Genomic DNA, 229,535 nt, shown 5'->3' with positions numbered 1-229,535 from the left:
AGACACGGCCTCGCCCACGAGCTCGGCGTCGTTGTATGCGATCACGACGACGCAGACACTGCCGCTGCCGCGGTCGGTGGAGGCGTCCATTCCACCGACCTTCTGGTCGAGCACGTTACTCACCCGGGGATCCTACGGGAGCGGCGTAAAGGCTCCTTCAACACAGGGGTCAGAAGGGACGGAACTCGTCGTACTCCTGCTCCGCGGAGTCGCTCCGCTGAGCCTCCTTCTCCTTGCGGCGCTGGGTCGCCGGACGCGGGGCGTCCAGGCGGTGGTCCTCGCCGCGGCGGCCGAGCATCTCGGCTCCGGCCATCACGGTCGGCTCCCAGTCGAACACGACCGCGTTCTCCTCCGAGCCGATGGCGACGCCGTCACCCGCACGGGCACCGGCCTTCATCAGTGCGGTCTCGACGCCCAGTCGGTTGAGGCGGTCGGCCAGGTAGCCCACGGCCTCGTCGTTGTTGAAGTCCGTCTGGCGCACCCAGCGCTCCGGCTTCTCGCCGCGCACGCGGTACACGCCCTCCGCCTCGTCGTAGACGACGGTGAAGCCGCTGTCGTCGACGGCCTTGGGCCGGATGACGATACGGGTGGCCTCGGCCTTGGGCTTGCGGGCGCGCGCCTTGCCGACGATGTCGGCCAGCGCGAAGGACAGCTCCTTGAGGCCGGTGCGGGCGACCGCGGAGACCTCGAAGACCTTGTAGCCGCGCGCCTCCAGCTCCGGACGGATCATGTCCGCCAGGTCCTGGCCGTCGGGGATGTCGACCTTGTTCAGGACGACGAGCCGCGGGCGCTTCTCCAGGCCGCCGCCGTACAGCTTGAGCTCCTCCTCGATGACGTCGAGGTCGGAGACCGGGTCGCGGTCCGACTCCAGGGTCGCCGTGTCCAGCACGTGCACGAGCACCGAGCAGCGCTCGACGTGCCGCAGGAACTCCAGGCCCAGGCCCTTGCCCTGGCTGGCGCCCGGGATCAGACCCGGGACGTCGGCGATGGTGTAGACGGTGGAGCCGGCGGTGACCACGCCCAGGTTCGGGACGAGGGTGGTGAAGGGGTAGTCCGCGATCTTCGGCTTGGCCGCGGAGAGCACCGAGATCAGCGAGGACTTGCCGGCGCTCGGGAAGCCGACCAGCGCCACGTCGGCGACGGTCTTGAGCTCCAGGACCACGTCGCCGGAGTCGCCGGGGACGCCGAGGAGCGCGAAGCCGGGGGCCTTGCGGCGGGCGGACGACAGGGCCGCGTTGCCCAGGCCGCCACGGCCGCCCTCGGCCGCGACGTACGTGGTGCCCTGGCCGACCAGGTCGGCGAGGACGTTGCCCTCCTTGTCGAGGACGACGGTGCCGTCCGGCACGGGCAGGACGAGGTCCTCGCCGTCCTTGCCGGAGCGGTTGTCGCCGGCGCCGGGCTTGCCGTTGGTGGCCTTGCGGTGCGGGCTGTGGTGGTAGTCGAGCAGCGTGGTGACCGCCTGCTCCACCACGAGGATGACGTTGCCGCCACGGCCGCCGTTGCCGCCGTCGGGTCCGCCGAGGGGCTTGAACTTCTCCCGGTGAACGGAGGCGCAGCCGTGGCCCCCGTTACCCGCGGCGACATGCAGCTCGACGCGGTCCACGAAGGTGGTCATGGTGTTGCCTCCAGAAATTACGGGATGAATCCGGGCACTAGTGCCCATTAAACGTCTCGGTGGGTAAACGCGCCGAGGGCGGACCGGTCTTCCCGGCTGAGCCGGAAAGACGGAGATCCGCCCTCGGTACGTTAAGAACGCTTGATCAGCAGAAGCTGGATCAGGCGGCCGGAACGATGTTCACGACCTTGCGCCCACGGTGCGTGCCGAACTGCACGGCGCCGGGGAGCAGGGCGAACAGGGTGTCGTCGCCACCGCGACCGACACCAGCGCCCGGGTGGAAGTGCGTGCCACGCTGGCGGACGAGGATCTCACCAGCGGAAACGACCTGACCGCCGAAGCGCTTCACGCCGAGCCGCTGGGCATTGGAGTCGCGCCCGTTCCGGGTGGACGATGCGCCCTTCTTGTGTGCCATGTCTCAGTCCCTCTTACTTCGCAGCCGCGGGGATACCGGTGACCTTGATCGCCGTGTACTGCTGGCGGTGACCCTGGCGACGGCGGTAGCCGGTCTTGTTCTTGTAGCGCAGGATGTCGATCTTGGCGCCCTTGTGGTGGTCCACAATCTCGGCCGTGACCTTGATACCGGCCAGGACCCACGGGTCGCTGGTCACGGCGTCGCCATCGACAACGAGCAGGGTCGAGAGCTCGACCGTGTCGCCAACCTTGGCAGTGGAAATCTTGTCAACCTCAACGATGTCACCGACAGCAACCTTGTGCTGACGGCCACCGCTGCGCACGATGGCGTACACGCGGATCTCTCTTCTCGCTCGAAATCGGGAACCCCTGAAGCCAGCCGACCCCGCCGGAACGCGGGCGGCCTCCCCCGAGGCCGTGAAGCCCGGGAGGTGAGGTGCTCAGGAGCTGGCGTGCACTAAGACACGCCGACGGTCAAGGTTACGGGGCCCGGTTTGAGAGGTCAAACCGGGCCCCGAACCCCTTACTGCTACGGCTTGGTCAGGCGTCGGTGGAGGCCGAGACGGACGGGAGCGTCTGCTCCGCCGCAGCGGTCTTCTTCGTCGCCTTCTTGGCCGTGGTCTTCTTGGCCACCGTCTTCTTGGCGACGGCCTTCTTGGCCGTCGTCGTCTTGGCGGCAGCGGCCTTCTTCGCCGGGGCCTTCTTCGCGGGCGCCTTCTTGGCCGGGGCCTTGCGCGCCGTCTTCTTGGCCGCGGGGGCCTCCTCGACGGCTTCCTCGGCCTGCTCGGCGACCGGCTCGGCCACGGGCTCCGCGACCGGCTCGGCAGCCGCCGGGGCGGCGACGACCAGGACCGCGGCGGCCTCGGCGCCGGCCGGGGAACCGGCGGGCGCGGTGGCCTTGCGGGTGGCACGGCGGCGGGTCCGCGCCGGGGCGGCCGCCACGGCCGGCTCCGGCTCGACGACCGGCTCCGGCTCGACGGGCTGCTCGACGACGGCCTCGACGACCGGCTCCGGCTCGGCCACGACGACCGGCTCGGGCTCGGCGACCACCGGGACGGCCTCGGCGGCCGGTACGGCAGCCTCGGTCCCGGCCTGCTTCGGGGCACCCGCCGGGGCGGTGGCCTTACGGGTCGCACGACGGCGCGTACGGCCCTTCGGCGCGGCCTCCTCGACCTCGGGCGCGCTCACGGGCTCGGCCTCGGCGACGACCGCGGGGGCCGGCTCCAGGACCGTGTCCACAGGCTCGAAGACCGGCTCGGACTCGGCCACGACGACCGGCTCCGGCTCGGCCACCGGGGCGGCCTGAGCGGCCGCACCGCGCGGCGCACCCGCCGGGGCGGTCGCCTTGCGGGTCGCCCGACGACGGGAGCGGCGTCCGCCGCCCATGCCCGCGGCGGCCTCGGCCTCGGCGGCGCTGCTGTACAGCTCCTCGTCGGGGACGAAGTCCGGCTCGGGCAGCGCGATCGGCGCGGCGACCTCCGCCGCGACCTCGGCCTCGGACTCGGTCTCGACGACGTCCGCCTCGATGCCCGTCACCAGGTCGTGGTCGTGCTCGTGCTCGGAGGCGCCACCGCGGCGCTTCTTCGCGCGCTTGCCGGCGCCGTTGCCGCCACCGCCGATGGCGGTCGGCTGCTCCATGTGCACGATGACACCGCGGCCGTTGCAGTGGACGCAGGTCTCGGAGAAGGACTCCAGCAGACCCTGGCCCACCCGCTTGCGGGTCATCTGGACCAGGCCCAGCGAGGTGACCTCGGCGACCTGGTGCTTCGTACGGTCGCGGCCCAGGCACTCCAGCATGCGCCGCAGGACCAGGTCGCGGTTGGACTCCAGGACCATGTCGATGAAGTCGATGACGACGATGCCGCCCAGGTCGCGCAGCCGCAGCTGGCGCACGATCTCCTCGGCCGCCTCCAGGTTGTTCCTGGTGACGGTCTCTTCGAGGTTGCCGCCCTGACCGGTGAACTTGCCGGTGTTGACGTCGATGACGATCATCGCCTCGGTCTTGTCGATCACAAGCGAGCCGCCCGAGGGCAGCCACACCTTGCGGTCGAGCGCCTTGGCGAGCTGCTCGTCGATCCGGTACGTCGCGAAGACGTCGACCTCGGAGGTCCACCGCGTCAGGCGGTCCGCCAGGTCCGGGGCGACGTGCGAGACGTAGCCGTGGATGGTGCTCCACGCCTCGTCACCGCTGACGATGACCTTCGAGAAGTCCTCGTTGAAGATGTCGCGGACGACGCGGACGGTCATGTCCGGCTCGCCGTACAGAAGGCTCGGCGAAGAGGTCGTGATCATCTTCGACTTCTTCTGGATGTCTTCCCACTGGGCCTGCAGGCGCTCGACGTCGCGGCGCAGCTCGTCCTCGCTCGCGCCCTCGGCGGCGGTGCGCACGATGACGCCCGCGTCCTCGGGGACGATCTTCTTGAGGATGGTCTTCAGGCGCGCGCGCTCGGTGTCGGGCAGCTTGCGGCTGATGCCGGTCATCGAGCCCTCGGGCACGTAGACCAGGTAGCGGCCGGGCAGCGAGACCTGGCTGGTCAGGCGGGCGCCCTTGTGGCCGATCGGGTCCTTGGTGACCTGCACGAGGACCGACTGGCCGGACTTGAGGGCGGACTCGATGCGGCGCGGCCCGTTGGCCATGCCGAGCGCCTCGAAGTTGACCTCACCGGCGTACAGGACGGCGTTGCGGCCCTTGCCGATGTCGATGAAGGCGGCCTCCATCGACGGCAGCACGTTCTGGACCTTGCCCAGGTAGACGTTGCCGACGTACGAGGTGGCCTGCTCCTTGTTGACGTAGTGCTCGACGAGCACGTTGTCCTCGAGGACGCCGATCTGGGTGCGCTCGCCGTTCTGGCGGACGACCATCACGCGCTCGACGGCCTCGCGGCGGGCCAGGAACTCGGCCTCCGTGATGATCGGGACGCGGCGGCGGCCCTGCTCGCGGCCCTCGCGGCGGCGCTGCTTCTTGGCCTCCAGGCGGGTGGAGCCCTTGATGGACTGCACCTCGTCGGCGCCGGTGCCGGCCTCGGCACGCTCACGGGCCGGGCGGGGCTCGCGGACCTTGACGACCGTACGGACGCCGTCCTCGTCGCCGGCCTCGGCGTCGGCGGAGGCGTCACCGGAACGGCGACGACGGCGGCGACGACGGCGGCTGGAGCTGGAACCGAGCGCGCCGGAGTCCTCGGACTCCTCGTCCGCCTCTTCCTCGGCGGCCTCGTCCTCTTCCTCGGACTCGTCCTCGGCGGACTCGTCCAGGTCGGCGGACTCGCCGCGGCGACGGCGACGGCCACCGCGGCGGCGACGGCGGGCCGGGCGGTCGCCCGACTCGTCGGTCTCGTCCAGCTCGGCCTCGGCCTCGTCGGTCTCGGGCTCCTCGGCCTCGACCGCGACGTCCTCGGCGACGACCGGGGCGGGCGCGGCGGCGACGGGCTCGGCGACCGGCTCGGCAGCCGGCTCGGGCTCGGCGGCGGCGCCGCGACGGCGGCGACGGCGGGCGGCGGGCTGCGGGGCGGGGGCGACGACGGCCTCTGCCTCCGTCTCCTCTTCCTCCTCGACCTCCGCTTCCTCGGCGAGCGCCGCGGCGGCGGTCATCGGGGTCTGGAACATCGGCTCGGTGAAGACCGGGGCCTGGAACATGGCGACGGCCGGACGGCGGCGGCCGCGCGCGGGCGCCTCGGTCTCGGCCCGGCCGGCCTTGGGGGCCTCGGCGGCCGGCTGCGGTGCGGCGGCTGCGGTGCCGCGGGTGGCGCGACGGCGGCCGCGGCCCTTCGGCGAGTCGACGGCGTCGGCGACGGTGACCGTGGCGGGCGCAGCGACCGGCTCCGCGGCAGCGGCGGGCGCCTCCTCGACGGCGGCGGCCTCGGCGGCCGGAGCGGCGGCGGCGCGGGTGGCACGGCGGCGGCCACGGGCCGGGGCGGCGGCCGGAGCGGCCTCCTCGACGGGCGCGGCGACCGGCTCGGCGGCGGGCGCCTCGGCCACGGCGGCGGCCTCGGCGACCGGAGCGGCCGCGGCGCGGGTGGCGCGACGGCGGGTACGGGCCGGGGCGGCGGCCGGAGCGGCCTCCTCGACGGGCGCGGCGACCGGCTCGGCGGCGGGCGCCTCGGTCACGACCGGGGCGGCCTCGGCGGCGGGCGCGGTGGTGGCGCGGGTGGCACGGCGGCGGGTACGGGCCGGGGCGGCGGCCGGAGCGGCCTCCTCGACGACCGGAGCGGCAACCGGCTCGGCGGCGGGCGCCTCGACGGCGGCCGGGGCCTCGACGGCCGCGGCGGTCGTGGCGCGGGTCGCACGGCGGCGGGGGCGGGCGGGCGCGGCGGCGGGAGCCTCGGCGGCCGGAGCCTCCTCGACCACGGGCGTCTCGGCGACCGGCGCGGTCGCGGCGCGGGTGGCACGGCGGCGGGTACGGGCCGGGGCGGCGGCCGCAGCGGCCTCCTCGACGACCGGAGCGGCAGCGGCGGGCGCGGCCTCGGCGGCGGACTCGGTGGTCACGGCACCGCCGGGCGGGCCGGCCGGCCGGGACGCCGCACGGCGTCGGCGGCGCGGCGGCAGGGTGTCGCTGGGGCTGTCGTCTTCGTTGTGAATCGGTTCGTTGTTGAGCATGCGGGGTTCTCCCGTCACGCTCCCGGGCGCCGCGGCTGACTTCCGGTCCGGCACGGCCCCGCGTAATGAGCGCGGAGCCGGCCTCCGGGGCGCGTTCGCCACACGGGAGCTCAGTTCATGGCCGCCGGTTCCGTACGTGTTGTCCGTACGGCCTGGCGGAAGTCTTCAGGTCAGTGCGCGGCCCGGCCCAGGTGGCTCCCGAGTGCCAGGGCTGCGCGACGACGACGTTCCTTACGCGGCGGGACCGTCCGACGCCTTCGCGTCGGCGGCTACGGCGGCCGTGGGTGGGGCGGCCGTGACAGCCTCGCGGTCGGGCGCGAGCGGGTCGGTCACCGTGCCGGACTCCTCGTCGAAGAGCCCCTGCGCCAGCCTGGTCACCGCTGCGGGGACCGGCGGCGCCAGGTCGGCCACAGCTCGGAGACCGGACAGGACGTCGTCGGGTCGCACGGCAGGTGTCACGTGCCGAACAACCAGGCGCAGTATCGCACAGGCACTGTCCGCGGGCCTATCAGCCGGGGCACCGAGTGCCTCGAGGCTCACTACAGCGCCGCGGGTGTCGAAGGTCCGCATGCCGTTCTTGGTGCGCCGCTGGACCTCGACGGTGTCGGCGGCGAGGAAGGCCGCGGTGGCCCGCTCGGCCTCGGCGGGTTCGACGCCGTCCAGGCGCAGGTCCCAGATCGAGGCGGTCAGGCGGTCTGCGAGGCCGGAGGTGTGGGCCTCCACGGCGTCGATGATGTCGAGCCCGTCCGGCATCGACTCGTCGAGCAGCTTGCGGAGCTGCTCGGGGTCGCGGGTCGCGGTGAGGGCGATCTCCAGGTACTCGGCCTCGGAGCCGGTGCCGGTCGGCGCCGCGTTCGCGTACGACACCTTGGGGTGCGGGGTGAAGCCGGCCGAGTACGCCATGGGCACCTCGGCGCGGCGCAGGGCCCGCTCGAACGCGCGCTGGAAGTCGCGGTGGCTGGTGAACCGGAGGCGGCCGCGCTTGGTGTAGCGCAGTCGGATGCGCTGCACCGCCGGTGCGGGCGGCGGGCCTTCGGGCTGTCGCTTGCCCAGTGGTTCTTCTCCTTGTGCGGGGCTCCGCGGCTCGCGCGTCGCCCTGAGGTCTGTGGGGCCGGCCGGGCGTGCCCGCTGCTCCGGCTCACCCCTGCGGTGCAGGGAGGTCTCGGGTGCGGGCGCGTCGCCGTCGGCTGTCTTACTACCCAGAGTACGCGCCCGTGACCTCGCCGGTTCCCGGGGCGGCCGACCGGGGTGCGCGCGCCGGACCGCGCCGGGGGTGTGACATGGACGTGCCCCCCGCCGATTCCCGGCGGGGGGCACGTCCGGAGCCTGGGCGGCTCAGGTCACTTCACGACCGACAACGGCAGCAGCTTCTTGCCCGTCGGGCCGATCTGGATCTCGGTCTGCATCTGCGGGCAGACGCCGCAGTCGAAGCAGGGGGTCCAGCGGCAGTCGTCGACCTCGGTCTCGTCGAGGGCGTCCTGCCAGTCCTCCCACAGCCAGTCCTTGTCGAGACCGGAGTCGAGGTGGTCCCAGGGCAGGACCTCCTCGTAGGTGCGCTCGCGGGTGGTGTACCAGGCGACGTCCACGCCGAAGGCGGGCAGCGTCTTCTCGGCGGCCTGGATCCAGCGGTCGTACGAGAAGTGCTCGCGCCAGCCGTCGAAGCGGCCGCCGTCCTCGTACACGGCGCGGATCACGGAGCCGACGCGGCGGTCGCCGCGCGAGAGCAGGCCCTCGATGATGCCGGGCTTGCCGTCGTGGTAGCGGAAGCCGATGGAGCGGCCGTACTTCTTGTCCCCGCGGATCTTGTCGCGGAGCTTGGTCAGGCGGGCGTCGGTCTCCTCGGCGGAGAGCTGCGGGGCCCACTGGAACGGCGTGTGCGGCTTGGGCACGAAGCCGCCGATCGACACCGTGCAGCGGATGTCGTTCTGTCCGGAGACCTCGCGGCCCTTGGCGATGACGTTGACCGCCATGTCGCCGATCTGGAGGACGTCCTCGTCGGTCTCGGTGGGCAGGCCGCACATGAAGTACAGCTTCACCTGGCGCCAGCCGTTGCCGTACGCGGTGGAGACGGTCCGGATCAGGTCCTCTTCCGAGACCATCTTGTTGATGACCTTGCGCATGCGCTCGGAGCCGCCCTCGGGGGCGAAGGTCAGGCCGGAGCGGCGGCCGTTGCGGGTCAGCTCGTTGGCGAGGTCGACGTTGAAGGCGTCCACGCGGGTGGACGGGAGGGACAGGCCCACCTTGTCGTCCTCGTAGCGGTCGGCCAGGCCCTTGGCGATGTCCGCGATCTCGGTGTGGTCCGCGGAGGACAGCGACAGCAGGCCGACCTCCTCGAAACCGGTGGCCTTGAGTCCCTTCTCGACCATCTCGCCGATGCCGGTGATGCTTCGCTCCCGCACGGGGCGCGTGATCATGCCGGCCTGGCAGAAACGGCAGCCGCGGGTGCAGCCGCGGAAGATCTCGACGGACATCCGCTCGTGGACGGTCTCGGCGAGCGGGACCAGCGGCTGCTTCGGGTAGGGCCACTCGTCGAGGTCCATGACGGTGTGCTTGGACACCCGCCACGGCACGCCGGAGCGGTTGGGCACCATGCGGGCGATGCGGCCGTCCGGCAGGTACTCGACGTCGTAGAAGCCCGGCACGTAGACCCCGCCGGTCTTGGCGAGCCGCAGGAGGACCTCTTCGCGCCCGCCCGGGCGGCCCTCGGCCTTCCAGGCGCGGATGATCTCGGTCATGTCGAGGACGGCCTGCTCGCCGTCGCCGATGACCGCGCAGTCGATGAACTCGGCGATCGGCTCCGGGTTGAAGGCCGCGTGGCCGCCGGCGAGGACGATCGGGTCGTCGAGGCCGCGGTCCTTGGCCGCCAGCGGGATGCCCGCCAGGTCCAGCGCGGTGAGCATGTTCGTGTAGCCCAGCTCCGTGGAGAAGGACAGGCCGAACACGTCGAAGGCCTTGACCGGGCGGTGCGAGTCCACGGTGAACTGCGGGACCTTGTGCTCGCGCATCAGCGCTTCCAGGTCCGGCCACACGCTGTAGGTGCGCTCGGCGAGGACCCGCTCGCGCTCGTTCAGTACCTCGTACAGGATCATGACGCCCTGGTTGGGCAGCCCGACCTCGTACGCGTCGGGGTACATGAGCGCCCAGCGGACGTCCGCGCTCTCCCACGGCTTGACGGTGGAGTTGAGCTCACCGCCGACGTACTGGATGGGCTTCTGCACATGCGGGAGCAGAGCTTCGAGCTGTGGGAAGACCGACTCGGACATCACGCGACTTTCGTGAAGCGGGCAGGGGGCGACTCTCAAGCGTACCTTGAGGCACGGACGCCCCCGCCCGGCGTGATCGGCTGTCAGGTCGAGAGCGCGGCCCTGAGCGCGGGGTCCGAGGCCCGCTCCCACACCTCCGGAAGCTCCCGTTCGCGCCGCTCCGCGAGAGCTTCCTCACGCCCGTGGAGCAGCCCCCACGTGAAGCCGGACTCGCCCGCTCCCTGGGCCTGGGCGGCGAGTGCGAGCAGGGCCTCGCGGGCCACCACGCTGTCCTGGTGGTCGCCGAGCAGGGTCTGTACCGACTTCATCGCCTTGGCCAGCCGCTCGGCCGGCTTGCCGAGGGGCGCCGCCGCGGCCTCCGCCGCGTAGCGGGCCCGTTTGGCGGCCTTGCGGGCGTCGTGCAGGGCGAGGTCGCGCTCCTGGCCCTCGGGCAGTGCGAGGGCGTGGTCGATGCGGCGGGCGAGCCGCTCGCAGTCGCGCAGCACCGCCTTCCGGAACACCCGGTCGGCCGGCTTGGCCGCGGCGGGCCGCAGCGGCGGGTCGGCGAGCAGGGCGTCGAGGGAGTCCAGCAGGGCCAGGTAGCGCTTGCTGTCGAGGACGGCGAGGGCGCGGCGGCGGGTGGCGGAGCGGCGGGTGGCGTTCCAGGTCCGCAGCCGGCTGCGGACCGGGCCCAGCAGCAGGGGCCGGGGCAGGTCGGCGAGCGCGTTCTGGAAGCGTTCCATCAGCACTTCCTGGTCACGGTCGGCGCCGAGCTCGGCGGCGACCCAGCGCAGCTCGTCGGCCAGCGGGTCGGTGACCGTGCGGTCCAGGACCCGTCGGTGGCTGCGGAGGGCGCTGCGCAGCCGGCGGGTGGCGACGCGCATCTGGTGGACGGCGTCGGGCAGGTCGCGGCGGACCGCCGGGTCGTGGGCGACCAGGGCGCGGACCTGGTCGCGCAGGTAGGCCAGGACGTCGGCGCCGGCGGTGCCGGCGGCCGGGGGTTCCGGGGGCGGCGGCGCCTGGGTGCCGGTCTCGGCCAGGGCGCGGGCCAGTTTGGAGGGGGCGTCGGAGACCTTCAGGCCGGCCTTCTCCAGCTTCTTGCCGACGGCGTCGAGGAGGGCGGGGTCGACGCCGTCGGCGAGTTCCACCTCGACCTCGGTCCAGGAGGCGGCGGCGACGGGTTCGGCCAGCCGCTCGGCGCGGACGGTGTCGGTGCTCAGTTCCGCGAGCAGCGCGCCCTCGGCGTCCATGAGGTGCAGCACCTTGCGCGAGGACCGCAGCCGTACGAGGGGGACGAGTTCGGTGTCGCGGACGCGGGAGCGGACCAGTGCGGCGAGGGACCGCGGGAGGGTGTCGGTCAGGGGGGCCTGCACCTCGTCCCGGACGCCGGGTGCGACGGGGAGTTTGAGGTGCCAGCCGGCGTCGGAGCCGCCGGTCCGGCGGCGGAGGGTGAGGGAGTCCGCGGCGAGCCGCAGGTCGTGGGTGTCGTAGTAGACCGCGTCGAGGTCGGCCGTGCCCTGGTCGAGCACGGCCGCGACGCCCGCGGTGCCGGTCAGGTCGGGAGGTCCGGTGAGGAACCGGCGACCGGCTTTGGCCGAAGTGAACTCGAATTTCCGCTCGATCTCGCGCTTCGTGTCCGCCATAGACCGAACTTAGTCCTGAACGGAAGACGGCGTGAGGGTTACGGACAAGTAGGCGCTAGGCGGACAGTGGTCGTTCCACCTTGATCGACTGGAGGAGTCCGATCGCCACCCACACCGCGAACATCGACGAGCCGCCGTAGGACACGAACGGCAGCGGCAGGCCCGCCACCGGCATGATCCCGAGGGTCATCCCGATGTTCTCGAAGGACTGGAAGGCGAACCAGGCGATGATCCCGGCCGCCACGATCGTCCCGTACAGCTCGGTGGTCTCGCGGGCGATCAGGCAGGCCCGCCACAGCACGACGCCGAGCAGGACCAGGATCAGCCCGGCGCCCACGAAGCCCAGTTCCTCGCCGGCCACCGTGAAGACGAAGTCGGTCTGCTGCTCCGGCACGAACTGGCCGGTGGTCTGCGAGCCCTCGAAGAGCCCGGAGCCCAGCAGTCCGCCGGAGCCGATCGCGATCCGCGCCTGGTTGGTGTTGTAGCCGACGCCGGCCGGGTCGAGCTCCGGGTTGGCGAAGGCCGCGAACCGGTTGATCTGGTACTCGTCGAGCACCCCGAGCTGCCATATCAGGACGGCCCCGAGGATGCCCGAGCCCAACAGCCCGAAGACCCACCGGTTGGAGGACCCGGAGGCGAGCAGCACGCCGAGGACGATGACCGCCATCACCATGACCGACCCGAGGTCGGGCATCAGCATGATGATGCCCATCGGGGCGGCCGCCAGGCACAGCGCCTTGACCACGGTCCGGTGGTCCGGGTGGACGAGGTCCCCCGCGTCCACCCGGGCGGCCAGCAGCATGGCCATCCCCACGATGATCGTGATCTTGCAGAACTCGGAGGGCTGGAGCGAGAAGCCGCCGCCGATCACGATCCACGCGTGGGCGCCGTTGATGGTCGCCCCGAGCGGGGTGAGCACGGCGAGCACCAGCACCAGCGAGATCCCGTACAGCACCGGCACCGCCCCGCGCAGCGTGCGGTGGCCCAGCCAGACCGTGCCGATCATCAGCACCAGGCCGATGCCGGTGTTCAGGGCGTGCCGGAACAGGAAGTAGTACGGGTCGCCCTGGTTGAGCTGGGTGCGGTTGCGGGTGGCCGACCACACCAGCAGCGCGCCGATGAACGACAGCGCGATCGCCGACAGCAGCATCGGCCAGTCCAGCCGGCGCAGTATCGAGTCGCGCGCGGTGAGCCTGGCGAGCGGCCCGCGGTCGGGCGCGTACCGGGACACCGAGAAGTTGTTCGCTCCGGTCACAGGGCCCGCCCCCGCCACACTTCGCCGGGCGGACCCGCGAGCACGGGCGCCTCTTCCTCGGGCGCCGGGACGTACGGCCGGATGGCCGGCGCGTCGATGGAGCCGTCCTTGTCGATCTTCGGGAGTCCCGGCTGGGGACCGGGGAGCAGGGCCTTCTTCAGGTCCTGCTTGCCGGTCTTGTCCAGCCCGTACAGCGCGTCGTAGATGTTGCGCACGGCGGGGCCGGAGGCGCCGGAGCCGGTGCCGCCCTGGGAGATCGTCATGACGATCGTGAAGTCCTTGGTGTACGTCGCGAACCACGAGGTGGTCTGCTTGCCGTAGACCTGCGCGGTGCCGGTCTTGGCGTGCATCGGGATCTTGTCCTGCGGCCAGCCGCCGAAGCGCCAGGCGGCGGTGCCGCCGGGCTCGACCACGGAGCGCAGGCCGTTGTCGAGGTTCTTGATGGTCGCGGCGTCGACCGGCAGCCTGCCGTGGGCCTTGGGCTTGATCTCGTCGACCTTCTTGCCGTCGGGGCTGATGACGGCCTTGCCGATGGTGGGGTTGTAGAGGGTGCCGCCGTTGCTGATGGCCGCGTACGCGGTGGCCAGCTGGATGGGGGTGATCAGGACGTCGCCCTGGCCGATGGAGAAGTTGATGCTGTCGAAGGCCTTGAGCTGGTTGCCTTCGAGGCAGCTCTCGTAGGCGATCTGCTCGACGTAGGTGCCGCCCTTCTTGCCCTGCTTGCACCAGGCGTCCTTGTTCGCCTCCCAGAAGCTCTTCTTCCACTGGCGGTCCGGGATGCGGCCCCTGACCTCGTTGGGCACGTCGATGCCGGTCTCGGAGCCGAAGCCGAACTGGCGGGCCGTCCGGTAGAACCAGTCGTGCGCGCCCTTCTTCGGCTTGAGCCCGCCGTCGCGCTGCCACTCCTGGTGGCCGAGCCGGTAGAAGACGGTGTTGCACGAGAACTTGAGCGCGTCGCCCAGGGTGATCGGGCCGTGGCCCTTGGACTCGAAGTTCGCGAAGCTCCGGTTGCCCATGCTGTAGGAGCTGCTGCAGTTGTAGGTGTCGTTGAAGTCGTAGCCGGCGCGGACGGCGGCGCTCGCGGACACCACCTTGAAGACGGAGCCGGCGGGCGCCTGGCCCTGGATGGCCCGGTTCAACAGCGGGTAGTTGGACGTCTCGCTGGTGAGCCTGGCGTAGTCCGTGGCGGAGATGCCGCCGACCCAGGCGTTGGGGTCGTAGTCGGGCTGGGAGGCCATCGCGACGACGCGGCCGGTCTTGGACTCCATGACGACGACGGCGCCCGAGTCGGCCTCGTACTTGCGGCCGGTGATCTTGTCGGTCTCGCCGCGGACGGCCTTCATCGCCGCGTGGAGCTCGTACTCGGCCACGGCTTGGACCCGGGCGTCGATGCTGGTGACGAGGGTCGAACCGGGCACGCCCGGGTCGGACTCGGTCTGGCCCATGACCCGGCCGAGGTTGTCGACCTCGTAGGAGGTCACGCCCGCCTTGCCGCGCAGCTGCTTGTCGTACGTGCGCTCGATGCCGGAGCGGCCGACCTGGTCGGAGCGCAGGTGCGGCGAGTCGGTGTCCTTGGCCTTCTGGATCTCGTCGTCGGTGACCGGGGAGAGGTAGCCGAGCACCTGCGAGGTGCGGGCCTTGCCGGGGGCCGGGTAGCGGCGGACGGCGGTGGGCTCCGCGGTGATGCCGGGGAAGTCCTCGGGCCGCTCGCGGATCTGGAGCGCCTGCTGCGTGCTGGCTTCGAGGGTGACCGGGATCGGCTGGTACGGCGAGCCGTTCCAGCAGGGCTTGGGGGTCTGCGAGTCGCACAGCCGGATCTTGTCCATGACCTCCTTGGGGGTCATGTCCAGGACGTCGGCCAGCCGGGTCATGACGGCCTTGCCCTTGTCCTTTATCTTCATCAGCTCGGTGCGGCTGACGGAGACGACCAGACGTGTCTCGTTGTCGGCGAGCGGGATGCCTCGGGCGTCGAGGATCGACCCGCGCACGGCGGGGTGGACGACCCGCTGGACGTGGTTGCTCTTCGCCTCGTCGGTGTACTCGTCGCCGTTGCGGATCTGGAGGTACCAGAGGCGCCCCCCGAGGGTGAACAGCATCGAGAAGACGATCACCTGGATGATGACGAGCCGGATCTGCACCCGGGGGGTGCGGCCGGTCTCCGGAATGTTGGTCACGCGCGCTCCCCCGTCACAGCTTCTTGACGCTCTTCACGCCTTTGACTCCCTTTATCCGCCCGGCCCGGCCGGCCCGGTTGCGGGCGGTCCGCAGGCGCAGGCCGCCGCGCTGGCTGCCGATGCGCAGGCCCGTGCCGCCCGAGAGCCAGCCGGACGAGACGTCGGTGCCCTGGGGCGGGCCGCCGTTGGCGTCGACCGCCATCGGGTCATTCTCGGCGCGGCGGGCGAGCGCCATGATGAACGGCACGCTGAACGGCGCCAGCAGCAGGTCGTACAGGGCCGCGGTGAACAGCAGCCCGCTCAGCCCGACATGGCGGGCGGCGGTGTCGCCGACCAGGGCGCCGACCAGTGCGTACAGCAGGGTCGAGCCGAGGGCAGCGGCGACGACGGTGAGCATCGGGCCCCAGGCCGAGCGGAACCGGCCGTTGTCGGGGCGGACGAGCCCGGCGACGTAGCCGATGACGCACAGCACGAGCGCGTAGCGGCCGGCGGCGTGGTCGGCGGGTGGCGCGAGGTCGGACAGGAGTCCGGCGCCGAAGCCGATGAGGGCGCCGCTGACGTGTCCGTACACGAGCGCCAGGGCGACGACGGTGAGCAGGACGAGGTCGGGGACGGCACCCGGGAGCTGCAGCCGTCCCAGGATGGTGACCTGGACGACGAGCGCGACCACGACCAGCGACGACGCGAGCAGGATCCGGTTGAAGCGCATGACGGTCTCCTAGTCGTCGGCCGGCTGTGCGGCGGCGTCGCCGGCGGACGGGCTCGCCGAGGGCGCGACCGTCACGGTGACCGTCGGTACGGGCTTGGGCTTCGCGGGGCGGGGCGGCAGCACGACGTCACGCGGGTCGGTGCGCGGCGGCATCACGACGACGCCGACGATGTCGAGCCGGGAGAAACCGACGTACGGGCGGAGCCAGACGGTACGGGTGAGGTCGCCGCGGGCGGGTTCCACGCGGACCACCTCGCCGATGGGAACGCCGGGCACGAAGGGCTTGTTGCCGCGGGAGCCGAAGGTGACGAGCCGGTCGCCGGGGCCGATCTTGGCCCGGCCGTTGAGCATCTGGACGGACAGGGCCCGGTCGCCCTGTCCGGTGGCGAAGCCGAGTTCGCCGGAGCTCTCCAGCCGGGTGCCGACGGTGAAGTCGGGGTCGTTGGCGAGCAGGACGGTGGCGGTGTCCGGGCCGACGGTGGTGACGCGGCCGACGAGCCCGTCGCCGTTGAGCACCGTCATGTCCCGGCTGATGCCGTCCTTGCTGCCCGCGTCGATGGTGACGGTCCAGGAGAAGCCCTGGGCCGCTCCTATGGCGATGACCTCGGCGCCCTTGATGCCGTACTGGCCGGCGCCGGCCTTCTTGAGCATGTCGTCGAGCTCGCGGATCCGGCTGTGGTTGCGTTCGTCGCTGCCGAGCCGGGCCTTGAGCGCGGAGTTCTCGCGCTCCAGTGCGGTGATCCGGTTGTGGCGCTTGCCCGAGTCCCGTACGGCTCCTATGGCGTTGGCGACCGGGTCGACCGCGTCGGCGACGCCTTCCTCGACCGGTCCGAAGACCGCGGCGGCGGCCTGCCGGGCACCGTCGACCGGCGACTCCTCGCCTGCCCGGATGTCCACCGTGATCAGCGCGAACGCGATGGCGACCAGCAGTACCAGGAGCAGCCGGCTCTCTCGTGTGTCCCTCACGTGCGGCGGCCGTGCCTTCCTCATCGGAATCTTTGTGTCTGTATATCAACGATCCGCCGCACGGGCGCGGTAGCACCCGTACGGCGGATCTCTGTGTTCCGCTCAGCCCCCTGAGGGAGGGGTCAACGCCTGGGCTGTGCGTCCAGAACCTGCTGGAGGGCCTCGAACTCCTCGACGCACTTGCCGGAGCCGAGCGCGACGGAGTCGAGCGGGTCCTCGGCGATGTGGATGGGCATGCCGGTCTCGCGGCGCAGCCGTTCGTCGAGGCCGCGCAGGAGGGCGCCGCCGCCGGTGAGGACGATGCCGCGGTCCATGATGTCGCCGGAGAGCTCCGGCGGGCACTTGTCGAGGGTGGTCTTGACCGCGTCGACGATGGCGTTGACGGGTTCTTCGATGGCCTTGCGGACCTCGGCGGCGGAGATGACGACGGTCTTGGGCAGGCCCGAGACCAGGTCGCGGCCGCGGATCTCGGTGTGCTCGTCCTTGTCGAGGTCGTACGCCGAACCGATGGTGATCTTGATCTGTTCGGCGGTCCGCTCACCGAGGAGGAGCGAGTACTCCTTCTTGATGTGCTGGATGATCGCGTTGTCGAGCTCGTCGCCGGCCACCCGGATGGACTGTGCCGTGACGATTCCGCCGAGCGAGATGACGGCGACCTCGGTGGTGCCGCCGCCGATGTCCACCACCATGTTCCCGGTCGCCTCGTGGACCGGCAGGCCGGCCCCGATCGCGGCGGCCATGGGCTCTTCGATGATGTGCACCTGGCGGGCGCCGGCCTGGGTGGAGGCCTCGATGACGGCGCGGCGCTCGACCCCGGTGATGCCGGAGGGAACGCAGACGACCACCCGCGGGCGGGCCAGGTAGCGGCGCTTGTGGATCTTGAGGATGAAGTACCGGAGCATGCGCTCGGTGATCTCGAAGTCGGCGATCACGCCGTCCTTGAGAGGTCGGACGGCGACGATGTTGCCGGGCGTCCGGCCGATCATCTTCTTCGCCTCGGAGCCGACCGCGAGAATGCCGCCGGTGTTCGTGTTGATGGCGACCACGGAAGGCTCGTTCAGGACGATCCCCCGGCCCCTCACGTACACCAGCGTGTTGGCGGTCCCGAGGTCGATCGCCATGTCACGGCCGATGAACGACATGTTGTTCCCCTTGTTCCCCATGAGGAGCGTCTGGCCTTCCCGGTTGAAAGCGGCTGCTGTCAGGAGTCGGCGAGGTGGCTGTGTGGGTGGAAGCCTCATCGTAGTGCCGCATGTACCGAGAATGCGCGATGGGACCCCGGCTCCCGCCGGAACGGATACCCGTCCCCTTTATGGTGACGTCGTGTCCGGGCCATGCGTTCCCGGCCTGGCGCCGCAATACCGAAGGGCGACCGAAATTACTTCGGTCGCCCCAGGTCATGAGCGCTATATGGCTGATGTCGCGTCGGTCGGCAGGGCCTCAGAGCGCGGGGAAGAACAGCTTGAGCTCACGCTCGGCGGACTCCTCGGAGTCGGACGCGTGAATCAGGTTCTCGCGGACGATGGTGCCGAAGTCGCCCCGAATGGAGCCAGGCGTGGCGGCGATCGGGTCGGTCGGACCCGCGAGGGTGCGCACGCCCTCGATGGCGCGCTCGCCCTCGACCACGAGGACCACGACCGGGCCGGAGGCCATGAAGCCCATGAGCGGCTCGTAGAAGGGCTTGCCCTTGTGCTCCCCGTAGTGCGCCTCCAGGGTCTCCTGGTCCAGCGTGCGCAGCTCAAGGGCGGGGATGGTCCAGCCGGCCTTGCGCTCGATGCGGCCGATGACCTCGCCGATCAAGCCGCGACGGACAGCGTCGGGCTTGAGGATGACGAGAGTGCGCTGGGTCATGTTCTAACTCCTTGCGGCATACGGGTGCGGTACCACGAGGCTACAGGGCGGGTCCGCCCGGCCGTCACGCAGCGTCAGGTGCGGGGGCCGCCTCGGCCTGGGCCGCCCAGCGGGCCTTCACCTCGTCGATGCGGCGGCCGTAGTGGACCGAGCACCACCACAGCCCGGCGAAGACCGCGCCCAGGAAGAACATGGTCGGGACGACGAAACCGCTGAGGATCAGGCCGATCTGCAGGGCCCAGCCGATCTGCACCGCGCCGGGGCGCGACAGCATCCCGCACAGCAGGACCGACAGCAGCATGCCGATGCCGCAGACCGTCCAGACCGTGGCCTGGGACAGGTCGCCCTTCATGGCGACCAGGCCGGCGAATCCGATGACGAAGAATTCACCGATCAAAGTGCTCGCGCAGAGCGTGCGCATGCCGTCAGCCCCTCTTCAGCAGCAGGCGGGCCTCGCCCACCGTGATCACGGAACCGGTCACCAGGACCCCGGCCCCTCCGTACTCGGCCTCTTCCTCCGCGAGGGTGATGGCCGCCTCCAGCGCGTCGTCGAGCCGCGGCTCGACCTGCACCCGGTCGGGGCCGAACACCTCGACCGCGACGGCGGCCAGCTCGTCCGCGCCCAGCGCCCGGTGGCTGGTGTTCTCCGTGACCACGACCTCGGCGAAAATCGGTTCGAAGGCTTCGAGCACCCCGCGGACGTCCTTGCCGTCACTCGCGCCGACCACGCCGACCAGCCGGCTGAAGCCGAACGCCTCGGTGACGGCCGCCGCGGTGACCTGCGCGCCCGCCGGGTTGTGGGCGGCGTCCAGCACCACGGTGGGGCTGCGCCGGACCACCTCCATCCGGCCCGGGGAGGTCACGGAGGCGAAGGCCCGGCGGATGGTGTCCACGTCCAGCGGCCGCGCGTGCTCCGCGCCGACGCCGAAGAACGCCTCGACCGCGGCCAGCGCCACCGCCGCGTTCTGCGCCATGTGCTCGCCGTACAGCGGCAGGAACACGTCCGCGTACTCGCCGCCGAGGCCGCGCAGGGTCAGCTGCTGGCCGCCGACCGCCACCTCGCGCGCGACCACGCCGAACTCCATGCCCGCGCGGGCCACGGTGGCGTCGACCTCGACGGCCTTCTTCAGGAGCACCTGGGCGGCGTCCACGGGCTGCTGCGCCAGGATCACGGTGGCGCCCTGCTTGATGATGCCGCCCTTCTCCTGGGCGATCTCGCCGGGCGTGGAGCCGAGCCGGTCGGTGTGGTCGAGGCTGATCGGGGTGATCACCGCGACCGAGCCGTCGATGACGTTCGTCGCGTCCCAGCTGCCGCCCATCCCGACCTCGACCACGGCCGCGTCCACCGGCGCGTCCGCGAAGGCCGCGTACGCCATGCCGGTGAGCACCTCGAAGAAGGAGAGCCGGTACTCCTGGGCCGCGTCCACCATCTCGACGTACGGCTGGACGTCGCGGTAGGTCTCGATGAAGCGCTCGGCGTCGATCGGGGCCCCGTCGAGGCTGATCCGCTCGGTGACCGACTGGACGTGCGGGCTGGTGTAGCGGCCGGTCCGCAGGTCGAACGCGTTCAGCAACGCCTCGATCATGCGGGCGGTGCTGGTCTTGCCGTTCGTGCCGGTGACGTGGATCGAGGGGTACGCGCGCTGCGGCTCGCCCAGCACGTCCATCAGGGCCGCGATGCGCGACACCGACGGCTCCAGCTTGGTCTCGCCCCAGCGGCCGGCGAGCTCCTCCTCCACCTCGCGCAGGGCCCGGTCCACCTCCGGGTCCGCGGGTCGGGTCGGTACCGGATCGCCCGTCGGCGGTCCGGCCATGGCGCGCAGGGTGCGGCTGCCGGCCTCGATCACCGCCATGTCGGGGTCGCGGTCGGTCTGCTCGGCGACGAGTTCATCGAATTCGTCGGACCGGTCGGCGCTGTCGGGCTGCTGCTCACTCACGGGACCAGTCTACGGACGGGGGGCGCGGGGACTTTCGACCCGGCCGGTTCGGGACCTTCGGCGGAAAGGGGGCCGTGATCGTTATGCAAGCCTTGCGGCAGAGGATAGGGGAACAAATGCCGCAGGCCAGCACCAACAAGACAGCTTCCAGCCGCGACATCGGGATAGACCTGGGGACCGCGAACACCCTGGTCTACGCACGGGGGCACGGCATCGTCCTGAACGAACCGTCCGTGGTCGCCGTCAAGGCGGGCACCACCGTCGCGCTGGCCGTCGGCGCCGAAGCCAAGGAGACCATCGGCCGCACCCCCGGCTCGATCACCGCGATCCGCCCCCTGAAGGACGGCGTGATCTGCGACTACGAGGCGGCCGAGGAGATGATCCGGCACTTCGTGCGCAAGGCCGTGCCCGGCCGCCGCACGCGCACCCGCATGGTCGTCTGCGTCCCCTCCGGGGTCACCCCCGTCGAGCGCCGCGCCATCGTGCACGCCTCCACCCGGGCCGGCGCCCGTACGGTCCATCTGATCGAGGAGCCGATGGCGGCCGCGATCGGCGCCGGACTGCCGGTGTCCGAGCCGCGCGGTTCGATGGTCGTCGACATCGGCGGCGGCACCACCGAGGTCGCGGTGATCTCGCTCGGCGGCATCGTCACCGCCCAGTCCCTGCGGGTCGGCGGCGACCGGATGGACGCCGCGATCACCGACTACGTGCGCAAGGCGCACGCACTGCTGATCGGCGAGCGCTCCGCCGAGGACATCAAGGTCGCCATCGGCTCCGCGTGGCCGGTGCCGGACCGGCCCGAGCTGGAGACCCGGACCTTCACCGTCCGCGGCCGCGAGAAGGTCGGCGGCATGCCCAAGACCCTGGAGCTGACCGCCGGCGACGTGCGCAGCGCCCTCGACGAACCGGTGGAGGCGATCATCGCGGCGGTGCGCACCACCCTGGAGGAGTGCCCGCCCGAGCTGTCGGGCGACGTGATGGAACACGGGATCGTGCTGACGGGCGGCGGGGCGCTGCTGCCGGGGCTGGACCTGCGGATGGCCTCGGCCACCGGCATCCCGGTGTTCGTGGCCGACGACCCGCTGGACTGCGTGGCGCTGGGCTCGGGGAAGTGCGTGGAGGACCTGGACACCCTCGGCCGCCTGCTGGCCCCGGCCCGGAGCTGAGCCGTAGGGGTTGGGCCGTACGGGTGGGGCGGGCCGGGGCGGCCCGGCCGGTCAGCCGCGCGGGAGCGTGGCGACGACCTCGTACCGGTCGTCCGTGCGCGTCGCGGTCAGCGTGCCGCCAAGGCTGCTGACGCGCTCGGACATGCTCGCGGTGCCCGAGCCCGACGAGACCGGGGCCCGCAGCGGGGAGCGGGCGGGGAGCGCGTTCCCGACGGCGATCCGCAGCCGCGGGCCGTCGGCCGAGATCGAGACGTCGACGGTGGCGCCGCTCGCGTGCTTGGCCGCGTTGGTCAGGCACTCCTGGACCACCCGGTAGACGGCTGCCTGCCGCAGCGGCGACAGTCCGTGCGTGGCCTCGTCCACGGACAGCCGTACGGGCGAACCGGCCCGGCCGCTCTCCTCCGCGAGGGCCGGCAGCCCGTCCACCCCCGGGGTCGCGGCCCGCTCCCCGCGCTGCACGATGATCTCGTTGAGGACCAGGTGGGCCCGTCGCGCGGTCTCCGACAGCTCGTCGAAGTCCTTCTCGTGCGCGGTGCCGCGCGAGCGCATCGCGAGCACCTCGGAGCGGACCGTCAGCAGGGTCAGCTCGCGCCCCACGAAGTCGTGCACGTCCCGCGCGACCGAGGTGCGCTCCTGCTGTACGGCCTGCAGGACGGCCGACTCCGCCTGCCGCACGTCCAGCTCGCGGACCAGGTCGTGCCGGTAGGCGGCGATGCCGACGGCCGCGGCGAGCACCCCGATGGGGACCACCAGGCTCAGGAACGAGCTGAGCGTGTCGCCCTGGTGGGCCGGCCAGCCGGGCAGGTTGAACAGCAGGTAGGCGTAGCCCACGTAGCCGGCGGTGGCGAGGGCGCCGGCCCGGCGGCCCCGGTAGCGGCCGAGGGAGTAGAGCGCGAACTGGATCAGGGTCAGCTCGTGCAGCCAGCCGATGAACAGCAGGGCGGTCAGATAGCCGACCCAGGGCGCCTGCCGCCGCACCAGCATCGTGGCCGCGCCGGCCGCCAGCACGAGGGTGGCCGTGGCGCCGTTGAGCGAGTTGTCGGCCGAGGCCAGGCCGGGCAGGTCGAGCATCATCAGGGCGAAGCAGCCGCCCGCGGCGAGGACGTCCAGAGCCCGGGGCGATCCGGCCCAGCCCCGCGCGAGCCGCCGGCCCGTGGCCGCGGTCCACTGGATCGCCGAGGCGGCGGGCATGACGCGCATGCCTTCCATCATCCAAGGTCCGCCCGGCGGATCCGATCAGCCCGGTGCCCGAAAAAAGTGATTTATGGCACCTGAGATCGGGACATTCGACCCATGACGCTCGTGACCTTCCGTCCGGCACGGCCCACGCGAAGGCCCCCCGCTCCGAAGAGGAGCGGGGGGCCTTCGCATACGGCTACGGGGAATTCCGGCGGCCGCCGGGTCGCCGTCAGGCGGCCGGCAGCGCGTCCAGCTGGGCCTGGATCCGGGCGATGTCCGTCTCGGCCTTGGCCAGCCGGCCCTTGATCTTGTCCACGACGTTGTCGGGGGCCTTGGCCAGGAAGGCCTCGTTCCCGAGCTTCGCCTCGGCCTGCTGCTTCTCCTTCTCGGCGGCGGCCAGGTCCTTCGCGAGCCGCTTGCGCTCGGCGGCCACGTCGATGGTGCCGGAGAGGTCGAGGGCGACGGTGGCGCCGGCGACCGGGAGGGTCGCGGTGGCGCTGAAGTCGTCGCCCTCAGGCTGCAGGCGCAGCAGCTGGCGGATGGCGCCCTCGTGGGCGGCCAGCGGCGTGCCGTCGAGGTCCAGGCGGGCCGGGACCTTCTGGCCCGGCTGCAGGCCCTGGTCGGCGCGGAACCGGCGGACCTCGGTGACGACGGCCTGGAGGTTCACGATCTCGGCCTCGGCGGCGTCGTCGCGGAAGCCGCTGTCGACCGGCCAGTCCGCGATGACGACCGACTCACCGCCGGTGAGGGTGGTCCACAGCGTCTCGGTGACGAACGGAACGATCGGGTGCAGCAGCCGCAGGGTGACGTCGAGGACCTCGCCCAGGACCCGGCCGGAGACCTTGGCCTGCTCGCCGCCCGCGAAGAACGTCGTCTTCGACAGCTCGACGTACCAGTCGAAGACCTCGTCCCACGCGAAGTGGTAGAGCGCCTCGCTGAGCTTGGCGAACTGGTAGTCCTCGTACAGCGCGTCGACCTGCGCGACCGTCTTGTTCAGGCGGGACAGGATCCACCGGTCGGTCGCCGACAGCTGCTCGGCCGGGGGCAGCTCGCCCTCGATCGTGGCGCCGTTCATCATCGCGAAGCGCGTGGCGTTCCAGATCTTGTTGGCGAAGTTCCGGGACGCCTGGACCCAGTCCTCGCCGATCGGGACGTCGACACCCGGGTTGGCGCCCTTGGCCAGCGTGAAGCGGACGGCGTCCGAGCCGTACTTGTCCATCCAGTCGAGCGGGTTGACCGCGTTGCCGAAGGACTTCGACATCTTCTTGCCGCGCTCGTCGCGGACCATGCCGTGCAGGGCGATGGTGTGGAACGGCGGGGTGCCGTCCATCGCGTACAGACCGAACATCATCATCCGGGCGACCCAGAAGAACAGGATGTCGTAGCCGGTGACCAGGACGGAGTTCGGGTAGAACTTCGCGAGGCTCTCGGTCTGCTGCGGCCAGCCCAGCGTGGAGAAGGGCCACAGGCCGGAGGAGAACCAGGTGTCGAGGACGTCGGTGTCCTGGGTCCAGCCCTCGCCCGCCGGCGGCTGCTCGTCGGGTCCGACGCACACGACCTCGCCGTTCGGGCCGTACCAGACCGGGATCCGGTGGCCCCACCACAGCTGGCGCGAGATGCACCAGTCGTGGAGGTTGTCGACCCAGTCGAAGTAGCGCTTCTCCATCTCCTGCGGGTGGATCTTGACCTTGCCGTCGCGGACCGCGTCGCCGGCGGCCTTCGCGAGCGGTCCGACCTTGACCCACCACTGCATCGACAGGCGCGGCTCGATGGTGGTCTTGCAGCGCGAGCAGTGGCCGACGGAGTGGCTGTACGGGCGCTTCTCGGCGACGATCCGGCCCTCGGCGCGCAGCGCGGCGACGATGGCGGAGCGGGCCTCCAGCCGGTCCAGGCCCTCGAACGGGCCATGGACGGTGATGACGGCGCGCTCGTCCATGACGGCGAGGTTCGGCAGGCCGTGGCGCTGGCCGATCTCGAAGTCGTTGGGGTCGTGCGCCGGGGTCACCTTGACGGCGCCGGTGCCGAACTCCGGGTCGACGTGCTCGTCCGCGACGACCGGGATCCGGCGGCCGGTCAGCGGCAGCTCGATCTCGGCGCCGACCAGGTGCCGGTAGCGCTCGTCCTCGGGGTGGACGGCGACGGCCGTGTCACCGAGCATCGTCTCCGCGCGGGTGGTGGCGACGACGATGGAGGCGTCCCCGTCCCCGTAGCGGATGGAGACGAGCTCGCCGTCGTCGTCCTGGTACTCGACCTCGATGTCGGAGATCGCGGTCAGGCAGCGCGGGCACCAGTTGATGATGCGCTCGGCGCGGTAGATCAGCTCGTCGTCGTAGAGCTTCTTGAAGATGGTCTGGACGGCCTCGGACAGGCCCTCGTCCATGGTGAAGCGCTCACGCGACCAGTCGACGCCGTCGCCGAGGCGGCGCATCTGGCCGGAGATCTGACCGCCGGACTCGCCCTTCCACTGCCAGACGCGCTCGACGAACGCCTCGCGGCCGAGGTCGTGGCGGGACTTGCCCTCCTTGGCAAGCTCGCGCTCGACGACGTTCTGGGTGGCGATGCCGGCGTGGTCCATGCCAGGCTGCCACAGCGTCTCGAAGCCCTGCATCCGCTTGCGCCGGGTGAGGGCGTCGATCAGCGTGTGCTCGAACGCGTGGCCGAGGTGCAGGCTGCCGGTGACGTTCGGGGGCGGGATGACGACGGTGAACGGCGGCTTGTCGCTCTTCGCGTCGGCCTCGAAGTAACCGCGCTCTACCCAGCGCTCGTAGAGCTTCCCCTCTACCTCGGCCGGCGCGTACTGGGTCGGCAGTTCGGAGTTGGGGCTGCTGGGTGTCTGCGTGTTCTCGGTCACGAGCCACAGTTTAGAGGCGTAACGGTCCGGTACTGAAACCGGTAAACGGGTGCCCCCAGGGCCTTGGCGCCGCCGGGCTTCCGCCAGGATGTCAGCGACACATAAGGATCCTGCACAGGGGGACGAGGGAATGAGCCACAACCAGCCCGGACCATACGGACAGCCGCAGCAGCCGGGACCGTACGGCGGCCAGCCGCAGCAGCCCAATCCGTACGGCCAGCAGCCGCAGCAGCCGAACCCGTACGGGCAGCCCGCCCCGCAGCCCGGATACGGCTACCCGCAACAGGCCCCGCAGGGCGTCCCCCAGCAGGGATACGGCTACCCGCAACAGCCGGGCATGCCCCCGCAGCCGAACCAGTACGGCCAGCAGCCGCCGACGCCCCCGTACGGCGGCCCGATGCAGCCGATGCAGCCCCCGGCCAAGAAGAAGACGGGCCTCATCGTCCTCGCCGCCATCGTGGCAGTCGCGGCCATCGGCGGCGGCGCGTGGTTCCTCCTGAACGGGAAGGCCGGAAACGGCGACGTCTCGGACGCCACGAAGGGCTACAAGCTGGTCCCGCCGGCGGCGGTCGCCGAGTTCAAGAAGGGCAACGAGAAGTCGGACAGCTTCTCCAGCAAGGACAAGAAGGAAGCCGAGGGCATCGGCATCAAGAACCCTGAGCAGGCGCAGCAGGGGTACCAGGCCGGTGACCCGGCCCAGCCGATGCAGTCGAAGCTCCTCCAGTTCTCCGGTATCTACGGCGAGATCGCCGACCCTGCGAAGACCCTCGATGCGTCCTTCGCGCTGATGAAGAACAGCGCCGAGGAGGACGACAAGAAGCAGGAAGTCACCTTCGTCGGCGCCGCTCAGACGATGAAGCCCGCAGGCTTCGACGGCGCGCTGATGAAGTGCCAGGACGCCAAGTTCGAGTCCAAGGAAAAGTCCGCGAACCCGCTGCAGCCGAAGGAGTTCACGGTGCCGATGTGCATCTGGACGGACTACAGCACCATGGGCATCGTGATGCCGCTCGACATCAGCAAGATGATGACCGGCGGCAAGGGCTACACCCTGGAGCAGTCGGCCGAGTACGCCGCGAAACTCTACAACACGGCGCGCGTGAAGAAGTAACACCCGCCCGCCCGACACGAAAAGGGGCGCCCTGCCAGCTGGCGGGGCGCCCCTTTTCGTAGTGCGGTGTTATGCGGGACGGGACGCCTGGTAGCACGCTTCACGGGCCTCATCCAACAGGGAGGAGTCGATCACCCAGATGACTCAAGATCCACACCATCTCGAACATGTGGCCTAATTTTGGGGAATTTGGCTGGCCTACGAACGCCAGATGGGGTGCCTCCGGCCAAGTTGGCCGGAGGCACCCCATCTGCATACAACTGACCGACTACGCGGACTTCTCGTGCGGGCCCTGGTCCTTGGGGACGATGCGGGGGACGAGGGTCGGGTTCACGTTGGAGCGGACCACGTCGGCCGAGATGACCACGCGGGCCACGTCCTTGCGGGACGGGACCTCGTACATCACCGACATCAGGACCTCTTCCATGATGGCGCGCAGGCCGCGCGCGCCGGTCTGGCGGAGGATCGCCTGGTCCGCGATGGCCTCCAGCGCGCCGCGCTCGAAGTCCAGCTCGACGCCGTCGAGTTCGAACAGCCGCTGGTACTGCTTGACCAGCGCGTTGCGCGGCTCGACGAGGATCTGCAGCAGCGCCTCGCGGTCCAGGTTGTGGACCGAGGTGATCACGGGGAGGCGGCCGATGAACTCGGGGATCATCCCGAACTTCACCAGGTCCTCCGGCATGACCTCGTGGAACTGGTCGCTCGCCTCGATCTCGCGCTTCGAGCGGATCGTCGCCCCGAAGCCGATGCCCTTGGCGCCCGCACGCGACTCGATGATCCTCTCGAGGCCGGCGAAGGCGCCGCCCACGATGAAGAGCACGTTCGTCGTGTCGATCTGGATGAACTCCTGGTGCGGGTGCTTGCGGCCGCCCTGGGGCGGGACCGAAGCCGTCGTGCCTTCCAGGATCTTCAGGAGGGCCTGCTGCACGCCCTCGCCGGAGACGTCGCGCGTGATCGACGGGTTCTCGCTCTTGCGGGCGACCTTGTCGATCTCGTCGATGTAGATGATCCCGGTCTCGGCCTTCTTGACGTCGTAGTCCGCCGCCTGGATCAGCTTGAGCAGGATGTTCTCGACGTCCTCGCCGACATAGCCGGCCTCCGTCAGCGCCGTCGCGTCGGCGATGGCGAACGGGACGTTGAGCATGCGGGCCAGCGTCTGCGCCAGCAGCGTCTTGCCGGAGCCCGTGGGGCCCAGCAGCAGGATGTTGGACTTCGCGAGCTCGATCGCGTCGTCACGGCCCTGCGCGCCGCCGTTCTCGCCGGCCTGGACCCGCTTGTAGTGGTTGTAGACCGCTACCGAGAGCGCCTTCTTCGCCGGCTCCTGGCCGACGACGTAGCTCTCCAGGAACTCGTAGATCTCACGGGGCTTGGGGAGTTCCTCCCACCGGACCTCGGAAGTCTCCGCGAGTTCCTCTTCGATGATCTCGTTGCAGAGGTCGATGCACTCGTCGCAGATGTACACACCGGGTCCTGCGATGAGCTTCTTCACCTGCTTCTGGCTCTTTCCGCAGAACGAGCACTTGAGCAGGTCGCCGCCGTCACCGATGCGTGCCACGAGGTGCTTCCCCTTCGCCTGGGAGACGCCTGGTTCAGCGCTCCTGGTGCCTCATATCCGACGGTACCTTGCCGGGGCCCCGGTTCGGGGCCCCCTTGACGTGGTTCACATCGCCGTTCGTGACGATACGGCCACGCCAAGGGGCCGCAAGGATCAGCCGTTGTTCATCTTGCGGGTGGAGACGATCTGGTCGATCAGGCCGTACGCGAGCGCGTCCTCGGCCGTGAGGATCTTGTCGCGCTCGATGTCCTCGCGGATCTTCTCGATCGGCGTGGACGAGTGCTTGGCCAGCATGGACTCCAGCTGGTCGCGCATGCGCAGGATCTCGTTGGCCGCGATCTCCAGGTCGGAGAGCTGCTCACGGCCGGTGCCGCCGGACGGCTGGTGGATCAGCACGCGGGCGTTCGGCAGGGCCATGCGCTTGCCGGGGGTGCCGGCGGCGAGCAGGACCGCGGCGGCGGAGGCCGCCTGGCCCATGCAGACCGTCTGGATGTCCGGCTTCACGAACTGCATGGTGTCGTAGATCGCCGTCAGCGCGGTGAAGGAGCCACCGGGGCTGTTGATGTAGATCGAGATGTCGCGGTCCGGGTCCATCGACTCCAGGCACAGCAGCTGCGCCATGACGTCGTTGGCCGAGGCGTCGTCGATCTGCACACCGAGGAAGATCACGCGCTCTTCGAAGAGCTTCGCGTACGGGTCGTACTCGCGCACGCCCTGCGAGGTGCGCTCCACGAAGCGCGGCACGACGTAACGGTTGTCCACCTGCGCACCGGTGTAGAGAGCGCTCGCGGAGAGGTTGTTCTGCATATGGGTGTTCACCATCCTGGTGGCGTTCTGCGGGCTGGGGCTTTCCGTGTGCGGGGCGGGGCTCAGGCCCCGGTGCCGCCGCCGCCCGGGACGTTGGACGCGGCCGAGATGATCTGGTCGATGAGGCCGTACTCCTTGGCCTCCTCCGCCGTGAACCAGCGGTCGCGGTCACCGTCGCGGATGATCGCCTCGACGGTCTGGCCCGAGTGGTGCGCGGTGATCTCGGCCATGCGCTGCTTGGTGCGCAGCAGGTACTGGGCCTGGATCTTGATGTCCGACGCGGTGCCGCCGATGCCGGCGGAGCCCTGGTGCATCAGGATGTCGGTGTTCGGGAGCGCGAAGCGCTTGCCCTTGGCGCCGCCGGTGAGCAGGAACTGGCCCATGGAGGCCGCCATGCCCATACCGATGGTGACGACGTCGTTCGGGATGTACTGCATGGTGTCGTAGACCGCCATGCCGGCCGTCACCGAGCCGCCGGGGCTGTTGATGTAGAGGTAGATGTCCTTCTCCGGCTCGGCGGCCAGGAGGAGGAGCTGCGCCGTGATCTTGTTGGCGATCTCGTCGTCGACCTGCTGGCCGAGGAAGATGATGCGCTCGCCGAGCAGCCGGTTGTAGACATGGTCGCCGAGGCCGCCACCGATGGACGGCTCACCCGCGGCGTAAGGCATCAGATTCGTCACGTATCCACCTGCTCGTCTCCGACGGCCACGTGCCGTCTCAGCGTCTCGTTCAGAGGGCAGTGCCCTCGTATTCATGGACCCTAACGCGCAGGTCGGACAACGCCATCCCGCTTCCCGAACTGTTCGCTGGGAGCGCAAGGTACGCATGGCCTCTCAAGCGGTGCGCGAGGGACGCCGGAGGGCCCGGACGCGGTGCGTCCGGGCCCTCGGTGCGGCCTGGCCCGGGGGCTGGGCCGCGGGGTCTTACTTGGCCTCTTCGGCCGTCTCCTCGGCGTCGGCGTCCACGGCGGCCTCGACGACCGCAGCGGCCTCCTCGACCTCGTCCTCGTCGTCGGAGAGGTCGACGACCTCACCCTTGGTGTCGACGACCTTGGCGGCCTCGACGACGACCGCGAGGGCCTTGCCGCGGGCGACCTCGCCGACGAGCATCGGCACCTGGCCACCCTCGACGACGGCCTGGGCGAACTGGTCGGGGGACATGCCGGAGGACTGCGCGCGGCGCAGGAGGTGCTCGGTGAGCTCTTCCTGGTTGACGTTCAGCTTCTCCTTGTTGACGAGCTCGTCGAGGACGAACTGCGTCTTGATGCCCTTGACCGCCTGCTCGCGGGTCTCGGCGTCGAACTCCTCGGCCGTCTTGCCCTGGATCTCGAGGTACTTCTCGAGGTTCAGGCCCATCTGGCCGAGCTGGTGGTGCTCGAGGTTGTGCTTGCGGGTGTTGACCTCGTCCTCGAGGAGCTTCTCGGGGATCGGGACCTCGACGAGCTCCAGCAGCTTCTCCAGGACGCGCTCCTGGGCCTGCGTGGCCTGGTCGAACTGCTTCATGTTCTCAAGGCGCTTGCGGCTGTCCGCCTTGAGCTCCTCGAGGGTGTCGAACTCGCTCGCCATCTGGGCGAACTCGTCGTCGAGGGCCGGCAGCTCACGCGCGGAGACCGCGGTGACCTTGACGGTGATCTCGGCGTCCTTGCCCTCGGCGGAGCCACCCTTGAGCTGCGAGGTGAAGGTGGTCTCGCCACCGGCCTCCAGGCCCTTGACGGCCTCGTCGATGCCGTCGAGGAGCTCGCCCGAGCCGATGGTGTAGGAGACGTCGGAGGCGACGCCGTCCTCCAGGACCTCGCCGTCGACCTTGGCCTCGAGGTCGATGGTGATGACGTCGCCGTCCTGGGCCGCGCGCTCGACCGGGTTGGTCGTCGCGAAACGGCCGCGCAGCTGCTCGACCGACTTCTCGATGTCCTCGTCGGTGACCTCGACCGCGTCCACCTCGACCTCGATGCCGGAGTAGTCCGGGATCTCGATGGCGGGGCGGATGTCGACCTCGGCGGTGAAGGCCAGCAGTTCGCCGTCCTTCAGCTCCGTGATGTCGACGTCGGGCTGGCCCAGCGGGTTCAGGTCGGCCTCGTTGACCGCCTCGGTGTAGAACTTCGGGAGGGCGTCGTTGACGGCCTCCTCCAGCACCGCACCGCGGCCGAAGCGCTGGTCGATGACCCGGGCCGGGATCTTGCCCTTGCGGAAGCCCTTGACCGTGACCTGCTGGTTGATCTTCTTGTACGCCGCGTCGAGGCTGTCCTTGAGCTCCTCGAAGGGCACCTCGACAGTGAGCCGAACCCGAGTCGGGTTCAGGGTCTCCACGGCGCTCTTCACGGTTCGGTCTCCTTGTGGCTGACTTCTTGGGGTTCTGCCGAAAGCTGCGAATCAGCGGATCAGCGGATCGGGCCCGGCACATCAGACACACGGGCACGCAGCTTGCATAGTAACCGCAAGCGGTCGGCCGCCCACAACGCGATCATGACGCGATCACGATCAGACGCCCGTTTGTGAGGAGAACGGCCTCGCGGACGAACGGCGGAGGCACGGCCGCAGGAGGAAGCCTGCGGAAAAGGGTCAGCTGGTCGGGGTGGCCGGATTCGAACCGACGACCTTCCGCTCCCAAAGCGGACGCGCTACCAAGCTGCGCCACACCCCGTCGGTGCGACACGTAGGGTACATGCCCGCGGGGCGCTGGGCGCGCGACTTGCGCCGGAGTGGAATGGGGTGTGCGCTCACGCGCCGGGACCCGCTAGGATGCTGTCCGTACCGCGGTCTCGTGACCTGCGGTGCTGCGTGCGGGTGTAGCTCAATGGTAGAGCACTAGTCTTCCAAACTAGCTACGCGGGTTCGATTCCCGTCACCCGCTCCACGACGAGTGAGCCGGTCCCGCTGTGGCGGGGCCGGCTCTCTTGCGTACGGGCTTCCCGTGCGTGCGTACGGGTCTCCCGCGCGGGCCGGCCTCGCGTACGGACCGTGCGTCCGGGCCGCTCATCCGGGCCGGTCAGAGGTCGATGCCCGCGATGGTGGCGCTGAGCGACTTCAGGAACCGGTTGACGTCCGGGGCGATCGAACTGGACGCCAGGAAGAAGCCGAAGAGCGTGGCCACGATGGCCGGACCCGTTTTGATGTGGTTCCCGCGGATCAGCACCACCATGATCACGGCCAAAAGAACCACGACAGACAGCGAAATGGCCACTACTGATCACACCCTCGGTCGTCCCCTGAGCGGCCCCGTTCGGCCCGGGATGCGCTTGTCCGCGCACCCCCACATGGACCATCGTGCCACCAACGGGCCCCGGCTATCCGCTCCGTGACGAATCGATGACAACGCATTCACGCCAACCGGCGCCGCGCGGGGCACGTTTCGGGCTTCAGCCGGGCGGCAGCCCGAGCAACTCCCGCACCCGGGCGTACTTCTCGGTGAGCCGTTCGCGGGTCGGGCCGTCCAGGACCGCCAGCCGGGCCGGGTCCGCGTTGTGCGCGAGGTCGGCCTCCTTGACGAGGAGGGCGCCGGGGGTGGCGAGGATGCGGGCGGTGTAGTCGGCGGTGGCCTCGCCGGGGCGCTTGGTGACGGCGAGGACCATGTCCTTCACCTCCTGCGGGAGGGCGGCCGCGGCCAGCCACCGGTGGCTGAGGGCGTCGTCCTCGACGGAGTCGTGCAGCCAGGCGGCGGCGATCTGGCGGTCGCTGCCGCCGCGGGCCCGCACCCCGTCGGCGACGGCCTGGAGGTGTTCCGCGTACGGGCGGCCCGCCTTGTCGGTCTGGCCGGCGTGGGCCGCGCGGGCCAGCGCCTCGACCTCGGTCAGGGTCAGGTGGGTCACGTCGCCTCCCGGTGCGGGGTCCCGTCAGGGGTCAGGTGGAGCGGCGGATGAGGAGGAGGGCCCGGTCGTCGTTGACGTCCTTGGCGACCTTTTCGATGAGGTGCCAGGCGGCGCCTTCGAAGCCGGAGGAGACGTAGCGGTCGGCCTCGCCGGTCAGCCGGTCGATGCCTTCGCCGATGTCCCGGTCGGCGGTCTCGACGAGGCCGTCCGTGAAGAGCATCAGGACGTCGCCGCGGCGCAGGTTGCCGCGGGTGGGCCGGAACTCGGCGCCGTCGTAGACGCCGAGCAGGGGGCCCTCGCCGGACTTCTCCTGCCAGCGGCCGGTGCCCGCGGAGAGCTGGAGGGCGGGCAGGTGGCCGGCGCTGAGGAGTTCGTAGTCGCCGGTTTCGAGGTCGAGGACGAGGTGGATGGAGGTGGCGAAGCCCTCGTCCCAGTCCTGGCGGAGCAGGTAGCCGTTGGCGGCGGGCAGGAAGTCCCGGTGCGGGAGCGAGCCGAGCAGGCCGCCGAAGGCGCCGGAGAGGAGCAGGGCGCGCGAGCCGGCGTCCATGCCCTTGCCGGAGACGTCGGTGAGGACGACTTCGAGGGTGCGGCCGCCGTTGGTGCGGGCGGCGACGACGAAGTCGCCGGAGAAGGACTGGCCGCCCGCGGGGCGCAGCGCCATCTCGCGGTGCCAGCCGCGGGGCAGGGCGGGCAGCTTGCTCTGGACGCGGATGCGTTCGCGCAGGTCGAAGAGCATGGTGCCGCCGCGCCGCCAGGGCACGCCGACCCGGCTGCGGAACTGGGCGATGACCAGTCCGAAGAATCCGCAGGCGGCGACGACGAGCACGGTGCCGGGGGTGACCCGGCCCGGTCCCTGGGTGTACGGGCCGAGGACGACGGATTCGACGATCAGGGCGGCGGCGGAGGCGGCGTAGAGGCCGAGCAGGCTGGCGGGGCGCAGCAGCAGGCCGCCCGCGACGATGGGCAGGACCAGTGCGGACGGGGAGAACCAGACCGGCATCATGATCGTCCCGCAGGCGATGGCGGGGATGGTCAGGAACAGTCCGGTGAGGGCGAGCCAGTCGGAGGCGTCGCCGCGGAAGTAGTCGACGGCGGATTTGCGCAGGGCGGTGCGCGCCCGGAGCGCGGCTTTGCGCGTCCGGGCGCTGAACGATTCGATGCGCGCTCCGGCCATTGCTTCGGGACCCTATCCATCCTGGCTGTGCGCGCGCAGGGGTACCCCCTGACCGGGGGTGCCCCGCGGGTCCGATATCGGGTCGCCCGGCGGGGATCGCCCTGGTAGGGATGGCCCCATGACGATGGACATGCGGGTCTTGCGGCCGTTGGAGTGGGACGACTGGTTCCGGCACCTGGAGGTGGCGTTCGGCGGGGAGGCCGAGCCTGCGGAAGCGCGGGAGTTCTACCGGGACATGACCGAGCCGGAGCGTTCCCTGGGCGTGTGGGACGGGGAGGCGTGCGTCGGTTCGGCGAGTGCTTTCAGTTTCCGGCTTGCGGTGCCGGGCGGGGCCCTGGTGCCGGCGGCCGGGGTGACGATGGTCGGGGTGGCGCCGACGCACCGCAGGCGCGGGGTGCTGACGTCGTTGATGCGGCGCCAGTTGGACGACGTACGGGCGGGTGGTGAGCCGCTGGCGGTGCTGACGGCTTCGGACCCGGCGATCTACGGGCGGTTCGGGTACGGCGCCGCGACGTACTCGCTGTCGGTGGAGGTGGACACGACCCGGGTGCGGCTGGCGGTGCCGCCGGAGGCGGACGGGATCCGGCTGCGGCTGGTCGATCCGGAGGAGGCGCTCGGGGCCTGCGAGAAGGTGTACGCGGCGCTGCTGGCGGTGCGGCCGGGGATGCCGGCCCGGCTGCCGGGCTGGGAGCGGCAGGGGGTGCTGGATCCGGCGTCGGGCCGCGGTGGGCGGGCGCCGCTGGCGTGTGTGCTGGCGGAGCGGGCGGACGGCGAGGTGGTGGGGTACGCGCGCTACCAGGTGAATCCGGAGTGGGACATGTCCGGGTCGGCCGGGTCGGTGGAGGTGCGCGACCTGGACGCGCTCGACCCGGCGGCGTACGCGGCGCTGTGGCGGTACGTCTTCGACATCGACCTGGTGTGGACGGTGAAGGCGCACAAGCGGCCGGTGGACGATCCGCTGCTGCACCTGGTGAGCGATGTGCGGCGGTCGGCGCCGCGGGTACGGGACCAGTTGCACGTGCGGCTGGTGGACGTGGGCGCGGCGCTGGCGGCGCGGGTGTACGGGTCGCCGGTGGACGTGGTCTTCGAGGTGACGGACGCGTTCTGTCCCTGGAACGAGGGACGCTGGCGGCTGACGGGTGACGCGAAGGGGGCGTCGTGCGTCCGCACCGGGGACGCGGCGGATCTGGCGCTGTCGGTGACGGAGCTGGGGGCGGCGTACCTGGGCGGGGTCACGCTGGCTTCGCTGGGCGGGGCGGGGCGGGTCGTCGAGCGGCGGGCGGGTGCGCTCGTGGAGGCGTCGCGGGGGTTTGCGGGGGATGTCGCGCCGTGGCTGCCGCACGGCTTCTGAGTCGGGCGGCCTTTCAGCCCACCGGCTGACCCGCGACGGCCGCGCCGGCCGCGCCGGCTGATGGTGGCGCACCCTTCGGTCTTGCCGAGGCCCTCACGGGCACGATCCAGCCCCTCCGGCGCTTGAGGAGCGGGTCCGGGCGGAGCCCGGTGACCCCGCGCGCCCTTCAGCCCCACCGGCGCTTGAGGAGCGGGTCCGGGCAGGGCCCGGTGCCGGCGTCAGCCGGGTTGTCCTTGGGGCTCCGCCCCAAACCCCGCGCCTCAAACGCCGGCGAGGCTGGAATTGCCGCACGCAGCGCCCGGCGGGGCTGGGAGTTGCTGCGCGCAGGGGCGGGCGGGGCTGGGAGTTGCTGCGCGCAGGGGCGGGGCTGGGAGTTGCTGCGCGCAGGGGCGGGCGGGGGTCAGGGGTGTTGGCAGGTGGGGCACCAGAAGAGGTTGCGGGCGGCGAGGTCGGCGGTGCGGATCTCGCCGCCACAGATGTGGCAGGGCAGGTCGGCCCTGCGGTACACGTACACCTCGCCGCCGTGGTCGTCGACGCGCGGCGGGCGCCCCATCGCCTCGGGCAGGTGCTCCGGGCGGACCGTGTCGATGCGGTTGTTGCGCACGCCCTCGCGCATGAGGGCGGCGAGGTCGGTCCACATCGCCTCCCACTCGGCGCGGCCGAGGTCGCGGCCGGCGCGGTAGGGGTCGATGCCGTGCCGGAAGAGGACTTCGGCTCGGTAGACGTTGCCGACGCCCGCGACGACCTTCTGGTCCATGAGCAGGGCGGCGACGGTGGTGCGGCTGCGGGAGATGCGGGTCCAGGCCCGGTCCGGGTCGTCGTCGGGGCGCAGCGGGTCGGGGCCGAGCCGGCCGTGTATGTCCTGCTTCTCGGCGGCGGTGATCAGCGCGCAGGCGGTGGGGCCGCGCAGGTCGGCGTAGTGGTCGTCGGTGCGCAGCCGGAGGCGGACGGTGTCGGTGGCCGGCGGGGCGGGCGCGGGGCCGAGGCCGTACTTGCCGAAGAGGCCGAGGTGGATGTGGATCCAGTCCTCGCCGGGGCCGTCGAAGCCGAGGAAGAGGTGCTTGCCGTGGGCTTCGGCGACCGCGAGTTCCCGGCCGTCGAGCAGGGCGGCGCTGTCGGCGAACCGGCCCTGGGGGCTGGTGACGCGGACGGTCCGGCCGGCGAAGCGCTCGGCGTGGTCCTGGGCGAGGCGGTGGATCGTATGCCCTTCGGGCACGGCTGCTCTCCTACGGATGGAACGCCCGTGCCACCGGCGCGGGGCCGGTGGCACGGGACCGCTTGGCCGAGCGGGTCAGCCCTGCTGCGGGTGGTGGGCCGGGATCGGGGGGAGCTCGCCGGTCTGCTCGTAGGCGGAGAGCATCTCGATGCGGCGGGTGTGGCGCTCCTCGTTGGAGTACGGGGTCGCCAGGAAGGCCTCGATGAAGCTGACGGCCTCGTCCTGCGTGTGCATGCGGCCGCCGACGGAGATGACGTTGGCGTTGTTGTGCTCGCGGCCGAGCTTGGCGGTGTCGACGCTCCAGGCCAGTACGGCGCGGACGCCCTTGACCTTGTTGGCGGCGATCTGCTCGCCGTTGCCCGAGCCGCCGATCACGATGCCGAGGCTGTCCGCGTCCGCGGCGGTCCGCTCGGCGGCGCGGAGGCAGAACGGCGGGTAGTCGTCCACGGCGTCGTAGATGTGGGGGCCACAGTCGACGGGCTCGTGGCCGTTGTTCTTGAGCCAGTCCACCAGGTGGTTCTTGAGCTCAAAGCCGGCATGGTCGGATCCGAGGTACACGCGCATGGGACGAGTGTGGCACGTGTGGGGCCGTCGGCCCGCAGTTGGGGGGCCTCCGCCGAGGGCAGGCGGAGTGTCGCGTAAGTCACTTCTAAACCTCAAGTAAACCCAAAGAACGCAGATGGGACGGGGCGGACGAAGGTCCGGGACCTTCGCCCCTTCGCAACGATCCGGACGGAGGCCTTCCGTCCTGCGTTCATCTCAGGTTTGAATGCCGGGGCTCGCAACCCGAGAACCTAAGGATTCGTGCATGAGCTCCACCACGACCCTTCAGAAGGCAGGCGGCGGTTCCGGTGACCCCGGTTCCACCCAGCCCTCCGACGGTCTGAAGGCCGGTCTCAAGAACCGCCACCTGTCCATGATCGCCATCGGCGGCGTCATCGGCGCCGGCCTCTTCGTCGGCTCCGGCGGCGGCATCGCCAAGGCCGGCCCCGCCATCCTGGTCTCCTACGCGCTGGTCGGCGCGATGGTGGTCTTCGTGATGCGGATGCTCGGCGAGATGGCGGCCGCCAGCCCGAACTCGGGCTCCTTCTCCGCGTACGCCGACCGGGCGCTGGGCCGCTGGGCCGGCTTCTCCATCGGCTGGCTGTACTGGTTCTTCTGGGTCGTAGTGCTGGCCGTGGAGGCCACCGCGGGTGCCGCGATCCTCGAAAGCTGGATCCCGGCCGTGCCGCAGTGGGCCTGGGCGCTCATCGTGATGGCGGTGCTGACCCTCACCAACCTGGGTTCGGTCGCCTCCTACGGCGAGTTCGAGTTCTGGTTCGCGGGCATCAAGGTCGTCGCCATCGGCGCGTTCGTGATCGTCGGCATGCTGGCCGTCTTCGGCCTGCTGCCCGGCTCGGACAACCCGGGTGCCGGCTTCGCGCACCTGACCGACACCGGCGGCTTCATGCCGAACGGCTGGGGCTCCATCCTCACCGGTGTGCTGATGGTCGTCTTCTCCTTCATGGGCAGCGAGATCGTCACGCTGGCGGCCGGCGAGTCCGAGGACCCGCGCCGCGCGGTCACCAAGGCCACCAACTCGGTGATCTGGCGGATCGGCGTCTTCTACCTGGGCTCGATCTTCATCGTCCTGACGCTGCTGCCGTGGAACGACAAGTCGATCACCGAGAAGGGCTCGTACGTCGCCGCCCTCGACTCGATCGGCATCGCGCACGCCGGCACGATCATGGAGGTCATCGTCCTGACCGCCGTGCTGTCCTGCCTGAACTCGGGCCTGTACACCGCCTCCCGGATGGCGTTCTCGCTCGGTGAGCGCGGCGACGCCCCGAAGGCGTTCGCCAAGGTGAGCAAGCGGGGCGTGCCGGTCGCCGCCATCCTGGGCTCCGTGGTCTTCGGCTTCGTCGCCGTGTACTTCAACTACGCGTTCAAGGACACGGTCTTCAACTTCCTGCTGAACTCCTCGGGTGCGATCGCGCTCTTCGTGTGGCTGGTCATCTGCCTGACCCAGCTGCGGATGCGCGGGATCCTCATGCGTGAGGCCCCGGAGAAGGTCACCGTGAAGATGTGGCTCTTCCCGTACCTGACCTGGGCAACCGCCGCGATGATCGTCTTCGTCCTGGGCTACATGTTCTTCGACGACGCGAACCGCGAGGTCGTGCTGCTCTCGGTGCTGGTCGCCGCGGTCGTCGTGGCCGTCGGCGTGGTGCTGGACTTCCGCCGCAAGCGGGCGCTCACGCCCTGATCCGGGCGCACACCCCCGCCGCATGCACGCAGAACGCCCCCGGACAGCGTGGTCCGGGGGCGTTTCGCGTACGTGGGGCCGGGCGCGGGACGTGCGGCCGCGCGGGCGGGTCTCAGCCGCGGCGGCCGAGGAGCTTCCAGGTGGCGGGCAGCAGGCCCATGGCGAGGGCCGCCTTGAGGGCGTCGCCGATCAGGAAGGGCACCATGCCGGCGGCGAGTGCGGCGGAGAAGGACATGCCGGTGGCGAGCGCCAGGTAAGGGACGCCGACGGCGTAGACGATCAGCGAGCCGACCGCCATCGCGCCCGCGGTGCGCAGCACGGAGCGGTCCGCGCCGCGCCGGGCCAGGGCGCCGACGACGGTCGAGGCGAGCAGCATGCCGAGGACGTAGCCGAAGGTGGCGCCGCCGGCGCCCGCGGCGCCGCCCGCGAACCACGGCACGCCGGCCATGCCCACCAGCGTGTACAGGGCCAGGGACAGGAAGCCCCGGCGGGCGCCGAGCGCGGTGCCGACGAGCAGCGCGGCGAACGTCTGGCCGGTGACGGGCACGATCAGGCCGGGTACGTGGACGGAGACCTGGGCGGCCGCGCCCATCAGGGCGGCGCCGCCGAGCACCAGCGCTGCGTCGCGGGTGCGGCTCGCGGGCAGCAGGTCGGCGAGGACGGCGCCGGGCCGGAAGGACAGGGGTGCTGCGGTGCTCATGACGGCTCCGGTGCGTGAGGGGCTCGGGTGGCTCGACGGCTCGGGTGAACCGCGTGAGCCGGGTGACGGGTGTGTCGCGGGGAGGGACACCGCGACGTTAGTCCCGGCCCGCGGCGCCGATCACCGTCGTCGGAACACAAAGCCTGCACACCCGCATTGGTGGGGAATTCACAAAGCCCGGCCGACACGCCGGAGGGGAGGTGACACACATCACGAGCCAGGTTGCATAAGAGTTCCGTTTTGCGTCCAGGACCACCATCCGGGGAGACTGTAGGGTCCCGCCAATCCGGCGCGGAGCCCCCACAGCCGCCTCACTTCTGAGAGTACGAGCGCCTTCATGCACGACCCGCTGCCCGCAGAGCCGCTGTCCCACGGGCTCAAACAGCGCCACCTGACCATGCTCGGCCTGGGCGGTGTGATCGGCGCCGGCCTGTTCGTCGGCTCCGGCGCCGGCATCTCCGTGGCCGGCCCCGGCATCATCGTGTCGTATCTGCTCGCCGGCACCCTGGCGATGCTGGTGATGCGGATGCTCGGCGAGATGTCCGCCGCGATGCCCGCCTCCGGTTCGTTCTCCGTGCACGCGGAGCGCGCGCTCGGCCGCTGGGCCGGGTTCTCGGTGGGCTGGCTGTACTGGTTCCTGCTCGTGGTGGTGCTCGCGGTCGAGGCGACCGGCGCGGCGAAGATCGCGAACGGCTGGCTGCCCGGAGTCCCGCAGTGGACCTGGGTGCTGATCTTCATGGTGGTCTTCACCGTCAGCAACCTGGCGGCGGTGCGCAACTTCGGCGAGTTCGAGTTCTGGTTCGCCGCCCTGAAGGTCGGCGCCATCGTGCTGTTCCTGGTGCTCGGCGGCCTGGCCATCGCCGGGCTGCTGCCCGACACCGACCCGATCGGCCTCGCGAACCTCACCGGTCAGGGCGGCTTCCTGCCCCACGGCTGGTCGGGGGTGATCTCCGGGGTGCTCGCCGTGGTGTTCGCCTTCGGTGGCCTGGAGGTCGTCACCATCGCCGCCGCCGAGTCCGACGACCCGGCGCGCGCGGTGGCCCGCGCGGTGCGCAGCGCGGTGTGGCGCATCCTCTTCTTCTACGTCGGCTCGATGCTGGTGATCGTCACGCTGTTGCCGTGGAACACCGCGAAGCCGGACGAGAGCCCGTACGTGGCGGTCCTCGACTCGATCGGGGTCGGTTCGGCCGGGCAGATCATGAACGTCGTGGTGTTCGTGGCGCTGCTGTCGGCGCTCAACGCCAACCTGTACGGGTCCTCGCGCATGGTGTTCTCGCTGGCCGAGCGCGGCGAGGCGCCGCAGGCGCTGCTGAAGGTGTCGGGGGGCGGGGTGCCGCGCCGGGCGGTGTTCGCCTCGGTCGCGTTCGGGTTCGTCTCGGTGGTGCTGAACCTGCTGTGGCCGGAGACGGTCTTCCTCTACATGCTCAACGCGGTGGGCGCGGTCCTGCTGTTCGTGTGGGCGCTGATCGCCGTCTCGCAGCTGATGCTGCGCCGCCGGATCGAGCGGGAGACCCCGGAACGCCTGGTGCTGCGCATGTGGGCCTTCCCGTACCTGACCTGGGCCGCACTGGCGGCGATGGCGGTGGTGCTGGTGCTGATGCTGTTCGACGACTCGGCGCGGCCGCAGCTGCTGTGGTCGGGCGGGGCGACGGCGGCGGTGCTGGCGGTGGCCTTCGTACGGGAGTACCGTGACCGCCGCGGCCGTGACCGTGGCCGTGGCCGTGGCGGCAGCGACGGCGGTCGCGGGGACGGCGGCAGCCCGGAGCGTGCCGAGCGCAGCGCCGTCTGAGCCGGACGTCCGTCCCCGAGCCCCCCGTGTCCCGGCACGGGGGGCTCGCGCGTGTCCGGGCGCCGGCCGGGCCGCGGCCGGCTCAGGTCCGCAGGTAGGAGGCTCCGTTGGCGTCGAGCACGGTGCCGGAGGTCCAGGCGGCCGCGGGCGAGGCGAGGAAGCGGACGGCGGCGGCGATCTCCTCGGGGGTGCCGACCCGGCCGAAGGGGCTCTGGGCGCGGATCGCCTCGCCCTCCGCGCCGGTGAGGCGGTCGGCGACCCGCGCGGTCGAGACGAATCCGGGTGCCACGGAGGCCACCGCGATGCCGTGCGGGGCTAGGGAGACGGCCAGGGACTGGCCGAGCGCGTGCACGGCCGCCTTGCTCGCGCCGTAGGCCGGGTGGTCGGGTTCGCCGCGGAAGGCGCCGCGCGAGCCGATGTTGACGATGCGGCCCGGCCGGCCGGCGTCGACCATTCGGCGGGCGACGCAGTACGAGAGGTTCGCGGTGCCGAACAGGTTGACCGCGAAGGTCTGCTGCCAGGCGTCCCGCCAGTCGGCGTAGGAGGTGTCGGGCAGCGGGTGCGCGACCATCACGGCGGCGTTGTTCACGAGGACGTCGACGGCGCCGAGCGCCTCCTCGGCCCGCGCGGCCAGCGTCTCGGCGGCCGCCGGGTCGGCGAGGTCGCCGGTGAGCAGGACGTGCCCGGTGCCGGGCAGTCCGGCGAGGGTCTGTTCGGCGTCCGCGTGCCGGGCGGTGCTGTGCACGGCGACCCGGTCGCCCTGGGCGGCGAAGGCGGTGGCGACGGCCCGTCCGATGCCCCGGGAGGCTCCGGTGACCAGTACGCCCCGACCCGTCTCGGCCAGTTCCCGCACGCTGTCCGCCATCCCGCTCCCCCTGCCGCCGTGCCGTCCCGGTCCGTGTCCCGGCCGGGTCCGGTCGTGCGCGAGCGTACGGGGGTGATCACGTCCCGTCATCCCCGCGTCCGGATACCGGACGGAAACCGTCCGATGCGCGGACGAAGATCAGACTGGGGCATCTCGACCCCGTCCCACCGCAACCGGACAGGCAATCCCCCATGCCCCAGACCACCCTCACGCCCCCCGAACGGGAACAGGCGGCCGCCGCGCCCGGATCTCCGGCCGGACCCCCGCTCTCGAACGGCCTCAAGCAGCGCCACCTCTCGATGATCGCCCTCGGCGGCGTCATCGGCGCCGGACTCTTCGTCGGCTCCGGCGCCGGCATCGCGGCGGCCGGGCCCTCGATCGTGCTGGCGTACGCCGCGTCCGGGCTGCTCGTGATGTTCGTGATGCGGATGCTCGGCGAGATGTCCGCGGCCAATCCGGCCTCCGGCTCCTTCTCGGTGCACGCCGAGCGGGCCATCGGCCCGTGGGCCGGCTTCACCGCCGGCTGGATGTTCTGGACCCTGCTCTGCGTGGGCGTGGCGATCGAGGCGATCGGCGCGGCGAACATCGTGTCGGGCTGGCTGCCGGGCACCCCGCCGTGGCTGTGGGTGCTGGTCTTCATGGCCGTGTTCTGCGGCAGCAACCTGGCCGCGGTCTCGCACTTCGGCGAGTTCGAGTTCTGGTTCGCGACCCTGAAGATCGGCGCGATCGGGCTGTTCCTGACCCTGGGCACGCTCGCGGTCCTCGGCGTGCTGCCGGGCACCGATTCCCCGGGCGCCGCCAACCTGCTGCACGACGGCGGCTTCCTGCCCAACGGCGTGCAGGGCCTGCTGGTCGGCCTGCTCGCCTCGGTCGTCGCGTACGGCGGCCTGGAGACGGTGACCATCGCGGCCGCCGAGTCCGAGGACCCGGTGCGCGGCGTCGCCCGGGCCGTGCGCACCACCATGTGGCGGATCGCCGTCGTCTACGTGGGCTCCATGCTGGTGATCGTCACCCTGATCCCGTGGAACTCCGAGGGCGCCGCGAAGGCCCCCTACGCCGCCGCGCTCGACCACCTGGGCATCCCGGGGGCCGGGCAGATCATGAACGTGGTCATCCTGATCGCGCTGCTGTCGGCGATGAACGCCAACATCTACGGCTCCTCGCGGATGGCGTACTCGCTGGTCTCCCGCGGGCAGGGCCCCAAGGCACTCGGCAAGGTCGCCGGCCGGGTGCCGCGGCGCGCGGTGCTCGCCTCCTCCGGCTTCGGTTTCGTCACCGTGCTGCTGTCGTACTGGTACCCGGACACCCTGTTCGCCTGGCTGCTGAACATGGTCGGCGGGGTCATCCTCGTGGTCTGGGGCTTCATCGCCGTCTCGCAGTTCGTGCTGCGCCGCCGCCTGGCGCGGGAGGACCCGGCGAAGCTGGTCGTGAAGATGTGGGGCTTCCCCTACCTGACGTGGGTGGCGCTCGCCGGAGTGGCCGGGGTGCTGGGCCTGATGGCGTGGGACCCCGACACCCGGGTCCAGGTGATCTTCACCGGCGGCCTGACCGTCGCGCTCGCCGCCACCGGGTACGCCGTGCAGCGCAAGGCCGCCGCCCGGACCTGACGCCCCGCCGGACACGCCTGTGGGCCCTGTGCGAAAGCACGGGGCCCACAGGCGTTTTGGAGAGGTAACCCTTAGCTGCCTGCAGGAATAGATGCTGCTAGCGTGCAGTTGCGCATTTGTTGCAATAGCAGTGAGCACGCTGAGGGGACCGACTGACGCATGGCCATCTACACGCTTCCCGAGCTTCCGTACGACTACGCGGCGCTCGAGCCGGTGATCAACCCGCAGATCATCGAGCTGCACCACGACAAGCACCACGCGGCGTACGTCGCCGGCGCCAACACCACGCTGGAGCAGCTGGAGGAGGCGCGCGAGAAGGAGAACTGGGGCGCGCTGAACGGCCTGGAGAAGAACCTGGCCTTCCACCTCTCCGGGCACATCCTGCACAGCATCTACTGGCACAACATGGCCAGCCCGACGACCGGCGAGGGCGGCGGCGAGCCGACCGCCGCGGACGGCCTCGGCGACCTCGCGGACGCGATCACCGAGTCCTTCGGCTCCTTCGCGAAGTTCAAGAAGCAGCTGACCTTCGCCTCGTCGGCCACCCAGGGCTCCGGCTGGGGCGTCCTCGCGTACGAGCCGCTCAGCGGCCGCCTGATCGTCGAGCAGGTCTACGACCACCAGGGCAACGTGGGCCAGGCCTCCGTGCCGGTGCTCGTGTTCGACGCCTGGGAGCACGCCTTCTACCTGCAGTACAAGAACCAGAAGGTCGACTTCATCGAGGCCATGTGGAAGGTCGTCAACTGGCAGGACGTGGCCCGGCGCTACGCCGACGCCAAGGCGAACACCCCGCTGCTGGTCCCCGTCAAGAACGGCTGACCGGCACCCGAGCCGTCCGCCTCGTGATCGTCTTCTCAACCTTCACCTGCGGACGTGTGTAAACGGAAGGCCCCCGCGAGGACGTGACTCGCGGGGGCCTTCCGCCGTTCGGCGCGACCGGATCCCTACTCGAACGACGGGCCGGCCGTGCGGCTGCGCTTGATCTCGTAGAAGCCGGGGGTGGAGGCGACCAGCAGGGTGCCGTCCCACAGCCGGGCCGCGGCCTCGCCCTTGGGGGTGGGGGTGACCACCGGACCGAAGAAGGCGACGTCGTCGCCGTCCGCGCCGGGCACCGAGATGACCGGCGTGCCGACGTCCTGGCCGACGCGGTTGATGCCCTCGTTGTGCGAGTCGCGCAGCACCAGGTCGTACTCGTCGGAGTCGGCGTACGCGAGCAGGTCGGCCGGCAGGCCCACCTCGTCGAGGGCGGCGGCGATGACCTCGCGGGTCGGCCCCTGGCCCTCGTTGTGGATGCGGGTGCCGAGGGCGGTGTAGAGCTTGCCCGTGACCTCCGAACCGTGTTTCTGCTGGGCGGCTATGACCACTCGGACCGGCGCCCAGCCCTTGGCGCCGAGCAGGTCGCGGTAGACCTCGGGCAGCTCGTCCAGCTTGTTCTCGTTGAGCACGGCCAGGCTCATGACGTGCCAGCGCACCTCGACGTCGCGGACCTTCTCGACCTCCAGCATCCAGCGGGAGGTCATCCAGGCCCAGGGGCAGAGCGGGTCGAACCAGAAGTCGACGGGAGTCTTCTCGCGCACCTGGGTGTCGGACATGTCTCTCCTCTGCTCGTTCGTTCCCATACGCCGTACATGGGCGTCCTCCTCGCCAACCGGCCTCGGGCCGCGCGCATTCCCCATGGGAGGATTTGATCGTTGAAGGCGAACTTGCACGAAGGAGTGCTGCCCGTGCCTGGTGAGAATCTGTCCCGCGACGAAGCCCGTGAGCGGGCCGAGCTGCTTTCCGTCGACGCGTACGAGGTCTCGCTCGACCTCCGTTCGGCGGTGGACGAGTCGGAACCGGCGGACGGGCCGCGTACCTTCCGCTCGGTGACCACGATCCGCTTCCGCGCCGCCGCCCCGGGCGCGGCGAGCTTCGCGGACCTGATCGCCCCCTCGGTGAACTCCGTCACCCTCAACGGGCGCGCGCTGGACCCGGCCGAGGTGTTCGACGGCGCCCGCATCGCGCTCGCGGACCTGGCGTCCGAGAACGTCCTCGTCGTCGACGCGAACTGCGCCTACAGCCGCACCGGCGAGGGCATGCACCGCTTCGTCGACCCGGAGGACGGCGAGGTCTACCTCTACACGCAGTACGAGCCGGCCGACGCCCGCCGGGTCTACGCGAACTTCGAGCAGCCGGACCTCAAGGCCCCGTACCGCTTCGAGGTGGCCGTGCCCGAGGGCTGGCAGGTCTGGAGCAACGGCGTCGAGGAGTCCCGCGAGGGCGACACCCGCCGGTTCGCCGAGACCGCGCCGATCTCGACGTACATCACCTGCGTGGTCGCCGGTCCGTACCACTACGTGACGGACACCTACACCCGCGGGGACCTGACGATCCCGCTGGGCGCGATGTGCCGCAAGGGGCTCGCCAAGCACTTCGACGCGGACGACATCTTCCTCGTCACCAAGCAGGGCTTCGACTTCTTCCACGAGAACTTCGACTACCCGTACCCCTTCGGGAAGTACGACCAGGCCTTCGTCCCCGAGTACAACCTCGGCGCGATGGAGAACCCGGGCATGGTCACCTTCCGCGAGGAGTACATCTTCCGCGGGAAGGTCACCCGGGCGTCCTACGAGCGCCGCTGCAACACGATCCTGCACGAGATGGCGCACATGTGGTTCGGCGACCTGGTCACCATGAAGTGGTGGGACGACCTGTGGCTGAAGGAGTCCTTCGCGGACTTCATGGGCTCCTTCTCACAGGTCGAGGCCACCCGCTTCGACCAGGCCTGGGTCACCTTCGCCAACAACCGCAAGGCGTGGGCCTACCGGGCCGACCAGCTGCCGTCCACCCACCCGATCACGGCCGACATCCGTGACCTGGAGGACGCCAAGCTCAACTTCGACGGCATCACCTACGCCAAGGGCGCGGCCGTCCTCAAGCAGCTCGTCGCGTACGTGGGCCGGGACGCCTTCCTGGAGGGCGCGCGCCGCTACTTCAAGGCGAACGCGTACGGCAACACCACCCTGGACGACCTGCTGAGCGTGCTCGCCGAGGTCTCCGGCCGGGACATGGGCGAGTGGTCCGCGGCCTGGCTCCAGACGGCCGGTGTCAACGCGCTGACCCCGGCGCTCACGTACGACGGCGGCGGGCGGATCGCCCAGCTGGCGGTGTTGCAGGACGGCGACCGGCTGCGCCCGCACCGGGTGGCGGTCGGCCTGTACCGGCTCGCCGACGGCGCGCTCGTGCGGTACGCGCGGGCCGAGGTCGACGTGGCCGGCGCGCGCACCGAGGTCGCCGAACTGGCCGGGGCCGAGCGTCCCGACCTGGTCCTCGTCAACGACGACGACCTCACCTACTGCAAGATCCGCTTCGACGAGGGCTCGCTGGCCACGCTGCGCGGGCACCTGGGCGAGCTGACGGACCCGCTCGCCCGGGCGCTGTGCTGGTCGGCGCTGTGGAACATGACCCGGGACGGCCTGCTGCCCGCGCGCGACTTCGTCTCTCTGCTGCTGGTCTTCGCCGGCCTCGAGACGGACGTCGGCGTGCTCCAGATGCTGCACTCCCAGGCCGCCACCGCGGTCACGCACTACGCCGCCCCCGAGTGGCGCGAGGAGGGGGCGCGCGAGCTGGCGGCGGGCGCGCTGCGCGAGCTGCGGCTCGCCGAGCCCGCCTCGGAGCACCAGCTCACCTGGGCCCGCTTCCTCGCGGCGAGCTCGACGGACGAGGCCGACTTCCAGCTGCTCCAGGGCCTGCTCGACGGCACCGCCCGGATCGACGGTCTGGACGTGGACCAGGAGCTGCGCTGGGACCTGCTGGCCCCGCTCGCGGCGCACGGGCACGCGGACGAGGCGCGGATCGCGGCCGAACTGGCCCGCGACGACACCGCCTCGGGCAAGCGGCACTCGGTGCGCTGCCTGGCCGCCCGGCCCTCGGCCGCGGTGAAGGCGCAGGCGTGGGCGACCGTGGTGGAGTCCGACGCGCTGTCGAACGCGCTGGTGGAGGCCACCATCGCCGGGTACGCGCAGCCCTCCCAGCGGGAGCTGCTCGCGCCGTACGCCCCGAAGTACTTCGAGGCGATCGAGCGGGTGTGGGCGCAGCGGTCCATCCAGATCGGCATGGACGTGGTGCGCGGCCTGTACCCGTCGCTCCAGGACGACCAGGCGACGCTGGACGCGACGGACGCGTGGCTGACGGCCCACGAGGACGCGGCGCCGGCGCTGCGCCGCCTGGTGCTGGAGTCCCGCGACGACCTGGCGCGCGCGCTGCGGGCGCAGGCGTGTGACGCGGCGGCGGCGGGCTGACGCAGCGCGTCGACCGGTTGAGCAGGCGGGGGCGGGGCCGTTCGGCTCCGCCCCCGCCTTGTTCCGGGGCGGGGGTCAGCAGACCCTGACGGAGTCGATCCGGTCGTTGGCGTAGCCGTTGCCGCCGATCACCTTGTCGTACTGGAGGTTCCGGCGGTACCCGGTGGCCCCCTCGTTGAGGATCTCGACGCCGCCGTCGTAGAAGCGCGAGGTCACGCTGCCGGTCTGGTTGTTGCTGTACGAGGAGACGCGGTCGGCCCAGTACGAGCCGGAGGGGGTCCGGTAGCCCCAGAGGTTCTCGGTCCGGCAGTTCGTGAAGTCGATCGACGCGCCGCTCATGTTGGCGTGTTCCCACAGGCACAGGTAGCCGGCCCGGCAGCCGAAACCGTCCCAGGGCCACGAGGCGTAGGCGGAGCGGTTGTCACGCACGGTGGCGACTACGCCGGGTGCGAGCCGCACCGTGTTCCGACCCGTCTGCTTGGCGCCCTTGTTGTACTTCAGGAGGCCCTGGACCTGCTGCTCGACCGTCATCTGCGCCGTCGGCGCGGCCGGAGCCGACGACTGGGCGCCGGCGGGAACCGCGACGCTCAGCAGTGCGGCCACGGCCGCCGATCCGACCAGTACGGTCTTCACACTACGCATGGTGTTCCTCCCCTGTTCCGGCCCCACTGTGGTGCCGGCTACGAGAGAAACACTGGCCCTGACCTCACGTTTCGGGTACCTATGACGTCATAGGGCGGCCCCGGACCGCTGCGCAGTGTCGGCAGTCGAACGTCCGTACTTTAGTGCGGGGTTGTCCGGATTTGTCGACGGGCATGTAACAGCGGTTAGCGGGGGTGCCCGGTGCGGGAATCTCGGCTTCATGAACCACAACTCCCCCACCTTCCACGGTGTTTCCGCTCCCCGCCCGCTCCAGCACCTCACCGGAGCGCGCCCGCGCATCCTCGGCGTCGGACAGCTGCGCCAGCACGGCATCACGCCCTCCGACACGGCCGAGCGCTGCCGGCCCGGCGGCCCCTGGCAGCAGGTGCTGCCAGGCGTGTTCCTGCTCCACCCGGGCCCGCCCACCAGCGAGGAGCGGCTGCACGGGGCGCTGCTGTACGCCGGCCGGCGCGGCGGCGAGGCGATGATCACCGGGCTGGCGGCGCTGGCCCTGTACCGCTTCAGCTCCGCTCCCCCACTGCTCGCCCTCGACCGGATCGACGTCCTGGTGCCCGGCACCCGGCGGCTGCGCTCGACGGGCTGGGTGCACCTGGTGCGCACCCACTCCATGCCGACGTCCCAGGAGGTCACGGGGCTGCCGGTGGCGCCGGTGGCGCGGGCGCTGGCCGACGCGGTGGCCGAGCTAGACGACGCGGGCACCGTACGGCGGCTGCTGAGCGAGGCGGTACGCGGGGGGCACTGCGAACCGGCCGCGGTGGTACGCGAGTTGACGCAGGCGCGGCTGCTGAACCGGCCGCACGTGGTGGACGCCGTCGACTCGCTGCTCGCCGAGGGCCGCGCGATCGCCGAGGACCGGCTGATCCGGCTCGTCCGGGACGCCGGCCTGCCGGACCCGCTGTGGAACGTGGACCTGCGGCTGCCGGGCGGTCCGCCCCTGGGCGGGGTGGACGCGTACTGGCCGGACCAGGCGGTCGCGGTGGAGCTGGACACCCGGGCCCCGCGGCAGGGCGAGGACGAGCAGTGGAGCGAGTACGCGCGCAAGCGCGAGCACCTGGAGCGGCTGGGGCTGACCGTCGTGTACATCACCCCGCGCAAGCTGCGCGACCACGCCGAGCAGCAGGCCGCGGTCATCCGGACCGCGCTGACCGCGTCCGGCGACCGCGACCCGGCCGCCTATCTCGTCGTCCTCCCGAGGTGACCGGGGGCGGGCGGATTGGCCGGGGAGTACTCGGGGGTGCTCCACAACAGCCGGCCGGGGTGGGCGCTCTCGACCGCCTCCTCGACGGTGAAGCGGACGGTGCGGGCGCCGTCGGGGCCGAACTCGGTGCGGGCGCGGCCGGTGAGCTGGAGGGTCCGGCCGGTCTCCCACTCGGGGAAGAGCAGTCCGGCGCGGGGGTCGGCTTCCAGGTTGCCGAGGGTCAGGAACATGGCGTTGCCGGCGTAGTCCGGCCAGGCGAGCTCGGTCGGGGAGAGCACCTCGACGAAGCCGGGGTTGCCGCCGCGGTGGCTGGCGTCCACCCCGTCGGGGGCGGTGGTGGCGATGAAGAACGTGTCGGCGGCGCGGACGGTCCGCCGCTGACCGGGGGTGAGGGCCGGGCCGCGCCGCACGACGCCGGCGCCGGCCTCCTCGACGGCCAGCGGCTGCCGTTTCTGAAGGTACTTCGGGCAGTTGGAGAAGACCTGCCGGGCGGTGACGGCGAAACCGCGCGCAGTGGGCTGCGCGGTGCCGTTGAGCCGCATCCGGCGGCGGGTGCGCGGGTCCAGGGCGATGGTGCCGACCTCGGTCCCGGGCGCGGCGAGCGCGCCGGCGAGCGGATCGCCCGCCGGTGCGCCGCCGGTGACGGCGATCCGGTCCGGGCCGACGGCCCGTGCGAAACCGGGCGGCCCGGTCAGCAGGGAGGCCCACATCCGGCCCCCGGGACCGGGCGCGTCGGCGGCCCCGACGACGAGCAGCGGCTGCATCCCGAGGAACGCGGCGGCGACCTCGCGGATGCCCGGGCCGATCGAGCGTCCGACGTGGTCGGCGAGGTCACGGACCCCGACCCGGTCCTGCACGGTGCGGGAGCCCCGGTGGTAGGGCTGCTGCCCGGCGGCCGTCGCTCCTGCCGCCCCTGCTGCCTCTGCTGCCTCTGCTGCCTCTGCTGCTGCCATGGCCGTCTCCTCGACTGAGGGTTTAGAAGAAACCGCAGGTGGGGGCGCCGACGGTGGGGGCGGGTGCGCCTTCGGCGCCGGCCGGGGCGGAGATCTCCAGGCGGGTTCCGTCCGGGTCGTGGAAGAAGATCCCGCCGGAGGCCGCGCCCTCGGCGTGGGCGACCACTCCCTCGTAGGCGAAGACCACGTCCAGGGCACGCAGCCGGGCCTCGTGCGCCCGGACCTCCTCGATCGAGCCCGCCGTCAGGGCCAGGTGGTGCAGGCCCGCGGCGGCGGGGGCGAAGGCGCCGTCGGCCTGCTCCCAGAGGGTCAGGACGAGTACCCCGCCCCGGCCGAGGAACGCGTACCGGCGGTCCGCCTCCTTGCCCTCCCCGAGCAGGTCGAAGCCGAGCGCGTCGCGGTAGAAGGCGAGCGAGCGGGCGAGGTCGGTGACGTTCAGGCCCACGTGGCCGGTGCTCAGGGTGCCGACAGCCGTCATGGCTGGTCCTCTCTTCGGTTCTTCGCTTCTGGTTCTTCGGTTCGGGCTCTTCGGCGGTCCGGACACGCCCCCGGATGCCTAACCTTTCAATTTGACTTTAAGGGTTAGAGGGGGAGGCGTCAACCGGTCACGTACTCTTGAGTGGTTAGCCGATGGAGGAGACAGGCATGACCGGCGCCGCACAGGACCCCCGCCCGCTCATCGGGGAGCCGCTCTCCCTGGACCTGCTGAACACCCGCTGGATGCACGACGGGGAGCCGCAGGACCTGTTCGCGGGCGCCGCGGGACTGACCCGGCTGGAGGGCCTCGCCCGCTGGCTGGAGAGCGCCGGCCTGGCCGCCCGCTTCCGCGCCGACGCCCCGACCCTCGTCCACCTGCTGACCGCCCGCGAGGCGCTCGCCCGCGCCGTCGCCGACCCGGCCGACGCCGGGGGCCGGGCGCTCGTCGACGCGGTGCTCGGGCACGGCCGGCTGCGGCCGACCCTGACCGCCGAAGGTCCGGGCGAGACCCCCGAGTTCGAGGACCGCACCTGGGGCCCGGGCTGGCTCGCGGCACACGACTACCTCGGGCTGCTGCGCACCGCACCCGACCGCATCCGCGCATGCGCCCACGACGCCTGTGTCCTGCACTTCTACGACACCTCGCGCAACGGCACCCGGCGCTGGTGCTCGATGGCGGCCTGCGGAAACCGGGCGAAGGCCTCCCGCCACTACGCCCGCTCCCGCGACGACCAGTGAGCGGCAGGCGGGCCGGCACGCGCGTCGGCAGACGGGCCGGCGAGCGCGTCGGCAGGTGAGTCGACAAGTCGACTAACGACCCCTCTGCATCCCCTTCGGCTCGTACCGGTGTGTCCCGGTACGAGCCCGCTGACGCATCCGGCGCGCTGGCGGGTGTCCGCCATGACGGACACCCGTCTCTGACAGGCCTCCCCAAAAGGCGGTCACGTGCGCAAGGCTGACCGGTCATCCGGCACCGAATTCCGGACCGTTTCTTTCACTTATCAGGGATGCTGATGACCCTCGAATCCCCCAGTTCGATATCCGGGGCCAGACGCGCTGCGCGCGTCGCGGCCGCGGCGGGCCTGGTCGCCGCCCTCGCGGCAGCCGGTCCCGTCCCGGCGTTCGCGGCGGTGACCGCCGACGACCCGGCTGCCACCGCTCCGCTCAAGTCGGCCGACGACAAGCTCGGTTCGGACGACGCCAAGCTTCTGGCCGCGGCCGAGGCCAAGGGCGAGAAGACCGTCACCGCGATGGTCGCCACCACCCCCGGCGCCACCGAGCAGGTGGCCCAGCAGCTCGACGCCGTGGCCGGCGCCTCGGTGGGCAAGACGTACGACAAGCTCGGCTACGTCCGCGCCACCCTCCCGACCGCGACGGCGGAGGCGGCGCTGAAGGCGGCCGCGAAGCTCTCCTCCGTGCAGGGCATCGACCTGCGCCACGAGATCAAGCTGGAGGACCCGCGTCCGGACGCGGACCGCGAGACCGGCACGGTCAAGCGGACCGCCGACGCGTCCTACCCGGCCCCCGACAAGGCCACGCCGGCGAAGAACCCGTACAACCCGTCCTTCGAGACGGGCTCCGTGGACTTCGTGAAGAAGCACCCGCAGGCCGACGGCCGCGGTGTGACCATCGGCATCCTCGACTCGGGTGTCGACCTCGGCCACCCGGCGCTGCAGAAGACCACCACCGGCGAGCGCAAGATCGTCGACTGGGTCACCGCGACCGACCCGCTGACCGACGCCGACGCCACCTGGCGCGCGCAGATCACCCCGGTCTCCGGCGGCACCTTCACCGCGGGCAGCCAGAGCTGGAAGGCCCCCGAGGGCAGCTTCCAGTGGAGCCGCTTCTCCGAGTCGATCACCGCGACCGGCGACATGGCGGGCGACGTCAACCGCGACGGCGACACCACCGACCGGTTCGGCCTGCTGTACGACCCGGTGGCCGGCACCGTCCGCGTGGACACCGACCAGAACAACGACTTCACGGACAACGAGCCGATGAAGCCGTACAAGGACGGCTACCAGGTCGGCTACTTCGGTACGGACAACCCGGCCACCGAGGTGGCCGAGCGGATCCCGTTCGTCATCGAGATCCGCAAGGACGTCCCGATGGACCCGCTGGGCGGTGACTGGGTCGGCAAGAAGGCCGACTTCGTCAACGTCGGCATCATCGAGTCCGAGCACGGCACGCACGTGGCCGGCATCACCGCCGCCAACAGCCTGTTCGGCGGCAAGATGAACGGTCAGGCGCCCGGCGCCAAGCTCGTCTCCTCGCGCGCCTGCTCCTGGTCCGGCGGCTGCACCAACGTCGCGCTGACCGAGGGCATGATCGACCTCGTCGTCAACCGCGGCGTGGACATCGTCAACATGTCCATCGGCGGCCTGCCGGCGCTCAACGACGGCAACAACGCCCGCGCGGAGCTCTACACCCGCCTCATCGACACCTACGGCGTCCAGCTGGTCATCTCGGCCGGCAACTCGGGCCCGGGCACCAACACCATCGGCGACCCCGGCCTGGCCGACAAGGTCCTCTCGGTGGGTGCCGCGGTCTCCAAGGACACGTGGGCCGCCAACTACGGCTCCGGCGTCGACAAGGCGTACGCGATGTTCCCGTTCTCCTCGCGCGGTCCGCGCGAGGACGGCGGCCAGGCGCCGGTCATCACCGCGCCCGGCGCGTCGATCAACACCATCCAGACCTGGCTGCCCGGTGCGCCCGTCGCGGAGGCCGGCTACGCCCTCCCGGCCGGCTACGGCATGCTGCAGGGCACCTCGATGTCCTCGCCGCAGGCCGCCGGCGCCAGCGCGCTGCTCCTGTCGGCCGCCAAGCAGGCGAAGATCGCCCTGCCGCCGGTCGCCCTGCGCACCGCGCTGACCAGCACCGCGAAGAAGATCAAGGGCTACGGCGCGCACGAGCAGGGCGCGGGCCTCATCAATGTGAACAGCGCCTGGGACTCGATCCAGCGCGGCGCGAAGGCCCACGACTACACCGTGAAGGCGCCGGTCGACACCGCGCTCGACCAGTTCCTGAAGACCCCCGGCTTCGGCACCGGCATCTACGACCGCGAAGGCGGCCTGAAGACCGGCCAGAAGAAGGTCTACGACGTCGTCGTGACCCGCACCTCGGGTCCGAAGTACGGCGTCCGCCACGACCTGACGTGGCGCAACAACGACGGCACCTTCAAGGTCGTCGGCGGCTACGACTACGTCACCCTGCCGCTCAACAAGCCGGTCACGGTCAAGGTCGAGGCCAAGGCCAAGACCGCGGGCGTGCACAGCGGCCTGCTGCAGCTGGACGACGCGACCACCGAGGGCATCGACAAGCAGGTCCTCTCGACCGTGGTCGTCGCCAAGCAGCTCGCGAAGCCGTCCTTCGGCTTCTCCGAGACCGCTTCGGTGCAGCGCAACAGCCACACGTCGTACTTCGTGACGGTGCCCGCGGGCGCCAAGTCCCTCGAGGTCGCCCTCGGCGGTCTCGCGGCCGGCAGCCAGACGCGCTTCATCTCGATCCACCCGTACGGTGTGGCCGTCGACCCGACCTCCACGGTCAACTGCTACCCGAACTACAACAACCCGGCGAACACCTGCCGCCCCGACCTGCGCTCGGTTGCCGAGCCGCAGCCGGGCGTCTGGGAGATCGAGGTCGAGGCGCGCCGCACGTCGCCGCTGCTCGACAACCCGTACACCCTGGACGTGTCGGTCCTGGGCGTCGCCTTCGACCCGGCCGTCAAGGTCCTGCCCGAGGCGAAGATCGGCACCCCGGCGCCGGTCCAGTGGAACGTCACCAACAACTGGGCGGGCCTGACGGGCAAGCTCAAGGGCGGCCCGCTCGGCTCGGCGAAGGTCACCAAGCCGACCATCGCCAACGGTGAGACCCAGACCAGCGAGTTCGTCATCGGCGCCGGCGCCTCGCGCCTGGACGTGGCCATCGGCGGCGTCTCCGACGCGGGTGCGGACCTCGACCTCGAGGTCTACAAGGACGGCGTGAAGGTCGGCTCCTCCGCGGACGGCGACTCCGAGGAGGCCGTGTCCCTGGCCAACCCGGCCGCCGGCACCTACTCGGTCAAGGTCATCGGCTACGCCGTCCCGGCCGGCACCACCACCTACGACTACCGCGACGTGTACTTCGCCGACTCCCTGGGCACCGTCCAGGTCGACGACGCCGCGACGGTGAACCTGGCCAACGGCGCCTCCGCCACGGTCAACGCCAACGTCGTGGTGGCCAGCGCGGCCCCCGAGGGCCGTCAGTTCTTCGGTGAGGTCAAGCTCGTCAACGCCCGCGGCACCGCGGCGGGCAGCGGCAGCGTCCGGATCGAGAGCGTCACCCCGTAACGGAGTGACCTCGCCGTGAGGCAGGACATGCAGGAGGGGCGGGCGCTCGTCAGAGCGCCCGCCCCTTCGTCATGCCGCCGCGGTGCCCGCGGCCCCGCGCGTCAGCCCTTGAGGGAGCGCAGGTCCTGGGCGTACGTGCCGACCGCGTGGGCGATGACGTCCACGTTCGTGTCGAACACCTTCAGGTCCAGGTTCTTCAGGTCGTCGCCCGCGCCGTGGTAGTTCGGGTCGTACGGGGCGCCGGCCGTGCCGCCGTAGCGGGCCGCCTGCTCGGGGGTCTTGATGCCCTCGGCGCCGGTGAAGGTGCCGCCCGCGGGGATGCCGCTCGCGATGAACGGGCCGTAGTCGGAGCGGCCGTCGAAGTCGGTGCCCTCGTGCGGCTTGCGCTTCTTGTCGAGGAAGCCGTTGATCAGGCTCTCGATCTGCGCCGAGCCGGCCGGGCCCGCGCCCTCGCCGGTCTTGTCCGAGTCGTCGCCGTCGTAGACGAACTGCGCCGGGTTCGGCGAGGCGATCATGTCGAAGTTCAGGTAGAGGGCGATGTTCTTCTTCTGCCTGTCGCTGAGCGAGGCGACGTAGTGCTCGGAGCCGAGCAGGCCCAGCTCCTCGCCGGACCACCAGGCGAACCGCACCTTGTTGGCGGGCTGCTTGCCGGTCTTGCGGGTCTGGTCGGCCAGCTTGAGCGCGACCTCCAGCAGGCCGGCGGAGCCCGAGCCGTTGTCGTTGATGCCCGGGCCCTCCGGCACCGAGTCGAGGTGGCTGCCGACGGCGACGACCTTGTCGGCGCGCCCGCCACGGGTCTCCGCGATCACGTTGCGGGTCTTGTGCCGGACGTGTTCCTGGTCGAGGTCGAGCTTCAGCTTCACCTCGCCCTTGGCGGCCGCGGCGGTCAGCGCCTCACCGTCGGCGAGGGTGATGCCCGCGCTCGGGATCCGGCCCTCGGACGGGGACCCGAACGAGCCGCGGACCGCAGTGGTGCCGCTGTGGTTGTAGACGACGAGTCCGATGGCGCCTGCGTCGGCGGCGGCCTTCTGCTTCTCGGCGAAGGTGCAGGCACCCCGCTTGACCAGGGCGATCTTCCCGGTGAAGGCGCCGGCGGGGAAGTCGGTGGCGTCGCAGCCGGGGGTCTCGTCGACCCGCGCGAGGGCGATCGGGGCGGCGAGCCCGCCCTTCGGCGTGGACGTGGTGAAGGTGAAGGCGGCCGCGGCCAGGTCCCGGGCGTCCGGGGAGACCACGGAGACCTTCTCGGTGCGGGTCCGCGCCTCGTACACGTCGAAGCTCTGGTAGGCGACCTTGTAGCCGGCCTTCTTCAGCCGGGCGTGCACGTACGCGGCGGAGGCGTCGTAGCCGGGCGTGCCCGCGGCCCGGTTGCCGCCGTTGGCGTCGGCGATCTGCTGGAACTTCACCAGGTGGCGGTAGGCGCCCTTGCCGGAGGCCTGCTTGACCAGCTCCCTGGCGAGCTTCCCGGCCTTCCGGTCCGCGTGCGTCCCGGCGGACGCCGAGGCGGGCGCGGCGGACGGCGCGGCGGCGCGCTCGTAGGCGACGGCAGGGGTGACGGTGAGCAGGACGGGCGTGGCGACGGCGGCGGTGACGAGGGCCGCTATGGTCCGGTTGCGGTGGCGGTGGGCGCGCACGGTGGTTCTCCCCGAGTTCGGTCTGCGGAACACGTGTCCGTATATCGGGCACGACAGAACGGACCGTAACCACTCCGGACGCCCCGGACGGGCCTTTCCGGCCCCGGGCAACAAGCCCGCCACACACTTGTCATACCGGGAGCCCGCCCGGCGGACGCTCCCCCGCCCGCCGGCGGCGGTCCGCACTGCGGACAACGGATTGGACAAGCGGCCAGGGGTCGCACGCATGATGGAGCAGGCTTGTCCCAGCTGCACGAACCAGAAGGAGTCACCGTGAGGGTCGGAATCGTCGGAGCCACCGGTCAGGTCGGCACAGTCATGCGCCGCATCCTCGCGGAGCGGAAGTTCCCGGTGGCCGAGCTGCGGCTGTTCGCCTCGGCCCGCTCGGCCGGCTCCACGCTGGAGTGGGAGGGCCGGGAGATCACCGTCGAGGACGCGGCCACCGCCGACTACTCCGGCCTGGACATCGTGCTGTTCTCCGCGGGCGGCGCCACCTCCAAGGCCCTCGCCGAGAAGGTCGCCGCCCAGGGTGCCGTCGTGATCGACAACTCCTCCGCCTGGCGCAAGGACCCCGAGGTCCCGCTGGTGGTCTCCGAGGTCAACCCGCACGCGATCAAGGACCGCCCCAAGGGCATCATCGCGAACCCGAACTGCACCACGATGGCCGCGATGCCGGTGCTGCGCCCGCTCCACGAAGAGGCCGGCCTGACCGCGCTGATCGCCACCACCTACCAGGCCGTGTCCGGCTCCGGCGTGGCCGGTGTCGCCGAGCTCAAGGGCCAGGCCTGCGCGGTCGCCGAGGCCGCCGACCAGCTGGCCTTCGACGGCGAGGCCGTCGAGTTCCCCGAGCCGCAGGTCTACAAGCGGCCGATCGCCTACAACGTGGTCCCGCTCGCGGGCAACCTGGTCGACGACGGCAGCTTCGAGACGGACGAGGAGCAGAAGCTCCGCAACGAGTCCCGCAAGATCCTGGAGATCCCGGAGCTCAAGGTGTCCGGCACCTGCGTGCGCGTCCCGGTCTTCTCCGGCCACTCGCTCCAGGTCAACGCCCGCTTCACCCGCCCGATCAGCGTGGAGCGCGCGTACGAGCTCCTGCGCGAGGCGCCCGGCGTCGAGCTGTCCGAGATCCCGACCCCGCTCCAGGCGGCCGGCAAGGACGCCTCGTACGTGGGCCGGATCCGCGTGGACGAGACCGTCGAGAACGGCCTCGCCCTCTTCCTCTCGAACGACAACCTCCGCAAGGGCGCCGCCCTCAACGCGGTCCAGATCGCCGAGCTGGTAGCGGACGAACTCCGCGGCTGACCTGCCGAACGCCGGAGGGGAGGGAACCCGCGCGGGTTCCCTCCCCTCCGGCGTTCGCGGTTCCGCCCGGAGATTACTCCCAGGCCGGGGGCACGTCCGGCGTGGAAAGATGGGCGGCAACGTCACCATCGAAGGAGATGACCGCGTGCCAGGCACGAATCTGACCCGTGAAGAGGCTCAGCAGCGCGCAAAGCTGCTCACCGTCGACTCGTACGAGATCGACCTCGATCTCAGCGGGGCCCAGGAGGGGGGCACCTACCGGTCCGAGACCACGGTGCGCTTCGACTCCGCCGAGGCCGGCGCGGAGACCTTCATCGACCTGGTCGCGCCCGCCGTGCACGAGGTCGTGCTCAACGGGAAGTCCCTCGACGTCGCGGCCGTCTTCCGTGACTCGCGGATCGCGCTGGCCGAGCTGGCGGCCGGGCCGAACGAGCTGAAGGTCGTCGCGGACTGCGCGTACACCAACACCGGCGAGGGGCTGCACCGCTTCGTCGACCCGGTGGACGAGCAGGCCTACCTGTACACCCAGTTCGAGGTGCCGGACGCCCGCCGGGTGTTCGCCTCGTTCGAGCAGCCCGACCTGAAGGCGACCTTCCGCTTCACCGTGAAGGCCCCCGAGGGCTGGACGGTCATCTCGAACTCCCCGCGGGAGATTCCCGAGGGGGCCGAGGCCGCGGACGTCAAGGACAACGTCTGGTCCTTCGAGCCGACCCCGCGGATCTCGACGTACATCACCGCGCTGATCGTCGGCCCGTACCACGCGGTGCACAGCTCGTACGAGGGCAAGGACGGCCAGCGCGTGCCGCTCGGCATCTACTGCCGTCCCTCGCTGGCCGAGTTCCTCGACGCGGACGCGATCTTCGAGGTCACCCGGCAGGGCTTCGACTGGTTCCAGGAGAAGTTCGCCTACGACTACCCGTTCGCCAAGTACGACCAGCTCTTCGTGCCGGAGTTCAACGCGGGCGCGATGGAGAACGCGGGCGCGGTGACCATCCGCGACCAGTACGTGTTCCGCTCCAAGGTCACGGACGCGGCGTACGAGGTGCGCGCGGAGACCATCCTCCACGAGCTGGCCCACATGTGGTTCGGCGACCTGGTCACCATGGAGTGGTGGAACGACCTGTGGCTGAACGAGTCGTTCGCCACCTACACCTCGATCGCCTGCCAGGCGTACGCCGAGGGCTCGAAGTGGCCGCACGCGTGGACCACCTTCGCGAACTCCATGAAGACCTGGGCCTACCGCCAGGACCAGCTGCCGTCCACGCACCCGATCATGGCGGACATCCGCGACCTGGACGACGTCCTCGTCAACTTCGACGGGATCACCTACGCCAAGGGCGCCTCGGTGCTCAAGCAGCTCGTGGCGTACGTCGGCCAGGACGAGTTCTTCAAGGGCGTGCAGGCGTACTTCAAGGCGCACGCCTTCGGCAACACCCGCCTGTCGGACCTGCTGGGCGCGCTGGAGGAGACCTCCGGCCGTGACCTGACCGCATGGTCGACGGCGTGGCTGCAGACGGCCGGCATCAACATCCTGCGCCCCGAGATCGAGACCGACGAGCACGGGACGATCACCTCGTTCCGGGTCCGCCAGGAGGCCCCGGCGCTGCCCGCCGGCGCGCAGGGCAAGCCCGTGCTGCGCCCGCACCGGATCGCCATCGGCTTCTACTCGCTCGACGACGCGAGCGGCAAGCTGCTGCGCGAGCGCCGCGTCGAGCTGGACATCGCGGCCGCCGAACTGACCGACGTGCCGGAGCTGGTGGGCCACCACCGGCCGGACGTGGTCCTGCTCAACGACGACGACCTGTCGTACGCCAAGGTCCGCCTCGACGAGCACTCGCTCGCGAAGGTCACCGCGCACCTGGGCGACTTCGAGGCCTCGCTGCCGCGGGCGCTGTGCTGGGCCTCGGCCTGGGACATGACCCGCGACGGCGAGCTGGCCGCCCGCGACTACCTGTCGCTGGTGCTGTCCGGCATCGCCAAGGAGTCCGACATCGGCGTGGTGCAGTCGCTGCACCGCCAGGTGAAGCTGGCCGTCGACCTGTACGCCGACCCGGCGTGGCGGGACCAGGGTCTGGCCGCGTGGACCGAGGCCTCGCTGGAGCACCTGCGGGCGGCTGCCCCGGGCAGCGACCACCAGCTGGCGTGGGCGCGCGCGTTCGCCGCGACCGCCCGCACCGGTGAGCAGCTGGACCTGCTCGCCGCGCTGCTCGACGGCAGCGAGAGCGTCGAGGGCCTGGTCGTGGACACCGAGCTGCGCTGGGCGTTCCTGGAGCGGCTGGCGGCGACCGGCCGGGCCGACGAGGCGCAGATCGCGGCCGAGCTGGAGCGGGACAAGACGGCGGCGGGCGAGCGCCACGCGGCGACCGCGCGCGCGGCCCGCCCGACGGCGGCGGCGAAGGCGGCCGCCTGGGCCTCGGTCATCGAGTCCGACAGCCTGCCGAACGCCGTGCAGGAGGCCGTGATCGGCGGCTTCGTGCAGACCGATCAGCGTGAGCTGCTGGCGTCCTACACGGAGAAGTACTTCGCCGTGGTCAAGGACATCTGGGAGTCCCGCAGCCACGAGATCGCGCAGCAGATCGCGGTGGGCCTGTACCCGTCGCTCCAGGTGTCGCAGGCGACGCTGGACGCGACGGACGCGTGGCTGGCCGCCGCCGAGCCGAATGCCGCGCTGCGGCGGCTGGTGTCCGAGTCCCGCTCGGGCGTCGAGCGCGCGCTGAAGGCCCAGGCGGCCGACGCGGCCGCGCAGTAACACCCCCGGGGCTCCGCCCCGGACCCCGGACCGTGCGCTCCGCGCCCGGTGCGCTCAAACGCCGCGCAGGCTGGAATGCCCAGCCCCGCCGGCGTTTGAGGCGCGGGGTCCGGGGCGGAGCCCCGGCGACCCGCTCACCGCCCGCAGGGCGTCCAGCACCCGGCCCACGGCCGGCCCGGCATCGGCACCGCGCCGGGTCGCGGCGATGACGTGGCGGGTCGGGCGGTCGCGGGTCAGGACGCGGATGACCGCGTCGCCGGCCCGCGCGGCCGCCATCCGGGGGACGAGGGCCACGCCCATGCCCGCGCCGACCATGGCGAGGATCGCGGTCCACCCGGCCGCCGAGTGGGCCTGCTCCGGCACGAACCCGGCCGCGTCACAGGCCGTACGGGTGATCTCGGACCAGGGGCCGGAGCCGCCGAAGATCCACGGGTCGGACGCGAGGTCGGCCAGCCGCAGTTCGGCGGCGCCGGCCAGCGGGTGCCCGGGCGGCAAGGCCACGTCCAGCGGGTCCTCCAGCAGGGCGATCCGCGTGAACCGCGGGTCGTGGCCGGCCGGCGCGTGGGCGGCCAGGGAGAGCGCGAGGTCCACCGCCCCGGCCGACAGCAGCTCGTACGCCTGCGCGGCCTCGGCCTCCTGGACGCGGATCCCGATCCCGGGGTGCGTGCGGCGCAGGGCGGCGACGGCGGGGACCACCAGCGCGGGCACGGCGGTGGAGAACGCGCCGAGCCGGACCTCGCCCGCCTCCCCCGCCAGGTATCCGGCGAGTTCCGCGTCGGCGCGCTCCAGCTGGGCGAAGACCGCCTCGGCGTGCCGCAGGACCAGGTGGGCGGCGTCGGTGAGGCGGACCCGGCGGCCCTGCGCCTCCAGCAGCGGGACGCCGAGCTGCCGGGCGAGGTTGGTGAGCGCCTGCGAGACGGCCGAGGGCGTCATGTGCAGCGCCTCGGCCGTCGCGGTGACGGTGCCGTGTTCGGCCAGGGTCCGCAGGATCCGCAGCTTCTTGATGTCCCACTCGGTCGCGCCGGTCATGGGGTGAACCTACCGGCGGGATCCCAGCGCGACTCCGCCGAGGATCAGCGCCATGCACAGCAGCTGGGCGGGGCCGGTCCGTTCGCCGAGCAGGGGGTAGGAGAGCAGCGCCACGCACACCGGCTGGAGGTAGTAGACGATGCCGGCGCGGGCGGCGCCGATCAGCGTGATCGCCTTGTTCCAGGCGAAGAAGGCGACGGCGGAGGAGAAGACGCCGACGTACAGCAGCGGGCCGACGGTGGCGGGTCCGGCGGTGAAGCCGCCCTGGACGCCGAGGGAGACGGCGTACGCGGGGGCCAGCATCAGGGCGCCGAGCACGAAGGTCGTGAAGAGGAAGGGCAGTCCGGTGATCTCGGCGGGCTTGCGCCGCAGCAGCGCGCTGTACGAGGCGAAGGACAGGGCCGCGCCGAACATCCACAGGTCGCCGGCGGCGAAGTCCGGGGTGAGCGAGCCCTTGCCGACGAGGAGCAGGACGCCGAGTGCGGCGATCAGCATGCCGCCGGTGCGGACGGCGCCCAGGCGCTCCCCGCCGAGCCGGGCGTAGCCGGCCATGAGGACGGGCGCGGCGGCCATGATCATGCCCATGTTGGAGGCGGAGGTGGTCAGTCCGGCCTGGTGGACGAGGGTGTTGTAGACGGTGACCCCGCAGAGCGCGGCGAGGGTGACGTAGCCGAGGTGGCGGCGGATCAGGTGCCGCTGCCGCCAGGTCTGGCGGGCGGCGAAGGGGGCGACGGCGGCGAGGGCGATGAGCCAGCGCCAGAAGACGGCCTGCACGGGGGGCACGGTCTCGGCCATCCCGCGGGTGGCGACGAAGCTCCCGGACCAGACGACCGTGGCCAGCAGCGCCAGCAGCACCCCGAGTCCGGCGGCGCGCTTCACCGGTCCGCCCTTCCCGGCCGGGGCGGCGGCGGGGAAGGCGGGCGCGGCGGCGGGCTGCGGGTTGCGGGCGGTGCGGGCGCGGTCCATGACGGCCACTTCGGGGTCCCCCTCGGGTCAGGTCTGTTCTGAGTTCGTGGGCCTACCGTCCCACTCGCTCATTGCTCAGGTCCATCGAATCTTTTCGATCGATCCGTTCAGTTGAACTGAACGATGCAGGGATGGCGCCGGGGGTGGTGCGGGGCGGGCGCGGCGGGAGCTGGCCCACCACGGTGGCGGTGAAGGCGACCGCCATGCCCACCAGCTGAACGGGGGTCAGCGCCTGGCCGAGGGCGGCCCAGCCGATGACGGCGGCGGTGAGCGGGGACATCGGTCCCAGCAGGGTGGCCGAGGTGGCGCTCAGCTGGCCGATGCCGCGGAACCACAGCCAGTACGCGATCCCGGTGTTGATCAGCGCCAGGTAGCCGTAGCCGAGGAAGGCCCGGCCGTCGAGCGCGGGCGGCGCGCCTTCGACGAGCGCGGCCACCGGCAGGATCAGCAGGCCGCCCATGGTGAGCTGCCAGCCCGTCATGGCGAGCGGGCCGGCCCACTGCGGACGCCCCCAGCGCTTGGTCATCACGGTGCCGGCGGCCATGCAGGAGGAGGCGGCGACGCCGGCCAGTACGCCGACCAGGTCGAGCGCGGCATTGGCCTTGAGCACCACCATGCTGACGCCGAGGGCGCCGGCGATCGCGGCGAGCAGGGACCGGGTGGTGGCCCGCTCGCTCAGCAGCAGGGCGGCGAGGCCGACGACGACCAGCGGGCCGAGGGATCCGAAGACGGCCGCGACGCCGCCGGGCAGCCGGTAGGCGGAGAGGAAGAGCAGCGGGAAGAAGGCGCCGATGTTCAGCGCGCCCAGGACGGCGGACTTCCACCACCACTCGCCCCTGGGGAGGGTGCGGGACATGGCGAGGAGCAGCAGGCCGGCGGGCAGGGCCCGCATCAGCGCGGTGAACAGGGGGCGGTCGGGCGGCAGGAACTCGGTGGTCACCGCGTAGGTCGAGCCCCAGGAGATGGGCGCGAGGGCGGTCACGGCGACCACGGTGTAGCGGTTCATGGCGGGCGGCCCTCCGGAGGGGGTTCGGGGAAGTGGACCGTGGAGCAGATCGCGAGGTGACGGGGAAGTCGGTCGCGAAGTAGATCGTTAGAAAGTAGCTTACCCCTAAGCTACTTTCTAACAAGCAACTTTCTTGCCATCCATCGACCGCCTGTCCGATACTGCGGTCATGAGCGAGAAGGACGCGGTTGACGCGATCACGGGGCAGTGGAATGTGGTGCGGCCGGACCTGGACGTCGCGCCCATGGCGGTGTTCGGCCGCATCTACCGGATCACCCGGAACATGGGCGACGCCATGGAGCGCACCTACGCGCGCTACGGCGTCTCGCGCGGCGAGTTCGACGTCGTCGCCACCCTGCGCCGTTCGGGTGCGCCGTACACCCTCTCGCCACGCCAGCTCTCCGCCACGCTGATGCTCACCACGGGCGGGATGACGGGGCGGCTGGACAAGCTGGAGAAGGCCGGGCTGCTGCGCCGGGCGCCCGACCCGCACGACCGGCGGGGCCTCCAGGTGTCCTTGACCGAACGCGGGCTCAGCGTGGTCGAGGAGGCCGTCACCGCGGGGCTGGAGGTTCAGCGCGAGGCGCTGACCGGGCTCTCGGACGAGGAGGTGGAGCAGCTCACCGGGCTGCTGCGCAAGCTCATGGCCGGGGTCTGAGGACCGCGCCGGCACCCCGGCCGGGCGGCCGGGAACGCGCCAGGGCGCCGGGGGGCCTGATGGCTCCCCGGCGCCCTGCGCACATCCGGACGGGTGTTAGTTGGCCTGCTTGCGGGACTTGTCGCCCACCATCACCAGACCGGCGATGACCAGGAACAGCACGATCGGCGCGGCGACGTACAGGCCGAGCGTCTCGGCCACGCTCAGGCCCGGGCCCGGGTCGTCACCGTCGTCACGCGTGAGCGCGAGGGCGGGAGACGTCATCAGCAGCATCATCAGCGTCGATCCGGCCGTGACGGCGCCGGCGCGCAGGGCGTTCTTCTTGTCCACGGTGCAAACGTAGCGAACACCTAAACGGGCCGCGCGCCCGGGGGTGCCGTACGGGGGTCACGGCCGGCCTCCCGGCCCGCGCCGGGCCCGCCCGGGCGGCGCGCCCGCGCCTCACCGCGAGGTCATCGGATCCCCGCCCGCACCACGTCCATCAGGGCGTTCAGCCGCCGCGACGCCGCCAGCTGGGCCAGCGTCACCGGCCGCCCGGAGGCGTCCGCCACCGGCAGCCGCCAGTTGGGGTACTGGTCCCAGGTGCCCGGCAGGTTCTGCGGGCGGCGGTCGCCCACCGCGTCCGGCAGCCAGACCCCGACCAGCCGGGCCGGGGTGCGCAGCAGGAAGCCGTACAGGGCCTGCACGGCCTGCTCCTCGCCCGCCACCTCGAAGCCGAGGGACGCCAGCAGGCCCAGCCACTCGCCCGTCTCGGCGGCGTCGGCGGCCCGCTCCCGCTCCGGCGGGCCGCCGAGCAGGCCCAGCCGTTCGCGCAGTTCGACGTGCTCCCCCGCCAGCCGGGAGGCGGTGGGCGGCAGGTCGTGGGTGGTCACGGTGGCGAGGCAGCCGGCCCGCCAGTCGGCCGGGGCCAGCGGCCGCCCGCCGCCCGCCCAGTCCCGCTCGAACCACAGCACGGAGGTGCCCAGCACGCCGCGCCGGGCCAGGGCCTCGCGGACCCCGGGCGCGACCGTCCCCAGGTCCTCGCCGATGACCACCGCGCCGGCCCGGTGCGCCTCCAGGACCAGGATCGCGAGCATCGCCTCCGCGTCGTACGAGACGTACGTGCCTTCGGTCGGCGGGGCGTCCTCGGGGATCCACCAGAGCCGGAACAGGCCCATCACGTGGTCGATGCGCAGCGCGCCGGCGTGCCGCAGCAGGCCGCGCAGCAGGGCGCGGTACGGGGCGTAGCCGGAGGCGGCCAGCGCGTCCGGCCGCCAGGGCGGCAGACCCCAGTCCTGGCCGCGGGCGTTGAAGGCGTCCGGCGGGGCGCCCACCGACATCCGGCCGGCGTAGGCGCCCGGCTCGGCCCAGACGTCCGCGCCCTCGGGGTGCACGCCGACCGCCAGGTCGTGCACCAGACCGAGCGCCATCCCGGCGCCGCGGGCGGCCTGTTGGGCGGCGGAGAGCTGGGACTCGGTCAGCCACACCAGCCAGCGGTGGAAGTCCTCGCCCTGCGGCCCGTCGCCGGCCGCCCGGGCGCACCAGGCGGCGTGCGCGTCGAGGGCGGGGCCCTGCGCGGCGCGGAACTCCCGATAGTCGCGCTCCCGTTCGGGGCTGCGCGGCACCGCGTACAGGAGCTCCAGGGCGGCCCGCTTGAGGGCCCAGACGGCGTCCCGGTCGATCAGCGCGCCCTTCTCCAGCACCTCCCGGCGCAGTCCGGCGCCCGCCTCGGCGAGCCGGTCCAGGGTCTCCCGGTGGGCGCAGCGGTCGTGTTCGGGGACGTCCTCGACGCGCAGGTGCACGGGGTCGGGGAAGCGGCGCGAGGAGGGGCGGTACGGGGAGGGGTCGGTGGGGTTGCCGGGCACGGCCGCGTGCAGCGGGTTGACCTGGACGAATCCGGCGCCGTGGGCGGTGGCCGCCCAGCCGGCGAGGTCGGCGAGGTCCCCGAGGTCGCCCATGCCCCAGGAGCGGTCCGTCAGCAGCGAGTACAGCTGCACCAGGAAGCCGTGCACCCGGGCGGGTGGCTCGGGGGCCCGCTCGGGGGCCACCACGAGGGTGGCCCCGGCCTGCCGCCCGTCGGGGGTGCGGGCGGTCAGCCGGTGCACCCCGCAGGGCAGTCCGGTCCGCCAGGGGCTCGTGCCGCCGTCCTCCAGGCGGACGTCGAGGACGGTGTCCGCGGGCAGCCGCCCGAGGGCGGCGGGCACCCCCTCGCCCTCCCACTGCACGACCGTCGCCGGGAGCAGCCGCGGGGCCGCGGCGGCGTCGAGGGCGGCCCGCAGCGCCTGCGGGGTCGAGGCGTCGGCGCCGAGGGCGGCGAGCACGGCGACGACGGTGCGGTCGGGGACCGCGACGGTCAGGTCCTGCGAGGGCGAGTACGAGGTGGCCACCCCGTGCATCGCGGCGAGCCGGGCCAGGCTCATGGGCACACCTCTTGGGCTGTCTGGTGTCCTGACGGGCCGTCCGGGACGGCCGGCCCGCTGGTGGTCCGCGTCCGGCGGGCAGCGGCGCGGCCGGGGCTGCGGGGCCCCCGGTACGGCCGGCAACGCGCGGATGCGGTCACGGAGTTGCTCCTTCGCACGGGCGGGGGCGGGAGCGCCCGCCCGGCGGGCCGCTCCGCTCGGACACGGCCCGGGCCGGGCAACGCAGGCCTACCCAGCCGGTCCCGGAGCATTCACCGTCCAGGGTCACCCGAAACACAGGGCATAGCGGTCACAACGGCCCCGCACGTTGACACTTCAGCCGTTCGAGTGGTGGGCTCGGGCTGATTCGAACGGGCGGGGGACGACCGAGCGAGGGGGCTCCGTGCAGCTCAGGGGCAGGAAGCGGGTGACCGCCACGGCGGTCGCCGTGATCGGCGGACTCCTCGGCGGCGGGCTCGCCGGCGCACCCGGCGTCCTCGCGGCGCCCTCCCCGGGCCCGACGGCCGGTCAGGTCCCGCCCGCGGGCGGGGCGTCCGTACCACCGGGGAAGTCCGCGGGGCCCGGGACGTCCGTACCGCCCGCGGGAGGGCCCGCCGGGAAGGCGGCCGGTCAGCCCTCCGGGGACGCGGCCGGGAGCCCGGCCGGGACGCGCGCGGCGCCGCCCGCCGGGCGGTCCGCGGTGGCGCCGCCCGCGGTGTGGCCGCGTCCGCAGTCGCTGACCGCACGCGGCGACGCGGTACGCCTGGGCGCCGAGGCCGTGCTCGTCGCGCCCGCGGGCACCGATCCGTACGCCCTCGACGTCCTGCGCACGGCCCTGCGGGCGGCCGGCGTGCGCAGCCTGCACGAGACCTCCGCCGCGGCCCCGCTGCCCGCGGCAGGCCCGGTGGTCCGGGTCCAGGGTCCCGACGCCGAGGCGGCGCTGCGGGCGCTGGGCGGGGCCGAGGCCGGGGACCTGCCGGCCGGCGGCTACCGGATCGCGGTCGGCCGGCACGCCGGCCGGGACACCGTGGCGCTGGTCGGGACCGGCACGGACGGGCTGTTCCACGCCGCGCAGACGCTCCGCCGGCTGATCGTGGCGCGGGACGTGCCCGGCGTGCTGGTCCGCGACTGGCCGTCGGCGGCCGTGCGCGGCACCGCCGAGGGGTTCTACGGCCGGCCCTGGACCCACGAGCAGCGCCTGGCGCACCTCGACTTCATGGCCCGCACCAAGCAGAACCGCTACCTGTACGCCCCCGGTGACGACCCGTACCGCACGGCCCGCTGGCGCGAGGAGTACCCGGCGGGCGAGCAGGAGGACTTCCGGGCACTGGCCCGCACGGCCCGCGCCGGGCACGTGACGCTCGCCTGGGCGGTGGCCCCCGGCCAGACCATGTGCCTGTCGTCGGCGGGCGACCGGGCGGCACTGCTGCGCAAGGTGGACGCGATGGCCGCGCTCGGCTTCGGCGCCTTCCAGCTCCAGTTCCAGGACGTCAGCTACACCGAGTGGGGCTGCGCCGCGGACCGCAGGCGCTACGGGCGGGGGCCGCGGGCCGCGGCGCGCGCCCACGCCGAGCTGGCGGGCGAACTCGCCGCGCACCTGGCCCGCCGCCACCCGCGGGCCGCGCCGCTGTCGCTGGTGCCCACCGAGTACTTCCAGGAGGGCGCGACCCCCTACCGCACCGCGCTGGCCGGGGCGCTGGACCCGCGGGTGCAGGTGGCGTGGACGGGCGTGGGCGTGCTGCCGCGGACCATCACCGGCCGGGAACTCGCCGCGGCCCGCGAGGTGTTCCGGCACCCGCTGGTCACCGTCGACAACTATCCGGTCAACGACTACGCGATGGACCGGCTGTTCCTCGGCGCGTACACGGGCCGCGAGCCGGCCGTGGCGAACGGCTCGGCGGGGCTGCTGGCCAATGCGATGCCGCAGGCGGCCGCCTCCCGCATCCCGCTGTTCACGGCCGCCGACTTCGCCTGGAACGCCCGCTCCTACCGGGCCGCGGACTCCTGGCAGGCCGCGCTGGACGAGCTGGCCGACGGGGATGCGCGGGCCCGGGAGGCATTGGGCGCGCTCGCCGGGAACGCCTCCTCCTCGGTGCTCGACGCCACCGAGTCGGGGTACCTGCGGCCGCTGCTGGCCGAGTTCTGGCAGGCCCGCGGCGGCGCCGACCGGGCGGCCGCGGACCGGGCCGGGGAGCGGCTGCGGGCCGCCTTCACCGTGATGCGGGAGGCCCCGCAACGACTGGCCGGGCCGGCCGGGGGCGTGCTGCCGGCCGAGGCCGGGCCCTGGATCGACCGGCTGGCCCGCTACGGAACGGCCGGCGAACTGGCCGTGGACCTGCTGCGGGCCCAGGCGCACGGCGACGGGGCGGCCGCCTGGCGGGCCTCGCTCGCCCTGCGCGCGGCCCGCGCCGCCCTGACCGCCCCGGACGCCGCGGCGGCGGGCGCCGAGGGTCCGGCCCACGCGGTGACCGTCGGCAAGGGCGTGCTGGAGCCGTTCCTCGCGAAGGCCGCCCGGGAGGCGGACGCGTGGACGGGCGCGAGCCGTACGGTGCCCGGCGGCTCGGTCGCCGCGGACGACGGCTCGTACACGGTGTGGCTGGGCCGGGCGCGCCCGGTGGAGGCGGTCACCGTGATGACGGACCCGGCGCCGGCGGCCGGGCGCGGCACGCTCGTCGAGGCGCACGTGCCGGGCGAGGGCTGGCGCAAGCTCGGCGAGGTCTCGCCGAGCGGCTGGACGCAGGCCGCCGCGCGCGGGCTGCGCGCGGACGCGGTGCGGCTGCTGTGGGCCGGGGACGCGCCGGGCGTGCACCGGGTGGTGCCGTGGTTCGCCGACGACCCGTCCGCCCGCATCGAGCTGGCCGGCGGCGGCCGTACCGACGCGGAGATCGGCGGCGGCGCGCAGCGGGTGGCGGCGGAACTGTCGGGTCTGCGGCCGGCCGCGGTGCAGGGCGCGCTGACGGCGAAGGCGCCGCACGGGATCCGGGTGAGGGTGCCGGCACGGACGACGGTGCCGCGCGGCACGCGGGTGTCCGTGCCGGTCGAGGTGACGGTCCCGGCGGGCACCCCGGCGGGGGTGTACGAGGTGCCGGTCTCCTTCGGCGGCGGGTCCCGGACCCTGACCGTGCGGGCGTTCCCGCGCACCGGCGGCCCGGATCTGGCGCGCGGCGCGACGGCGAGTTCGTCAGGTGACGAGACGCGGGACTTCCCGGCGTCGGCCGCCGTCGACGGGGATCCGGCGACCCGGTGGTCCTCGCCGGCCGCGGACGGCGCGTGGTGGCGGATGGAACTGGCCGCGCCGGTACGGCTGGGGCAGGTGGTGCTGACGTGGCAGGACGCGTATCCCTCGGCCTACCGGGTCGAGACCTCGGCGGACGGGGTGTCCTGGCGGACGGCGGCGACGGTGACGGGGTCGCGGGGCGGCCGCGAGTCGCTCCGCATGGACGAGGCGGGGGTGCGCTTCGTGCGGGTCCGCTGCGATGAGCGCGCGACGCGCTTCGGCTGCAGCCTGTGGTCGGCCGAGGCCTACGCGGTCACCCCCTGACGCACCACCCGAGACCCGGCCCCGTACGCGCCCACCGCCGCCGACACCTTGGCGCCCAACCACCGCCGCCGACACCTTGGCGCCCAACCCCCAGCCTCGCCGACGCCTTGAGGCCCGACCCCCAGCCTCGCCGGTGCCCGGGGCGCAACCCCCAGCCTCACCGGTGCCCTGTAGGGCAATTCCCAGCCTCGCCCACGCCTTGAGGCCCGACCCCCAGCCTCGCCGGGGCCCGGGGCGCAACATCCAGCCTCACCGGCGCCCTGGGGGGCAATTCCCAGCCTCGCCGGCGTTTGAGGCGCGGGGTTTGGGGCGGAGCCCCAAGAACAACCCGGCTGGCGCCGGGCACCGGGCTCCGCCCGGACCCGCTCCTCAAGCGCCGGAGGGGCTGGATGGTGCGCGGGGTTAGCCGGGCTCTGCCCGGACCCGCGCCTCAAACGCCGGCGAGGCTGGAATGCACGCGGGGTTGCCGGGCTCTGCCCGGGCCCGCGCCTCAAGCGCCGGAGGGGCTGAAGCGTGCGCGGGGTCAAGCGCCGGAGGGGTTGGAATGCGCGCGGGGTTGCCACTCGGCACCGGCCGAGGTGAAGGGGCCGCAGTAGTCGGCCCGGAGGGGCGGAGGGTGAGCCGGGGACAGGGGGCGGGGTCAGGCGGAGATGCCGTCGATGCGGGCTACGGCGTCTTCGGCGCCGTACGGCTGCAGGTACGGCATCCAGCGCGGATCCCGATGCCCCGTCCCGATGATCCGCCACGCCAGCCCGGACGGCGGAGCCGGCTCGTGACGCAGCCGCCAGCCCAGATCGACCAGGTGCCGGTCGGCCTTGACGTGGTTGCAGCGGCGGCAGGCCGCGACCACGTTGTCCCACGCGTGTTGGCCCCCACGGCTGCGCGGGATCACGTGGTCGACACTGGTGGCGACCCCGCCGCAGTACATGCAGCGCCCTCCGTCGCGGGCGAACAGGGCGCGGCGGGTGAGCGGAACGGGCCCCCGATAGGGGACCCGCACGAAACGCTTGAGCCGGACCACGCTGGGCGCGGGGAGGGCTCTGGTCGCGCTGTGCAGGTAGGCGCCTGACTCCTCCAGGGAGATCGCTTTGTTCTCCAGGACGAGGACGAGCGCGCGGCGGAGCGGTACGACGCCGAGCGGCTCGTACGACGCGTTGAGGACCAGGACGTGTGGCACGGGTGCCTCCTTGTACGCCGGCGGCGCGTGGCTCGCGCCGGGACGATCTGCTCTCAGTCTCTCCTTACCGCTGGTCGAAGCGCCACCACGCGCCCGTAACGGGTCGGAGGTGTTTTCAACCACAGGCTCTTCATGCCCGGGTGAGTCTGGTCTCTCCCTCGAACACGGCCGTCGGGTCACGCCGAATGCCCCGTTAGTGTGGTTGGCCTGCCCGCAACACCCCTTCCGGCGGGCAGACCGTTCCACTGGAGGTTCCTGTCGTGTCCTGGCCCGCCATCTTGCCGGTTCTGGCCGTCGCCCCCACCCCCGAGGCGCCCACCACGCTCGAAGAGGCCCACGAGAGCGCGACGAACGCCGCGAGCTTCGTCGAGGAGAACTGGGCCGCCTGGCTGAACGTCGGCCTGAAGATCCTGCTGATCCTCGTCATCGCGGGCGTGCTGCGGTCGGTGGTCCGCAAGGCCATCACCAAGCTCATAGACCGGATGAACCGCAGCGCCGAGGCCGTCGAGGGAAGCGCGCTGGGCGGACTGCTGGTCAATGCCGAGCGGCGGCGCCAGCGTTCGGAGGCGATCGGCTCGGTCCTCCGTTCGGTGGCGTCGTTCGTGATCCTGGGCACCGCCGGGCTGATGGTGCTGGGCGCGCTGCAGATCAACCTGGGCCCGCTGCTGGCCAGTGCCGGTGTGGCGGGCGTGGCGATCGGTTTCGGTGCCCGGAACCTGGTCACGGACTTCCTGTCCGGCGTGTTCATGATCCTGGAGGACCAGTACGGGGTCGGGGACAAGGTGGACGCCGGGGTGGCCTCCGGCGAGGTGATCGAGGTCGGCCTGCGGGTGACCAAGCTGCGCGGCGACAACGGTGAGATCTGGTACGTGCGCAACGGCGAGGTGAAGCGGATCGGCAACCTCAGCCAGGGCTGGGCCACCGCCGGGGTGGACGTGCAGGTCAAGCCCACCGAGGACCTGAACCGGATCCGCGCGGTGATCCAGGAGGTCGCCGACGGGATGGCAAAGGAGTCGCCGTGGGACGAGCGGCTGTGGGGTCCGGTCGAGGTCCTGGGCCTGGACGAGGTGCTGCTCGCGTCGATGACGGTGAAGCTCTCCGCGAAGACGATGCCCGGCCAGCAGTTCTCGGTGGAGCGCGAGCTGCGCTGGCGGATCAAGCTGGCCTTCGACGCGGCCGGCATCCGGATGGTCGGCGGGCTGCCGGCGGCCGACGACGAGGACGCGGCGCCCGCCCCGGACCTGTCCGCCTCGGTCGCGCCGCCCTCGGCGCTCGCCAACCCGGCCTCCCCGCAGTCGCTGGCCACCGCGCCGATACCGGCACCGGCCGGGACCGTGCGGATGACGAAGTGACCGGCGCGTAACCGCGCTCGCACCGCCTTCCGCGCCGGCCTTCTGCGCCCTCGTCGCGACCCGTTCGGGTCACGGCGGGGGCGCAGACCCATTGACACGGTTCTGACCGGCCGCATAACTTGCGGCAACACGTAATAGTAAACCTTCCTAACAGAAGCTTTCCTGCCGGCGCCGGCGGAGACAGTGAGGTCGCACGACGATGGCCGGAGCCACCCCGGGTACCCCCCGTGTTCTGCGCGCGATGAACGACCGCGCCGCACTGGACCTACTGCTGGCGCACGGACCGCTCTCGCGCACCAGGATCGGCCGGCTCACCGGCCTGTCCAAGCCCACCGCCTCCCAGCTGCTGGCCCGGCTGGAAGCCTGCGGCCTGGTCGTGGCGACCGGCACCGCGGGCGGCCGGCCCGGACCCAGCGCCCAGCTGTACGCGCTCAACGCCTCGGCCGCGCACGTCGCCGGCCTGGACGTCACCCCCGAGCGGATCCGGGCCGCCGTCGCCGACCTCGCCGGCACGGTGATCGGCACCCACGAGGTGGTGCTGGGCGACTCCGACCGACCGGGCGCGGTCGCCCAGGTCACCGGGGCGCTGGACGGCGCCGTCAAGGCGGCCGGGCTGCACCGCACCGGCCTGCACCGGGTGGTGATCGGGACCCCGGGCGCCTTCGACCCGCACACGGGCCGGCTGCGCTACGCCAGCCACCTGCCGGGCTGGCACTCCCCCACCCTGCTCGACGAGCTCGCGGCCGTGCTGCCGATGCCCGTCGAGTACGAGAACGACGTGAACCTCGTCGCGGTCGCCGAACAGCAGCTCGGTGCGGCCCGCGGCCACGACGACTTCGTCCTGCTGTGGAACGAGAGCGGCGTCGGCGCCGCGCTGGTGCTGGGCGGTCGGCTGCACCGCGGCTGGACCGGCGGCGCCGGCGAGGTCGGCTTCATGCCGGTGCCGGGCACCCCGCTGGTGCGGGGCGTCACCCGCGTGAACACCGGCGGGTACCAGGAGCTGGCCGGCGTGGGGGTGGTGCCGCGGCTCGCCCGCGCGCTGGGCATCGAGCCGCCGCCGGCCGCGCCGGACTCGCCGTACGACCCGGAGGTCACCGCCTCGATCGCTCTGCTGGAGTGGGCCGCCGCCGAGGTCGCCGCCGACGCGGCCGCGGGCGAAGGGCCCGCGGGCGAGGTGCTCGTGGGCGACGGGCCCGGCCGGGAGCTCCTGGCGAACTTCGCGACCGGGCTCGCCACCGGTCTGGCGTCGATGGTGGCCGTGCTCGACCCGGAGGTCGTCGTGCTCTCGGGCGCGCTGATCACCGCGGGCGGTGAGCTGCTGCGCGCCCTGGTCGAGTCCGAGCTGGCCGAACTCGCGGCCTCCCGGCCCCGGCTGGTGGTCGGCGAGGTGCGCGAGGAGCCGGTGCTGCGCGGGGCGCTGGCGAGCGCCCTGGCCGCGACCCGCGACGAGGTCTTCGACACCTCGCGCTTCGACCCGGCCCGCTGACCCCGGCCCGGCCCCGCACGACCCGCCGACCCCCGGTCCCGCCCCCGTCCCCTGCCCCTGCCCCTGCCCCTGCCCCGCACGACCGCGCCGCCCCACCCCGTACCGCACGACCCGCTGTGCCGTTCCGTACGTCCTTCCGCTCCGCCGTATCCCCTCCGCCGCGCAGAGAGAGACTCCGTCATGCCCAGGAACCGCCGTGTCGCCGCAGCCGTGACTGCCGCCGCAGCCATATCCCTGATCGCCTCCGGGTGTACCGGCCAGAGCTCCGGCCAGGCCGACGACGACCCGAAGAAGGACGTCACCGTCAACTTCTGGCACGGCTGGTCCGCGCCGAGCGAGGTGAAGGCGATCCAGGACAACATCGCCCGCTTCGAGAAGGCCCACCCGAACATCAAGGTCCGCGTCACCGGCAACATGACCGACGACAAGATCAACCAGGCGCTGCGGGCCGGCGGCGACAAGGCCCCCGACGTCGTCTCCTCCTTCACCACCGACAGCGTGGGCAAGTTCTGCAACTCGGGCGCCTTCACCGACCTCACCCCCTTCCTGGCGAAGTCCGGGATCGACAAGACGAAGGTCTTCCCCAAGCCCCTCCTGGAGTACACCCAGTTCGAGGGCAACCAGTGCACCCTGCCGCTGCTGAACGACGCCTACGGCCTCGTCTACAACAAGGACGCCTTCAAGGCCGCCGGCCTCCCCGACACGCCGCCGAAGACGTGGAGCGAGTTCACCCGCTACGCGCAGAAGCTGACCCGCGCCAAGGGCGACTCGTACGAGCAGCTCGGCCTGATGCCGACCTTCCACGGCTACGAGACCACCCCGATGCGGCTGGCCGCGCAGTGGAGCCCGTCGTACTTCACCCCCGACGGCAAGTCCAACCTGGCCGGCGACCCGGGCTTCGCCGCCATGCTCGACTACCAGAAGGACCTCGTCTCCAAGCTCGGCGGCTACGCGAAGCTGGAGAAGTTCCGGGCCGGCTTCGGTGACGAATGGGGCGCCGAACACCCCTTCCACCAGGGCAAGGTCGCGATGCAGATCGACGGCGAGTGGCGGGTGGGCATGGCCCAGGACGCCAAGGTGCCCTTCGAGATCGGCACCGCGCCGCTGCCCGTGCCCGACGGCCAGGAGGCGGACTACGGCAAGGGCTACCTCGCCGGGACCATCGTCGGCATCGCCCACACCAGCCGCAAGCAGAACGCGGCCTGGGAGCTGGTGAAGTACCTGGCCACGGACACGGACGCGGTGGTGGACTTCGCCAACGCCATCCACAACGTGCCCTCGACGTTCGCCGCCCTGGCCTCGCCGCGGCTGGAGGTCAGCCCGCAGTTCAAGACGTTCATCGACATCGCCCGGCACGCCAAGTCCACCACCACCCCGGCGCAGGCCGACGGCGGCACCTACCAGCTGACCTTCACCGACTTCGCGTACCGGTACGAGAAGGGTGGCGTGTCGGACCTCAAGGCCGGTCTCGCCGCGACCGACAAGCAGATCGACACGGACATCGCGAAGGCGAAGTAACCTCCGATGACCGCCTACACCGCGACCGCCAGGCGGCGGGCCGCCGCGCTGCGGACCCTCGCCTTCATGTCACCGTGGCTGATCGGCTTCGGCGTCTTCTTCGCCTACCCGCTCCTGTCCACCGTCTACTTCTCCTTCATGGACTACGACGGCTTCCGGCCGGCGGAGTTCAACGGCCTGGCCAACTGGAAGTACGTGTTCACGCAGTACCCGATGTTCTGGCCGGCGATGCGGAACACGCTGTGGCTGGTCGTGGTCATGGTCGGCTGCCGGGTGGTGTTCGGGCTCGGCCTCGGCATGCTCGTCACGAAGATCAAGACCGGCGCGGGGATCTTCCGGACCCTGTTCTACCTGCCGTACCTGGCCCCGCCGGTGGCGGCGACCCTCGCCTTCGTCTTCCTCCTCAACCCGGGCACCGGCCCGGCCAACACCGCGCTGGACGCGGTCGGCCTGCCGACGCCCGGCTGGTTCACCGACCCCGCCTGGTCCAAGCCGGCGCTCACCGCGCTCGCCCTGTGGGGCATCGGCGACCTCATGGTGATCTTCCTGGCCGCACTGCTCGACGTGCCGAAGGAGCAGTACGAGGCGGCCGAGCTGGACGGGGCCGGGGCCTGGGCGAAGTTCCGGCACATCACCCTGCCGAACATCTCCCCGATCGTGCTGTTCGCGGTGGTCACCGGCGTGATCCAGACCATGCAGTACTACACGCAGCCGCTGGTCGCGGGGAAGGTCGCCGCCGGTGTGATCGGCGGCTCCGGGCAGCAGTTCGAGCCCGGCTACCCCGAGAAGTCCACGCTGACCCTCCCCCAGCTCGTCTACAACGTGGGCTTCCAGCGTTTCGACTACGGCTCCGCCTGCGTGATCGCGCTGGTGCTCTTCGTCCTCGCCATGGCCTTCACCGCGCTGCTGATGCGCCGCCGCGGCGGACTGATCGAAGCAGGTGACTGACCATGACCACGCGCACCCTGCGCCGCCGGACCGTGCTGCACTGGATCGGCGTGCACTCCCTGGGCGTCGCCGCCGCCCTGTTCTTCGTCCTCCCCTTCGTGTTCCTCTTCCTGACCTCGGTGATGAGCGACCAGCAGGCCCTCACCCGCGACCTGTGGCCGCGGACCTGGGAGTGGGACAACTACGCGAAGGTGTGGGACACCCCGGGCTTCCTGACCTGGTGGCGCAACACGCTGCTGTACGCGGGCCTGGGCACGGTGCTCACCGTGTGCTCCTCCGTGCCGGTCGCGTACGCCCTCGCCAAGTTCCGCTTCCGGGGCCGGCGGCTGTCGCTGATGCTGGTGGTCGCGATGATGATGCTGCCGCCCCAGGTCGTCGTCATCCCCATGTACCTCTTCTGGGCGAAACAGCTGGGGCTCTCCGGGACGCTGTGGCCGCTGATCATCCCGATGGCCTTCGGCGACGCGTTCTCGATCTTCCTGCTGCGGCAGTTCCTCCTGACCATCCCCGACGAGTACCTCGACGCGGCGCGGGTCGACGGCTGCGGTGAACTGCGCACCCTGCTGCGGGTGGTGCTGCCGATGGCCAAGCCCGGCATCGCCGCGGTCGCGCTCTTCCAGTTCTTCGCCGCCTGGAACGACTACTTCGGCCCGCAGATCTACGCCTCCGAGAATCCGGGCGCGTGGACCCTCAGCTACGGCCTGGAGTCCTTCAAGGGCGCCCACCACACCGACTGGAACCTGACCATGGCCGCGACCGTGCTGGTCATGGCCCCGGTGATCGTCCTCTTCTTCTTCGCGCAGAAAGCGTTCGTCGAAGGCGTCACCCTGACCGGAGTGAAAGGCTGAAATGACCATGAAACTCGCAGTGGTGGGCGGCGGTTCCACCTACACGCCCGAGCTGATCGACGGTTTCGCCCGGCTGCGCGACACCCTGCCCATCGGCGAGCTGGTGCTGATCGACCCCGCCGAGGAGCGGCTGGAGCTGATCGGCGCCCTGGCCCGGCGGATCTTCACCCGGCAGGGCCACCCCGGGACCGTGACCACCACCACCGACCTGGACGCGGGCGTCGCGGACGCCGACGCGGTGCTGCTCCAGCTGCGGGTGGGCGGACAGGCCGCCCGGCAGAAGGACGAGACCTGGCCGCTGGACTGCGGCTGCGTCGGGCAGGAGACCACCGGTGCCGGCGGGCTCGCCAAGGCGCTGCGCACGGTCCCGGTGGTGCTCGACATCGCCGAGCGGGTCCGGCGCACCAACCCGGACGCCTGGATCATCGACTTCACCAACCCGGTCGGCATCGTCACCCGGGCCCTGCTCCAGGCAGGCCACAAGGCCGTCGGCCTGTGCAACGTCGCCATCGGCTTCCAGCGGAAGTTCGCCGCGATGCTGGACGTGGCGCCCGCGCAGGTGCACCTCGACCACGTCGGCCTCAACCACCTGACCTGGGAGACCGGCGTACGCGTCGGCGGCCCGGACGGCAAGGACGTACTGCCGGAGCTCCTGGAGCGCAACGGCGACGCCATCGCCGCCGACCTGCGCGTGCCGCGGCCGCTGCTGGACCGGCTCGGCGTGGTCCCGTCGTACTACCTGCGGTACTTCTACGCCCACGACGAGGTGGTGCAGGAGCTGCGCCGGAAGCCCTCGCGGGCCGCCGAGGTGGCCGCGATGGAACGCGAACTGCTGCGCCTGTACGCCGATCCGGCGCTGGACGAGAAGCCGGCGCTGCTCGCCGAGCGCGGCGGGGCCTTCTACTCGGAGGCGGCCGTGGACCTCGCTGCGGCGCTGCTCGGCGACGGCGGCTCCGCCCGGCAGGTCGTCAACACGTACAACAACGGCACCCTGCCGTTCCTCCCCGACGACGCCGTGATCGAGGTGCAGGCGCGCATCGACGGCAGCGTGCGCACCGGCGCCGTCCCGCTGGCCGTGCCCCGGGTGGACCCGCTGTACGCCGGGCTGATCGCGAACGTCACCACGTACGAGGACCTCGCCCTGGAGGCGGCGCTGCACGGCGGCCGCCACCGGGTGTTCCGGGCCCTGCTCGCCCACCCGCTGGTGGGGCAGTACGCGCAGGCGGAGGCGCTGACCGACGCCCTGCTCGCGCACAACAAGGAGCACCTGGCGTGGGCGTGAGCGATCCGCGGGACTCCGTGCTGCTGGCGATCGACGCGGGCAACAGCAAGACCGACGTCGCCTTCGTCGCCGCCGACGGCACGGTCCTCGCCACCGGCCGCGGGCCCGGCTTCCGGCCCACCGCGGCCGGGACCGCGGCGGCCCTGGACCTGATCGCCGCGACCGTCACCGAAGCGGCCGGCCGGGCCCCGTCCCTCGCGGGGTCGCACGGCCCGGTCCGGCACGTCTCGGCCTGCCTGGCCAACGCCGACCTGCCGGTCGAGGAACGGCAGCTGACCGAGGCGCTGAGGGAGCGCGGCTGGGGCCGCAGCGTCGAGGTGCGCAACGACACCTTCGCGATCCTGCGGGCCGGGGTGGACGAGCCGCGCGGGGTCGCGGTGGTCTGCGGGGCGGGCATCAACTGCGTGGGCATGCTGCCGGACGGGCGCACCGCGCGGTTCCCGGCGCTGGGGAAGATCTCCGGCGACTGGGGCGGCGGCGGCGGCCTCGCCGAGGAGGCGCTGTGGTTCGCGGCGCGGGCGGCAGACGGCCGGGGCGGCCCCACCGAGCTGGCGCGGGCGCTGCCCGGGCGGTTCGGGCTGGGCTCGATGGACGAGCTGATCGAGGCGCTGCACCTGGGCACCGTGGAGCGGCACCGCATGCACGAACTGGTGCCGGTGCTCTTCTCGGTGGCCACGGCCGGCGACCCGGTGGCCCGCGCCCTGGTGGCGCAGCAGGCGGACGAGGTGGTGGCCATGGTGGCGGTGGCGCTGCGACGCCTCGACGCCCTGGAGGAAGAGATTCCGGTGCTGCTCGGCGGCAGTGTGCTGGCGGCCGGGCACCCGGAGCTGAACGGCCGGATCCGGGAACGGCTGACCGAGCTGGCCCCGCGGGCCGAGCTGTCCGTGGTCACGGCCGCCCCGGTGCTGGGCGCGGCCCTGCTCGGCCTGGATGCGACGGGCGCGCCCCGGGTTGCCTACGAAAAGTTGAAGGCCCACTTCGGGTGAAGGAGGCCCCCGGCTGGGCAGTCCTGGAACCGTGCGGGACCGCCGCGCGTATAGACGGAAAGGGACCGCGGCCGTTGATTCGAACAAGATCGAGTCATTGATGCTGTGGATGTCGGCCACGGCGGCCATACTGCTGGCCGGGCGGACGACGCCCGGACCGGCGGGAGTCCGCCGGGCGGACATCCGCCGTCCACGGCCCAGGGGGAGGTCAGGTGACATACGCGTCGAGCGCGCCGGCGGTCGCGCCCGGGACCGGGGCACAGCCGCCGCCCGAGCGGGACAGCGCCTGGGCGGAGGCCGTCCAGCGGCTCCGCGCCGCGGCGACCACCGAGCCCGGCCGGCTGCGCATCATCGGGGCGGTGCTGGCCGCGCTGGTGGTGCTGTTCGGCGCGGTCACGGCCTGGCAGATCGCCGACCGGTCGGCCGCGGCCGAGGACGTGGTGAGCCGCAGCCAACCGCTGAGCGCGGACGCGGCGAGCATCTACCGCTCGCTGGCGGACGCCGACACGGCCTCCTCCAGCGGTTTCCTGGCCGGCGGCCAGGAGTCCCGCGCGGTGCGCGACCGGTACCTCAAGGACATTTCCAACGCCTCGCGGCTGCTGGTGAAGGCCGCGGCGAACACCGAGGGCTCGCAGGAGTCCCGGCGCGAGATAGCGCTGCTGGGCGAGCAGCTGCCGCGGTACACGGGCCTGATCGAGCAGGCCCGGGCCAACAACCGGCAGGGCCTCCCACTGGGCGGCGCGTACCTGCGGTACGCCAACGAGCAGATGAGCACGCAACTGCTGCCGGCGGCCCAGCGGCTGTACGAGGCGGAGACCGGCCGGCTGTACCGGGACTACGACGCGGCGAACACCTGGCCGGTGGCCGCGCTGGGCACCGGCGTGCTGGCCATCGGCTTCCTGGTGTGGGCCCAGCGGCGCAACTACCGGCGCACCCACCGCGTGTTCAACCACGGGCTGCTGGCCGCGACGACGGCCTCGGTGGCGGTGCTGCTGTGGCTGGCCGTCGGGCACACCGTGGCCCGGGCGGACCTCGGCGCCTCGCGGGCGGACGGCCAGGAGTCGCTGAAGGTCCTCAACGACGCCCGGATCAGCTCGCTGCAGGCCCGGGCCAACGAGAATCTGACGCTGGTCTCCCGGGGCGCGGTCCTCGCCCCGGACAAGAAGTCCGACAAGTACGACGTGGACTACACCGGGAACATGGCGGGCCTGGACTCCGGGCTGGCCCGCGCCGCCCGGCTGGCCGACGACGAGGCGGGCGCCGAGCCGGTGGCCCGGGCCATGACGGCCGTCCGCGAGTGGCAGGCGCGGCACCAGGCTGCCCGGGCCACCGACGTCAAGGGCGACTACGAAGGCGCGCTGGTCCAGGTGATCGGCGGCCGGGACAGCACCGGCGCCTCGTTCGACAAGGTGGACGCGGCGCTCCAGCAGGCCCTCGCCCACGAGCAGCAGGAGTTCTCGCGGGCCGCCCGGGACGGGCTGGGCGCCTTCGGCGGGCTGGTGGCGGGTGCGGTGGTGCTGGCGGTGCTGGGCGCGCTGGCGTCCCTGCTCGGTATCGGCCGCCGACTTTCGGAGTACAGGTGAGATGCGGATGCGTGTGAGGCGGCGGGAACCGGGTGCGGTGGCCAGGGCCGGCAGGCTCCGCGGCTGGGGCGGGGTGACCGGCATGGCGGCCGCCTGCGCACTGGCGGCGGCGGTGCTGGTGCCGCTGCAGCGGCACGGCGGCCCCGGCGCGCAGGCCCCGGCCGCGGCACCGCGGAGCACCGGGGTGGTGCAGCAGGCCGAGGCCGACACCTGCACGAGCCCGGAGGCCAGCCTGCCGCCGTCCGGGGCGAGCGGCCCGGCCATCGAGCGGATCAAGGCGGCGGGCCGGCTGATCGCCGGCATCGACCAGAACAGCTACCGCTGGGGCTACCGCAATCCGGCCACCGGCCAGCTCGAAGGCTTCGACATCGACCTGGTCAAGGCCATAGCCAAGGACATCCTGGGCGACGAGAACGCGGTGATCTACCGGGCCATCCCCACCAGTCAGCGGATCCCCGCGCTGAAGGAGGGCCGGGTCGACGTGGTCGTCCGGACCATGACGATCAACTGCAAGCGGCTGGAGGACGTGGCGTTCTCGACCGCCTACTTCCAGACCGGACCGCAGGTGCTCGTGCCCAAGGGATCCCCGATCACCGGGTACGACGCCTCCCTGAAGGGCCACAGGATCTGCTCGGCGAGCGGCTCGACGGCCGAGACCGCCCTGAAGGCCGACTCGTTCGGCGCGGACATCTCCGTGACCGTGCCCAACCAGCTGGACTGCCTGGTGCGGCTCCAGTTGGGCGAGGTGGACGGCATGGTCACCGACAACGCGCTCGCGGCCGGTCTGGCCGCGCAGGACCCGTCGGTGCACGTGGTCGGCAGGCCCTTCGCCAAGGAGTTCTACGGCGTCGCCATGAACAAGGACGCGGCGGACCTGGTGCGCCGCGTCAACAAGGTGCTCGACGGCTACCGGCAGGGCGGCGCGAACAGCCGCTGGATGACGGCCTACCGTAAGTGGCTGGCGGCCGACCTCCCGGGCATCACGGCGCCGCCGGCCCCGAAGTACCGGTCCTGAGTACGGTCCTGGCACCGGGGTGCGAGTCACGCTTTTTCGGAACGGCAGAGAGGGCTTCTATGGCCGGCACGGACACCTTTCCCGCCTCCGCGGACGGGCCCGCGGGCCCGGTGATGGACCGGGACGAGGTGGACCGTGCGCTGGCCCGGCTGGATGCCGAGCACGAAGCCGTGGAGACCTCGCTGCTCGCGCTCCAGGACCACGCGGGCCGGCGGCTGCTGGAGGGTGCGCAGCTGACCGGCCTCACCCGGGACCGGTGGGCGGTCACCGAGGCCGCCGTCACCCGCCTGTGGGGGTACTTCGACGCGTACGCGGGGGCGATCGCCGCCGCCCGCGGGATCCGCGAGCGGCGGCGCTGGGCGAGCCGGGAGGACCTGGTGGCCCTCACCGGGCTGCTGCGCGGGCCGGGCGTGACGATCGCCGGCGGCGGCGCGGAGGGCTCGGCGCTGGCCGAGCGGTTCACGCTCGCCGAACTGGTCGCCCGGATGAACGAGCTGTACGCGAGCTCCCTGGACATGGTGGTGGCGGCGGACGCCGTCTGGTCGGCGCTGCCCGCGCGGATCGACCTGCTCGCCGCCGAACTGCACCGCACCCGCTCGCTGGCGCACTCGGTGGGGGTGCGCCCCGGCGAACACCCCTCGGGCGACGACCTGGAGGCCATCACCGCCGAACTGGCCGCGCTGCGGGCCGAGGTGATCGCGGACCCGCTCGCCTTCTGGCAGCCCGCCGCGGGCAGTTCCGCGCCCGGCGGCGGCCGCCCCGACACCGCCCGCTACGACCGGGCGGCCCTCGCGCTGGAGGACGTACGGCGGGAGGTCGAGGCGGTGCTCACCGTGCGCCAGGACGCCGAGCAGCGGCTCATCGGGCTGCGGGACGTGCTGTCGCGGGCCGACCGGACCCTGGCGGAGGCGCGGACCGCCCGCGGCGAGGTGCTGGCGAAGATCGCCGCGTCCGAGGTGCCGGCGGTGAGCGGGCCGCCCACGGTCCTCCAGGAGCAGCTGGCCGCGGCGGCGGAGTACCGGCGGAGCTCGCAGTGGCACCGGCTGTCGCCGCTGCTGGAGTCCCTCGAACAGCGGGCCGAGGAGGAACTCCTGCGCGCCCGCGAGTCGTTGACGGCCGTCACCGCGCCGCTGGCGGTACGGGCCGAGCTGCGCGGCCGGCTGGACGCGTACCGGGCGAAGGTGGCCCGGCACGGGATGGCGGAGGACCTGCTGCTGACGGAGCGCTACGACACCGCGCGCCGGATGCTGTGGAGCGCGCCGTGCGATCTGCGGGCGGCGGAGCAGGCCGTGCTGCGCTACCAGCAGGCGGCGGCCGAGATGCTGGTCCCGCGGCAGCACGAGCCGCAGGACCGGGTGAACGGACCTGAGGAGAGGGCATGACCGAGATGCCGGCGGCGGCCGCGGGGGCGGCGTGCGAGCGCCCTGGATGCCCGGGCGCCTACGAGGACATGGGCGGCGGCGAGCTGTACTGCGGCGACTGCGGTCTGGCGCCGCCCGCCCGCGTGCGGTCGGCCGCCGCGGGGCCGGCCGCCGGCGCGGAGCTGCTGGCCTCGCCGCCCACCGGAATGACGAGCGCGGCCCGCGGGGCCCGCGGATCGCAGGGGTCCCGGGGTTCGCAGGGCTCGCAGGGGTCCCGGGCCTCGGCGCGCGGTTCGGCGTCGGCCCGGTCGGCTTCGTCGCGGTCCTCGACCTCCCGCCGGTCGGTGTCGGGGCGGCTCTCGCGCGCGCTGACGGGCGACTCGGCCTCCACCCGGTCGGTGTCGGTGCGCAGTACCGGCACCGGCACCAGCGGCCTGTCGCGCAACCGGCTGGGGGCCGGGCTGGTCACGGTGCCCGAGGTGCCGCGGCCCGACCCGTCGGCGGCGGTGCTGGAGAACCCGGAGGTCCCCGAGCGCAAGCGGTTCTGCTCGCGTTCGGACTGCGCGGCCCCGGTGGGGCGTTCGCGCGGAGACCGGCCGGGCCGCACCGAGGGCTTCTGCACCAAGTGCGGGCACCCGTACTCCTTCGTGCCGAAGCTGCGCGCCGGCGACGTCGTGCACGGGCAGTACAAGGTGGCGGGCTGCCTCGCGCACGGCGGCCTGGGCTGGGTGTACCTGGCCGTGGACCGGGCGGTCTCGGACCGCTGGGTGGTCCTCAAGGGCCTGCTGGACACCGGCGACCAGGACGCGATGGCCGCGGCGATCTCCGAGCGGCGCTTCCTCGCGGAGATCGAGCACGCCAACATCGTGCGGATCTACAACTTCGTCGAGCACCTCGACCACCGCACCGGCTCGCTCGACGGCTACATCGTGATGGAGTACGTCGGAGGCAAGTCGCTCAAGGAGATAGCGAACGAGCGCCGGCTGCCGGACGGCCGGCGCGACCCGCTGCCGGTCGAGCAGGCCTGCGCGTACGGGATCGAGGCCCTGGAGGCGCTCGGCCACCTGCACAGCCGCAACCTGCTGTACTGCGACTTCAAGGTCGACAACGCGATCCAGCAGCAGAACCAGCTGAAGCTGATCGACATGGGTGCGGTCCGCCGCATGGGCGACGACGACTCGGCGCTCTACGGCACGGTGGGCTACCAGGCCCCGGAGGTCGCCGAGCTGGGCCCGTCGGTCGCCTCCGACCTGTACACGGTCGCGCGCACGCTGGCCGTGCTGACCTTCGACTTCCAGGGCTACACCAACATCTTCGTGGACAGCCTGCCGGACCCCGACCACATCGAGGTCTTCCGGCGGTACGAGTCCTTCTACCGGCTTCTGGTCCGGGCCACCGACCCGGATCCGGGCCGCCGGTTCGCGTCCGCGCAGGAGATGGCGGAGCAGCTCACGGGCGTGCTGCGGGAGGTCGTCGCCCTGCAGACGGGCCGGCCGCGGCCGCAGCTGTCCACCCTGTTCGGGGCGGAGCTGCGGGTGGCGGACACGGACTTGTTCGCGGAGCGGGGCGCCGAGGTGTCGCGGCTCGGCGAGCGGTCCGTGCCGCCCCGGCGCGGGCTCTTCCGGCGCGCGGCGGCCGGGGCGGGTGCGCCGGGCCTGCCCGCGGGACCGGCCGCCGCAGCCGCGGCGGGCGTGCCCGCGGGGGCCGGTGTGCCCGTGCAGGGCGGGGCGCCGGGCGCGGTGACCGCGATGGTCCCGGCCGGGGCCGGTGCGTACGGCGCGGGCGGATCGTACGGCGCGGGCGGTGCGTACGGGCCCGGGGGCGGGTCCGGGGCCGGGGGTGCGGCGGTCGCCGCACTCGCGACTTCGGCCACCCACGTGGCGGGCGGCATCGGCGCGGCCCCCGGGTACGCGGCGGTGCCCGCGCCCCGGGGAGCGGGCGAGTCCGGGGCGGCCGCGACCGCGGCGGCGGCCGGTACGGCACCGGGCGCGGTCCCGGCCGGGCCCGCCGCACCGGGGGCGGGCATGCTGGCGCCGCTGGACGCGCCGGGCACGGCCCTCGCGCTGCCCGAGCCGCTGGTGGACAACTCCGACCCCAACGCCGGCTTCCTCGCCGGCCTGATGGGCTCCGCCGCCGCCGACCTGCTGGGCGCCCTGGCCGCCGCGCCCGCCGACTCGGTGGAGCTGCGCCTGCGGGAGCTGCGGGCCCGCCTGGAGCTGGGCGAACTCGCCGTCGCCGCGTCGGCGCTGACGGAACTGGAGGCCCGCCACCCCGACGACTGGCGGGTGGTCTGGTCCCGCGGGATCGCCGCCCTGGCCGGCGGGGACAACGAACTCGCGGCGCTGTCCTTCGACGCCGTCTACGACGCGTTCCCCGGCGAGCCGGCCCCGAAGCTGGCGCTCGGCTTCTGCGCGGAGGTGCTGGGCCAGCTCGACAACGCGGCCGAGTACTACCGGCTGGTCTGGGCCACCGACCCCGGCTTCGTGAGCGCGGCGTTCGGCCTGGCCCGGGTCCGGCTGGCCACCGGCGACCGGGCCGGTGCGGTGCGCACCCTGGAGTCCGTACCGCCGACGTCCATCCACTACACGGCGGCGCGGGTGGCGGCCGTACGGGCCCGGCTGCGCGACCGCTCGCCGCTGGAGCCGCTGCTGGCCGATCTGACGGCCGCGGCGGGGCAGGTGGAGGAGCTGCGGCGGGCCAGGCTGGACGCGGTGCGCCACGAGCGGCTGTCGGCCGAAGTTCTGGGCTCGGCGCTCGACTGGGTACTGTCGGGTAGCCGGGGTGCCAATCCCGGGCAGACCTCGCTGCTCGGCAGCCAACTGGACGAGCAGGGGCTGCGCTTCGGCCTGGAGCGCTCCTACCGCTTGCTCGCGAGGCTGGCGCAGCGCGGCGAGGAGACGATCGAACTGGTGGAGCGGGCAAACCGTTTCCGTCCCCGAACGTGGGTGTGAGTGATGGCTCGGATGAATCGGCAGTCGGGCTGCCCCAGCTGCGCGGAGCCGCTGGAGGAGGGCGACCGTTTCTGCGGCCGCTGCGGATACTCCCTGTCGGCGCCGCCGTCCCAGGACGACCGCCCCACGGTCCGGCTGACGGGTCCGCACGCGGGCCCCTCCGGCCCGTGGGGCGCGGGTGCGCACGCGCCCGGACCCGACGCGGCCGGCCTGCCGGGCGGCGCCCCGTGGGCCACCGGGACGACTCCGGGAGCCGGCCCGGCCCCGACGACCGGACCGCACGCCGGCTCGGCCGCCGGACCGCAGGCCGGGCCGCACGCCGGTCCGGGTGCCGGGCCACGCGTCAGCACGGGTGCCGGGCTGCCGTTCGGGGCCGCGGAGCCGTCCGTGCGCTTCGACGGGCCCGGGTACCCCGCCCCGCCGGCCGCCGCCCACGAGCCCGCCCCCGGTCCTGCGCCCGAGCCCCCGCACGCGCCGTCCCCGCACACGCCGTCCCCGCAGCCGCCGTCCCCGCAGCCGCCCTACGAGGCCCCCTACGAGCCGCCGTACGACCACGCCTACGACCACGCGTACGAGCCGGCGCCCGGGACCGCCGGGCCGCCCGCGGACCCCGCCGCGACCGCTCCGGCGGGCGCGGCCCCCGAACCGGCCGCGCAGCCGGCCCCGGCGGCCCCCGGCGGCAAGACCTGTGTGGCGTGCCGGGCCGGCCGGGTCGACACCGACGGGTACTGCGAGCACTGCGGGCACGCCCAGCCGCGGGAGCGCGACCACCAGGAGGAGGAGCTCGGCAGCGTCGCCGCCGTCAGCGACCGCGGGCTGCGCCACCACCGCAACGAGGACTCCTTCGCGGTGGCGGCGACCAGCCTGCCGGACGGGTCCACCGCCACCGTGGCCGTGGTCTGCGACGGGGTGTCCTCCGCCAGCCGGCCCGACGACGCCTCCGCGGCCGCCGCGGCCGCCGCCAACGAGGCGCTGCTGGAGGCCCTGCCCCGCGGCACCCACCCGCAGCAGGCCATGCACGAGGCCATCGTCACCGCGGGCGCCGCCGTCAACGCGCTCGCCCCCGAGGTCTCCGGCCACCAGAACGCCCCCGCCTGCACCCTGGTGGGCGCGGTCGCCATGGGCGGCCTGCTCGTCATCGGCTGGGTCGGCGACAGCCGCGCCTACTGGGTCCCCGACGACCGCAGCACCCCGTCCGCCCGCCTCACCGAGGACGACTCCTGGGCCGCCCAGATGGTCGCGGCGGGCCTGATGGGCGAGGCCGAGGCGTACGCGGATGTACGCGCCCACGCGATCACCGGCTGGCTCGGCGCCGACGCGTACGAGCTGGAGCCGCACACCGCCGCCTTCAAGCCCGACCGCCCCGGCGTGGTCGTCGTCTGCACGGACGGCCTGTGGAACTACGCCGAGTCCGCCGCGGAGATGGCCCGGGTCCTGCCGGCCGACGCCGCCGCACGCCCGCTGCACAGCGCCCAGGTGCTGGTGGGGCACGCCCTGGACGGCGGCGGCCACGACAACGTGACCGTGGCCGTGCTGCCGTTCCCGGGACCGCCCCGCCCCTGACGCGCCACCGACGTTCTCCAAGGAGCCGACCGAATGGCCAACTTCGCCAAGCCCAGTGCGCCGCGATTCGCCGTGGAGGTGTACCAGAACGCGTACCTGCCCGAGGGCGGGCGGGAGGTCAGCGCCATCGTCACGGTGGTGTCCTCGGGCGGCGCCAAGCTGTCCGCCCGCGGCGCCGGCGGGCCGGCCGCCGACTCCGCCGTCGTCCTCATGGTCGACTGCTCGGGGTCCATGGACTACCCGCCGGAGAAGATGCGCAACGCCCGGGACGCCACCGCGGCCGCCGTGGACACGCTGCGCGACGGCACCGCCTTCGCGGTGATCGCCGGCACCCACGTGGCCAAGGACGTCTACCCGGGCGGCGGCCGGCTCGCCATCGCCGACGCCCGCACCCGCGAGGAGGCCAAGACGGCGCTGCGCCGGCTCACCGCGGGCGGCGGCACCGCCATCGGCACCTGGCTGCGGCTCGCCGAGCGGCTCTTCGCCGGAACCGAAGCCGCCATCCGGCACGGCATCCTGCTCACCGACGGCCGCAACGAGCACGAGACCCCCGAGGCGCTCGCCACGGCGCTGAACCACTGCGAGGGCCGCTTCACGTGCGACGCCCGCGGGGTCGGCTACGACTGGGAGGTCAAGGAGGTCACCGGGATCGCGACCGCGCTGCTCGGCTCCGCCGACATCGTGCCCGAGCCTCAGGGCCTCGCCGCGGACTTCACGCAGATGATGGAGAGCGCCATGGGCAAGGAGGTCGCCGACGTGGCGCTGCGCCTGTGGACGCCGGTCGGCGCCGAGGTGCTGTTCGTGAAGCAGGTCGCGCCCACGGTGGTGGACCTGTCCGGCCGCCGTACCGAGGCCGGGCCGCGCGCCGGGGACTATCCGACCGGCTCGTGGGGCGACGAATCCCGCGACTACCACGTGTGCGTTCGGGTCTCGGCCGCCGGTGTGGGCCAGGAGATGCTGGCCGCCCGCGCCTCCCTGGTGCAGCCGGACCCGGCCGGCGGCCCGGCCACCGTGCTGTCCCACGGCCTGGTGCGCGCCGTGTGGACCAACGACTTGGCGGAATCGACCGCAATCAACCCTCAAGTGGCGCATTACACAGGCCAGGCGGAGCTCGCCGAGGTGATCCAACTGGGCCTGGAAGCCCGCAAATCGGGAGATTTCGACAATGCGACGGCAAAGTTGGGGCGGGCCGTGCAGCTGGCGAGTGCATCGGGGAACGAAGACACTGCGAAACTGCTCGCGAAGGTGGTCGACGTCGTCGATGCCGCGGCAGGTACTGTGCGGCTGAAAGCGAAGGTGACGGATGCGGACGAGATGACTCTCGAAACGCGTTCGACTCAGACCGTTCGAGTGAAGAAGTCCTGAGATGCGGCCCGACGGGGGCCCGACAGGGAGAGGGGGAAGGGCCGACATGCCGACCTGCCCGAACGGACACCCATCGGTCACCGATGACTGGTGCGAGGTCTGCGGCATCCGCATGGGGGGACCCGGCGCACCGACCGGCGCCACGCCTCCCCCGCCGCCCTCCTACGGGTACGGCTTCCCGCCGGTCGGCGGCGACCCGACCGCGCAGGCCGAACTCTGCCCGCAGTGCCGCACCCCGCGCGAGGCCATGGCCCCGTTCTGCGAGGAGTGCCGCTACAACTTCCTGACCCGCTCGGCCACCTCGTACAACCCGGCGGCCCCGCCGCACGGCGCGCCCGGACAGCACCAGCAGCACCCCCAGCAGCACCAGGCGCCGCAGCACCCGGGGGGTCCGCAGTCCGGCCCCGGGATGAACCTGCCGCCCGGCTTCCAGCAGCACCAGCAGCCCGGCCAGCACCCGCAGTCCCAGCAGCACCCCCAGTCTCAGCAGCAGTCCCGGCAGCCGCAGGACCCGTTCGAGTACCAGGGTTCGCGGCCCTCGCAGGTGAACCGTCCCGCCGAGCCGCTGCCGCCCGAGTCCTCCGGTCCGCCGCGGCCGCCGGGCCTGCACCCGCAGGCTCCGGTGCTGCCGCCGCTGCCCGGCTTCGAGCAGCCCGCGCAGCAGCCGCCGCACCTCCGGCAGCGCCCCCAGCAGCCCTCCCCGCAGCAGACCGGCGGGGACGACTGGCTGCTGCCGCCGCCCGGACAGCAGGGCGGGCCGGGCCGGCAGCCCTTCCCCCCGCACCAGGGCGGACAGCAGCCCCCCGGCCAGTACCAGCAGCACGGCCAGCGGCAGGGTCAGCACCCCGGCCAGGGGCAGCACCAGCCGTTCCCGGGGCAGGGCGGCAGCTGGTCGGCGACGATCGGCCCGGACCGTGCGTACTTCATGGCGATGATGCACCGCAGCGGGCCCGAGGCGGCGGGGCTCAACCTGCCCGCGTACGCGCCCGAGCAGCACCTCGTGCTGGCCGGCGGCCAGATCACGATCGGCCGCCGCCGGCAGGCCACCGGCGAGTCCCCGGACATCGACCTGTCGGTGCCGCCGGAGGACCCGGGCGTCTCGCACCAGCACGCCGTGCTGGTGCAGCAGCCCGACGGCAGCTGGGCGGTGGTGGACCAGAACTCCACCAACGGCACCACGATCAACGGCGGCGAGGAGCCGATCCAGCCCTACGTCCCCGTGCCGCTCGGCGACGGCGACCGGGTGCACGTCGGCGCCTGGACCACCATCACCGTCCACCGCGCCTGACACGACCTGCGCCGGCGCTAGTCCGTCCCGGCGCGCTCCCCCAGGGGCCACACGTAGGGCCCCTGGGGATCGTCGAGCCAGGACCACTGGCCGGCCGGGCCGACGGTCACCCCGAACCGCTCCCGGCCGGGCCGCCCCTCGTGCCGCCACAGGTCCAGGGCCTCGCGCGGGCCCAGCGCGCCCGCGGTGAGCGTGAGCATGAAGTGGAAGCGCTCGTTCTCCAGCACGTCGTACGGCAGCCCGCCGCCCGCGTGGGTGGTGTACGGGGCCCGGCTGCCGCCGCGCAGCGGCACGAAGTACGCCGACGTGTGCAGGAAGCCGCCCTCCGCGAACTCCGCGTCCCGCACCCGCAGCGCGATCAGCCCCGTCGACAGCGGAGCCAGGATCCGCGCGCCGGGCCGGCACTGTCCCAGCCACGCGAACGGGATCATCGGCAGCGTGCAGGTGACGATGATGCGGTCGAAAGGGGCGCGGCCGGGACAGCCGCGCGCGCCGTCGCCGGTCACCACGACCGGGTGGTAGCCGAGCAGCGCCAGGTGTGCCCGTGCCGACTCGGTGATCTCCTCCTCCAGGTCCACGCTCGTGACGAGGTCGTCGCCGAGGCGGTGGCACAGCAGCGCCGCGTTGTAGCCGGTGCCCGTGCCGATCTCCAGGACCGCGTCGCCGTCGCCGACGTCCAGCGCGTGCAGCATCTTCGCCATCAGGGAGGGCTGGCTGCTGGAGGAGACCAGCTCGCCGTCCCGCAGCCGGGTGGCCAGCGGCGCGTCCGCGTACACCCCGCGCAGCCAGGCGGCCTGCCGGGCCGGGTCGGGGTCCTCCCCCCACAGCCGGTCGTTCCCGGCGCCGCGGCCCACGTAGTAGTACGGGACGAAGACGTGCCGGGGCACGGCTTCGAAGGCCGCCCGCCAGGCGGGGTCGGACAGCGCCCCGGCGGCGGTCAGCTCCCGCACCTGCGCGGCGTGCGCGGCGGCCCGCAGGTCCCGCGCCCCGGCCGCGTGTGCGCCGCGTGCGCCCATACGTCCACTGTCCTGCGTGGCGGCGGCCGGCGCCACGCGCGCGGTCCCCGGCACCGGGCGGACCCGCTCGTGCCACCGGGGCCCCTGGGGAGCGGTCGGGGCAGGAGTCCTAGGACCGGGGACCTCCGTCCGGGCGTCTGAGACGATGGTCGGGTGAACGATATTCCGCGGGGCACACTGCAGGAGCAGACCTTCTACGAGCAGGTCGGCGGCGAGGCGACCTTCCGGCGCCTGGTCCGGCGCTTCTACCAGGGGGTCGCCGAGGACCCGCTGCTGCGGCCGATGTACCCGGAGGAGGACCTCGGGCCGGCCGAGGAGCGCTTCGCCCTGTTCCTCATGCAGTACTGGGGCGGACCCACCACGTACAGCGACAACCGGGGCCACCCGCGGCTGCGGATGCGGCACGCGCCGTTCGTGGTGGACAAGGCGGCGCACGACGCGTGGCTGAAGCACATGCGCGAGGCCGTCGACGAGCTCGGGCTCGCGCCCGAACTCGAACAGCAGCTGTGGCGCTACCTGACGTACGCGGCCGGCTCCATGGTGAACACCCCGGGCTGAGCCCGCGCACGTCAGACGCTGAGCCCGCGCACGTCAGACGCTGAGCCCGCGCACGTCAGACGCTGAGCCCGCGTTCGTCAGACGGGGCGAACCTGGAGTGCGCCCAGGCCGCCGCCGGACCGGCGGGCGGCCACCGAGCCGTACGGGGTGCGCAGCCGCAGCCAGGACCCGGCGGACAGCAGCGCCATCGGCTGGGGCACGGGGGATTCGGCGGGTCCGCCGGCAGCGCCTGATCCGGCGGGCGCGGTGGCGAGCACCGGCCGCAGGAAGCCCAGCGACTGGGCGGCGTGCACGGCGCGCAGCGGAAGGTCGGTCTCGCCGAGGGTGCGGGACCAGATCTCGCGGCCGATCCGGTCGCGCTCGGCGCGGGTGCGCCGGTCGGCGGGCAGTGCCTCGTCCCGCGCACGGAACTCCGCGACGGCCGCGGCGACCGCGGCCCGCATCGCCTCGGGCCCGGGCAGCCCCGGCAGCTGCTGCCAGCCGCCGCGGGGCGGGAGCACCCCGGCCCAGGGCGGTCCGGTGACCGCACCGGGCACCCCGGCCGTGCCGGCGGCCTCGTCGATCGCCTCCAGCAGTTCGCCCGCGGAGACGGTCAGGTCCAGCCGCGCGGGCTCGGCGAGCCGGGCCGTGCGGATGGCGAGCACCTCGAAGGACGGCGGACGGCCGAAGACCGCGAGCGCGCCGCCGCCTGCCTGCAGGCGGACGGCGGCGGCACGGTCGTAGTGCACCAGCCGGCCCAGGAAGGCGGCGAGGTCCGCCGCCTCCCCGGAATCGGCGAAGCGCAGCTGCGTCCCGGCGGGCCCGGTCATGCCGCGACGGGCCCTTCCGGGGTGTCGGGCTCGTCCAGGTACTTCTCCAGGAAGTACCGCTCCTCGGCGGTGATGCGGCGGGGCCGCCCCTCCGCGAGGTTGTACGGAACCACGACGGTGGAGGCCCGCACGTAGACCCGCTCCGGCGCGTCCTCGGTCGCCTCGTCCTTGACCTCGTAGCCGATGGTCAGGGACGCGGCGCCGATCCGGGTCACCCAGGACTCGATGAGCACCGGTTCGTGCCGGTGCAGCAGGGGCAGCTTGTAGTCGATCTCGTGCCGGGCCACGACGGACCCGCCCGTGAAGGACTCACTGCCCTCGCCCGGCGCCAGCCGGAACATGAAGTCGATGCGCGCCTCCTCCAGGTACCGGAGGAAGACGACGTTGTTGACGTGCCCGAAGGCGTCCATGTCCGACCAGCGCAAGGGGCACCGGTATATGTGGCGGGCCATGCTCAGCCTCGCGTCAGCTTCTTGTAGGTGGCACGGTGCGGACGGGTGGCGTCCGGGCCGAGGCGCTCGATCTTGTTCTTCTCGTAGGACTCGAAGTTGCCCTCGAACCAGAACCACTTCGATTCGCCCTCGTACGCCAGGATGTGCGTGGCGACTCGGTCGAGGAACCAGCGGTCGTGGGAGACGACCACGGCCGCACCGGGGAACTCCAGCAGCGCGTTCTCGAGCGAACCCAGGGTCTCGACGTCGAGGTCGTTGGTGGGCTCGTCGAGGAGCAGCAGGTTGCCGCCCTGCTTGAGGGTGAGCGCGAGGTTCAGACGGTTGCGCTCACCGCCGGAGAGCACGCCGGCCGGCTTCTGCTGGTCCGGGCCCTTGAAGCCGAAGGCGCTGACGTACGCGCGGGACGGCATCTCGACGTTGCCGACGTTGATGTAGTCCAGCTCGTCCGACACGACCGCCCAGAGGGTCTTCTTGGGGTCGATGTTGGCGCGGCCCTGGTCGACGTACGAGATCTTGACGGTCTCGCCGACCTTGATCTCGCCGGAGTCCGGCTTCTCCAGGCCCTGGATCATCTTGAAGAGCGTGGTCTTGCCGGCGCCGTTCGGGCCGATGATGCCGACGATGCCGTTGCGCGGCAGCGTGAAGGACAGGTCGTCGATGAGGACCTTGTCGCCGAACGCCTTCGAGAGGTTGTTGACCTCGACCACGATCGAGCCCAGGCGCGGGCCCGGCGGGATCTGGATCTCCTCGAAGTCGAGCTTGCGCATCTTGTCGGCCTCGGCCGCCATCTCCTCGTAGCGAGCGAGACGGGCCTTGGACTTCGCCTGGCGGCCCTTGGCGTTGGAGCGGACCCACTCCAGCTCTTCCTTGAGGCGCTTGGCGCGCTTCTCGTCCTTCTTGCCCTCGACCTTGAGGCGCTCGGCCTTCTTCTCCAGGTAGGTGGAGTAGTTGCCCTCGTAGGGGTGGGCGCGGCCGCGGTCGAGTTCGAGGATCCACTCGGCGACGTTGTCGAGGAAGTACCGGTCGTGGGTGACGGCCACGACGGCGCCCTTGTACTGGGCCAGGTGCTGCTCCAGCCAGTTCACGGACTCGGCGTCGAGGTGGTTGGTGGGCTCGTCGAGGAGCAGCAGGTCGGGGGCCTCCAGCAGCAGCTTGCAGAGGGCCACGCGGCGCTTCTCACCACCGGAGAGGTTGGTGACCGGCCAGTCGCCGGGCGGGCAGCCCAGCGCGTCCATGGCCTGCTCAAGCTGGGCGTCGAGGTCCCACGCGTTGGCGTGGTCCAGGTCGTCCTGGAGCTTGCCCATCTCCTCCATGAGTTCGTCGGTGTAGTTCGTCGCCATTTCCTCGGCGATCGCGTTGAACCGGTTGAGCTTGCCCTTGATCTCGGCGACGCCGTCCTCGACGTTCGCCAGGACCGTCTTGGACTCGTCGAGCTTGGGCTCCTGCATGAGGATGCCGACGCTGAAGCCGGGCGACAGGTACGCCTCGCCGTTGGACGGCTGCTCCAGACCCGCCATGATCTTCAGAACGGTGGACTTACCGGCGCCGTTCGGGCCGACCACACCGATCTTCGCGCCGGGCAGGAAGTTCAGGAAGACGTCGTCAAGAATCACCTTGTCGCCGTGCGCCTTGCGCGTCTTGCGCATGGTGTAGATGAACTCAGCCAAGAGAAACCGTCCGGCAGATCGATGGTGGGCAGATACACCCCATCTTGCCGTACGTCCATCCTCCGGGGGAAACCCGTTCAGCGGCCGGGACCGTCCGAGGGGCGCTTGCGCAGGGCCAGGACCACGCCCGCCCCCAGTACCACCAGGCCGACCGCGAGGGCGGCGATCACCGGGGTGGCGCCGGAGCTCCCGCTGGCTGCGAGCCGTTCCTCGGCCGCCCCGGCCGCCCCGCCGTGCTGCGGCGCGAGCGCCCCGGGGGCCGAGAGGGCCGAGGCCGCCGGGGCCGCCGACGCCCGGGAGGCCCGGACGGGTGCCCAGACCGCACTCGCCGTGGCCGCCGTGACGGATTCGCTGGACCCTGCGACGATCTGCGCCTGGTCGCCCGCCCCGCCGGTCAGGACCCGGCCGACGGGGACGCCGGTGGCGCCCTGCACGGTCACCGAGGCGGTCCCGTCGGCGGTGCCGGCGGGCACCACGAACCACAGCCGGGTGCCGTTGCGGGCGGCGGTCAGGGGGTCGCCGTCCCGGTCGACGATGCGGACGCCCTGGGCGACGGCCGCCGCGTCCGGGGTGACGGTCACGCTCTGTGCACTGGTGCGGACGGTGACGGGCCCGATCAGGCTGCCCGCCCGGCCGGCCACGGAGCCGGGCTGGAGGCTGAGGGACGCGGGCGGTTCGGCGGTCTTCCGGGCCTCCTCCTGGAGGTAGTCGGCGAGCTTCTCGGCCGCCGGGTCGACGGCTTCGACGGCCACCCGGTCGGTGATCCGCCAGATCGCGACCTGGGTGCCGGCCGCCGCGGTGTCGGCGGTGAGCGCGCCGGCCCCGGCCGCGCGGGCCAGCCCGGCGAGGTCGTTGCGCTGCGGATAGGAGTGCTGGAGGATCCACCGGATCCGACCCGCGTCCGGGTTCCCGGCCAGCGGGCTCGCCGCCCAGGGGGTCTCGGTGTACCGGGTCTCGCGCTGGGCGAGGCTCGTGAGGCCCAGCCCGTAGGTCTGCAGGGTGCCCCCGCCGTCGACCCGCATCTCGTACAGCCCCGCGGGGATGCGCTGCGCGCCCGCCGGTCCGCGCAGCACGGCCTGTCCGGACGCGGCCGGCCCGTCGAGCACGGCGCTCGTGCCGGCCTGCCGGTCCGGGGCGCCCAGGGCGGCGGCGCTGCCTGCGGCGGCCGGGGCGGCGAGCGCCGCCGCGAGCAGCACCACGGCGACCGGGCGCCGCGCGGCACCCGGCACGGGCCGCCGGCCCGCGGCACCGGCAGCACCGCCAGCACGGCTGACATCGGCAGCACGGGTGACATCGGCAGCACGGGTGACATCGGTGGCGTCGATGGCGTCGGTGCCACCGGCTGGACCCACAGCACCGGCGGTGGCGCGCCCGTCCGCGCGGGCGGCGGCCCAGGCGGCTTCGGCGGCGGAAGCGGAACCGGAAGCGGAGGCCTCGGCGCGCTCCTCGCCCGCGGCGGAAGCCGGGTGCGGGCCCGCGAGAGGCACCGGAGCAGGAACAGCAGCAGGAACCGCGGGAACGGCAGCAGACACAGTCTTCCCCTTCGGGCCAAAGACCCACGTGCCCATGAGTACCGGGGAATCGTAGCGCTCTCGAACACTCAGACCACCGCCGCCTTCTGAGCTTCAGTCAGTGACGCGTCGGCCTTCATCACCCGTCTGAAGGCCGATGTACCGCGGGCGAGGTCGTGTCCCACGGCCACGGCGTCCACCTCGGCGGAGAACCAGCGCCTGCCCTCGGTGGCCTCCTCGTCGCGAACCCGCAACCGCCCGTGCACCAGCAGCGGTTCCCCGACGGATACGGATCCGGCCAGGTTCGCGGCCAGCGCGCGTTTCGCCCAGACGGTGTAGAAGCTGGTGGGCCCGTCGGCCCAGGCCTCCTTCTGGCGGTCCAGGTACCGCGACCGCACGGCGATCCGGAACCGCGCGACCGGACCGGCCGGCGTCTCCCGGTAGTCGACCCGGGTCGCGGCCTGCCCCACCAGCGTCACCAGGGTTTCGTTCATCCCCCTCGCCCCCTCGCGTTCATTCGTACGGGGCTCCCCCCGGAGCCCTCGTACGCCCATGCTGCGCCGGTCGCGCGGGTCCTGCCGGCGCCTGTGGACTACCGGCCGGTTGTGGACAACCTCGCCACCGTCGCGTACTGCTCGCGCACCTCCCGGTAGCGCAGCAGCTCGGCCGCGACCGGTTCCAGCACCTTGCCCCGCCCGCAGCCGGCCGCCGCCTGCCGCAGTCGGCTCTCGGCCTCCTGCCCGTACCGGCGGGCCGGTCCGCGCGCGGCCACCGAGCAGGTCCACTCGACCAGCGGGCCACCGATGATTCCGGCCACCATGAGCAGCACCGGCACCGTCAGCCCGGGCTCCAGCACCCCTGCGATCTGCCCGACGAGCCACAGTCCGCCGTAGATCTGCAGCAGGGTCATGGCGGCCTGGGAGAGCACCGCGGCCGGCCACCAGGCGGGCCGCGGCGGCTTGCCGGGCGGCGTCCCGGCGGTCACCGCCAGCTCGTCGAGCATCTCCGGCAGCCGCTCGGCGCCGCGCACCGCCGTCTCGCGGACCGCCAGTGCCCACGGCTCGGGCAGTCCGGCGGCGGCCTCGTCGGCGACCGTCCGCACCGCCTGCTCCACCCGCTGGCGGGCGGTCACCTCTTCCTCGGGCGGCGGCTCGGGCGAGGAGCCGAAGGCGAGGCGCTGGGCGATGCGCTGCGGCGAGCGCCGGAGTTCGTACCAGCGCCACAGTCGCAGCCAGGGCGTGCCGCAGGCCTTGCCCGCGTTGCGCCGCCAGGCGCGTTCGGCGGCGAGGCCGGCGGCGTGCGCGCCGACCGCCTCGGCGAGCCGGTCCTCGAATTCGGCGCGGGCCCCCTCGCCGATCTCGGGGCGGCCGTCGGCCACGTACAGGGGGCGCAGCCGCAGGGCCGCGCGGTCGACGTCGGCGGACAGCCGCCGGGTGGCGGCACCGCGTTCCACGGTGAACTGTCCGAGCGTGTCGCGCAGTTCGCCGACGCCTTCGCCGGTGAGGGCGGACAGGGCGAAGACCATGGCGCCGGGCTCGCCGTGTTCGCCGAGGGCCATGCCGTCCTCGTCGAGGAGCCGGCGCAGGTCGTCGAGTACGAGGTCGGCGGATTCGCCGGGCAGCCGGTCGATCTGGTTGAGGACGACGAAGGTGATCTCCGCGTGGCCGGACAGCGGCCGCAGGTAGCGCTCGTGCAGTACGGCGTCGGCGTACTTCTCGGGGTCGACCACCCAGATGACGGCGTCGACGAGGCTGAGGACGCGGTCCACGTGCTCGCGGTGGGCGACGACGGCCGAGTCGTGGTCGGGCAGGTCGATGAGGACGAGGCCGCGCATGGCCTCGTCGGTGTTGCCGGCGTCGCGCGGGCGGCGGCGCAGCCGGCCGGGGATCTCCAGCCGGTCGAGGAGGCCGGCCGCGCCGTCGGACCAGCTGCAGGCGATGGGGGCGGAGGTGGTGGGCCGGCGCAGTCCGGTGTCCGAGATCTGTACCTGGGCGAGGGCGTTGAACAGGGTGGACTTGCCGCTTCCGGTGGCGCCCGCGATGGCGACGACGGTGTGCCGCGGGGAGAGTCCGCGGCGGGCGGCGGCCTCGTCGAGCACGCGGCCGGCCTCGGCGAGGGTCTTCCCGTCGAGGCGGGTGCGGGACAGCCCGACGAGCTGGCGCAGCGCGTCGAGGCGGACCCGCAGGGACATGTTCTCGGGGCTGGGCGCGGGGACCGGGGGCGCGGGGTCGGGCCGGGAGGTGCCGGAGACGGCGCGCAGCAGGGCGTGGGTGTCGCCGTCCTCCGGGTCGTCGCCGGGGCCTCCCGGTCCGCCGTTCTCTCCCGGTCCGCTGCGCCGGGCGATCAGCCCGTCGTCCCAGCGGGAACGGTTGTGCTCGGGCTGGTCGGTCAGTGCGGTCACCGCGGTCACCTCTCCTTCTGCAGTACGGACAGCGCGGCGATCAGCTCGGCCTGGGGTTCGGGGGTCACTTCGAGGGCGTCGAGGGGGGCGAGCCGGCGGTCGCGTTCGGCCTTGAGTACTTGGTCGAGATGGGTGCTGACGACGTCGTTGCCGCGGTCGCGCAGCCTCAGGGCGCCCTGGGCCCCGATGCGCGCGGCGAGCCGTTCGCCGGCGGCGCGGGCCCGTTTGCCGCCGAGGAGGGCGGCGACGAGCAGGGCCGCGACGGCGTCGGCGTCGGGCGCGTTCTGGTGGTCGAGGCCGGACACCTCTTCCTCGGCCAGCTCTTCCAGCACCCGCCGCCAGCGGCGTACGGCCATGCCGATGCGCTCGCCGGCCTCGCGGTCGGGCACGGGCAGCGGGACGGCGCCGGCGGCGGGCTCCCGGCGCCAGGCGTCGGCGATGCGTTCGTCGGCGGCGGCGACGGCGCACTGGAGGAGCGCGGCGAGGCTTTCGGCGAGGGAGTCGAGGAGTTCGTCGGCGGAGGTGTCGAGGGGGTAGCCGCGCCACCGGGTGAGGGCGTCCCCGGCGAGTACGGCGCCCTGGTCGAGGCGGGCCCGGACCCGCTTGCCCTCGCGCTGGTACGCGTCTTCCACGGCGCCGGTGAGCCGGACGGCGGCGGCGTGCTGGGCGGCGACGGCGGAGGCGAGTTCGGGCATCCGGCGGCGCAGGGAGTCGAGGGTGCCGAGTGCGGTGCGGCCGACGGCCTGCTGGCGGGCGGCGGGGTCCTGCGCGTGGTGGCTGAGCCAGGCGTAGAGGGGGGCGACGGCGCTGGCCGGGAGCAGTCCGCCGCCACCGGTGGACTCGGGCAGCTCGGGGACGGTGAAGCGGGGGACCTCGCCGAGTCCGGCGCGGGTCAGGAGGGCGCCGTACTGGTGGGAGACCTCGGCGAGCACCTGGTGGGGCACCCGGTCGAGGACGGTGACGAGGGTGACCTTGTACTCCTTGGCGGTGCGCAACAGGTGCCAGGGCACGGCGTCCGCGTACCGGGAGGCGGTGGTGACCATGACCCAGACGTCGGCGGCGCAGATGAGTTCGGCGGCCAGGGTGCGGTTGTCGACCACGAGGGAGTCGATGTCGGGGGCGTCGAGGAGGGCGAGGCCGCGGGGCAGGGTGGCGACGGTCTCGATGCGTACTTCGCGGTGCTCGCGCTCGCCGTTGCCGGAGCCGTCGGCGGAGCCGGTGTCGCAGGCGTCGCGTTCGGATTCCTCCTCGCCCTGCGGCAGCCAGACCCGCAGCAGGTCGGGAAGTACGCGCATGCCGGCGAACCAGTGGTGGTCGTCGGGGTGACAGACGAGGACAGGCGTTCGAGTGGTCGGGCGCAGCACGCCGGCTTCGCTGACCTGCCGGCCCACGAGCGAGTTGACGAGGGTGGACTTGCCGGCGCCGGTGGAACCTCCGACGACGGCGAGCAGGGGCGCCTCGGGTGCTTTGAGGCGCGGTACGAGGTAGTCGTCGAGCTGCGCGAGCAGCTCCGCTCTGGTCTGGCGGGCGCGCGGGGCACCGGGCAGGGGCAGCGGCAGACGCACGGAGGCGACCCGGTCGCGCAGCGCGGAGAGGGCATCGAGCAGCTGGGGCCGAACATCCAAGGTCACCACATGCGAAGAATGCCCAATTTTGCGTCTGTTTTGAAGCTTATAGACTCTCTGCGCGCCGACCGCCACTCCGGAGGGACCCCCAGGACAGAACGGACGACTGGGGCGCAGGCATAACGAGTGCACAACACCCGGCACGCGGCGGCGGAAAACCGCTGCGCGAATCGCACCTGCCTGCGATTATCGGGACCGCTTCACCGAACCTCCACATCGTGGCACGCGGGTGAAGCAACCGGGACTAGGCGAGCGGAGCCCTATCCTTGACCCGGCTCACGGTCACCTTCCGGCCCCCGTAGCTCAGTGGATAGAGCAGGTGCCTTCTAAGCACTTGGCCGCAGGTTCGAGTCCTGCCGGGGGCACATTTCTTCGCAAGCCCTCCGCCCATCCGGGCCGGAGGGCTTTCGCGCAGGTCAGAGCACCCTAGCAAGGGCGAAGTGGCCGGACCCTGGGGGCCGGACCACCATCCGGGGCGATCGAACGGCAGTCCGGCTGTGTCCGGCTGGTTCCGGGTTTCTACGGGTGGCCACGGTGGATACACGGTGGGGTTTCCGCGGCCCCGCTCAGACCTCGGGAAGGTCTCCCCCTGCCTCGATCCGGCTCTTGAGGTCGTTCAGATGACCCACGATGCAGCGCGCGTACACGGCCAGCAGCACCGGCACGCTGTTGCCAGCCCACTCCGCTACCTGCGCGGGTGGCACACCGTCATTCAGCCAGTTGGTCAGGCAGGTGTGCCTCAGGTCGTAGACCCTTCGCGCGAGCGGTGAGGCGTACTCCTCCGGCGTGAGCGTCTCGGAGCGGGCGGAGCGCCAGGCCCGCCGGATGACGGAACCGGCGAGCATCTCCCCCTTCTCCCCCTGAAAGAGCAGAGCCCCGGGCTTCAGCCCCTCACGCTCGACGTGCTCACGGAGGATCTTCGTAAGCGCGGGTCGGCACGGGACAACCCGCATGTCGTCCGCGGCCCGCCCCTTCAGCCCGCGCTCCTCGTGGATCGCCCCGTCGTCCGTCCAGTGCTTGCCGACCTCGGGCTGTGCCGTGTGGATGAGCAGTTCGCCCCACTGGTCGGGAGCGTCCGCGGCTGGCAGCCGCACGTCCATCACGTCCATGGCGATGACCTCTTCCGGGCGGGCGCCGGCGTAGTACATCGTCGCGAAGAACGGGTGCAGCCGCTTGCCGCCGCGGGGCCTGCCCTGCACCCAAGCGAGCAGGTGCGCCGCCTGGTGGGGGTTGAGCAGGGCCCGCTTGTCGACGGCCGTGGACGTCTTCGGGGTCGACCCCCGCCCCTTCGGAAGCGGGTTGACCCGAAGGACGTCGTGCTTGACCGCGTGCTCCATCACGACGTTCAGGACGCGGCGGTTGCGCTTGACCGTGCTTGCTGCGGCGGTGGTGCCGTCGAGCACGGACGACACGGCCCGGAGGACAGCGTCGACCTTGGTCGTGCTCTCCCACGCGGCCATGGTCTCGCTGTTCCGCTCGATCCACTTCAGGATGAGCAGCACCTCCGGCGGAGCGTCGGCCCGCCGGCGGGTGTTGAACCCGTACTCCCGCAGCGCCCGCCGGAACAGCACCGGGTCGAAGGTGCTGGGCACCGGCGCCTTCAATAGCGCCACCGTGGCGGCCGTAAGCGCCTTGGCGGTGGTCTTGCGACTGTTGCCCGAGGTCCGGTGCCACTGGTGGTCCACGAACTGCACAGCGAAGTCGTACCAGCTGACCTCGGACGCCCCGGACTTGTGGGAGACCGGGCGCCCGGTGGTCACGCTGAACGGTTCCCCCCTGCGGGTGGCGCTCACCAGCTCGGAGCGGAAGGCGTCCGCGAGGGCGGCCGTGGCGAACGGGGCCCGCCACTCCTTGCCACCCAGGAACCAACGGACCGTGTACGTGGTCCCCTTGGCCTGCTTCCGCGCGGCGATCTTCCAGATCTTCACGTCGTACGTCGTGTCCATCAAGCAGCGTCCTCGCAGTCGTTCAAGAAGATGTCCAGATCGCCCCGACGGACGCGCAGTTCGCCGTTGGGGAGCTTGATGCAGCGCGGGGCCCGGCGCTTCAAGCGCCAGTCGTAGAAGGTGGATCGCGAGATCCCGAGTTCGTCACAGACCTGCGGGACCGTGAGCATTCCGCGGGTGCGCGTGTGGGTGGCCATGCAGGCGTACCTCCGGAGCGGATGTGGAGTGGGGCAGGTTCAGGCGCGGGCGCGGCCAGGTGAAGCCCTCGGGGCCGTGTGCGTCCGAGGCTTGGATTTCTGCGTCACCACGTCATCTGCGTCATTTGGTGCTCTGACCTGCGGTTTTCGGTGACACAGGGGTTGGCTGTGCGTCACCGGTGTGCGTCACCTGTGTCATCGGGTGACGCAGGGCGGTGACGCAGGTGACGCGGGATGACGCAGCCGTGGGCCGTCTGCGTCACCCCTGTCACCGCAGGCCAGGAGCGGTTTCGGGGGTGCTGGTGACGCAGGTGACGCAGGTTCTCTTCTCTTAGGAAAAAGGCGGGTGCTTTTGTCTGTGGTGGTGCTCGCCTTCGAGCGTGAGAAGGAGCCGCTGCGCGGCGCGCCTTGCGCAGCGGCGGCAAGCCGCCGGAACAGCAAGAGGAGCACCCGCCGCCTTGGCCGGGGGTGCTCTTCTTGCCCGTGCGGGCACCCCCGCCGGGGGCGCGGGTCAGAACATCGGGGCGCTCTGGGCCGGGGCGGCGACGGCCTGGCGGGTCAGTGCGATGTAGCGGGCGGTGTTGGTCCGGCCCCAGTCAACTTGGACGCCCCGCGCGGCGAAGGTGGGCTGAAGCCGCTTGAGGCGGTCGGAGAGAACCTTGCCGGTGGTGGGCCACCCCTTGGGCAGGGGACGGAAGTCCTCGCCCGCGTAGAGCTGCGTGAGGGTGTGCAGCCACTCCGCCGACGTCATCCGGACTTCCTCGCCCGGGGTGACGCCGGCGGCGTGCTTGAGGACGGTCTGCGCGAGGAGGTCGCCCTCGATGACGTCGTCGTTGAGGTCGTCCAGGCTGGTCCGGTAGGCGTCCAGCGCGCCGAAGCTGCGGGCGGCGTCGAGCTGCGCGCACAGGTGGGCGAAGTCGGCCATGCGCAGGTCGGTGGGGATGTCGGCCTGGGCGGCGCGGACGCTGACGGCGAGGTCGAGGACGGAGCCGAGGATGACGGGCAGGTCCCGCGCGAACTCCGTCCACAGTTCCGCTTCGGTCCGCCGTGCGCGGGGGCGTTCCAGGCGGAGGGGGAGGAGGCGTTCGGCGAGGTCGGGGCGGATGACGCCGACGTCGATGCCGGTCAGCAGGAGGGGGCGGCGGTAGCGGGAGCGGACGACGTCGCCGTCGGTGAACAGGGCCCGTTTGATGTTCTCGGCTCCGGTGACGATGCAGCACATGAGGTCGGAGAGGTCCGGGCCGAGGTGGGAGAGGTTGTCGAGGCCGGTGATCCACCCGGCGGCGACGGCGGTGATCAGGTTCTCTTCGTCCTTGGGCGGGCGGCGCAGGTCGCCGCTCATGCCCTCGATGATCCGTACGAGCATCTTGCCTGCGGTGGACTTGCCTGCGCCCTGGGGGCCGGTGAGGAACGGGGCGGGGACGGGGACGTCGGGGCCGAGGCAGCCGACGAGCCAGGCCAGGGCCAGGCCCTCGCTCTGGGCGCTGGAGAAGTTGACCAGGCGCATCAGGGTGTCGATGCCTTTGCCGTCGGTGTCCTTGGCGGGGAGGGGGAGTTCGCCGGTGAGCTGGGTGCGGCGCCAGCAGACCTCGCGGGGGTCGGGGATGAGGATGTCCCAGCCGCCCGGGTGGATGCGTACGGACTTGCCGTCGTCGCGGCCGAGGTCGAGCCAGGTGGCTCCGTCGAAGCCGGGGGCGACGCGGATGTGGACAGGCTGGACGTCCTCGGTGAGCGCGAGTGCTTCGATCAAGTCGAGTGCCTCCTTCAAGGCGGTTCCGTTGAAGACGCCGACCCCGTCGCGGAACAGGCCGACCATGAGTTCCTGCCGGTGGCTGCCGGTCGTCCCCTGGGAGCGGATCGGCCGTGCGACGGGGTGGCCGTTGCGCTGGGCGTAGACCATGCCGTCCACGGTGCGGAAGTACCGGAAATGGGACTGCGCGTAGTCGGTGATGACCTCACGAGCCGCCGGGTTCTTCTCGTCCTCAGGCATGTCACATCCCCAAGGCCGTGCGGGCGTTGGACCAGGCGGTCTGGCAGTGCCGCAGGGACTCGCCCTTGGCGTACGCGGCGGCGAACAGCAGGTGGACGTGGGTTTCGGTGAGGCAGCCGCACCGGCCGTGCCGGGACAGCACCGCGAGGAAGACCCGGTAGACGGTGTGGTGGATCGCGCTGTGGGCATCGGTGATGGACTGTTCGGCCATGGCGATGCCGCGCTCCAGGTAGGCGGGCGTGCGGTGCGGGCACGGCCCGCCCCCGGCCGGAACGGCAGCGGCTACCCGAGGTGGTGCCGGTTGGACGGCGGTCGGCTTGTCGGCGGCGAGTGCGCGCACGGTGTCGGGCAGCGCCGTCAGGGGGCCGGTGCCGGGGCCGAGCCAGCGGGCGTAGCTCATGAGGGACTTGATGTCGACGCCTTCGCGAACGCCGTTCACCGACCGCATGGTGCCCTGGTAGATCCAGTGCTCCCCGCGCGTCGTCAGCATGATCCGGGTGGGCGGCAGTGCCTGCCGGGCCCAGTCGATCGCATCAGCGTTGTCGAGGTCGACGACGGTGCGGCCGACGCCGCCGGGGTGATAGCCGAGAGCCCAGGCCTGCCGCCAGGCCGTCTGCCAGCCGGGCGAGTCGATCACCGCCGGATCCTTCGTCGCGGCAGCCCAAGCGTGGCACGGCCGTCGGCACATACAGGGGCCGGGGGTCTTCATGTTCGGCCGGCCACCGCACGCGTTGCCCGTGCAGGTGCGGCAGTTCCCGAAGGGGACCTTGCCCTCCCGCAAAGGCAGCACGGGCAGCCCCATCCCGGACAGCCACAGCGCGGTCGGCAGGAATCGGCCTGTGCTCCTCACGCGGCCACCTGCCCGGACAAGGCACGGGCGAGGAACGCGCGGCCGATCCACTCGGAGTAGGCCGGGGGGATGGCCTCGGTCAGCTCCTCGCGGACGTCGGTCCAGTCGATGCCCATCGCGGCCTGCATCTCCGCCACGTCCGCCTTGCCCCCACCCGAGCCGTAGGCGGCGACGTACGGTCCCTCGTGGTACTCGCCGTGCCGCCACCCCCGGACCCGCCCCCGGTGCTTGCGGTGCTTGGGCTTGCTGGTGGTCCAGCCGCTGAGTTCGAAGTTCCGGTGCCGCAGCACCCCGAGCCCGAACATCTCCCCGCACAGGGTCAGGTCCTTGCGGATCTTCGCCTTCCCGTTGGGCTGCTCGATCACGTACGGCACCCCCGACGCGTCCAGCAGCTCCCGGGTGGGGGCGACGAGGTCGATGTGAGTGCCGCCCCAGCCCTGGGAGCGGTTGGTTCCGACGGTGAGCGTGCACTGGTCCTGGCAGGGCGGGGAGCCGTGGATCAGGGAGTACGCGGTGATCTCCCCGGAGTCGATCAGGTCGACGAGGATGGTGAGGGCGTCTCCCTGCCGGAACGCGAACGGGTAGCGGGCGGATCGGTCGACCTTGTCGACGCCGTGGACGGTGAATCCGGCGCGGTGGTAGCCCATGGCCGCGCCGCCGGCGCAGCAGAACAGGTCCAGCAACAGCGGACGGTCGTTGTCCGTGTGCTCTCGCCGGATCAGGGTCGGGTGGGTCATGCTGGATACCTCCAGTTGGATAGCTGGTTGAGGGCGGCCCGGACTTTGGCGAGACGGGGCCGCCCTCGCTGTGCTTCCTGGGCAGGCTGTTCAGGCGCTGATCTGTCTACGTACGTCGGCGACGAGGCGGAGGATGTCGTGTGCCAGGTCGGTGATCGCCTGGAGCTGTTCTTCGATGTCCGCAGGTCCGGTGAAGGTGAACGGCGGTTCGTTGTTCGGCTTGGGGTCGGTGAAGCGAAACGACACGGGCGACTCCGGCCAGGTCAGATGTTGAGGTGGTGGGCGCGCTGGATGGCGGCTTCCCAGACGCTGCGGACCTGGGGTCCGGTGTGGGAGTCGTTCCAGGTGGGGATCGACTCCCACTGTTTGCCGTGCTGGCGGCGGGCCTCGTCCAGCAGGAGGTTCCCGGCGTCGCGATAGGCGGTGGTGCGGGCGCCAGCCGCTGCGCGCAGAGCGCCGATGGAGCAGCGGGCGCCTTCGGGGTGGATGAGGCGGTGCTTGGCCCAACCGTGGGTGTCGAGGAAGGCCAGGGCATCGGCGAGGGTCTTCTCGACCGGGCCGGTCCGGTGCACGGGCGGGGCGGCGAGGACGTGGGAGACCGGTGTCGGGGCGGCCGGGGCCACGGGGGTGATCGGTTCCGGTGCGGGGTCGAGGAGCTGGAATGCCTTCGCGTACAGGTCGGGGTCGACGGGGGTGAAGTCGGTTTCGGTGCGGGTGTTCATGCGGCCCTCCAGAGTCCGTTTTCGTTGGTGATCTCGTCGCGCTTCTTCAGCTCGGACAGGCGGGGCTTGATGTTCTTCGCGGTGGTGCCGAGCTTGCGGGCGATGGTCTCGGCGGTCATGGGGATGGACTCGTCTCGAAGGAGTTCGAGGATTCGCGGCTTGATCAGCTCCTGTCCGTCGGGAGGGACCGCAGCACCGACGGCCCCGGCGTGGCCGGCGGCGGTCCGGGGCTGGTCTGCTGCGGTCGGTTCTTGCTGTGCTTTGGCGAGGAGGTCGGTGAGGCTGCCGACGAGGTTCTTGCCGCGCTGGTCGACCACCGGGGTGCTGCTGATGGCCTCCCGGTGCTGCCAGGCCTGGCAGTTCTCGACAGCGACTGGCGGCATCGACCCGGCGAGGGAGGCGGGCGGTACGTCGAGGTGCAGGGAGCGGAATTGGACGGCTTGGGAGCCGGGGGTGAGGAGGTAGCCGAGGCCGAAGGTGCCGTCCTCGGGTGCGGCGGAGGACGCGGTGGCCAGGCCGGTCATGTCGCGGTCGGCGACCTTGGCGTACTGGCCCGGCCACTGCGGGGGGATCATCGACAAGTCGATGCCCTCCGCGCCCTCGACCGCGTTCGTGCCGACCAGGGAGCCCTGGCCCTTCGCGCAGCGCAGGAACACGGCGCCGCCGCCGATCAGGAGCTGCGAGCGGATGATCGTGGAGTTGCCGAGGTCTTCGGCGAGCGGGGTCTGGGTGGCCAGGACCACGCCGATCCCGCGCTTGAGGGAGCGGCGGGTGAGCTGCTCCACGATCGCTTTGGCCTCGGCGTGGTACGGGGAGGCCACCGACAGGAGCATGTGGGCTTCGTCGATGACGATGAGGATCAGCGGGTCGGTGAAGGGGAAGGCCGGGGAGCGGTAGCGGGCTTCGCGGTCGAGCATCATCGCGTAGGCCAGCCGCAGGGCGCCCATCGCTTCGTCCAGGCCGTCCCCGCAGTACGCGGCCAGGCCCGCTCCGGCGATGGTTCCGGCCTGGGGGGAGGCCAGGATCACGGCGACACGGGAGCGGTGGGCGGAGAGCAGGACCTGTTCCAGTACTCCGGACTTTCCGGAGCGGGAGCCGCCGACGAGGTAGAGGTGTCGGGCGCCGGATCCGGGCTGGGCCAGGGGGACCAGGGCCGGGCGGGAGTCGATGTAAGTGCCCAGGCGGACGTACCCGCGCGCGTCCATGGCCAGTTCGTCCGCGACCGCAGAAAGCATGGTGCCGTGCATCAGTGCGTGCTCCCGCATGACGCGCACCCCCATCTGGGAGGGCTTGTCGGCGGGGGCCAGGGCGATCTGGATGGTCTCCAGATCGAGGTTCCCGGCAAGGTCCTGCAGGTTGACCGTGCCGATCGCCTTCCGGTCGCGGGTGGCGATCCCCTCCCAGTCCAGGGGCCCGTCATAGCGGGTCAGGGTGAGGGTGGTGCCGGGCATCGCTCCATCCGGAACAGCGACGTGCGCGGCCCAGACCTGCTCAGGCGTTGTCGGGGTGCCGGGGGCCGCGATCTGCGGCGCTGGCGGTGCCTTCTTGAGGTGGACGGTGATCGGGAGGGCGTTGGGTGCGTAGTGCTTGGGGTCTCCCATCCCGATCTGGGAGACGGGGATCTGGTAGACGGCGGCGATGTCGGCGGCTTTCACGCGGACCTGCTGTCCCTGGGGCAGGGTGATGATCCCGGTGAAGGCCAGGTGGTCGTCCCCGACGTCGACGGCGAGGTGCGCGAGGGCGGCGCCGGGCTGGATGAGCTTGCGTCCCTCGGTCTGCGTCGGGCCGCAGATGAACTCCGTCCACCACGCCGTGATGATCTGCTCCTGCGAGCTCTGCCCGGCCGCCGGGGCCTCCGCGGTGACCACGGCCGGCAGGGTCGGGAGGCCGGTGGTATTGCGGTGGTGGGCCAGGACGGCGGCCCCGGCCGGGACGGCGAACCCGAGGGCGAACAGCGGGTTCATGCCGGTAGCCAGGATCTGATGGGCGGCGATGCCGCACCCGGTGGCGGTGATCCCGCAGGCGATCAGGGACCGCAGGGCAGGAGCGGACGTGCTGAGCGCCCAGGCTCCTGCTCCGGCGGCTCCGGCGGCGAGGGCGGACCAGGGGCCGACGGCGGCGGAGGCGACCGCGAGAGCGGCGGGCGCGTACTGGATGAACTGTGCTCGGGTCGGCCCCATGATCCGTATCTCCCTTACGGCTGGGTGTAGAAGACGGCTTCGGCCATGTCGACGGGCGAGGTCTCCACCGCGTCGGCGATGCCTCCGTGGTCGGACTCGACGGTGGTCTTGGCGTCGTCGGCGGCGGCGGCCGCGCTGTCCGCGGCGGCGGTGTAGGCGCCGGCCGCTTCCTTGGCGCCGGTCATGGTCAGGGCCGCGTCCGCGAACTCGGCGGTGGTCGCGTCGTCCACGGCCAGCGCCTTCATCGTCTCCGAGGCGTCCTGCATCTGCTCCGCCGTGTCATCGACGTCGGAGGCGAGCTTGGTGACGGTGTCCGCGTGTTCGTGGACCTTGTGGGTGAGCCAGGCGAGCTTGGTACGCAGGGCCGCGTAGTTCGCGGCGTCCTTGAGGGATTCGGCGGCAGACATCAGGGGCTTCTCCTCGTCTATCGGGCGTTGTAGAAGTCGCGTTCGGCGGGCTTGGTCAGCGGGGAGTCGGCGACGGCCCGGAAGATCTGGCCGTGCCGGACCTCGGCGTTCGCCGACGCCATCCGGCACGCCTCCTCCCCGCCCTGGATCTGGTCGTGGACCTTCTGCGCGGCGGCGGCCTGGAGCGCGAGCTGTTCCTTCAGGTACTCGCACTTGCCGATGAGGTTCGCGCCGACTTCCTTCTCAGTGATCTCGGCGATCAGGACCTCGCAATCCGCGGCGAGCTCCGCCGACTCGTCCACGAGCTCCAGGCAGGTCTCCAGGCTGGACTGGCACAAAGTGGCGGCGCCTTCGGCAAGGTCGATGACCTGCGTGAGCGTCATGACCTCACCACCGCTGTAGGTACGGGACTTCCCGGCGGCCGTCGTGACGTGGACACCGTTGGCATCGACGGTCGCGGTGTGCGGAACGGGCGGGTTGGGCTGCATCGCAGGGTCCTTCCTGAAGCTGTCGGGGAGCGTGACGGCCGGAGGCGGCGGAACAGTGCCCGGCGGCGGAATCCCCGGATCCGGCGGCGGGACCGTCGGACCGGCGCCCGGCGGCGGAACAGTCGGCCCCGGAGGCGGGACCGTCGGGGGCACGGTGGGCTTCGGCGGTGCGGTGGGCTTGGGCGGCGGTGCCGTCGGGGGGACGGTGGGCTTCGGCGGCACCCCGGTCCCCGGGACGGGCCCCGCCGGTCCCGCAGGATCCGCACCGGAGGGGAAACCGGAGGAATTGGTTTCCGGCTTCTTGAGGTAGGCGGACCGCCATCCGTCACGCAGGCCACCGGCCCAGTTGGCGCCCGCCAGCAGCCCGTAATGGGCTTTCGCCGCCGCATTGTAGGGAGCGTTCCGGAAAGTCTCCGGTGCCCTGGTCGGGGACCATTGCGATTTCGGCTTCTTCTTGGGTTTCTTGATTCCCGCCTGTCCGTACTTGTTGTGCGTGTTGCCCACGCCGGTCAGGTAGGTGATGGCGAGAAGGATCAGGAGTTCCACGAGCCCCCCTCCGTAGCACTGTGTAGTTGCCTGGCGGTTACCGGTTACCGGTTACAGCCCCCGTGGACGCCGGTTCGGCCCCTCGTACGGGGGTGCGGGTCGTGTCTGCGGGCTGTAACCGGTAACCGGTAACCAGGAGATGGTTGCCTAGCGTGACGTGCTGCCGATGCTGTCGACCGTGTTGTTCGCCGTGCTGAAGACCGATTCGAGGGTGCCCCTGATCTCTTCACTGAACGGCGTGTACGGCAGGAAAATCCCGGAGACGATCAGCATGATGCAGATCGCCATCTGCTTTCCCTTGGTCTTCTTGAAGGTGAAGAACAGTGCCCAGCAGAACAGGGCGAGGGCGAAGAACTGGAGCGTCATTTCAGGCACCCTTCTCGAAGGTGAATCCCTTGTTGTTCGCGGAGGCGACTGCACTCGAACCAGAGACGGAAACGGACGGGGCGGAGAGTTTCTTGTAGGCGAAGAGGCCACCGCCGCCGACGAGCGCCACCCACAGCCACGGGCTGGAGGCGATGCCGCCGGCACCACCGGACTCCTGCGCCTCAGGCTCCGGGGCGGGAGCGCCCAGGGCGGTCGGGGCCTCGCAGTCGGCGATCCGCGCGACGTCGTACTTGGCCGCCTTCGCCACCGCCGCGGCGCGGCCCTTCATGCACTCCAGGTAGATGGCCATCTGCCGCTCGTAGAGGGTTTTAGCCGCGTCCTCGGCGAGCTTCGCCCGCTGCTTGCCTGCTTCCGCCTCCACCAGGGCGTTCGCGGACTCCTCCTGGGCCCGCGCGCGGTCCTGGACGGCCTGCTCGCCCTGCATGCTGGTGACGGCCACGACCGTCCCGCACACCGCGAGAACGGCGATCGTGCCGCACACGGCGAGCGCGGCCGTGTTGCGCCGGACCCCGCCGAGCGTGACGGAGACCTTGGACGACGTGGCGGGCTGCTCCGGGGCCGCGGCGTTCATGCGGGTGAACTCCTCGTCCCAGTCGATTCCGGGCACGGCGGTTCCTCCTTCCAGTGCTGGGGCGGTGCAGGTCAGAGCTGGTTCGAGTCCAGGGAGAAGAACGAGACGATGCCGTTGGACAGCTCGGCGTGTCCGGCGGCGACGTACTCCCGGATGGCCAGGTAGGCGTCGAAGCGGGTCGTTCCAGCGGGCGGGGTGTAGGTGCCGTTCTGCGTCACCGCTGCCCTGCCGGGCAGCTCCAGGGTGAGAATCCAGTGATACGAGCCCTGCTCGGCGGCGGTGGCGGTGGCGGTAGTGGAGGCCTGGGAGGTCATGGAAACTCCTTGCCGGTTTCAGTTGCGGTCGAGGTGGTCGGCCAGGGTCCGGCCGAGCTGGGCCCCGACGGCCACCGCGGCCGCGGAGCAGGCGAGGGTCAGGGAGGCGCCGACACCGTGGGCGGACAGCTCCCGCCAGGTGTGGACGGCCACGCCGAAACCGGCGAGCAGGAAGACGGGGAAGACGAGACGGCGCAGGTTCACGGGCGGGCTCCTCGGGAGTCGGCGCAGGTGTTGCACTGGCCGAGGTGGGCGGGGATGACGTATCCGGCATCCGTCCGGCAGGCAGGGCAGGTACGGCGGGCAGTGTTGGCCTTCGCGAGCGCTGCGGCCCTGGCAGGAGTCATGGGCCGGACCGGCAGCGCGAGTTCGATCCGGTACAGGTAGGCGACCAGCGGGCCGCTCCTGCGCCGGGGGCGTTCGAGCTGGGCGGTGACGTGCTGGCCACCGGGCCGGAGCCCAGCGGCGCGGAGCTGACGGCGGGTGGCCAAGCCGTCCGGGGCCAGGCGCCACCGGTAGACGGGCAGGGTGCTCACCGGGGGCTCTCTTCCTGGGCCATGAGCGTGGCCCAGGCGGCACGGATCCGGGCTTCGCCGCCGGTGAACCCGGACTCGCGAAACGCGGCGACGGTCTGCCGGTAGGACAGCGGCGGGTCGTCCGAGTACCGCAGGTACCGCAGGACGACGACGAGCTGTTCGTCCGTGAGCGGCTCCCCCATCAGCGGGGTCGCCACCCCGGCGATGGCCGCGAGCTGGTCCAGCGTCACGGCCGTGACTCCACCCGTGACGCCACCCGTGACGGCCTCACTCTCGGCCCCGTCCGTGAGGGCGTTGACCTGCGTGTCTTGCCCGTCACGGGCCCCCGTGACGGGGTCGGTGAGGGGGGCCGGTTCGGGGGCGGTGGGCAGGGCGGGCGTCACGGGGGCCGTGACGGCGTCACGCCCGGCCGTGACGGGCATGTCGTCGCGTGTGACGGTGATCGCGAACATGTCGCCCAGGGCGACGTCTGCGCCGGTCGTGATCCGCTCCCGCTGGACATCCAGGAGCTGGGATCCGAGCCGGGTGTCCCCGGTACCGACCTTGCGGGCGAGTCGCCAGGAAGCACGCTCGGACCGCTCGCGGACCTTGGTGTCAGGGTGGTTGGCCGCACGGGCTCGGTGATAGGCGAGCGCCTGCACGACGGCCGCGGCGCGGGCTTCGGCATCGGCGTCGCGGCCGTCGGTGTGGACGACGATCCGCCGCGCCAGGAACGCCATCCCCTCGGCCGCCGCCGTCATGCCCATCGGGGTCAGGGCATAGACGACGGTCCGGCCCGCATCCGGGGCCGACACCGCCGCCATCGCGGAAGCCGCGGCCGGCAGGACCCACAGACCGGCCCGCACCGCGAGCGGCGACGACTGGCCCAGCATCGTCAACCCCAGCAGGACCAACGCCAGCACAGCGGTCGCGCCCTCACCGGCCGCCACCGCACCCGCCGCCGTCCCCGCCCCGTAGACCGCCTTGATGTTCGAGTACGTCCCGTACCCGCCGGCCGCGCCCGTCACCAGCATCGGCACGAACGCAGCGCCGAGCACCGTCTTCTGGGCCCGCGTCAGCTCACGGCCGCCGGTCATGCTGCACCCCCGTCGGCCGGGGCGACGAACGCCGCGGCGATCAGGACCACCGCCGAGGCGGGGTTGCCGTACTGCTCGGCGTCCTCCACCCACGTCCACTCCGGCGACCCGGTGAACACGTAGCCCAGGGCCTCAAGGGCCCGTGAACGCTCCGCGACCGTAGGCACCACAGCCCCCGTGAACGCGTGCCCCGGCCACCGGGACGCACCGGGCTGGATCACGTACAGGTGCCACCTGCCGGCGCGGCAGGCCATCTGCGCTCGCATCACGCCACCGCCGGCGGCAGCGCGCGGTTCGCCGCGTCCCGGCGGGCCGCCAGCACCCGCCGGTGCGCGCGCCGGACCCGCTGACCGTCGAACTCCGACGCCGGCCGGTCCAGCAGCACGATCAGCGCGTCCAGCAGTTCGACCTCGGCCGAGATGACGTCCATCTCGTCCTCGATCGCGTCCAGCTCCGCGTCCGTCGGTTCCAGATCCACCGGCAGACGGGTAACACCCACGTGACGTGCAACGATGGGATTCATCGTGTCTTGCTCCTCTCACCAGGAACGGGACCGAACAGCGCCCCCGGTGTTCCAGCACCGGGGGCGCACCTCGTTGTGAAGCAGGAATGCATCCAGCTCCCCCACCCCGCCCGTACAGCGCCGAAGGGCACAGGACAGGCGGAGGAGGCAACCGGCGGCGACCTGGCGCCGCGAGGTGACCGACTCCGAAGCGCGTCAGACCTACTGGCCTGCTGACGGGGAGATCGGGAAGACGCGAAGGGCAACGCAGGTCTGCCGGTCCAGCAGACGAGCGGCCAAGTGTCTTGAGCGGATCACTTCGAACCTCCAGAGCTGATGGGCACAGGAATTGCACTGCAAGGGGGACCTCGTCCCCACACTCCGGCCGTTGCTCGCGGTCGCCGGGCCACCTCGCCAGTACGGGCCGAAACCCTGTTTCACCTGGCCTTTAGCGGGATTGCAGCGTCCCCGCCCTCATCTCTTGGCGCCTTCGCCCCGACGGCCGTCTCGGGCAAGCCGGGGCTAGGGCTCCGCTCCGGGCCCCTCGGGGCCGATGCGGTACCTCTATTACAGGTACCGCATGCGGATCCGTCAAGCCGGTCCGCGGAGTTCTTCGGTTTCACGCCGGGACTTCCTGGCGCACCATCAGAATCGCTCCAGGTCAGGGGCGTTGGTCACCTCACACCTGGACACCTGGGGGCCTTCTGACTAGCGTCAAGACATCCCAAGACGTCCCACCCGGGGGTGAAGATGTCCAACGAGCGCTTACGCTCCGCCCTGCTGGCTCAGGGCATGACGATCCAGAGACTGGCCGACGCGATCGGGGTCAACGCCAAGACCGTGGAACGCTGGATCACGCAGGGCAAGGTCCCGTACCGGCGCCACCAGTACGCCGTCGCAGCCGAACTGCGCGTGGACGTGACAACGCTCTGGAACGACGAACGCGCGGTCGAGACCTCCGCCGATCTGAGCAAGGCAGAGATCGTCACCGTGTACCCGCACCGCCACTTGGTCCCGACCGGACTCTGGCGCGAGATGTACGGCCGCGCCGAGAAGCACGTCGACGTGCTCGTGTACGCGGGGCTGTGGCTGTCGGAAGACCCGCAGTTCCACCGGCTCCTCAAGGCCAAGGTGGAGAAGACTGCCCAGGTGCGCATCCTCCTGGGAGACCCCGCCTGCGCGGCGGTGCACCAGCGCGGCATCGACGAGGGCCACGGCATCATGGGTGGCAAGATCCGCAATGCCCTGATGAACTACCGTCCGCTCTTCACGAGCCACCCCGAGATCGGGTTCCGGCTGCACGACGCGACGCTGTACAACTCCCTGTTCCGGGCGGACGACGAGATGCTGGTGAACACCCACGTGTACGGGATCGGCGCGTACATGGCTCCCGTGCTCCACCTGCGCCGACTGCCCGGCGGCGGGCTGTTCGACACGTACGCCAATAGCATCGAACAGACCTGGGGCGGCGCCCGCCCGGTGGCCGACCACGACCTCACAGGAGTTTGAGCATGGGACGCATTGACTACCTGCACGACCCCGACGCGCCGGCCGCCAACTCGGTCGTGCCCTCCGTCGTGGCGTTCGTGCAGAACGACGCCGGCCAGGTGCTCGTGATCCAGCGCTCGGACAACGGCCGCTGGGCGCTTCCGGGCGGAGGGCACGACGTAGGCGAGTCGATCAGTGACACCGTCGTGCGGGAGGTCTGGGAGGAGACCGGCATCAAGGCCGAGGTCATCGACATGTCCGGGATCTACACGGACCCCGGTCACGTCATGCTCTACGACGACGGCGAGGCCCGGCAGCAGTTCAGCATCTGCTTCCGCGCACGGCCGACCGGCGGCGAGATCCGTACGAGCAGCGAGACGACACAGGTCCGCTGGGCGGACCCAGCGGACCTGTCCGAACTCGACATCCACTCCACGATGCGGCTCCGGATCGAGCACGCGCTGGACCGGACGCGGAGCGTGCCCTACATCGGCTGAGCGGCGCCGACCTTCGCCTCGGACATCCTGGTGAGCACCCGCACGGTGCACAGCAGGATCTCCGGCTCGGCCCGCCGGATGAACTTCCCGATCAGGCTCTCCGGCCCGTAGCGGCCCGCGATCTCGTTGATCCGGTCGACGGGGTTGGTCGGGGTCCCGTCCGGCGTGGTGTTCATGTCGCAGAAGCAGAGCGCGTCCGCGAGGTGCGGCTCCTCCCGCGGAAACTCCGCCTCAAGCTCCTCGCGCAGCCCGCGGGCTTCCGCCTCCATCCACGCACAGGAGTGGTGCGCGACGAGCCGTACGACGCGCTCGTCAGCCTGCACGCTGCGGAGGTAGCGGGCGCCGTCGAGCGGATGGAACCCGGTCTTGGCCAAGTCAGGCGCGTAGCCGACGTCGTGCAGGACTGCCGCCGCTTCGAGCAGCTCGGCGTCCGGCCCAAGGATGTCGGCAATGGCCCGGGCCCGCTCCGCGACGCCCAAGCAGTGCCGCCAGCGGCGAGGCAGCGGCTCGGCCAGCGTGGCCTCCCCCAAGGCGTAGGCCCATTCCGTAAGCGTGGCAGTGCTCAAGACTTCGAGTCCTCCTGTTGGGACGGCAGGGCACGCACGGAACGGCGCTTGCCCTGGCCGCCTTCGGTGAGCAGTCCGGCTGCTTCGAGGTGGGCGAGTGCCTTGCTGATCGTGGGACGCGACACCCCGAGCCTGGCACTCAGCTCTCCCTCGCTCAGGAAGACTGCCCCGACGTCCAGGCCCTCAGCCGTGATCAGCGCCGCGATCCGTTCAGCCAGCGGCCGGCGGTCTGCCTTGCCGTCCCCGCGGAGTACCCGCCAGCGCGATCCCGGAACCGGCTCAGCCACACCGTCCTGCTGAAGCACGCGGAAGGCTCGAAGGGCCACACCGCGCGACACACCGTGCTCTGCCATGACCTCAGCAAGGGAAGGAAGTTCGGTCACCCCTTGGTCCGCAGTGATCCGCTTCTTGAGCGTGTCAGCGATCTTCAGGAAGGTCCCGCGAGGGCTGGGCTGCTCCGACACTCCATCTCCTTCTCTGCTTCGCGCGTTGACTTCCACCCTCGCACGAAGGCACTTCACTCTTGGACGTCCAGCGCAGGCACCGTGCCGCTCGAAATCACAGATCCCGTAGGCGCAAGGAGCAGACGCAAGGCAAAGGCATTCACTGGGCCTACAGCGGGCTGCGCGGGCAGGCCTAGAGGCGCCCCAAGTCACGGGCGGTCCACCAACAGGAACTCCCATTGGCCGCTCCGGGCTCCTCTTACTGGCGCCCCAGGAATCCCGCTAGCTGGGCATGGCGCTTGAGAGTTGTCCGGATTGCGTCCTTGATGGAAGAGGGGCGCGTATTTTCCGTCGAGTACGCCTTAAGCTCCACGATCACAGAATCTTGCTGAGATCCCGGGCGCTGCACCAGGACATCCGCCCTGACCTTGCTATTGGGAGTCTTAATTTCCCTTTCTGCCTCGGCATCGAAACCAAGGGAGCGAAGGCAGAGCGCAATCCTCGTACCCAGCTGGGTGGGCTGAGTGGTGACACCTTCGTACCAGTCCCGCGCCTTAGTGGCTCTCTCGGATTCCCGCTCACGGAGAGGACTAAAGACGGATGGATCCCACTTCTCGCCGACAATGGAAACAAAATGCGACTTCTCGAAGCGCTCCAAGTAGGAGCGGCTGGGTTCGACTTCACGCCTATCAAGTTCCCGACAGAGAGGATGAAGGTCGGCCGCAGCGATGGGAACGAGTCGAACGTCGAAATACAGACGAGCCCTATTCAGCTCCGACAGAGGCAACGTCTGACGGTCATCCTCGTTCAACTCTCGATAGAATGCATTCCAGTCCAGCTTGTACCCATCGCGCGCATTAGTGAAGCTGGACACACGCGTGATGCGATGCCCATCCGTAACAGGCCAAAGCATTACTACCTGATAGCGCGAGATGTCGTGCAACTTCGACGTGTACGACGCTAGCATTTCTGCCACCATCTCGATCGATGCCCCAATGGTGACTGCCTGATCGGCGATCCTATTGACATCGGTCGTCAGCACCTCGAAGTCGGCGAGAGGTTGACTCCGGTTATGGAATGCAAACGTCTCTTCGAGGATTTCCGCCCAATCACTTCTCGGCGGGCCAGAAAGCTCAAAGTCGGCGCTTAGAAGGATTCGCTCATTACGCGACGTAGCGCCCGCCAGATCTGCCTGGAATTCCCTACTAGTGGTCAACCAAAGAAAAAGAACGGGCCGCTGCCGCAGCTCTCCCCTGTCGAGAAGGCTCAGCCGCTCAACAAATTGGGATGGCAACGCCGTCTTTTCTGCCACGCGCTCTTCAAACTGATCCACCACGGCAATTATCAGCTGCGCTTTGTCGCGGTATCCGTCAACAGCGCGGAGCTCTTCGAGTAGTGCGGACTCGGATGCGATCGCCGCACGCGAGAGCTCAACGACCTTGCATTCGGGAAGATGTGTGGCCAATTCCCGGGCCGCTGAACTCTTCCCCGATCCGCTTCGCCCAAAAATGGGAAGAAAGCGGATACCGCCAGTGATCTGCATACTTGCGTGGGCGCGCTGGACCTGCTCCAAGAGTTGCCTATCGGGACGCAGCCGTCCACGAAAAGCGGGATCAAGGTCTTCATAGCGCGAGGGCAGGCGAGCCAACATGGCCGGAGTCTACGGGACTACCCCGCGCTTCGTATGCCCGTCGAAGTGGTCAATACCAGGCCCCGCACCCGGCACGACCCGCGACTGACTTGGAGAACCCTACGCCGGGCACGCCCAGACGCCGGAATCCTAAGTTCCGGTGGATATGCGGGCGCAGCCCCGCCCCGGTGCGACAGCACCGCCCTGCCGTGCAGGTCAGGGGGCGTGTGGGGCAGGACGGAGCCGGTCACTTCTAAGCACTTGGCCGCAGGTTCGAGTCCTGCCGGGGGCACACTCTTCCCCTTCGTCACCCCCAGACCCTCCCTCGTGGAGGGTCTTTTTCGTGGCGGGGACGCGGGGCGGGCGCGGCTGGATTCGGATGGTGGGGGAATGCGGACGGCTCACTCCTCGCGGGGGCGGGAAGTGAGCCGCAGGTGGAGGTACGGCGACCGGCGGCGGCGCCGCCCCGGGATCAGCAGCACGCCGGGCGGTTCACGCTGCGGGTCACAGACCGCGGGTCACAGGCCCGCGGGTCACAGGCCTGCGGGTCACAGACCGCGGGTCACACGCCGCGCCTCACAGGCCCGCGGGTCACAGGCCGCGTCTCACAGGCTGCGGGTCATGAACACGCTCAGCGGGTCCGGCTTGTAGTCCGCGAACGGCTCGCAGGGCTCGAAGCCGAACTTCGCGTACAACGCGCGGGCCGGGGCGAAGAATTCGGCCGCGCCGGTCTCCAGGCTCAGCCGCCGGTAGCCCATCCGCCGCGCCTCTTCTATGAGATGGGTGAGGACGAACGACGCGACCCCGGAGCGGGTCCGGTCGGGGGCCGTCCGCATCGACTTGACCTCCGCGTGCTCCTCGTCCAGCCACTTGAGGGCACCGCAGCCCACGAGGGCGTCGTCCTCGTCGCGGGCCGACCAGAAGGTGACGTCGTACCGGCGCAGCCCGTCCAGGTCCAGGGCGTGCTTGCTCTCCGGCGGAGTGATGGAGCGCATCTCGCGGACGTGCTCGGCCAGGAACGCGGCCGTCTCGGGCCCCGACAGGTCATCGACTGCAATCTTCATCGCGCCAGGCTAGGACGTGCGCGCCGCCGACGGAATGCGCGCGGCCCCCGGACCCGCACCCCAGGGCCGCCCCCACCACCTCCGACCAGCGCGCATTACCCTCGTCGGATGGGCACGTACGAACTGGACGCGAAGACACCGGACACCACGCAGCGGCCGGCGGGCGGCGCCGTGGCGCTCTGGCGGCTGGACACGGAACGCCAGGTCGTGGGCGGGTACCCGGTCGGCAACGCGCTGCTCGACGACGCAGAGAGGGCGCGCGCCGCGGGATTCGTACGGCCCTCCGGACGACACCGGTACCTCGCGGCGCACGTGGCCCTGCGGGTGCTGCTCGGCGGCTACTTGGGCATCGCTCCGGAACGGGTGGAGTTCGTCCGCGAGGAGTGCCCGTGCTGCGGCGGCCCGCACGGGCGGCCCGCGCTCGCCCCGGGCGGGCCCGGCGGCGGACCCGCGGACCGGCTGCACTTCTCCCTGTCGCACAGCGAGGACGTGGCCCTGCTCGCCTTCTCCGGGGTCCCGGTGGGCGTGGACATCGAGGCGACACCGGGGCCCGCGGTCGTCGCCGACCTGCTGCACACCCTGCACCCGCGGGAGACCGCCGAACTCCTCGCCCTGCCCGGCCCGGACCGGCCCGCCGCCCTCGCCCGGATCTGGTCCCGCAAGGAGGCCTACCTGAAGGGCACCGGCACCGGCCTCGGCTTCGGCGTGGTCGACCCGTACGTGGGCTCCGCCATGACGCCGGCCCGCACCCCCGGCTGGATCCTCTCCGACGTCCCGGCCCCGGCGGGCTTCACTGCCGCACTCGCCGTGTCCACCGCCCCGGACCCGGACCCCACCGACTAGTTCCCGCGGACCGGCTCCGGCACCACCCGAACGGGACGCCCTATCGTCCCCGCATGGAGATCCGACAGGCGACGACGGTCGCCGAACTCAGGGCCGCCGAGCCGCTGTTCGACGGTCCCGTCCGGGACGCGTGGGCCGAGCGGTTCCTGGCCGCCGCCGGTCACCTCATGCTCCTCGCGTACGTACCGGGCACGGCCGCGCCCGTCGGGATGGTCTCGGGCGTCGAGATGAGCCACCCCGACAAGGGCACCGAGATGTGCCTCTACGAGCTCTCGGTGGCCGAAACCCATCGCCGCCGCGGGATCGGGCGGGCGCTGACGGACGCGCTGGCCTCGGCCGCCCGCGAGCGCGGCTGCTACGGCATGTGGGTGGGCGTGGACACCGACAACGACCCGGCCCTGGCCACGTACACGGCGGCGGGCGCCGAGGACGAGGGGGTGTTCGCGATGCTCGGATGGCCCTTCCCGGCGCCGCCCGGCGGCGCCGGGTCCTGACCGTCCGGCCGCAACCCGGCCTGATGGGACATCAATTTCTGTGCGCTTCCCGGCACAGCTGCTCATTGACTTCTCAAGGGCGTGACGCGTCAATGTCGGCCACCGCACCGGCTCGGCCTCCCCCACACAGCGGGTGGGGGGAGGGGTTCGTCATGACGAAGGAGTCGCGACCCAGTGAGTACGAGTTACCGACGAAGAATTCTTGCCGGGGCGGGCGCCCTGTCCCTGGCACTGACGGGTGGCGTGGTGGGCCTGGCGGGCACGGCTGCGGCCGCGACGACGACCACGCCCGTGTTCTCGGTCTGTGACGCGCCCGCGCCGCAGCCCGACGGCCAGGGCAACCAGAACTACACGGTCACGGTGCCCGACACGGCGAAGGCCGGCGACGTCGTGCCGATCACCGTCGACCCGGGCGCCAGCCCGCTGATCCCCCAGTTCGCCGTGACCACGGTGAACACCACCAAGCTGACCCTGAAGGTCGGCGCGACCACCCAGGTGGTCACCAGCCCGCCGGAGACGGTCACCGTCGTGCCCGGCGTGCCGCTGGACCCGAAGGCGTTCTCCGGCACCATCACGGTCCCGGACGGCACCGAGGGCACCACCGTGGAGATCCGGATCGACCAGGCGGTGACGGACGCCGACCTCGGCGGCACCGTGTTCACCACCACCTGTCTGCCGCAGCCGCGACCCAGCGCCCCGGTCGGCAGCATCGCGGTCGAGGCCCTGCCCAAGGACCCGGTCACCACGAAGCTGACCCCCAACAGCGGCGGCCCGAACACCGCCGTCACCGCCACCGGCGCCAACTTCCCGGCCGGCCCGGTGACCTGTGAGGCGCTGCTCTCCGGCGCCGCCACCGGCGACGCGGGCACCGGCTCCGCCGACGCGAGCGGAGCCGCCACCTGCTCCCTGACCCTGACCAAGAAGGCCGACCGGGTCCGCATCGGCACCACCGAGGGCAAGCCGTTCAACTGGATCCAGCCGGCCGTGGGCGTACCGCACCCGGTCGACATCGAGGTGCTGGCCGGACCGCTGGCGCTCGGCCCGACCGGCGGGCTGCCCGCGCTGGACTTCGGCTCGGTCACCATCAACGGCAAGAAGCAGTCCGTGGTGGGCCAGTTCAACGCGGCCACCGTCCAGGACTTCCGCGGCGGCACCCTCGGGTGGGACCTCACGGTCACCCGTACGCCGTTCCTGAACACCGCCACCGGACACGCCATGGCAGCGGCCCAGCTCGGCATCCAGCCGGTCTGCACCGTCACCAACCCGGACAGCCCGAGCGCCTGCTCCGCCGGTGCGCCCGGAGCCATCACGGACACCCCGATGAAGGTCGCCTCCGCCGCTCCCGGCGGGGACGAGCTGACCGGCGGCGAGTTCGCCGTCGGCGGCGGCGCCATGATCCAGCTGCCCGCCTTCATGTTCGCCGACACCTACCAGTCGGTCGTGACCTTCTCGGTCGCCTGATCCGCCCGGGTGGTGCGGGGCCCCGGCCCCGCACCACCTTCCGCGTTCCCGCCACTCCCGCCCTCCCCCTGTCCCGGCCCCTCGTCTGGAGACCGCGCCATGGCCCTGCGCCGCACCCGCACCCCTCTGTACGGCCTGCTCCTCGGCGTGTTCCTGGCCGTGGCCGGTCTGGCGGCGCCCACCGGCGCGACCGCCGCCGAGAACGGCACCTGGGGGGTCTTCCCCACCCCCGCCGCGGGCAAGGCGATGACCGACCGCGCGTACTTCTTCCACCAGGGCGAGGCCGGCGCCACCGTCACCGACAGCGTGACCCTCACCAACGCCTCGTCCGAACCCATCACCTTCAAGGTCTTCGCCACCGACGCCGTGAACACCCCGGTCGGCGGCGCCTTCGCACTGCTCCCCGTGGAAACCCGGCCGCGCGACCTGGGCACCTGGGTGGGCCTGCCCGCCGACGTGCGGGCCGGCACGGTCACCGTTGCGGCCAAGGGCCGCAAGGACATCCCGTTCACCGTGAAGGTGCCCGAGGACGCCTCGCCCGGCGACCACGTCGGGGGCATCGTCGCGCTGAACACCAAGGTCGAGGGGATCAAGAAGGAGGGCAAGGTCCAGGTCGGCGTGCGGCGTTCGGTCGGTTCCCGGATCTACTTCCGGGTCCCCGGGCCCGTCACCCCCGCCGTCGGCGTGGAGAACGTACGCATCAGCCGGGACGCCCCGCTGCTGCCGTGGACCGGGAAGGCCCGCGCCACCGTCCGCTACACGCTCGTCAACCACGGGAACGTGGTGCTGAGCCCGAAGATCACGGTCGGCGCGCAGGGCCTGTTCGGCCGGAGCCTGCTGCACCGCCCGGCGAGGGACCTGCGGCTGGTGCTGCTGCCCGGGCAGCGCATCGAGCTGACCGAGACCTGGGCCGACGCCCCGCAGTTCGACCGGGCCACGGTCCGGATCACGGCCACCGCGACCGCCTACCCGGAGCTGCGCGAGAGCGGCGAGGCGCGCCTGCTCGCGGTGCCGTGGCTCGCCCTGGGCGCCCTGCTCGTCCTGGCCGGCGGCGCCACGGCCGGCTGGGCGGTACGCCGTCGGCGCCACCGCCGCGCGGCCGAGGAGAGTGCGCCGGAACGAGACTTGGCGCGGGCGCACTGACCCGCCATGGTGGTCCCCCGGTCCCGGCACCCGGCCGCCACCGGCCCACGGGGAGGCCCCAGTTGACACCGCACACCCACACCCCGCACCAACCCGGCCCCCACCCCACCGACCCGCCCGGCACGGCGCCGTCGGACCCCGCCCAGCCCGCGGCGGCACTCCCCGGCGCCCGGACGGCCGCTCCTGCCGGGTCGGGACCCGGCGGGGCGGGCGAGACCGCCGAGGCCGCGGCGGTGGCCCCTGAAGCCAGCACGGCCGGTCCTCCCTCGTCGTCGGGACCCGGCGGGGCGGGCGGGCCCGGGGTGCTCGTGTCGCGGATCGCGGACGCGCTCGGATCCGCCCCGGTGGGCCTCGCGCACGGCGACGGGTGGATCCGCGCCACCTTCGCGCCCCGCCTGGGCGGCCCCGTGCCGCTGACCGTCGACGTCGTCGCCGACACCGCCCGGCTCCCCCGGGCCATCGCGTACCTGCTGCCGGGCGGCGGCCTCAACTTCGCGGCCGGCTTCTTCACCCCGCCCGACCGCAACCTGGCCCACCACCTGCGCGCCCGCGGCCGCCTGGTCGTCGGCGTGACCCCCCGCGAGGACGCGGCCCGCGCCGCCGACATCACCGCCGACTGGGGCCTGGCGGCCCACCGGCGCGACCTGCGGCGGGTGGTGCGGGCCCTGGATCCCGTACTGCGGCTGCCGTACGAGTACCTCGGGCACTCGGCCGGCGGCGCGCTCGCCCTGGACACCGCGGCCGGGGACGACTCGCCGCGGCTGCGCCGGGTGGTGGTCCTCGACACCACCGGCCCGTACACCGGCGAACTCGCCGCCCGCGCCGCCCTCACCCGCGACCTGTACCTGGCCCGGCTCCGCCAGGGCGGGTACGCCGCCGACCCCGGCCTCGCCGCCCTCGTCGGCCGGGCCGTGGCCGACCCGGCGGGCCCCTCCCCGGCCCCCCGCCCGCCCGACCCCGCCACCCGCTTCACGAACGCGGCCCTCGCGCACTTCGCCCTGACCAGGACCGCCCTGCTGCCGGGCCCCGCGAACTGGATCTACGTACGGGGGCACAGCGCCGGCGAGTTCGCCTTCGGCCCGACGCCCGCCGAGGACCGCGCCGCCCTGACGCACACCCCGCTCGCCGCGTGGCACGCCGCGACCTCGGCCCTCGGCAGCGGGCTGGTCCCGACCGCCCTGATGCGGGACCTGGCCGCGGTGTGGGCCGGCGACGAGGGCACGTACCGGATCGCCTGGGACCGGATCCGGGCCGAAGTGGTGTGGGTCAACACCGAACTGGGCCGCGGCGACCAGCCGCGCGGCGCCGACCTGATCCGCGCCGCCGGCAACCCGCGCGTCACCTTCACCGTGATCCCCGGCCACGGCCACGCCGACCCGCTCCTGAGCCCCACCGCCGCCCCCGCCGCCTGGCCCCTCCTGACCCCCTGAGACCGCCTCCCGGCAGGACGCGAGTACACCGAGGGGGGCGGGCCGGCCCGTTCGGCGTCCGAGCGCACCCGACAGGCCGCCCGCGGTCACCGCGCACCCGGACAGCACGAACCCCCGGCCGGTGAGGGTTGGCCGGGGGCGTGCGGACGGGGGCCCGGAGGGCGGTGGATCAGTGGTTGCGGGGGAAGCCGAGGTCGACGCCGGCGGCGCCCTCGGAGGGGTCCGGCCAGCGGGTCGTGACGACCTTGCCGCGGGTGTAGAAGTGGATGCCGTCGTTGCCGTAGATGTGGTGGTCGCCGAAGAGCGAGTCCTTCCAGCCACCGAAGGAGTGGTAGCCCACCGGCACCGGGATCGGCACGTTGACGCCGACCATGCCGGCCTCGATCTCCAGCTGGAAGCGGCGGGCGGCGCCGCCGTCGCGGGTGAAGATGGCCGTGCCGTTGCCGAACGGCGAGGCGTTGATGAGGGCCACGCCCTCCTCGTAGGTCTCGGCGCGCAGCACGCACAGCACCGGGCCGAAGATCTCGTCGCGGTAGGCGTCGGAGTCGGTCTTGACGTTGTCGAGGAGCGACAGGCCGATCCAGTGGCCCTGCTCGAAGCCCTCGACCGTGTAGCCGGTGCCGTCGAGGATCACGTCGGCGCCCTGCGCTGCCGCGCCGGTCACGTACGAGGCGACCTTGTCGCGGTGCGCGGCGGTGATCAGCGGGCCCATCTCGGAGTCCGGGTCGTTGCCGGGGCCGATCTTGATCTTCTCGGCGCGCTCGCGGATCTTCTCGACCAGCTCGTCGCCGATGGCGCCGACGGCCACGACGGCGGAGATCGCCATGCAGCGCTCGCCGGCCGAGCCGTACGCGGCGGAGACCGCGGCGTCGGCGGCGGCGTCGAGGTCCGCGTCGGGCAGCACCAGCATGTGGTTCTTGGCGCCGCCGAGGGCCTGGACGCGCTTGCCGTTGGCGGAGGCGGTCGTGTGGATGTGGCGGGCGATCGGCGTGGAGCCGACGAAGGAGACCGCGGCGATGTCCGGGTGCGAGAGCAGCGCGTCGACGGCGACCTTGTCACCGTGGACGACGTTCAGCACGCCGGCGGGCAGGCCCGCCTCGGTGGCGAGCTCGGCCAGCTTAACGGCGGCCGACGGGTCCTTCTCGCTCGGCTTGAGGATGAAGGTGTTGCCGCAGGCCACGGCCAGCGGGAACATCCACATCGGCACCATCGCCGGGAAGTTGAACGGGGTGATGCCCGCGACCACGCCGAGCGGCTGGCGGATCGAGGAGACGTCCACGCGGTTGGAGACCGAGGTGGACAGCTCGCCCTTGAGCTGGGTGGTGATGCCGCAGGCCAGCTCGACGATCTCCAGGCCGCGGGCGACCTCGCCCAGCGCGTCCGAGTGGACCTTGCCGTGCTCGGCGGTGATCAGCTCGGCGATCGCGTCGCGGTTGGCGTCCAGCAGGGCGCGGTAGGCGAACAGCACCTTGGTGCGGGCGGCGAGCGAGGACTGGCCCCAGCTCAGGTACGCCTCGCGGGCGACCTGTACCGCGGCGTCGACCTCGGCGGCCGAGGCGAGGGCGACCTGGGTGGTGACCTCACCGGTGGCCGGGTCGGTGACCGGGCCGTAGTTGCCCGACGCGCCCTCGACGGTCTTGCCACCGATCCAGTGGTTGACGGTCTTCATTGCTACTCCTTCACAGATGGCGACGTCGCGCTGCGGCTTGCCGGTCGTACTCTTCGCGGGCCTTGATCGCTGACGTGCGGGTCGCGGTCGCGGCCACAGGCACATCCCACCACGCCTGTGCGGGGGGCGGGCCCGACACTGTGTCGGCCGTTTCGGTCTCCACGTAGACACATGTGGGGCGGTCCGCCACCCGGGCCGATGCGAGGGCTTCTCGCAGGTCACGGACGGTGTGGGCGCGGATGACGGCCATCCCGAGGGAGGCCGCGTTGGCCGCGAGGTCCACCTCCGGGGAGCCCGCCGGCCGGTCCGGGTAGCTGAACCCGGTGCCCAGCCGCTCCCCGCCCACGGCCTCGGAAAGCCCCCCGATGGAGGCGTACCCATGGTTGTCCACGATCACCACTTTGAGGGGGATCCGCTCCTGCACGGCGGTGACGAGCTCGGTCGGGTTCATCAGGTACGAGCCGTCGCCGACCAGGGCCCACACCGGCCGGCCGGGGTCGGCAAGGGCCACTCCGAGGGCCGCCGGAATCTCGTATCCCATGCAGGAGTAGCCGTACTCCACGTGGTACTGGTGCGGGGAGCGGGCCCGCCACAGCTTGTGGAGGTCGCCGGGCAGCGAACCGGCCGCGTTGACGAGGACGTCCTCGTCGCCGACGACGGCGTCGAGGGCTCCGATCAGCTGGGCCTGGGTGGGGCGGGCCGACTCGTCCGGGGCGCGGCAGGCCTCGTCGACGAGGGACTCCCAGAACCGCTTGGCGGCGCGGTACGTCCGCTCGTACGCGGGCGCGACCCGGTGTCCGGCCAGTTCCCCGCGCAGCGCGTCGAGGCAGGCGCGGGCGTCGCCGACCAGGGGCAGCGCGGCCTGCTTGTGGGCGTCGAAGGGGTCGAGGTTCAGGCCGAGGAAGCGGACCGCGGGGTCCTGGAACAGGGTGCCGGAGGCGGTCGTGAAGTCGGTGAGCCGGGTGCCGGCGGCGATCACCAGGTCGGCCTCGCGGGCCAGGTCGGCGGCGGCCGCGGTGCCGGTGTGGCCGACCGCGCCGACCTCGGCGGGGTGGTCGTGGCGCAGCGCGCCCTTACCGGCCTGGGTGGTGGCCACCGGGATGCCGGTGGCCTCGGCGAACGCGCCGAGGGCGGCGCCGGCCGCACTGTGCCGGATGCCGCCGCCCGCGATGATCAGGGGCCGCCGGGCGGTACGGACGGCCCGGACGGCCGCGGCGAGCTCGGCGGGGTCGGGGTGCGGGCGGCGCACGGTCCACACCCGCTCGGTGAAGAACTCCTCCGGCCAGTCGTGGGCCTCGGCCTGGACGTCCTGGGGCAGGGCGAGGGTCACGGCCCCGGTCTGCACCGGGTCGGTGAGCACCCGCATGGCCTGGAGGGCGGCGGGGATCAGCGCCTCGGGGCGGGTGATGCGGTCGAAGTAGCGGGAGACCGGGCGCAGGGTGTCGTTGACGGAGAGGTCCCCCGCGTAGGGGACCTCCAGTTGCTGGAGCACCGGGTCGGCGGGGCGGGTGGCGAAGGTGTCGCCGGGCAGGAGGAGCACCGGCAGCCGGTTGACGGTGGCGAGGGCGGCGCCGGTGACCAGGTTGGTGGCGCCGGGGCCGATGGAGGTGGTGACGGCGTGTGCGGACAGCCGGTCGCGCTGCCGGGCGTATCCGACCGCCGCGTGCACCATCGCCTGTTCGTTGCGGCCCTGGAGGAAGGGCATGGCCTGCGGGCCGGTCTCCAGGAGGGCCTGGCCGATGCCGGCGACGTTGCCGTGGCCGAAGATCCCCCAGGTCGCGGCGATCAGGCGGGCCCGGTGGCCGTCGCGCTCGGTGTACTGGCGGGCGAGGAAGGCGATCAGGGCCTGCGCGACGGTCAGCCTGCGCGTCCGGCCGCCGCCGGCGGCGGTGCCGGGTCCGGTACCGGTGGGGCCGGTCAGGCCGGTCACGTCGGTGGGGCCGAGCGGGCTGGTGGGCTCGGTGTGTCCCGTGGGATCGGTGGGTCCCGTGGGGCGGCTGGTCATCGGGCCTCCTGTGCCCGGTAGCGGGGCAGTCGCGGGTCGGTGGGCTGGTCGGGCCAGGTGCCGCGGATCCAGCCGTGGTCGGGGTGGTCGCGGATGAGCCACTCCCGTGCCGCGCCGGGGCCGGCCATCACGTTGAGGTAGTACATGTCGTGGCCGGGCGCGGCGATGGAGGGGCCGTGCCAGCCGTCCGGGATCAGCACGGCGTCACCGGTGCGGACCTCGGCGAGCACGTCGGTCTTCCCGCGCGGGGAGGGGGTCACCCGCTGGTAGCCGACGCCGGGGGTGTCCCCGTGCGGGGCGATCTCGTAGTAGTAGATCTCCTCCAGCGCGGACTCCTCGCCGGGACGGTCCTCGTCGTGCTTGTGCGGCGGGTACGAGGACCAGTTCCCGCCGGGGGTGAGCACCTCGACGGCGATGAGCCGGTCGCAGTCGAAGACGTCGGCGGCGGCGAAGTTGTTGACCTGCCGGGAGCAGCTGCCGGCGCCGCGCAGCTCCACGGGCACGCCGGTTGCCGGCCCGTACCGGGCCGGCAGCTCGCGCGCACAGGGCGCCCCGGCGAGCGCGAAGCGGCCGCCGGCCGTCGACTCCACGCGGGAGCGGGCCCCGCGCGGGAGGTACGCGAAGTCGGTGAGGGCGGTGAAGACGCTCTCCCTTCCGTGCAGTTCGAGGACGGTCTCGGGTCCGGTGGCGGGGGTGACGGTGACCCGGCAGGAGCCGGCGAGGGGCAGCAGGATCCACTCGGCCGGTCCGCTCGCGCTCTCGTGGCGCTCGCCCGGTGCGAGGGTGAGGATCCGCAGCCGGGTGTGGTCCAGTCGGTGTTCGGCGGTCACCGGCACGATGCGAGCACCTCGTCGACCTCGGCGGGGAAGGGCATGGCGGAGGAACAGGCCAGCCGGGAGGCCACGATGGCGCCGGCCGCATTCGCGTACCGCATCACGTGCTCCAGGTCCCAGCCCGCGAGCAGGCCGTGGCAGAGGGCGCCGCCGAAGGCGTCGCCCGCACCCAGCCCGTTGACGGTCTCGACGGGCACCGGCGGCACCTCGGCGGTGGTGCCGTCCCGGTGGACGGCGAGGACGCCTTCCGGGCCGCGCTTGACCACGGCGAGCTCCACACCTGCGGCCAGCAGCGCGCGGGCCGCCGCGTACGGCTCCCGGATGCCGGTGGCGATCTCGCACTCGTCGGTGTTGCCGACGGCGACCGTGGCCAGGGCGAGGGCCTCGCGGTAGGCGGCGTGCGGCGGGCCGTCCCACAGCATCGGGCGCCAGTCGAGGTCGAAGACGGTGATCCCGGACCGGTTGCGGGCGGCCAGCGCGGCCAGGGTCGCGGACCGGCTGGGCTCGGCGCTGAGGCCGGTTCCGGTGGTCCACAGGATCCGGGCGGCGGACAGGGCCCCGAGGTCGAGTTCGGCGGTGTGGATCTCCAGGTCGGGTGCCTTGGGGAAGCGGTAGAAGTACAGCGGGAACCGGTCCGGCGGGAAGATCTCGCAGAAGGTGACCGGGGTCGGGTAGGCGGGGACCTCGGCCACCCAGCGGTCGTCGACCCCGAACCCGCGCAGCTCTTCCCGCAGGTAGGCGCCGAAGGGGTCGGCGCCGGTACGGGTGACCACGGCGGTGCGCCGGCCGAGGCGGGCGGCCGCGACGGCCACGTTCGTGGGTGAACCCCCGAGGAACTTTCCGAAGGTGTCCGCCCGGCCGAGCGGCACCCCCGTTTCGAGTGGGTAGAGATCCACCCCGATCCGCCCCATCGTGATCAGCTCAAACGGATCGGTGGTCACAGCATTCCTCCCGCTTTCCGTGCGTGTTCCTGCCTAAGGTGGCCGTATGACCTCCTCCCCGCCCGCGTTGACCCGTATGCGACTCGGCTCGGCTCCGGACTCCTGGGGGGTGTGGTTCCCCGAGGATCCCCGGCAGACCGGCTGGGAGCGTTTCCTCGACGAGGTGGCCGACGCCGGATACGAGTGGATCGAACTCGGCCCGTACGGCTACCTGCCCACCGATCCCGCGCGACTGGCCGAGGAGACCGCGAAGCGCGGGCTGAAGGTGTCGGCGGGAACGGTCTTCACCGGACTCCATCACGGGCCGGCGGTCTGGGAGGAGACCTGGGACCACGTGTCGCGGATCGCCGCACTGACCCGGTCGACCGGAGCCCGCCACCTCGTGGTCATTCCCTCGTTCTGGCGGGACGACAAGACCGGCGCGATGATCGAGGACAGCGAGCTGACCGCGGACCAGTGGCGGCAACTGGCCCGCCAGACCGAACGCCTGGGGCGCGAGGTCCAGGAGCGGTACGGGCTCCGGATCGTGGTGCACCCGCACGCTGACACCCACATCGACACCCCGGAGCACGTGGCGCGCTTTCTGGACGCCACCGATCCCGAAGCGGTCTCGCTGTGCCTGGACACCGGGCACTACGCCTACTGCGGCGGCGACAGCGTGGAGCTGATCGAGACGTACGGGGAGCGGCTCGGCTATCTGCACCTCAAGCAGGTGGATCCGCGGGTCCTGGCCGAAGTGGTGGCCGACGGGGTGCCGTTCGGTCCGGCGGTGGCGCGCGGGGTGATGTGCGAGCCGCCGGCCGGCGTGCCGGAGCTGGGCCCGGTGCTGGCGGCCGCCCAGCGGCTGGGCACCGAGCTCTTCGCGATCGTGGAGCAGGACATGTACCCCTGCCCGCCGGAGCAGCCGCTGCCCATCGCCCGCCGTACCCGCGCCTATCTGAACGGGTGCGGGCTGCGCTGACGGGGCGGGCCGCGCCAGCGGGCAGGATGGGCCGGTGAGGACACCACGCGGAGGGGGAACGGTGAGCGGGACGCTCGGAATCGCAGTGATCGGCACGGGCCGGATGGGCGCGGACCACGTACGGCGCATCGACCGGATGATCAGCGGGGCCCGGGTCGTGGCCGTCGCCGACCCGGACGGGGACCGGGTCAAGCAGGTGGCGGCCGGCCTGGACGCCTGTACCGCGCACACCGACCCGGCCGCGGCGCTGGCCGCACCCGGGGTGGACGCGGTGCTGATCGCCTCCCCCGGTCCGGCGCACGAGGCGGCGCTGCTGGAGTGTTTGGAACGGGACCTCCCGGTGCTCTGCGAGAAGCCGCTGACCCCGGACGCGGCGGGTGCCCTGCGGGTGATGGAGGCCGAACAGCGGCTGGGCCGGCGGCGGGTACAGGTCGGCTTCATGCGGCGGTACGACGCCGAGTACGAGCAGCTGAAGGCGCTGCTGGACGGCGGGGAGCTGGGCCGGCCGCTGTTCCTGCACTGCCGGCACCGCAACGCGTCCTCGCCGTCCTTCTTCACCTCCGAGATGCTCGTCAACGACTCGGTGGTGCACGAGGTGGACGCGGCCCGCTGGCTGCTGGGGCAGGAGATCACGGCGGTGTCGGTGCTCTCCCCGGCCTCTTCCTCGGCCGCCCCCGAGGGCCTGCGCGATCCGCAACTGGTGCTGCTGGAGACCGCGGGCGGCGCGATCGTCGACGTCGAGATCTTCGTCAACTGCGGTTTCGGCTACCAGGTGCAGTGCGAGGCGGTCTGCGAGTCCGGGAGCGCCCGCATCGGCGACGGCCAGGCCATGGTCGTGCAGTCCGGGGGCCGCTGGGGCGGATCGATCACCCAGGACTACACGGTGCGCTTCGCGGACGCCTACGACCGCCAGCTCCGCCGCTGGGTGGAGGCCACCCGGCGGGGCCGGGTGACCGGGCCCAGCGCCTGGGACGGATACGCGGCCGCAGCCGTCAGCGCGGCCGGCGTGCGGGCCCAGCACACCGGGGTGCGCGCACCCGTGGAACTGGCCCCCAAGCCCGCCTTCTACTCCTGATCCCGACACCCCCATCCCGCACACCCCCTTCACGTACCGCCGGACCCCGCCGACCCCGCCGGGGTCCGCCCCGGCACCGTCCGATCCGGCGACCCATCCAACGCGGCGGCCCCGTTCGCGCCCGCCACCGGCTCCGTGTCTCTTGTGCCACTTGCGTCACAGAGATCGCTGTCACGTCACGCATGTCCGCATTACGCGGGTCTTCCGTCACAGCCCGTCGACAGCCCCTCCCCCCATGTCACCGACTGTCGTTCTCCGGGCACAGGCTGAGTGATCGTCAGCGTCCGTGCCCGGCTCCCCCGACGGCCTCCCGGCCGCCCCCTGCGGCGCGGACAAGGAGGTACCGCAGATGACCGACCGAAAGCTGTGGTCGTACAAGGAGATCGCCGCCCACATCCGGGTCCAGCCGGACACCGTGCGGTCGTACCGCAAGCACGGCCTGCTGCCACCCCCGGACCATGTCGAGGCGGGGAAGCCTTACTGGCTCGCCGACACGATCCGGGACTGGGTGGCCCGGCGCCCGGGCAACCGGGGGCGGCAGTCGGAGGCCTGACCGGCCCGCACCTCAGCCGACGCGCTCGGGGACGGGGGCGGCCGCCGCCACGGCCGCCTGCCCTTGCGCGGGGGCGGACTCGCCCTCGCTGAACCCGAACCGGTCGTGCAGCCTGCGCAGCGGGCCCGGCGCCCACCAGGTGGCCCGGCCGGTCAGCTTCATGACCGCCGGCACCAGCAGGCTGCGCACCACCATCGCGTCCATCAGCACCGCCAGGGCGATCCCCAGGCCCAGCATCTTGGTGTTGGTGACCCGCGAGGTGCCGATGGCCACCATCACCACCGCGAGGATCACGGCCGCCGCGGTGATCAGCCCTCCGGTCCGGCTGAGGCCCAGGCGCACGGCCCCCTCGTGGTCCCCGGTCCGGTCGTACTCCTCCTTGATCCGGGATATGAGGAACACCCCGTAGTCCATCGAGAGCCCGAAGGCGATGCAGAACATCAGTACCGGCAGCGTGGTCTCTATGTCCCCGGTCGGGGTGAAGCCCAGCATTCCGGACAGGTGTCCGTCCTGGAACACCCACACCACGGCGCCGAACATCGCGGTCAGGCTCAGCGCATTGAGCAGCACTGCCTGGAGCGGGATCAGCAGGCTGCCCGTGAGCAGGAAGACCAGCAGCAGGGTGGACCCCGCGACGAGGGCGCCCGCCCAGGGAAGCTTGGCGGCGATGGCGTCCTTGGAGTCGACCAGGACGGCGGCCCGCCCGGTCACCGCCGTCTCGAAGGGCGCGTCGACCGATCGGACCGTCCCGACCAGCCGCTGGGCTCCCTGGCCCACCGCCTCGCCCTCGGCGAGGACGGAGAACGCGGCGTACTCGCCCGAGCGCACGGGGCCCGCCACCCGGGCCACGCCGGGCAGGCCCTCGATCCGGCCGCGGTATTCCTCGTACTGGGCGGGTGTGGCCGCGCCTTCGGCCAGAATCCGCAGCTCGCCGTCCGGACTGCCCGGGAAGCCCTCCCGGATGTGCTGCTGTACGACATGGGACTCGGCGGTGCGCGGCAGCTGGCGGTCGTCGGGGGTGCCGAACCGGACGTCCAGGAACGGGAGTCCGAGCAGGAGCAGTCCCGCCGTGGTGGCGATGGCGAAGACCGGTGCCCGGCGCATCACCAGCACCGCCACCCGCGCCCAGCCCGCGCCCCGCTCGGCGGCGGGGGCCTGCCCGGCGGGCCGGCGGCGGCGCCACAGCGCCCGCAGGTCCAGGGAGTTGACCCGCTCGCCCAGCAGGACCAGCGCGGCAGGCAGCAGGATCAGTGCGGCCGCCGCGGCCAGCAGGACCACCGCGACACCGGCGTAGGCGAACGAGCGCAGGAAGTACTGCGGGAAGAGCAGCATCGCGGAGAGCGAGACCGCGACGGTCAGCGCCGAGAAGAGGACGGTGCGGCCGGCCGTGCGCAGCGTGGCCCCGACGGCCGCCCGCGGGTCACGGCCTGCGTCTAGTTCCTCGCGGAACCGGCGCACGATGAACAGGGCGTAGTCGATGGCGAGTCCGAGGCCGAGTGCGGTGGTCAGGTTCATCGCGAACACCGATACGTCGGTGACCTCGGTGAGGCCGCGGAGCACCGCATTGGTCCCCAGCACGGCGACGATCCCGACGGCGAGCGGCAGCAGGGCCGCGACGGCGCTGCCGAAGACCAGGACGAGCAGGACGAGGGTGACGGGCAGGGCGATCAGTTCGGCGCGGACCAGGTCTTCCTGGACGGTGCTGGTCATCGCGCGCTGCACGGCCACCGGGCCGCCGAGGCCGACCCGCACCGGCCCGTGGGCGCCCCGGTAGGAGGGGGCTATCCGGCCGAGGACCTCGGAGGCCGTCTTCTCGTCTCCGGTGACGCGGGCGGCGATCAGCGCCTGCCGGCCGTCGGCCGAGCGCAGCGCGGGCGAGCGGGTCTGCCAGTAGGAGCTGACCCCGGTGATGCCCGGTTCGGCGGCGAGCCGGCCGGCGAGCCGCGCGGCCTCGGCGGCCACGCCCGCGTCGTCCACGCCCGGTGGTCCGGCGTCCACGAGCAGCAGCAGATTGGGCTGGGAGGCCGGGAACTCGCGCTCCAGGGCCTCGGTGGCGTACGTGGATTCGGCGCCGGGGTCCTGCCAGCCGCCGCTGCCCATCCGGTCCGCCACGCCGCTGCCGGCGAACACGGCGAGGGCGGTGACGACCAGCGCGAGCAGCAGCGAAAGCCGTGGCCGGGCGGTGACGAACCGGGTCCAGCCACCCCCCGGAGCGGCGTTCTTGACTACGGACATGAGGCGGTGTCCCCTTCACCGTGACCCGTGGGAACGGGTCGTCCATTGCCATAGAATGGCAAACACGAGACATCGCTCGCGTTCCCCCAAGAATGCGAGCGACCTCTCGCGTTTGTCAATCACCCCTGGGAGGGGATCGCCGTGCCGGAGGCCAGGAAGCCGGAGACCAGCAAGCGCGCGAGCCGGACCCCGAGGCGGGGCGCACCCGGCCCGGCGACCCTCGACGCACCGGCGCCCTCCGACGACACGCCCGCGCCCGACACCGCGGCACCCGCCCGCGCCACCGCCGAAGCCGCCACCGCCGCGGACGACGCCAAGCCCCGCCGCAGGCAGGCCCGCGGCGAGCGCCGCATCGCCCAGCTCCTGGAGGCCGCGGCCGGCGTGTTCTGCCGGAACGGCTACGCCGGCGCGAGCACCAACGCCATCGCGCGCGAGGCCGGCGTGTCCCCGGGCACGCTGTACCAGTTCTTCCCGAACAAGGAGGCCATCGCGATCGAGCTGGGCGGGCACCTGCTCCAGCAGGCGCACACGACCCACGGCCGGGCCTTCCTCCCGGAGAACCTGCGGCAGCCGCTGCCCGCCCTGATCGACGCCGTCATCGACCCGGTCATCGCCTTCAACTGCGAGAACCCGGCCTTCTGGGCCCTGATGCACGGCTCCGGAATCCCCGGCATCACGCAGGAGCACGATCAGCTCCACGCGGGCCTGGTCACCCGGATCGAGGACATCGTGCGGACCTTCTCCCCCGACACCCCGCCCGAGCAGTTGACCCGCGTCGCGATCACGGTCCTGGGCATCTTCAAGTCCGGGCTCGACGTGATCCTGGCCCACGAGGGCGCCGAGCGGGACGCGTACGTCGCCGAGATGAAGACCGTGCTCCTGCGCTACCTCGAGCCGATGGTCACCACGTCTCCTGCCCGCTGACCCGTTCCGAGGGCCGGGCCCGGCGGCCCGCGACCGCCCGGCACTTGAGCGCGAGCAGCGGGAAGGCCAGTACGGAGACCAGGCCGGCGCCGACCGGCGCGGCCGCCTCCCCCGGGTCGAGCATCCCGCCCTCGACCCCCAGCGCGGTGACCACGAAGGACAGCGGCACCAGGAAGCCGAAGCCCATCGCCTCGACCTTGGAGGGCACGAGTTCGCCGCTCGCCGGCGCGGCGCCGGTCAGGATCAGCCGGGTGAACATCCCGGCGGCGAAGGCGCCGAGCAGGATGTCCAGATCCAGCACCTCGGCGAGCCCCGGCATCGCCACGAGCAGCAGTACGACCGGGCGCACCGCGAACTGCCCGCTGCCGTGCAGGGTCTTGGCGATGACGTCGGCGAAGCAGGGCGGCTCGGGCCGCAGCGCCCCCACCACCGCCCCCGCCGTGACGAGTGCGAAGGCGGCCAGGACCACCGTCGAACACCCCGGCTCGCGCGCGCCGCCATGGCGATGACCGGGCCGAGCAGGGGCGCGAGCGCCGCGATCGCCACGATGAGCACAAGCGTCCCCGAGTGCGGCATAGGTGCCATTTACATACCGTTCACGAGGGTTGTTCACTCGAAGGTGCCCGGAGCGCACGCGCGCGGCACCGCCGGAACCGACCCGACGCCGACCCGGATCCCACTTCGCCACCTCGCGCCGAGAAATACCCCCTAGGGGTATAGTGTTGTCATCGGTGGGACACGGACCACGCGCCGCCACCCGCCGACCGACTTCGTACGCCGTGATGAGGAGAACGAGATGACCGCCGAGACGGACACCCAGCAGCCCGCCGCCACCTCCTGCTGCTCCAGCACGGGCTCCTGCCACGACGGCGCGGCCACCGTCCAGGTGGGCGCCGTCACCGCGGTCTACCGGGTCACCGGCATGACCTGCGGCCACTGCGAAGGGGCCGTGACCGCCGAGCTGTCCGAGCTGCCCGGCGTCACCTCGGTCAAGGCCGTCGCCGCCACCGGCGAGGTCACCGTGGTCTCCGCCGCCCCGCTCGACGCGGAGGCCGTACGCGCCGCCGTCGACGAGGCGGGCTACGAGCTCGCCGACCAGGCCTGACCCCTCCCTCTTCAGGCGATTCCCGCCGGACCGCGCCGGCCAGCTGATACTGGTTCCGTACGGTCCGGCCCTCCCCTCTGGAGCTCGGACATGAGCAGCAGCACCGTGCACGAAGCACCGATAGCAGCGGAACCGGCACCGGCCTCGCAGGTCGAGCTGTCGATCGGCGGGATGACCTGCGCCTCCTGCGCGGCCCGCATCGAGAAGAAGCTCAACCGCATGGCGGGGGTCACCGCGACGGTGAACTACGCCACCGAGAAGGCCAAGGTCTCCTACCCGGCCGGGACCGAGGTCGCCGACCTCATCGCGACCGTGGTCAAGACCGGCTACACGGCCCAGGAGCCGCCCCCGCCGCCCGTTCCGGAGCCCGCCGCGGCCGACCCGGCCCCGGCGGCGCAGGGGCCCGCCGAGGCCGCCGACGTGCCCGACCCGGAGCTCGCCGCACTGCGTCACCGGTTGATCGTCTCGACCCTGCTGGCCGCCCCCGTGGTGCTGCTCGCCATGGTCCCCGCCCTCCAGTTCGACAACTGGCAGTGGCTGTCGCTGACCCTCGCCGCCCCCGTCGTCGTATGGGGCGGCCACCCCTTCCACCGGGCCGCCTGGACCAACGCCCGGCACGGCGCGGCCACCATGGACACCCTGGTGTCGGTGGGCACCCTCGCCGCGTTCGGCTGGTCCCTGTGGGCCCTGTTCTTCGGGCATGCGGGCATGCCCGGCATGCGGCACGGCTTCGACTTCACCCCCGGAGCGGTAGATGCCGCCGCCCGGGCCGGCGGCGCCTCCACCGTCTACCTGGAGGTAGCGGCCGGCGTCATCGCCTTCATCCTGCTCGGCCGCTACCTGGAGGCCCGCTCCAAGCGGAAGGCGGGCGCCGCGCTCAAGGCCCTGCTGCACCTGGGCGCCAAGGACGTGACCGTACTGCGCGGCGGCGCCGAGGTACGGATCCCGGTCGGGCAGCTGGCCGTCGGCGACCGCTTCCTGGTCCGCCCCGGCGAGAAGATCGCCACCGACGGCACGGTCGTCGAGGGCAGCTCCGCCGTCGACGCCTCGATGCTGACCGGCGAATCGGTGCCGGTGGACGTCGCCGTGGGCGACACCGTCACCGGCGCCACCGTCAACACGGCCGGCCGCCTCGTGGTCGAGGCCACCCGGATCGGCGCGGACACCCAGCTGGCCCGGATGGCACGACTGGTCGAGGACGCCCAGAACGGCAAGGCCGAGGTACAGCGGCTGGCCGACCGGATCTCCTCGGTCTTCGTGCCCGTGGTGCTGGTCCTGGCCCTCGCCACCTGGGTCGGCTGGCTGCTGGCCACCGACGATCCCACGGCAGCCTTCACCGCCGCCGTGGCCGTCCTGATCATCGCCTGCCCGTGCGCGCTGGGCCTGGCCACGCCGACCGCCCTGATGGTCGGCACCGGCCGCGGCGCCCAGCTCGGCATCCTGATCAAGGGGCCGGAGGTGCTGGAGTCGACCCGCCGGGTGGACACCGTGGTCCTCGACAAGACCGGCACGGTCACCACCGGCCGGATGGCCCTCCAGGACGTGATCACCGCGGACGGCGTCCAGGAGCGCGAACTCCTGCGCCTGGCGGGCTCCTTGGAGCACGCCTCCGAACACCCGGTGGCCCGCGCCGTCGCGGCGGGCGCGGCCGAGCGCGCCGGTTCGCTGCCGGTGCCGGAGAGCTTCGAGAACGTCGCCGGACTCGGCGTCCAGGGCGTGGTCGAAGGACACGCCGTCCTGGTGGGCCGGGAGCAGCTGCTGGCGGGCTGGTCGATCCCGCTGCCGGCGGAGCTGGCCGCGGCCAAGGCGGCGGCCGAGGCCGAGGGGCGTACGGCGGTCGTGGTGGCCTGGGACGGCGCCGCACGCGGCGTCCTGACGGTGGCGGACGCGGTCAAGGAAACCAGCGCGGAGGCGGTGGCCCGGCTGCGCGCCCTCGGCCTCGAACCGGTGCTGCTGACCGGCGACAACAAGGCCGTGGCCGAGGCGGTGGCCCGCGCGGTGGGCATCGACGAGGTGATCGCGGAGGTGCTGCCGCAGGACAAGGTGGACGTCGTCAAGAGGCTGCAGGCGCAGGGCCGTACGGTCGCGATGGTCGGCGACGGGGTCAACGACGCCGCCGCTCTGGCCCAGGCGGACCTCGGGCTCGCGATGGGCACGGGCACGGACGCGGCCATCGAGGCCGGCGACCTGACGCTGGTCCGCGGGGACCTGCGGGTGGCGGCCGACGCGATCCGGCTGGCCCGCCGGACCCTGGCCACCATCAAGGGAAATCTGTTCTGGGCGTTCGGCTACAACGTGGCGGCGCTGCCGCTGGCCGCGGCGGGGCTGCTCAACCCGATGATCGCGGGTGCCGCGATGGCCTTCTCCTCGGTCTTCGTCGTGAGCAACAGCCTCCGGTTGCGCTCGTTCCGCTGACTGCGGGCCACCTGGCCGCCTCCTGCGGGGGGCGGCCTTCGCATGGCCGTCACCATTCCTTCACAAGAGACACAGATCACACAGATCACAACGTAACCAACCGGGGGTCGGGCGAGTCTAATGAGTCGATGCCAAGAACGTCTTGGGGGACGTTCTGCGGATGTCTTGGGGGACGTCCGGGCGTTTGCCGGCCGGGGCGCGTGCCTTCGCGGGGAGCTTTGAGCGGCCCTCCCGACGCGTACGGGTCCCGGCAGACCACCCTGTGGAGCCCACCGGCTCCTCACCAGACACCCGGCTCGGGTCCCGTGGGGGGAATCCGCACCGGGGATAGGGAAAGCGCCCCGTCCGTCGACCCGTGGGGGGATCGACGGCGGGGCGCTTTTCTCTTGCCTGGGGCGGGTCCGGGTCAGCGGGCCTCGACCGGGACGAAGTCGCGCAGGACCTCGCCGGTGTAGATCTGGCGCGGGCGACCGATGCGGGAACCCGGCTCCTTGATCATCTCGTGCCACTGGGCGATCCAGCCGGGAAGGCGGCCGAGCGCGAAGAGCACGGTGAACATCTCGGTGGGGAAGCCCATCGCCCGGTAGATCAGACCGGTGTAGAAGTCCACGTTCGGGTAGAGGTTGCGCGAGACGAAGTACTCGTCGGAGAGCGCGTGCTCTTCCAGCTTGAGCGCGATGTCGAGCAGCTCGTCGGACTTGCCGAGCGCCGAGAGGACATCGTGCGCCGCCGCCTTGATGATCTTCGCCCGGGGGTCGAAGCTCTTGTAGACGCGGTGGCCGAAGCCCATCAGGCGGACGCCGTCCTCCTTGTTCTTCACCTTGCGGATGAAGGAGTCGACGTCGCCGCCGTTGGCCTTGATGCCTTCGAGCATCTCCAGGACCGACTGGTTGGCGCCACCGTGCAGCGGACCCCACAGGGCGCTGATGCCCGCGGAGATCGACGCGAACATGTTGGCCTGCGAGGAGCCGACGAGGCGGACCGTGGAGGTCGAGCAGTTCTGCTCGTGGTCCGCGTGCAGGATCAGCAGCTTGTCGAGCGCCGAGACCACGACCGGGTCCAGCTCGTACTCCTGGGCCGGCACGGAGAACGTCATGCGCAGGAAGTTCTCGACGTAGCCGAGGTCGTTGCGCGGGTAGACCACCGGGTGGCCGACCGACTTCTTGTACGCGTACGCGGCGATGGTCGGGAGCTTGGCCAGCAGCCGGATCGTCGACAGGTGGCGCTGCTTGTCGTCGAACGGGTTGTGGCTGTCCTGGTAGAACGTCGACAGCGCGCTGACCACGGAGGACAGCATCGCCATCGGGTGCGCGTCACGCGGGAAGCCGTCGTAGAAGCGCTTGACGTCCTCGTGCAGCAGTGTGTGCTGGGTGATCTCGTTGCGGAACGACGCGAGCTGGTCCACGGTCGGCAGCTCGCCGTTGATCAGCAGGTACGCGACCTCGATGAAGGTCGAGCGCTCCGCCAGCTGCTCGATCGGGTACCCGCGGTACCGCAGGATGCCCTGCTCGCCGTCGAGGTAGGTGATGGCGGATTTATAGGCAGCGGTGTTCCCGTAGCCGCTGTCCAGGGTGACCAGACCGGTCTGGGCCCGGAGCTTCGAGATGTCGAAGCCCTTGTCACCGACGGTGCTGTTGACCACCGGGTAGGTGTATTCACCGTCCGCGTACCGCAGTACTACAGAGTTGTCGCTCACGTCATCCCTCACCGACGTAGTGCCTCTTCTTCGAGGTGCCCTGACTGCCTCTACCTTCCCCCATTTGGCGCAGGAGAGTGCACTCGGGGTCGGACTTTGGGCCCTGCGGCGGCACTGAGTGCCGCCAACCTGCACATCCTGCCCGCTCCGGCCCGAAAGCGGAAACCCTAGGTGAAGTTTCCCACCGGTATACGGCCGGACAGCCTAGGGGCCACGGCCGTGTACCTCCTGCCTGCGGAAACCGTCCGCACCGCCTGCCCCAGGGCCTTGCGCGAGCCGACGAGGACGACCAGCTTCTTGGCCCTGGTGACAGCGGTGTAGAGAAGGTTCCGCTGGAGCATCATCCAAGCTCCGGTGGTGATCGGGATCACCACCGCCGGGTATTCACTCCCCTGGGAACGGTGAATCGTCACGGCATAGGCGTGCGCGAGCTCGTCCAGCTCGTCGAACTCGTACGTGACCTCCTCGTCTTCGTCCGTGCGCACCGTCAACCGCTGCTCGTCGGGGTCCAGGGCGGTCACTACGCCGACCGTGCCGTTGAAGACCCCGTTGGCACCCTTCTCGTAGTTGTTGCGGATCTGGGTGACCTTGTCGCCGACCCGGAAGACCCGGCCGCCGAACCGCTTCTCGGGGAGGTCCGGCCGGGCCGGGGTGATGGCCTGCTGGAGCAGCCCGTTCAGGTTCCCGGCGCCGGCCGGGCCGCGGTGCATGGGCGCGAGCACCTGGATGTCCCGTCGCGGGTCGAGCCCGAACTTGGCCGGAATCCGGCGGGCGGCCACGTCCACGGCGAGCCGGCCCGCCGCCTCGGTGTCCTCCTCGGCGAAGAGGAAGAAGTCCGGCAGTCCGTCGGTGAGCGGCGGCAGCCCGGTGTTGATCCGGTGGGCGTTGGTGACCACACCGGACTGCTGGGCCTGCCGGAAGATCCGGGTCAGCCGGACGGCGGGCACCGGGCCGCCGTCGGCCAGCAGGTCGCGGAGCACCTCGCCGGCGCCCACCGAGGGCAGCTGGTCCACGTCCCCGACGAGCAGCAGGTGGGCCCCCGGCGCCACCGCCTTGACCAGCTTGTTCGCCAGCAGCAGGTCCAGCATCGAGGCCTCGTCGACCACGACCAGGTCGGCCTCCAGCGGCCGGTCCCGGTCGTACGCCGCGTCCCCGCCCGGCTTGAGCTCCAGCAGCCGGTGCACGGTGGAGGCCTCGGCCCCGGTCAGCTCGGCCAGCCGCTTGGCGGCCCGGCCGGTGGGCGCGGCGAGCACCACCTTGGCCTTCTTCGCCCGGGCCAGCTCCACGATCGAGCGCACCGTGAACGACTTGCCGCAGCCCGGCCCGCCGGTGAGCACGGCGACCTTGCTGGTCAGGGCCAGCCGGACGGCGTCGCGCTGCTCGGGGGCGAGCTGGGCGCCGGTGCGCCCCGCCAGCCAGGTCAGCGCCTTGTCCCAGTCGACGTCCCGGAAGCCGGACATCCGGTCTTCTTCGGCTCCCAGCAGCCGCCGCACCTGGCCGGCCAGGGAGAGCTCCGCCCGGTGGAAGGGCACCAGGTAGACCGCGGTGAGCGGCGGCCCGCCGTCCGGCGCGGGGACCTGCTCCCGGACCACGCCCTCGTCCTCGCCCGCCAGTTCGGCCAGGCAGTCGATGACCAGCCCGGTGTCCACCTGGAGCAGCTTGACCCCGTCGGCGATCAGCCGGTCCTCGGGCAGGAAGCAGTGCCCCTGGTCGGTGGACTGGGACAGCGCGTACTGGAGTCCGGCCTTCACCCGCTCGGGGCTGTCGTGCGGGATCCCGACGGCCTGGGCGATCCGGTCGGCGGTCAGGAAGCCGATGCCCCACACGTCGGCGGCGAGCCGGTAGGGCTGGTTCTTCACCACGGAGATGGAGGCGTCCCCGTACTTCTTGTAGATGCGGACCGCGATGGAGGTGGAGACGCCGACACCCTGGAGGAAGACCATGACCTCCTTGATGGCCTTCTGCTCCTCCCAGGCGGCCCCGATCATCCGGGTCCGCTTGGGGCCGAGCCCGGGCACCTCGATCAGCCGCTTCGGCTCCTGCTCGATCACGTCGAGCGTGTCGATCCCGAAGTGGTCGGTGATCCGGTCCGCGATCCGCGGCCCGATGCCCTTGATCAGGCCGGAGCCGAGGTAGCGGCGGATGCCCTGGACGGTGGCCGGGAGCAGGGTCGTGTAGTTCTCCACGGTGAACTGCTTGCCGTACTGCGGATGGGAGGCCCAGCGGCCCTCCATCCGCAGCGATTCACCGGGTTGCGCGCCGAGCAGGGCACCGACCACCGTGAGGAGATCGCCGGCCCCGCGCCCCGTGTCGACCCGGGCGACGGTGTAGCCGTTCTCCTCGTTGGCGTACGTGATGCGCTCGAGCACCCCTTCGACCACTGCCAGATTGGACATGCCCAGACGTTACCGCCGTACGCCGACAGCCCGTTCGGCCTGTGGAAAACATCGAGGGGGTCCCGGCCTCGCGGCCGCAACCCCCTCGCGGTTTCCCCTCCCCCGTCGGGCTTCCCGATCCCCCCGGATCCCTCCCGGAAGCGCCGACGCACAGTACGACCGCCGTCCGGGGCCGACGGTTGCACGGCGGATTCCGTTTTTATGTTTCCTTGACCCAAGGTGCCGCCAAATCCGGACAGACGTAGCGTTTCAGCCATGAGCGATGACTCCCTCGAGAAGGACGTGCTCCAAGAGCTCGGCGACGACCGGCTCACCGAGATCGCCGGGCTCCTCGGCACCGACGACGACGGCGCCCGGAACGTGGTCGGCACGACCGTCGGCGCCCTCACCGGCGGACTCCAGGAGAAGGCGGGCGCGGACGACGACGAAGGCGCCGAGGTCCGCCAGGCGTTCGCGGAGGTGTCCGAACCGCCGCTCCAGGGCGTGGCCACGCTGGGTGGCGGGCTGCTGGGCGGCGGGCTGATGGCGGGGGTACTCGCCAAGGTGAGCAAGCCGGTGGCCAACGCGGTGTCCAAGAAGACCGGCATCCCGGCGCCGGCCGTCACCCGGGTGATCGAGCTGCTGATCCCGGTGCTGATGGCGGTCTTCGCGAAGCGGGCCGCCGGCAAGGGGGGCGCCGGTGCCGGCGGGGCCGGCGGTGGGGCCGGTGCCGGTGCCGCCGGTGGCGGCGGCGGTGGGCTCGGTGATCTGCTGGGCCAGATCCTTGGCGGCGGCGCCAGGAAGCCGTAGCGGCGCCGCCGGGGTTTGCGGCGGACTTCGGCCTCGGCCACCGCCTGGCCCCGCCGGCTGACTGTGGCGCACCTCCAGCCTCTCCGACTGCCCGAGGGCAACCCTTTGGCTTGGCGGCAATCCCCAGCCTCGCCGGTGCCCTGAGGGGCGACCCCCACTCCCCGATGCCCTGAGGGACCAACTCCAGCCTCGCCGGTGCCCTGAGGGGCGACCCCCACTCCCCGATGCCCTGAGGGACCAACTCCAGCCTCGCCGGTGCCCTGAGGGGCAACCTTCAGCCTCGCCGGCGTTTGAGGCGCGGGTCCGGGCGGAGCCCGGTGCCCGGCGCCAGCCGGGTTGCAGTCCTGGGGCTCCGCCCCAGACCCCGCGCCTCAAACGCCGGCGAGGCTGGATGTGCCCCGCTCAGGCCGAGGTTCACCTCAGGGCGTTGGCGAGGCTGCTGATGCCCAGGGCACCGGCGAAGCCGGGGGGTGTGCTCCAGGGGGCCGGTGAGGCTGGGAGGTTGGGCCACCGGGCGGTGGTGGGGCTGGGGTCAGTTGGGGGGTGGGGTGACGGCGTAGACCCGGGTGTAGGCGGGGTTGGGGGTGGGGACCACGTGGAGGCGGGCGCCCTCGGCGGGCAGCGCGGCCAGACCGGTCAGCCCGGTGACCAGGGGCACCCCGGCCACGCCCAGCGCATCGGCGACAGCCCCCGTACGGCACGTGCCGTCCGTGGCGACGAGCACGGCGCCCTGCCCCGCGAGCAGCGCGACCGCCTCCTCGGTGAGGTACGGCCCGTCGGGCCGGCCCGTCTCGATGACGACCGCCTGTCCGGCGAGCCGGAAGGGCGCCAGGGCCAGCCGGTCGGCGACCGGCTCCGCCGCGCCCGTCAGCCGGACCAGCACCACGGGCAGGTCCACGAGGTCCGCCAACTCGGGCCCCCCGCCGGCCCGGCGGCCACCCGGACCCGCGCCACCCCCGGACCCGTCACCTCCCTGCTGGTCACCCTCACGCCCGTCACCCCCAGGCCGGTCACCCCCAAGCTCGTCACCCCCAAGCTCGTCACCCTCAGCCCGGTCACCCCCAGGCCCGTCACCCCCAGGCCCGTCACCCCCGAGCTCGTCACCCCCAGGCCCATCACCCCCAAGCCCATCATCCCCAGGCCCGTCACCCCGGAGCGCGGCCTCGGTGGCCGGTGGTTCGGCGGGGGGCCAGGTGGCTCTGGTGGTGGGGGACGTCAGGTCGGTGGTGCGGGGGCGGGCCGGGCCCGCCGCGGTGTTGCGGGAGCCCTTGTGGGGTTCTCTGATCAGCCGCTTGCGCGTGATCTTCGTGGCGCCCACCATCAGCAGGCCCAGGTGGCGGACCAGGAGTTCGCCGAGTTCCTCGTCGCCGATGGCGTCGCCGGGGATGTCGAGGCGGAAGCCCTGCGTCTGCAGCGCGCCGCCGTTGCTGAACACCACCTCCGCGTCGAAGTCGACCCGCCACTGGTCTCCCGTACCGCCTCCCGCCGCCTTGCCGGCCCCGCCCGTACCGCCGGCACTGCCGGTACCGCCCGTGCCCCCGGTGCTGCCCGTCCCGCCAGCTGTGCCGGCCCCGCCCGGTCCGCCCGTCCTGTCGGCCATTTCCGCTCCTGGTTCGTCGGCCCGGTGCGCGTTCGCGGTCACCGGGTACGCTCGGCCCCATGGGGCCACACGACACCGTCAGGCTGCGTGACCCGGAGCCCGGCGATCTGGGGTGGATCGTGCAGCGGCACGGCGCGCTGTATGCCGCCGAGTACGGCTGGAACACCGACTTCGAGGGCCTGGTCGCACGTATCGTCGCGGACTTCGCCCAGGACCACGACCCCCACCTGGAACGGGTCTGGATCGCCGAGCTCGACGGGCGCCCGGTCGGGTCCGTCATGTGCGTGCGCGACGACGCGCCGGGCACCGCGCGGCTGCGGCTGCTGCTCGTCGACCCGGCCGGCCGCGGCCTCGGGATCGGCGCGCAACTGGTCGACGCGGTCGTCTCGTTCGCCCGCGAGGCCGGCTACCGCGAACTGGTCCTGTGGACCAACGACGTCCTGGACGCGGCCCGCGTGCTCTACCGGCGGGCCGGCTTCACCCTCGTCGCGGAGAAGCCGCACCGCTCGTTCGGAGTGTCCCTCACCGGGCAGGACTGGCGGCTGAGGCTGCACGAGCGCTCCCCGTGACGCCCCCCGGCCCGGCCGCCGTCCCCCCGGCCGCCGCCCGCCCGGCCGCGCGTCCGGGCCCCAGGGAGGTCAGGGCCACGCCTCCCACCAGCAGCAGCGCGGCCAGCCAGCGCAGCCCCCGGACCTCCTCACCCAGCACCAGCGCCGCCGAGCCCATCCCGAACACCGGCACCAGCAGGGAGAACGGCGCGACCGACGAGGCCGGGTAGCGGCGCAGCAGGTAGCCCCACACGCCGAAGCCGAACACCGTGGACACCCAGGCGAGGTACAGGACGACCCCGGCCCCGCCCCAGTCCATCGCCCGCAGCGCCGCCAGGTCCCGCTCCGGGCCCTCCAGCAGCAGGGACAGCAGGAGCAGCGGCAGGATCGGCACCGCGCACACCCAGACCATGAAGTTGAGCGCGTCCGGCGGCGAGGCCTTGCGGGTCAGCACGTTCGACACGCCCCAGCAGGCGGCCGCCGCTACGACCATCGCGAAGCCCGCCACCGGGCCGTAGGCCCCCTCGTCGACGGCCGCGACCCCGATGCCCGCGAACGCGACGGCCATGCCCGCGATCCGCAGCCGGCCCGGCCGCTCCCCCAGTGCCACGGCCGCGAAGACCACCGTGAACACCGCCTGGACCTGGAGCACCAGCGAGGACAGCCCGGCCGGCATGCCCGCGTCCATCCCGCTGAACAGCAGCCCGAACTTGGCCACTCCCAGCGCCAGTCCGACCGCCACCACCCACTTCCAGGCGACCTTGGGCGGTCCGACGAGGAACACCGCCGGGATCGCCGCGGCCAGGAAGCGCAGGGCCGACAGGAGCAGGGGCGGGAACTCGCCCAGACCGATCTGGATCACGACGAAGTTGACCCCCCAGAGGGCGGTGACCAGCACGGCGAGTGCGATGTGAACAGGGCGCATGGTCCGAGCATCGGGTCAGCGATCGTGAAGCACCAGCGCGGATTTCTTCAGGGTTGGATGAAGCATCTCTTCATCCAACCCGCCGTGCGACAGCCTAGGGTGGCGGCCATGCTCGATCTGTCCCGGCTGCGCGCCCTGCACGCCGTCTCCGTCCACGGCTCGGTCGGCGCCGCCGCCGAAGCACTCGGCTACACCGCCTCCGCCGTTTCCCAGCAGATCGCCAAGCTGGAGCGCGAGACCCGCACCACCCTGCTCGAACGCCGGGGCCGCGGGGTCGCCCTCACCGAGGAGGCCCGGCACCTGGCCGCGACCGCGCAGGAGCTCCTCGCCATCGTGGAGCGGGCCGAGACCACGCTGGAGGAGCGCCGCGGGCGGCCCAGCGGGCGGCTGCGGGTCGCCGCCTTCGCCTCCGCCGCGCGCGGCCTGCTGCCCGGGGTGCTGGCGGAACTGGCCCGCAACCACGACTCCCTGGAGGTCGGCCTCACCGAGGTCGACCCGCACCTGTCGATGGACCTGGTCGCCCAGGGGGTCACCGACCTGGCCGTGACCCACGACTGGGACATCACCCGGCTGCCCACCCCCGAAGGCGTCGAACAGGCCGTCATCGGCGACGACCTGTGCGACCTGCTGGTGCCCGAAGGCCACCCCTTCACCCGGATGCCGCGGGTCCGGCGGGCCGACCTCGGCGGGCAGCGGTGGATCGTCCAGCCGCCCGGCCAGGTGTGCCACGACTGGCTGGTGCGGACCCTGCGCGGCGTCGGCTTCCAGCCGGACATCGCGCACGTCGTCGCGGAGAACCACACCCAGGTCGCGCTCGTCGCGGCCGGGCTCGGGGTGGCGGTGATGCCGCGGCTGGGCAGCGGCCCGCTGCCGGCCGGGGCGGTCGCCGTCCCGCTGGAGCCGGTCCCTTCGCGGCGGCTCTACGCGCTGTGGCGGACCGGCGCCGCCCGCCGCCCCGCCATCACCGAGGCGGTACGGACCCTCCAGGCGCACTGGCCGCCGGCCGGCTACCCCGACCCGCACCCGCGTCCCCGGGCAGCCGCCACGCGGCCCCGCTGACGCGCCCCCGGTAGCGCGTCCGGGGGACGCCGGGGGTGTCCCCCGGCGCCCGGGCCCGGCCCGGCAGTAGCGTGCCCGCGTGCCGTACCACGCCTCCCGCCGCGCCCTGCTCGCCGCGGCCGCCATGGCGGCCGTCACGGCCGCCGGGCCCGCCTCCGCGCCCCCTTCCGCACCCGCCCCCCGGGGCATCCGCCGGACGCCCGACGCGGCCCGGCTGCGCCGCCTGGTCGGACTGATGAGCCCGGCCGAGCAGGTCGGTCAACTGTTCGTCACCCGCGTGTACGGGCACAGTGCGACCGACCCCGACCCGGCCGACGCCCAGGCCAACCTGGCGCAGTTCGGCGTGCGCAGCGCCGCCGAGGTGGTCTCCGCCTACCACCTGGGCGGGGTCGTCTACTTCGCGTGGGCCCACAACACCCGGGACCCGGCGCAGATCGCGGGCCTCTCCGACGGCTTGCAGCGGGCCGCGCTGGCCGGGCCGGCCGGCGTCCCGCTGCTGCTGTCCACCGACCAGGAGCACGGGATCGTCGCCCGGATCGGCCGGCCCGCCACCCTGTTCCCGGGGGCGATGGCGCTCGGCGCGGCCGGTTCCGCCACCGCCGCCGGGCGGGCCGCCCGGATCGCCGGCGCGGAACTCGCCGCGCTGGGCATCCGGCAGGACTACGCGCCGGTCGCGGACGTCAACGTGAACCCGGCCAACCCGGTCATCGGCGTACGGTCGTTCGGCTCGGACCCGGCCGCGGTGGCCGCGCTGGTGGCCGCCCAGGTCCGCGGCTACCAGCGGTCCGGGGTCGCCGCGACCGCCAAGCACTTCCCGGGGCACGGCGACACCGAGACCGACAGCCACCTCGGGCTGCCGGTGATGCGGCACACCCGCGCGCAGTGGGAGGAGCTGGACGAGCCGCCGTTCCGCGCGGCCGTCGAGGCCGGCGCGGACGCGGTGATGACCGCGCACATCGTCTTCCCCGCGCTGGATCCCTCGGGGGATCCGGCCACCCTGTCCCGGCCGATCGTCACCGGCATCCTGCGCGAGCGCCTCGGCTTCCGGGGGGTGGTGGTCACCGACGCCCTCGACATGGCCGGCGTACGGCAGAAGTACGGGGACGACCGGGTGCCGGTGCTGGCCCTCAAGGCGGGCTGCGACCAGCTACTGAACCCGCCGGACCTGCGGCTGGCCGTCCGGTCCGTGCTGGCGGCGGTCCGGTCCGGGGAGCTGTCCGAGGAGCGGATCGCCGCTTCGGTCCTGCGGATCCTCACGCTGAAGGCGCGGCGCGGCCTGTTCACCGAGCCGTTCACCCGCCCCGGGCAGGTGTCCGCCCGGGTGGGCAGCCCCGCCCACCTGGCCGCGGCCGACGAGATCGCGGCCGGCACGACCACCCTGCTCGCCAACCCGGACGGCGTGCTGCCGCTCTCCCCGGCCGCCCGGCCCCGGCTGCTGGTCACCGGCGCCGACCCGGTCTCCCCGACCGGCACCACCGGCCCGCCGACGGCCGTGCTGGCCCGCGAGCTGGCCGCGCTCGGCTTCACGACGGCACTGGCGCCGACCGGCCTCGCCCCCACCGGACCGGCCGTCGCGGCGGCGGTGGCGGCCGCCCGCGGCCAGGACGCCGTGCTGGTGCTGACGTACAACGTCCCGGAGCCGGAAGGGAAGACGGACGGGAAGACGGACGGCAAGGCGGACGGCAAGGCGGACGCGGCGGCAGGCGGGACGGGAGCCGGGGCGCAGCACGCCCTGGTGCGGGAGCTCGTGGCGACGGGGGTGCCGGTGGTCGTGCTCGCGGTCCGCAACCCCTACGACGCGGCCCGGCTGCCGCGGACGGCCGCGGTGCTGGCCACGTACGCGTGGACCGATGTGGAACTGCGTGCCGCGGCCCGCGTCCTGGCCGGCCGCAGCAGCCCCGCGGGCCGGCTGCCGGTCCCTGTCTCCGGGCAGTTCCCCCTCGGCCACGGCCTGACGTACTGAGGTCCCGACGCCCGGGCGCACCGGCGTACGGGCTCGTCGGCGTACGGGCGTATTCGCTTGCGGGCGCGCCGGGTCCGGGCACGGGAAGGCCCCCGGAACCCGAACTGCCGGGTTCCGGGGGCCTCGTCGGTCTCCCTGGCGGTTACGGCCGCAGCTGCGGCTCGCGCTCCAGGTCGCGCTTGTCGAGCGTGGCGTCCGCCTTGGCCAGCGGGCGGGCCTTGGCCTCGCCCGACAGGACCGTGGCCGGGGCCACGCCCGCCCACTTGAGGATCTTCGCGGTGGCGAAGGTCTTCTGGGACTCGACGAGCTTGGCGACGTTGGCACCGTGGTTCGCGCCGGGGGCGGTCATCACGTAGCTGTCGCGGGAGCCGTAGCCGAGGTGGAAGGGCTCCGCACCCCACGGGTCGTTCTGCCCGTACACGAAGAGCATGTGGTGGGCGTTGCCGCGCACCCACTGGTCGACGTCACGCATGACCCGGGGCTGGAACTTCATCGGGATGGCGGCCGGGACGAAGTTGCGCGGCGGCTGGTAGCCGTAGCGGCTCAGGCCCTTGAGGTGCGGCTGCTTGATGTCCGGCGAACCGAGCTGGGTGCCCGCCTGGTAGTAGTACGGCGTGTACGTCTCCAGGCCCTGGTCGGTGTAGGCCGAGAAGCCGGAGATCGCGTCGACCGTGCCCCAGATCTCGTCGTCGCTCGCGGTCGCGGCGGCCGGGACGGCGGCGCAGTCGGTGAGCAGGCTGTACTGCCAGAACGCCCACGTGTAGTCCAGGACGACGGCCTCGAAGGCCTTGTCGAGGCTGCCGATGGTGTTGAAGGTCCAGCCGTTCTCGGCCGCGGCGGCCGCGTACTTGGCCTCCAGCGGCGCGCGGCGGACCAGCGCCTCGCGCTGCACCGCGTTCAGGCGGTCGCGGCACTCCTTGGTGCCGACCTTCGCGAAGAACCGGTCGTACGCCGCGTCCTCCTTGTTCACCACGTCGTTGGGCGCGACGTACGCGACGACACCGTTCATGTCGCGCGGGTAGAAGCGCTCGTAGTACGTGGCGGTCATGCCGCCCTTGCTGGCGCCGGTGGCCAGCCAGTTCTTCGGGTAGATCTTCTTCAGCGCCTTGAAGATGCGGTGCTGGTCGCTCGCGGCCTGCCAGATGTCCAGCTTGGACCAGTCGGCGGGGGCCGGGCGGGACGGCGTGAAGAAGCGGTACTCCATCGACACCTGGTTGCCGTCGATGATCGTCGTCGGCTCACTGCGCCGCGGGCTCGTGTTCACGTTGTAGCCGGACGTGAAGAACACGGTGGGGCGGTTGGTGTCCTTGTGCAGCAGCGTCAGCCGCTGCTGGAACTTGGCGCCCTTCGGGTGCCGGTGGTCCACCGGCTGGGTGTAGTTCAGTACGAAGAAGCGGTAGCCCGGGTACGGCTTCTCCTCGACGAGACTCATCCCCGGTACGGCGAGGATCTGGTCCTTGATGTCCGGGCCGTCGGCGGACCCGGCGGCGGTGGCCGCTCCGGCCGTCGCGCCGGCCACACCCACGGCACCTATGAGCACCACGAGTGACAGCAGCCATCTGAGCGCCTTGCGCATGCACCCTCCCCTTGAATTCACTGCGAACGCGGTGAAACCTAGCGGGGGCAACACGCCCGTGAACAGACCTGGTTGGCCCGGTCCGTCACTTGAGGCGGGAAAAGGAACCGGTCTGACCCGTATCCGGAATCAGCAGAGAATCCATCCGGAAGCGACAGAACCCGATGCGACCTGGCCGCGTACGAACACACAGCGACTCAAAGCGGACACGCTGACCGGCCCTGCGAGCCGCTCGAACCGGCCGCTGTCACGCACCGGAACACCGCCCCGCGGCTGGATGCTGACCATCATCTGCTGCCGCACACCGGTGCGCTTGGGCAGCGTCACCGCGCAGGCGTGGGTGCGGGTCTTGTACACGCGCACCTCACCGGTGCTGAACGGGAGGGTCTTGACGAGCCGGCCGGCGCAGCCTGACGCGGCCTGCGCCGACGTCGCGGGCAGCGCGCCCAGGGCCAGGAACAGGCCCACGGCCAGAACCCCGAGGATCCGGGCCGCCGCGCGACGTGCCGGTGTGCGGACCTTGCGGACTCCGCGGACGCTGCCGCCCCTGCCCCACGTGTCGAACACCTTTGTTCCCCTCAGCCATGTGTACCCCTCTACGACGCGCCGGGGCCCGGGATGGTTGCACGGGCCCCGGCGGGCGCCCCCGGCGGGCGGGCCGGGTCAGGCCGCCGTGGCCCGCTCGTCCTCGCCCACGCTGCCGATGAAGGTCTGCCACAGCTGCGCGTACCGGCCGCCCAGCGCGAGGAGTTCGGCGTGCGTACCGTCCTCGACGACCCGGCCGCGGTCCATGACCACCACCCGGTCGGCGCGGGCCGCGGTGGTCAGGCGGTGGGCGACCACGAGGGTGGTGCGCTTGCCCGCGAGCCGGTCGGTGGCCTGGTTGACCAGGGCCTCGGTGGCCAGGTCGAGGGCGGCGGTGGCCTCGTCGAGGAGCAGCACGTCGGGGTCGACGAGCTCGGCGCGGGCCAGCGCGATCAGCTGGCGCTGGCCAGCCGAGAGGTTGCGGCCCCGCTCGGCCACCGTGTGCAGGTAGCCGCCTTCGAGGGTGGCGATCATCTCGTGGGCGCCGACCGCGCGGGCCGCCGCCTCCACCTCTGCGTCCGTCGCGTCCGCCCGCCCGTACGCGATCGCGTCGCGCACGGTCCCGGGGAAGAGGTACGGCTCCTGCGGTACGACGCCGAGGCGGTGCCGGTAGCCGGTGAGGTCCAGCTCGCGCAGGTCGGTGCCGTCGGCGGTGACCCGGCCGCCGGTCGGGTCGTAGAACCGGGCGACCAGCTTGACGAGGGTGGACTTGCCGGCGCCGGTCTCGCCGACGAAGGCGACGGTCTGGCCCGCCGGGATCCGCAGGTCGATGCCCGAGAGGGCTTCCCCCTTCTCGCCGCGCTCCTCCGCCGTCCCGTACGCGAAGTGGACGTCCTCGAAGGCGATGTCGCCGCGTAGGGCGGTCACCGCGCGGGGCCGCTCGGCGGCCGGGGTGCTGGTGGGCTCGCGCAGCAGCTCCTGCATCCGGCCCAGCGAGACGGTCGCCTGCTGGTAGCCGTCGAACACCTGGGAGAGCTGCTGCACGGGGGCGAAGAACAGGTCGATGTAGAGGAGGTAGGCCACCAGCGCGCCGGTGGTCAGGGTGCCGGCCTCGACCCGGCCGGCACCGACGATCAGCACCGCGGCGGCGGCGCCGGACGCCAGCAGCTGGACGAACGGGAAGTACACGGATATCAGCCACTGTCCGCGGACCCGGGCCTCCCGGTAGCCGTCGCTGCGCTCCGCGAACCGGGCGGCGCCCGCGTGCTCGCGGCGGAAGGCCTGCACGATGCGCAGGCCCGCCACGGACTCCTGGAGGTCGGCGTTGACGACGCTGACCCGGTCCCGGGCCAGCTCGTACGCCCGGACGGACTTGCGGCGGAACACGATGGTGCCGATGACCAGCAGCGGCAGGGTCGCGAAGACGATGAGCGCGAGCTCCACGTCGAGGACGAGCAGTGCGATCAGGATGCCGAAGAAGGTGAAGACGGAGACGACGGCGGTGACCAGGCCGGTCTGCAGGAAGGTGCTGAGCGCGTCCACGTCGGTGGTCATCCGGGTCATGATCCGGCCGGTCAGCTCGCGCTCGTAGTAGTCGAGGCCGAGGCGCTGCAACTGGGCGAAGATCTTGACGCGCAGGGCGTACAGGACCCGCTCGCCGGTGCGGCCGGTCATCCGGGTCTCGGCGAACTGGGCGGCCCACTGGGCCATGACGACGGCCAGCGCGAGTCCGGCCGCGGCCCACACGGCGCCCAGGGCGAGCTGCTGGACGCCCTCGTCGATGCCGTGCCGGATCAGGATCGGCAGCAGCAGGCCGGCGCCCGCGTCCACGGCGACCAGGCCGAGGCTGACCGCGAGCGGGGCCCAGAAGCCGCGCAGCAGGCGGCGCAGGCCGTAGCTCTCCTCCGCGGCCGCGGCCCGGTCCTCGTCGATGCCGGGGGTGTCGTCGGCCGGCGGCAGCGCGGCGACCTGGGCGAGCAGCTCGGGGGTGGCGGGCATGCCGGCGACGGCGGCGGCCGTCGACGCGGCGCCGGGCGTCCCGGGGGCTCCGCCCGCCGGGGCGGCTCCCGCACCACCGGAAGCGGAACCCGGAGCGGAGCCGGAAGCGGAACCGGAACCGGAACCGGAGGCAGAGGAAGAGGCCGGGGCGGCTTCGCCGGGCCGGCGCCACAGCTCGGGGGTGACCCCGTCCGCGACCCGCCGCTTGGCGTTGACCGGCTCGGCGTCGATTTCCGCCTCGATCTCCAGGTCCTCCAGGTCCCGCTCCAGGTCTGCGATGACCTCGGCGTCGGATTCCGGCACCCGCGGGGAGCCGGCGGCCAGCGCGTCGGGGTCGGTGAGCAGCCTGCGGTAGAGCGCGGAGCGGCGTTCCAGCTCCTCGTGGGTGCCCACGTCGGAGAGCCGGCCGCGGTCGAGGACCGCGATCCGGTCGGCCAGCGCGAGCGTGGAGCGGCGGTGGGCGATCAGCAGGGTGGTGCGGCCGGCCATGACGGCGCGCAGCGCCTCGTGGATCTCGTGTTCGATCCGGGCGTCGACGGCGGAGGTGGCGTCGTCGAGGAGCAGCAGCCGGGGGTCGGTGAGCAGGGCGCGGGCGAGCGCGAGGCGCTGGCGCTGGCCGCCGGAGAGGGTGAGGCCGTGTTCGCCGACCTTGGTGTCGTAGCCGGCGGGCAGGGCCTCGATGAAGCCGTCCGCCTGGGCGGCGCGGGCGGCGGCCCGGATCTCGTCGTCGGTGGCGTCGGGGCGGCCGTACGCGAGGTTGGCGCGGACGGTGTCGGAGAAGAGGAAGCTGTCCTCGGGGACCAGGCCGATGGCGGCGCGCAGCGAGTCGTGGGTCAGTTCGCGCACGTCGTGGCCGCCGATCCGGACCGCGCCGCCGGTGACGTCGTAGAAGCGGGGCAGGAGCAGCGAGAGGGTGGACTTGCCGCTGCCGGAGGCGCCGACCAGGGCGACGGTCTCGCCGGCGGCGATGCTGAGCGAGAAGCCGTCCAGGACCGGCCGGACCGCCGGGGAGCCGCCCGCCGGGCCGTTGCCGGAGCTGCCGGAGCCGTCGCCGGAGCCGCCGTCGGCCGCGGAGGTCTCGCCGTCCGGCCGGGCGTAGCCGAAGGTGACGTTGTCGAACTCGACGGTGGCGGGGGCGTCGGCGGGCAGTTCGCGGGTGCCGTCGGCGATGGCGGGCTCGGTGTCGACGAGCTCCAGGACGCGTTCCACGCCGGCCCGGGCCTGCTGGCCGACGGTGAGCACCATGGCCAGCATCCGGACCGGGCCGACGAGCTGGGCGAGGTAGGTGGAGAAGGCGACGAAGGTGCCGAGGGTGACCTGGCCGCGGGTGGCCATCCAGCCGCCGAGGCCGAGCATCGCGACCTGGCCGAGGGCGGGGACGGCCTGCAGTGCGGGGGTGTAGCGGGAGTTCAGGCGGATGGTGCGCAGCCGTCCGGCGAAGAGCCGGCGGCCGGCCTCGCGGAGCTTGCCGGTCTCCTGTTCCTCCTGTCCGAAGCCCTTGACGACGCGGACGCCGGTGACGGCGCCGTCGACGACGCCGGCGACGGCCGCGGCCTGGCCCTGGGCGTACCAGGTGGCGGGGAAGAGCTTGATCCGGCTGCGCTTGGCGATGAACCAGAGGGCGGGGGCCATGGCGAGGGCGACCAGGGTGAGCAGCGGCGAGAGCCACAGCATGATCGCCAGGGATATGCCGAACAGGAGGAAGTTCCCGATGGTCATCGGGAGCATGAAGAGGAGGCCCTGGATCAGCTGGAGGTCGCTGGTGGCCCGGCCGACGACCTGCCCGGTGGACAGCTCGTCCTGGCGTCGGCCGTCGAGCCGCGCGATGGTCGCGTACATGTCGGTGCGCAGGTCGTGCTGGACGTCGAGGGCGAGGCGGCCGCCGTAGTACCGGCGGATGTACGTCATCACGTACACGAGGACCGCCGCGCCTATGAGCATCCCCGCCCAGGGGCCCATCGGCTTGCTGCGGTCGCCTATGACGTCGTCGATGATCACCTTGGTGACGAGCGGCACGAGGGCCATCACGGCCATGCCGGCCAGTGAGGAGCCGAGTGCCAGCAGCACGTTGAGCCGGTACCGCCAGGTGTACGCGGCCAGTCGCCTGGCCCATCCCTGTTGCCCGGCTGTGTCCGCCACCGCCACGTGAGCCTCCCCGTTCGTCCTGTTCTGCCGGAAGGCCCAACGCGCGGAGCTGCCGATTTCATCCCGCGGCAACAATCCGCGGGATCGGCGGGGGCGACCGGGGCAGGTGCGGGCGGGCCTGTGGACGGGGTGCGGGCCGGGCCGCGAAGGAGTGGCCGCGGCCGGGGCCGGCTACGTGTGCGTCGGGGCGAACATCTTCAGGACGGCGGGCAGCACCAGCACCGAGGGCCCCGGGGTCTTGAGCGCCCGGGCGAGGTCGGCGCGCAGGTTCTCGGGGCTGGTGGTCGCCGCCGGGACGCCGAAGGACTCGGCGAGGGCGACGAAGTCGGGGCGGGTCAGCTCGGTGCCGGCGGTGCGGCCGTCGAAGGAGTCGCTCATGTACGCGCGCAGGATGCCGTAGCCGCCGTCGTCGACGATCAGCCAGGTGACGTCCAGGTCGTGCTGGCGGGCGGTGGCCAGCTCGGCGACGGAGTACATCGAGCCGCCGTCGCCGGAGACGGCGAGGACGGGGGTGCCGGGTTCGGCGACGGCCGCGCCGAGGGCGGCGGGGAAGGCGTAGCCGAGGCCGCCGGCGCCCTGGGCGGAGTGCATGGTGTTCGGGTGCCGGGCGTCGAAGGCGGACCAGGCCCAGTAGCCGAGGATCGTCATGTCCCAGAAGGACGGGGAGCGGGGCGGCAGGGCGGCGCGGATCGCGTCGAGGAGGGACTGCTCCAGGGCGAGGTCCTGGCCGGCCAGCCGGGCCCGGATCTCCGCGAGGACGTCCCGTACCCGCTCCGGGGCCTTCGGGTCGGGGCGCTCGGCGACGGTCTCCAGCAGCGCCTGGAGGGCGAGCCGGGCGTCGGCGTGGATGCCGAGGGCGGGGTGGTTGGACTCCAGCTTGCCGAGGTCGGCCTCGATCTGGATCACCCGGCCGCCGGGCAGGAACGTGTGGTAGTTCGAGGACAGCTCGCCGAGGCCCGAGCCGACGACGAGGAGGACGTCCGCGTCCTCCAGGAAGTCGGTCATGTGGCGGTCCTCCAGCCAGGACTGGAGGGAGAGCGGGTGGGTCCAGGGGAAGGCACCCTTGCCGCCGAAGGTGGTGACGACGGGCGCGTTCAGGCGTTCCGCGAGCTGCTTCAGCTTGCCGGAGGCGTCGGCACGTACGACGCCTCCGCCCGCGATGATCACCGGGCGGGCCGCGTTCTCCAGCCAGTGGGCCGCGACCGCGGTCAGCTCGGGCCGCGGGGCGAGCTCGTGCGGGGTCGCGTCCACGCCGGTGACCTGCGGGATCACGGTCTCGGCGCGGAGCACGTCCTCGGGGATCTCCACCCACACCGGGCCGTGCGGGGCGGTCAGCGCCGATTCCCAGGCCGCCGCGATCGCGGAGGGGATCTGGGACTGGCTGCGGGCGAGGTGGACGGACTTGACCACGTCGCGGAAGGACGCGGCCTGGTCGCGCAGCTCGTGCAGGTGGCCGCGGCGGCCGCCGCCCAGGCCCGCGCTCGGGACCTGGGAGGAGATGGCGACCACCGGGGCGGAGGCGGCGGCCGCTTCCTGGAGGGCGGCCAGCGAGGTGAGCGCGCCGGGCCCGGTGGAGAGGAACAGCGGGGCCGCCTCGCCGGTGATGCGGCCGTAGGCGTCGGCGGCGAAGCCCGCGTTGTTCTCCACCCGGAGCCCGATCAGCCGCAGGTCGGAGCGCCCGACCGCGTCGAAGACGCCGAGCGCGTGCTGGCCCGGCAGCCCGAAGACGGTGGTGGCGCCCAGGCTGCGGAGGGTCTCCACGACCAGGTCCCCGCCCGTGCGGCCCGGCGGCGGCGCCAGTGCGGCGGCCGTCTGTGCCTCGGTGGGACGGAGAACCAGGTCGTGGTCGTGCGTCACGCTCGTACGCGCCCTTCGTGCGGGTGGTGCCTGCCGTGCGCCGCCGCGCCGTGCCCGGCGGCCCTGCTCAGCGGCCCGGTGGTCACCGGTCCTGTGCTCAGCCCTGCCGGGACGCGGCGATCTGGCGGCTCATGATCGTGGTCAGCTCGTACGCGGTGTGCGAGGCCGCGACGGAGGTGATCTCGGCGTGATCGTACGCCGGAGCGACCTCGACCACGTCCGCGGAGACGAGGTTGCAGGAGGACAGGCCGCGGATGATCTCCAGCAGCTCGCGGGAGGTCATGCCGCCCGCCTCGGGCGTGCCGGTGCCGGGCGCGTGCGCCGGGTCCAGGACGTCGATGTCGATGGAGATGTACAGCGGGCGGTCGCCGATGCGCTGGCGCAGCTGGTCGGCGACCTCGTCGGCGCCGCGGCGGTAGACGTCCGCGGAGGTGACGATGCCGAAGCCCATCTTGGCGTCGTCGTCGAGGTCCTGCTTGCCGTAGAGCGGGCCGCGGGTGCCGACGTGGGAGAGCGCCTCGGTGTCGAGGATGCCCTCTTCCACCGCGCGGCGGAACGGCGTGCCGTGCGTGTACTCGGCGCCGAAGTAGGTGTCCCAGGTGTCGAGGTGCGCGTCGAAGTGCAGGAGCGCGACCGGGCCGTGCTTCTTGGCGACCGAGCGCAGCAGCGGCAGGGCGATGGTGTGGTCGCCGCCGAGGGTCATCAGGCGGGAGCCGGCGCCGAGCAGCTCGTCGGCCGCGGCCTCGACGGTCTCGACGGCCTCGTTGATGTTGAAGGGGTTCACCGCGATGTCGCCGGCGTCCGCGACCTGCGCCAGGGCGAAGGGGGAGGCGTCCTGGGCCGGGTTGTACGGGCGCAGCAGGCGGGAGGCCTCGCGGATGGCGTTGCCGCCGAAGCGGGCGCCGGGGCGGTAGGAGACACCGGAGTCGAAGGGCACACCGACCACGGCGACGTCGGCGGAGCCGACCTCGTCCAGGCGGGGCAGGCGGGCGAAGGTGGCCGGTCCGGCGTACCGCGGGATGCGGGAGGAGTCGACGGGTCCGCGCGGCTGCTGCTCGGTGCTCATGGGGTGGTGACCCTTCTGTCGGAAGTGCGGTCCTTCGAGCGTAGGCCGCGCCGCCGCGCGCCGCGAAGTGTACGTTTCATCCCTGGACGCCCTTCTCTATGTACGGAGTATCCATGGCGGAGCTGCCTCCCTCGGACCCGGTCGCGCTGGCGGCCCTGCTCGCCGTGCCCGAGCTGGGGCTGCGCCGGCTGGCCGGCCCGGCCGACGCCGACGTGCACGGGGTGCACGCCTCGGAGATGGCGGACCCGTCCCCGTACCTGCTGGGCGGCGAGCTGCTGCTGACGGCGGGCGCGGAACTCGGCGGCGACCCGGAGGCGTACGTGGCGCGGCTGGTGGCGGCCGGGGCGGCGGGGCTGGGGTTCGGCGTGGCGCCGGTGCACGAGGAGGTCCCGGCGGGCCTGGTCGCGGCCTGCGCCCGCCAGGGGCTGGCACTGCTGGAGGTGCCTCAGCCGACCCCGTTCACGGCGGTGGCGCGGACCGTCTGGCGGCTGATGGCGGAGGCGCGGACCCGGGAGCTGCGGCGGGTGGCGGAGGCACAGCAGTCCCTCGCCGCGGCCGCGTCCCGGCCGGACCCGGTGCCGGCGGTGCTGGCCCGACTGGCGGCCGTCCTGCACGGGCACGTGCTGCTGACGGCCCCGGACGGCGGCCGGCGCACGGCCGGGCGGGCGGTCCCGGACGAGGTGGCGGCGGCGCTGGACGCGCTGACCGGCCGGCCGGCCGCACCGGGCCCGGCCACCGCCACGGACACCCGGGCGGGATGGCAGCTGTCGGCGTACGCACTGGGCCGCCCGGCCGACGACGCCCGCGGGGCGGTCCTGGCGCTGGCCGCGCCCGCCCGGGCGCCCGGGGACCACGCGCTGGCCTCGGCCGCCGCCGTGCTGCTGGCCCTGCTCACCGCGCCCCGGGCTGCGGGGGCCGGGGCGGAGGGCGCGGCACTGACCCGGCTGCTGCTGGACGGGAGCCCGGCCGAGGCGGCCGCGGCGCTCGGGCCGGGGCCGTGGACCGTGGTGCACGCGCTGCCCGCCGGCGTCCGGGATCCGGCGCCGCTGGCGGCGGCGCTGGGCACGGCGCTCATGGACGCCGAGGCGGCCCGGCCGGTCGTACGGCTGATCGTGGCGGGCGAGCCGGGGCCGCAGCCGGGCTGGACGCTGGGGCTGAGCGCGCCCTCGGCGCTGGCGGAGCCGGCCGTCGCCGACGCGCAGGCCGCCCGGGCGCTGCGCCGGGCCAGGGGCGCGCGCACCGCGCTGGCCCGGCACTCCGCGGGGGCCGGGATCGACGCGCTGGTCGACGGGGCGGAGGCGCGGGCGCACGCGGCGGCGGTGCTGGCGCCGCTCGGGCCGGACCTCGCCGAGACGCTGCGCACCTGGCTGGCGCAGCACGGCAGCTGGGACCGTACGGCGACCGCGCTCGGCGTGCACCGGAACACGGTCCGCCAGCGCATCGCGCGCTGCGCGGCCCTGCTGGGCGCCGACCTGGACGACCCGGACGTACGGATGGAGCTGTGGTTCGCCCTGCGCCATGCCGAAGCCGCCGGGCCTTCCTGAGGCCGGGGGCGCCGTGGGGGCGTCGGAGGGGCGGCGCGTCACCGCCGCCCCCGCCCACTGCCTCACGGGTTGGCGGTCACCTCGAAACCGGCGCCGAAGACGTCCGCGGGGTCGGCGGCGTCCCGGGCGCGCAGGTCGGCCAGGATGTTCGCCGAGCTGGTGTACACGTACCAGGGGTACGAGATGATCATCCCCTTGGTGATGCCGGCCCAGGGTCCCTCGGCCTGGTAGCCGTTGGCCTCCGAGGGATAGGCCGTTCCCGGCACGTGCCAGATCGTCGGCCCGCCGGAGTCGCCCGCCTGGTGCTGGGGGTGGGCCTGGTACACGCCCTGGGAGTTGTTGGTGATCCGCCCATACCAGATGCCCAACTGGCCGGATACGACCAGCTCGTTGTTGTTGAACCAGGCCGCGCCGAGCAGCCGCTCACTGTTCAGGGCCGGGCTGAGGGCATTGGGGCTGGGGGTCCCGCCGGGCACCTCCAGCACGCCGGTCTGCTTCAGGGTCGGCCCCTGCGAGGACAGGGTCACCTCCGGGACCAGCTCGATGACCATGTAGTCCTTGGTGACGTGACCGGTCATCGACCCCTCGGGGTCCTTGAAGTAGCGCACCCAGCCGATGGGTCCCCAGCCGATGTCCTGCCGGTGGTAGACGGGGAGGACGTTCTCGCGCAGCTCTCGGTCGGCGTGTTCGTAGTAGCCGTTGCCGCAGTGCCCGGCGGAGATGGCTATCCTCCGCCCGTAGTCGTCGTTGCCGACGGCCCCGATGGTGCAGAAGCTGTTGGGGGTTGAGGCGTTGAACACGATCTGCATCGCGTTGTGGACGCGCTTCGCCGTCCTGGGTCCCTCCGCGCTCGCGGCCTGGGCCGTACCCAGGCCGAGCGTCACGGTGGCCGCCATGGCTGCCGCAAGGCTGATCAGCCGTCTGATCATGAGAGGTTCCTGTTCTGCCGGGGGACGGGACGGGAATCGAGTCAACCCGCGGGATCGGGCGCCGCAGAAGGGGTTATCCGGACACCGCGGCGGGCTCCGGGGAGGCTTGAGTCGGGCTCCGGCGGACGCGCGGGGTCGTCCGGTACACCGGTCCGTGACAGGTGGCGCCGGAGTGTGCCGGACCCCACTCTGGACACGACAGACAACCCACCGGTAACTTAATCTGAGCAAGCGCTTAGCCAGAGGCGGCGGACCGCCGCGACGAAAGGAGCCGGCCCGTGCGCCGTACGGTATTCAACGAGGACCACGAAGCGTTCCGCGAGACCATCCGCGCCTTCATCGAGGCCGAGGTCGTCCCGGTCTACGACGAGTGGTTCGCGGCCGGCCAGGCGCCGCGCGACTTCTACTACAAGCTCGGCGAGCTGGGCATCTTCGGCATCAACGTGCCCGAGGAATTCGGCGGCGCGGGCCTGGACACCCACAAGTTCGAGGCCGTCCTCTACGAGGAGACCTCCCGCGCGGGCGTCAACTTCGGCGGCTCCGGCGTGCACGTGCTGCTCGCCCTGCCGTACATCAAGATGCTCGCCAACGACGAGCAGAAGAAGCGCTACCTCGAGAAGTTCGTCACCGGCGAGGAGATGTGGGCCCTCGCGATGACCGAGCCGGGCACCGGCTCCGACGTCGCGGGCATGAAGACCACCGCCAAGCTCTCCGAGGACGGCACCCACTACGTCCTCAACGGCGCCAAGACCTTCATCACCGGTGGCGTGCACGCCGACCGCGTGATCGTCTGCGCCCGCACCTCCGCCCCGACGGCCGAGGACCGCCGCTTCGGCATCTCGCTCTTCGCCGTGGACACCAAGTCCGAGGGCTACTCGATCGGCCGCAAGCTCGACAAGCTGGGCCTGCGCACCTCCGACACCGCCGAGCTGGCGTTCGTCGACGTCAAGGTCCCGGTCGAGGACCTGCTCGGCGAGGAGAACAAGGGCTTCTACTACCTCGGCGCGAACCTGCCCTCCGAGCGCTGGGGCATCGCCTTCGGCGCGTACGCGCAGGCCAAGGCCGCCGTCCGGTTCGCCCAGGAGTACGTCACCGAGCGCACCGTCTTCGGCAAGCCGGTCGCGCACTTCCAGAACACCAAGTTCGAGCTGGCCGCCTGCCAGGCCGAGGTGGACGCCGCCGAGGCCGTCGCCGACCGCGCCCTGGAGGCGCTGGACGCCGGCGAGCTGACCGCCGCCGAGGCCGCGTCCGCGAAGCTGTTCTGCACCGAGGTCGCGCACCGCGTCATCGACAAGTGCCTCCAGCTGCACGGCGGCTACGGCTACATGAACGAGTACCCGATCGCCCGCCTGTACGCCGACAACCGCGTCAACCGGATCTACGGCGGCACCAGCGAGGTCATGAAGTCCATCATCGCCAAGTCCATGGGCCTGTAAGTCCCCTTGAACGAAGCGCTCACGGATCTCCTCGATCTGCTCGACCTGGAGCAGATCGAGGAGAACATCTTCCGCGGCACGAGCCGGACCTCCCTCGTGCCGCGCGTCTTCGGCGGCCAGGTCGCGGCGCAGGCCCTCGTCGCGGCCGGCCGGACCGTGCCCGCCGACCGGACCGCGCACTCGCTGCACTCGTACTTCCTGCGGACCGGCGACGCGGGCGCACCCATCGTGTACTCCGTCGACCGGATCCGCGACGGCCGCTCCTTCACCACCCGCCGGGTGGTCGCCGTGCAGCACGGGCAGCCGATCTTCCACCTCTCCGCGTCCTTCCAGACGCACGAGGAGGGGCTGGACCACCAGGCGCAGATGCCCGCGGCACCGGACCCCGAGTCCCTCCCCACGGCCGCGGCGGACCTCCCGCGGTACCGGGAGCTGTTCCGCGATCCGGGCACCGTCGAGCGGCTGCTCGCCGCCCGCGCCGCGGTGGACCTGCGGTACGCGACGACCCCGCCGTGGGGCAGCATCGGCGAACCGGTGGAACCGCGCTCCCAGGTCTGGTTCCGGACCCAGGGCAAGCTCGCCGACGATCCGCTCCTGCACACCTGCCTGGCCACGTACGTCTCCGACATGACCCTGCTCGACTCGGTGCTGCTCGCGCACGGCCGGGGCGGCTGGGCGGTGGGCGACGTGGTGGGCGCCTCGCTGGACCACGCGATGTGGTTCCACCGGCCGTTCCGCGCGGACGAATGGCTGCTGTACGACCAGGAGTCGCCGTCGGCGCACGGCGGCCGGGGACTGGGCCAGGCCCGCATCTACACGCAGGACGGGCAGCTCGCGATCACCGTCATCCAGGAGGGTGTCGTTCGCGTCCCCCGGTGAACTCCGGACACACCGTCACCGCCCACCGATCCCTAAGGCCTCCCTTCCGGACGGGCCGGACAGGCCGGGAGGCCGGGAGGCCGGAGGGGCCGGAGAGGCCGGAGAGGCCGGACGGGCCTGACAGGCCGGAGGGGCCGGGGCCGGCCCGGTCAGTCCCACCAGAAGGTCCACCCGTCCGCGCCGCGCAGCTCCGGGGCGTAGTCGCGGATGCTGCCCGCGCCCTGCCAGATGTTGTCGGGGCAGAAGGCGAAGTGCTCGGCGGCCAAGGCGAGGGCGCCGGCCGAGGTGCGGGGCGGTGCGGCGACCGAGAGCACCAGGTAGTCGAAGCCCATGGCGACGACGCGGGCGCCGTACCGGTCCTCCCACGAGCGCAGCACCGCGCTCAGCAGGGCGGTGTCGTTCTCGTAGTTGGTGGGCCCGGTCCAGCCGGCGGCCGTCGGTATGTCGGCGGACCGGCCGGCCGGGACCAGGGCGAGCCGGGGCGGCTTCGGCCCGCCTTCGGCGATCAGCTCGTCCGCCGCGCCGGCCGCGGCCCGCGCCGGATCGCCGCCCGCCGGGCCCGGCTCGGCGAGTCCGGCCCAGCTGCGGCCGAACGGCGCGATCAGCCCGGCGCCGTCCTCGCCGTCGCCCTCTTCCTCGTCCGGGACGACCCGCGCCCAGTTCTCGCGGAGCACCACCTCGGCGTGGTGGTCGTCGGGGGCGGACATCCGGCCGGGACGGAACGACTCCTCGTGCGTCCACCACCCCGGCCCCCACGGGCCGTCGTCGGCGAGCAGCACCGGAAGCAGCCCGGCGGACCGCGCCGGCTCCCCGTACCGCGCCCAGTCGCCGGGTCCGGCCGGCGCGTCGCCGACCCACATCAGGGGGCGTCCGGCGGGCCCGATCAGGGTGCCCGCAGGGAGTTCGGACAGGGGGAACGAAGGCGTGCCAGGCGTCGTCATGCGGCCGAACCTAACCCCCGGCACTGACAACGCCGTTCGGGCCGGCTCAGCCCTGCGGCAGGCCCGCCGCGGCGAGCAGGTACGCCACCATCGGGTCGTAGAAACGCGGGTCCCGGACGTGGTCGTCGAGGGGGACGACCACCTCGACGGTGCCCTCGTGCTCGCCGAGGAAGAGCGCCGGGTCGTTGGAGTCCGCGTAGCCGACGGCGTCCAGGCCGCGCTGCGCCGCGCAGCCCGCCCAGCCGTGGTCGGCGACCACCAGGTCGGGCTGCGGCCGGCCGGCCGCGGCGAGGCCGTCGAGGATCGCGGCCATCGGATACGGCGAATGGGTGTGCCACAGGGTCGCGCCGCGCTCCTGGACGGCCACGTCCGCGAACTGCCAGACGGAGCCCTCGTCGGCGTGCAGGCCGGGCGGGATCACCACGATCTCGCAGCCGGCCGCCCGCAGCGCCGCCGCGGTGGCCCGGTGGACGTCGAGCAGGCCGCCGGGGTGCCCGGTGGCCAGCAGGACGGACTGGCGGTCCACGGCCGCCTTGCGCAGCCGGGCCGCCATCCGCTCCAGGCCGTCCACGGTCAGCTCGGGGTCGATGGTGTCCTGGCCGAACCGGAACGCCGGGTCGTCGATGACCCCGCAGCGTTCGGCCATGACGGCGAGCACGTCCTGCTCGTCGGCCCAGCGGTCGCCCAGCTCCAGGCCCAGCCAGTAGTGGCGGTCGCCGTTGGCGAGCTTGCGGTAGTGGCTCAGGTTGTTTTCCCGCGGGGTCGCGACATCGCCGGCGATGCGCGTGCGGACGAGGTGCTCGATCAGGGCGGCGCGGCTGGGTATCGGCATGGCGCCCATTCTGCCGCCGTCCGCGCGGAGGCGGGCGATCCGTTCCGCCGGTCGGACAGCCGCCCGCCACCGCCCGCCGTCCGGCCGCTCGACGGGCCGGACGGCAGGGCGGTCAGCGGGCCGGTCAGTCGGAGAGCGCGCCGAAGGCCCCGTGCGCCAGGCGGCGCAGCAGCCCCTCGGCCGCGTCCCGCCCCGGCAGCCCGGCCCCGGGCGCGGCCCCGAGGTGCGGGGTCGAGTTCAGCAGCCCGAAGACGGCGTGCACGGCGGACCGGGCCTCGGACTCGGGCGCCGCCGGGTGCAGCTGCCGTACGACGTCCACCCACAGCTCGACGTACTGCCGCTGGAGCTGGCGCACCAGCTTGCGGTCCTCGTCGCGGAGCCGGTCCAGTTCGCGGTCGTGCAGGGTGATCAGGGGCCGGTCGTCGAGCGCGAAGTCGATGTGCCCGTCGATGAGCGAGGCGAGCACGGCGACCGGGTCGCCCGCGGCCTCGGCGACCCGGTAGCGGCCACCGGTCAGCAGCCGCTCGCTGATGCCGACGAGCAGCTCGGCCAGCATGGCGTCCTTGCCCGCGAAGTGCCGGTAGAGGCCGGGACCGCTGATGCCGACCGCGGCCCCTATCTCGTCCACGCCCACGCCGTGGAACCCGCGCTCGGCGAAGAGGCGGGCAGCCTCCCTGAGGATCTGCTCGCGGCGGGTGGGCGCGGCGGCTCTGGTGGTGCTCATGGGAATTCATTCTAGACAGGGCTGTTAGCGCTCGTTAACCTAATGCCAGCGTTAACGCTCATTAACCGCATGAACCGAGCAAGGGAGCTCTGGGGATGCAGCAGGCACCAGTGCTGACGAGCGCCGCGGACCCGGCCTCCGCGGCCTGGCAGGCGAACGAGACCGCCCACCAGGAGCTCGCGGACGGGCTGCGGGCCCGGCTGGAGGCCGCCCGCGAGGGCGGCGGCGAGAAGGCCCGCGCCCGGCACACCGCACGCGGGAAGCTCCTCCCCCGCGACCGCGTCGACACGCTCCTCGACCCCGGGTCGCCGTTCCTGGAGCTGGCTCCGCTGGCCGCCGACGGCATGTACGGGGGCGCGGCCCCGGCCGCCGGCGTGATCGCGGGCATCGGCCGGGTCAGCGGCCGCGAGTGCGTGATCGTGGCCAACGACGCCACCGTCAAGGGCGGCACGTACTACCCGATGACGGTCAAGAAGCACCTGCGCGCCCAGGAGGTGGCGCTGGAGAACCGGCTGCCCTGCCTCTACCTGGTCGACTCGGGCGGCGCCTTCCTGCCCATGCAGGACGAGGTGTTCCCGGACCGCGAGCACTTCGGCCGGATCTTCTACAACCAGGCCCGCATGTCGGGCGCGGGCATCCCGCAGATCGCGGCCGTCCTCGGCTCCTGCACGGCCGGCGGCGCGTACGTCCCGGCGATGAGCGACGAGGCCGTCATCGTCCGCAACCAGGGCACGATCTTCCTTGGCGGGCCGCCGCTGGTGAAGGCCGCCACCGGCGAAGTGGTGACCGCCGAGGAGCTCGGCGGCGGCGAGGTGCACTCCCGGACCTCCGGCGTCACCGACCACCTCGCGGAGGACGACGCGCACGCGCTGCGGATCGTCCGCAACATCGTGGCCACCCTCCCCGCCCGCGGCCCGCTGCCGTGGTCGGTCGAGACGCCCGAGGAGCCCAAGGCGGACCCGGCGGGGCTGTACGGCGCGGTGCCGGTGGACTCCCGTACGCCGTACGACGCCCGCGAGATCATCGCCCGGATCGTGGACGGCTCGCGCTTCCAGGAGTTCAAGTCCGAGTACGGCCAGACGCTGGTGACCGGCTTCGCCCGGATCCACGGCCACCCGGTCGGCATCGTCGCCAACAACGGCATCCTGTTCTCCGAATCCGCCCAGAAGGGCGCCCACTTCATCGAGCTGTGCGACCAGCGCGGCATCCCCCTGGTGTTCCTCCAGAACATCTCCGGCTTCATGGTCGGCCGGGACTACGAGGCCGGCGGCATCGCCAAGCACGGCGCGAAGATGGTGACGGCCGTGGCCTGCACCCGCGTCCCCAAGCTGACCGTGGTCGTGGGCGGTTCCTACGGCGCGGGCAACTACTCGATGTGCGGGCGCGCCTATTCACCGCGGTTCCTGTGGATGTGGCCGAACGCCAAGATCTCCGTGATGGGCGGCGAGCAGGCCGCCTCGGTGCTGGCGACGGTCAAGCGCGACCAGCTGGAGGCCCGCGGCGAGTACTGGTCGCAGGACGACGAGGAGGCCTTCAAGGACCCGGTCCGCTCCCAGTACGACCAGCAGGGCAGCGCCTACTACGCCACCGCCCGGCTGTGGGACGACGGTGTGATCGACCCCCTGGAAACCCGGCAGGTGCTGGGCCTGGCCCTGACGGCCTGCGGCAACGCCCCGCTGGGCGATCCGGCCTTCGGCATCTTCCGCATGTGAGGACCCTTTTCATGTCTTCGATGTTCAGCACGGTCCTGGTGGCGAACCGGGGCGAGATCGCGGTCCGTGTGATCCGCACCCTGCGCGAGCTGGGGGTGCGTTCGGTGGCCGTGTTCAGCGACGCCGACGCCGACGCCCGGCACGTACGGGAAGCGGACACCGCGGTCCGGATCGGCCCGGCGGCGGCCGCGGAGAGCTACCTGTCGGTCGAGCGGCTGCTGGAGGCCGCCGCCCGCACCGGCGCCCAGGCGGTCCACCCCGGATACGGCTTCCTCGCGGAGAACGCGGCCTTCGCGGCCGCCTGCGAGGCCGCCGGCCTGGTCTTCATCGGCCCGCCCGCCTCGGCGATCTCCCTGATGGGCGACAAGATCCGGGCGAAGGAGACGGTGAAGGCGGCGGGCGTGCCCGTGGTCCCCGGCTCCTCCGGCAGCGGCCTGTCCGACGCCGAACTGGCCGCGGCCGCGGCCGAGATCGGCATGCCGGTCCTGCTCAAGCCCTCGGCGGGCGGCGGCGGCAAGGGCATGCGGCTGGTGCGCGAGGCGGGCGTGCTCGCCGAGGAGATCGCGGCGGCCCGCCGCGAGGCCCGGTCCTCGTTCGGCGACGACACCCTGCTCGTGGAGCGTTGGGTCGACCGGCCGCGGCACATCGAGATCCAGGTGCTGGCCGACTCCCACGGGAACGTCGTGCACCTCGGCGAGCGCGAGTGCTCCCTCCAGCGCCGCCACCAGAAGATCATCGAGGAGGCGCCCAGCGTCCTGCTCACCCCGGAGATCCGCGAGGCGATGGGCGCGGCGGCCGTTCAGGCGGCACGTTCCTGCGGCTATGTCGGCGCGGGCACCGTGGAGTTCATCGTCCCCGGCGGCGACCCCTCCTCGTACTACTTCATGGAGATGAACACCCGCCTCCAGGTCGAGCACCCGGTGACCGAGCTGGTGACCGGACTGGACCTGGTGGAGCTCCAGCTGCGGGTCGCGGCGGGCGGCGAACTGCCCGTCACCCAGGCGGACATCGTGCTGAACGGGCACGCGGTCGAGGCCCGGATCTGCGCGGAGGACCCGGCCCGCGGCTTCCTGCCGTCCGGCGGCACGGTCCTGGCCCTCGACGAGCCCACCGGCCCCTCGGTCCGTACGGACTCCGGCCTGAGCGCGGGCTCCGAGGTCGGCAGCACCTACGACCCGATGCTCTCCAAGGTGATCGCGTGGGGCCCGGACCGGGCCTCGGCGCTGCGCACCCTGCGGGCCGCCCTCGCGCGGAACACCGTGCTGGGCGTGGCGACCAACACCGGCTTCCTGCGCCGCCTGCTGGACCACCCCGACGTGGTCTCCGGCGACCTGGACACCGGCCTCGTGGAGCGCGAGATCGACGGGCTGCTCCCCGACGGGGTGCCGGCCGAGGTGTTCGAGGCGGCCGCGGCGGTCCGCGAGCACGCCATGGCCCCGGCCCGGACCGGCGGCTGGACCGACCCGTTCGACGTCCCGAGCGGCTGGCGCCTGGGCGGCACCCCGGCCCCGCTCGCCCACTGGTTCCGCCTGTCCGGCCAGGATCCGGTGCGGTACGAGGCCCAGGAGCGCACCCGGCACCGGGTGGCGGGCGACCGGGTCTCGGTCACCGTGGCCGGCGTCGTGCACACCTTCACGTACGTCCGCAGCGCCGAGGGGGTCTGGCTCGGCCGGGACGGGGACACCTGGCACGTCCAGGACCACGACCCGGTCGCGGCGAGCCTCGGCGGTGCCCGGCACGGCGGCGCCGACACCCTCGCGGCTCCGATGCCCGGCACCGTCACGGTGGTGAAGGTGTCCGTCGGGGAGGAGGTGGCCAAGGGCCAGAGCCTGCTGGTCGTCGAGGCCATGAAGATGGAGCACGTCATCTCCGCCCCGCACGCCGGCACCGTCACCGAGCTCGACGTGACCCCCGGCACCACCGTGGCCATGGACCAGGTGCTCGCCGTCGTCACCCCGCACGACGCCGACGAGGAGGAGTCGAAGTGAGCGGCCTGCCCATGACCGTGCCGGCGCCGGGACTGCCGGCCCGGGTCCGCATCCACGAGGTCGGCGCCCGCGACGGCCTGCAGAACGAGAAGTCCACGGTCCCCGTCGAGGTGAAGGCGGAGTTCATCCACCGGCTCGCCGCCGCGGGGCTCACCACCATCGAGGCCACCAGCTTCGTGCACCCGCGCTGGGTGCCGCAGCTGGCCGACGCCGAGCAGCTGCTGCCGCTGATCGCCGACGTACGCGCCGACCTGCCGGTCCTCGTGCCCAACGAGCGCGGCCTGGACCGGGCCGTGGAGCAGGGCGTGCGCCGGATCGCCGTGTTCGGCTCGGCCACCGAGACGTTCGCCGCCCGCAACCTGAACCGCACCGTCGACGAGTCGCTCGCCATGTTCGAGCCGGTCGTCGCCCGTGCCAGGGACGCGAAGATGCACGTCCGCGGCTACCTGTCGATGTGCTTCGGCGACCCCTGGGAAGGGGCCGTCCCCGTGGCCCAGGTGGTCCGGGTGGCCAAGGCGCTGCTCGACCTCGGCTGCGACGAGCTGAGCCTCGGCGACACCATCGGCACGGCCACGCCCGGCCACGTCCGGGCCCTGCTCTCCGGGCTCAACGAGGAGGGCGTGGGCACCGACCGGATCGGCGTGCACTTCCACGACACCTACGGCCAGGCCCTCGCCAACACCCTCGCCGCCCTCCAGCACGGGGTCACCACCGTCGACGCGTCCGCGGGCGGCCTGGGCGGCTGCCCGTACGCGAAGAGCGCCACCGGGAACCTCGCCACCGAGGACCTGGTGTGGATGCTCGACGGCCTCGGCATCGAGACCGGGGTCGACCTGAACGCCCTCACCGCCACGAGCGTGTGGATGGCCGAGCAGCTGGGGCGTCCCAGCCCCTCCCGTACCGTCCGCGCCCTCTCCCACAAGGAGTAGTAGAGACATGACCCTCGACCACCGGCTCTCCCCCGAGCACGAGGAACTCCGGCGCACCGTCGAGGCGTTCGCGCACGACGTCGTCGCGCCGAAGATCGGCGACCTGTACGAGCGGCACGAGTTCCCGTACGAGATCGTCGCCGAGATGGGCCGCATGGGCCTGTTCGGGCTGCCGTTCCCCGAGGAGTACGGCGGCATGGGCGGCGACTACCTGGCGCTCGGCATCGCCCTGGAGGAGCTGGCGCGCGTCGACTCCTCGGTCGCCATCACCCTGGAGGCCGGCGTCTCGCTGGGCGCCATGCCCCTGTACCTGTACGGCACCGAGGAGCAGAAGCAGCAGTGGCTGCCGAAGCTCTGCTCGGGCGAGGTGCTCGGTGCGTTCGGCCTGACCGAGCCGGGCGCGGGTTCCGACGCGGGCGGCACCCGCACCACCGCCGTCAAGGACGGCGACGAGTGGGTGATCAACGGCTCGAAGTGCTTCATCACCAACTCCGGCACCGACATCACCGGCCTGGTCACGGTCACCGCCGTCACCGGCCGCAAGGCGGACGGGCGTCCGGAGATCTCCTCCATCATCGTGCCGTCCGGGACCCCCGGCTTCACGGTGGCCGCCCCGTACTCGAAGGTCGGCTGGAACTCCTCGGACACCCGCGAACTGTCCTTCGACAACGTCCGTGTGCCGCTGGCCAACCTGGTCGGCGCGGAGGGCCGCGGCTACGCCCAGTTCCTGCGGATCCTCGACGAGGGCCGGATCGCCATCTCCGCGCTGGCCACCGGTCTCGCGCAGGGCTGCGTGGACGAGTCCGTGAAGTACGCCAAGGAGCGCGAGGCGTTCGGCCGTCCGATCGGCGACAACCAGGCCATCCAGTTCAAGCTGGCCGACATGGAGATGCGGGCGCACATGGCGCGGCTCGGCTGGCGCGACGCGGCCTCCCGCCTGGTGCACGGCGAGCCCTTCAAGAAGGAGGCGGCGCTCGCGAAGCTGTACTCCTCGACGGTCGCCGTCGACAACGCCCGTGAGGCCACCCAGATCCACGGCGGGTACGGGTTCATGAACGAGTACCCGGTCGCCCGCATGTGGCGGGACTCGAAGATCCTCGAAATCGGCGAGGGCACGAGCGAGGTGCAGCGCATGCTGATCGCCCGTGAGCTGGGCTTCGGCGCCTGACCCCAGGCCCGCCCGCTCGCACGTCCCGGAAGCGGCCCGCGTCCCCCGCGGGCCGCTTTCGCGTTCCCCGCGCAGAAAACTTAGGGCCCCCTTACCCGAAAGAGCGAAGGTTAGGCTAACCTGCGTCTGGAACCGGCCATCAGGCCGCCTCACACGCACGAAAGCGGTCATCGCCATGTCCAAGTCCCGTACCCCGCTCTCCCGCCGCGGCGTCATCGCCGCCGGCGGAGCCCTCGCCCTCGTCGCGACCCTCGCCGCGTGCGGCGGCGGCTCCGACTCGGCGAAGGAAGAGACGGGCGGCGCGGGCAAGGGCGCCGCGGCCTCAGGCCCCTTCACCTTCAAGGACGACCTCGGCAAGGACATCAGCCTCAAGACCGCGCCGAAGAACATCGTCGCGTTCACCGGCACCGCCGCCGCGCTGTACGACTACGGGGTCCAGGTCAAGGGCGTCTTCGGCCCGACCAAGACCGCGGACGGCAAGCCCGACGTGCAGGCCGGCTCCCTGGACATCTCCAAGGTCGAGATCCTCGGCAACGTCTGGGGCGAGTTCAACGTCGAGAAGTACGCGGCCCTGCGCCCGGACCTGCTGGTCACCAACACCTGGGACGGCACCTACTGGTACGTCCCGGAGGAGTCCAAGGCCAAGATCCTGAAGGTGGCCCCGGCCGCCGCCCTCTCCGTGGGCGGCGACGCCACCCTCGACAAGGCGCTGGCGCGCACCGCGGAACTGGCCAAGGCCCTGGGCGGCGACCTGAACGCGAAGAAGGCGGTGGACGCCAAGGCCCGCTTCGAGGCCGCGGCCGCCAAGGTCCGCGCGGCCACCAAGGCCAACCCGGGCATCAAGGTGCTCGTCGGCTCCGGCGCGGCGGACAAGTTCTACGTGTCCACCCCGAAGACCTCCGCGGACCTCAAGTACTTCGAGCAGCTCGGCGTCGAGTTCGTCGTCCCGAAGAAGCTGGACGAGGGCGGCTTCTTCCAGACCCTGAGCTGGGAGAAGGCCGACGAGTACAAGGCCGACCTGGTCCTCCTCGACAACCGCACCGGCACCCTCCAGCCCAAGGAGCTCGCCGCGAAGCCGACCTGGGCCCAGCTGCCCGCGGTCAAGGCCGGCCAGGTCACGCCGCGCGTGACCGAGCCGATCTACTCGTACGAGAAGTGCGCCCCGATCCTGGAGGACCTGGCCAAGGCCATCCAGAACGCCAAGAAGGTCAGCTGACCCGTCGTTCCCAGGGGGGAATCTCCACCATGACCGTCACGACCGACACGGCCGACACGGGCGACACCCCGGCCGTCGCGCACTTCCGGTTCTTCACCTTCGACGTCCTGCGCACGCGCCGCATCGGGCACTCGTTCCTGCGCGTCACGTTCGGCGGGGAGTCCCTCCGGGAGTTCCGCTCCGGCGGGTACGACCAGAGCCTGTCGCTGTTCCTGCCGCTGCCGCACCAGGAGCACACCGTGCTCCTGTCCACGGACGAGGACACCTGGTTCGGCGCCTGGCGGGAGATGCCCGAGGAGGAGCGGCCGGTGATGCGCTCGTACACCGTGCGCGAGCAGCGCCGCACGGCCGAGGGCGCGGACGAGGTGGACATCGACTTCGTCCTGCACGGCGACGCCTCGCCCGCCTCCCACTGGGCGGGCCGCGCCCGGGCCGGCAGCCGGATCATGGCGATCGGGCCGGCCGTGGCGGAGAACAAGTCCGTCCGCTTCCAGCCGGACCCGGCCGCGGACACCCTCTTCATGTACGCGGACGAGACGGCCCTGCCGGCCGCCGCGGCCATCCTGGAGCGGCTGCCTGCCGGGCAGAAGGTGAAGGCCTGGTTCCAGGTCCCGCACGCGGACGACCGGATCGCGCTCGAAACGCCGGCCGACGCCGACGTGGCGTGGGTGCTGCCGTCGGAGTCCGGCGCCGGCCGCGCCGACACCGTGCTGGCCGCGCTGCGCGCCGACGCGCCGGAGCGGGCGTCCGAGGGCGCGTACGCGTGGATCGCCGGTGAGGCGGGCACGGTACGCGCCGTCCGCCGGCACTTCGTGCAGGAGCGCGGGATCGACCGCCGCGCGGTGCGGTTCACGGGCTACTGGCGGCTCGGCGCCAGCGAGGAGCAGCTCCTTCTGGAGGCGTACACGGGCAAGGCTCCGAGCGAGGACCCCGACTCCGCGCTCTAGCAAGGCAGTTCACGCAGAGGGGCCCCGGTTTCCGACCGGGGCCCCTCTGCGTTTTGAGCAGAGCTTAGGTTAGGCTAACCTAAGCCTCACGCCCCCACCGTCTCTTCCCTGCCCGGAGGAACTCCTGATGCGTTCGCATCTGCTCAATGACACGACCGCGGACAGCTACCGGCGTTCCGTCATCGAGGGCGTCGAGCGCGTGGCCGCGAAAATCGCCGCCACCCACAAGCCCCACACCGGCATCTCGGTCGACGAACTCGCCCCCGTCATCGCGGGCATCGACCTCGACAGCCCGCTGCTGGACGCGGCCGCCGCGCTCGACGAGCTGGAGGAGGTCTACCTGCGGGACGCGGTCTACTTCCACGCCCCGCGCTACCTCGGCCACCTCAACTGCCCGGTCGTCATCCCGGCCGTCCTCGGCGAGGCCGTCCTGTCGGCCGTCAACTCCTCGCTGGACACCTGGGACCAGTCGATCGGCGGCACGCTCATGGAGCGCCGCCTCATCGACTGGACCACCGGCCGGATCGGCCTCGGCCCGGGCGCCGACGGCGTGTTCACCTCCGGCGGCAGCCAGTCCAACTTCCACGCCCTGCTGCTGGCCCGCGACGAGGCCTGCCGGCTGGTCATGAAGAACAGCGAGTTCCCGCTCACCAAGGCGGAGGTCCTCCCCAAGCTCCGCATCTTCACCTCCGACGTCAGCCACTTCAGCGTCAAGAAGTCGGCCGCGATGCTCGGACTCGGCTACGAGGCGGTCATCACCGTCCCCGTCGACGAGAACAAGCGCATGCGGACCGAGGCGCTCGCCCACGAGCTGTCCGCCTGCGAGGCCGAGGGCCTGTTCCCGATGGCCGTCGTCGCCACCGCCGGCACCACCGACTTCGGGTCCATCGACCCGCTCCCCGAGATCGCCCGCCTGGTCGCCGCGCACTCCTCCTGGATGCACGTGGACGCCGCGTACGGCTGCGGCCTGCTGGCCTCGCCCACCCGCCGGCACCTCCTCGACGGCATCGAGCACGCCGACTCGGTCACCGTCGACTTCCACAAATCGTTCTTCCAGCCGGTCAGCTCCAGCGCCGTCCTGGTCCGCGACCGCGACACCCTCAAGCACGCCACGTACCACGCGGACTACCTCAACCCCCGCCGCATGGTCGAGGAGCGCATCCCGAACCAGGTCGACAAGTCCATCCAGACCACCCGCCGGTTCGACGCCCTCAAGCTGTGGATGACCCTGCGCGTCATGGGCGCCGACGGCGTCGGCGGACTCTTCGACGAGGTCTGCGACCTGGCCGCCGAGGGCTGGAACCTGATCGACGCCGACCCCCGCTTCGAGGTCGTGGTCCGGCCGCAGCTCTCGACCCTGGTCTTCCGCTACCTCCCGGCCGGCGAGGTCCGCGCCGACCTGGTCGACGAGGCCAACCTGCACGCCCGCAAGGCGCTGTTCGCCTCGGGTGAGGCCGTGGTCGCGGGCACCAAGGTGGACGGCGACCAGTACCTGAAGTTCACCCTCCTCAACCCGCAGACGACGACGGCCGACATCAGCGCCGTCCTCGACCTTCTTGCCGCACACGCCGAGCAGTTCCTGGGAGAATCCCTTGTCCACGCCTCGTGACTTCATCGCCATCGGCCTCGGCCCCTTCAATCTGGGGCTCGCCTGCCTGACCGCGCCGATCGACGAGCTCGACGGCCTCTTCATCGAGTCGAAGCCGCACTTCGAGTGGCACGCCGGGATGTTCCTGGACGGCGCACACCTCCAGACCCCCTTCATGTCGGACCTGGTCACGCTCGCCGACCCGACCTCGCCCTTCTCCTTCCTGAACTACCTGAAGGACAAGGACCGGCTGTACTCCTTCTACATCCGGGAGAACTTCTACCCGCTGCGCGCCGAGTACAACGACTACTGCCGCTGGGCCGCCGACCGCCTGGACAACGTCCTGCACTCGACCACGGTCACCGAGGTCACCTACGACGAGCAGGCCGGCCTGTACGAGGTCCACACCGACCAGGGCGTCACCCACCGGGCCCGCCGCCTGGTCCTCGGCACCGGCACCCCGCCGTTCATCCCCGAGGCCTGCGCCGACCTGGGCGGCGACTTCACCCACAACTCCGCCTACCTGCCCAACAAGGCCGAGCTGCAGAAGAAGAAGTCGATCACCCTCGTCGGGTCCGGCCAGAGCGCGGCCGAGATCTACTACGACCTCCTCTCCGAGATCGACGTCCACGGCTACCAGCTCAACTGGATCACCCGCTCCCCGCGGTTCTTCCCGCTGGAGTACACCAAGCTCACGCTGGAGATGACCTCGCCGGAGTACGTGGACTACTTCCACGCGCTCCCCGAGGAGACCCGCTACCGCCTGGAAGTCCAGCAGAAGAACCTGTTCAAGGGCATCGACGGCGAGCTGATCGACTCGATCTTCGACCTGCTCTACCAGAAGAACGTCGAGGCCAAGGGCGCCGCCGTCCCCACGACGCTGCTGACCAACACGTCCCTGAACAGCGCCGCGTACGACACCACCACGGGCACCTACACGCTCGGGCTGCGCCAGGAGGAGCAGGAGCGGGACTTCTCGCTCGCCACCGAGGGCCTGGTCCTCGCCACCGGCTACAAGTACGCCGTTCCGGAGTTCCTGAACCCGGTCCGCGACCGCCTCAACTTCGACGGCCACGGCCGCCCCGACGCCGCCCGCAACTACAGCATCGACACCACCGGCCGCGGCGTCTTCCTGCAGAACGGCACGGTGCACAACCACTCGATCACCTCGCCCGACCTGGGCATGGCGGCCTACCGCAACGCGTACATCATCGGCGAGCTCCTCGGCCGCGAGTACTACAAGGTCGAGAAGTCCATCGCGTTCCAGCAGTTCGCAGCCCCGGAAGGCCACCTCGCATGACCGGCACCACCGACGTCCTGTTCTCCCGCACCGACGAGGCCCTCGGCGAGTTCGCCGTCCGCCCCCTCGACCCGTTCTCCGACGCGGAACTCCTGCACGGCTGGGTGACCGACCCGAAGGCCGCGTTCTGGATGATGCAGGGCGCCTCCCTGACGGACGTCGAGCGCGAGTACGTGCGCATCACGACCCACGAGCACCACGACGCGTTCATCGGGCTGCACGACGGCCGCCCGGCCTTCCTGATGGAGAGCTACGACCCGCGCCACCTGGAGCTCGTCGGCCTGTACGACCCCGAGCCCGGCGACGTCGGCATGCACTTCCTCGTCGCGCCGACCGACACCCCCCTGCACGGCTTCACCCGCGCCGTGATCACCACCGTCATGGCGGCCCTGTTCGCCGACCCCGCGGCCCGCCGCGTCGTCGTCGAGCCCGACGTGGCCAACAAGGCCGTCCACGCCCTCAACGAGGCCGTCGGCTTCGTCCCCGAGCGGGAGATCCAGAAGCCCGAGAAGCCCGCGCTCCTCAGCTTCTGCACCCGCGAGCAGTTCGAAGCGGCCACCGGGCTGCGCACCACCGGAGTCTCCATATGAACCTCACCGACGCCGTCGCCCACCTCTCCCCCGAGCTGTGGGACCGCGCCAACCGGGCCCTGGTCCGCAAGGGCCTGGCCGAGTTCTCCCACGAGCGCCTGCTGACCCCCGAGGACCTCGGCGAGGGCCGGTACGCCGTCCGGAGCGACGACGGCGCCGTGGAGTACACCTTCACCGCCGCCCGGCACGCCCTGGACCACTGGGCGGTCGAGGAGTCCTCGATCACCCGCCGGCGCGACGGCGCGGACCTCCCCCTCGACGCCCTCGACTTCCACATCGAGCTGCGCGAGTCCCTGGGCTTGAGCCCCGAGGTGCTCCCGGTCTACCTGGAGGAGATCTCCTCCACGCTCGCCGGCACCGCCTTCAAGCTCACCAAGGAGCAGACCCCGGCGGCCGTCCTGGCCAAGGGTTCGTTCCAGGACATCGAGACCGGCATGACCGAGGGCCACCCGTGCTTCGTGGCCAACAACGGCCGCCTCGGCTTCGGCGTCCACGAGTTCCGCGCGTACGCCCCCGAGGCCGCCAGCCCGGTCCGCCTGGTCTGGGTCGCCGCCCGCCGCGACGTGTCCACCTTCACCGCCGGCGCCGGCCTGGACCACGACGGCTTCGTCCGCGCCGAGCTGGGCGACGCCGCACTCGACCGGTTCGCCGAGCGGCTGGCCGAACTGGGCCTCGACCTCGCCGACTACCACCTGCTGCCCGTGCACCCCTGGCAGTGGTGGAACAAGACCTCGGTCACCTTCGCCGCCGAGATCGCCAACCGTCGCCTGGTGCTGCTGGGCGAGGGCGACGACGAGTACCTGGCACAGCAGTCGATCCGTACGTTCTTCAACCGGAGCGCACCGGAGAAGCACTACGTCAAGACCGCCATCTCGGTCCTCAACATGGGCTTCATGCGGGGCCTGTCGGCCGCCTACATGGAGGCCACCCCGGCCATCAACGACTGGCTGCACCAGCTCATCGAGGGCGACGACGTGCTCCGGAGCGTCGACTTCTCGATCATCCGCGAGCGCGCGGCGATCGGCTACCACCACCGCCAGTACGAGCGGGCCACCGACCGGTACTCGCCGTACCGCAAGATGCTCGCCGCCCTGTGGCGCGAGTCGCCGGTGGCCTCCCTGAAGGGCGACGAGCGGCTGACCACCATGGCCGCCCTGCTGCACGTGGACTCCGAGGGCCGGTCCTTCGCCGGCGCGCTGATCGAGGAGTCGGGCCTGACCCCGGCCGAGTGGCTGCGCCACTACCTGCGCGCCTACCTGGTGCCGCTCCTGCACTGCTTCTACCAGTACGACCTCGCCTACATGCCGCACGGCGAGAACACGATCCTCGTCATCGAGGGCGGCGTGGTGAAGCGGGCGATCTTCAAGGACATCGCCGAGGAGATCGTCGTCATGGACCCCGACGCGGTGCTGCCGCCCGCGGTCGAGCGGATCCGGGCGGACATCCCGGAGGACATGAAGCTGCTGTCCGTCTTCACGGACGTCTTCGACTGCTTCTTCCGCTTCCTCGGCTCCGTGCTCGCGTCCGAGGGCGTGTGCGGGGAGGACGTCTTCTGGCGGGCGGTGGCCGAGTGCGGGCACGCCTACCAGGACTCGGTTCCGGAGCTCGCGGAGCGCTTCGCGCGCTACGACCTCTTCGCCGAGGAGTTCCAGCTGTCCTGCCTGAACCGGCTCCAGCTGCGCAACAACAAGCAGATGGTCGACCTGTCCGACCCGGCCGCGGCGCTCCAGCTCATCGGCACCCTCAAGAACCCCGTCGCGCCCTTCGCGCGGCGCTGAGACCACCGGCCGGCGCTTCCCAGGCCCTCGCCGGCCGGTGAAATCCAGGGCGGGCGCACCCCCCGGGGGTGCGCCCGCCCTTCCGCATCGGCGCCACCGGGCGGTGTCGCGCCGGTCAGGCCACGCGGATCTCGTGGCAGTTGCCGGGGCTGCGGTGCCCCCAGAAGGTGCCCGAGCGGCACCACTTGCTGTAGCTGGTCGCCCCCGGCCGGTAGAGGAACGCGTTGGTGACCTTGTTGTGCCAGCGGTGGCCGGAGGCGTTCCAGTACACGTGGCCGAGCTTGGTGCCGCCCGACCCGGTGGTGCGGCCGGGGCCGGTGTGCAGCCGGACGGTCTCGCCCGCGCGCAGGACGTAGGAGCGGAAGGTGTACTGGTTGCCCTGGTCGTTGTGCACGCTCCAACCCTGCAGGTTGACGGTGCGGCGGGTGTAGTTGTGGATGTCGATCCACTCGCCGTTGCGCGAGCGCGCCGAGTTCGTGTCACGGCCCGGGCTGTCGAACGAGATCTTCCCGAAGTGGACGCTGTGCACGTGGTCGCCGGCCGCGGCCGACGCCGGGGCCGTGCCCAGGGCGCCCAGCAGCGCGACCGCCGCGAGGGTGAGGGCGGCCGGTCGTGTGATGCGCATGAGTGGTGATTTTCCTTCGCGAGTCCTGCACCCGGCGGAAGGACGTGCCGGATGACGAATGCGATGATCACTTAGGCCAACTGGGTGACGCAAACAGGCCGTTGTCGCCACCCGCCCGCGTCCGCTACTCCCAGGGCACCTCGGGCGCCCGGTAGTAGCGGATGCCGAGTGCCTCCAGGAGGGGTGCCTGTGCGCCCAGCCGCAGCCGGTACTTCGTCCAGTCCAGCGCGGCGGCCTTCGACCAGCCGAGTTCGGCCGCCCCGATCACCCGCGGGAAGGCCAGGTACTCCAGCTCCCTGCGGTTGGTGACGGTCTCGGTCCACAGGGGCGCCTCGACGCCGAGCACCGCGGCCTCCGGCACCCCGGGCAGGTAGCTGCCGGGATCCCATTCGTACGCGCGGCGGACCGGCACGTATCCGGCCCACGAGGTTCCGAGCGGGCTCGTCTTGTCGTACTTCATGTCCAGGTAGACCCGGTCCGCGGGCGACAGGACGACCTTGTGGCCGGCCCGTACCGCGGCCGCGACCCTGGCCTTCTCGGCCGCGGCCGTCTTGTCGTACCCCCAGTACTGGATCACCGCGCCCGGAGCCGGCTTCGCGCCGGTCAGCTGGTGCCAGGCCATCACCGTCTTGTCCCGGTCCGCGACCAGGCCCTGCGCCCGGTCCATGAAGGCGGTGTAGTCGGCGTGGGCGGTGGAGTGCGCCTCGTCGCCGCCGATGTGCAGGTAGCGGCCCGGGGTGATCGCGGCGATCTCGCGCAGCACGTCGTCGACGAACTCGTACGTGCGCTCCTTGGGCACGCACAAGGAGCTGAAGCCGACCTTGGTCCCGGTGTAGCGGGCGGGGGCGACGCCGTTGCAGTTGAGTTCGGCGTACGAGGCCAGGGCCGCGTTGGTGTGGCCCGGCATGTCGATCTCCGGGACCACTTCGATGTAGCGCCGCCCCGCGTACGCCACCAGGTCCTTGTACTGCTCCTGGGTCCAGTGCCCGCCGGGCCCGCCGCCCACCTCGGAGGCTCCGCCGTACGAGACGAGCCGCGGCCAGGAGTCCACCGCGATCCGCCAGCCCTGGTCGTCGGTGAGGTGCAGGTGCAGCGTGTTGATCTTGTACAGGGCCAGCTGGTCGACGTACCGCTTGACCTGGTCGACGGTGAAGAAGTGCCGGGCGATGTCGAGCATGGCCCCGCGGTAGGCGAACCGGGGGGTGTCCGTGACCGTGCCGCCCGCCAGCGTCCAGGGCCCGTCGGCCGCCGGCAGCAGCTGGCGCAGGGTCTGCGCCCCGCGGAACAGCCCGGCGGGCCGGTACGCGGTCAGGACCGCCCCGGCGTCGTCGACCGACAGCCGGTAGCCCTCCTCGCCGAACGATGCGGCGTCCGGGTTCAGGCGCAGCCTCACCCCGTCGGTGCCCTGCCCGGCGTCGGTGCCGCCGACCGGCAGCGGCAGGCCGGTCGCGGGGCGCCAGGCGGCGGCGAGCAGCTCGGCGACGCCCTTGGCCGCGGCGGAGCCGGCGGTGGCGCGGATCGCCGTCTGTGCGCCGAGCGTGTAGCCGGCGCCGCCCGGGGCGGTGCTCGCGGGCGCCGGAATGATCTTCTCGTACGCGGAGGGGGCCGCGGCGGGTCCGGCGGGCTCGCCGGATTTGGCGGTGTCCGCGCTCCGTGCCTCGCTGCACGAGACCGCGAGGGCCCCGCAGGCGAGCAGGGTGCCGACGGACCGCAGGGAGCGGGGGAGTCTCATGTCCTCAGGTATAGGCCAATCGGCGAGCCTCGGCATCAGAACAGGCCGGGGACCGCCGTTTCTCGGGCATTCAAGGGCGATCTGACCGGATTTTTCCATTCCGCTGGTCCATACCATTGGAATCCTGCCCGGAATCGGGCAGGATTCTTGCAAATCCAGGTGGCGACCCTTCAGTATCTACGGGTGCTCGATCGCCGCCCGTCTCATGACGACCTCGTGGACCACCTGGTGCGCAGCACCGCGCTACAGCGTGGTGAGGCCGTCCGGGTGGTGCTTGACGTGCTGGCGTACTTCGACGAGACGACCGAGGAGTTCGTCCGCCGCCGCCACCGGGAGCTCCAGTCCGGCGGTTCGGTGAACGCGGAGATCTTCGAGCGGATCGCGGCGGAACTGCCGCACCGCGCCGTGGCGCCGCCGGAGCTCTCGCTCCGCCAGCTGCGCCGCATCGTCTACGGCTGACACGGCCGAGCGGCCGGCGCGCGACCCGCCCACCGGCCCGGGCAGAGCACCCACACGAACTTCAGGAGGGGTAGTACCTATGTGCGGAATCGTTGGCTACATCGGCAAGCGCGACGTGGCACCGCTACTGCTGGAAGGCCTGCAGCGACTCGAGTACCGCGGTTACGACTCCGCCGGCATCGTCGTCAACAGCCCCAAGACCCCGGCCCTGAAGGTCGTCAAGGCCAAGGGCCGCGTCCGTGAGCTGGAGTCCCGCGTCCCCAAGCGCTTCGCCGGCACCACCGGCATCGCGCACACCCGCTGGGCCACCCACGGCGCCCCGAGCGACATCAACTCGCACCCGCACCTCGACCCGGAGAACCAGGTCGCGGTCGTCCACAACGGCATCGTGGACAACGCGGACGAGCTGCGCGTCAAGCTGGAGGCCGACGGGGTCGTCTTCGTCTCCGAGACCGACACCGAGGTGCTCACCCACCTGATCGCCCGCTCGAAGGCCGACTCCCTGGAGGAGAAGGTCCGCGAGGCGCTCAAGGTGGTCGAGGGCACGTACGGCATCGCCGTCATGCACGCCGACTTCCCCGACCGCATCGTCGTGGCCCGCAACGGCTCGCCGGTCGTCCTCGGCATCGGCGAGAAGGAGATGTTCGTCGCCTCCGACGTGGCCGCGCTGATCTCCCACACCCGCCAGGTCGTCACCCTCGACGACGGCGAGATGGCCACCCTGAAGGCCGACGACTTCCGCACCTACACGACCTCGGGCACCCGCACCACCGCCACCCCCGAGACCGTCGAGTGGGAGGCCGCCTCCTACGACATGGGCGGCCACGACACGTACATGCACAAGGAGATCTCCGAGCAGCCCGACGCGGTCGACCGCGTGCTGCGCGGCCGGATCGACGAGAAGTTCTCCACCGTGCACCTGGGCGGCCTGAACCTGGACGCCCGCGAGGCCCGCGGCATCCGCCGCGTGAAGATCCTCGGCTGCGGTACCTCGTACCACGCGGGCATGATCGGCGCCTCGCTGATCGAGGGCCTGGCCCGGATCCCCGCGGACGCCGAGCCGGCCTCCGAGTTCCGCTACCGCAACCCGGTCGTGGACCCCGACACCCTCTACATCGCGGTCTCCCAGTCCGGTGAGACCTACGACGTGCTCGCCGCGGTCCAGGAGCTCAAGCGCAAGGGCGCCCGCGTCCTCGGCGTCGTCAACGTCGTGGGCTCCGCCATCGCCCGCGAGGCCGACGGCGGCGTCTACGTGCACGCCGGCCCCGAGGTCTGCGTCGTGTCGACCAAGTGCTTCACGAACACCGTCACCGCGTTCGCGCTGCTCGCCCTGCACCTGGGCCGCATCCGCGACCTGTCCGTCGCCGACGGCAAGCGGATCATCGAGGGCCTGCGCAAGCTGCCCGCGCAGATCCAGGAGATCCTGGACGGCGAAGAGGACATCAAGAAGCTGGCCGCCCAGTACGCCGAGGCCAAGTCGATGATGTTCATCGGGCGCGTCCGCGGCTACCCGGTCGCCCTGGAGGCCTCCCTCAAGCTGAAGGAGATCTCCTACATCCACGCCGAGGCCTACCCGGCCTCCGAGCTGAAGCACGGCCCGCTCGCCCTCATCGAGCCCGCCATGCCGACCGTGGCGATCGTGCCGGACGACTCGCTCCTGGAGAAGAACCGCGCCGCGCTGGAGGAGATCAAGGCCCGCAGCGGCCGGATCCTCGCCGTCGCCCACCGCGAGCAGGAGAAGGCCGACCACACCATCCTGGTCCCGAAGAACGAGGACGAGCTCGACCCGATCCTCATGGGCATCCCGCTCCAGCTGCTGGCGTACCACACCGCGCTGTCGCTGGGCCGGGACATCGACAAGCCGCGCAACCTGGCCAAGTCGGTCACCGTCGAATAGCCAAACCCACAGCCGCCGTACTGTCCTACGGCGGCACGCGACGGCCCCCGTGCGTCCCACGCACGGGGGCCGTTGCGCTGCCTCGCCGGACTGCGGCTCAGGCAGCCACCGCCCCGCGGCCGGAAGCCTTGCCGAGCGCCATGGGCCAGTGCGCCAGCGCCGCCGTGGCGCCGTACCAGGCGAGCAGGCCGGTGACGGCGGCGACCCAGCCGCCGGCCTTCACGAGACCGCTCGTGTCGGCGATCGCCCCGATGCCCATGAGCAGGAGGGACACGAACAGCAGGGCGTACATGCCCTGACCGAAGAGCCCGCTCGACGCACCCATCGTGAGGGTGAGCGCGAGGAGGGCGAACAGGATGAGGAACATGCCGGCCGCGTCCGCGGAAGCGTTTCCGCCACTGCCGGCCGCCCAGGTGTAGAGGAAGGCTCCGGTCCCGGCGAACGCCGTGCCGTTGAAGCCGTTGCCACCCCGGAACTCGACGAGTCCGAGCAGGAACAGAGCGGCCCCGCCGACGTACTTTGCGAGAGAGACCGCGTCCGCGGCACCCACGCCGTCGAGGACGCCGGTCTGGCCGAGACCGATCGCGAGAAGGGTGAGACCCAGGGCGATGTGACCCAGGGTCGAGGTGGAGGCAGTGCTTCCCGCAGAGACTTCGTTGTCCACGGCGGGCTCCCTTCGATCTGCAGTTGTTTGGCTGCTATCCAGCGAGTTTTATGTACCCTTCACAACCCGCCACAACCAGCCAATCACCACGAACTCGGTCACGGGATGACAACGACCGGTCGCTGAGCGCGTTTGGCCAGCCGGCCCGCCACCGAGCCGAAGATCCGGCCGACGATGCCGTGGGTGGAGCCCACCACGATGGCGTCGGCCGAGTACTCGCGGCCGACCTCCTCCAGCTCGTGGCAGATGTCGCCGCCGCGCTCGACCAGGATCCAGGGGACCTCGGCGAGGTAGTCCGCACAGGCCAGTTCCAGCCCCAGCACCTCGGTGCGGTGGTCCGGCACGTCGACGAAGACGGGCGGCTCGCAGCCGGCCCACACGGTGGTGGGCAGCCGGTTCGCCACATGAACGATGATCAGACCGGATCCGGAGCGCCGGGCCATGCCGATCGCATACGCGAGCGCCCGTTCACTCGATGTGGAACCGTCGAATCCGACGACGACGCCGTGCCGGAAGGCCGGGTCGCAGGGATGACGTGCCTCTTCGACCGCTCGGAGGTCCGACGCGGGGTCGGCGACCTGCTTGCGCTTGCGGTCCGCGGGTTCGGGGAATTCGTGACCGGCCATGGGTGTCTCGGCGAAGAAGGTCCTTGGGGAGGCAACAGAGGGTGACGGAGCTGTGTCCGGGAATCATCTTCCCAAGCCCATACCCCCAAGGGTACGGCGACACTCCCCTCGTGCACAGGGCCCGCCGCCCTTGGGAGAGCGTCCCAGGGAGCATGCCGGAGCCGGGCCTCCTTGGCAATGGCCGCTGTCCCCTACAGTCAGTGACGAGCCACCCGAACGAACAGTGACCGAGCGCGCCCGGGGCGCGTTGGACAAGGGTCCGAACGTCCAGGAAGAGCCCGCAGGGAGCACTCCGTGCCAGGTCCTCCGGTTCACCCCGTCCAGTCACCCCCGCCGGCGCACCCGGTTCACCCTTCCGGGGATCCGGCCGGCGACGTCGTACGGTGGGCGGCGTTCAGCTGTCTGCTCGTCCCCGTGGTCCTCGTGGTCTACGGGACCTCATTCGGCGGGGCCGCCGTGGCCACGCTCGGACTGGTCGCCATCACCGCGGCCTGCCGGGTGATACTGCGGCGCGCGGAGAAGATCGAGCGCTCGGCCGCCCGGGTGCTCGCCGCCGAACGGACGTCCGCGCCGAGGGGCCGCCATTCCCGGCCCCCGCACGACTGACTGGTTCGCACACCCGCACACCGCATGTTTTCAGCCAACTTCACATCGGGACACAACCCTTGGCGGAATGTCCACCCAACCCCCCTACCACCAGGGACGACATCGCGGGAGGGGGCTTCACACCCGATGTGTACAGGCCACGGGTCCCCGGCCCGCTTCCCACCAAGGTCGCGGAGTGGAACGCTTCCTGATCGAATGCTTTACGCCAAGTTGCCAAGTCGACATAGCGCTGCGTGCTGAACTTGTCACGCCGACACCACGCGACGCAGTAGATTCGATCATGTTTTTACGGCGGGGGATCACGTGCAAGGCCGAGGGGAAACGTGCAGGTGCGACCAGACCAAGGAGTCGCGACACCCAAGGGGGGCTTAGCGCCATGAGCCAGGATTCCACCGCCGTCATCGCTGACGCGGGGCGGAAGCTCGCAGGGCGCCGCCGCAGGGAAATTGTCGCGGTGCTGCTCTTCAGCGGCGGTCCGATTTTCGAGAGTTCCATTCCACTCTCTGTGTTCGGCATTGACCGGCAGGACGCAGGAGTTCCACGCTATCGACTGCTCGTGTGTGCGGGCGAGGAAGGGCCTCTCCGGACCACCGGCGGCCTCGAACTCACCGCGCCGTACGGGCTGGAGGCGATCGCCCGGGCAGGCACGGTCGTCGTGCCGGCCTGGCGGTCGATCACGTCACCACCACCGCCGGAGGCGCTGGACGCACTGCGTCTGGCGCACGAGGAGGGGGCCCGGATCGTCGGGCTGTGCACGGGAGCCTTCGTGCTCGCCGCCGCCGGCCTGCTCGACGGGCGGCCCGCGACGACGCACTGGATGTACGCGCCGACGCTGGCCAAGCGGTACCCGTCCGTCCATGTCGATCCGCGCGAGCTGTTCGTCGACGACGGCGACGTCCTGACGTCGGCGGGCACCGCGGCCGGAATTGATCTGTGCCTCCACATCGTGCGCACGGACCACGGCAGCGAGGCGGCCGGAGCACTGGCCCGCCGGCTGGTCGTGCCGCCGCGCCGCACCGGCGGCCAGGAGCGCTACCTCGACCGGTCGCTGCCGGAAGAGATCGGCGCCGACCCGCTGGCCGAGGTCGTCGCCTGGGCACTGGAACACCTCCACGAGCAGTTCGACGTGGAGACGCTGGCGGCGCGCGCCTACATGAGCAGGCGCACCTTCGACCGGCGGTTCCGCTCGCTGACCGGCAGCGCGCCGCTGCAGTGGCTGATCACCCAGCGGGTGCTCCAGGCCCAGCGGCTGCTGGAGACCTCCGACTACTCGGTCGACGAGGTCGCCGGACGCTGCGGCTTCCGGTCGCCGGTGGCCCTGCGCGGGCACTTCCGGCGGCAGCTGGGGTCCTCCCCGGCCGCCTACCGGTCGGCGTACCGGGCCCGTCGGCCGCAGGTCGACGCCCCCGTGGCGGAGCTCTCGGGAGGTCCGGTGCCGCACCAGCGCACTCCGCAGCCCCAGCGGGCGGCGGCTGCTCTGGCGGCCAGCGGGCCGTCCGTGACGGAGCTGTACTCCCCCGGCCGGGCCCTGATGCCGGGGGCGCGGGAGCACGCATAGCGGTGCCCGTGCCGCCCGGGTGAGCCGAGGTCCCGCGGATCTGTCGACGTACGATCCGCGGGACCTCCCATAGGGTGGGGCTCATGAACGATCGCATGGTGTGGATCGACTGCGAGATGACCGGGCTCTCGCTGACGGACGACGCACTTATCGAGGTGGCCGCACTGGTCACCGACTCGGAGCTCAACGTGCTCGGCGACGGCGTGGACATCGTGATCCGCCCGCCGGACGAGGCACTCCTGCAGATGCCCGACGTGGTGCGCCAGATGCACACGGCCTCCGGGCTGCTCGACGAGCTGGCCGGCGGGACGACCCTCGCGGACGCCGAGGCCCAGGTGCTCGCGTACATCCGCGAGCACGTCAAGGAATCGGGCAAGGCCCCCCTGTGCGGAAACTCGGTCGGCACCGACCGCGGCTTCCTCCTGCGGGACATGCCCACCCTCGAAGGCCACCTCCACTACCGGATCGTGGACGTCTCCTCGGTCAAGGAACTGGCCCGCCGCTGGTACCCCCGGGCGTACTTCAACAGCCCGCCCAAGAACGGCAACCACCGCGCGCTCGCCGACATCAAGGAATCGATCGCCGAGCTGCGGTACTACCGCGAGGCGGTCTTCGTGCCGCAGCCCGGGCCGGACTCGGACACGGCGAAGGGCATTGCCGCCAAGCACGTCCTGCCGGCCGAGTAGCCTGCGGGCGGCCCGTCCGGCAGGCGCGGGGAGGAGAGCGGCAGACAACAGGGGAGCGAGCACCCGCCCGGACCCTGTACTCTTTTCCTCGACCGGTCGGAATTCCGACCGGGCATGGTGGGTGTAGCTCAGCTGGTAGAGCACCTGGTTGTGGTCCAGGTGGCCGCGGGTTCAAGTCCCGTCACTCACCCTGTACGAGGGCCCCGGTACGCGAAAGCGAACCGGGGCCCTCCGCGTTACCCCCGGCCTCCCGCACGCGCCCGCGGGGGTCACCCCCAGCCCCGCCGGCTTACGCTGCGCCACCCCCAGCCCCGCCGGCGTTTGAGGCGCGGGGTTCGGGGCGGAGCCCCAAGCAACCCGGCTCCGCCCGGACGCGCTCCTCAAGCGCCGGAGGGGCTGAAGGGTGCGCGGGGTCGCCGGGCTACGTGGAGTCGCGGACGATGAGCTGGGTCGGCAGGATGATGCGCGGCCGCTCCCCCGAGGCCGCGGGGCCAGCCGCTATCTGCTCCAGCAGCACCCGCGCCATCATCCGCCCCATCTCCTCGATCGGCTGCCGCACACTCGTCAACGCCGGATCCATGTGCCGGGCCACCGTCGAGTCGTCGAAGCCGACCAGCGCCACGTCCTGCGGTATCCGGCGCCCGGCCGTGCGCAGCACCTGGCGGGCGCCGGCCGCCATGACGTCGGAGGCCGCGAACACCGCGTCCAGCCCGGGCCGCCGGGCCAGCAGTTCCGCCATGGCGCGGCGGCCGCCCTCCTCGGTGAAGTCCCCGACCGCGGTGAGCCCCTCGTCGACCTCCGTCCCGGCCGCGGCGAGCGCCTGCCGGTAGCCGTCGAGGCGGCACTGGGCGCCGTACACGTCCAGCGGTCCGGTGATGGTCGCTATCGCCTGCCGCCCCCGGGCCAGCAGGTGCCGGACCGCCAGCCGGGCACCCTCCAGGTTGTCGGAGTCGACGCAGGCGAGCGGCTCCGCGGCGGACCGGCGTCCCGTGATCACAGCGGGGATGCCGAGTTCCTCCAGGAGCTCGGGCAGCGGATCGTCGGCGTGCACCGAGACCAGCAGCACCCCGTCGACCCGGTGCGCGGCGAGGTACTGCGCCAGCCTGCGGCGCTCGCGGTCGCTGCCCGCCAGCGTGAGGAGCAGCTGCATGTCCGTCTCGGCGAGCGCGGCGCCGACCCCGCGCAGCACGTCCGAGAAGTACGGCTCGGCGAAGAACCGGGACTCGGGTTCCGGCACGACGAGGGCGATGGCGTCGGTGCGGTTGGCGGCGAGCGCCCGCGCCGCGCGGTTGGGTACGTAGCCGAGCTCGGCGACGGCCGCCTCGACGAGGGCCCTGGTGTGCTCGCTGACCTTCGACGAGCCGTTGATCACCCGGGACGCGGTGCCGCGCCCCACCCCCGCCCGCGCCGCCACTTCTTCGAGGGTCGGCCGTCCCCCACTGCGCCCACGACCATTCATGGCTTCCTCCCACTTGGAATCTACCTCTTGACGGGCGTGGGAGCGCTCCCACACTGTGGCACACGACACTCGGCACGTCAGCCCTTCAGGGAGATGCCCATGCGCGCCAGAACAGGTCCCAGAACAGCCCTCCGCGCCGCCGTCGCCACCTTCGGCTCCGCCCTGTTGCTCGCGGGGTGCGCCTCCGATCCGGCGGAGTCCCCGGACCGGGGCACCTCCGGCGCGAAGGGGAAGACCACCCTGACCGTCGGCGTGTTCGGGGCCTTCGGCCTCAAGGAGGCCGGTCTCTACGACGAGTACACGGCTCTGAACCCCGATGTGGTGATCAAGCAGACCTCGATCGAGCGGAACGAGAACTACTACCCGCAGCTGCTCACCCACCTCGGGGCGGGCAGCGGCCTCGCCGACATCCAGGCCGTCGAGGTCAACAACATCGCGGAGATCACCGCGACCCAGGCCGACAAGCTGGTGGACCTGGGCACCACGGCCGGGGTGGACCGGTCGGCCTTCCTGCCCTGGAAGTGGGCGCAGGGCGCGGCCAAGGACGGCCGCGCGGTCGGCCTCGGCACCGACATCGGGCCGCAGGGCATCTGCTACCGCAAGGACCTGTTCGCGGCGGCCGGACTGCCCACCGACCGGGCGGCGGTGGGCGCCCTGTGGGCGGGCGACTGGAACCGCTATCTGGAGACGGGACGGCGCTACCAGGCGAAGGCCGGCAAGGGGAAGCCCTTCGTCGACTCGGCCTCCGGGGTCATGGCAGCCGTCACGGGCAGCAGTGCCGAGCGCTTCTACGACGAGAACGGCAAGGTCGCCTACAAGACCAACCCGGCCGTGCGCCAGGCCTTCGACCTGGCCGCCTCGTTCGCCACCGGGGGCCTGAGCGCGAAGCTCCAGCAGTTCACCCCCGCATGGGACCAGGGGTTCGCCAACGGCGGCTTCGCGACGGTCTCCTGCCCGGCCTGGATGCTCGGCTACATCCAGGACAAGGCGGGTCCGGCGGGGCGGGGCAAGTGGGACGTGGCGCAGGCGCCCCGCCCCAGCAACTGGGGCGGCTCCTTCCTCGTGGTGCCGAAGGCCGGCAAGCACCCGCAGGAGGCGGCGAAGCTGGCGGCCTGGCTGACCGCGCCCGCGCAGCAGGCGAAGCTCTTCGAGAAGCGCGGCAGCTTCCCGAGCGCGCAGGCGGCCTACGGGCTGCCGGCGGTGTCCGGGGCCAAGCACGCGTACTTCGGGGGCGCGCCGATCGGCGAGATCTTCGCGAAGGCCGCGCAGGGGGTGCCGGTGCAGACCGTCGGCCCCAAGGACCTGGTGATCGCGCAGAACCTCGCGGACATCGGCATGCTCCAGGTGGACCAGAAGGGCCGGACGGCGGAGCAGGGCTGGCAGGCCGCGGTGAAGGCGATCGACAACGCGCTGGACCAGTGAGCGGCCGTGTCGGACACCTCTCTGAGCGATGAGGCCGCCGCCGCGGCCGTCCTCCCCGCCCGCCCGGTGCGGGCGGGGAGCAGGTCCCAGGCGTGGCGCTCCCGGCGCTACCGATGGGACCTGCGCTGGAGCCCGTACGCCTTCGTGGCGCCCTTCTTCCTCTTCTTCGGAGCCTTCGGCCTCTTTCCCCTGCTGTACACGGGCTGGGCGGCGCTGCACCAGGTGGAGCTGACCGACCCGGACGCCATGACCTGGGTGGGGGCGCGGAACTTCACCCGGCTGCTGAGCGACGAGTTCTTCTGGAACGCGCTGCGCAACACGGTGACCATCGGTCTGCTGTCCACGGTCCCGCAGTTGCTCATCGCGCTGGGCCTGGCCCACCTGCTGAACTACCGGCTGCGCGGCTCGGCCTTCTTCCGGGTCGCCGTGCTCACCCCGTACGCAACCTCGGTGGCCGCGGCGACCCTGGTCTTCGTGCTGCTCTTCGGCCGTGATTACGGGATGGTCAACTGGGTGCTGGGGCTGGTCGGGATCGACGCGGTGGACTGGCAGAACGGCACGCTGTCCAGCCAGTTGGCGGTCTCCGCCATCGTGGTCTGGCGGTGGACCGGCTACAACGCGCTGATCTACCTCGCGGCGATGCAGGCGGTGCCACCGGAGTTGTACGAGTCGGCGGAGCTGGACGGAGCCTCGCGCTTCCAGCAGTTCCTTCACGTCACGATCCCCTCTCTGCGTCCGACGATCCTGTTCACCTGCGTGGTCTCGACGATCGGTGCGACCCAGCTGTTCGGCGAGCCGCTGCTCTTCAACGGGGGCGGCGGCGCGACCGGCGGCGCCGACCACCAGTTCCAGACCCTGGGGCTGTACCTGTACGAGCAGGGCTGGGTGAACCTGCACCTGGGGCGGGCCTCCGCGATCGCGTGGGCGATGTTCCTGATCCTGGTGCTGGTGGGCGGGGCGGTTCGGCTGCTGCGGGGGCGGGGTGAGGGCCGGTGAGAGCGCTCAAGGCTGGCCGGCTCACCTACGTGGTTCTCGGTCTCTTCACTCTCGGCTCCCTCTTTCCCCTGGTGTGGACGGCGATCGCGGCCTCGCGGAACAACACCCGGCTGGCGCAGACCCCGCCGCCGTTCTGGTTCGGCGGCAATCTGGGGCGCAACCTGTCCGTGGCGTGGACGGACGCCAACATGGGCACGGCCCTGCTGAACACGGCAGTGGTCGCGGGCACCGTCGCAGCCGGCACGGTGGTCTTCTCGACGCTGGCGGGCTTCGCCTTCGCCCGGCTGCGCTTCCGCGGGCAGCGGCTGCTGCTCGTGCTGGTGGTCGGCACCATGCTGGTGCCGCCGCAGCTGAGTGTGGTCCCCCTCTACATGCTGATCGCGGAGCTTTCCTGGACGGACCATCTCCAGGCGGTGGTGCTGCCGGCCCTGGTGTCCGCCTTCGGGGTGTTCTTCATGCGCCAGTACCTGGCCCAGGCGCTGCCCGCGGAGCTCGTCGAGGCCGCGCGGGTGGACGGCGCGAGTTCGCTGCGCGTGGTGTGGCACGTGGTGTTCCCGGTGGCCCGGCCGGCGATGGCGGTGCTCGGGATGCTGACCTTCGTGATGGCCTGGAACGACTTCTTCTGGCCGGTGATCGCGCTGACCCAGAACGGCAGCCCGACCGTGCAGGTGGCCCTGACGGGCCTGGGCCGGGGCTACATCCCCGACCAGTCGGTCATCATGGCCGGCGCCCTGCTCGGCACCCTCCCCCTTCTTCTCGTCTTCGTCCTCTTCGGCCGCCAGATCGTGGGCGGCATCATGCAGGGAGCCGTCAAAGGATGACAGCGGCACAGTTCTCCGGCGGCCCGGTCAGTGGGCCCGGAAGTCGGCGAGGTGGTCGTCGACCCAGGCCTCGAAGGACCGGGCCGGGTGGCCCGTGAGCTGCTCGACGCCGTCGGATATGGCGACGGGCAGGCCGTCGTGGGCTGCCCAGTGGTCGAGCAGCGCATCGGCGTAGGGAGCGGGGACGAAGGCCTCGACATCGGACTTCCACACGTCGGGGGTGACGGTCTCGACGGGGATGGGGCGGCCGAGGGCCGCGGCGATGAGCGCGAGCTGGGTGGCGAAGGTGAGCGAGTGCGGCCCGGTGAGGGTGTGGGCGCGGCCGCCGAGGGCGGGGTCGGTGAGCACCGCGAAGGCCGCCTCGGCGATGTCGGCCTCGTGGACGGGGTCGCTGTGCGCGCCGGGGTAGGGCATCCGCACGGGGTCGCCGGACGCGATGCTCCGGGCCCAGCCGCGGGAGTTGGAGGCGAAGGCGCCGGGGCGCAGCAGGGTGGAGCGGATCGGCGAGGCGAGCAGCGCCCGCTCGGCGTCCAGGTGGGAGGCGGCCAGTGCGTTGTCCTCGGCGTCGTGTGCAAGGACGGACGAGGAGGAGAGCAGCACGATGTGCTCCACTCCCGCGGCGCCGGCTTCCTTGAGGAAGGCGTCGGCAGCGGCCGGCTCGGCGTACAGGAACACGGAGGTCGCGCCGTCGAGGGCGGCCGGGAAGGTGCCGGGGTCGGTGAGATCGCACCGGACGGTGCCGGGGTCCTGCGGATCGCGGGAGGCGAGGCGGTGGGGCAGGCCGGCCTCCTGGAGCAGGCCCGCGAGTCCGCGGGCGACGGCGCCTCGGCTTCCGGTGACGAGCGTGGTCATCGCACATTCCCTTCGGTGGGCGTGCCACGGCTAAGATGGAGACGTGACACAGATTCTGCGTGACGCATTCTCTGCGTCACGCAGACAAATTTCCCTCATGGAGAAGCCCGATGTCAACCGATTCCCCTCGTTCGGGTGAGTGGACCCGCACCGAGCTGCTCGCGCGGATCATCTTCGAGAGCCAGCGGCACTACGCCGACTACTCCCTCTTCAACCAGGCCATGGCCGACCACGTCGGGCTGCACCCCACCGACATGCAGTGCATCGCCCTCCTCGACATGGAGCCGGGGCCGGTCAGCACCGGCGACATCGCCCGCCTCACCGGGCTGACCTCGGGCTCCGCCACCCGCCTCGTGGACCGCATGGTCAAGGCGGGGATCGTCGAACGGCAGACCGACCCCCAGGACCGCCGGCGCTCCCTGGTCGCCCTGGCCCCGGAGGCGCGGGCCCGGATCGGCGAAGCCTGGGAGACCCCCGGCCGGGCCTTCGGCGCCGTCCTGGACGGCTACTCCGACGACGAGTTGGCCGTGATCGGCGACTACCTGCACCGCGCGGCCGAAGTCGGCCGCGCGCAAGCCGAGCGGCTCCGCTCCCACCAGGCCGGGGAGTAAGCCGAGCGCCTCCACCTCGGACGGACCCTTCCCCACCCTCGGGCGACCCCGTCCCCGCCCTCGGGCGGACCCGTCCTCCGCCCGCGGACCGAGCGGCCCCTGCCCCCGTCCGGCCGCCCCCCGCCCCCGTCCGGGTGGGCCCGCCCCCCGGACGGAGGCGGGTGAGTTGCCGCCCCCACCGGACCGGCCGACCGTGGGTGCGACGGAAGGAGTCACGCATGCGAGTCATGCTCCACGCGCTCATCGACACTCAGGCCGGCAACGAGGCCCTGAAGAGCGGAAGCCTGCCGAAGGCCATGGCCGCGATGATGGACGCGCTCAAGCCGGAGGCCGCCTACTTCGGCCTGGACGGCGGAGTGCGGTCCTGCTGGATGGTCTTCGACCTGCAGGACAGTTCCCAGATGCCGCCCATGCTGGAGGACTTGTTCATGCAGTTCAACGCCGAGATCTCGGTCGTTCCGGTGATGGACCGTGAGGGTCTGGCAAAGGGGCTGGAGCAGATGAAGGCCACCCCGGGCTGAACGGGCCCGACGGCAGCGGCCGCCGCTCGCGCGAAGCGCGGGACGGCGGCCGCTGCCGTCCCGCGCACCCCACAGACCCCACGAACCCGCCCGACCGAGCCCCCCGGCGTTCAGTCGAGGATGCCCAGGTCGTACAGCAGCTCGTACCGCGACGGGTCGTCCGGCAGGAACCAGTGGAAGCCCTCCTCGAAGAAGACGGCCACCACGTTCACGGCGATCACCAGCGCCAGGAAGCCGAGCACGAGCTGCCCGGGCAGCCGGTACGAGGCGGGCACCGAGCGGCCGGCCGTCGCGTGCGCGAAGGCCATCACCACACCCACGGCGACCACGGAGGCGGTGAACAGGATCCACGCCCACACGTACAGGTGCAGCCCGAAGACCTCGCTGCCGTAGCCCTTGTCGCCGGGCAGGATGTGCAGCATCGTCTGCCGCCAGGAGGCGAAGGAGCCCGCCACCACCGCGACCAGGGCCAGGCCCCAGCCCATCATGTAGTCGCGCCCCGAGACGGATCCGTTCATCCCGCGGCGGATGATCACCCCCGCGCCGATGGCAGCCAGCAGCATGAACATCCGCTGGGCGATGCAGAGCGGGCAGGGGTACTCCCATTCCACGAACTGGTAATAGAGCCCGCCGCAGACGACACCCGTCCAGCCGAAGGCGAAGAAGCAGGCGAACCAGTACTGGACCCGGCCGAGCAGCCCGCCCGCCATCGGGGAGGCGTCCGGGAGGATGCTGTTCATCGCCATCGGTCAGTAGCTCAGCTTCAGGGCGAGGCCGCCGGTGATGTGATGCGCCATCAGCAGGATCACGGCGATCAGCATGACGAACCAGGCGCCCAGCACGACCGTCCTGGACGACTGCCGGTACATCGCCAGCAAGGTGGCGAGGATCCCGCCGAAGATAAGGGTGTCCATGGGCCCGGACGCTACCCAGATACGGACAAACCCCTCATGAGGCGCGCCCGCGCCCCTGCGTCGAAGCCCGCTTGCGGCGCCGGACCGCACCCCGGTGGCCGCGCCGCCCCTGCGCCGACGGCCGCTCCCGCCCGTCCGGCCCGATCCACACCCGCACCTCGGTCCCGCCGAGCACCGAGCGCCCGATCCGCACGTCACCGCCGGTGGCCTCGGCGACCCGCCGGACGATGTCCAGCCCCAGGCCCGTGGAGCCGTCCCGGCCGCCGTCGTTGCCGCGCCGCAGCGCCGCGTCCGGGTCGGCGATGCCGGCGCCCGCGTCCGAGACCAGCACGATCACCGCGTCGCCCGCGTCGTGCACGTCCACCGCGAACGGGGTCCCCTCCGGGGTGTGCCGGAAGACGTTGCCGAGCATCGCGTCGAGCGCGGCGGCCAGTTCGGGCCGGGCGACCGGCACCCGCACCGTGCGGTCCACCCCGGCCAGCCGGACCTCGCGGCCCTCGTCCTCCGCCAGCGCCGACCAGAACGCCATCCGCTCGCGGATCACCTCCGAGGCGTCGCAGCCCGCTCCCGGTCCGGGGTGCCGGCCGGACTCCTGCGGCCGCTGCTCGCGGGCGGTGCGGATGATCGTGTCCACCTCGCGTTCGAGCTGCTCCACCGCCGCGCGGGTCTGCTCGGCCGCCGGGCCGTCCCCGAGCGAGGCCGCGTTGAGCCGCAGCACGGTGAGCGGGGTGCGCAGCCGGTGCGAGAGGTCGGCGGCCAGCTCGCGCTCGTTGGCCAGGAGTTCGACCACCTGGTCCGCCATCGAGTTGAACGCGACCGCCGCCGAGCGGAGTTCCTTGGGGCCGTCCTCCGGCACCCGGGCGCCGAGCCGCCCCTCGCCCAGCTGCTGCGCCGCGTCCGCGAGCCGCGCGGCCGGCTGGACCATCCGTACGCCGAGCCGGTCCGCGACCGCCACCGAGCCGATGACCAGCGCGGTCCCGACCCCGGCGAGCACCAGCCAGGCCGTTCCCACGCCGTTGCTGACCTCGCCCTCCGGGATGTGGATCTCGACGACCGCGATGCCGCCGGAGCCGATGGCGGTGGGCTGGAGCAGTACGGAGCCGCCGCCCGCCACGCCGGTGGTGGTGGCCCGGCCCAGCCGCCGGGTGTCGGCGACGGCCCGGGCGCCCGCCCAGCCCTCGCCGATGTCCACGGGCCCGGCGCCCGCCACCCCGGCGTCGGGGTCGGCCTCGACGGCCGGCACGTGGACGGCCATCCGCCCGGCCGCGCCCATCTGCGTGGACGCGACGGCGCGGGCCAGCTGCCGCCGGTCGGTCGTGATCGACAGGGTGGGGCCGATGGCGGCGGCCTGCCGCTCGGCGTTCGAGAACGCCCGGTCGCGGGCCATCTCCTGGACCACCAGGCCGAGGGGTACGGCGAAGGCGACCACCACCATCGCGGTGACCGCCAGGCAGACGCGGACCAGCGCCCATCTCATCGGACGCTCACAGCGGCGGTTCCAGCTTCACACCCACTCCGCGCAGGGTGTGCAGGTAGCGGGGTCGGGCGGCCGTCTCGCCGAGCTTGCGTCGCAGCCAGGACAGGTGGACGTCGATGGTCTGGTCGTCCCCGTACGACTGCTGCCAGACCTCGGCCAGCAGCTCCTTGCGCGCCACGACCACCCCGGGCCGGCCGGCGAGGAAGGCGAGCAGGTCGAACTCGCGCCGGGTCAGGTCGAGTACCGCCCCGTCCAGTTCGGCGCTGCGGCGCAGCGGGTCGATGGCGAGGCCGCCGACGCGCAGGACGCGGGAGGGCGGCTCGGCCCCGGCGGCGGACCGGGAGCGGCGCAGCACGGCGGCCATCCGGGCCGAGAGGTGCTCCACGGAGAACGGTTTCGTCAGGTAGTCGTCGGCGCCGTCGTTCAGCAGCCGGACGATCTCGGACTCGTCGTCCCGGGCGGTCGCGATGATCACCGGTACGTCGGTGATGCCGCGCAGCATCTTCAGCGCCTCCGCCCCGTCCAGATCGGGCAGTCCGAGGTCGAGGATGACCACGTCGAAGCGGAAGTGGGCGACTTCCCGGAGGGCCTCCAGGGCGGTGCCGACGCTGCGCACGGTGTGCGCGGCGTCGGTGAGGTGCCGGATGAGGGCGGAACGTACGAACTGGTCGTCCTCGACCACGAGCACACTTGCCATGGGCGGCACCGTACGCCATTCGGGGGACCCGCACCGGCGGTGGGACACCTCTGGGGGGCGTGGTGCAGTATGTCCCCCGATGAGACGAGGACTCGTGCACGCGCTGGCGTGGACCCTGGCGACGGGCGCCGCGATGACCCTGTCGTGGTGGGGGGTGCACTCGGTGATGTCGGGCACCGCCTACGATCCGCCGCGCGCGCTGCCGCTCTCGTCGGACCCGCAGGCCTCCTCGACCTGGCGGGCCGCCGCGCCCTCGCGCTCCCCCTCTCCCGTCCCCTCGGGAACGCCGTCGGCCGGGCCGTCCGCGACGCCTTCGCCGCCCGCCCGTTCGACCGCTCCGGCGCAGGATCCGGAACCCGCGGGCAGCCGCCGTCCGTTGGCCCGGCACGACGACGGCGCGGGCCGGGACTCCGGGCGGGTCGAGAGCCGTACGGTCGACGGCGGCCGGGTCGCCTTCGACCTGGGCACGTCCTCGGCGCGGTTGCTGTCCGCGACGCCGGCGGCCGGCTGGCGGATCCAGGTGTGGAAGCAGGACTTCTGGATCCGGGTGACCTTCACCCGCGACGACCGCGAGGTCAACGTCTTCTGCACGTGGCACGACCACGCGCCGACGATCGAGATCGACGAACGCTGACCCGCTGCGCGAGCGCGGGCGCCGCCCCCGGGAGCAACCCGGCTCCGCCGGGCACCGGGCTCGGCCCGGACCCGCGCCCCAAACGCCGGCGAGGCTGGATGTTGCCGCCCAGGCGGGATGTGCCGCCCGGGCACCGGCCGGGCGGCAGGGTGCGCCTCTGCTCAGCGGAAGACGGACGGCGGCGGGGCCGGGGAGGCCGCTGCCGAGGCGTCGGAGACCGGGCTCGCGCCCCCGGTGAAGTCGGCGAGGGCGCGGCCGTGCTCGACGCGGCCCGGGTGCGGGTCGCTCGCGACCCGCCGGGTGAGTTCGGCGACCGGCAGCTCCCGGTCGGATGCGACGAGCACCGCATTGCCGAATCGTTTCCCCCGGAACACCACCGGGTCCGCGGCCAGCGCGAGTTCACCGAACCGGGAGGCGGCGGTGGCGATCTGTCCCCGCAGGTGCGCGAGCGGCGGCCCGTCCGCGAGGTTGGCGACGTACCAGCCGGCGGGCGACATCGCCCGGCGTACGTCGTCCAGGAATTCCGCGCTCGTCAGGTGCGCGGGGGTGCGGGCGCCGCTGAAGACGTCGGCGATCACGAGGTCCGCCCAGCCGTCCGGGACCTTGGCCAGTCCGGCCCGCGCGTCGACCGCGCGCACCCGGACCCGGGCCTGCGGGTCCAGCGGCAGGTTGGCCCGTACGAAGGCCACCAGGCCGGCGTCGATCTCGACGATCTGCTGGGTCGAGCGGGGCCGGGTGGCGGCCGTGTAGCGGGCCAGGGTGAAGGCGCCGCCGCCGAGGTGCACCACGTTCAGCGGCTGCCGGGCGGGGGCGGCCAGGTCGATGACGTGCCCGATCCGCCGCTGGTAGGAGAAGTCGAGGTATGAGGGGTCGTCGAGGTCCACGTGGGACTGCGGGGCGCCGTCGATCAGCAGCGTCCAGGCGCGGGCCCGCTCCCGGTCCGGAGCCAGCTCTGCCAGACCGCCGTCCACCTGCGCGACGACGGCCTCGGGGGTCGCACGTCCGCGGTTCTTGCCCTTCGCCACGCACCCATTATCGCTTCATCACACGATCTTGGTGCGCGGCGGCCTCAGCGGCAGTTGTCGGCGGCCTCGATCAGCCGGGCCGCCTCGCCGAGGGCCGCGCGCAGCACCGCGGGGTCGGTGACCGACCCGGCGGCCTCCGGAGGCAGCAGCCAGCCGGTGCCCTCGCTCGTGGGGGCCACGTCGAAACGCATGCCACGCCCCGAGGTGTGCGTACAGGCGCTGCCCGGCAGGTCCCAGCCGTCCGCGGTGCCGGGGGGCACCAGGAAGCCGAGGGTGTCGCCGGACCCGTCGTGCAGGACCGGGCCGACCCGGCCGGGCCCCTCGCCGGAGGCGGCCGCGGTGGTGCGCCTGATGATGTCCACCGCTTCCAGCCCCTGTCGGGCGGGGACGGTCACCAGGTCGGGGGCGGCGCCCTGCTCGGCGCCCGCGCCGACGGCGTCCGTACTCGTCTCCATACCAGCCTCCGCCAAGGGAACCCCTCCTCGGTCCTCGTCCTCGTACGAGCGGGGAGCCGTCCCACTCCGCATGGTTCAACGCCCGGAAACGTCAACGGTGGCGGCAACATGGCGCCGCAAAGGATGGCAGTTCATGGCGGATCGCGGGTGAGATATCCGTTTTGTAGCCAAACAGTTGCCAGGACGTCCTTCACTGGCGGTACGTTCTTGCGCGCCGGTCCCCCAGGCACCGGCGGCACTTTGGCCAGAGAGGGCACGTCCGATGGTGACGTCACCTAACGAATCCTTCCGGCGGCTGCGCGGGCAGCAATCCCCCGCCGAATTCGCGGCGCTGGTACGCCGGGCCGCCCGGGAGATCGGCGAGACGGTCGCGTGCGACGCCCGCTACATCGGGCGGGTGGAGGCGGGCGAGATCCGCTGCCCCAACTACGCGTACGAACGGGTGTTCCTGCACATGTTCCCCGGACGCACGCTGTCCGACCTGGGTTTCTCGCCGCGTGAATCCGTGCGCGGCAGGGGGCCGAACCGTTTCGCCCCCGTCCCCGCACTTCCTTCACCCGCCCCCCCTTCGTCTGAGGAGAGCGACGTGCTGCGTCGCGCGTTCATTTCCGGCGGATCCGCCACCGTGGCGGCCGCGACCCTGGGCTTCACCCTGCCCCGGCGCCCCGGAGCCCACCGCCGGGCCGGCGAGGCCGAGGCCGACGCCGTGGAAGCGGCCGTACGCCAGATCCGGCTGCTCGACGACCGGCACGGCGCGGACGGCCTGCACCGGCGGGCGGCCGAGCCGCTGCGGACCGCGTACGCGCTGCTGGACGCCGGCACCACCCGGCAGTCCACCGCGGACCGGCTGCACGCGGGCGCCGGCGAACTGGCCATCTCGGTGGGCTGGCTGGCCCACGACTCCCGCCGCTTCGGCGAGGCCCGCTCGCACTACGCGGAGGCGCTGGCCACCGCCCGGGTCTCGGGTGACGCGGCACTGGAGGCGCACGCCTTCTGCAACACGGCCTTCCTGGCCCGGGACGCGGGCCGGCCGCGCGAGGCCGTACGGGCCGCCCAGGCGGGCCAGCGCGCGGCCCGCTCGGTGGGCTCGGCCCGGCTGTCCTGCCTGCTCACCCTGCGGGAGGCGGCCGGCTGGGCCGGTCTCGGCGACCGGCCCGGCTGCGAGGAGGCCCTGGGACGGGCGCACACCCTGTTCGGCCGGGGGACCTCGGACGCCGACCCCGAGTGGATGAGCTTCTTCGGCGAGGCGGAGCTGGAGGCGCTGGAGGCCGGATGCTGGTCCTCCCTCGGGGAGTTCGGCCGGGCCGCCCGTCACGCCCGGCGGGCCTCGAACCTCCAGGATCCGCATTTCGCGCGCAACGTGGCGCTGTACACCGCGCAGTTGGCCGACGACCTGGCGCGGGCGGGCGTGCCCGACGAGGCGGCGGCCGCCGGGGAGCAGGTGCTGGACCTGCTGCCGCAGGTGCAGTCCTCGCGGGTGGCGGCCATGCTGTCGTCGACCGCCGTCGCGCTGCTGCCGCACCAGCGTTCCCCGCGGGTGGCGGGCTTCCTGTCCCGGCACTCGGCTCTCTGAGCCGGCGCGGCGCACCACACCCGCGTGTGGCCGCGCCGCCGCGCCCGTGCCCGCGCCGCCGCGGAACCCCGCCGGGTCAGGGGCGCCAGACCACCCGGTGTTCCGCGAGGTGGGCCAGCACCGAGTGGTTGGCCTCCCAGCCGTCCGGGAACTTCACCGCCACCCCCAACTGGACCGGATCCGTGCCCGGGTGCTCGTCCAGCAGGTCCGCGATGCCCGCCCGGGCCACGACCACGCAGGCGTGCCGGTGCCGGGAGGTGAGCACGCACAGCCGGCCGGTCTCCAGGTGGAAGGCGGTGGCGTCGGGGCGGCCGGACAGCGGGTGCAGCACCACGGTCAGGTCGTACTCGCGGCCCTGCAGCCGGTTCGCGGTGTCGACGGTCACGCCCGTGACGCCCAGGTCGGCCAGCGCCGCGCGTACGGCGGCCGCCTGGTCGCGGTGGGCGGTGCCGACCGCGATCCGGCCCCCGGTCAGCGGGACCGGGTCCGGCGACTGCTCCGAGACGGCGACGGCGCCGCGGTCCAGGGCGCGGCGCACCACCAGAGCCACCGCACGCACCGCCTCGGGGTCCGTGCGCGGGGTGTGCCGGGCGGGGAGTTCGAGCAGCCCCCAGCCGGCCGCCGCGGCCTCGTCGAGCACCCGGTCCGGGCCGGAGCCGTCCGAGGCCGTCCCGTACGACAGCCGCCGGTCCCCGGGTCCGGTGCCGCTGCGGAACGGCGTGTACGGGTAGAAGGCGGCCGAGACCAGCGGCGCCGCCGAGGCGGGCAGTCGCCAGGACACCGGGAGCCGGTGCTGGGGCAGTCCGGGGTTGTGGGCGAGGAGGGTGGCGACGGCGCTCGCCGACGGGTCGTGGGACAGGCCCGCCCACTGGTCGGCGCCTACCACGCTGAAGGGGTCCAGCTGCCCCGGGTCGCCCACGAACAGCGCCCGCTCGAACAGCCCGGCCACGGCCAGCAGCGCGTCGGAGCGCATCTGGTACGCCTCGTCGACGATCGCGTGCTCCCACGGCTCGACGCCCTGGGTGTGTGCCCATTTCGCGGCGGTGGAGACGACGACGGGCAGCGCGGCCAGGTCGCCGGGCTTCGCGGCGAGCGTGACGGAGGGCAGGTCGAGCAGGGCCTTGTCGTAGGCGTCGGCGTCGCTGCTGTGCAGCCGGCCGACCGGCAGCTGCGGGTCCTTGGCGGCGAGCCGCAGGACGAGGTCGTCCACCTGCGCGTTGGTCTGCGCGACGATCATCAGCCGGCGGCCGGCGGCGGCGAGTTCGCGGGCCGCGGTGACCACGAGGGTGGACTTCCCGGCGCCGGGCGGGGAGTCGACGACCACCCCGCGCTCGGTCCCGTGCAGGGTGTCGTGGAGGATCCCGGCGGTGGCCCGGGCGGCCGCCGCTCCCGGGTCGGCGGCGGTCTCGTGCGGGGCGCCGTCCGCGGAGGGGGCGGGCGCGGGGGCGGGCGGGGTCACAGCACGTCCTCGTCGGTCACGGCGTCGGCGCCTTCGGCAGCGGATCCGGGCGGGCCGCCGTGCGTCCACGGGGTGTCCTCCGGTTCGGGCAGCCTGGGGCCGCTGCGCGGCTCGTGCTCGAAGAGGGTCCAGCAGATCCGGTCGCCCTTGCCGGGCACGGAACCCTCTTCCGGCTCCCGGCCGCGGCCCATCTTGTCGAGCAGCCGCAGGACGAGCGCGCCGCCGTCCTCCCGGCGGACGAACTCCGCGCTCTGGGCGCGGCCCGCCAGCGAGCGGTACACCTTGACCGGCCCGTCGAGCTGCGGCCGGTCCTCGGTGGCGACCGTCACCAGCGGCCTGGGGCTGGGCCGCTTGGAGTCGGTCCACTCCATGACGACCTCGGTGACCTCGCCCGCGAAGGCCTCCCCGGTGAACCTGCGGGCCGCCATCACCAGCGGGTCGTCGAGCGCCTCCTGGGCGTCGAGCCGGGCCTGCTCGGTCTCGCGCCGGCCCAGTTTCCGGGCGGCGGTGACGGCGTCGTCCTGGCGCGGCTGGGGCGGCTCGCCGGCCCGGACCCGGTCCCGGTGCCCGGTGTACGACCAGCGGTCGCCGGTCCAGCGCTGCTCGGTCCGCTCGCCCGGGGGCAGTTCGCGCACCAGGTCCAGGGCCTGCCAGACGGCGTGCCAGGTGGGCCGCAGCCGGCTGTCGACCAGGGCGCGGACGGCGTCCTCGGCCGCGATGACGGCCGCCGGGTCGGCGGGGTGGGCCGAGCGGGCGGCGTCGTAGCGGGCCATGGCGGGGGCCAGGAGCCGGTTGTCGAAGGCGGGGTCGGTGGCCGGTCCGGCGGGCGGCACGAGCAGCTGGCCCTGTGCGTCCCGGCCGAGTTCGGCGCGCAGCGCCTGCTCGGCGCCGGTGCCGCCGGCCGCGGGGTCGGGCGCTATCCAGGCGAGCAGGGCTCCGAGGTGCTGGTCCTCCAGGCTGCTCTGGCCGGTGGCCCAGTGCCGGGACAGCAGGCCGGTGGCGGACAGCAGCAGCGCGGAGCCGGGCATCCGGGAGCGCTCGGCGAGGTGGGTGAACCAGCGGCCGAGCAGCGGGACCCGGGCGGGCGCCGGGTAGGGCGCGTCCGGGTCCTGTTCGGCGGTCCGGCGAAAGCGCATGGACCGGCCGAGCAGCCGTACGTACTCCACGCCGGCGGCGCTGGGCACCACCAGCTGGGGAGCGTCGAGGCAGAGTTCGGCGGCGACCTTGGTCTTCTTGCCGGTCGCGGGGTCGGTCTCGGTGCGTTCGGCGGGCTCGACGTCGTCGGCGTACCCGTCGATGTGCGGCAGCACCTCCTCGGCGAGGTCGGCGAGGAAGGACCAGCGCAGGTCGCGGTCGCGGGGCTGTGGGACGACCAGGAGCCGCGGCGCGTCCCGGTCGGTGCCGACGAGCGCCCCGAGCGGCGCCCCGGCCTCGCCGGCGGTGGTCAGGGGTACGAGGACCAGCGGGCGCTCGCTCAGGTGGCGGTGGCGGACGGTGGCGAGCGGCCGGGCCCGGCCGGCGCGGACCGCTTCGAGCCGGGCCAGCGTGTTCAGCAGGGACGACATGCGCCGTCCTCCTGGCGGGGGTGCGGGGGCCGGGCGGCGGCCTCGGCCAGGGCTTCGGCGCGGAGCCGGGCGGCGCGGTGCAGGGCTTCGGCGGTGGGGTCCGGCTCTCCGGCGGCGCCGCCGGGGCAGCCGTCGGCGGCCGCGGCGAGGGCCGCCTCGACGGTGGTCAGGGCGCCGAGTTCGCCCCGTACGCCCCGGCCGAGGGTGGTGACGGAGCCGGCGGTGCGGGCCCGGTCGCGGCAGTGGAAGGCCAGTTCGCAGGCGGCCAGGCAGTCGGGGGCGTACGCGGCGGTGACGGCCTCGACGGCGTCGGCGAGTTCGGCGCGGGGGCGGTCGAGGGCGAAGGTGGCGCCCTCGGGGAGGGCGGCGGCGAGTTCTTCGACGCGGGCGAGCCGGTCGAGCTGCCGGCGGGTGACGGCGCGCTGTTTGCGGATGTCGACGGCGGCCGCGGTGGGGATGTTGGAGAAGTCCTTGGGGCAGACGAGGAGCACGCAGTGGCCGACCCGGGCGCCGTCGAGCTTGGCGGCGACCCGCTCCAGCGCGAGGACGTAGACGGCGGCCTGGCGGGCGGCGGCGCCGACCTTGGCTCCGTCCGCCGCCCCGTCCACGAGCGGGAAGGACTTGATCTCGACGACGGTCCAGCGGCCGTCGGGGTGCACGACGACGGCGTCCGGCTCCAGGTAGGCCGGGGTGCCGGCCACTTCGAGGGCCAGCATGGGGTGGTCGAGGAGGGTCCAGGTGCCGGCCGCGGTCGCCTCGCGCAGGGCGAGGGAGGTGCGGGCGGCGCGGCCCTCGGGCCCGGCGGCGGCGAGGTCGGGCAGGTGGGCCGCGCGCGGCGGCGGCTCGGCGCGGTCGCCGAGCCGCTCGTGCACGAGCCGCAGGAGTTCGGTGCCGCCGTCGGCCTTGACCTTGGCCTCGAAGGAGTTGCCGCGGACCAGGGCGAACTGGGACTGGCCGTATCCGGCCGGGGAGCCGAGCGCCGAGGCCAGCGCGGTCTTGTCCACGCCGGCGCCGTCGAGGAGGGCTCGTCTGCGGCAGCCGGGGTTGGCGGCGAGCGCCGCCAGGGCGCGCGCGTCCAGGGGGCGCGGCGGTACGGCGGGGCCGCGCAGCTCAGCGAGCCGCTGCCGGAGTGTCGTCTTCTGCGCTGGACCGCTGGGCGGGTAGGAGCTCACCCGCGGAAGTCTCCCATCCGCCACTGACAATCGCGGGCTTCCGGCGGAACCGTCCGGTCAGCCGTTCCTTCAGGCGCTCGGTCAGCCGCAGGGCGGGGCGCACGAGGAGGAAGCCGGCGCCCATCACGGCGGCTCCGGCGACACCGTCGAGGAGGTAGTGGTTGGCGGTGCCGAGCACGACGAGCAGCGTCAGAGCGGGGTAGGCGGCGCCCAGGGCCCGCAGCAGCGGGGTGCGGCCGTGCTGCCAGAGCAGGATCCCGCACCACAGGGCCCAGCCGACGTGCAGGCTCGGCATGGCGGCGTACTGGTTGGTGAGCCCGCCGAGCCCTCGGGGTGCGCTGGCCTCGCCGCCCCACCAGCCGTACGAGCTGTACTGGGCCATCGTGTCGGTGAAGCCGTGCACGGAGTCGAGGAGCCGGGGCGGGCAGGTGGGGAGCAGGGTGAAGCCGACGAGACCGAGGAGGGTGGAGAGCATCAGCCAGGTCCGGGCGCCGAGGTAGGCGGCGGGCCGCCGCAGGTAGAGCCAGACCAGGACGGCGGGGGTGACCAGGTAGTGCAGGGACGCGTACGCGAAGTCGGCGGGTATCCCGATCCACGGTTCGGCGGTGAAGAGCCGGTTGAGCGGGTGCTCGGCGTTCAGGTACAGGAGTTTCTCGAAGCGCAGGATCGCCAGTCCGTGGTCCACCGCGGTGGAGACATCGCCGCGGGCCAGCAGCCTGCCGCCGGAGTATGCGGCGTACACGACACCTATGAGCAGGAGCTCGGCCCACCACCGGGGACGTCGCTCGACACGTTCAGCCATACGGCGTAAGACGTACGGGACGACCCCGAGGTTGCTCGGGAAGTCCCCTGATGTTCACGTGAGCGATGATGGGCGGACGGCCGCACCACCTCGCACCGGGAGAATCGCATGGCACCCCGCATCCTGCTGGCCCGTCACGGACAGACCGAATGGTCCCTGTCCGGCAAGCACACGGGGCGGACGGACATCCCCCTCCTCGAAGAGGGACGCCGGGGGGCGAAGCTGCTCGGCGAGCGGCTGGCCCGCGACCCCTGGGCCGGGCTGCCCGGGGTGGAGGTCCGCACCAGCCCGCTGGCCCGCGCGAGCGAGACCTGTGACCTGGCCGGTTTCGGGGTGCGGGCGGAGCCGTGGGACACCCTGATGGAGTGGGACTACGGCGACTACGAGGGCATGACGCCCGCCGAGATCCACGCGATCCGGCCGGGCTGGCTGGTCTGGCGCGACGGCGTGCCGAACGGCGAGACCATCGCGGACATCTCGGCGCGCGCCGACGAGGTGGTGGCCTGGGCCCGCTCCGCGGAGCGGGACGTGCTGGTCTTCTCGCACGGGCACTTCCTGCGGACGCTGAGCGCGCGCTGGCTGGGCATGGACGCCTCCTTCGGCGCGCGCATCAAGCTCGACCCGACCTCGCTGTCGGTGCTGGGCTGGGCGTACGGCGCGCCCGCCCTGGAGCGCTGGAACGACACCGGCCACCTGGAGCTCTGAGTCCGCTTCCCGCCCCCGGTGGCCCGGCCCGTACGGCGCCCACCGGGGGCGGTCTTGCGCGGGGTTGGACAATGGAGGGTGGCCCCGCCCCAGGGGCCGGCCGGTGCGGCGGCCGCCGCCGCGCCACCCGCACGCAGACGACCACCCCGGAGGACACGCATGGCAGAGCCCGAGCGGACCGAGCGGAGGCTGCGGCCCGCGCCGCTGCTCTTCGAGCCCTCGGACGCCGTCGCGGACCCTGAGCACTTCTTCGACCTGGAGTCCATCGAGGATCCGCGCGAGCTGCTGGCCCGGGCCACGGAACTGACCATGGCCTTCCGGGCCGCGCAGGACCGCGCCATCGAGTTCCAGGCGGTCGCGGCGGCCCAGCTCGCGGACCCGCGCCGGTTCGACAGCCTGTCGGCGGCGGCGATCGCGGAGCGCGCCGAGTGGACCGAGGACTACGCCGCCAGAATGATCGAGTTCGGTCGCGGGCTGCTGAGCGGCGAGCGCGACCCCGCCTGAGCGGGCGGGCCCGGGCCCGTCACCCCCGGGCCCGGTGGTGACCCGGCGAACACGTGAGCGGGGGCGCCACTGGCATATGCCGGGGCGGAAGATACCCCACCTCATGCGGCCCTGTCCCGGTTTCCCGCAACTCCTTGGAACCGGACCACCACGGCCGGTAAACCTAGGGCGCATGAGCTCTTGGGTGCGAGACGAGACGCGAGACGAACCGGCCGCCGGGTGTCGGACCGCTTTGGGCGGCGACGAGGCCGATCTGTTCGGGCTGCTGGAGGCGGAAGGGGTCGGCCGGCATCCGGCGACCCGGGTCACCCCGCCGGGCGCCGCGTGGCTCGCCTCCTCCTCCCCCCACCCCCGCAGCACCCTGTCCCTCTGGGAGGCGCGCCCCACGGCGCCCGCGGTGCTGCCCTGCGGTTCGGCCTTCGACGTCGTGAACGTGCCCGTGGTGTTCGGGCGGCGGATGCTGGACCGGCTCTGGGAGGAAGGCCCGGGCTCGGGCCCGGTGGCCGTGCACCGCGGGCGGATGCTGCTGTTCGCCGCGCCCGGCACGGCCCACCGGCTGCCCGCCCTGCTGCACTGGGAAGAGTGGGGCGAGGCGATCCCCGTCCTGCTGTGCCACGGCCGGGGCGACGCCATCGCCGTACCCGCCCTCCGCCCCTCCGCCGCGGATCCCGCCGCGGACGGTCCGGCCGCGGACCGGCCCGCATCGCGCTGGCTGGTCGCCCCGGACAGCCGGCAGCCCTGGCTGCCCGGGCCCGAGGTGCTGCTCTGGGCCTGCGTACGGGCCGCCCGCGCCGCCTCGGCCGCGGCGGTGCGGGTATCGATTTTTCCTCCGGCGGATCAGGATGCTAATGTTTACGACGTCAGCAGGCGCCGCTAGCTCAGTTGGTTAGAGCAGCTGACTCTTAATCAGCGGGTCCGGGGTTCGAGTCCCTGGCGGCGCACAGACGGAAGAAGCCCCTCGCAGCAGCGGGGGGCTTCTTCGTGTTCCGGGGCGGCCGGCGGTCGCCGTCGTCACGTGGTGATCTTCACGGTCCAGTCGCCGGACTGGGTCCGGTCGGCCACCTCGACGCGGATCCGCTCGCCGGGCACGGTGTACGACTCCCCGACCTCCAGGGGCGCGTCGGCGAGCGGCGGGAAGACGGACTCCTCCCAGCAGGCCTCGGTGTCCGGGTGGGTGTCCAGGACCTCGATGGGGCCGCCGCCGGACGCGGCCTCGTTGCGCACCCGGTAGATCAGCACGCCCTCGGTGCAGGTGTCCTCGTCGTTGCCGGCCGATCCGCGGGCCTCGATGGCGATGACGCTGTTGTCACCGGTGCGGACCACGGCGAGCCGGGTGCCGCCGCGGGCCCCGGGGGGCGCGGGCGAGCCCAGGGACTGCAGGGTGTGCAGGGTGGTGCCGCCGCGTACGCAGTCCACCTGGTCGGCGCCCAGCCAGCCCAGCTTCCACTTGTGCCACGCGAACAGGTCCGGGGCCATTCCGAACTGGCTGCCCATGACGTCCCAGTCGCCGACGTACGTGTCCCAGTCGCCCTTGCCGTCGGTGGGGCGGTGGTACAGGTCGGGCAGGTCGAAGACGTGCCCGGTCTCGTGCGCGAGGACGTTGCGGTCCGGCGGGTGCTGCTCGAATACGGTGACGATGCGCCGCAGGTCGGCGCCGTCGGCGCGGACGGGCCGGTCGAAGTTGACGACCTTGGTGGCGTCCGAGTCGACGCCCGGCGCGTCCGGGTCGGCCACGAAGTAGACGACGTCGTACCGGCTGAAGTCCACCGTCCGGTCGGCGGTGGCCACGGCGTCCCGCAGGTAGGCGGCCCGGTTCTCGGGAGCCCAGTCCCGCTTTATCCCGTAGGCGGTGGACGGCTTGGGCATCCGGGCCCACTCGGCCTGCGGGTGCGCGTCCAGCCGGAACTTCCCGTAGGAGGCCTGCTCGAAGAAGCGGCTCGTGGCCGGGAAGTGGTCGCCGGCCAGCTCCTGCGGGGAGAGCCGCGGGCGGGCGTCGGGGAAGGAGAGGAAGACCATGACGGCGCTGAGGGTGCGCACCGGCCGCGGATAGGCCGCGTTCCAGGTGTCGAGGCCGAGCGAGTGGTGGGCGGAGGTGCGGGTCAGGGCGCAGGGGACGGCCCCCGGCTCGGCGACCGCGGGCCCCGCGACGAGCGACATGGCGGCGAGTGCCGTCAGGGAGGTGACCGCGGCCGCCGCACTGCGCACGCGGCCGCGGTCCACTCCCCCGGGTGTCTGCAGTCGCGGCACGTGGACCTCCGGTGGGGGATCGAACCTTCCCACCCACCTTGTGCCGATTAAGTACGCATTGTCCTGTTCCAGTGCCCCACACGAGTGAGCACCTCGCCACGCTGCTGACTACCAAGAACATCACGGAACGTCACATTCGCTCAGGAGGCGACCCCTCTTGTTCAGAGCCATTCAGAGCCGTGCAGAAACAATCGATCCGGCGCTCAAACCAGTCGTCCGGGTACCCCGGACGGCGGTGGCGCGGCTGGATAGCGCCTCCCGGCAGCCTCTATGATCGGCACACTTTCCTGCGCGGACACCGGGAGCTAGCGGTGAGCGGAACATCGGAAGGACCCGGTTCACCGGCCGACAGCATCCGACCGAGCACTACGGAGCGTTATTTCCCTGGTCGCTCGGATGCCGAACTCCGCGACTACCGGGCCGCCTTCAACGCGGCACACCTCGCCATGGCCGTCGTCGACCGCGACGGCCTCGTGGTCGCCGCCAACCACGCCCTGGCCCAGCTGCTGGGCGCCGAGCCGCACTCCCTCGTGGAGCAGAGCGCGGCCGACCTCGTCGACCTCGGCGCGGAGGCCCGTACCTGGCAGGCGTACCTGGAGGTGCTGCGCGGCCGCCAGGCCCGGCTGCGCTGCACCCGGCGGCTCAAGCACCCCGACGGCCACTCGCTGTGGACCGAGGTAACCCTCGGTCCGGTGCCGGGCTCCCGGGACGTCCTGCTGTCGGTGGCCGACATCAGCGACCGGCGCGATCTGCAGGCCCGGCTGCGGCACTTGCAGATGCACGACCCGGTGACCCGGCTGCCCAACCGGGCCCTGTTCTTCGAGCGGCTCTCCACGGCGCTGGAGTCCTCCTCGTACGAGCACGGCGGCACCGGCCGGATCGGGCTGTGCTACCTCGACCTCGACGGGTTCAAGGCGGTCAACGACACCCTCGGACACCGGGTGGGCGACCGGCTGCTGACGGCGGTGGCGGCGCGGCTGACGCACTGCGCGGACCAGGCCGGGTACGGGCGCAGCGGCGGGCACCTGGTGGCCCGCCTCGGCGGCGACGAGTTCGCCCTGCTCGTCGAGGACTCCACGGGCACCGAGCAGCTCGCCGAGCTGGCCCGGTCGGTGCTCGCGGCGGTCCAGGAGCCCTTCGACCTGGCCGGGCAGCGGCTGTCGGTGTCCGCGTCGATCGGGGTGGTGGAGCGGGCCACCGACGGCACTTCGGCGACCGGCCTGATGCAGATGGCGGACACCACGCTGTACTGGGCGAAGGCGGACGGCAAGGCCCGCTGGACGCTCTTCGACCCGGAGCGCAACGCCCACCGGATGACCCGGCAGGCGCTGTCCTCGACGCTCCGGCCGGCCGTGGAGCGCGGCGAGTTCGAGCTGGAGTACCAGCCGCTGGTGGACCTGGAGACCGGGGAGGTGCGCGGGGTCGAGGCCCTGGTGCGGTGGAACCATCCGCAGTTCGGAACCCTGACGCCGAATCGGTTCATCGGAATTGCGGAGGAGGACGGCTCCATCGTCCAGCTGGGGCAGTGGGTGCTGCGGACCGCGTGCCGGCAGGCCCGCCGCTGGCAGCTCGACCTCGCCCGGCCCGCGGACACGCCGGTGTTCGTGAGCGTCAACGTCGCGGTCCGGCAGGTGTGGGACTCGGACCTGGTGGGGGACGTGGCGGAGATCCTGGCCGAGACCGGGCTGGACCCGGAGCTGCTGCAACTGGAGTTGACCGAGTCGGCGGTGATGGGGTCCGCGGGCCGGCCGCTCCAGGCGCTCCAGGCACTGAGCGACATGGGGGTGCGGATCGCCATCGACGACTTCGGCACCGGCTATTCGAACCTCGCCTACCTGAGCCGGCTGCCGGTGTCCGTGCTCAAGCTGGACGGCTCCTTCGTGCGCGGCTTCCGCTACGAGGAGGGGACGCACCCCAATCCGGCGGACGAGACGATCGTCGAGGCGATGGTGCAGCTCGCGCACCGGCTGGGGCTGACGGTGACGGCGGAGTGCGTGGAGACGGCCGGCCAGGCGGCCCGGCTGCGCCGGGTGGGCTGCGACACCGGGCAGGGGTGGCTGTACTCGCGGGCGGTGGCGCCGGAGCGGATCGCGGAGATGATCGGCCTGCGGACGGTCCGGCCGCAGGCCGGCCAGCCGTGACACGGGTCCGCCCCGCATCCTGGTCGGGGATGCGGGGCGGTCCGTCGCTCGGCGCGGGGTGGGGGGATCAGCAGGCGCCGAGGTCCTGCCAGACGCCCCACTCACCGGTGGTGCCGGGCTCCTCGTTCTGCGTCCACCACTTGGCCTTCCAGGTGTGCCCCTTGTGGGAGACCTGGGTGTTGCCGGTGTAGACGGTGCCCGCGACGTAGGCCGGAGCGGTGCAGCCCGTGGTGGGCGGCGTCGTCGGAGGCGTGGTCGGCGGGGTCGTCGGCGGCGTGGTCGGAGGCGTCGTGGGAGGCGTGGTGGGCGGGGTGGTCGGCGGCACGGTGGCTCCGCCGAGCGCGTCCGAGATCTGGTTCAGCAGCGTGGTGTTGTTGTCGAGGCCGAGCAGCGAGTACATCATCGCGCCGGCCAGGCCGCGCTGCTTGCCGTAGTCCGCGCGGGCCTGGATCGACTTCTGGTTCAGGCCGGTGAACCACTCGCCGTCCTTGTAGAAGTACGAGGCCTTGGCCTGGTCGTCCCAGTAGGTGGTCGCGGCGTTGTCGACGATCCCGCCGAGCTCCTTGTACATCGCGATGCCGGCCTGCTGGCTGGTGGGACGGGCACCGGAGGCGCCGGTCGCGGGCTGCGCGAGGCCGCCCGCCGTGCCGGCCGGGACGCCCTTCCACCCGCGGTAGTAGAACTCGTAGCCCAGCGTCAGCTTGGAGGCGGGGAAGCCGCCGGCGATGCCGTAGGCCGGCTTGCCGTCGATCCAGGCGTCGATCGCGTTGTCGATGCTGTACTTCTCGGTGCCCGGCGCGATGACGTCGGTCGGGTCGTTGGCGCCGGAGTACAGCGGCGACTGGTGGTACGTCGGCCCGTCGCCGTCCCAGGCGCCGTGCATGTCGTACGTCATGATGTTCGCGTAGTCGAGGTACGCGCCGATCTTGTCCGTCTCGATGTACTTGATCTTGTCCTGGCCGGCCGGGAGGGCCGCCGTCAGGAGGTACTTCTTGCCGCCGTTCGCCGCGCCGTGGGCGTCGAGCTGGGTGCGGAACTCCTTGAGCAGGAGCGTGAAGTTCGCCTTGTCCTCGGGGCCGTAGTGGTTGCCCAGGTGGCCGCCGGAGGAGCCGGGGTACTCCCAGTCGATGTCGATGCCGTCGAAGATCCCGGCCGCGGTGCCGGCGCCCCCGAAGCCGCCCTCGACCGGCAGGTTGCCCTTGATGTACTGGTCGATGCAGGAGGAGACGAACTTCTTCCGGCTGGCGTCGGTGAGCGCCGCGTCGTGGAAGTACTTCGAGTAGGTCCAGCCGCCCAGCGAGATGTTGATCTTCAGGTGCGGGTACTTCGCCTTCAGTTCCTTGAACTGGTTGAAGACGCCCACGATCGGCTGGTCCCATTTGTCGGCGACGCCGTCCACGCTGTCCGCCGCGCTGAAGGACTTCTGGTAGTCGGCGTACGAATCGCCCGCGCCGTCACCGGCGTTCGGGTTGTTGTCGTCGCCCGCCGCCTTGTTCGCCTCGAAACAGGTGAGGTTGGTGGGGTGGATGTTGCCGAACGAGTAATTGATGACGTCCAGCTTGCCCGCTATGCCCCGGGTGTCGAGGTGCTTCGGGTAAAAGGCGTTCCCGTACACGCTCCACTGGTCGTAGTACGCGATGCGCACGCCGCCGGCGGAGGCGGTGGTGCCGGCGTCTGCGGCCTGGGCGGTGGTGCCTGCGAAACCTGCCAGCGCTCCGGCGGCGAGTGCGGCGGTGGCGGCGGCCGCGAGCAGCGGTTTACGGAAGTGCATGAACTGCCTCCGGAGTTGGGAGGGGTGGGGGATCCACGGTGCTGAGGAGAGTGATAGCCGTCACCCGAGGACTGCGTCAATGGTTCAGGCCAAAGAAGGACTAGACCAGTCCGGAGGCAAAACGCCATGTCAGAGACGTGAGCAGACGTCAGAAACCGCCCGCCACCCCCGGTGACGAGCGGTTTAAGGATCTCTTCAGGTGGCCCCTCGACAGGTTTTGGCAACAAACCAGCCAATCCCCGTTCGTGCCCCGTTGACAGGTCAGACGGCGCCGTGCGGCAGGCCGTACGCATCTGCGACGAGCTCGTACGAGCGCAGCCGGGCGTCCCCGCCGTGGGCGTTGGAGGTGAGCATCAGCTCGTCCGCACCGGTTCGGGCCACCAGCGCGTCGAGGCCCTTGCGCACCTGCTCCGCCGTCCCGTACACGACGTTGCGCAGCCAGCCCTCCACGAACTCCCGCTCCCCCTCGGAGTACGCGTACGCCGCCGCCTCCTGGGGCGTCGGGATGAGGCCGGGGCGCCCGGTCCGCAGCCGCAGCATCGACAGCGCGCCCGTCATGGCCTGCCGGCGGGCCTCGCGTTCGTCGTCGGCGGCGAGCGCCGAGACCCCGATCAACGCGTAGGGCGCGTCGAGGACCTCCGAGGGCCGGAAGGAGTCCCGGTAGAGGTCGAGCGCGGGGAGGGTGTTGGCGGCCGAGAAGTGGTGGGCGAAGGCGAAGGGCAGGCCCAGTTCGCCGGCCAGCCGGGCGCTGAAGCCGGAGGAGCCGAGCAGCCACAGCGGCGGCCGTCCGGTGGCCCCCTGGACCGGGCCGGGCACCGCGTGCACGCGGGCGTACGGATGGCCGTCCGGGAAGTCGTCGTCGAGGAAGCGGGTGAGCTCCGCCAGCTGGCGCGGGAAGTCGTCGCCGCCCCGGTCCGGCCGGGCCGCGCCGCGCAGGGCGGCGGCGGTGCCGCCGTCGGTGCCGGGCGCGCGGCCGAGACCGAGGTCGATGCGGCCGGGGGCGAGCGCCTCCAGGGTGCCGAACTGCTCCGCGATCGCCAGCGGCGCGTGGTTGGGCAGCATCACCCCGCCGGAGCCGAGCCGGATCCGGTCGGTGTGGGCGGCGAGGTGGGCCAGGATGACGGCGGGCGACGAGCTGGCGACGCCGGGCATGGAGTGGTGTTCGGCCACCCAGTGCCGGTGGTAGCCGCGGGACTCGGCGAGCCGGGCCAGCGCCACGCTGGTGCGCAGCGAGGCGGCCGCGCTGCCGCCGCTGCCCACGGTCACGAGGTCGAGTACGGACAGGGGCACCGGCGCCTGTCCCGCCGCTCTGCCCCGGATGTCCTCACGCTCTGCAGCCGCCATGCCGTCCTCGCCCGCCTCTCTCCACGCCACCGCATCCGTACGAAGAGGTCGAACAGGCGTCGCGGGCCGCTCATTCCCGCGGCTCGGGCGGACCTGACATGACCTTGGCATATGCCAATCCGATGAATCCCTGTCCAGGGGCCCGTTTCGGCCATCATTCTGCTCAACAGACGCTCCACATCGGCTTCTTGATGGCTATCGTGGGAAGGCAAGCGGTAACAACCTGCTAGGGGGGAACCGTGGCGCTGAAGCCCGAGCCGACCGCGCCGTTTCATTCGGTGCAGTACGTCCTGCGCGTACTCGAAACGATCGCGCGGCACCCGGGAGGCGTGTCCGACGCCCAGATCTCGCGCGAGACCGGCCTGCCGGCCGGACACCTCGCCCCGATGCTCCTCATGCTGCGGCGCGAGGGGTACGTCCTACAGGTGTCGGACGGCGCCTACGCGATAGGCGACTCGATGGTCCTGCTCGGTTCGGGCGTGGACCGTCAGCAGGCGCTCCAGCAGAAGCTGCAGGCCAACCTGGACCAGCTGCGCGACTCCGTCGGTGCGGCCGTCTACATCAGCCGCTACCTGGACGGCGAGGTCAGGATCACCCACGCCGCGGACAGTCCGCGCACGCCCAAGGTCCACGAGTGGGTCGATTTCCGGTCGGCGGCGCACGCCAGCGCGGTCGGCAAGTGCCTGCTGACGCAGCTCGACCTCAACGGTCGCCGCGACCACCTGTCCCGGCACAAGATCGCCCGGCTGACCTCGCGCACGATCACCAGCGAGCGGGTGCTCTTCTCGAAGCTGGACGCCCAGCCGGCCACGGTGCCGACGCTGGACCTGCAGGAGTACGCGGTGGGCACGGTCTGCGCGGCGGTTCCGATCACCGCCGGGTCCTCGGTGGGATGCCTGGCGCTGTCGCTGCCGGTCGAGCACGCGCACCGGCTGCGGGCCGCGGCGGACACCCTGAACCGCAAAGCCGCTCCGCTGCTGCTCTCGCTGGCCCTCTAGGGCCGGGCCCGGCCCCGGAGAACACGGGAGAGCGGGCCGGAAAACACTTCGGGCGGTTCCCGGTGAACCGGAAACCGCCCGAAGATCAAGTGCGCCGCCAGGGACTCGAACCCCGGACCCGCTGATTAAGAGTCAGCTGCTCTAACCAACTGAGCTAGCGGCGCCTGACAGAGAAAATACTACCTGGTCCTCAGGGGTGCTCGCGACCACCCCCCGCCGGACCCCCTCGCGTGCGCCCCCTCGTGCGCCCCCTCCCCACCTGCGGCGCAGCCGCCGGGCACGCTGTCTGTCGGTCCGCCTACCGGTCGGGGCCGAGCAGGCCGGCCCGGCCCTGGCCCTCGTACGCGGCCAGCAGGGCGGCCAGGGCCTCGGCGGTGAGCGGGCGGTAGTCGGCGGCGCCGGGGGGCCGCCACCAGACCGGGTCGGGACCGGGCGCGCCCTCGTGCGGGGGCCGGGGGCGGAAGCCCTCGCGGCGCAGCGCCACCCGGTGGATCTTGTTGGTCGCGGTGACCGGCATCGCCGCGACGATCCGGACGTAGCGCGGGGCCATTTTGGTGCCGAGGTCGGGCTGGGCCGCGAGGAAGGCGGCGAAGTCCTCCGGGTCGAAGGCGGCGCCCGGGTGCGGTGCGAGCGCGGCCATCACCTGGTCTCCGGCGACCTCGTCGGGCACCGCGTAGACGGCCACGGCGGCCGCGCCGGGCCAGCGGGCCAGGATGTTCTCGATCATCGCGGCGGCCAGGTTCTCGCTGTCGACGCGCAGCCGGTCGTCGGTGCGGCCCGCGAAGTAGAGGAAGCCAGCCTCGTCGCGGTAGAAGAGGTCGCCGGTCCAGTACCAGCCGCCGCGCAGCCGGGCGGCCTCGGCGGCCGGATTCCGCCAGTACCCCTCGAAGGGGGTGCGGCCGCGGTTGACGAGTTCCCCGATGGCCGCGGCCACGCCGAGGAGCTCGCCGCCGGGGCCCGTCCGGGCGGGCGGGCGCTCCTGGAGGGTGTCGGGGTCGACCACGGCGAGGTCGTCGCCGGGCGCGGCCCGCCCGATGGCTCCGGGCGGGGTGTCGGGGGTGCGCTGGAGGGACGCGCCGCCTTCGGAGGACCCGTATCCCTCCACGAGGCGGACCCCGAAGCGGTCGGCGAAGCGGGCCGCGTCCACGGCGCCGGCCTCGGTGCCGAAGCCGATGCGCAGCGCGTGGTCGCGGTCGTCGGGGCGGGGCTCGGTGGCCAGCAGGTACTGGACGGCCCGGCCCACGTACGTGAAGTAGGTGGCGCCGAAGCGGCGGGCGTCGTCGAGGAAGGCCGAGGCGGAGAAGCGGCGGCGCAGGGCGACGGCGGCGCCCGCGGACAGGGCCGGCGCCCAGTCGGCGATCACGGCGTTGCCGTGGAACATCGGCATGCAGATGTAGTGCACGTCGTCCCGGGTGACGCCGAAGTGCCGGGCGAGCGAGGCGCCGGCGCCGGCGAGGCGGCCCTGGCTGCACAGGGCGGCCTTGGGGGCGCCGGTGGAGCCGGACGTGAAGTAGAGCAGCAGCCGGTCGTCGGGGCGGGGGCCGCCGCGCCGCAGGACGGCCTCGCCGGGTTTCGCCCCGGCGCAGGGCGCGAGCAGCGCCTCGTACTCCTCGGCGCCGGTGACCAGGATCCGTACTCCGGGCAGGTCGAGGCCGTCGAGGAGCGGGAGGTGGGCGGGCTCGGTCAGGAGGATCCGGCAGTCGGTGTGCAGGATGTCGCGGGCCAGCTCGGGACCGCGCCGGGTGGGGTTGATGCCGGCGACGGCGGCCCCGGCGAGGGCCGCCGCGCCGAGCCACAGGGGGAACTCGGGGGTGTTGTCGAGCAGGATCCCGAGGTGTGGTTCCGCGCCGCGCGGGAGCAGGTCGACGAGGAGCGCGGCGCGGGCGGCGGCCTCCTGGGCGGCCCGGTGGTGGCTGAGGGAGGTGTCCTGGTCCTTCAGCCCGGGCCGGTGGTCGCCCCACTGCCGGTGGATGAGCTCCGCGACGGTCCGCGGGGCGTCGGCCCCGCGGACCGGGCCGGTGCCCGTGCGGTCCGTACGTGTGCGTGCGCCCCTGCCGCCTGTCCCCATGGCGCCGCACCATAACTGACGTTACGTCAGAAATGAATGCGGGTGCCGCGGTCGCCGGGTGGGGGCCGGCCGGCCAGGACGGCGGGGGGCACGCGGGGCGCCGGAGCGCTCAGGACGCCCGGGGCGGCCGGACGCGCTCCGGGCGCTTCAGAACCTGACGTCGGAGCAGGCGTAGAAGGCCATGGGGGTGTCGTTGACCGTCCAGACGGAGAGGATCATGTGCCGCCCCGACTTGCCCGCGGGCATGGTGCCCTGGTGGACGGTGGTCATGGCCGGGCGGGCGCCGTTGTAGGCGACCGTCAGGAAGGGCACCGGCTCCAGGGCGGCCCGGGTGAGCGGCTTGGTGGAGTCCCAGCCGTTCTTGGTGACGTAGTAGCGGAAGTCGGTGGTGGAGTGGTTGGCGGTGAACTGCCAGCGGAAGCTGTAGTTCTGGCCGCTGGTCACCGGGGTGGCCGGCCAGGCGCCGCCGCGCGGGTCGTCGAGCTGGGCGAACTCGCTGTGCCCGCCCGCGCAGATCTTGCCGTCGGCGGGTCCGGCCGCGGGGAAGCCCTTGTAGCCCTCGACGCTCTGAGGCTCCCACTGGATGGGGCCGCAGTCGGCGACCGCCTTGGTCTGACAGAGCTTCTGGCGGCTGATGGGCTGGTCGGTGTAGCCGTGGCCCTCGGCGGCGGGGGCCATCAGCAGGCCGGCGCCGAGGGTCAGGCCGAGGCCGAGCGCCGCGGCGCCGGTCCGTCGGCCGCCCGGGGCGCGGGATATGAGGGTGTTACGCATGATGCTCCTCGAACGTGGGGGGAGTTCCGGTGAGCGCGCGTCGCTTCAGTCAGGTCTAGACCAAGTCTCAGACTATTGACGCAAGTTGGCCATGTCCATACCAATGCGTGAACGGCCGGACCCCGGGCTGCGGGGTCCGGCCGTCCGGATCGGGGCGGGGCCCCGGCTACTCCTGGCGGCCCGTGTAGAAGGCGACGGTGAGGTCCTTCACCAGGGCCTTGCGCTCGTAGTCGTCGAGCTCGACGATGCCGCGGCTGGTCAGCCGCCGGACCGTGTCGTCCACCGCGTCGACCACCGAACTCAGCACGCTGTCACGGTGCTTGGCGTCGATCGCGGCGACCCGGCGGCGCTGCATCGCGGCCGCGACCTCCGGGGCGTACTCGATACGGGTCGGCTGGGCCGAGAACACGTCGATGCCGACGGCCTCGGTGTCGGCGGCGAGCATCCGGGTCAGGGCGTCGCCGACCGCCTCCGCGTTGCGCAGCGTCGGCGCTTCCTCGTGGAAGGCGTCGGCCGGCAGCTGGGACAGCACCCGGGCCGTGGCCGCCTCGACCTGTTCTGCCAGGTACTCGGTGTGGTCCTCGACGGCGAGGGTGGCGCGGGCGGTGTCCCGCACCCGCCACACCACCTGGACGACGACCCGCAGCGCGAGCCCGCCCGAGTCCACGGCGGGCATCGACTCGCTGCGCCAGTGCCGCAGGCGTACGTCGACCCGGCGGCGCAGCAGCAGCGGGCTGACCCAGACCAGGCCGGTGCGGCGCACGGTTCCGCGGTAGCGGCCGAACAGGGTCAGCACCCAGGCGTGCCCGGACCGGCCGCGGCCCAGCCCGCCCAGCGCGAGCAGGGCCAGCACGCCGAGCAGGGCGAGCCCGGCCCAGTGCGCGACGCCGAGCGCGTCGTGCGGGCGGGCCGCCAGACCGGCCGCGCGTTCCAGGCGGGCGGGGAGCGCCCCGGCCCGCCAGAGCACGGCCGCGCCGCCCGCGAGCGCCGCGATCCCGGTGAACACCGCGGCCCAGCCGGGCAGTACGGGCCCCGGACGCTCCCGCAGTTGCGGGTCGGCGGGCGGCGCGGCGCGGCGCGGACCCGCGGGGGCGGGGGCGGGCACCGGATTGCGGCGCGGTGCCTGCGGCCGGCCCGCCGGCACCGGCACGCTCCCGGCGGGCCCCCCGGACCCGTCCCGGAACAACAGGTGCACGGGAATCTCCGTGGCGGCCTCGCTCCGGATCACGTGCCGACCCGGCCCCGGCACCCCGTACGCCCGCGCGAGCGGGGCCGAGACCCGCGGCAGATCCTGCGTGTCGTCCTCCCGACCGGTTCCGCGGGCCACATCGGCCGTCTCGCCGGCCGCCCGGGGGCGGTCGGACGCCGGGGGGCGGTCGGACGCCGGGGGGCGGTCGGACGCCGGGGGGCGGTCGGACGCCGGGGGGCGGTCGGACGCCGGGCGAGACCTGTCCGCGGCGGCGGCCGACGCGGACGGGCGAGAGTCCGGGCCCGGTGCGGACGGGCGAGGGTCCGGGCGCGGTGCGGACGGGCGGGAGTCCGGGCGCGGTGCGGACAGGCGGGAGTCCGGGCGCGGTGCGGACAGGCGAGGGTCCGGGCCCGACGCGGCAGCCGCCTGACCTGCCGCCCGGGCGGAAGCGCCATCGGGCGCCCCCGCGAAGGAGCCGGGACTCGGGCCCGGGTCCGACGCGACCGCCGGACCGGGGACGGAGGCCAGGGGCGATGCGGACTCCGGGCCGGGTCCCCCAGCACGTGCGGACGGGCCCGGTTCCTCAGCACGTGCGGACGGGCCGGGCTCCTCAGCACGTACGGACGCGCCCACGGCGGAGGTGGGATCCGGCTCGGGAGCAGAAGAGAGCACCACGGGTGAAGGGACCGGGGTCGCGGCGGGCGCCCGGTCCCGACCCGGAACCGCGACACCGTCCGGCGCGCCCGCCCCCGAAGGTACGGCGCCCGGCTCGGGAGCCGACGGCTCGGACGGCTGGGTCGGCAGGGGGGTGAATGTCGCGGCGGCGGGGAGGCCCACCTTGACCGTCCGCGCGGCTCGGGGCCCGTACGGGTCCGCGCGGCGGCCCGGCCCGGTGGCCGGAGGGGCCGCAGAGGCAGCCGGGGTCGCAGGGGCCGCCAGGGTCGCAGGGCCCGCAGGGTCCGTGGTGATCGTCGGTGTGTCGGCCGCCGAGGTCCGGGACGGCGCTCGCACCGGCACCGCTTCGGCCGCGGCCGCCATCGTGGGCGCCACATCGCAGGCGCTGGCGGTGGCGGTGGCGGCGACCGGTGCCGTGGCGTCGGTACCGGCCCGGCCCGGAGTCGGGGCGTACGACCGGGCGGCGACGCGCGCCACGGCCGCCACCGGCTCGTCCTGGGCCGGGGTGCGGGAGGCCGGCACCTCCGACGGTGTGACGGCGACGGCGGCTTCCGCCCCGGAAGCCCCCGGGTTACGGGATTCCGCGCGCCCGGGTACGGCGGGCTCGGTGCGCGGGGCTCCGAGGGTCGCCTCCGCGCCGGCGGGGGCGATCCGGCCCGCGCCCGCCGGGGCACCCTGACCCTCTGCCGCAGCCACGAACTCCGTTCGGGACACCGGCTCCCCGACCGGCACCGCCGCGGAGTCCGGCACGGGCACCGACTCGCCCGCCATGTTCCCGGCGGGTGCCGGGTGGGGGTGCGGCGGCGGGGTCTGGGGTGCGGGGGCGGCGGTGGGGGGCGGGGTGGGCGCCGGGGTGAGGTGGGAGGCGGGGTCGGGGTGGCGGGTGGGGGGCGTTGAAGGGAAGGGGTGCATGGCGCCGGTGGTGGACGTCGTGCGGGTGGGGTACATGCTTGCCTCCGTCATGCGAAGAGCCGTCGCCAGGTTTCCGGCCCCGGGTGACCGTCCGCCGCCGCGCCCCGCCAGCCCTGGGCCCGCTGGAACGCCTCGACGTTGCGGCGGTCCGCCTCGCCCCAGCGGGGGCCCGGACCCGAGGTGTAGTGCTTGCCGAAGCCCTTCTCCACGAGCTGCCGCCCGAGGGCCTCGATCGCCGTGTGGGACTTCCCCGGCCGGAAGACCGACCCGCCCGGATACGTCGGCGTCCCCGCCGACCGGGGCTTCGGCGCGCCGTCGGCCGCCGGGATGCCTCGGCCCTGTTTCCGCACCAGCAGCCGCCAGGTCGCCGGCCCCGGCAGGCCGTCCGCCTGCCTGCCGGTCCAGCCCTGTGCGAGCTGGAACGCCTGTGTGGCCCGCCGGTCCGCCTCGCCCCAGCGCGGCCCCGGCCCGGTGGCGTAGAAGCCCGCCGCGCCCCGCCCGATCAGCATCCGCCCGAGCAGGGTCACGTACCCGTTGCTCGCACCCGGCCCGAAGGAGCTCGGGCCCGGGTAGGCGGTCGAGGAGCCCGGCCCCGGCGCCGGCGCGGTGCCCGGCACCGGCGCGGTGCCCGGCACCGGCGCGGTGCCCGGCACCGGCGTGGCGCCCGGCACCGGCACCGGCACCGGTGAGGTGCCCGGCCCCTCGGTGAGTCCCCCGGTCACGCCGTTGTAGCGGTACGGGAGGTACTTCGCGGCGTTGTTCCAGTACCCGTACGGGGTCGCCTGCTTGCGCGCGTGCGGGCGGGTCTGCTCGTACGCCGTGTAGTACTCCCGGGTGTGGTCGGTCCAGCCGCCGAAGAGGGTGACGTGCGAGCCCGAGGTCGGGTCGGCCGGGTTGTGGAAGAGCAGCATGTCGCCGGGCTGCAGCTCGTCCTTGGTGATCCGGGTGGCGAACGCGTCCAGGCTGCCGGTCCACTCGTTCGTGCCGAGGTCCCAGGCCATGGAGACGTAGCCCGAGCAGTCCTGCCGGTACCCGTCCGTCCAGTACGTCTTCATGCTGTACGGGACCTTCGCGTCCAGCCACCGCTTCGCCCGGTTGATGATCGAGGCCCGGTCGGTCCGCCGGGCGGCCGCCGGGGCGACCGCGGGCACTATGCCGGGTCTCGGCGGCGGGCCGTGCAGCGCGCCCGGCGTGCCCTGTTCGGTGCCGCCGCCCTCCTGCGGGGCGCCCGGCTGCCAGGCACCCTCCGGGCTCGCGGGAGCCGTGGGAACCGTGGGGCCGGGTTCGTCGGCGGGGGCGGCCGCGGCCGCGCCGCCCCCGGCGCCCCCGAGAACCACTCCGGCGGCCGTCACCAGGACGAGTGCCCGGCGCGGCCCGTGCGCGGCCGGATGCCCTCCGTCCCGCAGCATCGCGCGCTGCTCCACGCAGCCCGCGCAGGCGCAGTCGCCCGCGGGGGTGTAGTCCTCGAATACCGGCACGGGCATGGGCTGCGTCGTCATGCGGTCCGTCCACTCCCCTGGATGCGCGTCTGAATGCTCGTCATGTGCGTTGCGGCCATCACACATACTGCACGCAGAACGGACGAAGGTGAGTTAATCGGACAAGCCGGGCGTGGCTTGGTCTCAGGTACCCCTGGAGGTGGGGTAGAGTTTTCCTCGTCACCAAGCGCCGCTAGCTCAGTTGGTTAGAGCAGCTGACTCTTAATCAGCGGGTCCGGGGTTCGAGTCCCTGGCGGCGCACAGACGGAAGAAGCCCCTCGCAGCAGCGAGGGGCTTCTTCGTGTTCGCGGACCGTCCCACACCGGCCGGGGCGTCCCACACCGGCCCGGGCGTCTACACCGGCCGGGCCGGCGCCCGGCTCGCACCGGGCGCGCGGCTCACACCGGTCAGGTACGCGGACACCACGACGTTCGCCGTGTACTCCTTGGCCACCCGGTCGTACGTGCCGCCGCACGTGATCAGCCGCAGCTCGGCGCGGCCCGCCACCCGCGGCCCGTACACCTTCGCCGCCTCGAAGCGCTCGCGCTCGTAGACCTGGACGTCCTCGATCGTGAACTGCGCGATCAGCCCGTCGTCGCGCAGCACCCGGACCGTGTCGCCCTGCTTCGCCGAGCTCAGTCCGTAGAAGACGGCCGGCTTCGACGCGGTGTCCACGTGGCCGACGAACAGGGCGGCGCCCGCCGCGCCCGGGCGGGTGCCGCTGCCGTACCAGCCGACCGCGCCGGGCCGGTCGTACGGCGGCGGGTCGATCGCCCCGTCCCGGTCGAGCCCGCGGGCGACCACCGGCGCCTGTACGCCTATGGACGGCACGTCGACCCGGGCCGGCAGCGCGGCGCCCTCGAGCGGCGGGTGCGGGGCCGGCAGCCCGGCGCCGAAGAGCGCACCGGCGGCGCCCGCGCTGCCGCCGGGCAGTTCGGTGATCTCGCGCCCCCACAGCCACAGGCCCATCACCAGCACCGCCCAGGCCACCCCGGTCAGTATCCGGCCGCTCGGTGCGGTGCGCGGTTCAGCCCCCATGCCCGGCCCCGGTCACTCGCCGTTGCGGCGGCGGCGCAGCGCGAGGGCGCGGCCGGCCACCGCGAGGGTGGCGGCGGCGGCGAGGAGCGCACCGATCACGGTGTGCGGCAGGCCCGGGCCGCGGCTGCCGCTCTCCTTCTTCGCCGCGGTCGCGGTCAGCTCCTCGGACATCCCGCCACCGCCCGCGTGCACCGGCCAGACCGGGGTCGCGTGGTGGCTGGGGCGGTGGTTCGGCTGGTGGTGCTCGATCTGGATGCTGCCGGTGGCCTTGCGGTCCCGGCCGTCGCAGGTCACGTGGATGCTGTACCAGCCGGGCCGGGCGCGCGAGCTGATCATCGCCTCGCCGTAGAGCGGGTTGCCGCGGCCGTCCCGGCCGGAGAGTTCGGCGTCGGCGACGAAGACCTCGGACTTCGCGGTGCCCGTCGTGCCGTTGCACCCGTTGACGCGCAGCTCGATCTGCGCCCCCGGCGAGGCCGTGGACGGGGTGGCCCAGACGGTGCCGCGGCCCTCCTCGCCGGCGCTGGCCGAGGGGGCGAATCCGAGAGTGGCGGCGGTCGCGGCCAGCAGGGCGGCGGTCACCCCTGCGCCACGCAGAGCGATCAGGTCAGTGCGCATCGTGAAACCTCCTGTTACGGAGGTTCACGCGCGGCGGGTCCCCGCGCATCCCGGCAGGCGCGTCGCTGACCCGTACGGGTGCGGCAAACCCGCCGGTGGCGGGACCCGCGGGACCCCGCCGGAGGCCGGCGGGGTCCGGAGGCATCCGGCGCGGTCAGCCGCGGTCAGACGCGCTCGACGAGGTCCGCGATCGAGTCGACGGTCTTCGAGGGGCGGTACGGGAACTTGTCGATGTCCTCGACGGAGGTGAGCCCGGTCAGCACGAGGAAGGTCTGCATGCCGGCCTCCAGACCGGCCAGCACGTCGGTGTCCATCCGGTCGCCGATCATGGCGCTGGTCTCGGAGTGCGCGCCGATCGCGTTGAGGCCGGTGCGCATCATCAGCGGGTTCGGCTTGCCCGCGAAGTACGGCTTCTTGCCAGTCGCCTTGGTGATCAGCGCGGCGACCGCGCCGGTGGCGGGCAGCGGGCCCTCGGTGCTCGGGCCGGTCTCGTCGGGGTTGGTGCAGATGAACCGGGCGCCGGCGTTGATCAGCCGGACCGCCTTGGTCATGGCCTCGAAGCTGTACGTGCGGGTCTCGCCGAGCACGACGTAGTCCGGGTCGTGGTCGGTCAGGATGTAGCCGATGTCGTGCAGGGCGGTGGTCAGGCCCGCCTCGCCGATGACGTACGCCGTGCCGCCGGGGCGCTGGTCGTCGAGGAACTTGGCGGTGGCGAGCGCCGAGGTCCAGATGTTCTCGACGGGCACGTCCAGGCCCATGCGCTGGAGGCGGGCCTGGAGGTCGCGCGGGGTGTAGATGGAGTTGTTCGTGAGGACCAGGAAGGGCTTGCCCGAGTCGCGCAGCCGCTTGATGAACAGATCCGCCCCCGGAATCGGCGTGCCCTCGTGGATGAGGACCCCGTCCATGTCGGTGAGCCAGGATTCGATCGGCTTGCGCTCTGCCACGGGACTGTTCTCCGCTCTGCGGGGGCCTCCGACCTCGGCGGCCTCTGGTCTGTACCACCTTATCGGGGCCGGGCCGCGGACGCGTTCGGCGTCCACAGCCCGGACCGGGGGCGGTGTAGGGCGTCGCGGGTCGGGCAAGATCCGGGAGGAAGGGCCTAGCCGACGGTGACGTTGTCGACGGTCCAGTACCAGTTGTTGGTGCCCGTGTAGCGGAAGCTGACGCGGACGTCGGTGGCACCGGCCGGGACCCGGAGGGCGAGCGACTCCGTCGTGGCGAGGGCGTCGGCGGTGTGGCTCTTGACGACCGTGGCCGCGCCCCCGTTGTACGAGACGAGCACCTGGGCGGTCTGCGCGCCGTCCTGGCGGTAGTGGGTGGTGTAGCGGAGGTTGACCGTGGAGCCGCCGGTGACCGGGTATTCGGGGCTGATCAGGGTGGAGTCGAAGGTGCCGGTGTGGGCCTTGTCGTCCCACTCGTCGGAGTCGGCGACGGCGAACACGTCACGGGAGCGGACGCCCAGCTCGCGCCACTGGTCGCGCTGGGCCTGGCTCCAGAACTCGTCGGTGGCGAAGGACCAGCCGGCCCACTCGGTCACGCCGCCGCTGCCCATGCGGGAGTTGTCCACGGACCAGCCTGCGGGCGGGGTGCGGGTGAAGCCCTTGGTGGTGGCGGGGATGCCCGTCTCGTCCAGGCGGGCCTGGAGGGCGGGGCGCAGGGTGTCGAAGGCGTCGTTGTCGGCGGCGTCCAGGGCGAGGCCGTCGATGCCGGGGGCGGCGACGCCCACGTGCCGCAGGGCGATGGCGGCGACGTCGACGAGACGGACGTCGTCGCGGACCGAACCGGCGGGGATTCCCGCGCCCTTGGCGAGCACGAAGGTGCCGCGCTCCTGGATGGTGGAGCCGCCGTGGCCGCCGGCGGCGGTGTGCCCGTGGTCGGTGGTGACCAGGATCTTCCAGTTCTCCCGGTCGTACGTGGGCCGGGCCGCGACCGCGTTCAGGACCTGGCCGACGAGTGCGTCGACGCGGGCGATCGAGTCGAGGTACTGCTGGCTGGCGGCGCCGTAGGAGTGGCCGGCGCCGTCGACCTGGCCGAAGTAGACGAAGGCGGCGTCGGGGTTCTGGTCGCGCAGCTCGGCGGCGGCCGCGGCGGCGATCTTCGGGTCCTCGGTGAGGTAGCCGTCCCGGTCGCCCTTGAGGCCGAGGCGCTTGTCGACCTTGGCGGAGAAG

193 protein-coding genes, 7 tRNA genes and 1 pseudogene (2 of these 201 cut by a window edge) are annotated in these 229,535 nt (G+C 72.6%); 83 read left to right on the top strand and 118 right to left on the bottom strand.

What is annotated here, in order from left to right; all coding sequences use genetic code 11:
- The 16 genes from OG764_RS23940 to folC all read right to left on the bottom strand — a co-directional run.
- Positions 1 to 123, bottom strand: partial view of a glycosyltransferase family 2 protein gene (locus OG764_RS23940; protein WP_328970478.1) — the 5' end (the start) only. It extends 1,545 nt beyond the left edge of the window; 123 of the gene's 1,668 nt are visible here — the first part of the coding sequence; its start codon is at positions 121 to 123; its stop codon lies beyond the left edge, outside the window.
- Positions 124 to 169: 46 nt separating this feature from the next.
- Positions 170 to 1,615 (bottom strand): GTPase ObgE, encoded by a 1,446-nt coding sequence (obgE, locus tag OG764_RS23935; RefSeq protein ID WP_328970477.1) that lies wholly within the window; start codon positions 1,613 to 1,615, stop codon positions 170 to 172.
- Between the two features lie 160 nt (positions 1,616 to 1,775).
- A complete protein-coding gene (rpmA, locus tag OG764_RS23930) occupies positions 1,776 to 2,030 on the bottom strand; it encodes a 50S ribosomal protein L27 (protein WP_007264038.1) in 255 nt (84 codons plus the stop codon).
- Positions 2,031 to 2,043: 13 nt separating this feature from the next.
- Positions 2,044 to 2,364, bottom strand: a complete 321-nt coding sequence (gene rplU, locus OG764_RS23925; RefSeq protein WP_030715748.1) for a 50S ribosomal protein L21 — start codon at positions 2,362 to 2,364, stop codon at positions 2,044 to 2,046.
- Between the two features lie 205 nt (positions 2,365 to 2,569).
- Complete coding sequence (locus tag OG764_RS23920) at positions 2,570 to 6,622, bottom strand: Rne/Rng family ribonuclease (RefSeq protein ID WP_328970476.1); 4,053 nt, start codon at positions 6,620 to 6,622, stop codon at positions 2,570 to 2,572.
- Positions 6,623 to 6,853: 231 nt separating this feature from the next.
- Positions 6,854 to 7,633 (bottom strand): TIGR03936 family radical SAM-associated protein, encoded by a 780-nt coding sequence (locus OG764_RS23915; protein ID WP_328970475.1) that lies wholly within the window; start codon positions 7,631 to 7,633, stop codon positions 6,854 to 6,856.
- Positions 7,634 to 7,962: 329 nt separating this feature from the next.
- Positions 7,963 to 9,885 (bottom strand): TIGR03960 family B12-binding radical SAM protein, encoded by a 1,923-nt coding sequence (locus OG764_RS23910; protein WP_328970474.1) that lies wholly within the window; start codon positions 9,883 to 9,885, stop codon positions 7,963 to 7,965.
- 83 nt (positions 9,886 to 9,968) lie between these two features.
- Positions 9,969 to 11,507 (bottom strand): CYTH and CHAD domain-containing protein, encoded by a 1,539-nt coding sequence (locus OG764_RS23905; protein WP_328970473.1) that lies wholly within the window; start codon positions 11,505 to 11,507, stop codon positions 9,969 to 9,971.
- Positions 11,508 to 11,562: 55 nt separating this feature from the next.
- On the bottom strand, positions 11,563 to 12,762 hold the full coding sequence (gene rodA / locus OG764_RS23900; protein ID WP_328970472.1) for a rod shape-determining protein RodA: 1,200 nt from the start codon (positions 12,760 to 12,762) through the stop codon (positions 11,563 to 11,565).
- Positions 12,759 to 14,936, bottom strand: a complete 2,178-nt coding sequence (mrdA, locus tag OG764_RS23895) for a penicillin-binding protein 2 (protein ID WP_328970471.1) — start codon at positions 14,934 to 14,936, stop codon at positions 12,759 to 12,761. The genes rodA and mrdA overlap by 4 nt, the downstream gene beginning before the upstream one ends.
- Positions 14,937 to 14,949: 13 nt before the next feature.
- Positions 14,950 to 15,645, bottom strand: a complete 696-nt coding sequence (gene mreD / locus OG764_RS23890) for a rod shape-determining protein MreD (protein ID WP_328970470.1) — start codon at positions 15,643 to 15,645, stop codon at positions 14,950 to 14,952.
- Between the two features lie 9 nt (positions 15,646 to 15,654).
- Positions 15,655 to 16,611 (bottom strand): rod shape-determining protein MreC, encoded by a 957-nt coding sequence (gene mreC / locus OG764_RS23885; protein WP_328970469.1) that lies wholly within the window; start codon positions 16,609 to 16,611, stop codon positions 15,655 to 15,657.
- Positions 16,612 to 16,733: 122 nt separating this feature from the next.
- A complete protein-coding gene (locus OG764_RS23880; RefSeq protein ID WP_069923827.1) occupies positions 16,734 to 17,753 on the bottom strand; it encodes a rod shape-determining protein in 1,020 nt (339 codons plus the stop codon).
- A 298-nt stretch (positions 17,754 to 18,051) separates the two neighbouring features.
- Positions 18,052 to 18,462 carry a nucleoside-diphosphate kinase gene (ndk, locus tag OG764_RS23875; RefSeq protein ID WP_328970468.1) on the bottom strand — a complete coding sequence of 137 codons (411 nt, stop codon included), beginning with the start codon at positions 18,460 to 18,462 and terminating at the stop codon, positions 18,052 to 18,054.
- 64 nt (positions 18,463 to 18,526) lie between these two features.
- Positions 18,527 to 18,883, bottom strand: a complete 357-nt coding sequence (locus OG764_RS23870; protein WP_328970467.1) for a DUF4233 domain-containing protein — start codon at positions 18,881 to 18,883, stop codon at positions 18,527 to 18,529.
- Between the two features lie 4 nt (positions 18,884 to 18,887).
- Positions 18,888 to 20,399 (bottom strand): bifunctional tetrahydrofolate synthase/dihydrofolate synthase, encoded by a 1,512-nt coding sequence (gene folC / locus OG764_RS23865; RefSeq protein ID WP_328970466.1) that lies wholly within the window; start codon positions 20,397 to 20,399, stop codon positions 18,888 to 18,890.
- Between the two features lie 116 nt (positions 20,400 to 20,515).
- Between folC and OG764_RS23860 the strand changes: the two genes are divergently transcribed.
- On the top strand, positions 20,516 to 21,565 hold the full coding sequence (locus OG764_RS23860) for a rod shape-determining protein (RefSeq protein ID WP_328970465.1): 1,050 nt from the start codon (positions 20,516 to 20,518) through the stop codon (positions 21,563 to 21,565).
- A 51-nt stretch (positions 21,566 to 21,616) separates the two neighbouring features.
- Here OG764_RS23860 and OG764_RS23855 read toward each other — a convergent pair whose 3' ends face one another.
- Together OG764_RS23855 and OG764_RS23850 are read right to left on the bottom strand one after the other, a co-directional pair.
- Entirely contained in the window at positions 21,617 to 22,765 is a 1,149-nt protein-coding gene (locus OG764_RS23855) for a sensor histidine kinase (RefSeq protein WP_328970464.1), read from the bottom strand.
- A 208-nt stretch (positions 22,766 to 22,973) separates the two neighbouring features.
- On the bottom strand, positions 22,974 to 25,595 hold the full coding sequence (locus tag OG764_RS23850; protein ID WP_328970463.1) for a valine--tRNA ligase: 2,622 nt from the start codon (positions 25,593 to 25,595) through the stop codon (positions 22,974 to 22,976).
- A gap of 130 nt (positions 25,596 to 25,725) precedes the next feature.
- Between OG764_RS23850 and OG764_RS23845 the strand changes: the two genes are divergently transcribed.
- Positions 25,726 to 26,703 carry a hypothetical protein gene (locus tag OG764_RS23845; protein WP_328970462.1) on the top strand — a complete coding sequence of 326 codons (978 nt, stop codon included), beginning with the start codon at positions 25,726 to 25,728 and terminating at the stop codon, positions 26,701 to 26,703.
- 268 nt (positions 26,704 to 26,971) lie between these two features.
- On the opposite strand, the gene clpX is transcribed toward OG764_RS23845, so the two are convergent.
- The 5 genes from clpX to OG764_RS23820 form a co-directional block, all read right to left on the bottom strand.
- Positions 26,972 to 28,258 (bottom strand): ATP-dependent Clp protease ATP-binding subunit ClpX, encoded by a 1,287-nt coding sequence (gene clpX, locus OG764_RS23840; protein ID WP_328970461.1) that lies wholly within the window; start codon positions 28,256 to 28,258, stop codon positions 26,972 to 26,974.
- Between the two features lie 153 nt (positions 28,259 to 28,411).
- Positions 28,412 to 29,080: an ATP-dependent Clp protease proteolytic subunit gene (locus tag OG764_RS23835; RefSeq protein ID WP_328970460.1), complete on the bottom strand. Its 669-nt coding sequence runs from the start codon at positions 29,078 to 29,080 to the stop codon at positions 28,412 to 28,414.
- A gap of 47 nt (positions 29,081 to 29,127) precedes the next feature.
- Positions 29,128 to 29,745: an ATP-dependent Clp protease proteolytic subunit gene (locus OG764_RS23830; protein ID WP_328970459.1), complete on the bottom strand. Its 618-nt coding sequence runs from the start codon at positions 29,743 to 29,745 to the stop codon at positions 29,128 to 29,130.
- A gap of 243 nt (positions 29,746 to 29,988) precedes the next feature.
- Entirely contained in the window at positions 29,989 to 31,383 is a 1,395-nt protein-coding gene (gene tig / locus OG764_RS23825) for a trigger factor (protein WP_328970458.1), read from the bottom strand.
- A gap of 245 nt (positions 31,384 to 31,628) precedes the next feature.
- Positions 31,629 to 31,705, bottom strand: a tRNA-Pro gene (locus OG764_RS23820).
- Positions 31,706 to 31,844: 139 nt separating this feature from the next.
- On the opposite strand from OG764_RS23820, the gene OG764_RS23815 reads away from it, so the two are divergent.
- Positions 31,845 to 31,918, top strand: a tRNA-Gly gene (locus OG764_RS23815).
- Positions 31,919 to 32,050: 132 nt separating this feature from the next.
- On the opposite strand, the gene OG764_RS23810 is transcribed toward OG764_RS23815, so the two are convergent.
- The 3 genes from OG764_RS23810 to OG764_RS23800 form a co-directional block, all read right to left on the bottom strand.
- On the bottom strand, positions 32,051 to 32,245 hold the full coding sequence (locus tag OG764_RS23810) for a hypothetical protein (RefSeq protein ID WP_328970457.1): 195 nt from the start codon (positions 32,243 to 32,245) through the stop codon (positions 32,051 to 32,053).
- A 175-nt stretch (positions 32,246 to 32,420) separates the two neighbouring features.
- Positions 32,421 to 32,870: an HD domain-containing protein gene (locus OG764_RS23805; protein WP_328970456.1), complete on the bottom strand. Its 450-nt coding sequence runs from the start codon at positions 32,868 to 32,870 to the stop codon at positions 32,421 to 32,423.
- A 31-nt stretch (positions 32,871 to 32,901) separates the two neighbouring features.
- Entirely contained in the window at positions 32,902 to 34,044 is a 1,143-nt protein-coding gene (locus tag OG764_RS23800) for a PP2C family protein-serine/threonine phosphatase (protein WP_328970455.1), read from the bottom strand.
- Positions 34,045 to 34,162: 118 nt separating this feature from the next.
- Between OG764_RS23800 and OG764_RS23795 the strand changes: the two genes are divergently transcribed.
- Positions 34,163 to 35,395: a GNAT family N-acetyltransferase gene (locus tag OG764_RS23795; RefSeq protein WP_328970454.1), complete on the top strand. Its 1,233-nt coding sequence runs from the start codon at positions 34,163 to 34,165 to the stop codon at positions 35,393 to 35,395.
- A gap of 400 nt (positions 35,396 to 35,795) precedes the next feature.
- On the opposite strand, the gene OG764_RS23790 is transcribed toward OG764_RS23795, so the two are convergent.
- Together OG764_RS23790 and OG764_RS23785 are read right to left on the bottom strand one after the other, a co-directional pair.
- Positions 35,796 to 36,611 (bottom strand): Fpg/Nei family DNA glycosylase, encoded by an 816-nt coding sequence (locus OG764_RS23790; RefSeq protein ID WP_328970453.1) that lies wholly within the window; start codon positions 36,609 to 36,611, stop codon positions 35,796 to 35,798.
- A 75-nt stretch (positions 36,612 to 36,686) separates the two neighbouring features.
- Entirely contained in the window at positions 36,687 to 37,175 is a 489-nt protein-coding gene (locus OG764_RS23785; protein WP_328970452.1) for a ribose-5-phosphate isomerase, read from the bottom strand.
- A 244-nt stretch (positions 37,176 to 37,419) separates the two neighbouring features.
- On the opposite strand from OG764_RS23785, the gene OG764_RS23780 reads away from it, so the two are divergent.
- A complete protein-coding gene (locus tag OG764_RS23780; protein ID WP_328970451.1) occupies positions 37,420 to 38,853 on the top strand; it encodes an amino acid permease in 1,434 nt (477 codons plus the stop codon).
- 112 nt (positions 38,854 to 38,965) lie between these two features.
- On the opposite strand, the gene OG764_RS23775 is transcribed toward OG764_RS23780, so the two are convergent.
- Entirely contained in the window at positions 38,966 to 39,553 is a 588-nt protein-coding gene (locus tag OG764_RS23775) for a biotin transporter BioY (protein WP_328970450.1), read from the bottom strand.
- A 337-nt stretch (positions 39,554 to 39,890) separates the two neighbouring features.
- Here OG764_RS23775 and OG764_RS23770 point away from each other — a divergent pair, with 337 nt between their 5' ends.
- Positions 39,891 to 41,342 carry an amino acid permease gene (locus OG764_RS23770; RefSeq protein ID WP_328970449.1) on the top strand — a complete coding sequence of 484 codons (1,452 nt, stop codon included), beginning with the start codon at positions 39,891 to 39,893 and terminating at the stop codon, positions 41,340 to 41,342.
- A gap of 82 nt (positions 41,343 to 41,424) precedes the next feature.
- Here OG764_RS23770 and OG764_RS23765 read toward each other — a convergent pair whose 3' ends face one another.
- Positions 41,425 to 42,207 (bottom strand): SDR family NAD(P)-dependent oxidoreductase, encoded by a 783-nt coding sequence (locus tag OG764_RS23765; protein WP_328970448.1) that lies wholly within the window; start codon positions 42,205 to 42,207, stop codon positions 41,425 to 41,427.
- Between the two features lie 191 nt (positions 42,208 to 42,398).
- Here OG764_RS23765 and OG764_RS23760 point away from each other — a divergent pair, with 191 nt between their 5' ends.
- Both OG764_RS23760 and OG764_RS23755 read left to right on the top strand, forming a co-directional pair.
- Positions 42,399 to 43,814, top strand: a complete 1,416-nt coding sequence (locus OG764_RS23760) for an amino acid permease (protein WP_328970447.1) — start codon at positions 42,399 to 42,401, stop codon at positions 43,812 to 43,814.
- 159 nt (positions 43,815 to 43,973) lie between these two features.
- Positions 43,974 to 44,633 (top strand): superoxide dismutase, encoded by a 660-nt coding sequence (locus OG764_RS23755; RefSeq protein ID WP_328970446.1) that lies wholly within the window; start codon positions 43,974 to 43,976, stop codon positions 44,631 to 44,633.
- A gap of 125 nt (positions 44,634 to 44,758) precedes the next feature.
- Here the strand turns inward: OG764_RS23755 and OG764_RS23750 are convergent, their stop codons facing one another.
- A complete protein-coding gene (locus OG764_RS23750; RefSeq protein WP_328970445.1) occupies positions 44,759 to 45,406 on the bottom strand; it encodes a mycothiol-dependent nitroreductase Rv2466c family protein in 648 nt (215 codons plus the stop codon).
- Positions 45,407 to 45,538: 132 nt separating this feature from the next.
- Between OG764_RS23750 and pepN (OG764_RS23745) the strand changes: the two genes are divergently transcribed.
- Positions 45,539 to 48,094, top strand: a complete 2,556-nt coding sequence (gene pepN / locus OG764_RS23745) for an aminopeptidase N (RefSeq protein ID WP_328970444.1) — start codon at positions 45,539 to 45,541, stop codon at positions 48,092 to 48,094.
- 75 nt (positions 48,095 to 48,169) lie between these two features.
- On the opposite strand, the gene OG764_RS23740 is transcribed toward pepN (OG764_RS23745), so the two are convergent.
- Complete coding sequence (locus tag OG764_RS23740) at positions 48,170 to 48,736, bottom strand: peptidase inhibitor family I36 protein (RefSeq protein ID WP_328970443.1); 567 nt, start codon at positions 48,734 to 48,736, stop codon at positions 48,170 to 48,172.
- A 220-nt stretch (positions 48,737 to 48,956) separates the two neighbouring features.
- Here OG764_RS23740 and OG764_RS23735 point away from each other — a divergent pair, with 220 nt between their 5' ends.
- Positions 48,957 to 49,955, top strand: coding sequence for a hypothetical protein (locus tag OG764_RS23735; RefSeq protein WP_328970442.1), 999 nt, complete (start codon positions 48,957 to 48,959; stop codon positions 49,953 to 49,955).
- Here the strand turns inward: OG764_RS23735 and OG764_RS23730 are convergent.
- A complete protein-coding gene (locus OG764_RS23730) occupies positions 49,931 to 50,908 on the bottom strand; it encodes a pyridoxamine 5'-phosphate oxidase family protein (protein WP_328970441.1) in 978 nt (325 codons plus the stop codon). The two genes, OG764_RS23735 and OG764_RS23730, sit on opposite strands and share 25 nt — an antisense overlap.
- Positions 50,909 to 50,930: 22 nt before the next feature.
- Positions 50,931 to 51,386 (bottom strand): VOC family protein, encoded by a 456-nt coding sequence (locus OG764_RS23725; RefSeq protein WP_328970440.1) that lies wholly within the window; start codon positions 51,384 to 51,386, stop codon positions 50,931 to 50,933.
- Positions 51,387 to 51,553: 167 nt separating this feature from the next.
- On the opposite strand from OG764_RS23725, the gene OG764_RS23720 reads away from it, so the two are divergent.
- Both OG764_RS23720 and OG764_RS23715 read left to right on the top strand, forming a co-directional pair.
- Positions 51,554 to 52,123, top strand: a complete 570-nt coding sequence (locus OG764_RS23720) for a CGNR zinc finger domain-containing protein (RefSeq protein WP_328970439.1) — start codon at positions 51,554 to 51,556, stop codon at positions 52,121 to 52,123.
- Positions 52,124 to 52,398: 275 nt separating this feature from the next.
- Positions 52,399 to 55,713, top strand: a complete 3,315-nt coding sequence (locus tag OG764_RS23715; RefSeq protein WP_328970438.1) for a S8 family serine peptidase — start codon at positions 52,399 to 52,401, stop codon at positions 55,711 to 55,713.
- A gap of 101 nt (positions 55,714 to 55,814) precedes the next feature.
- On the opposite strand, the gene OG764_RS23710 is transcribed toward OG764_RS23715, so the two are convergent.
- Positions 55,815 to 57,344, bottom strand: a complete 1,530-nt coding sequence (locus tag OG764_RS23710) for a M28 family metallopeptidase (RefSeq protein WP_328970437.1) — start codon at positions 57,342 to 57,344, stop codon at positions 55,815 to 55,817.
- Positions 57,345 to 57,617: 273 nt separating this feature from the next.
- On the opposite strand from OG764_RS23710, the gene OG764_RS23705 reads away from it, so the two are divergent.
- Both OG764_RS23705 and pepN (OG764_RS23700) read left to right on the top strand, forming a co-directional pair.
- Complete coding sequence (locus OG764_RS23705) at positions 57,618 to 58,646, top strand: aspartate-semialdehyde dehydrogenase (protein ID WP_328970436.1); 1,029 nt, start codon at positions 57,618 to 57,620, stop codon at positions 58,644 to 58,646.
- Between the two features lie 145 nt (positions 58,647 to 58,791).
- Complete coding sequence (pepN, locus tag OG764_RS23700; protein WP_328970435.1) at positions 58,792 to 61,395, top strand: aminopeptidase N; 2,604 nt, start codon at positions 58,792 to 58,794, stop codon at positions 61,393 to 61,395.
- A gap of 54 nt (positions 61,396 to 61,449) precedes the next feature.
- Here pepN (OG764_RS23700) and OG764_RS23695 read toward each other — a convergent pair whose 3' ends face one another.
- From OG764_RS23695 to OG764_RS23685, 3 genes are read right to left on the bottom strand one after another with little or no spacing between them, the layout of a single operon-like run.
- A complete protein-coding gene (locus tag OG764_RS23695; protein ID WP_328970434.1) occupies positions 61,450 to 62,424 on the bottom strand; it encodes a LysR family transcriptional regulator in 975 nt (324 codons plus the stop codon).
- 9 nt (positions 62,425 to 62,433) lie between these two features.
- Positions 62,434 to 63,390, bottom strand: a complete 957-nt coding sequence (locus OG764_RS23690; protein WP_443056236.1) for a DMT family transporter — start codon at positions 63,388 to 63,390, stop codon at positions 62,434 to 62,436.
- Between the two features lie 52 nt (positions 63,391 to 63,442).
- On the bottom strand, positions 63,443 to 64,396 hold the full coding sequence (locus OG764_RS23685; RefSeq protein ID WP_328970432.1) for an EamA family transporter: 954 nt from the start codon (positions 64,394 to 64,396) through the stop codon (positions 63,443 to 63,445).
- Between the two features lie 169 nt (positions 64,397 to 64,565).
- Here OG764_RS23685 and OG764_RS23680 point away from each other — a divergent pair, with 169 nt between their 5' ends.
- Entirely contained in the window at positions 64,566 to 65,054 is a 489-nt protein-coding gene (locus OG764_RS23680) for a MarR family winged helix-turn-helix transcriptional regulator (protein WP_328970431.1), read from the top strand.
- Positions 65,055 to 65,150: 96 nt separating this feature from the next.
- On the opposite strand, the gene OG764_RS23675 is transcribed toward OG764_RS23680, so the two are convergent.
- Together OG764_RS23675 and OG764_RS23670 are read right to left on the bottom strand one after the other, a co-directional pair.
- Complete coding sequence (locus tag OG764_RS23675; protein WP_328970430.1) at positions 65,151 to 65,384, bottom strand: hypothetical protein; 234 nt, start codon at positions 65,382 to 65,384, stop codon at positions 65,151 to 65,153.
- 122 nt (positions 65,385 to 65,506) lie between these two features.
- Positions 65,507 to 67,453 (bottom strand): 4-alpha-glucanotransferase, encoded by a 1,947-nt coding sequence (locus tag OG764_RS23670; RefSeq protein ID WP_328970429.1) that lies wholly within the window; start codon positions 67,451 to 67,453, stop codon positions 65,507 to 65,509.
- 382 nt (positions 67,454 to 67,835) lie between these two features.
- On the opposite strand from OG764_RS23670, the gene OG764_RS23665 reads away from it, so the two are divergent.
- Positions 67,836 to 70,973, top strand: coding sequence for a beta-N-acetylglucosaminidase domain-containing protein (locus tag OG764_RS23665; RefSeq protein WP_443056025.1), 3,138 nt, complete (start codon positions 67,836 to 67,838; stop codon positions 70,971 to 70,973).
- Positions 70,974 to 71,613: 640 nt separating this feature from the next.
- Here OG764_RS23665 and OG764_RS23660 read toward each other — a convergent pair.
- Positions 71,614 to 72,150, bottom strand: coding sequence for an HNH endonuclease (locus tag OG764_RS23660; protein WP_328970427.1), 537 nt, complete (start codon positions 72,148 to 72,150; stop codon positions 71,614 to 71,616).
- A 260-nt stretch (positions 72,151 to 72,410) separates the two neighbouring features.
- Here OG764_RS23660 and OG764_RS23655 point away from each other — a divergent pair, with 260 nt between their 5' ends.
- The 14 genes from OG764_RS23655 to OG764_RS23590 all read left to right on the top strand — a co-directional run bounded on the left by OG764_RS23655 (position 72,411) and on the right by OG764_RS23590 (position 91,696).
- Positions 72,411 to 73,502: a mechanosensitive ion channel family protein gene (locus tag OG764_RS23655; RefSeq protein WP_328970426.1), complete on the top strand. Its 1,092-nt coding sequence runs from the start codon at positions 72,411 to 72,413 to the stop codon at positions 73,500 to 73,502.
- A 199-nt stretch (positions 73,503 to 73,701) separates the two neighbouring features.
- Positions 73,702 to 74,988, top strand: coding sequence for an ROK family transcriptional regulator (locus tag OG764_RS23650; RefSeq protein WP_328970425.1), 1,287 nt, complete (start codon positions 73,702 to 73,704; stop codon positions 74,986 to 74,988).
- A 180-nt stretch (positions 74,989 to 75,168) separates the two neighbouring features.
- The gene (locus tag OG764_RS23645) at positions 75,169 to 76,506 is read left to right on the top strand and encodes an ABC transporter substrate-binding protein (RefSeq protein WP_328970424.1); all 1,338 of its coding nucleotides are present in this window, start codon (positions 75,169 to 75,171) and stop codon (positions 76,504 to 76,506) included.
- 6 nt (positions 76,507 to 76,512) lie between these two features.
- Entirely contained in the window at positions 76,513 to 77,454 is a 942-nt protein-coding gene (locus OG764_RS23640) for a carbohydrate ABC transporter permease (protein ID WP_328970423.1), read from the top strand.
- Positions 77,455 to 77,456: 2 nt separating this feature from the next.
- Positions 77,457 to 78,302, top strand: a complete 846-nt coding sequence (locus OG764_RS23635; RefSeq protein WP_328970422.1) for a carbohydrate ABC transporter permease — start codon at positions 77,457 to 77,459, stop codon at positions 78,300 to 78,302.
- 7 nt (positions 78,303 to 78,309) lie between these two features.
- A complete protein-coding gene (locus OG764_RS23630; protein WP_328970421.1) occupies positions 78,310 to 79,584 on the top strand; it encodes a 6-phospho-beta-glucosidase in 1,275 nt (424 codons plus the stop codon).
- Positions 79,575 to 80,570: an N-acetylglucosamine kinase gene (locus OG764_RS23625; RefSeq protein ID WP_328970420.1), complete on the top strand. Its 996-nt coding sequence runs from the start codon at positions 79,575 to 79,577 to the stop codon at positions 80,568 to 80,570. Before OG764_RS23630 ends, OG764_RS23625 begins: the two co-directional genes overlap by 10 nt.
- Positions 80,571 to 80,782: 212 nt before the next feature.
- Positions 80,783 to 82,153 (top strand): hypothetical protein, encoded by a 1,371-nt coding sequence (locus OG764_RS23620; RefSeq protein WP_328970419.1) that lies wholly within the window; start codon positions 80,783 to 80,785, stop codon positions 82,151 to 82,153.
- 7 nt (positions 82,154 to 82,160) lie between these two features.
- The gene (locus OG764_RS23615; protein WP_443056024.1) at positions 82,161 to 83,168 is read left to right on the top strand and encodes a glutamate ABC transporter substrate-binding protein; all 1,008 of its coding nucleotides are present in this window, start codon (positions 82,161 to 82,163) and stop codon (positions 83,166 to 83,168) included.
- A 59-nt stretch (positions 83,169 to 83,227) separates the two neighbouring features.
- Positions 83,228 to 84,550 (top strand): hypothetical protein, encoded by a 1,323-nt coding sequence (locus OG764_RS23610; protein WP_328970417.1) that lies wholly within the window; start codon positions 83,228 to 83,230, stop codon positions 84,548 to 84,550.
- Positions 84,547 to 87,480 carry a serine/threonine-protein kinase gene (locus OG764_RS23605; RefSeq protein WP_328970416.1) on the top strand — a complete coding sequence of 978 codons (2,934 nt, stop codon included), beginning with the start codon at positions 84,547 to 84,549 and terminating at the stop codon, positions 87,478 to 87,480. The genes OG764_RS23610 and OG764_RS23605 overlap by 4 nt, the downstream gene beginning before the upstream one ends.
- Before the next feature lie 3 nt (positions 87,481 to 87,483).
- Complete coding sequence (locus OG764_RS23600) at positions 87,484 to 89,043, top strand: protein phosphatase 2C domain-containing protein (RefSeq protein WP_328970415.1); 1,560 nt, start codon at positions 87,484 to 87,486, stop codon at positions 89,041 to 89,043.
- Positions 89,044 to 89,076: 33 nt separating this feature from the next.
- Positions 89,077 to 90,408, top strand: coding sequence for a vWA domain-containing protein (locus OG764_RS23595; protein ID WP_328970414.1), 1,332 nt, complete (start codon positions 89,077 to 89,079; stop codon positions 90,406 to 90,408).
- A 46-nt stretch (positions 90,409 to 90,454) separates the two neighbouring features.
- Positions 90,455 to 91,696, top strand: a complete 1,242-nt coding sequence (locus OG764_RS23590) for an FHA domain-containing protein (protein ID WP_328970413.1) — start codon at positions 90,455 to 90,457, stop codon at positions 91,694 to 91,696.
- A gap of 17 nt (positions 91,697 to 91,713) precedes the next feature.
- Here OG764_RS23590 and OG764_RS23585 read toward each other — a convergent pair whose 3' ends face one another.
- On the bottom strand, positions 91,714 to 92,712 hold the full coding sequence (locus OG764_RS23585) for a methyltransferase domain-containing protein (protein WP_328970412.1): 999 nt from the start codon (positions 92,710 to 92,712) through the stop codon (positions 91,714 to 91,716).
- Between the two features lie 153 nt (positions 92,713 to 92,865).
- On the opposite strand from OG764_RS23585, the gene OG764_RS23580 reads away from it, so the two are divergent.
- On the top strand, positions 92,866 to 93,270 hold the full coding sequence (locus tag OG764_RS23580) for a globin (protein WP_328970411.1): 405 nt from the start codon (positions 92,866 to 92,868) through the stop codon (positions 93,268 to 93,270).
- Between the two features lie 77 nt (positions 93,271 to 93,347).
- On the opposite strand, the gene OG764_RS23575 is transcribed toward OG764_RS23580, so the two are convergent.
- The 7 genes from OG764_RS23575 to OG764_RS23545 form a co-directional block, all read right to left on the bottom strand.
- Entirely contained in the window at positions 93,348 to 94,079 is a 732-nt protein-coding gene (locus OG764_RS23575) for a hypothetical protein (protein WP_328970410.1), read from the bottom strand.
- A complete protein-coding gene (locus tag OG764_RS23570) occupies positions 94,076 to 94,531 on the bottom strand; it encodes an acyl-CoA thioesterase (protein ID WP_328970409.1) in 456 nt (151 codons plus the stop codon). Before OG764_RS23570 ends, OG764_RS23575 begins: the two co-directional genes overlap by 4 nt.
- Before the next feature lie 2 nt (positions 94,532 to 94,533).
- Positions 94,534 to 96,198: an energy-dependent translational throttle protein EttA gene (gene ettA, locus OG764_RS23565; protein ID WP_328970408.1), complete on the bottom strand. Its 1,665-nt coding sequence runs from the start codon at positions 96,196 to 96,198 to the stop codon at positions 94,534 to 94,536.
- A 77-nt stretch (positions 96,199 to 96,275) separates the two neighbouring features.
- Positions 96,276 to 97,685, bottom strand: a complete 1,410-nt coding sequence (locus OG764_RS23560; RefSeq protein ID WP_328970407.1) for a thioester domain-containing protein — start codon at positions 97,683 to 97,685, stop codon at positions 96,276 to 96,278.
- Between the two features lie 113 nt (positions 97,686 to 97,798).
- Positions 97,799 to 98,203 carry a single-stranded DNA-binding protein gene (locus OG764_RS23555; protein WP_328970406.1) on the bottom strand — a complete coding sequence of 135 codons (405 nt, stop codon included), beginning with the start codon at positions 98,201 to 98,203 and terminating at the stop codon, positions 97,799 to 97,801.
- Between the two features lie 98 nt (positions 98,204 to 98,301).
- Entirely contained in the window at positions 98,302 to 100,119 is a 1,818-nt protein-coding gene (locus OG764_RS23550; RefSeq protein ID WP_443056023.1) for a GTP-binding protein, read from the bottom strand.
- Positions 100,116 to 101,735: a dynamin family protein gene (locus OG764_RS23545; protein ID WP_328973138.1), complete on the bottom strand. Its 1,620-nt coding sequence runs from the start codon at positions 101,733 to 101,735 to the stop codon at positions 100,116 to 100,118. The genes OG764_RS23550 and OG764_RS23545 overlap by 4 nt, the downstream gene beginning before the upstream one ends.
- Positions 101,736 to 102,027: 292 nt before the next feature.
- On the opposite strand from OG764_RS23545, the gene OG764_RS23540 reads away from it, so the two are divergent.
- Positions 102,028 to 102,100, top strand: a tRNA-Arg gene (locus OG764_RS23540).
- Between the two features lie 201 nt (positions 102,101 to 102,301).
- Here the strand turns inward: OG764_RS23540 and OG764_RS23535 are convergent.
- The 18 genes from OG764_RS23535 to OG764_RS23450 all read right to left on the bottom strand — a co-directional run bounded on the left by OG764_RS23535 (position 102,302) and on the right by OG764_RS23450 (position 115,205).
- A complete protein-coding gene (locus OG764_RS23535) occupies positions 102,302 to 103,681 on the bottom strand; it encodes a tyrosine-type recombinase/integrase (protein ID WP_328970404.1) in 1,380 nt (459 codons plus the stop codon).
- Positions 103,681 to 103,878: a helix-turn-helix transcriptional regulator gene (locus tag OG764_RS23530; protein ID WP_328970403.1), complete on the bottom strand. Its 198-nt coding sequence runs from the start codon at positions 103,876 to 103,878 to the stop codon at positions 103,681 to 103,683. The genes OG764_RS23535 and OG764_RS23530 overlap by 1 nt, the downstream gene beginning before the upstream one ends.
- A 511-nt stretch (positions 103,879 to 104,389) precedes the next feature.
- Complete coding sequence (locus OG764_RS23525; protein ID WP_328970402.1) at positions 104,390 to 105,868, bottom strand: ATP-binding protein; 1,479 nt, start codon at positions 105,866 to 105,868, stop codon at positions 104,390 to 104,392.
- A 1-nt stretch (position 105,869) separates the two neighbouring features.
- Entirely contained in the window at positions 105,870 to 106,670 is an 801-nt protein-coding gene (locus OG764_RS23520; RefSeq protein WP_328973137.1) for a DNA primase, read from the bottom strand.
- 44 nt (positions 106,671 to 106,714) lie between these two features.
- A complete protein-coding gene (locus OG764_RS23515; RefSeq protein ID WP_328970401.1) occupies positions 106,715 to 107,455 on the bottom strand; it encodes a DNA cytosine methyltransferase in 741 nt (246 codons plus the stop codon).
- Between the two features lie 90 nt (positions 107,456 to 107,545).
- Positions 107,546 to 107,701: a hypothetical protein gene (locus OG764_RS23510; protein WP_328970400.1), complete on the bottom strand. Its 156-nt coding sequence runs from the start codon at positions 107,699 to 107,701 to the stop codon at positions 107,546 to 107,548.
- Between the two features lie 17 nt (positions 107,702 to 107,718).
- Positions 107,719 to 108,177, bottom strand: coding sequence for a DUF6197 family protein (locus OG764_RS23505; RefSeq protein ID WP_328970399.1), 459 nt, complete (start codon positions 108,175 to 108,177; stop codon positions 107,719 to 107,721).
- The gene (locus OG764_RS23500) at positions 108,174 to 110,357 is read right to left on the bottom strand and encodes a type IV secretory system conjugative DNA transfer family protein (RefSeq protein WP_328970398.1); all 2,184 of its coding nucleotides are present in this window, start codon (positions 110,355 to 110,357) and stop codon (positions 108,174 to 108,176) included. The genes OG764_RS23505 and OG764_RS23500 overlap by 4 nt, the downstream gene beginning before the upstream one ends.
- 14 nt (positions 110,358 to 110,371) lie before the next feature.
- Positions 110,372 to 110,764 carry a hypothetical protein gene (locus OG764_RS23495; protein ID WP_328970397.1) on the bottom strand — a complete coding sequence of 131 codons (393 nt, stop codon included), beginning with the start codon at positions 110,762 to 110,764 and terminating at the stop codon, positions 110,372 to 110,374.
- A gap of 17 nt (positions 110,765 to 110,781) precedes the next feature.
- Positions 110,782 to 111,252: a hypothetical protein gene (locus OG764_RS23490; protein WP_328970396.1), complete on the bottom strand. Its 471-nt coding sequence runs from the start codon at positions 111,250 to 111,252 to the stop codon at positions 110,782 to 110,784.
- Between the two features lie 693 nt (positions 111,253 to 111,945).
- A complete protein-coding gene (locus OG764_RS23485) occupies positions 111,946 to 112,164 on the bottom strand; it encodes a hypothetical protein (RefSeq protein ID WP_328970395.1) in 219 nt (72 codons plus the stop codon).
- Position 112,165: 1 nt separating this feature from the next.
- The gene (locus tag OG764_RS23480) at positions 112,166 to 112,792 is read right to left on the bottom strand and encodes a hypothetical protein (RefSeq protein ID WP_328970394.1); all 627 of its coding nucleotides are present in this window, start codon (positions 112,790 to 112,792) and stop codon (positions 112,166 to 112,168) included.
- Between the two features lie 35 nt (positions 112,793 to 112,827).
- Positions 112,828 to 113,070, bottom strand: coding sequence for a hypothetical protein (locus tag OG764_RS23475; RefSeq protein WP_328970393.1), 243 nt, complete (start codon positions 113,068 to 113,070; stop codon positions 112,828 to 112,830).
- Between the two features lie 18 nt (positions 113,071 to 113,088).
- A complete protein-coding gene (locus OG764_RS23470; protein WP_328970392.1) occupies positions 113,089 to 113,274 on the bottom strand; it encodes a hypothetical protein in 186 nt (61 codons plus the stop codon).
- Positions 113,271 to 113,606: an RRQRL motif-containing zinc-binding protein gene (locus OG764_RS23465; protein WP_328970391.1), complete on the bottom strand. Its 336-nt coding sequence runs from the start codon at positions 113,604 to 113,606 to the stop codon at positions 113,271 to 113,273. Before OG764_RS23465 ends, OG764_RS23470 begins: the two co-directional genes overlap by 4 nt.
- Positions 113,603 to 114,682 carry a hypothetical protein gene (locus tag OG764_RS23460; RefSeq protein ID WP_328970390.1) on the bottom strand — a complete coding sequence of 360 codons (1,080 nt, stop codon included), beginning with the start codon at positions 114,680 to 114,682 and terminating at the stop codon, positions 113,603 to 113,605. Before OG764_RS23460 ends, OG764_RS23465 begins: the two co-directional genes overlap by 4 nt.
- Positions 114,679 to 114,936 carry a DUF6303 family protein gene (locus OG764_RS23455; protein ID WP_328973136.1) on the bottom strand — a complete coding sequence of 86 codons (258 nt, stop codon included), beginning with the start codon at positions 114,934 to 114,936 and terminating at the stop codon, positions 114,679 to 114,681. Before OG764_RS23455 ends, OG764_RS23460 begins: the two co-directional genes overlap by 4 nt.
- 11 nt (positions 114,937 to 114,947) lie before the next feature.
- A complete protein-coding gene (locus OG764_RS23450) occupies positions 114,948 to 115,205 on the bottom strand; it encodes a DUF6284 family protein (protein ID WP_328970389.1) in 258 nt (85 codons plus the stop codon).
- 771 nt (positions 115,206 to 115,976) lie between these two features.
- Here OG764_RS23450 and OG764_RS23445 point away from each other — a divergent pair.
- The gene (locus OG764_RS23445; protein WP_328970388.1) at positions 115,977 to 116,693 is read left to right on the top strand and encodes an XRE family transcriptional regulator; all 717 of its coding nucleotides are present in this window, start codon (positions 115,977 to 115,979) and stop codon (positions 116,691 to 116,693) included.
- A gap of 2 nt (positions 116,694 to 116,695) precedes the next feature.
- On the top strand, positions 116,696 to 117,169 hold the full coding sequence (locus OG764_RS23440; RefSeq protein WP_328970387.1) for an NUDIX domain-containing protein: 474 nt from the start codon (positions 116,696 to 116,698) through the stop codon (positions 117,167 to 117,169).
- Here the strand turns inward: OG764_RS23440 and OG764_RS23435 are convergent.
- The 4 genes from OG764_RS23435 to OG764_RS23420 all read right to left on the bottom strand — a co-directional run bounded on the left by OG764_RS23435 (position 117,157) and on the right by OG764_RS23420 (position 120,872).
- Positions 117,157 to 117,735, bottom strand: a complete 579-nt coding sequence (locus tag OG764_RS23435; protein WP_328970386.1) for an HD domain-containing protein — start codon at positions 117,733 to 117,735, stop codon at positions 117,157 to 117,159. The two genes, OG764_RS23440 and OG764_RS23435, sit on opposite strands and share 13 nt — an antisense overlap.
- Positions 117,732 to 118,199 (bottom strand): GntR family transcriptional regulator, encoded by a 468-nt coding sequence (locus OG764_RS23430; RefSeq protein WP_328970385.1) that lies wholly within the window; start codon positions 118,197 to 118,199, stop codon positions 117,732 to 117,734. Before OG764_RS23430 ends, OG764_RS23435 begins: the two co-directional genes overlap by 4 nt.
- 238 nt (positions 118,200 to 118,437) lie before the next feature.
- Positions 118,438 to 119,829: a hypothetical protein gene (locus OG764_RS23425; RefSeq protein WP_328970384.1), complete on the bottom strand. Its 1,392-nt coding sequence runs from the start codon at positions 119,827 to 119,829 to the stop codon at positions 118,438 to 118,440.
- Positions 119,830 to 120,413: 584 nt separating this feature from the next.
- Positions 120,414 to 120,872, bottom strand: a complete 459-nt coding sequence (locus OG764_RS23420; RefSeq protein ID WP_328970383.1) for a GNAT family N-acetyltransferase — start codon at positions 120,870 to 120,872, stop codon at positions 120,414 to 120,416.
- 108 nt (positions 120,873 to 120,980) lie between these two features.
- Here OG764_RS23420 and OG764_RS23415 point away from each other — a divergent pair, with 108 nt between their 5' ends.
- The 5 genes from OG764_RS23415 (at position 120,981) to OG764_RS23395 (ending at position 126,243) form a co-directional block, all read left to right on the top strand.
- A complete protein-coding gene (locus tag OG764_RS23415; protein ID WP_328970382.1) occupies positions 120,981 to 121,715 on the top strand; it encodes a 4'-phosphopantetheinyl transferase family protein in 735 nt (244 codons plus the stop codon).
- A gap of 53 nt (positions 121,716 to 121,768) precedes the next feature.
- On the top strand, positions 121,769 to 122,209 hold the full coding sequence (locus tag OG764_RS23410) for a GNAT family N-acetyltransferase (RefSeq protein ID WP_328970381.1): 441 nt from the start codon (positions 121,769 to 121,771) through the stop codon (positions 122,207 to 122,209).
- Between the two features lie 174 nt (positions 122,210 to 122,383).
- On the top strand, positions 122,384 to 123,670 hold the full coding sequence (locus OG764_RS23405; protein ID WP_328970380.1) for a WxL domain-containing protein: 1,287 nt from the start codon (positions 122,384 to 122,386) through the stop codon (positions 123,668 to 123,670).
- Between the two features lie 99 nt (positions 123,671 to 123,769).
- Positions 123,770 to 124,813 carry a WxL protein peptidoglycan domain-containing protein gene (locus OG764_RS23400; protein WP_328970379.1) on the top strand — a complete coding sequence of 348 codons (1,044 nt, stop codon included), beginning with the start codon at positions 123,770 to 123,772 and terminating at the stop codon, positions 124,811 to 124,813.
- A gap of 62 nt (positions 124,814 to 124,875) precedes the next feature.
- Positions 124,876 to 126,243, top strand: coding sequence for a hypothetical protein (locus OG764_RS23395; protein ID WP_328970378.1), 1,368 nt, complete (start codon positions 124,876 to 124,878; stop codon positions 126,241 to 126,243).
- Between the two features lie 169 nt (positions 126,244 to 126,412).
- Here OG764_RS23395 and OG764_RS23390 read toward each other — a convergent pair whose 3' ends face one another.
- Genes OG764_RS23390 through iolC form a run of 4 tightly spaced genes read right to left on the bottom strand, consistent with a single transcriptional unit; the run spans position 126,413 to position 131,661 of the window.
- On the bottom strand, positions 126,413 to 127,912 hold the full coding sequence (locus OG764_RS23390; protein ID WP_328970377.1) for a CoA-acylating methylmalonate-semialdehyde dehydrogenase: 1,500 nt from the start codon (positions 127,910 to 127,912) through the stop codon (positions 126,413 to 126,415).
- A gap of 10 nt (positions 127,913 to 127,922) precedes the next feature.
- Positions 127,923 to 129,917 (bottom strand): 3D-(3,5/4)-trihydroxycyclohexane-1,2-dione acylhydrolase (decyclizing), encoded by a 1,995-nt coding sequence (iolD, locus tag OG764_RS23385; protein ID WP_328970376.1) that lies wholly within the window; start codon positions 129,915 to 129,917, stop codon positions 127,923 to 127,925.
- On the bottom strand, positions 129,914 to 130,753 hold the full coding sequence (iolB, locus tag OG764_RS23380; protein WP_328970375.1) for a 5-deoxy-glucuronate isomerase: 840 nt from the start codon (positions 130,751 to 130,753) through the stop codon (positions 129,914 to 129,916). The genes iolD and iolB overlap by 4 nt, the downstream gene beginning before the upstream one ends.
- The gene (gene iolC, locus OG764_RS23375; RefSeq protein WP_443056234.1) at positions 130,744 to 131,661 is read right to left on the bottom strand and encodes a 5-dehydro-2-deoxygluconokinase; all 918 of its coding nucleotides are present in this window, start codon (positions 131,659 to 131,661) and stop codon (positions 130,744 to 130,746) included. The genes iolB and iolC overlap by 10 nt, the downstream gene beginning before the upstream one ends.
- A gap of 76 nt (positions 131,662 to 131,737) precedes the next feature.
- Here iolC and OG764_RS23370 point away from each other — a divergent pair, with 76 nt between their 5' ends.
- The 3 genes from OG764_RS23370 to OG764_RS23360 all read left to right on the top strand — a co-directional run bounded on the left by OG764_RS23370 (position 131,738) and on the right by OG764_RS23360 (position 134,280).
- Entirely contained in the window at positions 131,738 to 132,652 is a 915-nt protein-coding gene (locus OG764_RS23370; RefSeq protein ID WP_328970373.1) for a sugar phosphate isomerase/epimerase family protein, read from the top strand.
- Positions 132,653 to 132,713: 61 nt separating this feature from the next.
- Entirely contained in the window at positions 132,714 to 133,727 is a 1,014-nt protein-coding gene (locus OG764_RS23365) for a Gfo/Idh/MocA family protein (protein WP_443056022.1), read from the top strand.
- A 349-nt stretch (positions 133,728 to 134,076) separates the two neighbouring features.
- The gene (locus OG764_RS23360) at positions 134,077 to 134,280 is read left to right on the top strand and encodes a helix-turn-helix transcriptional regulator (RefSeq protein WP_328970372.1); all 204 of its coding nucleotides are present in this window, start codon (positions 134,077 to 134,079) and stop codon (positions 134,278 to 134,280) included.
- Between the two features lie 12 nt (positions 134,281 to 134,292).
- On the opposite strand, the gene OG764_RS23355 is transcribed toward OG764_RS23360, so the two are convergent.
- Positions 134,293 to 136,515, bottom strand: coding sequence for an MMPL family transporter (locus OG764_RS23355; protein WP_328970371.1), 2,223 nt, complete (start codon positions 136,513 to 136,515; stop codon positions 134,293 to 134,295).
- 141 nt (positions 136,516 to 136,656) lie between these two features.
- Here OG764_RS23355 and OG764_RS23350 point away from each other — a divergent pair, with 141 nt between their 5' ends.
- A complete protein-coding gene (locus tag OG764_RS23350; protein WP_328970370.1) occupies positions 136,657 to 137,439 on the top strand; it encodes a TetR/AcrR family transcriptional regulator in 783 nt (260 codons plus the stop codon).
- Here OG764_RS23350 and OG764_RS23345 read toward each other — a convergent pair.
- Entirely contained in the window at positions 137,417 to 137,908 is a 492-nt protein-coding gene (locus OG764_RS23345) for a cation:proton antiporter domain-containing protein (protein ID WP_328970369.1), read from the bottom strand. The two genes, OG764_RS23350 and OG764_RS23345, sit on opposite strands and share 23 nt — an antisense overlap.
- A 327-nt stretch (positions 137,909 to 138,235) precedes the next feature.
- On the opposite strand from OG764_RS23345, the gene OG764_RS23340 reads away from it, so the two are divergent.
- Both OG764_RS23340 and OG764_RS23335 read left to right on the top strand, forming a co-directional pair.
- Positions 138,236 to 138,544: a heavy-metal-associated domain-containing protein gene (locus OG764_RS23340; RefSeq protein WP_328970368.1), complete on the top strand. Its 309-nt coding sequence runs from the start codon at positions 138,236 to 138,238 to the stop codon at positions 138,542 to 138,544.
- A 90-nt stretch (positions 138,545 to 138,634) separates the two neighbouring features.
- Positions 138,635 to 140,959 carry a heavy metal translocating P-type ATPase gene (locus OG764_RS23335; protein ID WP_328970367.1) on the top strand — a complete coding sequence of 775 codons (2,325 nt, stop codon included), beginning with the start codon at positions 138,635 to 138,637 and terminating at the stop codon, positions 140,957 to 140,959.
- Positions 140,960 to 141,365: 406 nt separating this feature from the next.
- Here OG764_RS23335 and OG764_RS23330 read toward each other — a convergent pair whose 3' ends face one another.
- Positions 141,366 to 142,655 carry a citrate synthase gene (locus tag OG764_RS23330; RefSeq protein WP_328970366.1) on the bottom strand — a complete coding sequence of 430 codons (1,290 nt, stop codon included), beginning with the start codon at positions 142,653 to 142,655 and terminating at the stop codon, positions 141,366 to 141,368.
- A 167-nt stretch (positions 142,656 to 142,822) separates the two neighbouring features.
- Positions 142,823 to 145,051: an SF1B family DNA helicase RecD2 gene (gene recD2, locus OG764_RS23325; RefSeq protein WP_328970365.1), complete on the bottom strand. Its 2,229-nt coding sequence runs from the start codon at positions 145,049 to 145,051 to the stop codon at positions 142,823 to 142,825.
- A 255-nt stretch (positions 145,052 to 145,306) separates the two neighbouring features.
- Here recD2 and OG764_RS23320 point away from each other — a divergent pair, with 255 nt between their 5' ends.
- The gene (locus tag OG764_RS23320; RefSeq protein ID WP_328970364.1) at positions 145,307 to 145,840 is read left to right on the top strand and encodes a DUF937 domain-containing protein; all 534 of its coding nucleotides are present in this window, start codon (positions 145,307 to 145,309) and stop codon (positions 145,838 to 145,840) included.
- Between the two features lie 532 nt (positions 145,841 to 146,372).
- Here the strand turns inward: OG764_RS23320 and OG764_RS23315 are convergent.
- A complete protein-coding gene (locus OG764_RS23315; protein WP_328970363.1) occupies positions 146,373 to 147,440 on the bottom strand; it encodes a hypothetical protein in 1,068 nt (355 codons plus the stop codon).
- Between the two features lie 71 nt (positions 147,441 to 147,511).
- Here OG764_RS23315 and OG764_RS23310 point away from each other — a divergent pair.
- Positions 147,512 to 148,009: pseudogene (locus tag OG764_RS23310) on the top strand (GNAT family N-acetyltransferase); the annotation flags it as partial.
- Here OG764_RS23310 and OG764_RS23305 read toward each other — a convergent pair.
- Positions 147,963 to 148,913 (bottom strand): EamA family transporter, encoded by a 951-nt coding sequence (locus OG764_RS23305; protein ID WP_328970362.1) that lies wholly within the window; start codon positions 148,911 to 148,913, stop codon positions 147,963 to 147,965. The pseudogene OG764_RS23310 and the gene OG764_RS23305 overlap by 47 nt on opposite strands.
- A gap of 108 nt (positions 148,914 to 149,021) precedes the next feature.
- On the opposite strand from OG764_RS23305, the gene OG764_RS23300 reads away from it, so the two are divergent.
- A complete protein-coding gene (locus OG764_RS23300) occupies positions 149,022 to 149,972 on the top strand; it encodes a LysR family transcriptional regulator (protein ID WP_328970361.1) in 951 nt (316 codons plus the stop codon).
- Positions 149,973 to 150,051: 79 nt separating this feature from the next.
- Positions 150,052 to 151,935 (top strand): glycoside hydrolase family 3 protein, encoded by a 1,884-nt coding sequence (locus OG764_RS23295; protein WP_328970360.1) that lies wholly within the window; start codon positions 150,052 to 150,054, stop codon positions 151,933 to 151,935.
- Between the two features lie 142 nt (positions 151,936 to 152,077).
- On the opposite strand, the gene OG764_RS23290 is transcribed toward OG764_RS23295, so the two are convergent.
- The 5 genes from OG764_RS23290 to speB form a co-directional block, all read right to left on the bottom strand.
- Positions 152,078 to 153,511 (bottom strand): aminopeptidase, encoded by a 1,434-nt coding sequence (locus OG764_RS23290; RefSeq protein ID WP_328970359.1) that lies wholly within the window; start codon positions 153,509 to 153,511, stop codon positions 152,078 to 152,080.
- Positions 153,512 to 153,640: 129 nt separating this feature from the next.
- Complete coding sequence (locus OG764_RS23285) at positions 153,641 to 154,078, bottom strand: hypothetical protein (protein WP_328970358.1); 438 nt, start codon at positions 154,076 to 154,078, stop codon at positions 153,641 to 153,643.
- A 96-nt stretch (positions 154,079 to 154,174) separates the two neighbouring features.
- Positions 154,175 to 158,179 carry an ABC transporter ATP-binding protein gene (locus tag OG764_RS23280; RefSeq protein WP_328970357.1) on the bottom strand — a complete coding sequence of 1,335 codons (4,005 nt, stop codon included), beginning with the start codon at positions 158,177 to 158,179 and terminating at the stop codon, positions 154,175 to 154,177.
- A gap of 171 nt (positions 158,180 to 158,350) precedes the next feature.
- Entirely contained in the window at positions 158,351 to 160,036 is a 1,686-nt protein-coding gene (locus OG764_RS23275; RefSeq protein WP_328970356.1) for a thiamine pyrophosphate-binding protein, read from the bottom strand.
- A gap of 97 nt (positions 160,037 to 160,133) precedes the next feature.
- Complete coding sequence (gene speB / locus OG764_RS23270; RefSeq protein WP_328970355.1) at positions 160,134 to 161,102, bottom strand: agmatinase; 969 nt, start codon at positions 161,100 to 161,102, stop codon at positions 160,134 to 160,136.
- 113 nt (positions 161,103 to 161,215) lie between these two features.
- Between speB and OG764_RS23265 the strand changes: the two genes are divergently transcribed.
- Positions 161,216 to 162,646, top strand: coding sequence for a PucR family transcriptional regulator (locus tag OG764_RS23265; RefSeq protein ID WP_328970354.1), 1,431 nt, complete (start codon positions 161,216 to 161,218; stop codon positions 162,644 to 162,646).
- Between the two features lie 62 nt (positions 162,647 to 162,708).
- Here the strand turns inward: OG764_RS23265 and OG764_RS23260 are convergent, their stop codons facing one another.
- Complete coding sequence (locus OG764_RS23260) at positions 162,709 to 163,575, bottom strand: hypothetical protein (protein ID WP_328970353.1); 867 nt, start codon at positions 163,573 to 163,575, stop codon at positions 162,709 to 162,711.
- Positions 163,576 to 163,853: 278 nt separating this feature from the next.
- Here OG764_RS23260 and OG764_RS23255 point away from each other — a divergent pair, with 278 nt between their 5' ends.
- Together OG764_RS23255 and tesB are read left to right on the top strand one after the other, a co-directional pair.
- Positions 163,854 to 165,011, top strand: a complete 1,158-nt coding sequence (locus OG764_RS23255; protein WP_328970352.1) for an acyl-CoA dehydrogenase family protein — start codon at positions 163,854 to 163,856, stop codon at positions 165,009 to 165,011.
- Between the two features lie 6 nt (positions 165,012 to 165,017).
- A complete protein-coding gene (gene tesB, locus OG764_RS23250; RefSeq protein WP_328970351.1) occupies positions 165,018 to 165,890 on the top strand; it encodes an acyl-CoA thioesterase II in 873 nt (290 codons plus the stop codon).
- Between the two features lie 149 nt (positions 165,891 to 166,039).
- Here the strand turns inward: tesB and OG764_RS23245 are convergent, their stop codons facing one another.
- The 3 genes from OG764_RS23245 to OG764_RS23235 all read right to left on the bottom strand — a co-directional run bounded on the left by OG764_RS23245 (position 166,040) and on the right by OG764_RS23235 (position 168,387).
- Positions 166,040 to 166,831: a DUF4253 domain-containing protein gene (locus OG764_RS23245; RefSeq protein WP_328970350.1), complete on the bottom strand. Its 792-nt coding sequence runs from the start codon at positions 166,829 to 166,831 to the stop codon at positions 166,040 to 166,042.
- Positions 166,832 to 166,877: 46 nt separating this feature from the next.
- Positions 166,878 to 167,663, bottom strand: coding sequence for a phosphatase (locus tag OG764_RS23240; RefSeq protein WP_328970349.1), 786 nt, complete (start codon positions 167,661 to 167,663; stop codon positions 166,878 to 166,880).
- Positions 167,664 to 167,787: 124 nt separating this feature from the next.
- Positions 167,788 to 168,387, bottom strand: a complete 600-nt coding sequence (locus OG764_RS23235; protein WP_328970348.1) for an SACE_7040 family transcriptional regulator — start codon at positions 168,385 to 168,387, stop codon at positions 167,788 to 167,790.
- Between the two features lie 95 nt (positions 168,388 to 168,482).
- Between OG764_RS23235 and OG764_RS23230 the strand changes: the two genes are divergently transcribed.
- From OG764_RS23230 to OG764_RS23185, 10 genes are all read left to right on the top strand, one after another.
- Positions 168,483 to 170,099, top strand: coding sequence for a carboxyl transferase domain-containing protein (locus OG764_RS23230; protein ID WP_328970347.1), 1,617 nt, complete (start codon positions 168,483 to 168,485; stop codon positions 170,097 to 170,099).
- 20 nt (positions 170,100 to 170,119) lie between these two features.
- Entirely contained in the window at positions 170,120 to 172,087 is a 1,968-nt protein-coding gene (locus OG764_RS23225; protein WP_328973134.1) for an acetyl/propionyl/methylcrotonyl-CoA carboxylase subunit alpha, read from the top strand.
- A gap of 11 nt (positions 172,088 to 172,098) precedes the next feature.
- A complete protein-coding gene (locus OG764_RS23220; protein ID WP_328973133.1) occupies positions 172,099 to 173,016 on the top strand; it encodes a hydroxymethylglutaryl-CoA lyase in 918 nt (305 codons plus the stop codon).
- A gap of 7 nt (positions 173,017 to 173,023) precedes the next feature.
- Positions 173,024 to 174,184 carry an acyl-CoA dehydrogenase family protein gene (locus tag OG764_RS23215; RefSeq protein WP_328970346.1) on the top strand — a complete coding sequence of 387 codons (1,161 nt, stop codon included), beginning with the start codon at positions 173,024 to 173,026 and terminating at the stop codon, positions 174,182 to 174,184.
- A gap of 175 nt (positions 174,185 to 174,359) precedes the next feature.
- On the top strand, positions 174,360 to 175,400 hold the full coding sequence (locus OG764_RS23210; protein ID WP_328970345.1) for an ABC transporter substrate-binding protein: 1,041 nt from the start codon (positions 174,360 to 174,362) through the stop codon (positions 175,398 to 175,400).
- 29 nt (positions 175,401 to 175,429) lie between these two features.
- On the top strand, positions 175,430 to 176,347 hold the full coding sequence (locus tag OG764_RS23205) for a siderophore-interacting protein (RefSeq protein ID WP_328970344.1): 918 nt from the start codon (positions 175,430 to 175,432) through the stop codon (positions 176,345 to 176,347).
- A gap of 127 nt (positions 176,348 to 176,474) precedes the next feature.
- Complete coding sequence (locus OG764_RS23200; RefSeq protein ID WP_328970343.1) at positions 176,475 to 177,956, top strand: pyridoxal phosphate-dependent decarboxylase family protein; 1,482 nt, start codon at positions 176,475 to 176,477, stop codon at positions 177,954 to 177,956.
- A complete protein-coding gene (locus OG764_RS23195) occupies positions 177,940 to 179,235 on the top strand; it encodes a lysine N(6)-hydroxylase/L-ornithine N(5)-oxygenase family protein (protein WP_328970342.1) in 1,296 nt (431 codons plus the stop codon). The genes OG764_RS23200 and OG764_RS23195 overlap by 17 nt, the downstream gene beginning before the upstream one ends.
- The gene (locus OG764_RS23190; protein WP_328970341.1) at positions 179,232 to 179,825 is read left to right on the top strand and encodes a GNAT family N-acetyltransferase; all 594 of its coding nucleotides are present in this window, start codon (positions 179,232 to 179,234) and stop codon (positions 179,823 to 179,825) included. The genes OG764_RS23195 and OG764_RS23190 overlap by 4 nt, the downstream gene beginning before the upstream one ends.
- Complete coding sequence (locus OG764_RS23185; RefSeq protein WP_328970340.1) at positions 179,822 to 181,603, top strand: IucA/IucC family protein; 1,782 nt, start codon at positions 179,822 to 179,824, stop codon at positions 181,601 to 181,603. Before OG764_RS23190 ends, OG764_RS23185 begins: the two co-directional genes overlap by 4 nt.
- A 115-nt stretch (positions 181,604 to 181,718) precedes the next feature.
- Here OG764_RS23185 and OG764_RS23180 read toward each other — a convergent pair whose 3' ends face one another.
- Positions 181,719 to 182,228 (bottom strand): lamin tail domain-containing protein, encoded by a 510-nt coding sequence (locus OG764_RS23180; RefSeq protein WP_328970339.1) that lies wholly within the window; start codon positions 182,226 to 182,228, stop codon positions 181,719 to 181,721.
- A gap of 124 nt (positions 182,229 to 182,352) precedes the next feature.
- Positions 182,353 to 183,960: a beta-N-acetylhexosaminidase gene (locus OG764_RS23175; protein WP_328970338.1), complete on the bottom strand. Its 1,608-nt coding sequence runs from the start codon at positions 183,958 to 183,960 to the stop codon at positions 182,353 to 182,355.
- A gap of 183 nt (positions 183,961 to 184,143) precedes the next feature.
- Between OG764_RS23175 and OG764_RS23170 the strand changes: the two genes are divergently transcribed.
- Complete coding sequence (locus tag OG764_RS23170; RefSeq protein WP_328970337.1) at positions 184,144 to 184,419, top strand: hypothetical protein; 276 nt, start codon at positions 184,144 to 184,146, stop codon at positions 184,417 to 184,419.
- Between the two features lie 79 nt (positions 184,420 to 184,498).
- Positions 184,499 to 186,316, top strand: a complete 1,818-nt coding sequence (glmS, locus tag OG764_RS23165) for a glutamine--fructose-6-phosphate transaminase (isomerizing) (protein WP_328970336.1) — start codon at positions 184,499 to 184,501, stop codon at positions 186,314 to 186,316.
- A 97-nt stretch (positions 186,317 to 186,413) separates the two neighbouring features.
- Here glmS and OG764_RS23160 read toward each other — a convergent pair whose 3' ends face one another.
- A complete protein-coding gene (locus tag OG764_RS23160; RefSeq protein ID WP_328970335.1) occupies positions 186,414 to 186,980 on the bottom strand; it encodes a GPR1/FUN34/YaaH family transporter in 567 nt (188 codons plus the stop codon).
- Positions 186,981 to 187,078: 98 nt separating this feature from the next.
- Positions 187,079 to 187,606 (bottom strand): universal stress protein, encoded by a 528-nt coding sequence (locus OG764_RS23155; RefSeq protein WP_328970334.1) that lies wholly within the window; start codon positions 187,604 to 187,606, stop codon positions 187,079 to 187,081.
- A gap of 294 nt (positions 187,607 to 187,900) precedes the next feature.
- Here OG764_RS23155 and OG764_RS23150 point away from each other — a divergent pair, with 294 nt between their 5' ends.
- The 4 genes from OG764_RS23150 to OG764_RS23135 all read left to right on the top strand — a co-directional run bounded on the left by OG764_RS23150 (position 187,901) and on the right by OG764_RS23135 (position 190,646).
- The gene (locus OG764_RS23150; RefSeq protein WP_328970333.1) at positions 187,901 to 188,212 is read left to right on the top strand and encodes a hypothetical protein; all 312 of its coding nucleotides are present in this window, start codon (positions 187,901 to 187,903) and stop codon (positions 188,210 to 188,212) included.
- A gap of 376 nt (positions 188,213 to 188,588) precedes the next feature.
- Positions 188,589 to 189,770 (top strand): helix-turn-helix domain-containing protein, encoded by a 1,182-nt coding sequence (locus OG764_RS23145; RefSeq protein WP_328970332.1) that lies wholly within the window; start codon positions 188,589 to 188,591, stop codon positions 189,768 to 189,770.
- An 83-nt stretch (positions 189,771 to 189,853) separates the two neighbouring features.
- Entirely contained in the window at positions 189,854 to 190,456 is a 603-nt protein-coding gene (orn, locus tag OG764_RS23140) for an oligoribonuclease (RefSeq protein WP_328970331.1), read from the top strand.
- Positions 190,457 to 190,573: 117 nt separating this feature from the next.
- A tRNA-His gene (locus OG764_RS23135) sits at positions 190,574 to 190,646 on the top strand.
- A gap of 231 nt (positions 190,647 to 190,877) precedes the next feature.
- Here OG764_RS23135 and OG764_RS23130 read toward each other — a convergent pair.
- Entirely contained in the window at positions 190,878 to 191,915 is a 1,038-nt protein-coding gene (locus tag OG764_RS23130; RefSeq protein ID WP_328970330.1) for a LacI family DNA-binding transcriptional regulator, read from the bottom strand.
- Positions 191,916 to 192,014: 99 nt separating this feature from the next.
- Between OG764_RS23130 and OG764_RS23125 the strand changes: the two genes are divergently transcribed.
- The 3 genes from OG764_RS23125 to OG764_RS23115 all read left to right on the top strand — a co-directional run bounded on the left by OG764_RS23125 (position 192,015) and on the right by OG764_RS23115 (position 195,154).
- The gene (locus OG764_RS23125) at positions 192,015 to 193,337 is read left to right on the top strand and encodes an ABC transporter substrate-binding protein (protein ID WP_328970329.1); all 1,323 of its coding nucleotides are present in this window, start codon (positions 192,015 to 192,017) and stop codon (positions 193,335 to 193,337) included.
- 66 nt (positions 193,338 to 193,403) lie between these two features.
- On the top strand, positions 193,404 to 194,333 hold the full coding sequence (locus tag OG764_RS23120) for a carbohydrate ABC transporter permease (RefSeq protein ID WP_328973132.1): 930 nt from the start codon (positions 193,404 to 193,406) through the stop codon (positions 194,331 to 194,333).
- On the top strand, positions 194,330 to 195,154 hold the full coding sequence (locus tag OG764_RS23115; RefSeq protein ID WP_328970328.1) for a carbohydrate ABC transporter permease: 825 nt from the start codon (positions 194,330 to 194,332) through the stop codon (positions 195,152 to 195,154). Before OG764_RS23120 ends, OG764_RS23115 begins: the two co-directional genes overlap by 4 nt.
- A 27-nt stretch (positions 195,155 to 195,181) precedes the next feature.
- On the opposite strand, the gene OG764_RS23110 is transcribed toward OG764_RS23115, so the two are convergent.
- Complete coding sequence (locus OG764_RS23110) at positions 195,182 to 196,006, bottom strand: NAD(P)H-binding protein (protein ID WP_328970327.1); 825 nt, start codon at positions 196,004 to 196,006, stop codon at positions 195,182 to 195,184.
- A 110-nt stretch (positions 196,007 to 196,116) separates the two neighbouring features.
- On the opposite strand from OG764_RS23110, the gene OG764_RS23105 reads away from it, so the two are divergent.
- Together OG764_RS23105 and OG764_RS23100 are read left to right on the top strand one after the other, a co-directional pair.
- Positions 196,117 to 196,617 carry a MarR family winged helix-turn-helix transcriptional regulator gene (locus OG764_RS23105; RefSeq protein WP_328970326.1) on the top strand — a complete coding sequence of 167 codons (501 nt, stop codon included), beginning with the start codon at positions 196,117 to 196,119 and terminating at the stop codon, positions 196,615 to 196,617.
- Between the two features lie 218 nt (positions 196,618 to 196,835).
- Positions 196,836 to 197,138 carry a hypothetical protein gene (locus OG764_RS23100; RefSeq protein ID WP_328970325.1) on the top strand — a complete coding sequence of 101 codons (303 nt, stop codon included), beginning with the start codon at positions 196,836 to 196,838 and terminating at the stop codon, positions 197,136 to 197,138.
- 110 nt (positions 197,139 to 197,248) lie between these two features.
- On the opposite strand, the gene OG764_RS23095 is transcribed toward OG764_RS23100, so the two are convergent.
- From OG764_RS23095 to OG764_RS23080, 4 genes are read right to left on the bottom strand one after another with little or no spacing between them, the layout of a single operon-like run.
- Positions 197,249 to 197,878: a disulfide bond formation protein B gene (locus OG764_RS23095; protein WP_328970324.1), complete on the bottom strand. Its 630-nt coding sequence runs from the start codon at positions 197,876 to 197,878 to the stop codon at positions 197,249 to 197,251.
- 9 nt (positions 197,879 to 197,887) lie between these two features.
- Positions 197,888 to 198,052 (bottom strand): DUF5993 family protein, encoded by a 165-nt coding sequence (locus OG764_RS23090; protein ID WP_328970323.1) that lies wholly within the window; start codon positions 198,050 to 198,052, stop codon positions 197,888 to 197,890.
- A gap of 34 nt (positions 198,053 to 198,086) precedes the next feature.
- Positions 198,087 to 199,529, bottom strand: coding sequence for a HAMP domain-containing sensor histidine kinase (locus OG764_RS23085; protein ID WP_328970322.1), 1,443 nt, complete (start codon positions 199,527 to 199,529; stop codon positions 198,087 to 198,089).
- A 7-nt stretch (positions 199,530 to 199,536) separates the two neighbouring features.
- The gene (locus OG764_RS23080) at positions 199,537 to 200,226 is read right to left on the bottom strand and encodes a response regulator transcription factor (RefSeq protein WP_328970321.1); all 690 of its coding nucleotides are present in this window, start codon (positions 200,224 to 200,226) and stop codon (positions 199,537 to 199,539) included.
- 79 nt (positions 200,227 to 200,305) lie between these two features.
- Between OG764_RS23080 and OG764_RS23075 the strand changes: the two genes are divergently transcribed.
- Positions 200,306 to 200,860 (top strand): hypothetical protein, encoded by a 555-nt coding sequence (locus OG764_RS23075; RefSeq protein WP_328970320.1) that lies wholly within the window; start codon positions 200,306 to 200,308, stop codon positions 200,858 to 200,860.
- A gap of 161 nt (positions 200,861 to 201,021) precedes the next feature.
- Here OG764_RS23075 and OG764_RS23070 read toward each other — a convergent pair whose 3' ends face one another.
- Positions 201,022 to 201,885, bottom strand: coding sequence for a spermidine synthase (locus OG764_RS23070; RefSeq protein WP_328970319.1), 864 nt, complete (start codon positions 201,883 to 201,885; stop codon positions 201,022 to 201,024).
- Positions 201,886 to 201,929: 44 nt separating this feature from the next.
- Positions 201,930 to 202,340 carry a hypothetical protein gene (locus OG764_RS23065; protein WP_328970318.1) on the bottom strand — a complete coding sequence of 137 codons (411 nt, stop codon included), beginning with the start codon at positions 202,338 to 202,340 and terminating at the stop codon, positions 201,930 to 201,932.
- A gap of 262 nt (positions 202,341 to 202,602) precedes the next feature.
- Between OG764_RS23065 and OG764_RS23060 the strand changes: the two genes are divergently transcribed.
- A complete protein-coding gene (locus OG764_RS23060) occupies positions 202,603 to 203,913 on the top strand; it encodes a tetratricopeptide repeat protein (RefSeq protein WP_328970317.1) in 1,311 nt (436 codons plus the stop codon).
- 76 nt (positions 203,914 to 203,989) lie between these two features.
- Here OG764_RS23060 and OG764_RS23055 read toward each other — a convergent pair whose 3' ends face one another.
- From OG764_RS23055 to OG764_RS23040, 4 genes are all read right to left on the bottom strand, one after another.
- Positions 203,990 to 205,273 carry an AAA domain-containing protein gene (locus OG764_RS23055; RefSeq protein ID WP_328973131.1) on the bottom strand — a complete coding sequence of 428 codons (1,284 nt, stop codon included), beginning with the start codon at positions 205,271 to 205,273 and terminating at the stop codon, positions 203,990 to 203,992.
- 95 nt (positions 205,274 to 205,368) lie between these two features.
- Complete coding sequence (locus tag OG764_RS23050; RefSeq protein ID WP_328970316.1) at positions 205,369 to 206,937, bottom strand: hypothetical protein; 1,569 nt, start codon at positions 206,935 to 206,937, stop codon at positions 205,369 to 205,371.
- A complete protein-coding gene (locus tag OG764_RS23045; protein ID WP_328970315.1) occupies positions 206,922 to 208,109 on the bottom strand; it encodes a hypothetical protein in 1,188 nt (395 codons plus the stop codon). The genes OG764_RS23050 and OG764_RS23045 overlap by 16 nt, the downstream gene beginning before the upstream one ends.
- Complete coding sequence (locus tag OG764_RS23040; protein WP_328970314.1) at positions 208,048 to 208,911, bottom strand: phosphatase PAP2 family protein; 864 nt, start codon at positions 208,909 to 208,911, stop codon at positions 208,048 to 208,050. The genes OG764_RS23045 and OG764_RS23040 overlap by 62 nt, the downstream gene beginning before the upstream one ends.
- A gap of 108 nt (positions 208,912 to 209,019) precedes the next feature.
- Between OG764_RS23040 and OG764_RS23035 the strand changes: the two genes are divergently transcribed.
- The 4 genes from OG764_RS23035 (at position 209,020) to OG764_RS23020 (ending at position 211,061) form a co-directional block, all read left to right on the top strand.
- On the top strand, positions 209,020 to 209,616 hold the full coding sequence (locus tag OG764_RS23035; protein ID WP_328970313.1) for a histidine phosphatase family protein: 597 nt from the start codon (positions 209,020 to 209,022) through the stop codon (positions 209,614 to 209,616).
- Between the two features lie 159 nt (positions 209,617 to 209,775).
- Positions 209,776 to 210,120 (top strand): hypothetical protein, encoded by a 345-nt coding sequence (locus OG764_RS23030; RefSeq protein ID WP_328970312.1) that lies wholly within the window; start codon positions 209,776 to 209,778, stop codon positions 210,118 to 210,120.
- A gap of 172 nt (positions 210,121 to 210,292) precedes the next feature.
- Positions 210,293 to 210,997 carry a bifunctional DNA primase/polymerase gene (locus tag OG764_RS23025; RefSeq protein ID WP_328970311.1) on the top strand — a complete coding sequence of 235 codons (705 nt, stop codon included), beginning with the start codon at positions 210,293 to 210,295 and terminating at the stop codon, positions 210,995 to 210,997.
- Positions 210,988 to 211,061: transfer RNA gene (locus OG764_RS23020), tRNA-Lys, on the top strand. Before OG764_RS23025 ends, OG764_RS23020 begins: the two co-directional genes overlap by 10 nt.
- Before the next feature lie 70 nt (positions 211,062 to 211,131).
- On the opposite strand, the gene OG764_RS23015 is transcribed toward OG764_RS23020, so the two are convergent.
- Positions 211,132 to 212,367, bottom strand: coding sequence for a M6 family metalloprotease domain-containing protein (locus OG764_RS23015; protein WP_328970310.1), 1,236 nt, complete (start codon positions 212,365 to 212,367; stop codon positions 211,132 to 211,134).
- Between the two features lie 311 nt (positions 212,368 to 212,678).
- On the opposite strand from OG764_RS23015, the gene OG764_RS23010 reads away from it, so the two are divergent.
- A complete protein-coding gene (locus OG764_RS23010; RefSeq protein WP_443056019.1) occupies positions 212,679 to 214,508 on the top strand; it encodes a putative bifunctional diguanylate cyclase/phosphodiesterase in 1,830 nt (609 codons plus the stop codon).
- 67 nt (positions 214,509 to 214,575) lie between these two features.
- Here OG764_RS23010 and OG764_RS23005 read toward each other — a convergent pair whose 3' ends face one another.
- Complete coding sequence (locus OG764_RS23005; protein ID WP_328970309.1) at positions 214,576 to 216,279, bottom strand: glycosyl hydrolase family 18 protein; 1,704 nt, start codon at positions 216,277 to 216,279, stop codon at positions 214,576 to 214,578.
- 261 nt (positions 216,280 to 216,540) lie between these two features.
- Positions 216,541 to 217,623: an LLM class flavin-dependent oxidoreductase gene (locus OG764_RS23000; protein WP_328970308.1), complete on the bottom strand. Its 1,083-nt coding sequence runs from the start codon at positions 217,621 to 217,623 to the stop codon at positions 216,541 to 216,543.
- 239 nt (positions 217,624 to 217,862) lie between these two features.
- Here OG764_RS23000 and OG764_RS22995 point away from each other — a divergent pair, with 239 nt between their 5' ends.
- The gene (locus tag OG764_RS22995) at positions 217,863 to 218,621 is read left to right on the top strand and encodes an IclR family transcriptional regulator (RefSeq protein WP_328970307.1); all 759 of its coding nucleotides are present in this window, start codon (positions 217,863 to 217,865) and stop codon (positions 218,619 to 218,621) included.
- 90 nt (positions 218,622 to 218,711) lie between these two features.
- On the opposite strand, the gene OG764_RS22990 is transcribed toward OG764_RS22995, so the two are convergent.
- The 4 genes from OG764_RS22990 to OG764_RS22975 form a co-directional block, all read right to left on the bottom strand.
- Positions 218,712 to 218,785 (bottom strand) — tRNA-Lys (locus tag OG764_RS22990).
- Between the two features lie 134 nt (positions 218,786 to 218,919).
- Positions 218,920 to 220,689: an AMP-binding protein gene (locus OG764_RS22985; protein WP_328970306.1), complete on the bottom strand. Its 1,770-nt coding sequence runs from the start codon at positions 220,687 to 220,689 to the stop codon at positions 218,920 to 218,922.
- Between the two features lie 147 nt (positions 220,690 to 220,836).
- Complete coding sequence (locus tag OG764_RS22980) at positions 220,837 to 221,460, bottom strand: lytic polysaccharide monooxygenase auxiliary activity family 9 protein (RefSeq protein WP_443056018.1); 624 nt, start codon at positions 221,458 to 221,460, stop codon at positions 220,837 to 220,839.
- Positions 221,461 to 221,626: 166 nt separating this feature from the next.
- A complete protein-coding gene (locus tag OG764_RS22975) occupies positions 221,627 to 222,655 on the bottom strand; it encodes an SPFH domain-containing protein (RefSeq protein WP_328970305.1) in 1,029 nt (342 codons plus the stop codon).
- A 955-nt stretch (positions 222,656 to 223,610) separates the two neighbouring features.
- Between OG764_RS22975 and OG764_RS22970 the strand changes: the two genes are divergently transcribed.
- Positions 223,611 to 224,003 (top strand): hypothetical protein, encoded by a 393-nt coding sequence (locus OG764_RS22970; protein ID WP_328970304.1) that lies wholly within the window; start codon positions 223,611 to 223,613, stop codon positions 224,001 to 224,003.
- 280 nt (positions 224,004 to 224,283) lie between these two features.
- Here OG764_RS22970 and OG764_RS22965 read toward each other — a convergent pair whose 3' ends face one another.
- Positions 224,284 to 225,720, bottom strand: coding sequence for a peptidoglycan-binding protein (locus OG764_RS22965; RefSeq protein WP_328973128.1), 1,437 nt, complete (start codon positions 225,718 to 225,720; stop codon positions 224,284 to 224,286).
- Between the two features lie 181 nt (positions 225,721 to 225,901).
- Here OG764_RS22965 and OG764_RS22960 point away from each other — a divergent pair.
- Positions 225,902 to 225,975 (top strand) — tRNA-Lys (locus tag OG764_RS22960).
- A 93-nt stretch (positions 225,976 to 226,068) separates the two neighbouring features.
- On the opposite strand, the gene OG764_RS22955 is transcribed toward OG764_RS22960, so the two are convergent.
- The 4 genes from OG764_RS22955 to OG764_RS22940 all read right to left on the bottom strand — a co-directional run.
- Entirely contained in the window at positions 226,069 to 226,752 is a 684-nt protein-coding gene (locus OG764_RS22955; RefSeq protein WP_328970303.1) for a class F sortase, read from the bottom strand.
- A gap of 12 nt (positions 226,753 to 226,764) precedes the next feature.
- Positions 226,765 to 227,367, bottom strand: coding sequence for a hypothetical protein (locus tag OG764_RS22950; protein WP_328970302.1), 603 nt, complete (start codon positions 227,365 to 227,367; stop codon positions 226,765 to 226,767).
- 164 nt (positions 227,368 to 227,531) lie between these two features.
- Positions 227,532 to 228,311, bottom strand: coding sequence for an HAD-IIA family hydrolase (locus tag OG764_RS22945; RefSeq protein WP_328970301.1), 780 nt, complete (start codon positions 228,309 to 228,311; stop codon positions 227,532 to 227,534).
- A 155-nt stretch (positions 228,312 to 228,466) separates the two neighbouring features.
- A protein-coding gene (locus OG764_RS22940) for an alkaline phosphatase family protein (RefSeq protein ID WP_328970300.1) crosses the window boundary here: on the bottom strand, positions 228,467 to 229,535 show its 3' portion. 464 nt of this gene lie beyond the right edge of the window; the window shows 1,069 of its 1,533 coding nt (coding positions 465-1,533); its start codon lies beyond the right edge, outside the window — the gene reads right to left on this strand; it ends in the stop codon at positions 228,467 to 228,469.

This window comes from Streptomyces sp. NBC_00239, from assembly GCF_036194065.1.
In the GTDB taxonomy this organism is placed as follows: domain Bacteria; phylum Actinomycetota; class Actinomycetes; order Streptomycetales; family Streptomycetaceae; genus Streptomyces.
The sequence above is the reverse complement of the archived record's forward strand: the minus strand, read 5'-3'. Positions and strand labels throughout refer to the sequence as shown.

Excerpts from the sequence above, each read along its gene's own strand:
- iolC (WP_443056234.1), bottom strand. The coding sequence starts at position 131,661 with ATGGGGCGGATCGGGGTGGATCTCTACCCACTCGAAACGGGGGTGCCG.
- OG764_RS23495 (WP_328970397.1), bottom strand. The coding sequence starts at position 110,764 with ATGTCTGCCGCCGAATCCCTCAAGGACGCCGCGAACTACGCGGCCCTG.
- OG764_RS22965 (WP_328973128.1), bottom strand. The coding sequence starts at position 225,720 with ATGCCCGTGCCGGTATTCGAGGACTACACCCCCGCGGGCGACTGCGCC.
- OG764_RS22950 (WP_328970302.1), bottom strand. The coding sequence starts at position 227,367 with ATGCGCACTGACCTGATCGCTCTGCGTGGCGCAGGGGTGACCGCCGCC.
- OG764_RS23320 (WP_328970364.1), top strand. The coding sequence starts at position 145,307 with ATGAGCGATGACTCCCTCGAGAAGGACGTGCTCCAAGAGCTCGGCGAC.
- iolD (WP_328970376.1), bottom strand. The coding sequence starts at position 129,917 with ATGACCAGCCGCCCCACGGGACCCACCGATCCCACGGGACACACCGAG.
- OG764_RS23085 (WP_328970322.1), bottom strand. The coding sequence starts at position 199,529 with ATGAGATGGGCGCTGGTCCGCGTCTGCCTGGCGGTCACCGCGATGGTG.
- OG764_RS23305 (WP_328970362.1), bottom strand. The coding sequence starts at position 148,913 with ATGCGCCCTGTTCACATCGCACTCGCCGTGCTGGTCACCGCCCTCTGG.
- OG764_RS23905 (WP_328970473.1), bottom strand. The coding sequence starts at position 11,507 with ATGGCGGACACGAAGCGCGAGATCGAGCGGAAATTCGAGTTCACTTCG.
- OG764_RS23125 (WP_328970329.1), top strand. The coding sequence starts at position 192,015 with ATGCGCGCCAGAACAGGTCCCAGAACAGCCCTCCGCGCCGCCGTCGCC.
- speB (WP_328970355.1), bottom strand. The coding sequence starts at position 161,102 with ATGAGCACCGAGCAGCAGCCGCGCGGACCCGTCGACTCCTCCCGCATC.
- OG764_RS23910 (WP_328970474.1), bottom strand. The coding sequence starts at position 9,885 with ATGTCCGAGTCGGTCTTCCCACAGCTCGAAGCTCTGCTCCCGCATGTG.
- glmS (WP_328970336.1), top strand. The coding sequence starts at position 184,499 with ATGTGCGGAATCGTTGGCTACATCGGCAAGCGCGACGTGGCACCGCTA.
- OG764_RS23440 (WP_328970387.1), top strand. The coding sequence starts at position 116,696 with ATGGGACGCATTGACTACCTGCACGACCCCGACGCGCCGGCCGCCAAC.
- OG764_RS23390 (WP_328970377.1), bottom strand. The coding sequence starts at position 127,912 with ATGAAGACCGTCAACCACTGGATCGGTGGCAAGACCGTCGAGGGCGCG.
- OG764_RS23845 (WP_328970462.1), top strand. The coding sequence starts at position 25,726 with ATGAGCCACAACCAGCCCGGACCATACGGACAGCCGCAGCAGCCGGGA.
- OG764_RS23205 (WP_328970344.1), top strand. The coding sequence starts at position 175,430 with ATGACCGTCACGACCGACACGGCCGACACGGGCGACACCCCGGCCGTC.
- OG764_RS23590 (WP_328970413.1), top strand. The coding sequence starts at position 90,455 with ATGCCGACCTGCCCGAACGGACACCCATCGGTCACCGATGACTGGTGC.
- OG764_RS23370 (WP_328970373.1), top strand. The coding sequence starts at position 131,738 with ATGACCTCCTCCCCGCCCGCGTTGACCCGTATGCGACTCGGCTCGGCT.
- OG764_RS23215 (WP_328970346.1), top strand. The coding sequence starts at position 173,024 with ATGACCCTCGACCACCGGCTCTCCCCCGAGCACGAGGAACTCCGGCGC.
- OG764_RS23130 (WP_328970330.1), bottom strand. The coding sequence starts at position 191,915 with ATGAATGGTCGTGGGCGCAGTGGGGGACGGCCGACCCTCGAAGAAGTG.
- OG764_RS23525 (WP_328970402.1), bottom strand. The coding sequence starts at position 105,868 with ATGCCTGAGGACGAGAAGAACCCGGCGGCTCGTGAGGTCATCACCGAC.
- OG764_RS23515 (WP_328970401.1), bottom strand. The coding sequence starts at position 107,455 with ATGACCCACCCGACCCTGATCCGGCGAGAGCACACGGACAACGACCGT.
- orn (WP_328970331.1), top strand. The coding sequence starts at position 189,854 with ATGAACGATCGCATGGTGTGGATCGACTGCGAGATGACCGGGCTCTCG.
- OG764_RS23485 (WP_328970395.1), bottom strand. The coding sequence starts at position 112,164 with ATGACGCTCCAGTTCTTCGCCCTCGCCCTGTTCTGCTGGGCACTGTTC.
- OG764_RS23400 (WP_328970379.1), top strand. The coding sequence starts at position 123,770 with ATGGCCCTGCGCCGCACCCGCACCCCTCTGTACGGCCTGCTCCTCGGC.
- OG764_RS23595 (WP_328970414.1), top strand. The coding sequence starts at position 89,077 with ATGGCCAACTTCGCCAAGCCCAGTGCGCCGCGATTCGCCGTGGAGGTG.
- OG764_RS23740 (WP_328970443.1), bottom strand. The coding sequence starts at position 48,736 with ATGCGTAGTGTGAAGACCGTACTGGTCGGATCGGCGGCCGTGGCCGCA.
- OG764_RS23225 (WP_328973134.1), top strand. The coding sequence starts at position 170,120 with ATGTTCAGCACGGTCCTGGTGGCGAACCGGGGCGAGATCGCGGTCCGT.
- OG764_RS23455 (WP_328973136.1), bottom strand. The coding sequence starts at position 114,936 with ATGGCCTGCCGCGCCGGCAGGTGGCACCTGTACGTGATCCAGCCCGGT.
- OG764_RS23645 (WP_328970424.1), top strand. The coding sequence starts at position 75,169 with ATGCCCAGGAACCGCCGTGTCGCCGCAGCCGTGACTGCCGCCGCAGCC.
- OG764_RS23715 (WP_328970438.1), top strand. The coding sequence starts at position 52,399 with ATGACCCTCGAATCCCCCAGTTCGATATCCGGGGCCAGACGCGCTGCG.
- OG764_RS23450 (WP_328970389.1), bottom strand. The coding sequence starts at position 115,205 with ATGAATCCCATCGTTGCACGTCACGTGGGTGTTACCCGTCTGCCGGTG.
- OG764_RS23235 (WP_328970348.1), bottom strand. The coding sequence starts at position 168,387 with ATGAGCACCACCAGAGCCGCCGCGCCCACCCGCCGCGAGCAGATCCTC.
- OG764_RS23600 (WP_328970415.1), top strand. The coding sequence starts at position 87,484 with ATGGCTCGGATGAATCGGCAGTCGGGCTGCCCCAGCTGCGCGGAGCCG.
- OG764_RS23220 (WP_328973133.1), top strand. The coding sequence starts at position 172,099 with ATGACCGTGCCGGCGCCGGGACTGCCGGCCCGGGTCCGCATCCACGAG.
- OG764_RS22985 (WP_328970306.1), bottom strand. The coding sequence starts at position 220,689 with ATGGGGACAGGCGGCAGGGGCGCACGCACACGTACGGACCGCACGGGC.
- OG764_RS23760 (WP_328970447.1), top strand. The coding sequence starts at position 42,399 with ATGCCCCAGACCACCCTCACGCCCCCCGAACGGGAACAGGCGGCCGCC.
- OG764_RS23610 (WP_328970417.1), top strand. The coding sequence starts at position 83,228 with ATGGCCGGCACGGACACCTTTCCCGCCTCCGCGGACGGGCCCGCGGGC.
- OG764_RS23260 (WP_328970353.1), bottom strand. The coding sequence starts at position 163,575 with ATGATCAGACGGCTGATCAGCCTTGCGGCAGCCATGGCGGCCACCGTG.
- OG764_RS23175 (WP_328970338.1), bottom strand. The coding sequence starts at position 183,960 with ATGAGACTCCCCCGCTCCCTGCGGTCCGTCGGCACCCTGCTCGCCTGC.
- OG764_RS23415 (WP_328970382.1), top strand. The coding sequence starts at position 120,981 with ATGGGCACGTACGAACTGGACGCGAAGACACCGGACACCACGCAGCGG.
- OG764_RS23060 (WP_328970317.1), top strand. The coding sequence starts at position 202,603 with ATGGTGACGTCACCTAACGAATCCTTCCGGCGGCTGCGCGGGCAGCAA.
- OG764_RS23520 (WP_328973137.1), bottom strand. The coding sequence starts at position 106,670 with ATGGGGCTGCCCGTGCTGCCTTTGCGGGAGGGCAAGGTCCCCTTCGGG.
- OG764_RS23500 (WP_328970398.1), bottom strand. The coding sequence starts at position 110,357 with ATGGGGCCGACCCGAGCACAGTTCATCCAGTACGCGCCCGCCGCTCTC.
- OG764_RS23735 (WP_328970442.1), top strand. The coding sequence starts at position 48,957 with ATGAACCACAACTCCCCCACCTTCCACGGTGTTTCCGCTCCCCGCCCG.
- OG764_RS23000 (WP_328970308.1), bottom strand. The coding sequence starts at position 217,623 with ATGGCGGCTGCAGAGCGTGAGGACATCCGGGGCAGAGCGGCGGGACAG.
- OG764_RS23475 (WP_328970393.1), bottom strand. The coding sequence starts at position 113,070 with ATGACCTCCCAGGCCTCCACTACCGCCACCGCCACCGCCGCCGAGCAG.
- OG764_RS23690 (WP_443056236.1), bottom strand. The coding sequence starts at position 63,390 with ATGGACCGCGCCCGCACCGCCCGCAACCCGCAGCCCGCCGCCGCGCCC.
- OG764_RS23685 (WP_328970432.1), bottom strand. The coding sequence starts at position 64,396 with ATGAACCGCTACACCGTGGTCGCCGTGACCGCCCTCGCGCCCATCTCC.
- OG764_RS23555 (WP_328970406.1), bottom strand. The coding sequence starts at position 98,203 with ATGAACGAAACCCTGGTGACGCTGGTGGGGCAGGCCGCGACCCGGGTC.
- OG764_RS23315 (WP_328970363.1), bottom strand. The coding sequence starts at position 147,440 with ATGGCCGACAGGACGGGCGGACCGGGCGGGGCCGGCACAGCTGGCGGG.
- OG764_RS23795 (WP_328970454.1), top strand. The coding sequence starts at position 34,163 with ATGACGATGGACATGCGGGTCTTGCGGCCGTTGGAGTGGGACGACTGG.
- OG764_RS23750 (WP_328970445.1), bottom strand. The coding sequence starts at position 45,406 with ATGTCCGACACCCAGGTGCGCGAGAAGACTCCCGTCGACTTCTGGTTC.
- OG764_RS23530 (WP_328970403.1), bottom strand. The coding sequence starts at position 103,878 with ATGGCCACCCACACGCGCACCCGCGGAATGCTCACGGTCCCGCAGGTC.
- OG764_RS23695 (WP_328970434.1), bottom strand. The coding sequence starts at position 62,424 with ATGACCGGCGCGACCGAGTGGGACATCAAGAAGCTGCGGATCCTGCGG.
- OG764_RS22980 (WP_443056018.1), bottom strand. The coding sequence starts at position 221,460 with ATGCGTAACACCCTCATATCCCGCGCCCCGGGCGGCCGACGGACCGGC.
- OG764_RS23635 (WP_328970422.1), top strand. The coding sequence starts at position 77,457 with ATGACCACGCGCACCCTGCGCCGCCGGACCGTGCTGCACTGGATCGGC.
- OG764_RS23290 (WP_328970359.1), bottom strand. The coding sequence starts at position 153,511 with ATGCGCAAGGCGCTCAGATGGCTGCTGTCACTCGTGGTGCTCATAGGT.
- OG764_RS23680 (WP_328970431.1), top strand. The coding sequence starts at position 64,566 with ATGAGCGAGAAGGACGCGGTTGACGCGATCACGGGGCAGTGGAATGTG.
- OG764_RS23025 (WP_328970311.1), top strand. The coding sequence starts at position 210,293 with ATGAGCTCTTGGGTGCGAGACGAGACGCGAGACGAACCGGCCGCCGGG.
- OG764_RS23265 (WP_328970354.1), top strand. The coding sequence starts at position 161,216 with ATGGCGGAGCTGCCTCCCTCGGACCCGGTCGCGCTGGCGGCCCTGCTC.
- OG764_RS23030 (WP_328970312.1), top strand. The coding sequence starts at position 209,776 with ATGGCAGAGCCCGAGCGGACCGAGCGGAGGCTGCGGCCCGCGCCGCTG.
- OG764_RS23460 (WP_328970390.1), bottom strand. The coding sequence starts at position 114,682 with ATGACCGGCGGCCGTGAGCTGACGCGGGCCCAGAAGACGGTGCTCGGC.
- OG764_RS23725 (WP_328970440.1), bottom strand. The coding sequence starts at position 51,386 with ATGACGGCTGTCGGCACCCTGAGCACCGGCCACGTGGGCCTGAACGTC.
- OG764_RS23650 (WP_328970425.1), top strand. The coding sequence starts at position 73,702 with ATGGCCGGAGCCACCCCGGGTACCCCCCGTGTTCTGCGCGCGATGAAC.
- OG764_RS23720 (WP_328970439.1), top strand. The coding sequence starts at position 51,554 with ATGACCGGCGCCGCACAGGACCCCCGCCCGCTCATCGGGGAGCCGCTC.
- OG764_RS23575 (WP_328970410.1), bottom strand. The coding sequence starts at position 94,079 with ATGACCGGGCCCGCCGGGACGCAGCTGCGCTTCGCCGATTCCGGGGAG.
- OG764_RS23920 (WP_328970476.1), bottom strand. The coding sequence starts at position 6,622 with ATGCTCAACAACGAACCGATTCACAACGAAGACGACAGCCCCAGCGAC.
- OG764_RS23190 (WP_328970341.1), top strand. The coding sequence starts at position 179,232 with ATGACCGGCACCACCGACGTCCTGTTCTCCCGCACCGACGAGGCCCTC.
- OG764_RS23860 (WP_328970465.1), top strand. The coding sequence starts at position 20,516 with ATGCCGCAGGCCAGCACCAACAAGACAGCTTCCAGCCGCGACATCGGG.
- OG764_RS23075 (WP_328970320.1), top strand. The coding sequence starts at position 200,306 with ATGAGACGAGGACTCGTGCACGCGCTGGCGTGGACCCTGGCGACGGGC.
- OG764_RS23360 (WP_328970372.1), top strand. The coding sequence starts at position 134,077 with ATGACCGACCGAAAGCTGTGGTCGTACAAGGAGATCGCCGCCCACATC.
- OG764_RS23785 (WP_328970452.1), bottom strand. The coding sequence starts at position 37,175 with ATGCGCGTGTACCTCGGATCCGACCATGCCGGCTTTGAGCTCAAGAAC.
- OG764_RS23535 (WP_328970404.1), bottom strand. The coding sequence starts at position 103,681 with ATGGACACGACGTACGACGTGAAGATCTGGAAGATCGCCGCGCGGAAG.
- OG764_RS23585 (WP_328970412.1), bottom strand. The coding sequence starts at position 92,712 with ATGGGCGCACGCGGCGCACACGCGGCCGGGGCGCGGGACCTGCGGGCC.
- OG764_RS23855 (WP_328970464.1), bottom strand. The coding sequence starts at position 22,765 with ATGCGCGTCATGCCCGCCGCCTCGGCGATCCAGTGGACCGCGGCCACG.
- OG764_RS23780 (WP_328970451.1), top strand. The coding sequence starts at position 37,420 with ATGAGCTCCACCACGACCCTTCAGAAGGCAGGCGGCGGTTCCGGTGAC.
- OG764_RS23870 (WP_328970467.1), bottom strand. The coding sequence starts at position 18,883 with ATGCGCACGCTCTGCGCGAGCACTTTGATCGGTGAATTCTTCGTCATC.
- OG764_RS23210 (WP_328970345.1), top strand. The coding sequence starts at position 174,360 with ATGTCCAAGTCCCGTACCCCGCTCTCCCGCCGCGGCGTCATCGCCGCC.
- OG764_RS23185 (WP_328970340.1), top strand. The coding sequence starts at position 179,822 with ATGAACCTCACCGACGCCGTCGCCCACCTCTCCCCCGAGCTGTGGGAC.
- OG764_RS23670 (WP_328970429.1), bottom strand. The coding sequence starts at position 67,453 with ATGAGCCTGGCCCGGCTCGCCGCGATGCACGGGGTGGCCACCTCGTAC.
- OG764_RS23615 (WP_443056024.1), top strand. The coding sequence starts at position 82,161 with ATGCGTGTGAGGCGGCGGGAACCGGGTGCGGTGGCCAGGGCCGGCAGG.
- OG764_RS23335 (WP_328970367.1), top strand. The coding sequence starts at position 138,635 with ATGAGCAGCAGCACCGTGCACGAAGCACCGATAGCAGCGGAACCGGCA.
- OG764_RS23770 (WP_328970449.1), top strand. The coding sequence starts at position 39,891 with ATGCACGACCCGCTGCCCGCAGAGCCGCTGTCCCACGGGCTCAAACAG.
- OG764_RS23300 (WP_328970361.1), top strand. The coding sequence starts at position 149,022 with ATGCTCGATCTGTCCCGGCTGCGCGCCCTGCACGCCGTCTCCGTCCAC.
- OG764_RS23410 (WP_328970381.1), top strand. The coding sequence starts at position 121,769 with ATGGAGATCCGACAGGCGACGACGGTCGCCGAACTCAGGGCCGCCGAG.
- OG764_RS23230 (WP_328970347.1), top strand. The coding sequence starts at position 168,483 with ATGCAGCAGGCACCAGTGCTGACGAGCGCCGCGGACCCGGCCTCCGCG.
- OG764_RS22955 (WP_328970303.1), bottom strand. The coding sequence starts at position 226,752 with ATGGGGGCTGAACCGCGCACCGCACCGAGCGGCCGGATACTGACCGGG.
- OG764_RS23570 (WP_328970409.1), bottom strand. The coding sequence starts at position 94,531 with ATGGCCCGCCACATATACCGGTGCCCCTTGCGCTGGTCGGACATGGAC.
- OG764_RS23240 (WP_328970349.1), bottom strand. The coding sequence starts at position 167,663 with ATGCCGATACCCAGCCGCGCCGCCCTGATCGAGCACCTCGTCCGCACG.
- OG764_RS23005 (WP_328970309.1), bottom strand. The coding sequence starts at position 216,279 with ATGCACTTCCGTAAACCGCTGCTCGCGGCCGCCGCCACCGCCGCACTC.
- OG764_RS23800 (WP_328970455.1), bottom strand. The coding sequence starts at position 34,044 with ATGGCCGGAGCGCGCATCGAATCGTTCAGCGCCCGGACGCGCAAAGCC.
- OG764_RS23445 (WP_328970388.1), top strand. The coding sequence starts at position 115,977 with ATGACGATCCAGAGACTGGCCGACGCGATCGGGGTCAACGCCAAGACC.
- OG764_RS23420 (WP_328970383.1), bottom strand. The coding sequence starts at position 120,872 with ATGAAGATTGCAGTCGATGACCTGTCGGGGCCCGAGACGGCCGCGTTC.
- OG764_RS23180 (WP_328970339.1), bottom strand. The coding sequence starts at position 182,228 with ATGCGCATCACACGACCGGCCGCCCTCACCCTCGCGGCGGTCGCGCTG.
- OG764_RS23050 (WP_328970316.1), bottom strand. The coding sequence starts at position 206,937 with ATGTCGTCCCTGCTGAACACGCTGGCCCGGCTCGAAGCGGTCCGCGCC.
- OG764_RS23155 (WP_328970334.1), bottom strand. The coding sequence starts at position 187,606 with ATGGCCGGTCACGAATTCCCCGAACCCGCGGACCGCAAGCGCAAGCAG.
- OG764_RS23200 (WP_328970343.1), top strand. The coding sequence starts at position 176,475 with ATGCGTTCGCATCTGCTCAATGACACGACCGCGGACAGCTACCGGCGT.
- OG764_RS23355 (WP_328970371.1), bottom strand. The coding sequence starts at position 136,515 with ATGTCCGTAGTCAAGAACGCCGCTCCGGGGGGTGGCTGGACCCGGTTC.
- OG764_RS23035 (WP_328970313.1), top strand. The coding sequence starts at position 209,020 with ATGGCACCCCGCATCCTGCTGGCCCGTCACGGACAGACCGAATGGTCC.
- OG764_RS23605 (WP_328970416.1), top strand. The coding sequence starts at position 84,547 with ATGACCGAGATGCCGGCGGCGGCCGCGGGGGCGGCGTGCGAGCGCCCT.
- OG764_RS23100 (WP_328970325.1), top strand. The coding sequence starts at position 196,836 with ATGCGAGTCATGCTCCACGCGCTCATCGACACTCAGGCCGGCAACGAG.
- OG764_RS23110 (WP_328970327.1), bottom strand. The coding sequence starts at position 196,006 with ATGACCACGCTCGTCACCGGAAGCCGAGGCGCCGTCGCCCGCGGACTC.
- OG764_RS23095 (WP_328970324.1), bottom strand. The coding sequence starts at position 197,878 with ATGAACAGCATCCTCCCGGACGCCTCCCCGATGGCGGGCGGGCTGCTC.
- OG764_RS23105 (WP_328970326.1), top strand. The coding sequence starts at position 196,117 with ATGTCAACCGATTCCCCTCGTTCGGGTGAGTGGACCCGCACCGAGCTG.
- OG764_RS23340 (WP_328970368.1), top strand. The coding sequence starts at position 138,236 with ATGACCGCCGAGACGGACACCCAGCAGCCCGCCGCCACCTCCTGCTGC.
- rpmA (WP_007264038.1), bottom strand. The coding sequence starts at position 2,030 with ATGGCACACAAGAAGGGCGCATCGTCCACCCGGAACGGGCGCGACTCC.
- mreD (WP_328970470.1), bottom strand. The coding sequence starts at position 15,645 with ATGCGCTTCAACCGGATCCTGCTCGCGTCGTCGCTGGTCGTGGTCGCG.
- OG764_RS23065 (WP_328970318.1), bottom strand. The coding sequence starts at position 202,340 with ATGGAGACGAGTACGGACGCCGTCGGCGCGGGCGCCGAGCAGGGCGCC.
- OG764_RS23630 (WP_328970421.1), top strand. The coding sequence starts at position 78,310 with ATGAAACTCGCAGTGGTGGGCGGCGGTTCCACCTACACGCCCGAGCTG.
- OG764_RS23090 (WP_328970323.1), bottom strand. The coding sequence starts at position 198,052 with ATGGACACCCTTATCTTCGGCGGGATCCTCGCCACCTTGCTGGCGATG.
- OG764_RS23640 (WP_328970423.1), top strand. The coding sequence starts at position 76,513 with ATGACCGCCTACACCGCGACCGCCAGGCGGCGGGCCGCCGCGCTGCGG.
- ndk (WP_328970468.1), bottom strand. The coding sequence starts at position 18,462 with ATGACCCAGCGCACTCTCGTCATCCTCAAGCCCGACGCTGTCCGTCGC.
- OG764_RS23245 (WP_328970350.1), bottom strand. The coding sequence starts at position 166,831 with ATGACGACGCCTGGCACGCCTTCGTTCCCCCTGTCCGAACTCCCTGCG.
- OG764_RS23730 (WP_328970441.1), bottom strand. The coding sequence starts at position 50,908 with ATGGCAGCAGCAGAGGCAGCAGAGGCAGCAGAGGCAGCAGGGGCGGCA.
- OG764_RS23765 (WP_328970448.1), bottom strand. The coding sequence starts at position 42,207 with ATGGCGGACAGCGTGCGGGAACTGGCCGAGACGGGTCGGGGCGTACTG.
- OG764_RS23145 (WP_328970332.1), top strand. The coding sequence starts at position 188,589 with ATGAGCCAGGATTCCACCGCCGTCATCGCTGACGCGGGGCGGAAGCTC.
- OG764_RS23505 (WP_328970399.1), bottom strand. The coding sequence starts at position 108,177 with ATGAACACCCGCACCGAAACCGACTTCACCCCCGTCGACCCCGACCTG.
- OG764_RS23425 (WP_328970384.1), bottom strand. The coding sequence starts at position 119,829 with ATGTTGGCTCGCCTGCCCTCGCGCTATGAAGACCTTGATCCCGCTTTT.
- OG764_RS23880 (WP_069923827.1), bottom strand. The coding sequence starts at position 17,753 with ATGTCGTTCATCGGCCGTGACATGGCGATCGACCTCGGGACCGCCAAC.
- OG764_RS23835 (WP_328970460.1), bottom strand. The coding sequence starts at position 29,080 with ATGGTGAACACCCATATGCAGAACAACCTCTCCGCGAGCGCTCTCTAC.
- recD2 (WP_328970365.1), bottom strand. The coding sequence starts at position 145,051 with ATGTCCAATCTGGCAGTGGTCGAAGGGGTGCTCGAGCGCATCACGTAC.
- OG764_RS23080 (WP_328970321.1), bottom strand. The coding sequence starts at position 200,226 with ATGGCAAGTGTGCTCGTGGTCGAGGACGACCAGTTCGTACGTTCCGCC.
- OG764_RS23755 (WP_328970446.1), top strand. The coding sequence starts at position 43,974 with ATGGCCATCTACACGCTTCCCGAGCTTCCGTACGACTACGCGGCGCTC.
- obgE (WP_328970477.1), bottom strand. The coding sequence starts at position 1,615 with ATGACCACCTTCGTGGACCGCGTCGAGCTGCATGTCGCCGCGGGTAAC.
- OG764_RS23040 (WP_328970314.1), bottom strand. The coding sequence starts at position 208,911 with ATGGCTGAACGTGTCGAGCGACGTCCCCGGTGGTGGGCCGAGCTCCTG.
- OG764_RS23775 (WP_328970450.1), bottom strand. The coding sequence starts at position 39,553 with ATGAGCACCGCAGCACCCCTGTCCTTCCGGCCCGGCGCCGTCCTCGCC.
- OG764_RS23490 (WP_328970396.1), bottom strand. The coding sequence starts at position 111,252 with ATGCAGCCCAACCCGCCCGTTCCGCACACCGCGACCGTCGATGCCAAC.